Origin of the sequence: Pseudomonas sp. SZ57, from assembly GCF_009495975.1 — a bacterium.
In the GTDB taxonomy this organism is placed as follows: domain Bacteria; phylum Pseudomonadota; class Gammaproteobacteria; order Pseudomonadales; family Pseudomonadaceae; genus Aquipseudomonas; species Aquipseudomonas syringae.
Window position 1 is genome coordinate 328,001 of record NZ_WIBD01000003.1, and the last position, 230,686, is coordinate 558,686.

Here is a 230,686-nt window from a genome sequence, read left to right on the forward strand (position 1 = left end):
ATCACTTCGACCGTTGCTCCCGGGCGTAGCCGCGACTGGCCGTCGCTGACCAGTACATCGCCAGCACGTGGTCCGCTGATCAGCGTCTGTTCGCTGTCCTGATAGAGCACTTTGACGGGGACGACTTCTACCTTGTTATCGGCAGTGAGCCGATAGACGAAGTGCAGATCAACGCCGCGCTGCACCACTTGTGGCGGCACTTTCAGCGAGTTGAGTTCGATACCGGTCTGGATCTTCACGGTCACCAGTTGCCCTGGCCAGAGTTGCTCGCCGGGGTTTTTGAATTGAGCCTTGGCGCGGATCGTACCGGTGCTTGCCGACACCTGATTGTCGATCAATGAAAGCGTGCCTTCACCCAGCAGCAGGCCGTTGGCCGCGCCGTCGCCCTGATACGCCTTGACAGTCGCCGCGTCGCGCTCGGCAATCAGCCCCTGCAGGGTGGGCAACATCTGCTGTGGCAGGGAAAACTCCACGGCAATCGGGTCGATCTGGGTCACTGAAAACAGCCCGGCAGTATCGCTGACGCGCAGGAAGTTGCCTTCATCGACATTGCGAATACCGACCCGTCCCGTCACCGGCGAGCGAATCTGAGTGTAGGACAACTGCACCTGTGAGGCGTTGATGCTCGCTTCGTTGCCTTTCGCCGTGGCTTCGAGCTGCCTGACCAGTGCCTGTTGCTGATCGAACGTCTGTCGCGAGATGCCATTTTCCTGGGTGAGCTGGCGATAGCGCTTGAGGTCCAGTTGCGCGACGTCCAGCTGCGCCTTGCTCTGCGCCAACTGGGCACGCGCCTGTTCCAGCGCAGCCCGGATAGAGCGGTCATCCAGCGTTGCCAGCAGGTCCCCGGCCTTGACCTGCTGACCTTCCTTGACCAGCACGCGCGTCAGCACTCCATCCACCTGGGGGCGGATCACGACGCTTTGCAGCGACAGCACCGATCCGATCCCTGTGACGAAACGCGGCACGTCCTCAAGACTGACCGTGATCACTTTGACGGGCACAGCGGCAGCGGCATGTTTGGGGACTGTGGCCGGGCGGGTCAGTTTCCAGCCGGCAATCGCCACACAGGCGATCACCAGGACGACGGCGGTGACGGTCAGGGTCTTTCTGCGCATATGAAGAAAACGCCAAATGTCAGTACGGGAGAGATGTTTTTTACAGCTTCCTTATAGCCTGCAAACCCGGTCAACAGAATGACTTTCAGCTGTCAGGTTTGTCAGAAAGCCTCCAGCGGGTGTGGCGTGCAGTCAAGAAAAGTCGGAATTGGACGATACCTATGTTGAAGAGATAGTTGTCCAGATGTTTATTAAGTCCTAGGAGTTTTCCTACATTTTCCTAAGTAGGTTTCTGGCAGGTCATTCTCTCATCAACTTAAATTATCGTATGAGTCAATGAATGGAGTACGCCATGAGCAGTCAGAAAACGAACGGAAAAGTGATGTGGAAGTTGCGGGCCCTTGATAAACGCTTGTGGGTCGCAATCCTGTCGACGGTGTGGCTGACTGCTCCCGCTGTGTCATGGGCAAAGGACAGTGCAATAACGTTGCGTGGCAGTATCGTCAACAGCAGTTGCAGGGTTTCCAGTACAGAAATGACGGCGCCCGGTGTTCAGTCGAGAACGCTGGAAGTTGCACCCGGGGTCACTATTCATGTGAGCACCGAACGCAATGTCTGTGGTGAGCAGGCAATGCCCTTCGTGACGCAGTATCAGGTGTTGCCTGCCGCCGTGGTAATCGACGGAGAAGCCCTGCAGGCGCGCGCTGCCGTTGTTACGTTGAGCTATCAGTAATTAGCTGTCTGTCGTGTTTTCTTGTCCGGACTGTCACGTTTTCAAGTGGCAGTCCAGTGCCCGAAAAGTGTCAACGATAAATAACCTCGGTCCTGGTGACGGCGTCGGTAGTCTGTACCTGAGTAACGGCGAGCTTCTGTGTGGAAAAGGGTTTTTATCAGTGTGCCCGGCACACCTTATAATTATTCCTACAGACCTGTCCTGCGTGTCGTGTTGTGTTGTCTGCGGGGTGAAAGTTACCGAGCTGACAGCACTGAAATAGACCTGGCTCTATAGTGCTCACCGTCCGATAGCGGGCACACACGAAATAACACAAGGAAGGTCGTTAGCATGAAAAAGCTTTCTCTTACATTGGCAGTTCTGGGCGTAATGGGCGTTGGCATGGCAGGTACCGCCAGTGCGGCGAACAACGGCACAATGGTCTTTAACGGAACACTGACCAATATCTCCTGCGATGTGGGGCCGGGCACGGGTGTCAGTGCCGGGACCAACCCTGGCGAAATCAATATCGACCTGGGCAACGTGTCCTTCTCCGATATCGGTGTATCGAGCGAAAGCCGATTCGAGACGGCTGCCCCCATCCAGTTGCTGGTCAACTGCAGTGCGGGTGCAGACCAGTACAACATGGTGAAGATGCGCCTTATTGCCCGTAACGGCAGTGGCCTGGACAACAACGACGCGAAACTCCTGCGCACCACCGGTGCGGCAGATGGCGTCGGTATCGGCCTGCTCAATGCGTCCAGCGTGCTGATGGATCTGAGTGGTGACGAAACCGTCGACACCACGCTGATCAAGGATGGCGCCAACGGTGCCACCGCCGAAATCAATTTTGGCGCGGTGTATGTGCTTAACGGCACGCCCACCAATCCTGGTAATGCCGACGGCTTCCTGCCGTTCGTGATGGATTACGAGTAATCGTGTCGGACAGGGCGGGCAGTGCTCGCTCTGTCCTCTACCGAATTCAAGGCGAACGTCAGCATGTTTCCCGATTTTTTCCGCTACACGATGCTTGTTGCGTTGTTGTTCTGCGCATCCACCGTTCAGGCGGGCATTGTATTGAATACGACGCGAGTCATTTACCAGGGCACTGATAAAGAGGTCAGTCTGGGTGTTCACAACAGTGGCGGGGGAGAGATTCTCCTGCAGTCCTGGCTTGAATCGCCTGTGGCGGCGGCCGGCACTCACGAAAGTCTGCCGAACCTGCCGTTCATTGTCACCCCCGCACTTGCGCGTATGGCCGGGGGTGGCAGGCAACTGTTGCGGATCATTCATTCCGGGACCGACATGCCCACCGATCGTGAATCGGTATTGTGGCTCAATGTTCAGGAAATACCCCAGACCGCAGCAGAAAACACGCTGCAGATCGCGGTACGTCAGCGCATCAAGGTTTTCTTCCGGCCTGATGGTTTGCAGGGTGATCCACAGCAGGCACCGGAAAGACTGAGCTGGCAGTGGATCGATGACACCGGTGTGCAGGTCGAAAATCCCGGCCCCTATCATGTCTCCATGCTCCGGATTTCCATACGCCAACATGATACTGAACTTGCCCTTCTGGACAGTCAGATGCTGGCGCCGCATCAGCGTCTGCGTATTCCGTTACAGCACACCCCGGCAAATGCGCCGTTGCTGCTCAGTTTCGTCAGTCTCAATGACTACGGCGGACAAGTGTCTTATCAGGCAACCCTCACCCATAAACAACCGGTTAACGCCGGCAAGGCGTCGCCCCGATAAGCTGGCGCATCCACTGTCAGCGTTCACTATTCAAACCGTCGGGCCTCAGTGACAAGGCAGCCCGGCAGACCTGCGTCTGTGTAAAAGGATTGCGCGGCGCGCGCGACAGCCGAAGTAGAGTGAAGACCGCTATGGAATGGCGCAAAGAAGTTTATGAGGGAGTCATTGCCCAGTGCGCGATCCCTCACCCCCGACGCTGTGCGCTGGGTATCGGTTTCGGATTGACGTTGATGTTTGCGGTCAGCGCGTCGGCCGCCTCGTCGGGTGGCGACGGGGCAGCCAGATTCAATACGGCTTTTATCCAGGGAAGCGATCAGCCGGCTGACCTTCAGGAGTTTCTGCGCTCCAATAGCGTGCTGCCCGGTACTTACCGGGTTGATATCTACGTCAATCGCAAGCTGAGCGGCAGACGCGACATCCGCTTCTTGAAAAATCCGCTGTCAGGCCTGATCGAGCCCTGCCTGTCGCTCGAGATGCTACAGAGCTTTGGTCTGGACGTGAGTCGTCTGCCGTCAGGTGAGGTATCTGCCCAGGCCTGTTTCGACCTGCCTGCGCGTGTCGAATTTGCTCGCGTCGACTATCAGCCCGGTGCGTTGCGACTGACGATCAGTGTGCCGCAAGCGGTGATGTCGCGCGGTACTCGTGGTTATGTGGCGCCGGAGCTTTGGGACCAGGGCGAGACCGCAGGCTTTATCAATTACAACTTCAATGGCAGTCGGCGGCGTAACAAGGGCCTGGAAACCGATCAGTACTACGTAGGGCTGCGAAACGGCCTGAACGTCGGCGCCTGGCGTTTGCGCAACGAGTCCTCTCTGGTCGGCGGTAGTGACAGGCCCTGGCGTTATCGCAGCAACCGTACGTTCGCGCAGCGCGATATCACCGCCCTGAAAAGCCAGCTCACGCTGGGCGAGACGTTTACCGATTCGCAGGTCTTCGACAGTGTCCGCTTCAGAGGCGCGGCCCTGGCCTCTGACGATGGCATGCTGTCGGACAGCGAGCGCGCCTATGCCCCGGTCATCCGCGGGATTGCCGAAACCAATGCGACCGTGGAAGTTCGCCAGAACGGCTTTCTGCTCTACAGCGGCAGTGTGTCGCCCGGGCCTTTCGAGATTGCCGATATCTATCCCAGTGGCTCCAATGGCGACTTGTCGGTGTCTGTCATCGAAGCCGACGGGCGCGTACGAACCTTCACCCAGGCCTATGCGTCGCTGCCGATCATGGTTCCCGCAGGCTCGTTGCGCTACAGCCTGGCCGGCGGGCAGGTCGACAACAACGACGATCAGCAGGCTTCTCCTGCGTTTGCCAGCGCAGCTCTGATCTATGGTCTTTCCGAACGGATTACCGGGTTCGCTGGGGCGCAACTGGCCGAGGATTATCAGGCCGCGAATATAGGCACCGGGGTCAACACCGGGCTGGGCGCAGTGTCGATGGACCTCACCCGCTCGGTCAGCAAAATAGATCAGCAGACGCGCAGTGGTCAGAGCCTGCGGGTGCGTTATGCCAACACGCTGGACGTCACCGACACCACGCTGGCAGTGGCCGGTTATCGATATTCGACCGAGCAATACCGGACCCTGAACCAGCACGTCAGCGACAGCGGCGCGCAGCGGCGAGTGTTGCCCTCTGGGCTGGCGCGGGATCGGCTGGAACTCAGTATCACTCAGATAGTGCCTGGCCAGTCGGCGTCGCTGAGCCTGACGGCGTCCGAGCAGCGCTACTGGAACCTGCCCGGCAAGACCCGGCAACTTTACCTGTCCTATAACGCGGCCTGGCGTTCGCTCAATTACAGCCTGTCCATCGAACGCAACGAGGATTTCGGACGAAGCGGTGACGCAAGCACCGACAATCGTATTGCCCTGAGCGTGACCCTGCCGCTCGGGTCCAGCCCCGGCTCGTCGCGATTGTCTTTCAACGCGGTGCGCGACAGCCGTGGCGAGTACAACGCGCAGGCCGGTCTCAACGGCCAGGTGCTGGGCGACCGCGACACGTTCTATTCGGTACAGGCTGGACGTGACAGCACCTCCGGCAGTTTTGGCGCAGGCAAGGTCAGCACCAGCACGGCATTCGGCCGTTTCGAGGCCGGTTATAGCCAGGGCCAGGACTACGATGCATTCAGCCTGTCCGCTGCGGGTTCGCTGGTGGCGCATGCCGGTGGTGTGAACCTGGGGCAGGCCTTGGGAGAAACCTTTGCGCTGGTTCAGGTGCCGGATGTCGGTGGCGCCCGCTTGAAATCGTTCAGTAACGTCGAGACCGCCGGCAACGGCTATGCGGTTCTGCCTTATGCGCAGGCCTACCGCACCAACTGGGTCAGCCTGGATACCCGGCAGCTGGGCGCTGATGTCGATCTGGAAAACGCCATCACCCAGATCGTGCCGCGCAGGGGCGCAATACCGGTGGTGCGCTTCAAGGCCAACGTGGGCCGCCGGGTCCAGTTCGAACTGGTACGCGCCGATGGCAGCAAGGTGCCGCTGGGTGCCAGTGTCGAAGATGAGCAGGGCAGGGCGCTGGCAGTGGTCGATCCCGGCAGCCAGGCGCTGGTGCTCAGCGAGCAGGATGCCGGCAGCCTGTGGGTGCGCTGGTCCGATCAACGATGTCAGGCGACATTCTCGCTACCGCCCAGAGACCCGTCGCGTGCCTACGAGCGGATCAGGGTGATATGCCGATGAGCGCTTTCGCTGGCTCATGCAAGGCGCTGTTGACGGCTGTGCTGTTGACGAGCGGCCTGGCGGCGCAGGGCGCTGTTTCGCTGAGTGGAACGCGGCTGGTTTTCGACGGGCAGTATCGCGAAGTCGCGCTCGAAGTGCGCAATCGCGGCACGTCCGAGGCACTTGTACAGGCCTGGCTCAGCGACGCCGCGCACGATGCCGACACCCCGGCTGAGCTGCGCAAGGCGCTGCCATTCGTGGTCACGCCACCGCTTTCACGCCTGCCGGTGGGCGGCAGGCAGATCTTGCGCGTGCTGTATCAGGGCACAGGCATGCCGCAGAAACACGAGTCGCTGCTGCATCTTTACGTGCTTGAGATACCCCGACGCCAGGACGGTGCGGGGCAGTTGAACATCGCCGTGCGCCAACGCATCAACGTGTTCTACCGGCCCCCCGGCCTTGACGGTGATCCGGCCGACACCCCCGCGCGGCTGCTGTGGACACTGACTCATGACCCGTCGCACGCCTTGTTGCTGACGGTCAGTAACCCGACGCCCTATCACGCCGCTCTGCAAGCGCTGCATATCGACGGTGTGCGGCTCGGCGACCATCTGCTGTTGGCGCCGGGCGCCCAGATTTCGATGGTTGTACCGGCGAGTGTCGAGCCCTCTGCCACATATCGTTTTTCATACCAGGCGCTGACCGACTACGGCGGCCGACGAACTCATTGCGCACAGCTCACCGGGCAGACGGCCACTACCGCCAGGCTGCCGAAAAACAATTCCATTCAGGATGAATGCTGATATGAAATATCTCTCTGCCAGAGGCTGGCTGCGATCCCTTGCCGTGTTGCTGTTACTGCATTCGGCTTCCACTTTCGCAGTGGTCTGTACCACTCAAGGGACGGGCGAAACCGAAATTCACGATGACCTGAGCAGTACGGTGGCAATCCCGGAGTCGATGCCTGACGGGGAAGTGGTATGGCGTTCCCAACCTCTGACTGTTCAGGTCGAGTGCGCCAGAGAGGGCTGGCAGTCCGAAGCGGAGGAAGTTTTTATCTACCTGAATCCGGACAATCGTTCGATCGGTCAGGGGATTCGCGCCGGGATGACGTTGCAGGGCATCGATCACCTGCAAGGCAGTGGTCGGGTCGGTACCGGCAGCTACGTGCCGATGTGTCGCGAGGGTGAGAGCACGCTCGAAAACTGCCCGAAAGTACGTTTTAGCCTGGCGTTTTCGGTATTTATCCAGAAGTTCGGCGCTACACCGTCCTCCGGCGTGGCCAGTGATCTGCTCGATTACCGGTTTTTTCAGCTGGGCGGCGCGACAGACCCGAGTCGGCTGTCAGGGCGCAGCCTCAGTTATGTGATCAATAACCTGCGGGGGCTGAGGTTCGTGGCCTGCGACGCTGATCTGCAAGTGCTCCCGGAAACCGTGGAATTTGGCGACGTTGCGATACACCAGGTGGCCATTGGCAAAGTGACTGCTACCCAGACATTCTCCCTGCTGACCAGCCGCAGCTGTGATTCGCCGTTCAGCATCGATGCGCGTTTCAGGCCGGTGACAGGCACTCTGTCTGGCGAGCTGCTGGTCCCCGTCGGTAATGATTCATTGGGGATACGCATTACCAGTGCAGTCAACGGTCAGCCGCTACGTTACAACGAACCATTCCATCTGGCGGAATTGCTCGGCGAAACCAACACGGCCAGGGCGGACTTCAATGCCGAACTGCTATGGAATACCAGCACGCCAAGGCCCGGACCGTTCAATGCCGAGGTGATGGTCGATCTGTTCTACAAATGACGGCGACAGGAGGCTCGGGCGGTTGTGCGGCGATTGATGTATGCTGCGCGGCCGCGGGCATTTGCCCGGCCAATTCGACTTTCTGGTGACACCATGACCACGCCTGAACAACCTCCTGTTCAAGACGCCGCAGCCCACTCCGTCGCAGACACTGAAAACAAGGCTGTCATTGCGCCTTTCAGCTTTCCGTTCAAGCCTTCGGAGTTTGCCCAGGCCAAAAAGGAGCCGGCGTGGCATCAGAAAAACAACAAGCACGGCCATCACAAGACCCCGGGCGTCGCGCCAGCTGGCACCCGCAGGTCGATGGGCAAGCGCTGATTGCCTGAGTGATCCTGCTCAGGCCGCCTGCAAGGGGATGAACAGGTAGGAAACCGGCTGCCGGTCAGTCACCTCGGCACCTTCCTGTTGCAGGGTGTCCAGAACGTGCTGGCCGGCGACGTGAAATTCCCACTTCGAGCCTTGGGCTTGCTCATCCTGCGCTGGATTTGCGACTTCTTCGATGGCGGCGGCAAACGCGCCCATGTCCGGCAGGTAGGCGACGAAACCGTTGCCCTTGAGGGCAGTAGTACGGATGCCGAGCTTCTGGCAAATCAGTTGTTTGGTCTCTATTTCATCCCGGTCGGCCTGACGCGACTGTTCGATCAGGTCTATCAGTTGCCTATCGACCAGCCTGTCGTTGACGATAAGGTCAGGACCCTGCTCCCAGGACTCTGGCGGACAGCCTTTGTTCTCCGGGCGTAACGGGATGTGCGGGTTGATCTCCATCGGATAGATTCGGCACACCAGTGGCCGGCGCTCGTAGATGCGACACAGGTTTTTCTCGTCAAGATTCCGGCAGCGCCCCACGTTGTAGGCCGCGAAGGTTATCGCCACAAAGGCTGTCGTGCTGCCAGTGCTGACCTCGGCCGAGCGACGGCTGGCATGGGTCAGCTGCGTCTCGGAAACCCCATAGCCATTGCTCAGAAATGCCTCTGTCAGCACGATGACGTTGCCGCCATCTGCCGCCCATTGCGCGGCTTCGCCGAGCGTCAGCGGTACGTGATGGTCAGTGCAGCAGCCGCCACACCCCACGCAGGAAAACTTGGTGTCCATTATCTCGATGACCCGTCCAACAGGTAGGCGGCAAGCGACAACAATTGGTCACTCACTCGCTTGGTGTTTCTCGGGAAGCAAGTTGCGCGCCACTCGTCGGGCCGGTCAACAGCGGGCTCAGGCTGCGGGGGTGTCGAAACGCCTGAGATAAGCCATTGCGGATTTTTCATAAAGCCGCCGCGCCGCCAGGTTGTTTTCCATGACGTGAAGGTCGACCGATGCTTCATTGCGCGTATGCAGATGGGTGAACAAATGATTGAGCAGGGCGTGGCCGATCCCGTTGTGTCGCACATCAGGGTGCACCACCAGGTCCCTGATGAATGCGCTGGTCCAGCACACGATCACACCGACTACCGTTTCGTCACGCATGGCCAGAAAGCACAGCGACGGATCGCATTCAGGATCGTGTTCGAATGCAGCCAGCCAGTCCGGATAATCCGCCACGCAGCCTGCCGCGCTGCCATAACCCAGGGTCAGCAGGCGATGAACCTCTGCGGCTCGCTCAAGCGTAAAAGGATGTGGCTGGATGCCAGGCGGCCAGGCCGGGATGGGCACTGGCACTGCAAGATCCCGACGCATCAGCCAGTAATGCGCGGCGGATGCATCGGTCAGGTTCGGACGTTGTGTGGCTGTGCGCTCAGGGATCAGAGCCCTTGGGCGACCACTGTGCGTGCGGCCTCGATCAGGCATTTGGTCAGCTCGGGTGACGAGAATTTGGTCAGCACGGCATTGGCCCCGGCAATCTGCGACTTCTCGCTGTTCATCGCGCTGTCGAGCGAGGTGTGCAGCAGGATGTACAGGTCACTGAAGTCCGGGGTATCCCGAAGTGTGCGGGTGAGGGCGTAGCCGTCCATCTCCGACATCTCGATATCGGACACCACCACGTTGATCTGCCGCGCAGTACCCTGCAGATCGAGCAGAACGTCGATGGCCTCTTTGGCACTGCGCGCCGTGTGGCATTCGAGGCCGAGATTGCGCAAGGTAATGATCGACTGCTGCAGGGCAACCTGACTGTCATCGACAACCAGAATCCGCGCCTTGCTCAGCAGTTCCGCATCCTCTTTGGCCAGCTCTGTGGACTGCACGACGATCTGCGCAGGGGCGATACCGTGGATCACTTTCTCGATGTCCAGTACCTGTACCAGCACGCCGTCGACCTGCGTGACCCCGGTGATGAACGACTTGCTGCTCGACCCGTAGGGCGGCGGACGGATATCGGTGGTCAGGCAATGCACAATCTTGCTCACGGCCTGAACGTGCAGGCCCTGCTTCGAGCGGCTGACATCCGTGACGATCAGGCAGCCACCGTCCGGATCGGCCAGCGGTCGCTCGCCGATCGCACGACTCAGGTCGATAACCGACAGTGACGAACCCCGTAACGTCGCGATGCCTTTGACGTGTGGGTGCGATTCGGGAAGATGGGTCAGAGGCGGGCAGGGAATGATCTCGCTGACCTTGAGCAGGTTGATCGCCATCAGCTTGCCGCTGCGCAACGTGAAGAGGAGCAGCGAAAGTGAATCTGCTCGGACGTTCTTGGACATATGAACCTTCTGGCTGTAGGTGTTTCGTCGCCTGGTAGCGGCAAACAACTTTCTATGACAGGTTATCGACCCGAGGCGGGCTGGCTTGAGGATTTTTAACCGACAGCCGAGCGCGCCGTTCGCTTGCCATTGGACGTCGTTGCACTGCACCGTGGCGGACCCGAGAAACTGGCTGCCCATGCGCCGATAGTGGCAGTCTGGCTTCGGTTGAGTCAAACCGGGGGAGGGCGGCAGATTGTCGCTCTCTGCATTCCCACAACCTGCGTAGCGGGTTCGCACGTCATAGTGCTTTGCCAGAAAGGCGCCCTGCGACAAAATACCGCAGCTATATATAGAAGAAGAACTGCGACAAACTGACGCACCCCTCTATATATAGAAGGGCTTTGCATCCGGCCCCTGCAAAAAGCGTCCTGTCGGTCGTGCATCTGCTGCCGCGCAGACCACCTGGCCGGCAAATGCGTCCGTATGGCTGGCCAATGCTTGAGTTGCCGAATCAGACAGATGATCATCGCGCACGCCTCGGCTCAGCCAGGCCGTCCACCCTCGTCCAGGTTGCTCGCGCACGCTGCATGGCGTTGACCAACCCCTTGATCAGTTCAGTAAGGTATGTGAATGAGCGACAACACGTTGTACCTGAGACGCGAAAAGCGCTTTCTGGTTTTGCTGGGCATTATCTGCCTGGCCCTGATCGGCGGCGCCCTGTACATGCAGATCGCCTTGGGCGAAGCGCCTTGCCCGCTGTGCATTCTGCAGCGTTACGCACTGTTGTTCATCGCCATTTTTGCGTTCATCGGTGCCGCAATGCCCGGACGTCGCAGCGTCACGGTGTTTGAAACCCTGGTCACCCTCAGTGCCCTTGGCGGTATTGCTGCTGCCGGCCGGCATGTCTGGATCCTCGCCCATCCGTCCGACAGCTGCGGCATCGATGTGCTGCAGCCGATTGTCGATGGCCTGCCATTGGCTACACTGTTCCCTACAGGGTTTCAGGTCAGCGGTTTCTGCACGACGCCATATCCGCCGGTTCTCGGATTGTCACTCGCGCAATGGGCGCTGACGGCGTTTGTCCTGACTGCAGTTCTGGTACCGGCGTGCATCATCCGCAATCGCCGCAAACCTTACTAACTACAGGGGCTTTCGCTAAAAACGCCCCGTGAATACGGGGCTTTTTTCGGGTGAAATGAGGCGTTTGCAGGACGATTGTTACGCGTATAGAGAATAACTGTTACAAAATTAGGCATAGTCATTAAAAATTTACGTATCTACAATCCCCGTCACTTGTCGTTCAGCTTGGCCGAACGATCAGCATTTTGAGGCTTGGAGCGTCCCCTGTGCACTCTGAACAGGCAGCGCAACGCTTGCCTCTGAGGGCGTATAATGGCCGCGTCGAAAGCGTCTGCCCGAAGTTTTGGGCAGTTCCAGCAACTCAAAAAACAAGAATCCATAGCTAAACCCGGACTTGTCGATACGCCGCTGTGCGTACTGGCGGCCCTTGTTCAATTCAAAAAAATTAGCCGGCACTGGCAGGGCGAAGTGTTGGCGGTCGAAACCCAACTGCACCGCGCAAGCTGCTTTTAGAGGTCGTGAAATGAGTAAAAAAAGGTACCCCAGGTTTTTTGGCTTCTTGGCCCTTTTCTGTATGCTTTTGCTCAGTGGATGCGATGGCGTACCTCTGCTCGATCCAAAAGGGCAGGTGGGTATCGAGCAGCGGAACCTGATCATAATCGCAACGTTGCTGATGCTGATTGTCGTGATCCCGGTCATCCTGATGACCCTGATCTTCGCCTGGAAGTATCGCGCGTCGAACAAGGCTGCCAAGTACACGCCGGACTGGTCTCACTCCACCAAGATCGAAATCGCAGTCTGGGGCGTACCCATGCTGTTGCTGGTCTTCCTGGGGTACATCACTTACGTCTCGACTCACTCGCTGGACCCTTACCGTCCGCTTGATTCGGACGTCAAGCCGATCACCATCCAGGCGATCTCGGTTGACTGGAAGTGGGTGTTCGTCTACCCGGACTACGGCATTGCCACGGTCAACAAGATCGTGTTCCCGGCCAAGACTCCGATCAACTTCCAGGTCACCTCGGACAGCGTGATGAACTCGTTCTTCATCCCGGGTCTGGGTGGTCAGATCTACGCGATGGCGGGCATGCACACCAAGCTGCACCTCATTGCCAACGAGAATCACGAATTCAACGGTATTTCGGCCAACTACAGTGGCGCAGGCTTTACCGGCATGAAGTTCAAGGCCATCGCTACCAGCCAGGCTGATTTCGACAGCTGGGTCAGCGAAGTCAAGAGCTCGCCCAAAAAGCTTGGCACGGCCGAATACGCCGAGTTGATCAAGCCGAGCGAACGCAACCCTGTCGAACTCTTTTCCTCGGTCACCCCGAACCTGTTCCAGATCGTCATCGACAAGTATGAAGGTATGAATCCAGGCAAGAAGGTTGTTGCTGGTGAGAAGGAAGTAGCCGGTGAGGCTGGTGCGGAAAAAGGCAAAAATTCAGCTGCTGGGGCAGAGGAGTAAACGATGTTTGGCAAATTAAGTCTGGAAGCGGTGCCGTTCCACGAGCCCATAGTCATGGTGACACTTGCCATGATCGCGCTCGGCGGCATTGCGGTTGTCGGGTTGATCACCTATTTCCGCAAGTGGACGTACTTGTGGTCTGAGTGGCTGACCTCTGTCGACCACAAGAAAATCGGTGTGATGTACATCGTCGTTGCCATGGTCATGCTGCTGCGCGGTTTTGCCGACGCGATCATGATGCGTACCCAACTGGCGATGGCCCAGAACGGTTCCGAAGGGTTCCTTCCGCCTGAGCACTATGACCAGATCTTCACCGCTCACGGTGTGATCATGATCATCTTCATGGCGATGCCGTTCTTCACGGGTCTGATGAACATCGTTCTGCCTCTGCAGATCGGCGCTCGCGACGTGGCGTTCCCGTTCCTGAACTCCCTGAGCTTCTGGCTGCTGGTCGCAGGTATGCTGCTGATCAACATCTCTCTGGGTGTCGGTGAGTTCGCCAAGACCGGCTGGGTTGCGTATCCGCCTCTCTCCGGGCTGCAATACAGTCCTGGTGTCGGGGTCGACTACTACATCTGGGCGCTACAGTTATCCGGGTTAGGTACGACGCTGACGGGGGTCAACTTCCTCGTGACCGTTCTGAAAATGCGTACCCCTGGCATGAAACTGATGGACATGCCGATCTTCACCTGGACCTGCACCTGGGCAAACATCCTGATCGTGGCTTCGTTCCCGATCCTGACCGCTACCCTGGCGTTCCTGACCCTTGACCGCTACCTGGACTTCCACATTTTCACGAACGAAATGGGCGGTAACCCCATGATGTACGTGAACCTGTTCTGGGCGTGGGGTCACCCTGAGGTGTACATCCTGATCCTGCCGGCCTTCGGCGTGTTCTCGGAAGTCATCTCCACGTTCTCCGGCAAGCGTCTGTTCGGCCACAAGTCGATGATCTTCGCCTCTGGTGCGATCTGTATCCTGGGCTTCATGGTCTGGCTGCACCACTTCTTCACCATGGGTGCGGGTGCCAACGTCAACGCCTTCTTCGGTCTGGCGACGATGCTGATTGCGATCCCGACGGGGGTGAAGCTGTTCAACTGGCTGTTCACCATGTATCAGGGCCGTCTGCGCTTCACTGCGCCGGTGCTCTGGACCCTGGGCTTCATGGTCACCTTCTCGATCGGCGGCATGACCGGCGTTCTGTTGGCGATCCCGGGTGCCGACTTCGTGCTGCACAACAGCCTGTTCGTAATCGCTCACTTCCACAACGTCATCATCGGCGGTGCGGTATTCGGTTACATCGCCGGCTTCGCGTTCTGGTTCCCTAAAGCGTTCGGTTTCACCCTGAACGAGAAGTGGGGCAAGGCAGCGTTCTGGTTCTGGATCGTCGGCTTTTTCGTCGCATTCATGCCGCTGTACGCGCTGGGCTTCCTGGGCATGACCCGTCGTCTGAACGCTACTGACATGCCAGAGTGGAACATCTACCTGGACGTCGCGCTGTTCGGTGCCGTGCTGATCGCCATGGGTATCGCTTCGCAGCTGATCCAGCTGTTCGTGAGTATCCGTGACCGCGACAACAACCGCGATCTGACCGGTGACCCATGGAATGGCCATACCCTGGAATGGTCCACTTCTTCGCCTCCACCGTTCTACAACTTTGCCGAGCTGCCAAAAGCTGACGACATCGACCCGTTCACCGATGCAAAACGTGCCGGTACCGCTTACAAGGTTCCTGCCCGCTACTCGGCGATCCACATGCCTAACAACACGGCTACCGGCCTGTACATGGGTATGTTGCTGACGGTCTTCGGCTTCGCATTCATCTGGCACATCTGGTGGCTGGTAGGCGCAAGCCTGGTTGCGACCATTGCTGTCTTCGTTGCTCACGCCATGCGTGACGACCAGGGCTACATGGTGCCTGCTGAAGATGTAGCGCGTATTGAAGGTGAGCATCACAAGGTCCTGGCGGCCAACGGTGCATACACTCCTGTCAAGTCCTCGCTGGAACAGGTTTAAACAATGTCAAATATTGCAATCAACTCCGGAGCCCACGATCACGGTCACGACCATGATCATGGGCATGACGATCACCACGACAGCGGTGGCATGACGGTCTACGGCTTCTGGCTGTACCTGATGACCGACTGCGTGTTGTTCGCCTCGTTCTTCGCGGTGTACGCCGTGATGGTCAACAGTGTCGCGGGCGGCCCGTCGGGCCAGGACATCTTCCTGCTGCCATTCGTGGCAGTGGAAACCGCGTTCCTGTTGGTCAGTAGTATCACTTACGGCTTCGCCATGCTGGCACTGTACAAGGGCAATAAGAGCCAGGTACTGGGCTGGCTGGCACTGACCTTTCTGTGCGGTGCTGCCTTTATCGGCATGGAAATCTATGAGTTCCATCACCTGATCGAAGAGGGCTTCGGTCCGAGCCGCAGCGGCTTCCTGTCAGCGTTCTTCGCGCTGGTAGGCCTGCACGGCGCCCACGTGACCAGCGGTCTGATCTGGATGGCGATCATGATGTTCCAGGTCCAGAAAAAGGGCCTGACCAACACCAACAAGACGCGCCTGAGCTGCCTGAGCCTGTTCTGGCACTTCCTGGACGTTGTCTGGATCGGCGTGTTTACCGTTGTCTATCTGATGGGAGCTTTGTAATGTCAAATTCGCATCACTCCGCTGAAGACAATAGTCACGGCTCAGTGAAGTCGTACGTCATCGGTTTCGTACTGTCGATCATCCTGACCGCCATTCCGTTTGCCCTGGTGATGTCACCTTCACTGCCGAAGGACATGACGATCGCAATCGTTCTGGTCTTCGCGATCATCCAGATTCTGGTGCACCTGCATTACTTCCTGCATCTGGACTTCACGAGCGTGCAACGTAACAACGTGATGGCCTTCGCCTTTACCACGATGGTTATCGTCCTGCTGGTCGGCTTGTCGCTGTGGATCATTTTCAGCGTCCACCGCGAAATGATGGCGCATTGAGGAATACCAGATGTCACTGAAGCACTTTATCCAAATCACCAAGCCGGGGATCATTTTCGGTAACGTGCTTTCGGTGGCAGGTGGCTTTTTTCTGGCTTCCAAGGGAAATATCGATTTCGGCGTGTTCCTTGCGGCGGTCATCGGTACTTCCCTGGTCGTTGCGTCCGGTTGTGTGTTCAATAACTGCATCGATCGCGATATCGATCAGCGAATGGAAAGAACCCGTAACCGGGTTCTGGTGCAGGGCCTGGTTTCACTGAAACTGGCGCTGCTCTACGCAACCCTGCTCGGTATCGCAGGCGTTGGCCTGCTGTACACCGAGGCCAATCCGTTGGCCGCACTGTTTGCAGTGATCGGGTTCGTGATCTACGTCGGCCTTTACAGCCTGTACCTGAAACGCAGATCCGTTCACGGCACGCTGGTGGGCAGTCTTTCGGGGGCCATGCCGCCGGTGATTGGCTACTGCGCAGTGAGCAACAGCTTCGACTTTGCGGCCCTGACGCTACTGGTGATGTTCAGCCTGTGGCAGATGCCGCATTCGTATGCGATCGCCATCTTCCGCTTCAATGATTACCGTGCTGCGAAGATTCCGGTTCTGCCGGTCAAGCGCGGCATTCTGGTTACCAAGCGCCACATCATGCTCTACATCCTGGCGTTCCTCGTAGCGACCCTGATGTTGACCGTCGGTGGCTACGCGGGCCTCAACTACCTGGCTGTCGCAGCGGGTATGGGCATGTACTGGCTGTACATGGCCTGGAAGGGCTACAAGGCCGTTGACGATACTGTCTGGGCTCGCAAGCTGTTCGTTTTTTCGATCTTCACCATTACTGCCTTGAGCGTGATGATGTCGGTCGACTTTCAGGTGACGAAAGAATTGCTGGTGACTTACGCCTTCTGATCCCACTTGATACGCGATATGAAAAAACCCCGTTCTGCGAAGAACGGGGTTTTTTTTGGGTGTCGATCTACACTGGATGAAAGGCAGGGCATGCCGACAGTTTTTCGGCGGTTGTAAACGCCTGTTTGCAGGGCGTTTTTGACCTTTCATGGAAAATCAGGAGCGCTTGCCGCATGATGTGCCGTTTTCAAGCGACCTGTTACGGATATCCGGTTTCCGAGCCCGCCAGGGCTGATCATGATTATGGCTGCTACCCATGATGTCTTCAGAAAGTCAGAACCCCACGCCCAGCGCTTTGGTTTCCATCGTTGCCCCTTGCTACAACGCCGAGCGATTTCTCGAGGTCGCGATTCAAAGCATTTTTGCTCAGGACTACGAGAACTTCGAGGTCATCATCGTTGACGATGGCTCGACCGACAACAGCATCGCGATGCTTGAGTCCCTGCAGCAACGCTATCCTTTCCAGCTTTATCGCCAGGCCAATCAGGGCGTCAGTGCTGCCCTCAACCATGGTCTGCGTTACGCCAAAGGCGTTTACCTCTCCACGCCGGACCTGGATGACATCATGCTTCCCTCCTCGGTGCGGATTCGTGCCGAGTATCTGGACAATCACCCTGCAGTAGGCTGTGTCGGCGCATTGGTCAGCTACATGGATGGCGACGGCAAGGAAATCAAACGTCAGTCTCGCGATCACATCGAGCGGCTGACGTTCGATGACATATTGCGCGACGCGGTGGTCGTCGGCGCGCCGGTCGCTCTGTACCGCATGAAGGCCATTAAGGATGCGGACGGCTATGACCCGCAGATAAGGGTTCAGGACTTTCAGGCGACACTGAAAATCGCTCATCTGGGCTATGAAATTCATGTGCTCCCCGAGATCGTCACACGCTATCGGCGGCACCCGAACAACCTTTCGCGCAAGTACAAGGTGTTGCTTGAGGCTGACCTGAAGAGCATCGAGCCTTATCGGGATCATCGCGAATACCAGAGCGGTCGCACTCAGGCCATCAACAAGGCCTTGAAATACGCTGCGGTCGCGGACAAGCGATATGCGTGGAGTCTGTTGTTTTCCATCCCGTGGAGGCAGATCAACAGAACGACCTTGCGGCGCTGCAAGCGTTTGCTCCTGAGCTATCGGTAAGCGCGGCCTGGCTGTCAAAAAAACATGTGATTGAAGATATGAAATTCATCGAGCTGTTAAAAAACAGAAAAATACGCAAGCAGTTGCGCAAACTCGACAAACTGGAGAGGCTTGCGCAGAAGATCAGACTGCAATACCCGCGAGCCGAAGTGGGTGTAGGCACGTACGGCGCGCCGGATATCGTCGAGTTTGGTGATGACTCCGTGCTGCGCGTAGGGTCCTACACTTCGATTGCTGAAGGGGTGAGGATTCTGCTGGGTGGTGAGCACCGCACAGACTGGATCACGACCTATCCATTTCCCGCAATGGTCGAGCAATTGGCAGATATCAAGGATTACTCCCCCAGCAAGGGTGATGTCACCATTGGCAGTGACTGCTGGATCTGCGCCAACGCGCTCATCGTGTCAGGCGTCACGATCGGTCACGGTGCAATCGTCGGTGCTGGCGCGATGGTTGTACGCGATGTCGCCCCCTATTCGGTTGTCGGTGGTAATCCGTGCAAATTCATCCGTTGGCGCTTTGAAGAGGATGTTCGTCAACTGCTGCTGCAGACGGCCTGGTGGGACTGGCCCATGGAGGAAGTCAAATCCGTGGCACGGACCTTGTGCAGCTCGGACATGGACGCCTTCCTCTCATACGTTCGCCAGCGCCAGGCCACATCACGGCCATTGGGCAACTGACTGGCCGCAAAAGCGCCTGTGCGTTCGGACCTGCTTCAGAAATGCCATGTCGGTTTGCATTTATTTCGAGCCTCATGGCCCGAATGATCTGGCAGAATAAGGCATTGGCCTGACTCGACCAGGCAGTCGCTAAAATGATAGAGGGCGTTATGAGTCAAGAAAGCATCAACTGGGACACTCTGGGTTTTGATTACATCAAGACCGACAAGCGCTACCTTTCTCATTGGCGCGACGGTGCCTGGGATCAGGGCTCACTGACCGAGGACAACACGCTGCATATCAGCGAAGGGTCGACCGCGCTGCATTATGGTCAGCAGTGCTTCGAGGGGCTCAAGGCCTACCGCTGCAAGGATGGCTCGATCAATCTGTTCCGTCCCGATCAGAACGCCCAGCGCATGCAGCGCAGCTGCTCCCGCCTGTTGATGCCCCATGTCCCGACCGATGTGTTCATTGAAGCCTGCAAGCAAGTGGTCAAGGCCAACGAACGCTTCATCCCGCCTTACGGTTCCGGCGGTGCGCTGTACCTGCGCCCGTTCGTCATCGGTGTGGGTGACAACATCGGTGTGCGTACCGCGCCTGAGTTCATCTTCTCGATTTTCTGCATTCCGGTGGGCGCCTATTTCAAAGGTGGCCTGAAGCCGAACAATTTCGTCATCTCCGGCTACGACCGCGCTGCGCCCAACGGGACAGGCGCGGCCAAGGTCGGCGGTAACTATGCTGCCAGCCTGATGCCCGGTTCCGAAGCCAAGAAGCACAGCTTTGCAGATTGCATCTATCTCGATCCGCAGACCCACTCCAAGATCGAGGAAGTGGGTTCGGCCAACTTCTTTGCCATCACCAAGGACGATGTGTTCCTGACGCCCAAGTCACCATCGGTGCTGCCGGGGATCACCCGCCTGTCGTTGATCGAACTGGCGAAATCCCGCCTGGGCCTTACGGTCGAAGAGGGGGATGTGTTCATCGACCAGCTCGGCGAGTTCAAGGAAGCGGGCGCATGCGGTACGGCTGCGGTCATTACTCCGATCGGTGGGATTTCCTACAAGGACAACCTGCACGTGTTCTACAGCCAGACCGAAGTCGGTCCTGTGACTCAGCGTCTGTACAAGGAGCTGACCGGCGTTCAGTCCGGTGACATCGAGGCGCCAGCCGGCTGGATCGTCAAGGTCTGATGAGCTGACCCGGATCGTTCCAGCGTCGAACGCTGGAACGATCCTCGACCCAATGCTCAGGCTTCAGGTGTTTTCCCTTCCTCAAGCGGCTCCTTCGCCGGCCCCAGCACGATCGCCAGATGCCGCAAGTCGTCGACCTCCAGGCCATAGCTTTTGCCTGACGGGCTCTGTGTGACCGTTCCCAACGCATACACCGTGAAAAACTTCACGTCCTCCGCATGGCTCAGCAGCTCACTGATGTAGCGGCTGGAGCGATAGGCCTGCATCTGCGCAGGCGACACGTAGAGCGTCACCAGTTTGCCGTCCAGACGGTCGAAGAACCTGAACTTGAAGCCCAGCCCGTAACGCTGCTCGATCAGCCCGCCTCCGAACAGCACCCGGCCGTTATCGCCTGATTGCGCGTATTTGATATGGCGAAAATACGAGCGCAGCGACACTTCTCCCTGGCCCGGAATTTTCAGCTTCAGCAGCTTGAAGTCTTCCAGTGACAGCTCTGCCTTGGCCTGCCGATAGCTGTCCACCAGCCGCTCGAGGTTATTGGTGCGTGTTTCGCTGTAGCGAGCAGTCGGCGGCTTGGCAGGTTCTGTGACCGGAAGCGTTGCAGCAGGGCGCTGAGCGCCAGCATCGGGCCTTTCCGGGCCGGACGCGTCTTTGGTCGGCGCTTTGATGACCGGGTCGAAGATATCGATGTAATCGTCCAGCTTGCGTTTGGCCTTGCGCAGGCGTGTCTGTACATCGGTTTCTTCGACCGGATCGTTCGGTTCTTCCTCTGCTTCTGCGCGCTCATCCACCCATTCGCAGCCCGAGTGATGGTCGTAATGCGGGTTGGCGCGAAAGTGCGCGGCGACGAAGGTCGGGTTGTCCTGTGGCTTCACGTCATAGCGAACCCCGGTAACCTTCGCCCCCATTGCCCTGCACGCCTCGGTCGAGCAGAGAAACTCGAAGCGTGCGCGTGGCGGCTCCTGAGAGAAGTATTCGCGTCGGGCAGCGGCGATCGACAGCTCCTGCTGCAGTTCCACACAGTACGCACGGGTGATGGGTTTGCTGGGCTTCATGCTCGTTTGGCTGCCTTCCAGTGAGAGTTGCCGTAACACGCTATTTCACCCGGACACGCCTTGCAACCATTACACAGCAAGACGTCGAAGGCAGTGCCCGGCAAAACTGCTTCACACTCACTTGGCGGGCACTGCCAGCCATTCTCCCAGCGCCTGCTGATACTCGCCGGTGGCCTTGCTCAGGTGCAGCCATTGGTCCACGTAGCCTTTCCAGGTGACATCGTCGCGTGGCAACAGGTAGGCCTTTTCGCCGTATTGCATGGACCGGGTCGGATTGACCGCACACAGGCCGGGCATGCGTTTCTGCTGGTAGAGCGCTTCGGAAGCATCGGTGATCATCACGTCAGCTTTCTTGTCCAGCAGCTCCTGGAAGATGGTCTTGTTGTCGTGAAATGCCAGGGACGCCTTTGGCAGATGAGCGCGAGCGAAGGCTTCATTGGTGCCACCGGCGGGTTCAATCAGGCGCACAGAGGGCTGGTTGATTTGCTCGACCGTCTGATACAGGGCCTGATCGGCGCAGCGGACCAGCGGGATTTTGCCATCGATGTCCAGCGTGTTGCTGAAAAACGCTTTTTTCTGGCGTTCCAGACTCACCGAGATGCCACCCATACCGATGTCGCATTTACCGGCCACCATGTCCGGCATCAGGTTTTTCCACGTCGTGGGCACCCACTGCACATTCACCCCCAGGCTCTTGGCCAGTGAACGGGCCATGGTGATATCGATGCCTTCGTACTCACCGTCTTCGCGCAGCAGGGTGTAGGGCTTGTAGTCGCCAGTGGTGCAGACAGCCAACTGGCCAGCTTGCAGCACCTTGTCCAGATGCGAGGTGTAGTCCTGAGCCTGAGCCATGCCTGTGATACCCAGCAGCAGGGCGGTCAGGGCGCTGTATTTAAGATTCATCATCAGTCTGGATGCTCTCAGCGGTGCAGTCGGTTTTATTGGAGTCGACAGATTGCTTCATTTGTCAGGTCGATGTGAAGCTGTAATCAAAACATGCCGTTGGCCGGGGGAGGGTAAATCAGGGGTTGAACATTTCGTAAAAAAGCGTAATGTTGTGCCCCATGATTCTTGAGCAAATCAAAGCGGTCGGCAATGACACTCGCATGTTGATCATGGAGTGGCTGAAAAACCCGCAAGCCCATTTCCCTCCCCAGGACCACGGTGATCCGGCGATAGGCGTGTGCGTGTCGCACATTCAGGCCAAGGCCAACCTGTCGGCTTCTACCGCGTCTGCGCATCTGGCCATCCTGCAACGTGCCGGGCTGGTTCAGGCAACGAGGATTGGCAAGTGGACCTATTTTCGCCGTGATGAGCAGGCCATCGACCGGTTTGCCGACAGGCTCAAGAAAGAACTCTAGGCTTTGAGCGCTACTTATACATTTCGTCATTTTGCGTAATGTTGAATTGATAGGAGATTGATCATGAGCAACACAACCATCTACGTACAGGCTGGCGGCGGCTACGATCAGGTCAGCGTTGGCGAAAGCGAAGTGCTTGCACCTAAAGCCGGTGAGATCACTGTGCGTCTGCACGCCAACTCGCTCAACTATCACGACTTCGCGGTCGTCACCGGCATGTGGGCACCGACGGAAAAACGCATTCCCATGGCCGATGGTGCAGGCGTCGTCACCGCAGTAGGCGAGGGCGTCAGCGAGTTCGCAGTTGGCGACTCCGTGGTCAGCACGTTCTTCCCTGAATGGATCAGTGGCGAGCCGCTGGTTGAAGGTTTTGTCACAGTGCCGGGTGATGGCGTCGACGGTTATGCCCGCGAGCAGGTCACTGCCCGTGCCACCTCGTTCACCCTTGCGCCAAAGGGCTACAGCCATGCCGAAGCGTCCACGCTGACCACCGCTGGCCTGACCGCGTGGCGTGCGCTGATGGTCGATGACGCGTTGAAAGCCGGCGATACCGTTCTGGTACAGGGCACTGGCGGTGTATCGATTTTCGCGTTGCAGTTCGCCAAGATGGTCGGTGCGACCGTTATCGCCACGTCGTCGAGTGATGAAAAGCTGGAGCGTCTGCAAGCCATGGGCGCCGACCACCTGATCAACTACCGCAAGGACAGCAACTGGGGCGAGACTGCCCGCAAGCTGACCGGCGGCCGCGGTGTGGATCACATCATCGATGTGGGCGGTCCATCGACCCTGCAGCATTCCATGAATGCGGCCCGGGTCGCTGGCCACATCTCGGTCATCGGCATTCTGAGCGGTGTTGCCGGTCAACTGGAGTTCGTGCCGGCGCTGGTCAAACAACTGCGCATGCAGGGCGTGCTGGTCGGCAGTCGCACCCAGCAACAGGACATGATCCGCGCCATTGATGCCAACGGCATGCGTCCGGTCATGGACCGTTCCTTCCCAATGACCGACATCGTCGAAGCGTTCCGTTATCAGGAAACCAATCAGCATTTCGGCAAGATCTGCCTGGATATCTGATCCGCAACACTGTGCTGTTAACTGAGCACAGGTGAACGGCGCTGGCCTGCCGACCCTGGTGTCGGCAGGCCAGTCGTGATGTTTTGCATTACTTTCCCCGGCGATCCCCGTTCATTTCCTTGCATCAAGTTCGCAGGTCTGTGGTCACATCCTCTGTGGCATGAAAGACGTTCGTGCTGTGCAGCCTCCGCGCTGCCTGGTGCCACGTTCAATTCGATTATCAGATCAGGGACGCATTGAAATTATGAAACCTCATCTTTTGCTAGGTCTGCTTGGCGTTTTCTCTTTCGGTGTTCAGGCTGCATCGCTGGACGTTCCGATCAATCTGGTCAGCGCTGATGGCGCACCCAAACCTGTCGGCAGCGTTACGGTGAGCGAAACGCAATACGGCTTGCTGTTCACTCCGAATCTGAAAGAGCTGCCTGCGGGCATCCACGGTTTTCATGTGCATGAAAACGGCAGTTGCGAAGCGGGTACCAAAGACGGCAAGAAGGTCGCAGCCCTCGCGGCTGGCGGTCACTTTGACTCGGCCAAGACCGGCAAGCATCTGGGGCCTTACGCCGATGGCCATCTAGGCGATCTGCCTGCGCTATACGTGGCTGCTGACGGCACTGCGACTTATCCGGTGCTTGCCCCACGCCTGAAGAAGCTCTCGGAAGTCAAAGGCCACGCGCTGATGGTTCACGCCGGCGGCGACAACCATTCCGACCAACCGGCACCTCTGGGCGGTGGCGGTGATCGTGTTGCCTGCGGCGTGATCTGATGCCGGGTGCCTGCATCCGTTTCGGGTGCAGGCACGCCAATGGTTACAGCTTTCTAGCGTGAGTGAGAAGGGCGCTATACCGTTCTCTCCACGACGCGGCGCAGAGCAATCACGCGTGCTTGAGCGCATCCCCATGATGCATCGCCGAATGACCGGTCTTGTCGCTTTTCACTTCGTACTGCGGATCGTCCTTTGAAGCGGGCCGATGTTTGCCCATGAACTCCACGTCTTGCACATGTACTTTGGTGACTTTGCCATGCACCTGGCCTGCCTCGGAGTTCCAGTGTACGGCGTCACCAACTTTGAATGCGGTGGTCATTCAGATGTCCTCGAGTGGGGAGCGACTGATCTGCAGCATTCGCTCGTTACTGTTCGGAGTGTTGGGCACAGCAAGAATTCACTTCGGTTGATTGTGTGGTTGGCCTTTATCTTGCTCATGTATCCGCAGTTCGTTAAGAAGGAAGTGCTGACATGATGAAGTGGCTTACAGGCGCCCAGATTACTGATGATCAAACTCGGGTTATTGCTGACGGCGTCTTGCAACACGGTCGCGCATTGTCCGAGGCGAAAGGGGGAATGGCTGATCCTATTGCCTGCATGATCACGGAGAACGATCTATTGATTGGCGGCGCCACAGGCCGAACCGAGTTTCAGCGGCTGTTTGTGAGTTATCTCTGGATCGATGCCGGGTCGCGCGGAAAAGGGCTCGGGGCGCAGACGTTGCACAGGCTTGAGGCATTGGCCATCGAGCGAGGCTGCACTGACGCGCTGATCGAAACGCTGGATGACGATATCGCCAGCTGGTACGCGCGTTGCGGTTACGTGCCGATCGCATGCCTTCCACGCTACTGTGGCCCCTGGAGCCGGCACACGCTGTTGAAGTCGTTCGGTGCACAGGAGCGCATGTGAAAGAAGTACAATTGGCGCTGCCATCGCCCGGCACACCGCCTGCTTGTCGCGAACCTCACTCCATGCGCAACACCGCCAGCCTGCGCAGGATCTTCAGCACGTAGCCTTTTTCAATCATCGCGCCATGGTGTCCATCGCAAAAACGCTCGCCTCTGATGCAGTACGTCAGCAGCGTTTGCATATCAGCGAGGTTTGCCTGGGCGATATAGATGTCGTCATTGAGCATGTCCGCCGCGCCATGATTAAGGTAATCAATGTCACACCAGCAGTCTTTGGCCACCGCGCGATAAAACGCTTCGACTGCCGGAAAGTAGTCTGGCCAATAGGTGTTTTCCTTGATGATATAAGTCTTGATCGCCACGCCGTCTGGGTACAGCAGTGGCAGGTAGGAGAGTAACTGGTCAATATCGTCGGCCCCCGGCGAGGGTTCATCAGGCAAACGTGTTTCGCTTGAGGGATGTGGCAGAAATGTCCTGACCTGTCTTGGCGTATGTTCGGCCACATAAATATCAAACGCCCATACTTGCCCGGCCGTCAGTCGCTGGTCTTTGTAGTGCTGCACATATTCTTGATAGCGTTGAAACGCGTCCGATTGCGCGCCGTCGGCAAACAGCGAAGCAATAGCAGCGGATTGAGTCAGCCAATAAACATCTGGCGAGCTTTCGGCTTTTGACGTAACGATGTCGATTGCCGCTGACTGCAGCTCTCTGGCCAACTGCCGTCCTGTTTCACGGCATGACTCGTCCTGACTGGCTGGATCAGCCTGTTCCGTTTGCGCAACGTAGGCGTGGTAGCGGGCTCGCAGCGGTTCGTCCTGTTGCCTCAATGGGGGGCAGGCAGGTGGCTGCAGACGCAGTGGCTCCGGCTCTTTATAGACTGGCAGCCAAGCCAGATTTTCCTGCACGCGTGACATGGATTCTTGCTGATCGGCAGGCTGCGCAGGCGGCAACCGATCAGACTGCTGCCCCTTGGGCTTTCGGTCGAAGCGCGCTTTCAGGCGCATCAGCAGCTTGATCATATGGGCACTCCAGTGCATCGCCTCGATTTAAAAGGGGATTCTCGCATCATTATTCCGGTGGAAATCTCGGCATGGAAAACATCTTTAGCGCGTCCGCTGGCGCTACGTCGGTCCATGAACTGCAGATCGTCACCGAGATGATGGGGCGTATCGGACAACTGCCCAAGCTCTGACACGACGTCCTGGCCTGTTGCAATGACAGGCCCGGGTTCGATTAGCCATTTTCAATCCAGCGCGCAGGCAAACGAAGCAGACGGCGAGGACAAACGAGTCTTGATCTAAGCGCATTCCACTCGGTTGCGGCCCAGACGCTTGGCCTGATAAAGCGCCTTGTCTGCACGCTGAATGAGGCTGGCAGCCGATTCTCCGGTGCTGAGCTCTGCAACGCCCAGTGAAATGGTCACCGACCCTGTTTCCGGGATCACCAGGCTTTCAACGCTCTTGCGAATGCGCTCCGCGAGTTCGGCCGCCTGTTTCAACGAGCTGTCGGGCACCAGGATCAGAAACTCTTCTCCTCCCCATCGAGCGGCGACGTCCAGCAGGCGGATACGCTGTTTGAGGATGGCCGCAACGCTGGTGATTACGCTGTCGCCGGCAGGATGGCCATACCGGTCGTTGACCGCCTTGAAATGATCGATATCGCAGATGATCAGGCTGAACGGCTTGCCCGACATGCTCACCGCAGGTATCTGTCGCTCAAGCGTATGCTCGGCTGAACGACGGTTATCCAGCCCGGTCAGCGGATCGCTGTGAGCAATCTCCAGCAACTTTTGTTCACGGCCCAGGCGCGTGGTTACATCCTGGCTGATGCTGACATAGTGGGTGATTGCGCCCTCCAGGTTACACAGCGGCGAAATGCTGTGTTCCGCATAGAACAGCGAGCCATCCTTGCGCTTGTTAATGAAGGTCGTGCGAAGCGGGGCGCCACTCTTCAGCGCTTCCTTGAATTGCGCATAGAACGCCTCATCGTGTTTTCCAGAGCTCAGCATCCGCGGGTTTTCGCCGAGGATTTCGCTGCTGCTGTAGCCAGTGATCTGCTGAAAGGCCTCATTGGCAAACACGATGGTGGAATTGCAGTCGGTGATGATAATCGGATCAAGCGCAGCGTTCAGTGCCTGCGCCAGCAGGTGTTGCTCACGCTCGGCGCGGATGCGCGGGCTGATGTTCTGCTGCACGGAGACAAAGTTGCACACCGTGCCTGCATCGTCGCGCACGGGAGAAATTTTCCATTCGACGATGTAAGGACTTCCGTCCGCGCGGTAATTGACTGTCGACCCTTCGAAAAAAAGACTTTCGCTCAGGCATTCGCGCATCCGCTCGATCACTTGAGGATCGGTGTCCGGGCCTTGCAGGATCCGTGGCGAGGCACCGATCAATGCCTCGGCCGTGTAGCCGGTCATGGAGCAGAAGGCCGGATTGACGTACACGATGAAGGGACCGCCATTGGCCAGATTGGCGTCGGTGATCAATACGGCATTGAATGACTGTTCAACAACTGCTTCAAGCAAGGCAAGACGCTGGCTGGATGAGGTCATCTGATTTCCTGTCGAGTGATCCGTTAATTGATCGCGGCTCTGATCAGATAATGTGTGACGCAATGCCGGTTGGACAATGGATGCCGTGAGTTGGACCGCAGGCACTGAGCACTGGTTGCACTGGCACTATACCCACATGAATAAACGGGTGCATGACGCCCATCACGACGGTATTCAGTACGCTGCGCAGAAATTCCTGGATCAGTTACCAGATCATTGGCAAGATTTTACAGGTAGAGACACATTACAAGACAGCATGCTCACGCTCAGGCTGCGCAATGGCCGGGAGTCATTCCGGCCCATCACCGTCGGCGTAAATCAGGCAGTGCATTCGGCAGCGGACTTGATGATATGCAGCAGTGCCTCTGAGCGCATCGGCCTGTTCAGCAGATAGCCCTGAAAGTAAGGGCAGCCCATTTTGCGCAGCAGGTTGTATTGTTCCGCTGTCTCCACGCCTTCCGCGGTGATATCCAGATTCAGCGCTCGGCCCAGCGACAGGATGCTGCTGACAATGGCTTCGCTGCGCTCATACGTCATCATTCGGGACACGAAGGACCGATCGATCTTCACAGCATCGATCGGGTAGCGGTCGATGTAGCCGAGCGAGCTGTAACCCGTGCCGAAGTCATCCAGCGCCACTCGCACGCCAAGCTGCCTGATCTGTCGGAGAATCTCCGCGATCGCGTCAGGCTGATAGAGAAACACCGATTCGGTGACCTCAATCTGAAGCTGGCCCGCAGGCAGGCCGGTGGCGGCGATGATCCGTGTCACCTGATCGACGAATCCAGGGTGGCTCAACTCTTTCCCGGACACATTGACGTTGAGCCTCAGGTCCAGGTGAGAAAACTCCTTGCGCCAGGCCTGCACTTCGCTACACGCCTGATGCATGACCCAGGCCCCCAGCTCATGAATGATCCCGAGGTCTTCGGCAATCGGGATGAACGCATCGGGGGAAATGATGCCCATGGTGGCATGGTTCCATCTGACCAGCGCCTCGACCCCGACCAGGTGTTCACAGTTACCGCTGTAAATCGGCTGATAAAAGACCAGGAAGTCCTTGTCTTCCAGTGCCTGGCGCAGCGCGTTCTGAATCACCAGCGTATCGATCGCCGCCTCGCGCATCGAGGTGTTGAAGATGCTCCAGCGCCCTCTGCCCTGTTTTTTCGCGGAGTACATGGCCACATCGGCATCACGCAGCAACTCTTCGGGCTTGGTATGGCTTTCACCTGCGGTGACAATGCCGATGCTGCACGAGATGAAAATGTCCTGGCCTTCGATCTGTATTGCCGTGTGCAATTGACTGACGATACGTTCAGCCATTTTTACGGCAGTCTCAGGCTGATCCTTGCCCATCAGCAGGATCGCAAATTCGTCGCCGCCGATTCGTGCCAACACGTCATTCGAGCGAACGCAGGTCTGCAATCGGTTCGCGACTGCCTTGAGCAACTTGTCACCGGCCAGGTGCCCCATGCTGTCGTTGACCACCTTGAAGCCGTCCAGGTCCAGAAACAGTACCGTTGCCCGTTCGTAACGAGAATCACGGGTTGCAAATGTCGTGGTCAACTCGTTCATCAGGTAAGCGCGGTTGAACAGCGAGGTCAGCTCATCGTGGAAAGCGATATAGGTCAGCTCTTCGGAAATGCGTTCGCGTTCCTCCAGCCGGCTCTGTAGCGCAAGCTTTTCCTCCCACTCCAGCCGAGCTCGCTGAGCCAGTTGCTGAGACTCCTTGCGCTCGGTGATATCGCGCTGCACGGACACCCAGTGGGTGAACCAGCCTTTTTCGTTGGCCACCGGCACAATGCTCAGCTCGACCCAGAACTGGCTGCCATCCTTGCGGGTGTTGAGCAGTTCGACCTCGACCGGTCGCCAGTGACTGAGCGCCTCGCGAATAACGTCCAGGGTTGCCCGACTGGTGTCCTCACACTGCAGGATCCGGGGCGTGCGGCCTATGACTTCCTCTTCAGTGAAGCCGGTGATCGCCAGGAACGCAGGGTTGCAATAGACGATACGCGGGCCGGGCAGATCGATGGGTTCCGCTTCGGTGATAAGAATCGCGTCATTGGCGTTGATGACCACCGACTCAAGCAAGCGCAGGCGTTCGAACGAAGTCACCAGCGGGTTGTTGGCCTCGGGGTCACGCCCCGGTTGCAGGTAAGTGCGAATATGAACCGCCTGGGCCTGCAGCGCGTAGCGTTGCGCTGCGCTCAGCACCGTTGCGTCATCGCTGTTGCTCAACAGCATTGCGCCGAGCAACTCATGCCTGAAGCCACGGATAGCGACGTAGATCAGCGTCGCCCCCGTGTTGGTTTCCATCACATTCACCGGACTGTCCTGACCGACCAGCACCACGTCGCCATACGACGAGATCATCCTCAACCATGCCTCACCCGCTTGGGGCAGGCTTGGACCAAAGGTGACCAACTGCTCCCAGCCTGTAGCGCTGGATACCATCAGTAAACCGGCGGTGCACGAGGCGGAGTGAGCAGCGGCCTGCAATACCTTGGCAACATCTTCAATATTCGTCGGTATGACGTGGTCGTGCTCATAGCCCTGTGGGTTCATCGATCACTATTCCTGAGTGGCGCGCATGTGTGGCCCGGATCATGTTTGGCAGCGCATAAGCGGTGGATCCGTCCTGTGGACCTCTTCCAGCTGCGCGGAGACATGGCCTGGTTGATTGAGCAGTTTTCAGCTGCGACTACGTACAGACTTGAAGTTGCTCACGACGTTTGGTCGAGGCGACGACTGACCCATTGCCTAACAAGCCAGGCTGTCATTCACCGGCGAATCTGCAGTAGGGGTTTATGTGTTAATACAGCTAATACGAGATGATGGTTAAGTGCTATTACGTACTAATGGCTAGGACAGGGCTGGTTTGAAAAGGTTGCATGGGACGGTAGATGCCTGGATAGACTGATCTATACGCCTTGTTTCAGTGTGTTCTGGTTTACGGTTTTTATACGTACGTGCAAGTCCACCCATGCGATGGTCTGTCAGATTCATGGTCCTCACGACTGGTAACACAGACGCGCATCGGCAGGTGTCGAGAAAACCTTTTTAGGGCTATGATCTGGTCGTTGAGGTTCATATTGAATATGCCGATAAGGAGGATTCATGCCCAGATCTCCAGAAAACATACTGTCTGAAGAAGCTATTCAGGAGCTGGAAGCCCAGATCCCGGCTAAAGCGTCCATCGCAACCAGAATGGCTTATGAGAAGGCAAAATCGTCCGGGCAGACAGTGTTGTTGTCCAAAGGAGGATTTATCGTCGCCGAATGTGCGGACGGCACGGAGAAAGTCGTGTGTGCCTCGAAGCCGAGACGCAAGGTAACGACCGGCTCTTTCAGGATCGGCCCAGGGTCCACTACCAGTGCCCGTACCTAGGCTACGTGTCTTTGCCGGCCCCAACGGTTCAGGCAAAAGCACCATCAAACGCATACTTCATCCTGACCTGATTTACATCTACGTCAATGCTGACGACCTTGAGCGTGAGGTGGGTGACAACGGGTTTCTGGATCTTTCTTCCTTTTCGATTGACGCTGACCAGCAGGCTTTCCGGACGTTTTTTTCGTCCCACCCCCTCATTGAAAGAGAGCAGTTGGCTTGCCAGGCTGAGCATTTCGTCCTCACCGCCCATTCGCTATTGATTGAAGGCATTACCTTCACGTCCTACCACGCCTCGGTGGTTGCTGACTTCATCAGGCATCAATTGCTTGATCAGTCCGCCAGCTTCACGTTTGAGACGGTCATGTCAGATCGTTCCAAAGTGGAGTTCATCAAAAAAGCCAAGGCAATGGGATACCGGACCTATTTATATTTTGTCGCTACCGAAAACCCGAGTATCAATATCAACCGGATCGCGATTCGTGTTGGCGAGGGCGGGCATAATGTCACACCGGAGAAAGTGCATACTCGTTATCACAGATGCCTGGCGTTACTGCCGGAGGCCATCCAGGCGACGAGCCGAGCATACTTGTTTGATAACTCCGGAGATACTGCAGAGCTCGAAGCAGAAATCACAGACGCTTCGATTGTCGAATACAAAGTTGACGAAGTCCCGGAGTGGTGCAAAGTCTCTATTGAAGAGCTTGAACGGCTTATCGATCCGCAACCTTAGAAGTGCTTTTTATCTGAGTACGAGCGCTTGGCTACAGATCGCAAAGCGCACATACGCTCACGCCTCATACCGCCGCCGCGCATCACTGAGCATGGAGATCGTCAGTTTGCGTACTTCCAGTTTGCTGATCTCTACATGGGAGCGCAGCAGCAATAATGCTTCGTCACGTTTGCGCGCCTGAAGGGCATTGAGGATCGCGGCGTGTTCGAGGTAGGTATGTTCGATACGTGCGCTTTTGAAGAAGTCCAGACGGCGCACGATCCGGATGCGCTCGGTCACTTCCTGGTGGATACGGGCCATTTCCAGGTTGCCTGAAGCGGCTACCAGTTGGGTATGGAACTGTTCATCGAGGTCGGCGACTACTTGCATGTCTATCTGCCAGCTATCGCGATCGATCAACCAGTGTTGGCGCAGAACAGTGAGTTCCGGATGCACTTCGGCCGATGCACAGATGCGCTCGACCGCTGCGCACTCCAGGACGATGCGCAGATCGTATAGCTGGTCGATCTGGTTGAAGTCCAGAGGCCTGACTGACCAGCCACGCCGGAACTCGACATCCAGATAGCCTTCGCGCTGCAGGCGGTAGAGCGCGTCACGCACTGGTGTTCGCGAGACCTGATAACGGTCGGCCAGTTGGGTTTCGGTGAAGCGGTCGTAGGGCAGCAGGTAGAAGTCGAAAATCTCCTGCTTGAGCCGCCGATAGACGTCTTCAGCCAGCGCGTTGGTGGTGTTCGGGGAATTCAAGGGCGTGGCTCCAGGCTGCTCAGGTCAATGCTGACATGTGCGGCAACGACTTTCCAGCCGCCCTCCAGTCGCGCCCAGGTCTGCATCTGCCGGCCAAGGCGCTGGGTGACGCCATCATGAAACTCGGTACTGACCGTGGCGAAGTCTTCACCGAAGGTGCTCACCACAGTGCGCAGCAGCGTGCGGCCCGGTCCGACCGGCTGACACTGGCGTCGATAGCGCGCAATCGTGTCGGCGCCCTGCAGGTTCTCCGCGACGCCGTAGCGGACGGTCTGTTCGGAATTCCAGAAATACGCATCCAGCGTGCTCAGCTCATTGGCCAGCAGGGCGCGTTCGTAGTCGTGAAAGGCGTGGGTCACTTCAGCGACCACGTGGGGGAGGTTGATGTCCATCAATGTGTGCTCCTTGTCTGCAGCGCCTGCTCCAGGTCCGTCAACGAGGCAACCCGGCCGACAATCCCGCCTTGTGCGGTGATCATCTCCAGCGTGGCCTGTTTGAACGCGGGAAAGTAGCTTTCGGTCGCGTCCTCGATCAGCAGGCAGCGATAACCCCGGTCATTGGCTTCGCGCATGCTGGTCTGCACGCAGACTTCGGTGGTGACGCCGGCAAAGATCAAATGGGTGATCCCGGCGTCGGTCAGCCGCTGCTGCAGGTCGGTGGCGAAGAACATGCCTTTGCCGGGTTTGTCGATGACCCACTCGCCAGCGCGCGGCGCCAGGGTGTCGATAATCTGATTGCCGGGTTCGCCGCGAATCAGGATGCGCCCCATCGGACCGGGATCGCCGATGCGCAGGCCCGGCGAGCCATGGTCACGTTTGGCTTGCGGGCAATCGGCAAGGTCCGGGCGGTGCGATTCACGGGTGTGGATCACCGTCATGCCTTCACCGCGCGCCAGCGTCAGCAGGCGTTGCACGGACGGAACGATGGCCTGCAACGGTGCGACATCGTTGCCCAGTGCGGCACCAAAGCCGCCGGGTTCGAGGAAATCGCGCTGCATGTCGATGATCACCACAGCGGTACGGGACGTGTCGAAGGCGAAGCGGTCAGGGCGCGCATTGACCTTGTTCATGCCGGTTCCCCCGCGAGATGCTCGGCCCCGGCCATGTGTCGGCCCAGCTCGGTACGGTCGGCGTCCGCTGCGCTGGTTTCAAACACCAGCTCGCCGTCGTGAATGACCACGATACGGTCTGCCAGGCTCAGCAGTTCGTCGAGGTCTTCACTGAGCAGCAGGACCGCTGTGCCGCTGTTGCGAGCGTCGATCAGGCGCTGGTGAATGAGCGCGACACTGGCGAAGTCCAGACCGAATACCGGGTTGGCGACGATCAGCACTGCGACGTCGTGGGTCAGTTCACGGGCCAGTACAGCGCGCTGCACGTTACCCCCGGACAAGGTGCCGATCGGCCGATCAGGATCGTTGGGCGACACTTGGAACTGCTCAATCAGGCTGCGTGCCTGGACTCCTGCTGCGCGACGATCCAGGCGCCAGCCCTGGCGACAGAGCGGCGGCTGGTCGAAATTGCGCAGGGCCAGGTTGTCAGCCACGCTGAACGTGCCGATGCAGGCGTTGCGCAGGGGTTCTTCAGGCAGGCTGAACACGCGCAGGCGCTGCATCTGTTCACGCCGTGCGTGGTAAGGCTGACCGTCGACTGCTATCTGCCCGGCGCTGAAGGCGCGCTGGCCGAGCAGCGCTTCGGTCAGTTCGCGCTGACCGTTGCCAGAGATGCCTGCAACCCCGACGATCTCACCCGGATGAACCGCCAGAGACAGGTTTTTCACCGCCAGCGTGCCTTTGTCGCCAGGCACATCCAGGCCTGCCACCTGCAACTGCGGCGGACGGGCTGCCATCGCCGGGCGCTCGGTGCTCACCCCGCGTACCTGTGCCTCGCCCATCATCCACGCCGCCATCTGTTGCGTGGTGGTGTCAGCCACTGCCGCGCTGCCCACCCAGCGACCCTTGCGCAACACAGTGACGTCATCGGCGTAGGTGCTGACTTCGCGAAACTTGTGGGTGATCATCAGGACGGTCAGTTCGCCACGATGCGCCATCGCCTGCATCAGCCCCAGCACTTCGTCGGCTTCCTGCGGCGTGAGCACCGAAGTGGGTTCGTCGAGAATGACCAGTCGACGCTCCAGATACAGCTGTTTGAGGATTTCCAGTTTCTGCTTTTCGCCGGCCGCCAGGCTGCTGACCGGCCGATGGATGTCCAGTCGAAAAGGCATTTTTGCCATGAACGCTTCCAGGCGCTGGTGCTCGCTGGCCCAGTCGATACGCCACGGCAGATCGCCGCGCGACAGCACCAGGTTTTCCGCCACGCTCAGGCCCGGCGCGACGGTGAAGTGCTGATACACCATGCCGATCTGCAACTGATGAGAGTCGCGCGGGGTGCGAATCTCGTGTTCGCGGTTGTTGATCAGAATGCTGCCCGACTGCAGCGGGCTGTAGCCAATGATGCCTTTGACCAGCGTGCTCTTGCCGGCGCCGTTCTCGCCGAGCAGGGCGTGGACGGTGCCGGCGCGGACCTTGAAGGACACCTCGTCGAGTGCGCGAAACGCACCGAAATGCTTGCTGGCACCAATCGTCTCAAGGCTCGGGGCGCGCATGTTCATGCTCCCCACAGGTCGCGAAGCATCGAGGAATGGCCGACCGCACCGAACACGCCACCCTGCATTTTGACCATGCTCAGGGCCGCCGCATGGTTGCCAGGATCGGTCGCCCCGCAGCAATCTTCCAGCAGCAGGCACTCGAAGCCACGGTCATTGGCTTCGCGCATGGTGGTGTGCACGCAGACGTCGGTGGTGATGCCGGTCAGGATCAGATTGTCGATGCCGCGAGTGCGCAGAATCAGTTCCAGATCGGTGGCGCAGAAGGAGCCTTTGCCGGGCTTGTCGAGCACGATTTCGCCGGGCAGCGGTGCCAGCTCGTCGATGATTTCCCAGCCCGGCTCGCCCCGTACCAGAATCTTGCCGCACGGACCCGGGTCGCCGATTCCCGCGCCGATGCGCTGCGAGCGCCAGCGTTTGTTGGCGGGCAAGTCACTGAGGTCCGGGCGATGGCCTTCGCGGGTGTGGATGATGGTGAAGCCCAGCAGGCGCATCGCGGCGAGCAGCGCCTTGATCGGCTCGATGGGCGCTCGGGTCAGGGCCAGGTCGTAGCCCATGCTGTCCACGTAGCCGCCGACGCCGCAGAAGTCGGTCTGCATGTCGATCACGATCAAGGCCGTGTTGTGCGCATGCAATTGCCCGTTCCAGGGCCAGGGGTAGGGCGCCGATGCAATATGACGTTCGCTCATGGCGTTACTCCTTCCAGCTGCTGGGGGTGGGTTTGAAGTCGCGCTCGGGGGCTGCAAAACCGCACGAGCTGCCATCGGTATGCACGACATCGTCTTCCCACGGCAGGCGGTACTGGCCTGCGCTCAGATCGTGCATGTAGGTGTAAGGACAGTCGCGTGCGCCGCCCTTGACCGCCACATAGCCGCGATGCCCGAATTGATAGATGTTGTTCTCCACGCCCCAGTGCACACGGGCTTCGCGGACCAGGTCGGGGCGTAGTTCGCAGCAGACGATTTCGTCGGCCCGGCCACCCCCTTCAGCCATGATCGTACCGTCGAAGTCGACAAACATCGCCTCGCCCATGGAGTCGAACGTGCCGTCGGAGCCGCACATACAGACGCTTGCGGTCTGCATCAGGTTGGTGAAGGCGTTGCTCTGATTGGTGATCTTCCACGAGTGGCGGATCGGTGCGGTGTAACCCGCGGTGCGCAGCATGATGTCGGCGCCCTTGTAGGCGCACTCGCGGGCCATTTCCGGGAACATGCCGTCGTGGCAGATGATCAGCGCCAGCTTGCTGCCGCGCGGCCCGTCGCAGACCGGAATACCCAGATCGCCCGGCGCCCACGGCTCGACCGGCACCCACGGGTGCAGCTTGCGGTAATACAGGCGGATCTCTCCAAGGTCATCGATGATCAGGCCACTGTTGAACGGGTTGCCGTGCGGGTTGGCTTCCATGATCGAGAAGCAGCCCCATATCCGGTGCGCCTTGCACGCCTCGCGCAGCGCGATGACTTCCGGGCCGTCGAGGCTGCACATGATCTCCGGCGCCGTGCTCATCGACAGGCCGTGCAGCGAGTATTCGGGAAATACGATCAGGTCCATGCCCGGGTTGCTGCGTCGTGCCTTGGCAACCATGCCGACCACTTTCTGCGTCTGCGCCCACAACGCCTCGCGCGTATGCGGATCGGGCAGCGCCAGTTGCGCCAGGCCGATCACCACGCCATTGGGCGACTTGTTCAAACCACCGAGACCACTGGCCATGCAATGCCTCCTCGAAAAGATCAGTTCATCGCGTCAGGCTGAGTTCGCCCGGCGCGCCGTTCAACGTGCGACCACGGCGACAGGTGGCGTACATCACCACCAGCGTCAGCGCATAAGGTGCTGCAGCAAACAGGTAGTAGCCGGTGCTGATCCCGACCGCTTGCAGGGCCGGGCCGATGGCACCGGCAGCGCCGAACAGCAACGACGCCCACAGACATGCCAGCGGACGCCAGCGGGCAAAGATCACCAGCGCCACGGCCATCAGCCCCTGACCGCTGGACAGCCCTTCGTTCCAGCTGCCGGGGTAGTAGAGCGACAGGTAGGCGCCGCCGATACCGGCCAGCCCGCCGCCGACCGCAGTGGCCACAATGCGTACCTTGAGCGGTCGATAGCCCAGCGCCTGAGCGGTTTCGGCATGGTCGCCGACCAGACGCAGCATCAGCCCCCAGCGCGTGGTGCGCAGCCCCCAGTGCAGAACGAACGCCAGTGCTGCACCGACGAAGAACAGCACATTGATGTTCAATGCCGAGCGCACCCGTTCTTCGCTGCTCCAGGCGCCCAGCGCCAGTGAAGGCAGCATGGGCGCCTGTGGTTGGATAAAGGCTTTGCCGAGAAAGAACGCCAGGCCGGTGCCGAGCAGGATCAGTGCGATGCCGAACGCGATATCGTTGACCCGTGGCAACGAGCACGCCAGCCCATGCAGCAGGCCCAGCAGAACGCCGACCCCGGCAGCCGCACCGACGCCCAGCCACGCCGAGCCGCTCAGGCATGCGACGGCGTATCCGGACATGGCGCCCGCCACCAGAATGCCCTCCAGCCCCAGGTTGATCCGGCCGCTCTTTTCGGTGAGGCATTCGCCCAGGCTGACGAACAGAAAAGGTGTGCCGACGCGGATGGCACCGGCCAGCAGAGCGAGCAGAAAGGTAGTCAGGTCGATATCAGCCATGTTGCAGTGCTCCCTTGTCGAGCGGTGCAGGCGCCGCCGTCAGCCTGATCTTCCAGGCAGCGATACGCCCACCCAGGGCTTCCCAGAGCAGCAGATTGGTGAACAGCAGACCTTCAAGAATCAGCGTGGTGGCGTCCGGTAGACCGAGCCGTCGTTGCAGCAGCCCGCCACTGGCTTCCAGCCCGCCAAGCAGGATGGCGCAGACGATAATGGCCAGCGGATGATGGCGAGCGGCGAAGGCCACGAGGATGCCGCTGGTGCCATAGCCTGCGATCAGCGCCGCGTTGGCGCTGCCTTGCACTGCGGTGACCTCGAACATGCCGGCCAGACCCGCCGCCGCACCGCCCAACAGGCAACTGAGCATGATCAGCCGGTCCACGGGCAAGCCGATCATCAGCGCAGTACGCACGTTGCCGCCGACCACGGCGAGGGCAAAACCCTTGACGCTGTGGCGCACCAGCACATACGCCAGCAGGCAGGCGACGACGCCCGCCACCAGGCCCCAGTGCACCTCGAAACTGTCGCTGATCGTGCCGATCATATAGGCATCGTCCAGCGGCGGCGTCGAAGGCTTGTTCAGGCTTGCCGGGTCGCGCAGGGAGCCTTCCACCAACTGCCGGAACAGCGCCAGGGCGATGTACGAAAGCAGCAGGCTGCTGATCGTTTCATTGACCCCGCGACGCTGGCGCATCCAGCCATTCATACCGATCCACAGGGCGCCCACGGTCATTGCCGCGACCGCCATGCAGGCAAGCATCAAAGCGGCTGGCAGATGGCTGAGCCACAAGGGTGTCACTGCGGCAGCCAGCCCGCCCAGTACCAGCGCGCCTTCACCGCCGATGATGATCAGCCCGGCCCTTGCGGGCAGGGCGACGCACAGCGCGGTCAGCATCAGCGGCGCGGCGCGTTGCAAGGTGTTTTCCAGCGCGAACCACGAGCCGAACGCGCCTTCGCCGACCAGCTGCAGCGCCTGCCAGGCTGGCTTGCCCTGAACCGCCAGAAACAGCCCGAACAGCACGCACGAGGAAAACATCGCCAGCACCGTAGGCAGCCCCGGCAACAACGCGCTGGCCAGGCGGCGCAGACTTGTCGATGAACTCATGAACGTTCCTCAGATCTGGCCAAGCACGCCTTCGACCAGGTAATTCATGCTCTCCAGAGCAATGTCGGTCTGGCCTTGGGCGACGCCATCGGCAATCACCACGTTGCCCTTGTTGTCCTTGAGCGGGCCTTTGAAAATCACGAACTGACCGGCCAGCATCTGCGCCTTGATGGCATCGGCTTTCTGCCTGGCGTCGGCCGTGACCGCAGGCCCGTAGGCAGACGTTTTCACGAAGCCTTCCTTCAGCCCGCCGCGCAGGAAGTTGATCATCGGCGCGCCGCTCTGGGCTGCCGCGACGTGAGCACGATAAGGCGTCTCCCAGTTCCATTCGGCCCCGGTCAAGTAGCCCTTGGGCGCCAGCGCAGCCTGACTGGCGTGGTAGCCACAGGTCATCACGCCGCGTTTTTCAGCCGTCTCGACGATCACCTTGGGCCCGTCGACATGGCAGGTCAGCACGTCACAACCCTGGTCGATCAGGCCGTTGGCAGCTTCTGCTTCCTTGACCGGCAGCGACCAGTCACCGGTGAAGATCACCGTGGTGACGATGCTCGGGTCGACCGAGCGGGCACCCATGGCGAACGCGTTCAGGTTGCGCAGCACTTGCGGCACAGGTTTGGCGGCGACGAAACCGAGCTTTTTGCTCTTGCTCATGTGCCCGGCGATCACGCCGTTGAGGTATTGCGCTTCGTCGATGTAACCGAAAAAGCTCCCCGCGTTCATCGGGTCGCGACCTTTCTGCCAGAGACCGCCGCAGTGCGCGAAACGGACGTCCGGGTACTTTTTGGCGACCTTGACCACGTGCGGTTCGAAATAGCCGAACGAGGTCGGGAAAATCAACGTGGCGCCGTCCTGACGGATCATGGCTTCCATGGTCTTCTGTACGGCCACGGTTTCCGGAACGTTTTCTTCCTCGATCACTTTGACGTTGGGCAGCGTCTTGATGATGGCCGCTGCCTGGGCGTGGGCCTGGTTGTAACCAAAGTCGTCGCGAGCGCCGACGTAGATGAAACCCACTACCAGTGGCGCATCGGCTGAATAGGCGCGACCGAAAGGCAGCGCTGCGCTCAGGCCGATAATGCCCGCCAACTTGATGAAACTGCGACGATCAACATTCGACATGTGTGCTACCTCGGGTCATTGAGCGATGGAAGATGTGTGCGCGGCGCGGTAGGCGCGCCAGCCTTTGTAGTCAGTGATGTCCAGCGCGCCTTCAAGGCCGCCAGGCTCACAGATGAAACCCTTGACCCACTGGCCGTCGGCCAATTGCAGGGAACCGATGCCCAGTGGCGCTGGAATGGCCGCGACGAAAGCGCCGAACTGGCTCAGCGGCATTTCCCAGACTTCTATCTCGATGCTCGCGCCCTGTTCAGCGACGCGCACCAGTCCCGGCTTCGGCGGCGTCGTTTCTGCCAGCGCATACAGGCGGTAATCCGCGCTGGTGGTTGTGCTGCGCAGCAGACGCGCGCCGCCTTCGAGCAATTGCCAGTTGAGTGGCTGGCCAACGAGGTGGGCACCGACCACCGCAACCTGCACGGTCGGGCTGTTATAGGGCAGGGGGGCCATCGCCACGGCGTCACGCTGGTCAGCCTGGCCGAACAGCGGCTGCCAGGCTGCGGCGATCTCTGCCAGGCGCTGATCGGCACCGGCCGGGCCAATCAGCGTGATGCCCGCAGGCAATCCGTCCGCGCGACGATCTGTCGGGATGGCGATGGCGCACATGTTCATCAGGTTGACGAAGTTGGTGTAATAGCCGAGCTGTGAGTTGAGCGCGAACGGGTTGCCGAGCACTGCTTCGATGGTCGGCATGCACGGCGCGGTCGGCACCACCAGCACGTCGATGTCGGTCAGCAACTGCTGCGCAGCGCGGGTCAGCTCTGCCAGGCGATAGCGCGCGTTGAACGTGTCCACGGCGTCGAATGAATCCGCGCCCTGCACAATGCCGCGTACCACAGGATGAATATCGGCCGCGTTGCTGGCGAAGAATTCGCCGATCGCAGCGCGGCGTTCCGCCACCCACGGGCCTTGATACAGCAGGGCAGCCGCCTCGGCGAACACGTCGAACTCGATAGTGCTGAACGTCACCAACGGGTCGTTCTGCAGGGCTTCAAGGGTTTTGAGGTAAGCCGCCTTTGCCTGCTCATCGCCGAAGAACTCGCAGTGCCGCGCGACGGCGACACGCCGAACCCTGCGCTGCACCGGCAATGCCTGCACGGCCACACTGGACGCATCCAGTGGGTCGTAAGCTGCAATGACCTGTGCGACCTGCCAGGCTTGCATGACATCCTTGGCAAAGATGGATGGGCAGTCCAGCGTGCGGCAGGCAGGCACGACCCCGCGGCTGCTGAACAGGCCAAGGCTGGGCTTGAGCCCGACGATGCCGTTGAAGCCGGCTGGCACGCGGCCTGAACCTGCGGTGTCCGTGCCCAGTGCAAAACTGACGTAGCCACGCGCTACCGCCACTGCCGAGCCGGAACTCGAGCCGCCGCTGACGTAGGCCGGATCATGCGCATTGCGCACCGCGCCGTAGGGCGAACGGACGCCCACCAGGCCAGTAGCGAATTGATCGAGATTGGTCTTGCCCATCAGGATTGCGCCGCTGTCGAGCAGCAGTTGCACAACATGAGCATTGTCCTTGGCCACGTAAGCGAACGTCGGGCAAGCAGCCGTGGTCGGCATGTGCGCCACGTCGAAATTGTCCTTGACCGCAAAGGGCACGCCGAACAGCGGCAATCGGTCATACAGCGCATCGCCCAGTTGTTCGGCGAGACTCTCCAGCGCCTTTGCCCGCTCGACAAGCTGTGCCAGCGGGACGCGATGAATCCAGACCTCTGCCCGGTCATCCGCATCGATGTGTGCGGTCAGGGTCTGCACCAGTGTCGTCAGGGTGGTGTCGCCCGAGCGGAGCGCCGACTGAAGTTCAGGGATATCGAGTGCAGTCATGGTGGTGTTCATTCATGTATACAAGATGACCTGACGGGTTTGCACGTTACGGGCCAAGGTTGGCCGGAGGGGGATTTACGGGGAGATTACTGTCAATTGGCGGGGTGCAGAGCTGCATTCATGCGTCATGTTTGCGCTTGAATATCTCTGCGTGCACAAAGATAGGTCGTGTCAGCCGCAGGGCGAATGTATCGCCGCACGGCTGACATCAATGCAGGTTTCTCAACTCTCGCAGAACCTCAGCCGGTTACCGAACGGGTCGCAGACTTCCAGTGTCTTTCCCCAGCCTTGCTGAACGATGTCCGGGCGGGCATAGCCATACTGCTTGCCGATCAGTTCATCGCGCAATTGCTCGATGTTCTGCGTCGGGATGAACACCGCCGCACCTGGACAGGCATCACCGTGATGCTCGGAGAGGTGCAGGTTCAACCCGTTACGGCTGATGCCCAGATACAACGGCAGATCCGCTTCGAAGCGGTGCTCGAACTCGATGCTGAAACCGAGAAAGTCGATGTAGAACTCACGCGCCTTGCGTTCATCGAACATCCGCAGGATCGGGATAGCGCTGGTGAAGGTCACGGTGGCTGGCTCCTGTGCAGACATTGCTATTCCTTTATTTGAGATGATGGGCGTGCAGTCATTGATGCCGATGCACGCATTTATGCTATGCGGGCTGCTTTACCGGGAACGAGACGAACGGTTTTATTTCCTTGAGCACGAACATGCTCTGCATTTCCTTGATGCCGGGTAATCGTCTGACCACGGTCATGGCGAAGTCAGCAAAGGAATCCAGATCGGGCGCTACGACCTGAAGCAGAAAGTCCGCATCGCCGCCGATGCTGTAGCACGCCACGACATCTTCCAGCTGCATGACTTCCTTCTCGAACTTTCTGGCCTCGGCCTCACTATGACTGTCGATGCTGATACGAATGAACACCATGACGCCAAGCCCGATCTTGCGGCGGTCCAGTACGGCTCGGTAACCCTGGATATAGCGATGTTCTTCCAGTTGCCTGACCCGTCGCCAGCAGGGCGAGGCAGACATGCCGATCTGGTCGGCCAGGGTCTGATTGGTGATACGGCCGTCCTGCTGCAGCGCCGTGAGGATCCTTACATCTATCGGGCTTAATGTCGGCTGGGTCATAAATACCGTTACTCCTCATGTTGCAGGAAATTTATACCGGTTTTAGCCGTCCAGCCAGTAAGAACAGATAATTCTTTCCGCGTTGAAACACGTAATATTTTTCGACACAGGGGTTTGCCTGCTGGATCTCAGGCAAGCTCTTCAATCAGCGTCAAGTCTCAAGGAGTGCAACATGCTTGATCTGACTCAGGTTCTTACGTATTCGGCAGCGTTGGGTATTGCCGCCGCCATTCCTGGCCCCGGTATGGCAGCGCTGGTCGCACGGAGTGTCAGCGGCGGGGCGGTGTCAGGCTTCTGCCTGCTATCCGGGCTGATCCTCGGTGACCTGACCTATCTTTCATTTGCAGTGTTTGGTCTTGCCATGATCGCCGAGCACTTCAATGCGTTGTTTCAGGTCGTGCGTTGGGGGGCGGCGATTTATCTGTGCTATCTGGCCTGGCAGTTCTGGTTCGCAGATCATCAAGCCATAGAAATCGGAAAATCAGCGAAGAAAAAAGAGTTGCTGTCCGCGGCCGCGTCCGGACTGACCATCACCTTGGGCAACCCCAAGACCATTGCCTTTTATCTGGCGCTTTTGCCGTTGGTCATCAATCTTGAAACGGTCTCTTTGCAGACGTGGGGGCTGGTTCTGGTGCCGCTGACGGTGCTGGTACTGCTGGCGGTCGGGGCCGTGTTCATATTTGCCGCCTTGCGCATTCGACATTTGCTGTCGAGTGAGAGTGCGCAAAGAAAACTGTTTCGCGGTGCGGCGGCAATCATGGTAGCGGCGGCAGCTTCGATGCTGGTGCGCTGATCTGCCTGGAGGGTGGATGAGGCCGTTGACGACCTCATCCGGTCGCCGTTACAGCTCCTTCTTCAAATGCTTTTCGATCTGCTCCAGCGACTTGCCCTTGGTTTCCGGCAGGCACAGGAACACGAAAATCAACGAGCCAATGTTGATGGCGGCGAAGATGAAGAACGTCGGGTTGCCGATGGTATCGACTGCAATCGGGAATGTGAACGCTACCGATGCGTTGAACAACCACTGCATCGATACCGCTGTGCCGGTCAGCAAGCCGCGCACCTGCATGGGGAACAGTTCTGACATCAGCAGCCAGTAGACCGGCGAGATGCACATCTGCATGAACAGCAGAAACACCAGAATGCAGGCGAGGGCAGTGTAGCTCTGGGTCATGTTCTGCGGCATGAACTGCAACACGCAACCGAGCGCTGCCTGCATCAGAATGACGATGACCAGGCCGGTCATCAGCAAATGCCGACGCCCGTAGCGGCCGATGGCCCAGATGCCCAGCAAGGTTGCGATGACTGACACCACGCCGTTGCCGATCGTCGCAGTCAACGCAGCGTTGGTGCCCATCCCGGTGTTCTTGAGAATGATCGGCGTGTAGTACATGAACGCGTTCACCCCGGTGAACTGCGCGGTAAAGCCCAGACCTACGCCGATCAGCAGCAACTTGATGACCCAGCGCTGACGCAGCAATTCTCTTGCTTTGGGACGATGGCGAGCTTCTTCGTCCTGCGCTTTCATCTCGTCGACTTCGCGCTGCGCGTCCTGTTTGCTGGGTCGCAGTTGCTCCAGCACATCCTGCGCTTCGTCGAAACGGCCTTTGGAGGCCAGCCAGCGCGGCGACGCGGGTACGAAGAACGTACCGACCAGCAGCAACACGCCTGGCACCATCGCAACTGCCAGCATGTAACGCCAGATCCCTGGTGTATGCAGCAAGGCCGCCATGACCGCACTCAGCACATAGGCGAGCAACTGGCCGCTGACGATCATCAATTCGTTACGGCTGACCAGCCGCGCACGCCGTGACGGGCCTGCGATCTCGGCGATGAACACCGGCACTGTGGCAGAGCCGCCGCCCACCGCGATACCCAGCACGAAGCGTGCTGCGATCATGAACGGAATCGACGGCGCAATGGCGGTGCCCAGTGCGCCGGCGATAAACAGCACTGACAGCAGGCGTAATGTGAGGCGGCGTCCGAAGCGGTCGGAGATATAGCCGCTGGCAAGCGAGCCGAACGCGGCGCCGACAATCAGTGACGCGGTGACCATGCCTTCGCTGTACGCATCCAGACCCAGGCCGCCCTGATCGGCGGGCAGGGTCATGAACGGCAGGGCGCCGGCGATGATGCCAGTGTCATACCCGAACGCCAGCGCGCCCATGGTCGCCACAAGCACAGAGATAAAGATGAGTCGATTCGATGCAGCGCGTTGCCGGCCTTGCTGACCCGCCGCTGCTGAGGTGCTACTTGAAGACATGAATCTGAAGTCCTTGGCTTGAAACCAGCGTTGCGCCAGTACGTGGATGTCACGCTTAGGGCGGTGTCGGCCGTGCTAGTTCCCTACAAACCCGCTCAGGATTGTTTTCCTGGCGAAAGCCTTGAGCGTGAGACTGCTGAAACGATTAACTTCTGCTTGTCATAACGCCCCTGTTTTCCCCTTTTGCTGTCAATGAAATTCAGTTTTTTTGACTGGTAAAAGATGCTTTTCATTGATTTAAAAGCAGTTTTTATCTGGCACATACGCTGCTGTCATTACTCACTTTCTGCGCCGCTCATAAGCGCTACAGTAAGGCCGCAATAGTGCGCAGCCTTTTCAACGAGGCTGCGTCGGTATCTTTTGAAAAGGAGGGCGCCATATGAACCTGGCCGAGCAGTACCGTGCCTACATCGCCTGCCTCAACGACCGTCGCTGGCAGGACCTGGGCGATTTCGTCGACGACGGCGTGTACTACAATGGCGAGAGGATCAGCCTGGCCGGTTACCGGGCGATGCTGGAAAACGACGTGAGGATCATCCCCGACCTGCGTTTCAATATCGACCTGCTGGTGGTCGAAGCACCACAGGTTGCCGCCCGTCTGCTCTTCAACTGCTCTCCGCAAGGCCGTTTTCTAGGGCTGGAGGCGCGTGGCCAACGCATTACCTTCAGCGAAAACGTGTTCTACACCTTTGGCGACGGCAAGATCGTCGGCGTCTGGTCGGTCATCGATAAAGCGGCAGTGGAACGCGAGCTTCGTGGCGAAGTGGCGAGCGTTTCGAGTGACAGAGCTACCTGAACGATTCCAGTACGTTCATCGAAGTAAAATCATTTCACGGCACTCCGGGGTGGTAGTGCAGTCTTTTTTAGACACTCTCACCCGGCGGAGCCCGACATGATCACTGTCCATCACCTGAACAACTCACGTTCGCAGCGTATTCTGTGGCTGCTCGAAGAGCTCGACCTGCCCTACGAAATCAAACGTTATCAGCGCGACCCGAAAACCAACCTTGCGCCACCCGAGCTCAAGGCGGTGCATCCGCTGGGCAAATCACCTGTCATCGAAGATGGCCCGCATGTGGTCATCGAGTCCGGTGCCATTGTCGACTACCTGATTCGCCGCCATGGCGACGGTCATCTGCAGCCGGACCCTGCCAGCGCTACCTACGATGAATACGTGCAATGGCTGCACTTCGCGGAAGGCTCGGCGATTCTGCCGCTGATGCTCAACCTTTATGTTGGGCGCCTGGGCGACGCCGGTGCGCCGCTGCATCCGCGTATCCAGTCGGAACTGGCCAACTACCTGGGCTATCTGAACGAAGCCCTTGGGCTGACGCCGTATCTGCTTGGCGACGAGCTGAGTGGGGCGGACATCCAGATGAGCTTTATCGGCGAGTTTGCCAAGGCTCAGGGAATGCTGCAGCCGTACCCGAACGTGACCGCGTGGGTTGAAAGACTGCAGGGCAGACCTGCGTACCGCAAGGCTTTGGAGCAGGGCGGGGAATATTCTTTCGCCAAGTAACCGCCGTGCCTGATATTCGGGCTGATCGTTCCTCACGCTCCTGTGGGAATGCAGTTCTCGACGCTCTGCGTCGCAAGAGGACGCAGAGCGTCCGGAAAGGCATACGACGCGGAGCGCCGCACGATAGTTGCGATGATCGTTCCGCACGCTCCAGCGTGGGAATGCAGTTCCCGACGCTCTGCGTCGTCAAGAGGACGCAGAGCGTCCGGAAAGGCATACGACGCAGAGCGCCGCACGATAGTTGCGATGATCGTTCCGCACGCTCCTGTGGGAATGCAGTTCCCGACGCGCTGCGTCGCAAGAGGACGCAGAGCGTCCGGAAAGGCATACGACGCAGAGCGTCGCACGATAGTTGAGATGATCGTTCCGCACGCTCCAGCGTGGGAATGCAGTTCTCGACGCTCTGCGTCGCAAGAGGACGCAGAGCGTCCGGAAAGGCATACGACGCAGAGCGTCGCACGATAGTTGCGATGATCGTTCCGCACGCTCCTGTGGGAATGCAGTTCCGTACGCGCTGCGTCGCAAGAGGACGCGGAGCGTCCGGAAAGGCATACGACGCAGAGCGCCGCACGATAGTTGAGGTTATCGTTCCGCACGCTCCAGCGTGGGAATGCAGTTCTCGACGCGCTGCGTTGCACGATGGCGCTTACGTGGCGGTTCAGCCTTCGGACGGGCTGGTCGAGTCCTGGTCTGCTTCGGCCGCCAGCTTCACGCGGTCGGCCTTGCTGATGTATTTTTCCTTGCTCTGCGGGGCCAGTTTGGCGTTGGCTTTTTTGGCATGGGCTTTCAGCAACTGCTGGATTTTCTTGCGACGATTCATGTTCTTCAACTCGCTTGCACAGGCGCGAATCATAGCAGTTTGCCTGTCGCACCATGCATGCGACTACCCACCGTTCTGAACCATCTGCCACAACGACGCACCGACGCCGGTAATGCTCTCGCCGGCAATCAGGCCAGCCGCTGCGGTGATGGCAAAGCGTTCGGTAAGCGATGGCCAGCGACAGTTCACCAGCCAGGTGAGCACTGCACCGAGCGCCATCATCAACGACACCGAGGCGGGCAGCACGAAGGCCAGGCCCAGTGCTGCGGCGCTAGGCAAGTACCGGGCGCGATGAGCGGGCAGTGTGCTGTCGAGGATGCCCAGCAGCAAGCCAGCCAGCCCGCCGATGAAAATCGCCCAGCGGATGCTCGCCGACAGCGAGTCCAGACCGTGCGTCAGCGTCTGCGCCACAGCCTTCCAGGTCGCCACTGCCGGGGCTGGCCACTCTTCCGTGAGCAGCATCGATTGCGGGTCCGGGATCAGCGCCATATAGGCCAGGACCCCGACGATACTGCCGACGAAAATCCCCAGGGTCTGGGCAATCAACTGTCTGCGCGGTGTGGCGCCAATCGCCCGGCCTACCTTGAAGTCGTTCATCAAATCGGTGCATTGCCCGGCTGAACCGCCGGCCGTGTTGGCGCTCATCAGGTTGATCGGCACCTGACCGGGCGCGACGATGCCGAAGCTCAGTTGTGATAACTGCCCGATTGCGCCGATGGGCGGAATACCCGTAGCACCGACCACGCGCGCGGCAACGGCCGCCAGGCAGATCGCCAGAGGAATGGTCAGCAAGGCCATCCACAGGTTGATACCGAATAACAGCGCCTGCAGGCTGACCACCAGCAGGATCGCCAGCGCAAAACCGGCAGCTGGCCAGGGCTTGGGCATTGACCAGGGGGTTGCGCCGCTGGCTTTGGTAGACGCGTGCAGTGTCCACAGGCGGATGGCCAATGAGGCCAGCGTCGAACAGACCATCAGGCTAACGCCCGGCCATAGCAACCATTCCACCAACGCGGCGAACTGCGGGCCGCTGCTGTCGGCCGGTAGCGTCACCAGCCCCTGTTCCAGCAGCCACGGCGCCAGGCCACCCCAGGCCAGCAAGGCACCGATCAGCAGGGTCAAGCCGACGCGAATACCGATAATCGCCCCGAACCCCACCAGCAGCAGCGAAGGATCCGCGGTAAAGGTCAGGCGCTCCAACTGAGCGCTTGGCGACCAGCGCGGGAACGCCCATACGAACGTGTCGACCCACTTGGCCAGTGCCGACAGCAACGCGGTACTGAGCAGCACCTTGAGACGCGTCGCGGCTTCACGGCCATGATTGTAGATGTGCAGGAGGGTTTCCAGAGTGGCCATGCCTTCGGGAAACTTCAGCGATGCGTCATTAAGCAGCGACGGCCGCAAATACCAGGCGATCCAGATTCCCAGAAAGCTCACCGAAAAGACCCAGGCGATCATCGGAATGGCATCCAGTTGCTGGCCCGTCAGCAAGGTATAAGCCGGAATCGGCGCGACCAGCCCGCCTGAAATGATCGACGCAGCGGCGGAGGCGACCGTCTGATTAATGTTGCTCTCATGCAGCGTCCACGGCAGCTGCGCGGACGAGCGCTTCGACAGCCCTTGCCAGATCGCATAGCCGATCAACAGCGCAATGATCGACATGTTGAACGACCAGCCGATCTTCAACCCGGCGTACACATTGGAAGGCGTCAACAGGATACCGAGCACAACCCCGGTAATCACCGCGCGCAGACTGAGTTCACGCTCGACAGGGCTGGCAAGAGGGGTCGATGGTGAGGTCGAAAGCATGCGAATTCCTTTCGGCAATGAGACAAGGCAACCTATAAAGTGAGCGCCATATCGGCCGAAGGTTCATATGGCGGGCATCGTTGTGTAGTGGCGTTAAGGCATCCGTTCGTTCCGGGTTTTGCCGACCGGTTACGCAGGGTGCCTGTTGCAGGAACATCAGAAATCAGAGTGCCGGAAGGACATCGCCACGCACCCTTTGGTGAGTTACAGGCGGTGAGTTACAGGCCGTGAACCAGAATATCCAGCCCCTCGTCAGTGTGTGGAATCTGGAAGTAGCGGGTGATGAGCCTGAACTCCGCATCTGTGGCCGCAAAGTCATGCTCGGCTCTTTCGTTGCGGGCATGCAGTCTGGCAAGGCAAATATCATCTTCCACATCGAGATAGTGCAGTCGATGCTTAACCTGCGCGTCTTCAGCCAGGCTGCGAAGCCACTGGCGGTCGGCGAGCGTATTGGCAGGGAAATCCAGAACCACGCACATGCCCGAATTCAGCATGTCGATGACCAGAGGGCCGATGATGTCGCGGATCCGATGGGCCAGGCGCACGTAGTCCGCCACTGATGTGATCTCGTCAGGGTAGAGCCGAGAGAGCCATTGATCTTCACTCAGCAGGATCGCTGAATGTTCGGTCGCGATTGATTTCGCCAGTGTCGATTTACCGGATGCGATCTTGCCGCACAGGAGGTGAAGTCTGGTGGCGAGCATTAACGTGTCCTTACTCTATGGGTGCCTGTCAACCAAGCACATTCAGCCCATCATTGAAATGGCACTCGCGATCATCACCGCCAAGGTTTTCCGGCAGGAAAGCGGTGAGGTCGTAGGGCAAAAACAGCGTATCCAGCGCCAGAGAGAACGGCACGTCTATCAGCCATGGCCAGGTCGATGTCACATCTTTAGTACCCCATGCCCAGCCGTGTCGTGTGCCGGGATAGACGCAACGTTCACCATCGAGGTGATACATCAGGCTCCAACAGCCGCTCAGTGAGATGGCCGTAGCGAGTAACAGGCATTGTTTGAACATACATTCCTTTGTTTCCGAGTTGATGCAACATGCGCGTCATTCTAGCCGCATAACCCGGCGGCGATCATCCTGCGCATGGCGCGGGCAATATCTTGCGCAGCCTGCGCGGTCTGCTCCCCCGGCAACTGATCGAACATATGCGGCACGCCTGGGTAGACATGCAATTCCACCGGCACCCCCGAGCGCGACAGGCTCAGCCCGAAGGCCAGGTCCTCTTCCAAAAACAGGTCGAGTGCGCCGACGCAGATGAAAGTGGGCGGTAGATCGCTCAGGTCGGTGGCCAGTGCAGGGGAGAACAGGGCCTTGCGATCATCGTCCACTGCGTAGGCGCCGCGCAGGCATTCCCAGCAAAAATGATTGGCCTGACGCGACCAGCTGAAAGTGCCGGTAGTCGGGTTGGCTGGCGGAGCGTCGGGTGTGCCTGTGCGGTGATCCAGCATCGGGTAGATCAGCACCAGGCCAGCGATGGTCCGCAGACCTCTGTCTCTGGCCAGCAGGGCGAGCGCGGCAGCAAGCCCGCCGCCGGCGCTGTGGCCCATGATCACCAGATTGCTGGTGTTCATGCCCTGCGCCGCTCCGTTGCAGAATATCCATTCCAGCGCTGCGTAACAGTCCTCCAGCGGGATCGGGAACGGATGCTCGGGGGCAAGCCGGTAATCGACGGCAATGACGATTGCCTGGAGCTCGACGGCCAGCTTGGCCAGGTCATCATCGGCCATCTCCGGGCTGCCCAGTACAAAGCCGCCGCCATGGATATACAAAATGACCGGGAGGTCGGTGTGAGGGTGTAAAAGGTCCGGGCGATAAAGACATAGCCTGATGCCATTGTCCGAATCGGAGGAGGTCCAGTGTTGCTCGCCGCGCGCTGTGGCGGCGGTGGCCCAGGTGGCGCTGACGCGAGCCCTGATGTCGGCAAGGGTGTGCAGCGTCCAGTTGCTCGACGGCTCGTCCATGAACCAACGATAGGCCGGGTCCAGTAATTCATTGGCGTTCAATACGTGCTCCCGAGGCGCAGGGAGATCAGCCCCTGCGCCTGCCAGTGCTTAAAGCCACGCCTTGATCTGCGTACAGACGGCGGGCGTGGAAATGCCATAACGGTCATGCAGTGTAGGCAGCGCGCCAGCGTCGAGAAAAGCGTCCGGCAGGGCGATCTGCCTGAACGTGGGCGTCACGCCATTGCGCAGCAGCACCGTCGCCACTGCCTCGCCCAGCCCGCCAATGACCGAATGGTTTTCGGCCGTCACCACCAGCCGGCCCGGTTTTCTGGCTTCAGCGAGTATGGTCTGCTCGTCCAGCGGTTTGATGGTGGGGACGTGCAGCACTGCCACGTCGATACCGTCAGCCTGCAGCTGCTTGGCAGCTTCCAGTGCACGCATGGTCATCAGGCCGGTGGCAATGATCAGCACGTCGTTGCCAGTGCGCAGTGTCTTGGCTTTGCCGATCTCGAACGTGTAGCCGTACTCGTCCAGCACCAAGGGCACGTTACCGCGCAGCAGGCGCATGTAAACCGGGCCCTGATGCGCTGCGATTGCCGGAACCGCCTGTTCGATTTCCAGTGCATCACAGGGGTCGACGATCATCAGATTGGGCATGGCGCGAAAGATCGCCAGGTCGTCGGTGGCCTGATGGCTGGGCCCGTAACCGGTGGTCAGGCCCGGCAGGCCGCAGACGATTTTGACATTGAGGTTGTCTTCGGCAATCGCCATACAAATGAAGTCATACGCGCGTCGGGAGGCGAATACCGCATAAGTGGTCGCAAATGGTACAAAACCCTCCCTGGCCATGCCGGCTGCTGCGCTCATCAGCAACTGTTCGGCCATGCCCATTTGATAGAAACGTTCGGGATGCGCCTTGGCGAAGATGTGCAGGTCTGTGTATTTCGACAGGTCAGCCGACAGTCCGACGATGTCCTGACGTTGCTCTGCGAGTGCCGCCAATGCATGGCCAAACGGAGCCGGTCGAGTGGCCTGACCCTCGGACGCGATGGACGCGATCATCGCCGAGGTGGTCAGTTTTTTCTTCGTGGCGCCGGACGGAGCCGGTGTGTGATTGGCAGAGCTCATACGGTTTTCCCCTCGTCGAGGTTATTCAGTGCGACGTCCCATTCATGCTCATCCACGCGGATGAAGTGGGTCTTTTCGCGGGTTTCCAGAAACGCCACGCCCTTGCCCATTTTTGTGTCGCAGATGATGACCCTGGGCTGCGTACCGGCGTGCTGGCGCGCGTTGTCGAAAGCTGCGACGAGCGCGTCCAGATCGTTACCGTCGACCCGTTGGGTAAACCAGCCAAACGCCTGCCAGCGATCGACAATGGGTTCGAACGCCAGTACTTCACTGGAGTGGCCATCGGCCTGCTGGTTGTTCACATCGATGATCGCGATCAGGTTGTCCAGCTTCCAGTGCGAGGCGGACATCGCCGCTTCCCAGGTGGAGCCTTCGTTCAGCTCGCCGTCCGACAGCAGGTTGTAGACGAAGGCACTGGAGTTCTTGCGCTTCAAGCCCAGGCAGGCTCCCACCGCAATGCCCAGCCCATGACCCAGTGAGCCGCCGGTGATTTCCATGCCGGGGGTGTAGGTGGCCATGCCGGACATGGGCAGTCGGCTGTCGTCCGAGCCGTAGGTTTCCAGCTCATCGAGCGGGATGATTTCCGCCTCGATCAACGCCGCGTACAGCGCAATGGCGTAGTGGCCGATCGACAGATAAAAGCGGTCACGCTGTTCCCATTCAGGGTCTTCAGGGCGATAGTTCAGCGCGTGAAAATAGGACACGGCGAGCAGGTCCGCAGCGCCCAGCGCCTGTCCGACATAACCCTGGCCCTGAACCTGGCCCATGCGTAATGCGTGCCGGCGAATGTTATGAGCGCGCTGCGCCAGCGAGGTGGAAGGCGCAGATAAAGTAGTGGCTGTCATGGTGATTACTCCGTTGACTCAACGATTGACCGAGGCGGCAGGGATGCGCAGTACCAGATACGCGCCGATGAACAGCACGCCGGTAATCAGGTACATACCGATGGCGCTTGAGCCGGTCGTGGTGGTGATCCAGCCGATCAGATAGGGCGAACAGAAGCCCGCGAGATTGGCGAAGCTGTTGATTCCGGCGATCCCGGCGGCCGCCGATACCCCGCCCAGCAGGGTGGTGGGCAGCATCCAGAACATTGATGATGCCGAGAGAATGCCCGCTGCGGCGAGGCACAGGCTGAGCACCGACAGCAGCAGATTGCCGCCGAACAGCGCCGCCAGACTCAGCCCGAGCGCGCCTGCGATCATCGGGCCGACCAGGTGCCAGCGGCGTTCTCGATGCTTGTCGCCGCTGCGCCCCATCAACAGCATTACGACGATTGCGCACAGGTAGGGAAGGCTGGTCATCAGACCGATATGCAGCGGATCGGAAACGCCTGCATTGCGAATCAGCGTCGGCAGCCAGAAGGTGATCGCGTACTGGCCCATCACCACGCAGAAGTAGATGCACGCCAGCAGCCATAGACGCTTGTCGCGAATGAAGGCGCCTACCGACGCGTGTACCACTTTCTGGCTGTTGTCCTCTTGCAGCTCTTTGTTGACCAGTTCCTTTTCTTCAGCGGACAACCATGTCGCCTGATGCACGCCGTCCTTCAGATAGCTGAGTACCAGCAAGCCGACGATCACCGTCGGGATCGCTTCGAGGACGAACATCCATTGCCAGCCGGCCCAGCCATGAACGCCTGCGAAGCGGGTCATGATGTAGCCCGACAGCGGGCCGCCGATCATGCCGGACAGCGGGATGGCGATGAACCACAGCACGGTCATGCGCGCGCGGCGATAAGAGGGGAACCAGTACGTCAGGTACAGCAGCAGGCCGGGTGCCAGACCGGCTTCCGCCACCCCGAGCAGAAAGCGCAGGGCGTAGAACTGCCATGCAGTTTCGACAAAGGCAAAGAGCGCGGAAATAATCCCCCAGGAGATCATGATGCGGGCGATCCAGCGTCTGGCACCGACCCGGTGAAGGATCAGGTTGCTGGGCACCTCACAGAGGAAATAGCCTATGAAAAACATGCCTGCACCCAGCCCGTAGACGGTTTCGCTGAAGGCCAGGTCGTTCATCATCTGCAGCTTGGCGAAGCCGACATTGACCCGATCCAGGTACGCGCACAGGTAGCACAGCATCAGGAACGGCATCAGTCGCCAGGCGGTCTTGCGGTAGGCATTGGCGCGCGTGGTCGACACCGCGTCGAGGGTCATGGTGGTTATCATGATGGTCTGATCTCTTGTTTTTATAGACCGCCAGGCAACCGCCTGGCGTATCGTCGATCCAGAACAAACACAGGCTGTTTGCCAGCCCGTCCACTCGCGGTCAGTGAATCAGCATGCCGCCGTTCACATCCAGCGTTATACCGGTGAGGTAGGACGACAGGTCGCTGGCCAGAAACAGCGCAGCATTGGCCACGTCCTGCGCCGCGCCCAGACGACCCAGCGGGATGCCATCGATGATCGCGTGACGTCGCTCGTCCTGCATCAGGCCGCCGGTGATATCGGTATGGATCAGGCCGGGGGCGATGGAGTTGACACGTACCTGATCGGGTCCGAATTCCCGCGCCATTGCCTTGCCAAGTCCCAGCACGCCGGCTTTCGCTGCGCTGTAATGAGGGCCGCCGAAAATGCCGCCGCCGCGCTGGGCGGAAACCGAAGACATACACACGATACTGCCCGAGGACTGGGCACGCATGGTCGGGATCACCGCTTGCGACATGAGCAAGGTGCCGCGCAGGCTGACGTCGAGTACCTTGTCGTAATCAGAAGGGCGGATGTCCAGGGTCTTGATGGGCTGTGTGATACCGGCGTTATTCACCAGGATGTCAATGCGACCGTAGTGCGCGATGATTTTGCTGACGGCCTCGTGAACCTGGTGTTCGTCGGCGACGTTGGCTGCCAGGCCCAGATGACCTTCGCCCAGTGCGGCGGCGGCATCGCGTGCTGCGGACTCGTCGAGATCGATGATCACCACACGTGCGCCATGGTTGGCGAAGGTGATCGCGGTTGCGCGACCGATACCGCGCGCCGATGCCGCACCGGTGATCACTGCAATTTTGCCTTGAAGAAGCATGAGGGTTACCTCTGATTATTGTTATGGGTTCGATTCGGGTGATCGATGACTTCAGAGTGTTCCCGGTGCCGGCCCTGAGCAATGCCGCAAAAATCACTGGATGCTGAAAAAAATTCACCTCTCGTCAATTCGGCAGGTGAGTGGTTGAATGAACGAAATTCAAATAATCGGACACAGCGGAGCATCCATGCGGCCTGATGACGAGGCACCTCTGAGCCTGCCACCGCTGAAAGCGCTTCAGGCCTTCGAGCAGACGGCGCGTTTTGGCAATCTGGCCAGAGCCGCCGAAGTGCTGGACCTGACGCCGTCGGCAGTCAGCCACCAACTGGCTCGTCTGGAGGCCTTGATTGGTCGCCAGCTGTTCGTTCGAGCCGCCCGTGGTGTGACCCTTACGCCGGTGGGTGAGCAGTATCTGAAAGATGTCTCTGGAGTGCTGCACAGCCTCGTCGTCGCCACCGAGCGTGCTGCCAGCGATGTCAGCCTCGATTGTCTGCGTCTGCATTCTGCGCCCAGTTTCGGGCTGCTGTGGCTGATGCCGAGGCTGGAAGCCTTTCGGGTAAGCCACCCGGACATTCAGATCAACCTGTCGTGTTCTTACGAGTCGCTGCATTTCAGCAGGGACAAGATCGACGTGGATATCCGGCATGGCAGGCCGAACTGGCCGAGCTATGAAGTGCGCACCTTGCGTGACGAGAAGTTCGCTGTGCTGGCGTCTCCGCAATTATTGGCGCGCCGTCCGGTGGAGAGCGCCGCAGGCTTGCTCGACCGCGAACTGATTCTCTCCGAGGCCACACTGCTGAAATGGCCTGAATGGTTTGCCCGGCATGGTCTGGCTCGTCCGGAAAAGCCCTACGCGCTGAGTTTCGACCGCTCATACATGACACTCGAAGCGGCCAGCCACGGGCTGGGGTTTGCGCTGGAAAGTACGTTGCTGGCGCAAAAATACCTGGCCACGGGCGAACTGATCGAAGTTGCCCCTCAAGCCCTGACTGCACCGGTCGCCGCGCACCATCTGGTATTCCCCAAGGCGCACTCCAGCTTCCCCAGAGTCAGGCGATTTCTTGAATGGATGGAAGGCGAACTGGGGCAGGGATTTGTGTTTTGAACCGTGCTGCCTGTGGTCTGGCAATGGGATGCTCAATGTCCCGGATGGCGTGCCAACGTTGAATATCGGCACGCCAGCCAAGCGCTTCTAAACCACCAGCCGATGCGGTTGCCAGGCGCTGCCCTGCTGGTCTTGCGCGTCAATCACCAGACTTTGCCTTGCCGGTGCGTCAAACATCGAGCGCAGGTTCTTTTCGATGGTGTTGCACAGGTCTTCCATGCGGATCCGGTGCTGGCTGGCGCCGAACGGAGCTTGCAGGTCAGTGCCGATGCGGTCCATTGCCAGCAGCATGCAGCCGACCACCGTGGATATCGCCGGGGTGAACCAGCCCAGAGTGGTCACCATGCTCAGCGGCATGATGATGCAGAACAGCGTGCTGAACAGTCTGGGGAAATAGACATACGGGTAAGGCAGCGGCGTATTGGCGATGCGTTCCATGCCGCCCTGGCAGTTGGACAGTTCGACCATGGTCGACTCCAGTCGTGCCAGGCGGATACTGTCGATTCGCCCTCCTGCAAACTCTTCGGAGATCATGGCCGCCGAACCATTGAGGATGTCATTGGGAAAGTTATTGCTCTCCTTTGCACGCTGAATCTCGGAAACCGGTAACAGCCCTTCGAGTTTCGCTGCGCTGACATCGCCTTTCAAATGAGCGCGCAGTGCCCGCAGGTAAGCCACGTGACGATTGAACAATACTTCTTTCACCGGGTTGCCACGCTCGTTGGCATTGCCTTCAATCAAGGTCAGCACCTGGCGGCCATAGCTGCGCGAGCTGTTGACCATCGCGCCCCATAACGTGCGTGCTTCCCACCAGCGGTTGTAGGCGCTGGAATTGCGGAAGCTGATCAGCACGATAAGCGCCGAGCACAACAACGTAAGCGGCATCAGGGGGAGATCTATCCCCGCACCCTGGACCAACATGAAGTCCATGGTCACGGCCACGTCCCAGAGCAGAAGCCAGAACAGTGACCAGCCAACGTAGGTGACCGTTCTGCTGATGCACAGCCATTTTTTTTCAAAAGGACCAGACATTGCGGCACTCCTTTGCTGGGTTGGAAGAGGTTTGGCGCGGTCAATCAACACGCCACGCTGCAAACTTACTGACCGAGGCTTAAAGCTCGCTTAATTCTCCATGGTGGCTAAACAGTCACGCCTGTCTTGACCATTTCAACAGCTGGAACCCCCGGCACCCTTGCGACCACACAGCCTTGTCGGTCCTCTTCGCTGACGGGCTCCCGGACGTTTGCAATGGTTACCACTCTCGGACCGACGCCCCATTGCCTTGCCTGTTCGCAGGCCAGTCGTCCGGCCAGACCCGTCTCGTCGCGTTGCTACGCAACTTACGCAATAGAGAGGGAGTTTCAATGCACATCAATCGAACCGGCAGCCCGCAGCCCAGCATCGAGCTGGAGCGCTTTTATTCCGCATCGCAATCATTGGCCTCCAGTTCCGTGCGCGAGCTCAGCCCTGCCGAGCAGACCATGTTGGATTCCATTACCGATTACCTGAAAGATCATGTGTTCGCTGCGCACAAACTGCCGTTGAGTGAGTCGGCCGTTGACCAGGATGCCGTTCATGCGCACAACGAGCAGATCGACAACATCATCGGTACTCGCGCCAGACGTTTGCTGGACGAGGGCGAAACGCCTGCCAGCATTGCCGACACCTTCGCCAAGGCGGAGAAGTTCGACAGGATGGCAACCACCGCTTCGACGGCACTGCGTGCCACGCCGTTTGCCGCTGCGTCGGTGCTGCAATACATGCAGCCTGCCATCAACAAGGGCGACTGGCTGCCGACGCCGCTCAAACCCCTGACGCCATTTGTGTCCGGAGCGCTGTCCGGGATCATGGATCAGGTCGGCACCACGGTCATGAATCGCGCCACGGGCAACCTGCACTACCTGAGTACCCCGCCTGAGAAACTGCATGATGCGATGGCGGCTTCCGTGAAGCGTCATTCGCCGGGTGTCATGCGTCAGGCGGTCGATCTGGGCATTGCCGTTCAGACTTACAGCGCGCGTAATGCGGTGCGTACCGTACTGGCGCCAGCATTGGCATCCAGACCCGCCGTGCAGGGTGCGGTCGACATCAGCGTGTCGGCGGCAGGCGGCCTGGTGGCCAACGCGGGGTTCGGCAATCGAATGCTCAGTGTGCAGGCGCGTGATCACTTGCGCGGCGGTGCATTCGTGCTGGGCATCAAGGACAAGCAACCCAAGGCAGACTTGAGTGAGGAGACCGACTGGCTCGAGGCCTACAATGCGATCAAGTCAGCCAGCTACGCCGGCGCGGCGCTGAACGCCGGCAAGCGGGTGGCGGGTCTGCCGCTGGACGTCGCCACCGACGGCCTGAAAGCAGTGAGAAGCCTGGTGTCGGCCACCGGTCTTGCGCAAAACGGGCTGGCCTTGGCAGGCGGCTTTGCCGGCGTGGGCAAATTACAGGAGATGGCGACCAAAAATATCACTGACCCGGCCACCAAGGCGGCGGTCAGCCAACTGACCAATATGGCCGGCTCGGCAGGCGTTTTTGCGGCCTGGACCACCGCAGCGGTCGCAACCGATCCCGCAGTAAAAAAAGCCGAGTCGTTCTTGCAGGATACGGTTAAATCGGCGGCGTCGAGTTCGACCAGCTATGTCGCTGACCAGACTGTCAAGCTGGCCAAGGCGGGCATTGACGCGAGTGGTGAAGCGATTGCTGCGACGGGGGCATCCCTGCGTGACACATTACGTCGTCGCAATGCTCGTGAGCCGGACATCGAAGAGGGTGGCATTGCCGCGGGTTCACCGAGCGCGGTGCCGTTCCAGCCAGGGCGCTCATAAGCGTCTCCAACCATAGCCGGTAAAGCAAAGGGGCGCCCTCTACGGAATGCGCCCCTTTGCTTGTTCCTCATGTATGCGTCGTATCAGAGCTCGGTGTGCTGGGTAGACGCCTTAGTCTTGTCATAGGCGTGCTTGACGTCGGTCATGGCGATGTCGCCAGTGGCCAGTTTCAGATCGTCACTGTCGCTTTTGACGAGTGCGAACTTGCCATGGGTCGCGTCCACGCCATTGAGCTCGACACTCATGTCATCAAACTGCTTGCCACCATTGGTACGGACCAGCGTACCGAAATCGGTGGCCTTGAAACCGTCGACTTTCAGGTGGGTATCGGCATTGAGCTGAATGACCTTGTCATCGGCACCGTTGGCGCTGCTGTTAGTGATGTTCAGATTGGTGACCTTTGCGCCTCCTTCACCCTTGACGGTGATCATGTCTTCACCGACGTTCTGGGCGTGCACGTTATCAATGGTGACTTGCTCCGAATTTTTGGCATTCACGTGGATGCCGTCGGCTTCGTTCTCACCCAGGTTCACGTTTTTCAGCACCGCGCCTTCGGCCAGTTCGAACAGGGGCTTCTGATGTTCGTCCTGGTCGCCGGTGCCCATCGACTTGTCGGCGGTAAAGGTTGCACCGTGGCCGTCATACACCTGGCCAGGACCGACTTTGATGGTGTCTTTCACGACATTGACTTCGCCGGATTGCTCAAGAGAGCCCGTTGTATCCGAAACCGTGCCGTTGCCCGAGTTGCGGCCAGGGTTGGCCAGTTGTGGGGTGACTTGAGGCGTTACGCCATCACCGCTGTCGCTTCCGTTGTCGGTCGAAGGCGTGCCGCTGCCCTCTGTGCCGGTGGACGCATAGCTGCCGCCGCCGTCACCTTCAGTGGTTGGGGATGTACCGCCATCATCGCCACCACCCGACGCTGCGGTTGTACCGCCGCCGCCGTCGTCACCGCCTGAAGTCGCCTCAGTACCGCCTCCGCCGTCGTCCCCGCCTGAAGCCGCCTCAGTACCACCGCCACCGCCTTCGGTCGATGGCGTACCGAGTCCGCCATTGTTTTGAAACGGGTCTTGCCACTCGTTGGCGTCCTGACCCGTGTCCTGTTTTTTATTGAGGTTCATGAGCATTTGCAGCAGCGATGTGACGAGCGCGCTGAGCAGCTTGACGACATTGGATTGAGGGTCAGTTGCAGCACTGCTGTCGGTGGGGCTTTGAACCGTATTGTCGGGTTTTCCGAAACTGACGTCTTTCTGGCTGGCAGTGTCGAACAGCAGGGCACTCGGGTCGACGGCCTGTGCAGTGCTCTCCTCGCTGAACGTATTGGTCTGCGGGCTTTTGCCGCTCAGCGCCGAGAAGTCCAGCTGGGTTGAAGCGGGTTGGTAGGAGGTGGAGGAGTTGATACCGATGCTCATGGTGCTTTACCTCGATGGGATGGACATATGAACCAGCGTCGTCTTCCGGAGTTACCGGCGTTGATCGCCGCGTCCTTGTCGGGTTCTATAGGTCGATGAGGACTCTGCCTTGGCGTTGCCCGAAGTGAGTGGCAGCACGGGGGGATGGGTTCCCGTTTGTGTGCGTTGACTGGCGCTGACTCCGATGTACCGGGCTGGAGAGGCCGGCTCGCGCCAAGGAACCAAAACGCCTTGCCCTCCGACTCAGTGCGCACACGCCAGCAAAAAAATGGTGTGGACCCACAGCGCACCGAGAGGCTGTTAAATGAACAAAAATGATGAATATCAGACGCTTATCAATGAGATTTGCACGCTCAGCCTGATCTCCGAACCCGAACGTTTTTACGAGTCAGCCAATTTCAAAATCAGCGACGTCGACTTCACCCTTCACTATCAGGACCGCGACGAGGGGCGTGCGATTCTGATCTACGGGGATATGGGCGCGCTGCCCGCGCGCAATCGTGACAGCGCCTTGCTGGCGTTGATGGACATCAACTTTCATATGTTTGCGGGTGCCCACAGCCCGGCTTTCTCCTGGAATGCCCAGACCGGCCGAGTGCTGCTGATGGGATCGATAGGCCTTGAACGAGCGACAGCCGAGGGCGTGCTGCTGCTGATGAAGTCCTTTGCCGACCTGGCCAGAGAGTGGCGCGAGCACGGTTTCATGGGACCGGTGGGTACTGCGGGCGCCCCGGTCAATACGCCTGCCTCCAAGGTAACCATGCGTGATACGCCTGCGAGCTCCGGGAGGTTCCAATGACTGGCATACGAGTCGGCGGATCAGGCAGTACCGAAATCGTTCAGGCGAACCCGCCGCAGCCGTCTGCCGCTGTCGCCCAGGCTCATCCACACGCGGTAAGCCCGAGCAGCAACCCGCCGCTGACCGCCAGCCAGTCGGCCGCGCAAGCGCCGGAAAGCTCGGCGGCCGGTGCCGCTCGCCTGCCAGTCGCGCCGCGACATCTGCCGACATTGGAGAAGTTTCGTGCCGAACAGCCCACCGTACAAGGCACTTCCACGCCGACCATCAGCGCTAACGCGGCCCTGCTGATCGGCAGTTTGTTGCAGTCTGAAAAACTGCCCTTCGAGGTCATGGCCGCCCGTTTGTCGCCTGAGCGTTATGCGTTGCAACAGTTTCACGGCTCCGACCTGCAGCAAGCGCTCGGACGATTCGCTGAGCCAGGGCATGAGCCAGGCAAGGCCGAGACCGAACAACTGATCAAGGGCTTTGCCCGGTCGCTCGCAGACCAGTTGGAACACTTCCAGCTCATGCATGACGCGACGGCTGATGCATTCGGCCCAGGAGGGCTGCGCGACCGCAACACGCTGGCGGTCAGTCAGGCGGCGCTTGGCGAATACGCCGGTCGGGCCAGTAAGTCCATCGAAGTGGGGCTGAACCACAGTCTTGCAGTGCTGGACGAACGCATCGCCGCGCTGGACAGCCAGTTGGAGGGCGCCACTGAGGACAGCAGACCCGGTCTGCTGATGGACCGGCAGGCGCTGGAGACGGCCAGGGCGATGCTGAGCGACCTGCACGCCGACTTCTGCAAATCGCCTGAAGCCAAGCGGCTGAATGCCGTTGCCGCTCACACGCAAATGGATGCTCTGATCGACAAGCTGAACGTTGATCGCAACTCGGTCGGCGGCTGGAAGGGGTTCGGTCCGATCGTCGCGGCAGCGGTGCCGCAGTTTATGGTGTCCATGCTCCACCTGGGGTATATCCGCACGGCCACCGGTGACGCGATGAAAGATGCCGTTCCCGAAAAAAGCGCCGACGCCAGCATGAAGAGGGCCCTGGCCGTAGGACTGACTGCCGGGGTGGCTCACGAAGGCGTTACCAACCTGTTGAAGCCGATGGTTCAGGCCGGGTTTCAGAAAGCCGGCCTCAACGAGCGGCTGAATATGGTTCCGCTCAAGGGGATTGATGCCGAATCAGTGATTCCCGACCCTTTCGAGTTGAAGAACGACAACGGCGCACTGGTCAGAAAAACGCCTGAGGAAACCGCTGAGGACAAAGCCTTCGTCGAAAGCGAGCGAGCGGTCTTGAATCAGAAAAAGGTTCAGGTTTCGTCTACCCATCCACTGGGTGAGATGATCCCCTACGGCGCCTTTGGTGGCGGGCAGGCGGTACGCCAGATGCTCAATGATTTCAATCTGCTCAATGGCCAGACCCTGTCGGCCAGAGCGGTGACTTCCGGGATCGCCGGGGCCATATCAGCCACCACCCAGACCATTGCACAACTGAACTCGACCTATGTCGATCCACGCGGGCGCAAGATCCCGGTCTTCACCCCGGACCGCGCCAATGCCGATTTGGGCAAGGACCTGGCCAAAGGCCTGGACCTTCGCGAACCGGCGGTACGCACCGCGTTCTACAGCAAGGCTGTTTCAGGTGTGCAGAGCGCAGCGCTGAACGGAGCGCTGCCACCGGTTGCCGTCCAGCCCCAAGGCGCATCCGGCACGCTCAGCGCGAGGAATATCCTGCGCAACATGGCGCTGGCGGCAACCGGTTCGGTGTCTTACCTGTCGACCCTGTATGCCAACCAGTCGGTCACGGCCGAGGCCAAGGCCTTGAAAGAGGCGGGCATGGGCGGTGCAATGCCGATGCTGCCGCGTACTGAAAGCGCCTGGAACACTATTCGCCATCCGGACAGAGCTTCACTGCCGCATACGTTCCAGCCGGATACCCTGGGTGGCGTCCCCAGAGCCGTGGAAAGCGCTTATCACATGGGCAGAGGGGCGTTGCAATTACCGACCCAATTGGTGGTGGATACACTCCGCGGGGTGGAGGACGGCGTATCGAAAGGTGTTTCGGCCTTGCGCAATTCACGCAACGCGCCAGAGACACCTTTGCCTGCGGACAACGCTGACCCCATCGATGTCGAACTGAGTTCGATGGAGGAGGGCCGTCGAGGCTGATAAACACACGGGGGCTGTGTCCCGGGCGGCCCCTTTTTGTGGAACCGACAGCGTCAGGCAGCCACTCACTGCCTGGTCAGCTCAGGCTTTTCTTAAAGGACTATGACGATGAATACCTCGCAACATGAGTTTTCCCGTTTCATCACTGCGCTGGGTGCCCAGCTTGGCACTTCGCTTACCTGGCAGAACGGGGTATGCGCGCTGTATGACGGCCAGGATAACGAAGCCGCCGTCATCGAGTTGCCCGAGCACAGTGAGATGGTCATCTTTCATTGCCGTGTCGGGCGCTGCCCTGAACGCTCTGCCGATTTGCAGCACTTGTTGAGCCTGAACTTCGACGTCGCCCGCTTGCACGGTTGCTGGTTTGCCGTCGATCAGGGCGATGTACGCTTGTGTGCGCAACGTGAGCTGGTGTCGCTCGATGAGCCAGCCTTTTGCGACGTAACGCGTGGCTTTATTGCTCAGGCACGCGAAGCCCGCGCATTTCTGCACGCCTGAACAGGCAGGGCTGCACGTAAAAGCGCCGCTCCATGCGGCGCTTTTACGTTGTTTCAGCTATCAGCTTTTGACTTCGAAGCCCGACAGTTTCAACTCGCCTGCCGCCTCTTTCAGCGACGCCGAGGGCCGCGACAGCTCCCCGTCGAACGTGTAGCCGATGGGTTTGTCCTGGTCTTCGCCATAGATGAAATTGATCCGCCCGAGGGTCTTGTTCACGCTCAACGATGCGCCGCTGTTGTAGCTGATCAGTGGCGTGGGTGACGTGAAATTCTCGGTCTGCGGTGGGGCATGGAACACCACCAGCCTTTTGATCCTCATGTTATTGCGATTTTCCAGAAGGCCGGAGAGTTGGGTCTGCGTCAGCGTACCCCTGCGGCTGCCTTCGTCGATGTCGTCGATCAGCGAGTCTTTTGGTTCAAGGCGTACCCGGGCGAGGGTGCCCTGGCTGTTTTCAAGCTGCTTGACCATGGCGCTGAGCGTCGGGTCCTGACGCATGTACTCGGCGACCCTGGCCGCGTTGCCGGGCGCACTGGCTTCGCGTATCGACCCCATGATTCTGGTGAGGATGCTTTCCTTGCTCAGGCCGGACAGGCTGGTCTTGCTGGTTTCGAAGCGGGCATTGTCCAGCATACTGTGATTGTTGATCGACGCTTCGTGTTGCACGCCCGCCCGTTTCAGGTCTCGAAGCGCCTTGTATTGCGTGTCGTTCTGCGACGGTCTGTCGGCAAACAGCGCTTTGAGCCCGTCAAGTCGTGCCTGAATGGCCTGCTCAGGGTTCATGTCGGCGTAAAGGGTGTTCAGCGGATTCTGCAGCTCTGCAAGGCGGGCTGTCGTGGCTTTGTCCTTGAAGGCTGCACCGAGACTTTTCGACAGTTTGTCCAGGCTCTCGGTGCTCATCGGGGTCGCTACGTTAAAGCGGAACTTGACCCGTTTGACGGTTTTGTCATCAATGGTCACGTTCGCTGCGACCCCCAGGTTATTGGCTGCCGATTGCGTAGCTGGCGTCGGCCCGGCAGCGGAGGCGGGTGTCGCTGTGGCGTTGGTATGCGTGCCACCGATCTGACCGCGTACCTGTCCACCGAAGATCAGGCTGTTGAAAAAGCGCGGCCGGTTCTTGCCGCCTTCACGCAGCTCTGTCTTGTCGTTCTTCTGGGTCAGGGAGTAATCGGTGTAGCTCAGCAGGTTGACCGTGACATTCGCCGCCACGCCCAGACGCGCAACTGCGGAAAGCGGCGCGCTGTCGGCCTCCGACAGACCGAAGCCGACGCGCATATCAGCGCTGAAGCCTGTTGTGATATCGAAATTGAAGCGCCGCGCTTCATAGGTTTCGTGGTCCTTGACCTTGTTCAACAGCTGCAAGGGGTTGAGCTTGCCTTCGAACAGGTCGTCGACGAACCCGTCGATTTCGTCGTCCGCCACATTGAAGATCACCCCGGCCCGCTGGCTGGCGGCAGCGGTTGCGGTCACGTCTCCGCCAAGACGGAAGTTCGGCGTCATCTTGCGGTTGTTACCGATATCGACGCTGCGGGCAGGGTGGTTGTCGTCGAAGAACCCCGGCCAGTAGTCCTTGCCGCCGCCCACACCGCCGCTGATATTGCCGGCCGCTTCTCTCATCAGGTAGAGAGTCACGCCGCCTTCGCAACGTTCGGCACTGAAGAGGTAGTTGCGATTGCCGGTAGCGCCGGCGGTCGGCCACGGGCCCGTCGACTTGTCGGCCAGTACGGCGAACGGGCTGGTGAGGTTCAGCCCGTAACTGCGTTGCACACCGATTTCATCGTCGCCGTGTTCCAGGTTTTTGAGCATGGCCTTGAGCGTGTCGGCCAGTTCGGACTGATCCTGGCTGCCGGTTGCCGCGCGCATATTGACGCTGACAGCGTGGTCGGATTTCTTGAGTGCGTTCGAGAACGCCTTGACTGCGTCATACGCGCCTTCCAGTGCTGCGTTATCGGTAAAGCCCATGTCGGTGACCTGTTTGAGCGGATTCTCGCCATAGGTCACATCGCGTAACGAGGTCAATTCCGCTTGCAGCCCGGGCAGGTCGCTGCTGCGTGCCAGCAGCTCAACCTTGCCGATCAGCGCACCGAGGTCTTTCAGGGTGACCAGATCCAGCGCCAGGCGGGCCTTGCTCAGCCCGTGATCTTCGTTGGCATCGCGGCGTTGGCCCAGACCGATATCGGTTTTGGTGTGAGAAAGCTTCACCCCGTTGTCTTTCAGCAGCTTGAGCGTTGTGGCCGTCGGGTTTTCTGCGGACGGGGCGACCTGGGTCAGGGCGTTATCCAGCTCATTGACGAAATCATGGCCGGAGCTTTTGAAGTTGAGCATCGACCCCAGTTCAGCCAGCTTCTTGCCGAGCTGAGTGCGTTTCGACGACTTTGCCACTGCGCTGTGCTGGTTGAGCACACCGTCGTTCTGCCTGAGGTTTTTGAGCTTGCCGTAGTCCTTGCCAATGTTCTCCAACGCAGTTCTGGCGTGCTTTTCCAGTTCGTCGCGGAAGACCTCGAGTTCTTTTGCCAGCTCGGCGCCCTCAGGGCCAAGCTGCAGGCGCGCAATTCGCGCTTTCAGATCGTTGCCCGGAGTCGGGGGTGTGCCGCCGGCTTCATGAATCAGTTCAAGTTGTTTGAACGCGATCAGCTCTTTCTTGTAGAGCTCCTTCAGGCCCTCGCGACCGTGATAGCGATGCTGGATGTTGTTGCCGACGTTCTTCATCCAGCGAGGCGGTTCCAGCGTGGGCTTGTATACGTTGGCGCGAATGGCCTCGCTGGCGGTGGGGCGATTGCTTTTCTCCATGCCGCTGCGCCCGAATGCATTGATGTCCAGCTTTGCTGTCAACCCGGTGCCTGGAATCCGCCAGGTCTTGTGCGCGCGCGTGATGCGGTTGTAAACGTCATTCAAGCCGTTTTTTTCCACGGGACGCTGTTCGAACGCTTGCCACTGCCCCTCTTTGAGTTGCATCAGGCCTTGACCGGCGGCGTCCTCGACCTGAACGCTCAAGCGATTGTCATCATTGCTGTACAGCGCTTTGACCGGTTGCCCGTCAGGCGCTGTGAGCGGCGTCCATTTGGCCGCCAGCTGGCCTCCGAATCGGGTTGCCTGCCATGCCTCTCGGGGCATGCAATACAACTTGCCGGTGCTGCTCAGAGCGTAAAGATTGTGCTTTTCGTCCAGCGCCAGTTCCTTGATGTCACCGTCAATTGCGGACGTATCCAGATCGATGGGTTTGTGGTCCTTGCTATGGGCCGTCAGCCTGTTCTGATCATCGAGCGCGACAAAGCGCTTGTCGCTGACCATGGCAAAAGCGGTCACGACCCGATTCTCCAGCCCTGCGATTTCCTTGCCCATCGCCACCTTGGTCGAGCGCGCTATCTGGGCCAGTGCCGTATTGTGGTCGAAGGCAACATTGGGGTGTTTAGGGGCCACATCCAGCCTGAGCAGCTTGCCACCTTTCAATACGTAGGCATTGCTGTCGGCACCGCGTTGCAAGCGATCGACATCCTTGATGCCTGCGTCTTTCCAGCACTGCGGCGTCGCGTCCCAACGCTGGATGCGACCGGCGCTCAAACCGACCAGACCGGCACGGTCGAGGTGCAGGCGGTCGGCCCCGACGGGCGCTGGCATAACCGTCAGGCCGCGTGTGTTGTCCAGGACCAGCGCATTGGTCAGGTTCCAGCCGCTTTCCAGTTTCGCACCCTGCTCGTCGAGCGCATGGGAGTGCACCTCGCCCTGACGATTCCTGATCAGTGCGTGCACGCGCCCGTCATCGCCGCTGATGAATCCGCTGACGCTGTTGTGGCCGCCCATTGGTTGATCGTCCAGCCTGTAGCCGGCTCGTTCGGGCATCAGGCGCAACGTTGCGTCGTTGCTTTCGAAGGCGCTGCGATCAGTGCTGTAAAGCCTGCCCTGCGTGTCGGCAATAAATAGCCTGTTGTTGCTCAGGGCGACTTCGGCGGCCTGTGCCTGACCGCCGTCGAGTTCCAGGGTTTTGGTTTTTTTCGGGGTCAGCCCACCAATCACCGGACTCATGTCGGTCAGCAGGACGGTCTGTACGTCCGAGCCGCTGAGCAGTGCCGCGCTATCGTCAGGCGCGACCGAAAATGACTTCAGGTCGTTGAACTCGGCGTGCGGCATGAACGGGCTGGAGAGATCGACGACGACATCGTCACTTTTGGCGTAGACCGAGCCGTTGCCTCCGGTTATCAGGCGGTTGAAAGCGATGTTCTCGATTTCATCCACCGGCTTCCAGCGAGCGGCGAGCGGTTCGAACTGGTACAGCCGGTCTTCGTGTACGCGCAGGCGGTCGCCGCTGGTGGTCTGATGGACCTCAGTGAGGTGAGCGATATGGGCCTTGCCCGGCAACTCCTGGCTGCGCCGCCCTTCAAGGGTGTCGAGATGAATGTGGTTTTCTTCACGCTGCATGCTCACCGGCGGAGGTTTTCCGCCCGGTACCTGCAGTGTTGGCTCACTGCTGCGGATGACGGCCAGCGAGCTGTCGCCATGCGCCAGGTGCAGCAGATGCCCGTTGGCTTGCAACAGTTGGTGGCCCTGCACGCCTTGCTCACTCTGCTGCGCCAGATAGGTTTGTCCGGGCTTGGCGAGTATGTCGTTCAGCAACGCGGCCATGCCGGGCGTCTTGAACGAAGAGAAATCCGGCTTGCCCTCGGCACTCAAGCCTACAGCGCCCTGTGATTGCACGCTACGCATCAGTTGCTCGTTCTTGAACTCGAAACGACCGCCGCCGCTGCGCTCCAGACCCGGACTGCGAGCGGTGGGTGGTCCCTCTGAATCGTCCGCCTTGGTGCCGGAACCGCTTGCCGCGTTCGGGTCGACAGGCTGCATTGACTGGCGTGTACCATCGGAGCCTTGCAGGCGGCTGCCGGGGTTACGGCGTTCGCGCATAGCGCTGGCGACGGCCTCTTCGTCAGTCATGGGCTCTGCGGCTAACTGCTCCGAAGCGCTGCGCGTGAGCTGATCCTGCGGAAGATTGAACGTGACACGGCGATTGTTACGGGGGGCAGTGTCTGTCCGCGTCGATTCTTCTTCTATTTCATGCGCCGTCGTTCCTGAAGCGTTCGCCCTGTCCGCACGGGTGCGCAGAATGGACTTGGGGAGATGATCGCTGCGCGGCGGCGGGTTATCCGGCAAACGAGTGTCACGACCGGTGTTTCTGCCGGCCTCGCGACTGGAGCGCGGCGCTGAGCTTGAGGGTGTTTGTGTACTGGGCGATCTGGCGGCCGACTGCCGGGGTGTCCTGGATTTCTGAAAAACCTTGCCGACACTTTTCAGCAGCCGTTTTCCCATGCTCCCCAGGGAATGTGAGGAACGCTGGGTCGGCTGTTCGGTTTGCTGCCGCAGATTTGAAGGGTTGTCGGCTCTTGCTGTTGCTTCTGGCGCAATGACGTTTCCGGTATTGCGGTTGACCGTTGGTGCCTGCACGGTGCATCTCCCTTTCCATTTGCCGCCCGACGACGGCGATTGTGTAACCCTTTGAAAAGTCCTTCCGTTCCTGTGTGGCATCGGAAAGGCACCGGTTCCACAGAAAAACAGCTGGCTGAAACGTTTCAGGCCCGTGCGTAGGCAAGCGAAATACGCCTGGCAGGGAACTGGAAAGGCGGGCGTGCCACGTAGGGGGACACGTTCAGGACATTCCGCACATGGCCGCCGTTGCCCTCCACGTTTCGTCTCCTCGCTTGCTGGCTCGTTCGGTACAGATCGCCGTTCTGGCCCTGGGGGCACTGTGTGTGGGCTGCCAGTCAGCCGATTATTCACAGCCGCGCCTGGACCGCTTGCCGCGACTGGTTGCCGGGCTGGGGCATCGCTCTGACGACGCGCAGGCGGACCCTCGAGCTGCAACGACTGTTGCCGATTTGCCCGTCTACAACGGCGAGGACGTTTGGCAACGGGTGGCGCAGCGATGCCGGCTGGTGGACGGGCAGGGCGTCAATGAACGTATCGCTCGCCAGCGTGACTGGCTGCTGAACAATCGCGGCTTCCTGACCGGGGCCAGCAAGCGCGCCACGCCTTACCTGCATTTCATCGTCGAACGTCTCGATGAACGCAACATGCCATTGGAACTGGCGCTGCTGCCCATGATCGAGAGCTCCTACAATCCCTTGGCCAACTCCCCGGCGGCGGCAGCGGGCCTCTGGCAGTTCATCCCGTCTACCGGTCGCCAGTTCAACTTGAACCAGAGCGCTACCTACGACGCCCGCCGCGATGTCGTCGCGTCAAGCAAGGCGGCGATGGACTATCTGACTCGCCTGCATGATCAGTTCAATAATGACTGGCTGTTGGCACTGGCGGCCTATAACGCAGGCGAGGGTACGGTTGCACGAGCGATCGACGCCAACCGTCGGCGTGGCATGCCTGTCGACTACTGGCATTTGAATTTACCCCGGGAAACCCAGGACTACGTTCCGCGCCTGCTGGCACTCTCGCTGGTGGTGCGCAATCCAGGCGCCTACGGCGTGCAACTGACGCCGGTCGCCAACATGCCGTATTTCGATGTGGTTGAGCTCAACCACACGGTAGACCTGACTCAGCTCGCCGCCACAACCGGGGTAGATGAGGCGCAGTTGTTGCGCCTCAACCCGGCATTCCTGCGAAAAAAGACCCCGGATGGGCCGGGACGTTTGCTGATTCCCAAGACCCACACGCAGGTCTTGACGGCAGGTATCGAGCGAATCACCGGAGAGTCGCCGACAACTGCTGTCATCCCGGCAAGCCCCGGAAAGCGTGTGATCGAGCGTCAGCCAGCGTCACAGGTGGCCGAGCGCGCTCCGGTGCCTGGACCTTTGCAAGCAGCAGGGCGCGAGCAGACGGCAGGCCTGAGGCAGGTGCTTGAGCGCGAGCCTGCACCGGAATCGGTACAACCGGTCAGACGTGAACCGCAACCGAAAGTCGTCCAGGTTGCCAGGCAGGAGCCCTTGCCCGGCCCAGCGCAACCCGTTCAGGCTGCCGAACCGGTGACTGTGTCCGAATCCATCCAGCCAGCGCGTCAGGCGCCATCGCAGGCGACAAACGAGCGTTCGCTGCTGGACCGTCGAATACAAAAGAGGCTATACATCGATGACCGTTCGTCGCCACGCAAGCGCGACGAGATCGCGTACCGCGATGAGCCGCGTGAGCTGCCTAGCGGGCCTCGTGTCGTGGTGTACGCAAGCGATCCACGCCAATAACCTCTCGATTTTTTTCTCCTGAGCCCTTAAAGCACCTGAAAATTGACCTTTTTTAGTGCTTTTTCGCGTTTTCAGCGCGTGCCGGAAACCTTCGAATAAAAATTTTCATTCCCTTTTTTGCCGTTATAGAGCGCAAAAAGGGTGGCCGACCGAGCTGCAGCAACTATGTTTCTCAGCGGCTCATGCAAACTTTGTAAAGAATTGTAAGGAAATACTTACACATATTTAGAAACAATCTCAGTGATGATGGGGTATCAGCACTGCTTATGGTGGTAGGCCTTCACAGCGCTATAAGCGCGGATTGCCAGATTGTCCTACAGTGAATCCTTTCAGCTAATTAGCTATTTTCAAAACCTGCAAATCCGCATTCTGAAAAGGCGGCGCGTTCGGATTGCCGAATGCATAGGTGGCAAAAAGCTATCGCGAGATGAGCCCAAAAAATGGGAGATTTCTGGATCCAACCAACTCAGAGATGCGAAATCGTTCGGAAATCCGACTGAAGTATTGTTTATATCCGCCCAGTGGTCGGGTACTGTATTACAACCGGCACTCCCTATTAAGATGTGTGGAATAAGTTTAACTTTGACAGGTGTTTGTTTAAGTTCGTTAGTTGTAGATGTTATTAAAGTTAATGCAGTAAGTTCGTGTGGCTGGTGCTCTTGGTCTGATAGGATTTTAGTGTCGACAATAACTAAGGTGCTACGACGCCTGTTAAGTACGCCACTAGGTTCGTGGAGTGGCTATCTGTTTTTGCTACGATTGGCAAGTTACAAATTTTTCGATTTCATTATGGCCCGTGATCGGGCATACGGCTGGATACCCCTGCAGTCACGGGGGCTGCAGTGACTATTGGCCAGCGTAAGTCTATGATAATTTTGGAATAAGTATATATTAACACAGTCATTTCAAAGCGCTTGCGCTATACCGAGTGGATCTTAAGGGGCTGTCGCTACTTGATAGTGATTCTCGAGTTTGTGAAATTTTTCACAGTCGGTGGGGAACTAAATAGCTATATGTGTGCCTTGTAAGACGTGGTATTAATATCCCGCCTCCCTCCCGCTATGAGAGTGATCGATGAGCACAGACATTGATAACGACGTTCGAACGTGTTGGAACGTAACTGCATTATCGGCTGGTCATCAAATTGCAATGAACAGCGCGCTACTGGATATGGACTTGCTTCTTTGCGGGGAAACCGGCACCGGCAAAGACACCCTGGCCAGCCGGATTCACGAGCGGTCGAGCAGGACCGGGCCCTTTGTCGGCATGAACTGCGCGGCCATCCCCGAATCGTTGGCAGAGAGTCAGTTGTTCGGCGTGGTCAATGGTGCGTTCACCGGCGTGTGTCGCGCTCGCGAGGGCTACATCGAGGCCTCCAACGGCGGCACCCTCTACCTGGATGAAATCGACAGCATGCCGTTGAGCCTTCAGGCCAAGCTCTTGCGGGTGCTGGAAAGCAGAGGGGTCGAGCGGCTCGGCTCGACCGACTTCATACCTTTGGATCTGCGAGTGATTGCTTCGGCCCAGCGTCCGCTGGATGAACTGGTGGAACAAGGACTTTTTCGTCGTGACCTGTTTTTCAGGCTCAATGTGCTGACATTGCAGTTGCCAGCCTTGCGCAAGCGTCGCGAGCAGATTTTGCCATTGTTCGACCAGTTCACCCAGGACATCGCCGCAGAATCCGGCCGCTCCGTTCCGACGCTCGACAACGGGCGTGTACAGATCCTGTTGAGTCATGACTGGCCCGGCAACGTGCGCGAACTGAAATCCGCTGCCAAGCGATTTGTGCTGGGGTTGCCGTTGCTGGGCGCCGAGCCGGTCGAAGCGCATGACCCGGTAACAGGACTGCGCATGCAGATGCGCGTCATCGAGAAAATGCTCATCCAGGATGCCTTGAAGCGGCATCGGCACAATTTCGACGCTGTGCTCGAGGAGCTCGAACTGCCCCGGCGCACCCTCTATCACCGCATGAAAGAGCTGGGGGTTGCTTCGCATACCGACCTGGTAGCCGAGTCCTGAATCGCTGCTGCGCTCGCGCAACGCTGATGCCATTGGAGTCATGAAATGAATCTCGACGATGAGTTTGACGATCACCTGGATGCGGAGCGCGTACCCAATCTGGGGATCGTCGCCGAAAGTATTTCGCAGCTCGGCATCGATGTCTTGCTGTCGGGCGAGACCGGTACCGGTAAAGACACCATTGCCCGGCGCATTCACAACATGTCCGGGCGTCAGGGTCGCTTCGTCCCGATGAACTGCGCGGCCATTCCGGAATCGCTCGCCGAGAGCGAGCTGTTCGGGGTGGTGAGTGGGGCCTACACCGGTGCCGACCGTTCCCGAATGGGCTACATCGAGGCGGCACAGGGCGGAACCTTGTACCTGGATGAGATCGATAGCATGCCGCTCGCCCTTCAGGCCAAGCTCCTGAGGGTGCTTGAAACCCGTGCCCTGGAGCGTCTGGGCTCGACCTCCACGATCAACCTGGATATCTGTGTGATTGCCTCGGCTCAGGCCTCTCTGGACGATGCCGTCGAAGAAGGCAAGTTTCGACGCGACCTGTACTTTCGCCTGAACGTACTGACCCTCAAACTGCCGCCGCTGCGCGATCAGCCCGAGCGTATCCTGCCGTTGTTCACCCGATTTGTGGCGGCGTCGGCCAAAGAACTTAACCTCGCGATTCCCGATGTGTGTCCGTTGCTTCAGCAGGTACTGACGGGGCATCGCTGGCCCGGCAATATCCGCGAGCTCAAGGCCGCTGCAAAGCGCCATGTGTTGGGCTTCCCCTTGCTGGGGGCTGACTCGCAGACCGAAGAGCACCTGGCGTGCGGGCTCAAGTTTCAGCTGCGGGCGATTGAAAAGGCCCTGATTCAGCAAGCGCTCAAGCGCCACCGCAATTGCATCGACGCGGCCAGCCTGGAGCTCGATATTCCACGTCGTACGCTCTACCGCCGCATCAAGGAATTGAGCATCTGATTTTTTGCAGAAGTTCTGGAACCGATTCGCGGACGCATGCCACCTAGCTGTACCAAGCAATTACGCTGGTACAGACGAAGGGGTATGACGTTATGACTATCATGAGTTCTCTGGCGGGTGCAGGTCGCGGTGTCGTCAACACGATCGGTGGTGCCGCTCAGGGCATCAACAGCGTAAAGAGCAGCGCCGACCGTAATGCTGCACTGGTGAGCAACACCGGTAGCACTGACAGCATCGACGCTACTCGCTCCAGCATCAGCAAAGGCGATGCAAAAAGTGCCGAGCTTGACGGCACCGCGAACGAAGAGAACGGCCTGCTGCGCGAGTCGAGCATGCTGGCGGGCTTTGAGGACAAGAAAGAGGCGCTTTCCAACCAGATCGTCGCAAGCAAGATCCGGAACTCGGTCGTCCAGTTCTGATTTCTTGAAGCCCCTTCGTACCTGAGGGGGCTGCTACTTTGAGGAGGTTGTGATGCAGAGTCTCAGTCTTAACAGCAGCTCGCTGCAAACCCCGGCAATGGCCCTTGTTCTGGTACGTCCTGAAACCGAGACGACTGGCGCCAGTTCGTCGAGCAAGGCGCTTCAGGAAGTTGTCGTGAAGCTGGCCGAGGAACTGATGCGCAATGGTCAACTCGACGACAGCTCGCCATTGGGCAAACTGCTGGCCAAGTCGATGGCCGCGGATGGCAAGGCGGGCGGCGGTATCGAGGATGTCATCGCTGCGCTGGACAAGCTGATCCATGAAAAGCTGGGTGACAACTTCGGCGCGTCTGCGGACAACGCCTCGGGTACCGGACAGCAGGACCTGATGACTCAGGTGCTCAGTGGCCTGGCCAAGTCCATGCTTGATGATCTTCTGACCAAGCAGGATGGCGGGACAAGCTTCTCCGAAGACGATATGCCGATGCTGAACAAGATCGCGCAGTTCATGGATGACAATCCCGCACAGTTTCCCAAGCCGGACTCGGGTTCCTGGGTGAACGAACTCAAGGAAGACAACTTCCTTGATGGCGACGAAACGGCTGCATTCCGCTCGGCACTCGACATCATCGGCCAGCAACTGGGTAATCAGCAGAGTGGCGCTGGCGGTCTGGCGGGGGCGGGTGGAGGTCTGGGCACTCCGAGCAGTTTTTCCAACAACTCGTCCGTGACGGGTGATCCGCTGATCGACGCCAATACCGGTCCCGGTGACAGCGGCACTACCAGTGGTGAAGCGGGACAACTGATCGGCGAGCTTATCGACCGTGGCCTGCAATCGGTATTGGCTGGCGGTGGGCTGGGTACACCCGTAAACACCCCGCAGACCGGAACGGCGGCGAATGGCGGACAGTCCGCTCAGGATCTTGACCAGTTGCTGGGCGGCTTGCTGCTCAAGGGCCTTGAAGCGACGCTCAAGGATGCCGGACAAACCGCTACCGACGTGCAGTCGAGCGCTGCGCAAATCGCCACCTTGCTGGTCAGTACGCTGCTGCAAGGCACCCGCAATCAGGCTGCAGCCTGACCGACAACCGCCTGACGGAGAACTCACGTGACCATTTCCCACCTTGGTAATGTTAAAAGCATCTCGCCGGAACTCGGGCAGGATGTGCCACAGGGGCTCGTTTCAGAACCGGCCCAGGCGGATGTCGACATCTTCACCGCTGCCACGCAGCCGGACGGCGTTTCTAGCGGAGCGCCGCTTTCCGAGCATATCGCCAGCGCAATTTCCGGCGGTCTGGGCGAAACCGAAAAAATGTCTCAGCAAGCGATGCGGTCGATGAAAAAAGCCTCCGGGACTGGAGACGCGCTGGATATCGCCGCGATGACCAGGACCCTGTCGCAATGTTCGTTGCAGACGGCGCTCACGACCAAGGTGGTGAGCAAGACTGCGCAGGCGCTCGACAAGCTGACTAACTTGCAGTAGAGGTTTCCGTGAAATTTCTGAGCGCAGGGCTGCTGCTGATTTGCATAGTGTTGCTCGGCGGCTGCAGTGATGAAACCGATCTGTTCACCGGCTTGTCCGAGCAGGACTCCAACGAGGTCGTTGCCCGTCTTGCCGATCAGCATATTGACGCGCGCAAACGTCTGGAAAAAACCGGCGTTGTCGTCACCGTCGCCACCAGCGACATGAACCGCGCCGTCAGGGTGCTCAACGCTGCCGGCCTGCCACGCCAGTCTCGCGCCAGTCTGGGGGATATCTTCAAGAAAGAAGGGGTCATTTCGACCCCGCTCGAAGAGCGCGCCCGCTACATCTATGCCCTGTCTCAGGAACTCGAAGCGACGCTTTCGCAGATAGACGGCGTCATCGTGGCCAGGGTGCACGTGGTACTTCCGGAACGCATCGCACCGGGCGAACCAGTGCAACCTGCGTCTGCTGCGGTGTTCATCAAACACTCCGCAGCGCTTGACCCGGACAGCGTGCGCGGACGCATTCAGCAGATGGTCGCCAGCAGTATCCCCGGCATGTCGACGCAATCGGCAGAGTCGAAAAAGTTTTCCATTGTGTTCGTACCGGCTACCGAGTTTCAGGAAACCACACAGTGGGTCAGTTTCGGACCGTTCAAGCTGGACAGCGCCAATCTGCCGTTCTGGAACCTGATGCTTTGGCTGGTGCCGGTTGGCCTGGCGGTGTTGCTGCTGATCATCGCGCTGCTGTTGCGCAGTGACTGGCGCGCCTCAGTGCTTCGGCGGATCGGCTTTGCCGGCCGTAGCCGCTCGACCGTACCGGCGCGCGCGTGATGGACCTGACCGCCGAGGACTATTGGACTCAGTGGTGGTGCAATCCCTGGCCATGGGCGCATCCGGGTTGGCAAAGCCGGTTCGCCGAGCGCTGCGCACTGACCGTCAGCGACTGTGAAGCCCTGATGGTCAGCCGTCACAGCGTGTTTCTGCAAAGTGTCGGCATCACGCCAAGTCAACCGCCGATGCCTGCAGAGGCTGTGTTGAACTGGCTGGCACTGACTCCCGAGCAGCGTGATCAGGCGCTGGATCTGGCGCAACGCATCTGTTTTTCCCGTAACGAAAGCGACGGCCATGACGGGCAGTGGTGCTGGGCCCTGACCAAGGCGTTGCGCCCTGGTGTCTGGCTGGATCTGGAACATGAAGATGCGCGCTTGCTGTTGGGTGCCTGGCTTGGGCCTGAGTATTGGCCGCGATTGCGTCTGGCCTGGGCGCCCGATGAGGTCGCCGACAGCCCTTGCTCGGCCCCCGAAAATAAACTTCAGACGCTGTGGCAAGCTGTTCTATGGCGTGTCACCGCGGCCTGAATATCCGCTTCCCTCTGCACCAGGAATTCCCCGATGCTTGCCAAACGCAGTATTACCCTGACTGCCGACGCGGTGCTGCCCGAGCCGGTATTGCGCCGTGAAGACATCGCCAACAGCCTGCTGGCTCGCGATATTCTGACGGACGCGCAACGTCAGGCGGAGCAGATGCTGGTACTTGAGCAGACTAAAGCCGATCGTCGGCATCAGGAAGCGCTTGCGCAGTTCTGGGAGCGCGCCAATGCCTTTCTGGACGAGCTGCACGTCCAGCGCGAAGCCTTGCAGCAGCAGGCCATGACTGCTGTCGAGGAGCTGTTGACTGAGGCATTGCGCCAGTTGCTCGATGAAACGACCCTTGCCGAGCGCGCTCGGGCACTGGTCAGGAACCTGGCAGCCAGTCAGCTCAACGAAGCCGTGGCCACGCTCAGCGTTCATCCGGAGATGGCCGAACCGGTCGCCGAATGGTTGGCAGAGAGCCGTTTTGCCGAGCACTGGGAGCTCAAACGTGATGCGACGCTGGCCACTGAAAGCCTGCGCCTGAGCGACGCCAACGGCGCGTTCGAAATCGATTGGGTAGCGCTGCGCAATGGCCTGGCAGGCGCGGAGCCGGCTGCCTGAAACAGACTCTTGCGGCGAAAATGGAACCGCTCCACCTGTTTGCTCCACTCAAGGTTTGAACCTTTCTGCTGGAGTATCAGGACATGATAAATTTCAAATCCCTGCAAAATAACCTCGATTCCACGCTCACTCGCGCGTTGTCCGACGTGGATGACGTGCTGGACGGGGGCAATGGGCATTTCACCGCCGACGACATCGATGCCTTCAGTGAGGCGAGCCAGCAGGCTGCGGTCAGCTCCAACATCGCTGATCAATGCCAGCAGGCTGGTTATAAAATGACCAAAAATGTCATCGATGGATTTCAGTGAGTTCGAGGAGGTCGTCGGCCTGTGGCGTGATCAGCGTCCGGCGAGCCCGCTCGATTGCTGGGTCGACGACGCCAACGCACGGCTGGAAATGGTGGGTGGCGGAGTCCGTTGCAGCATCGAGTTACTCGACCCCTATGACGCCAACGACCCTCAGCGTATCGAAGCATTGCTCAGTCATGGCGGTGCCAGCCTGGCGTGTGCCTGTGACGGCGCGTTCGCCATCGATCCGCAAACGTGCTGCATGGTGCTGGTCAGCTGGATGCCTGGCCCCTGCAGCCTTGCCGATCTGCTGAACCGTCTGGAAAGCCTGGCCAATCAGCGCGCGGCCTTGCTCAGCCTGATGCACATCACTCTGGTCAATTCCGTGCCCGCCTTAGCCGGGCGCACGACCCTCAATCACCGGCAACCGGGAGTTTGAAATGCGCAAGGCCTTGATGTGGTTGCCTTTAATGTTGATCGGGCTGTCCCCCGCCACGTGGGCGGTGACCCCCGAAGCCTGGAAACATACGGCTTACGCCTACGATGCCCGGCAGACCGAGCTGGCGACAGCGCTGGCCGACTTCGCCAAAGAATTCGGCATGGCGCTGGATATGCCGCCCATTCCCGGGGTCCTCGATGACCGGATACGCGCTCAGAGCCCGGAAGAGTTTCTCGACCGTCTGGGCCAGGAATATCACTTCCAGTGGTTTGTGTATAACGACACGTTGTACGTCAGCCCCTCTAGCGAGCACACCTCGGCACGCATCGAAGTGTCATCCGACGCGGTAGATGACCTGCAGACTGCCTTGACCGATGTGGGGCTGCTGGACAAGCGCTTCGGTTGGGGTGTACTGCCGAACGAAGGCGTGGTTCTGGTTCGCGGCCCGGCAAAATATGTGGAACTGGTGCGCGATTACAGCAAGAAAGTCGAAGCGCCGGAAAAGGGCGACAAGCAGGACATCATCGTATTCCCGCTCAAGTACGCCAGCGCTGCTGACCGCACCATTCGCTATCGTGATCAACAACTGGTGGTCGCCGGTGTCGCCAGCATTCTCCAGGATTTGCTGGATACCCGTTCTCATGGCGGGTCCATCAATGGTATGGATCTGCTGGGGCGAGGCGGTCGCGGTAACGGCCTGGCGGGCGGTAGCAGCCCGGACGCTCCGAGTCTGCCAATGAGCTCCAGCGGTCTCGATACCAATGCGTTGGAGCAGGGCCTCGATCAGGTACTGCACTATGGCGGCGGTGGCAGCAAAAGCGGTGGAAAAAGCCGTTCTGGCGGTCGGGCCAACATCCGCGTAACGGCCGATGTCCGTAACAATGCCGTGCTGATCTACGACTTGCCCTCGCGCAAGGCCATGTACGAAAAGCTCATCAAAGAGCTGGATGTTTCGCGCAACTTGATCGAAATCGACGCCGTGATTCTCGACATCGATCGCAATGAGCTGGCAGAACTGTCCAGCCGCTGGAACTTCAATGCCGGGAGTGTCAGCGGGGGCGCCAACATGTTCGACGCTGGCACCAGTTCCACCCTGTTCATTCAGAACGCCGGCAAGTTCGCCGCCGAACTGCATGCGCTGGAAGGTAACGGCTCAGCGTCGGTGATCGGCAACCCGTCCATTCTTACCCTTGAAAACCAGCCGGCCGTGATTGACTTCAGTCGCACCGAATACCTCACCGCGACCTCGGAACGTGTGGCCAATATCGAGCCCATCACCGCTGGCACCAGTCTGCAGGTGACTCCGCGCTCGCTGGATCACGATGGCAAGCCTCAGGTGCAACTGATCGTCGATATCGAGGATGGTCAGATCGACATCTCCGACATCAATGACACGCAGCCAAGTGTGCGCAAAGGCAATGTCAGTACCCAGGCCGTCATAGCCGAACACGGTTCACTGGTCATCGGCGGTTTCCATGGCCTTGAAGCCAACGACAAGATCCACAAGGTTCCGTTGCTGGGCGACATTCCCTACATCGGCAAGCTGCTGTTCCAGTCCCGCAGCCGTGAACTGAGCCAGCGCGAGCGCCTGTTTATCCTGACGCCAAGACTGATTGGCGACCAGGTCAACCCGGCTCGCTATGTGCAGAACGGCAACCCTCACGATGTCGATGACCAGATGAAAAAGATCAAGGAACGGCGTGACGGCGGTGAGCTGCCTACCCGCGGCGACATCCAGAAAGTCTTCACGCAGATGGTCGATGGCGCTGCGCCAGAGGGCATGCATGATGGCGAAACACTGCCCTTTGAAACCGACAGCCTGTGTGACCCGGGCCAGGGCCTGACCCTCGATGGCCAGCGCTCACAATGGTATGCGCGCAAGGACTGGGGGGTGGCTGTCGTGGTAGCGCGCAACAATACCGACAAACCGGTACGCATCGACGAGAGTCGCTGCGGTGGTCGCTGGGTCATCGGCGTCGCCGCCTGGCCTCACGCCTGGCTGCAACCGGGCGAGGAGAGCGAAGTGTATATCGCGGTACGTCAGCCACAGATATCGAAAATGGCCAAAGAGAGCCGGCCATCACTGCTCCGGGGGGCAAAGCCATGAAGATCAGCAGCGTTGCAGTCGTGTTGGTGGTGTTCGCTACCCTGACCGGGTGCGCCACCCACGGTTGTTCGGGCACTGCCTGCAAACGTCCGGACTCCACCAGCCGCGAACTGGTCATCTGGTGGCCCCCGGACATGCGTGACGGTCTTGACGATCAGGACCACGAGCGCGATTACACCGTCGTGAAGTTAAGGGACTAGACATGATCGAGGTCGAGGAGAAAACAGCGTTCTACTACAACGTTGCGGCGCAGAGTCCTGCGGTCTGGCCGGTGGCAAACGGAGTCTCCTTCGTCAGCCGCCGCGAGCATCATGACTGGGGCATTGCGTTGCACATCGAGGGTCGAGCGCTGCGTCCCGAACAACTCAGAGAGGCGCTGCAACTGAGGTTTTCAGAAGCCGAACGATTCAATGACTACTTTCTGTTCCTGGATATGCGGCGTGATTTCGTGGTGTGGCATGCGGTGAGCGACGCCCCCTATGCTGTCACCAACCTGGATGATATCCGCCGAAACGAACTGATACTGGCAGGCCTGGATCATCTGGCTTAGGAGATAACAACCGCGTGAAACGAAGACCGCCCCAGTGCAGAGGGGGCGGTCTTTTTTTTGCGCAGATGCAATCTAAAAACATCAGGCAGTTGCTGGTCGTGCGGAGCTTGATCGGTTATCGATACTGCACAGCTTTCACCCCGGTAGCGAGCACTGCCATCAGGATGGGGCTGACGGTAAGCCCGTCAGCCATTGCATGATCTAATCCATTGCGCAAATGACATGACAGGCTCCCAGTGGGGGTCTAAATGAGCCGATGCGCTCCATTGGACCTCAGCGGTTTGCTCACAACGTGCCGTTGGAGTTCCCGCACAGCATTTTGGTTTTTAAGAACACCTTGATAGAAGGCCGTAGCCCAATTATTCGGGTATGGATCGCATTCTCGTTCGCTGAGCCTGGACTCAAATATAGATTTTATATCGCAAGGCTTGCTCTGGGCAATCCTGATCCAATGGCGGTATTGTTCATCGCAGTAGTCCACGATTCGCTGCTTGATATGCAGGTTTTTTAAGTGGAAACTTATTCTCTTCTCATCAGCATCTGTAATACTTTCTGGAATACTGAAGGCCGGTGAGAAAACAAGCTTTCCCTTCACGACCGTTACCTCAATCTTAAACCTCAGTGTCGACAACGCAGGGCTATAAATAGGATGAAGAAAGAACGGCTGATTTTCATGTTCACAAAAATATTTCACCCCTTTTATTGGAGCGCAGTCACGACATTGAGGCACAAGATTATCAGAAAAAATCGAGTATTCCGGCCAACTCTCTTTCGGTAAGAAATGGTCGAGCGTTTCCGGCGCTCGAGGAAATCCACAATAGGGGCACTCATCCAGCGTATGATCATGACGGCGAACCTCTAACAATGTCTTTAACGCAGCTGGAGGGCGCTCATAAAAGTCTATCAGTACGTGGCCAGAAAGTGAGATCCCGCTTTTTCGTGGCGCTGTTTGATAGTTCTCAATAAATCCGTCAAATTCTTCATAGCGCTCGCGAACGGCATACTTAATAAATCCAAGTATGGCGGTATTTTTTTTTTTAGCTGAGCCGATAGCCAATTCAAACCAGGAGCAACCCGGTCCAGTACGAAGATGTGAAAGGTCCTTCATTTCGGCCTCCGCTCAATATCAGGATCCACATCATTCTCACCCGCGCTAAGTTTACCGCTCAAATAAGCCAGTGCCTCGTCTCCTACCTTGGGACCGAGCTTCTCGAGGGCCTCCTCGGGACTCGCGCAATCGGCGACAGCTTCGTCAATTGAGTCTTCGTAGGGCTTGCGCGTCTGATAGTCATCAAACGCCAGTCCCATGATGACTTCCACGGTCTGACCAAATGTTTCAAAATTGGGTCTCGAAACATCTGTCCTATCCTCTACCTTTCGCAGCACCGAAATCGCAGACCGCTCCACCTCTCGCGCTAATATCGTCGAATGCGTAGCAATGATCGCGTTGGATTTTGTCGCGGCAAGCAACTGCTTCAGCATATCCAGGAGCCCGACCTCCATTGACGGGTGGAGATACAGTTCTGGCTCGTCAAGGATGAGCAGGCTCTCCTCGTCCACTTCGGCGACCAAGTTCGGCAGCAGGTAGGAATAGATGGTCTGCCCGGAACTCAGAGGAACCGTTCTACCTCCTTTTAGGAATTCGATACCTGCCGCGTAATTAAAATCCTTACGCGTAGCGAGACTCAGCCGTACCGCTTCCGTGGTGCGGCTAAGCACTATCGCCGAATCATCTGAATCGAAAACTTGAACTGCATCAAAATCAATGGAGTGGGACAACGTATCAAACAGCAGCTCGAAACGGCTACCGCCAGTCCATTCGTTATCTGCATCATATTGAACAATACGATGGAGTGCTCGAGCGCTACTTTCTTTAGGCCACGTCAGGGAAAACTTACCCTCAGGGTCACGGAAACCAATGTAGACATATTCATTGACCAGTCGCCTGCGCCGTTCCTGCTCATCTTTAGCTGTCAGATCACTTTCGTGACTGTCGTCAGTCTGGGCCATGGCTTGGTTTGGCAAGGCATTTGACAGCTCAACCTCGGTTTTGAACGACTCAAAGGGTGAATAGGCTGCCACAATGACTTTATGGAAGAAGGGCCAACTCTCAGCATGTTTTTCCACTCCCGTAACCAAATCTATCAAGTGGCGGAGGACGTGACTTTTTCCGACACCGTTCCGGCCAATGAGTAAGTTGATATTGGTACGACCTAACTGCCTGGCGTTGTCAAAATTAAATTCGACAGCGTCAAAGTTATCCGGAAGTCCCTCCAGCTTGAACGAGAACTGTTCCTGCGCTTCATAGCTGCCTAGCGCTATCTGATAGCCTTTTTTTAAGATGGCCTTAGCAAGGCGATCTCTGAACAGGGACAGCTCGAAACCCTCCCAGTTTGAAAAATCTCCGTACGCATGCAGATTATAACTCCCGTCACAAATCTGACGCAGGTAGTCTTCTGCCCTCTGGGGAATGAGCGCGTGGATCCTACGATAATAATCAATGTCGGATGATAGCGAGACCACCTTTTTATGATCCAACAGTTTCGTAATTCGAACGCTGTCTCCGACTTTATCATGGGATGTTAAAAAATAAATTGAAGAGTCATCATAACCCTTCGCAAGTAACTTGGTGCGCCCCAAGGACTCGCGCCTGCCATGCTCTACATGATAGACCTGAAAGGTGACGATATAACCAAAGTCATCCCAGGCCTTGGAATAATAGGTGCCAATGTGATCTTGCAGTAGATGGATGCCATCAATGTTGTCAATGTTAAGTGCGGTTGAAAAGTAAAACTCTGTCCCTGGCATGCATAAGTCCTTTTAAAAATTTTCCCAACTACTTTAAAACAGCCTACGCGTGGCAATGTTCCACTGCACGCCCTTTGCAATGCATCAATAGGGTGCCACATCGCTGACTATACTGACCTCTCAGCATAGCGCGCAATGGTATTCAAACAACCCCTTTACTCTCCGCCCATCGTCCAGCCCAATTAGAACGACGCTTTATCATCCAGGTTGAGTCTCTGTGCAAACGTCAACTGACCCACCGCCGACACCTGGCATGGATAGCCACTGTCAATCATTCAAGGCGCTTTCATGGCATACACAGCTCCCGAGGGGCTTAGTCCTAATACAACGATTTACCGCTACATGGACCTGGCCACACTTCTCCTTGATTCGTCAGCGACACCTGTTCTTCGCGGAGGTCAGTCATGAAGGCCTCCTCGAGGGGATGCTCATGGATCTGGATAGCTTAATGGACAGTGGCATGGCAGAGATGCTCGAACATGCCGTAAACAAGTACAGCTGCATTTTGGTTCGTCAGTGGACAATAAGCCATCACAGCTCGACTTCAACCTGAATCACCTCATCGGTGACTTCGTCCAGTTGCCGAACCACTTTGTAGATGTGGCCGACAGCCTGCAGGGTGGGGCGGGGGATGTATTTGCCGACCTTGGAGCGGTACAGCGTCCGGGTCAGCCAGATGCTCTGCACCACCGGGATGCCGGCTTTTTTGGCTCGGGCAATCAATGCCAGGGCTTCCTCGTCTTCACCTTTGCAATGAATCAGCGGCAAAGGCGTTTCGCCTGGTCGGTAATACAGGGCCACCGCGTAGTGGGTCGGGTTGACCAGCAGCATGTCGGCGTCTTCCACCGGCTTGGGCGCAGCGCTGGGCTCCTGATTGAGGATCTCCTGGGCCAGTTGCCGACGATGGCCTTTGACGTGGGGGTCGCCTTCCGACTGCTTGTACTCTTTCTTGATGTCTTCGTGGCTCATGCGCAGTTTCTTCGCATGGAAGTATTTCTGCATGGCGAAGTCGATCATGGCGATTGCCAGCAGCAGCCCCAGTATCACTCGCAAAATATGCCTGAACAGCTCGGCCAAGGCATGCCAGTAGGTCGTCAGATCGCTGTTGGCCAGCAACACCAGGGTGCCCAGCACAGGTTTGACTTGCACATACAGCGTCGCGCCGATGGCAATGGCCTTGAGCACACTGAGCAGCAGGTTGAGCAGGTTTTGCCCGGAAAACATCTGTTTGGCGTGGGAGAACGGGTTGATCTTGTTGGGATCGATTTTCAGCGCCTTGGGCGCGAACAGAAAGCCGATCTGCATCCAGCTGCTGATCAGACGCATGAGCATCGCTATGCCGACGCTGCACAAGGTAAAGCTGAGCAGTACGGTGAATCCTTCGCTGGCGATCAGCTCGACCGATGCGGCAAAGCTGCGGTCGATGCCTTTAAAGGACAGCGACAATAGCGCCTCCAGTCGGCTGACGCTTTCATCAGCCAGGGCCAGAGTGATTTCACTGACGGCCATCAACACCAGCAGTTTGCCCAGGTCCTGACTCTGCCCGACCTGACCCTTTTCCCGCGCGTCGCGCAGTTGCTTGGGCGTGGCCTTTTCGGTTTTTTCGCTCACGGCACTTGCACCAGAAGCGTCAGCAGCGACTTCAGATCAACCAGCTTCAACAATTGACCTGTGCCCAGTTCCAGCAGCGTCGGCAGATAGATCAGCAGAAAAGCGAGGCCGGCCATACTTTTGGCTGGCATGGCGAGGATCGAAACGTTCAGCTGTTGCGCATACAGGCCGATGATCGCGAACGCTGCTTCGATCAACAGCAGCAGCGCGATGAAGGGGGCGGCGTACAGCAGCATGTGCTGCATCGTCTGGTTCAACTGCTCCAGAAAGACATCCAGGCCGCCAGCGTTCATGCCCGGCATCCAGGCCGTCGGAGGCCAGACGCTGTAGCTGTCCCAGATGATCTGAGTCATCAGCGACAGCCCCCCGGTGAGGATTACCAGCATGATCAGGGTTTCTTGAAACAATTCGCCCAGTGGCGTGGCGTCAGGGCCCAGCGCCGGGTTCAACTGGCCGCCGCTGAGCGCACCGCGCTGGCTGTCGAGCAGTGCGCCCACCGAGGCGAACATCCAGAATGGCGCATACAGCAAAAGCCCCAGTAGCGTGCCGAGTACCGCTTCCTTGATCAGTAGACCGCCGATTGCGAACCAGTTGTCGTCGAGGGATTCCAGAGCCTTGCTGATGGCCGGTGCCGGGATCATCGCCATCACCGCCACGACGGCATAACGCAACGGGCCTTTCAGGTATTTGAAGCAAAAGGCTGGCACCAGCAGCATGCAGGGCATCAGCCGTGCCATTGCCAGTCCCATGCCCAGCATGAATTGAAAGGCGCTGTGCGCGTCGAAGGGCATTTAGTGGCTGACCCCGGAGCGGGCAATCAGGTCGAAGGCCATATTGATGAACTGGATCAGCTCGACGCCGATCCAGCGGCCGGTCATGGCCAGGGTCAGTCCGACGGCCCCCAGTTTGATGCCGAAGGGCAATGTCTGATCCTGAATCTGCATGAGTGCCTGCAGCAGCGAGGTGACCACACCCACCAGCACCGCAACGGCCAGCGGCGGGGCGGTCAGGATGACGACCAGAAACATGCCTTGCTTGAACAACGCCAACGCTTCCATGACCGCCTCACATGTAGGAATAGAACAGGCTGTCGAGCAGACGCGACCAGCCCGATACGAGCACGAACAGCAGCAGTTTGAGCGGCAGCGACAGTGTCATCGGCGAGACCATCTGCATGCCCAGTGCCAGCAACAGGTTGGAGACAATCAGGTCAATGACGATGAAGGGGATATAGATCAGAAAACCGATCTCGAAACCGGCCTGCAATTCCGACAGCACAAAGGCCGGGATCGCCAGCAGAAGATCGTTTTTATTGGCCTGATCGGCCATTTCCTTGGGCCACATGCGCTGGGTATTTTCCAGCAGGTGGGCGACGACGTCCGGATCGGTGTTGCGTGTCATGAAGCGCTGCAGAGGCTCGATGACAACTTTGAGGCTGCTCTGCAGTTTGTCGGCGTTGCTCAGTTCCAGCGGGTGTTCATGAACCCGCTGCTGTATGTCGTGCGCCACCGGGGCCATGACGAACATCGTCGCGGCCAGGGCGATGCCATACAACGCCATGTTCGGCGGTACTTGCTGAACGCCGATCGCGTTGCGGGTGATCAGCAGCGTCATGGCGATCTTCAGAAAGGCGGTGCAGACGATCAACAGGAACGGGATCAGCGACAGCGAGCCGAGAAACAGCGCCAGCATGATCGGGTTGACGCCCTCCATGATCATGAGCGCGCCACCAGCCGGGTAATCTGCAAACCGAGGCGGCCTTCGACGTCGACCAGCTCGCCTTCGGCAACCACCTGCTCGCCATGGCACAGCGTGGCGTAGCCTGGCGCGATGCCGCTGACTTCGAGAATGGTTCCGGCGTCCAGTCGGCGCAATTCGGCAAGGGTCAATCTGAGCTCGCCGCAGCGCAAGGTCAGGTCCAGCTCCAGTGAGTCGAGCATCGGCGACTCATTGTGGTCTCCCGACTGCTCTTCATGCTCCGCTTCGCTGTCCGCATAGCCGAATGCCTGCTCGGCGTGTTCGTCGTCATGCTGTTGCTGATCAGCCTGTTCAGGCACCGGTTCTTCATAATCGTCGAGCATCTCGACGTCGTCCTGATACAGATCTTCAGTACTCATGGTGACTGTGCTCCTCATGACTGAGCTGCAGAAAAAGATGCTGGGCCTGTTGGTCGGTGCGGGCCGCCCATTGACGTCCAGCGAGTGTCACGGACCCTTGTCCGGCGCTGTCGAACCGGCAGCGGGCGGGTAGCACCACGTCACCGGGGCGTAGCGAGGCGATTTGTTCCAGGGTCAGTGACAGTTCGCCGACGATCAGTGGTGTCGCCACCGACCAGGATTGGTCCACGTCACGATTCAAGACTTGCCAGTCAGCCGAACCCAGAAGCCTGAGCAGGGTGGCGGGTGCGGCGTGCAGGTGGGCATCGAGTCGTTCGCTGCCCAGTCGCATGAGAACCCGGCAGCCGATGGCCGGCTCGGTCGGGGCGTCGGAAAACGGCGCAACAGGCGCGAGCAGATCGGCGATCACCGGGCTCAGGCGCTGGTTGAATAATTGCCAGTACCAGGCCTGGTGTTCGCCGCCGAGCGTGAAGGGCACTTCGCCCAGCAGGCTGAGCAACGCTTCGGCCTCGCTCAGCAACAAGGGGCCCACCGCAGTACTCAACCAGACACCGTCTGCCGGTATCCGCGCGTCTTCGTGCTGCGGCAGCAGGCTCAGTTCGGCGTGCTGACCGCGGGCGCTGAAGCCCAGGCGTCGTCCGGCGCCAAGTGCGCGTGTGGCTTGCGCCAGCAGAGCGTCGACCTTGCGCAGGCGCAGGGCGCTCATGCTGTGAAGTCTTCATGCATGTCCAGCTCGACGTCCTGACCAAGCGCCTGCGCCAGCGATTCCCGGCATGCGCCGACCTGGCCCTGCAAGCGCTTGAGAACGTCACGTCGGCCAAAGCCCAGTTGAATGCTCCAGCGGTTTTCGGATTTGCTGGCGTTGACCCGCACGCTGCCCAGATTGGGCATGAGCAGGCTGAAGGCCAGCGGACCGTCCGGCTGATCGGGCAGACGCTGCGCCAGCTCGTCGATCAACTGAGTCGGTACGTTTTCGGACTGTGCAGAGAAGGCCACACCGCTGCCTCCGAAGCCCTGCTGATCCGGCTCTTCCCCTACCTGCGGTATCAGCAGTTGCGAGAAGAAGATGCCGTCGGCGCTCATCGGGCTGTCGGTCACTGAACGGTTCAGCGCGAAACGAACCTTCTGCACATCGCCCCGAGGCGCCCCGGTAAAGGCTGGCGGCTGGTCATCGAACCTGGCGGGCTGACGCAGCGAAGGCAGGGGGCGCGAGGTGGCTGGCGGGGCACTCGGCGCGGGTTGCGCTTTGGCAGGGGTTTTGATCGGTGCGGTCATCGTCACTTAACCTTCTTCGTTGAGCGTCTCCTCCATGCAGGCGAGTTTCTCGACCGCGCGCTGAGACGCCTTGGCTTGCAGCCGTTTCTGTTCAAGCAACGCCTGTTGTTCAGCTACTCGCATTTGCTGTTGCTGCACGTCCTGGCGGATGTAAGCCAGGCGGTCGAGCATGGTTCTTTCCTTTTCGTGCCAGCCGTCGACATCAGTCAGGCTGAGCGTCTTTTGCAAATGCGCATGGGACAGACTCTCGCGGCGGCGCTTGTGGTTGTCGCGTTCCTGATTCAGCGACGCCCTTGTCTCTGCTAAGTGGTCGAGCATCGATTTCAGTTCCAACTGCGCCTGGCGATGGGCCCGCTCGGCACTGGCCTGACGATGTTGGCGCAGTGGCGTGAGCAGACCGATCACCTGCTGCAGAGCGACCTGTTGCGGGTCGTCTTCCAGTGGTTCGTCCATGACTACTCCGGCAGTTGAGAGGTGAGTTGCAGCAGCCTGTCCAGGGTTTCCTGCAGCGGCACGGGCTCACGCAGGTCCTGGCGCAGGAAGGCATTTATGGCGTCGTTCAGTTGCACGGCACAGTCGGTGACCGGGTCGGCCCCGGCCTGGTACTCACCCAGGCGCAGGAGCATTTCCACTTGTTTATAGGCGGCCAGCAACTGGCGCAGGCGATTGTTCGCCCGTTGATGTTCGCGACCGGTGACGTTGCTCAGAATCCGGCTGATGCTGGCCGACACATCGATCGCCGGGTAGTGCCCGCGCTCGGCCAGTTTGCGCGACAGTACGATGTGCCCGTCGAGCAGCGAGCGTACTTCGTCGGCGACCGGATCGTTCATCGAGTCCTGTTCGATCAGCACCGTGTAAAGCGCAGTGATCGAACCGTTCTCGCTCATCCCGGCGCGTTCCACCAGGCGTGGCAGCAGGGTGTACACCGAGGGCGGCAGACCGCCGCGCCCCAGCGGCTCGCCCGAAGCAATGCCGATTTCCCGTTGCGCGCGGGCGAAGCGGGTCAGCGAGTCGAGCAGCAACAGCACTTTCTGGCCTCGGGCGCGAAAGGCTTCGGCGATGGCAGTCGCGGTGAACGCAGCGCGGGCGCGCTCCATGCTGGAACGATCGGATGTTGCACAGACCAGCACCGAGCGGCGGCGCAGGGTTTCGTCCAGTTCGTGGTCGAGAAACTCGCGCAGCTCGCGGCCCCGTTCGCCGATCAGGCCGAAAACGATGACGTCACAATCCATGTTGCGCGCCAGTTCGGCCATCAGTGTGGTCTTGCCGCAGCCCGCACCGGCGAACAGCCCGACACGCTGGCCCTCGCCGAGCAGAATCGCGCTGTCGATGGCGCGTATCCCGGTGGGCAAAGCCCGGGTGATGCGCGGTCGCTGGGTCGGCGGCAGGGCGTCGGCGATCACCGGCAGAGTCGTGCGGCGGTCCTCGGGGCCAGCGAAAGCGCCGAGGCAATCGCCCATCAGCGGGCGCCCGAAACCGTCCAGTACACAGCCGAGCAGGCTGTCATCGACGCCGATCCGGTGTGCCACGCCCAGCGGGCGGATCGGCGCGCCGACCTGAATACCGTCGGGTGGGCCCAAGGCACTGAGCAGCGTGCATTCCTGGGTGAAGCCGACGATTTCGGCCAGCAGCAACGAGCCGTCGGCTTTGCTCACTTCACACAGATCGCCGACCTTGGCCGATGGAATCTTGCACTCCAGCAGAATCCCGCGCACGGCGCTGACCCGGCCAATGACGCGCACCGCGCAGTACTGGCTCAAACGCCTGGCGTGCGCGTCTTTCCATAGGTTCAGTGCTGCATTCACCAGTTCACCTCGACGTGGCGATTACCGTCGAATTGCAGACGCTGATTGTCGATTCGGGTGAGGCGCAGGCCATCCACTTCGTCACCTACGTAAACCCGTCGACCGTCGGCAGTCACCAGATGCGCATGCGGCCCGGTCATGATCTGAACCACCACAAAGGGCAGGGTGTTGCGATTGCTGCCCACGTTGTCCAGGACGGTGACCGGCGAGTCGTACAGGGCCTTGAAGCGCTGAAGCATGCGCTGGTAGACCAGTAGCGATTCTTCTTTCAGATCGCCGTTGAGGACCAGCCCGTCGGGCGTCTCTTCCACGCTTACGTCAGTCAGCAAGCGGTCGCTGAGCATGGTGCTCAACTGGTGGCGGACGGCATCTGCGCTGCTCAGGCGTATGCGGTTGTCGGTCACAGGGTTTGCAGCCCTGGCTGGCGCCTTGGGTGTATCGGGCGAGGCCTCTGTCGTGGCGGCCGCCAAGTGAGCCGGGCTCTGATCCATCGCAATAGCGGGTGGGCGGGTCAGGCTCCAGGCGCTGCCGATGACGCCCACCAGCAGCCCGGCGATGATGCCCGTGGTGCGGTTGAGAAATTGCGAGCGGGACTTGACCTTCTCCAGCGGCACGTCGTTGTGTGCCGGCCCGGATTCGGCCTCGGGCTGCTTGGGGATCACGACGGGCACGGAGGGCCACTCATCGCCTGCAGGCGAAACGCACAGCCACACCGAACCCAGCATGAAGGCATTATTGAGCGTCAGGTCGATGCTTGGCCGGGCGTTGCCCTGTTCGTCGCAGACCGCGCCTTGTTCAGCGTTCAGTGTCCAGTTGTCGTCGACACGTTGCAGGCGGCAATGCAGGCTTTCCACGCCCGCATCGTCCAGCGCCAGATCGTGTTGCCCGGCAGAGCCAATCGACCATTGCTCACCGATCAGCGGTAATGCCGCGCCTTGGTGCTGGCCGTTCAGTACGCGTAATTCAAACATCTGAAAGTCTCCGTGCGTTCAGGCCTTGCAGGCTCAGGCAGCGTGCTCGTTGTCCAGTGGCTCGAGATCGTCCTCAAGGTCGAATCGACCCATGACCTTGACCTTGGCCGCATTGCTGATTTCCGCGAAAGATAGTACGGGTACATGGTAGAACTCCTCCCTCAACAAGGTACGCAGAGGGCTGCGCAGATCCTGTGCCACCAGCAGAACCGCCTGTTCGGGAGCTCGTACCGGGAAGGCAATGTGCAGTTGTTGCACGAGCATCTGGCTGATCTCGTTGCTCAGCGCGAAGAATGTTTCGGTTTGCGTCTGGCGCAGGCCATCACGCAATAACCCCTCGCTTTCCGGCGTCAGCAGCCACACTTGCAGGCCTTCGGCACCGCAGTACTGGTGGTAGATCTGCGACTTGAGCGCAATGCGCACATAGTCGGTCAGCACATTGGTATCGCGTTCATGCTGACAGTGCTCGATCAGGGTTTCGGCAATGACCCGGATCGCCCGCAGCGGCACACGCTCCGAGGCCAGGCGTTGCAGGACGGCCGAGAAGCGCGTCAGGGTGAGGACCCGCTGCATTTCCTGAGCGAGTTCCGGTTGCTCGGACTCCAGCCAGCCGAGGATGGCTTTGGTTTCCTGCAAGCCGATGAACTGCGGCGCGCAGGACTGCAATGTGCGCTCCATGCGTTCGATGATCAGGGTCGTGGAACTGACCGGGTTCAATTCGCCGGACTGCTCGGCCGGCAGCCAGACCCATTGATCTTCCTGGCGGTCGGTATTGCCCGGGATGGCCGCCGGAAGGTTTTCGCCTTCCAGCTGGCGCGCTTCCACGGCGACATGGCTCTGCGTGAAGGTGGCCTTGAGCATCGGTACGTCATAGACGGTGAAGCGAAACTCGTCCGGGGCAATGTCATCGACATGCTCGATGATGAACGAAGGCAGGGTCAGGCCGTACTGCACCACCAGACGGTTGCGGCGCTTGCGTATTTCGCTGACCAGCGCTTCGATCTGCGCGCTGTCCTGACCGGGGTGGAATTGCAGCACAAACTGGCGGCTGGGCGAAAAGGTACGCAGGTCCTCCTTGCCGTTCATTTCTGGTGCCACAGTGGCTGTACGTTGCTCATCGGCCTTGGGTTTTGCCCGTTGCAACTGCAGCAGTCCACCGGCACCGCAGATGATCGCGATGGTGATGAAAACACCGGTCGGCATTCCCGGCAGGGCAGCGAAGCCGAGCATGGCCACCGAGGCGATGATCCAGGCCTTGGGCTGACTGGTAATCTGCTCGGCGATCTCGCGGCCGATGTTGGCTTCCACACCTGCCTCGGTGTTGGGCACGCGGGTGATGATCATGCCGCTGGTGACGGAGATAAGCAGCGCCGGAATCTGGGCGATCAGGCCGTCACCGATGGTCAGCACGGTATACAGCTGCAAGGCGTCGCCCGCCGCCATGTTGTGCTGCAGCACGCCGATGGAAATGCCGCCGATCATGTTGATGGCCACAATGATCAGGCTGGCGATCGCATCGCCGTTGACGAACTTCATGGCGCCGTCCATCGCACCGAACAACTGGCTTTCCTTGTTCAGTTCGGCGCGTCGTTTGCGGGCCTCGTGGACGGTGATCAGGTTGGCGCGCAGGTCACTGTCGATGGACATCTGCTTGCCGGGCATCGCGTCCAGAGTAAAACGCGCACCGACTTCGGCGACCCGTTCCGAGCCTTTGGTGATCACCAGAAAGTTGACCACCGTCAGGATCAGGAAGATCACCAGACCCACCGCCAGGTTACCGCCCACCACGAACTGCCCGAACGCCTCGACGATGTGCCCGGCGTCCTGGTTGAGCAGAATCAGCCGCGTGGTGGACACCGACAAGGCCAGGCGAAACATCGTGGTCAGCAGCAGCACGGCAGGGAAGGTGGAGAACGCCAGTGGCCTGGGCAGGTGCATCGCCAGCATGATCAGCAGGCAGGAAATACAGATGTTCACGGCGATCAGCACGTCGATCAACCCGGTGGGCAGCGGCGTGATCATCATGAACACGATGGCGATCACAAAAAACGCACCGACCAGTTCCGAGCGGCGCATGGCCGACAGCGCGACCATGTTCAGAAAGTTGATGACCCGGTTCATCAGGCAAGCCCCTCGTATAGTTGCTTCTGTTCCTTATGCGTAAGCTCGGCCATCAGCGTGAGTAGATTATTCAGCGCGGCCTGACGGCTTTTCAGGTCCCGCCAGAGCAGGATCGGCAACTGCATCAGCATCGGCCGCAGGCCATTGAGAAACGCCAGTTGGTGTTCGAGCCTGTTGCCCCCGATGTGCTGGGTCAGTTGCAAGGTCTGATTCACATTCATGCCATTGGCCGTCAGGGTCAGCATGTGTTTGAGGAAGGCCGGTGGGTCCACCGTCAGTTTCGGATTCTTTTTACGCATGCGCCCCAGCAGGTGTTCGCAGCCGCGCAACAGCGTAGTGACATGTCGCGCGGTGGTCAGGCCATGCATCAGCGTGCGCAGTTGTTCATGGGAAGCCGACGGGGTAATCGCCGAAAGATCGTCGGCGATGGCGATGCGCATGTCGCGCAGGTTCAGGTCGAACTCGCCGGGTTCCTGCTGCTCGCCAATCAAGGCTTCGATCAAGCCCGTGACATTGGGTTGTCCGGAAACCGCAACGCCATACAGATTGCGCAAGGCCGAGCGGCGCTTGTTATCGATGTTCTGGCGCCCGAAGGCTCTTGCGGTATTGATACCGGCGCGGGCGCGCGGGCCGAATCGGCGGCGCAGATGTTTGAGCGTCTGGGTCAGCGCTGCATATTCTGCTTCAGCCCCATCGTCTTCTGCCTGTTTGCGCGCTGCCTGCAACACCACGTGAGCCTTGGCAGCGTCGCCGTCAGCGAATTCCAGAACCTGTTCCAGATCGGCGTCGTTGTCCTGCAGCAGTTTTTTGCGCAGCAGTCTGGCGGCGTTATCCAGCCCGGTGTCGCTGGCGCTCATCAGCAGTTGATAAAGCTCGCCCAGCTTGACGGCCCGCGACTGCAGCGCGTTCCTGCTCGCGATCAGTTCTCGCTCACGCAGTATCCGGCTGTGCTGCACCAGGGCTGCGGCGAAGCGCGAAACCTGCAGTGACGAGGTGCCTTTTTCATCAGGCATCCCGCCGCCGGGAATCGCTCGCACAGCCGGCGTGATGGCGCGGATTGGCGCTACCGGACGAATGGGCAATGTAGGCGGGGCGACAATTTTCATAGGACGATTCTGGGCCTGGTGTGACCGCTGAGTGGGTCGTTGGCCCGGTTCGGTTCCCTGGTGCCGAAGGCTCATGCGTTTGTGCCAAAAGCTGCAGAGCTAAAAATCGTGTTGCGCAAAAAAATGTATTACAAAGAATTTCACATTTTAAAATATTTATATAAATCATGTGGTTATGATTATTTTTGGACTGGCATGGTTATCGCTATAGGACTTGCACTCCATCAATTGAGGCAAGCCCATGCTCCCGAATCTTGTGATCCTTGATGCAACCGAACCACGCAAACCATCGTCGTCCGCCGGTATCCGGCAATTGACGGCCGATCAGGTCCAGATGCTCAGGGCGTTCATCCAGAAGCGGGTGAAGAACGCCGATGATGTGGATGACATCCTGCAATGCGTGTTTCTCGAGGCGTTACGCAATGAGCACAAGTTTCAGCACGCCAGCAAACCGCAAACCTGGTTGTGTGGCATTGCGCTGAATCTGATCCGCAATCATTTTCGCAAAATGTATCGCCAGCCCTATCAGGAAAGCTGGGAAGACGAGGTCCATACCGATCTGGAGTGGAACGGCGATATTACTCATCAGGTAGACGGGCACCGGCAGTTGGCACGCGTCATAGAGGCCATCGACTGCCTGCCGACGAACATGCAGAAGGTCCTGGAAGTTTCGCTGGAAATGGATGGCAATTATCAGGAAACCGCCAACACGCTCGGCGTTCCGATCGGCACCGTCCGCTCCCGGCTGTCCCGGGCGCGGGTGCAGCTCAAGCAACAGATAGACCCGTTCGCCTGAGTGTTCGTCTGTCTGGAACCAACTCGCGTGCAAAACCACACAGTTGCCATCCCTCACCACTTGGATGGCAACCATGCGTATATCCAGTTCTCCCAGTCCTGCCCTCGGCAGCATCGTGAATCAACCCACCTCTGGCGAACTGGCTGCTGAGACGCCATTGGCCAAAGCCTCGCTTACGCAGGGCAGCGCAGGTGGTGGTCAGGCTTTTGTGCAGTTCGGCCAGGCCAACGACAGCCCCTCGTCCTTTTCGGGAACCGAGCAAAGCGGCTCATCGCTGATGAGTCTGCTGACTCGCAGCAGCAGTAGTGACAGCACCTCCAGCGTCGATCAGGACAGCGATCAGGTGTCCCCGATGACATCGGTCTTGGCCACAGCGAGCTCGGCATCCACGACGGCCTCCAACCCGGCGAATGCGCCGAGCGCTACCGATGCAGCGTTTCTCGATAACTCCGAATACTCTTCGCCCGAGGCGCTCAAGCGCTGGGAACCGATGGTTGCCAACCTGCCGCCCGAAGAGCGCGAGCAGGCCGCCAAAGAACTCAACCGGCCCATCGCCGCAGCCTGGATGGCCAGAGAGCATGGCCCCAACGCCGAAAAGGCGATGGCGTTCATCAATGCCAACCCTGCGTTGAAGACAGCGGTGGACGTCGGCAAGGATGGCGGTAATGCGGATGGCAAAATCACCAACAAAGACCTCAAGGCGTTCGCCAAAAACATGGAGAAGGCGGCCGACAATGCCGACAAGGACGTGGCCAAGTACATGGAAGATAACCCCGGCGCCGATCCTCAGTCCCTTGAAATGGTGCGCAGCGCAGCGGTGATGCGCGCCAATATGCCGTTGGCGACGGCAGCCGACCCTCATCATGCCGTCGGGGCGGCGGACAAGACCGATGTCGATGGCAATGTCAGCGCCGAGGGTCTGAAAGCGCTGATTAAAAGTAACCCCGGGTTGTCAGGTACGCTCAAACAGTCGTCCAACATGTGGTCGCAGGCGGGCTTCCTCAGTCAGGTGGACGAAGCCGGTCTGACCGGGCGCAAGAAGGCTGCGCATAGTCCCGACCAGGTGTTCGATGCGTCCAATATGAGCGAGTGGATCAGAAAGAGCGCCCCCAAAAATGGTGGCCAGTTCGCCAGCATGCTCAGCGACGCCGCGACGTTGAATTCGGTAGCCGGTATCGATATCAGCAAACTCAACGCCCAGGTTTTCGAGAAGCCCAAGGCTTACACCGGCGCGCAGAAGGCCGCTGTGATGATCAAGTTGCAGCAGACTCAGCAGAGCGTGATAGCCGGGCGAGATTTGCGCAATACCGAGAAGACCGAGGCGGGCCTCAACGAGCGAATCGCTCAGTTGCAAGCCGATCCCGACGTTCAGGAGTACCTCAACAAAAGCATTCCCGAACAGGAGCGCAGCCTGGTTCGCAGCGATTCGGCGCTGCAGAAGGCCGTGACTGAGCAGGCTCAAAACGTCAACAGCGGAAAGGCCTTGCAAACCGACATGGCAACCGCAGACAAGGCCGTCGACAAACACAACCCCAACCCCGATTACAGCGGCGCCATCACCGGCTTGTCGGCCCAACTGCAACTGCAAAAAGACCTGTTTCCGGATGCCCAGGTACCCACTGCCCAGCAAGTCTTCAACAACCAGCCTGATGAACTGCAAACGAAGATCGCCGACTCCTACGTGCGCAACTTCAGTGAGGGGGGGGCTCTGAAACAACTGCTTGGCCAGAAAAAATCTGACGCCGGCGAGTCTCTGCAAACCGCAGATAACCAGAAAGCGGCGTATGAAAGCGTGCTGCCCGCTGATTTCGTTAATGGTGAGCGTGAGAGCTACACGGCCAGCACCTTGTCCGAGCTGCAGAACTCCAAAAAAGGCCGCAAGTTGCTGGAGGGCAAGACCGATGAAGAGGGCGGCCCTTCGCTGGCCGCGCAGCTCGCCGAGCAAGGTATCGGAGGCAAGGCGTTCAACTCGGTCATGGGCTTCGCGTCAGTGTCTGACAGGCTCGCCAGCGGTGACAAGCTGGGCGCGGCTCAGAGCATCATCGACAGCTCCAGGTTGGGCGCGGAGGCAATCAAGGGCGGCATAGACACCGGCGCGAAAATGATGGGCCGCGAGGCGTCCGCCGGCCTTGGTCGTCTGGGCGGCCAGATGATCGGCCGTGCCGTCGGTCTGGTTGCCGGTGAAGCCACAGGGCTTGCCGCAGGCGCAGCGCTGGGTGCTGCAATCCCGGTCATCGGCTGGGCCATCGACGGTGCCATGGCGTTGGGTTTTGGTATTTCGGCGATTATCGACGCAGTCAAAAAGCACAAGGCGCAGAAGGCGTTTGATCATAACGTTGACCCGGTGCTGGATCAGTTCGGGATTGACAGGGCGCATTGATGCAATGGAGCAGGGCGGCGACCTTATCTTCCGTCCTGTTCCGAGAATGCGTTGTTTTGCAGACTTCGATGATTAATACCCCGCTTGGGGAAGTGATTTATCGACCTCGTTCATTCGTACAGTGTTCAGGACACCGAGGTGTACTAATGACTGACCGATTATACAAAACTGTTCTTGCCGACTTATCAACGTCTTTGACGATGCAACCTTTGATGTTCGACGACACAGGCGCTTGCGACGTGGTGGTCGATGAAGAGATAGCGCTGAAGGTGGTCGTGGACCCCGTGTTCCAGCGTCTGTTGCTGATCGGACTGATGGACATTTCCCCCGATCTTCCCTTGCAGCGTTTGTTGAGTGGCGCACTTAACCCTCTGTTCAATGATGGACCCGGGTTGGGGTGGCATGCAGGCAGCGAGCTGTATATCGGCTTTAAGGCAATTCCCAGAGAAAAGGTGAGTGTGGTGACGCTCAAGCAGGCGATCGCTGAACTTGTAGAGTGGATAAAAACGTGGCGCGACGCGCACTGAAAGAGGATGAGTCATGAACCCGATACAGACGCGCTTCTCTAATGTCGAGGCACTTAGACATTCAGAGGTGGATGTACAGGCGCTCAAAGCACACGGTCAAATAGAAGTGGGTGGCAAATGCTACGACATTCGCGCGGCTGCCAATAACGACCTGACTGTCCAGCGTTCTGACAAACAGATGGCGATGAGCAAGTTTTTCAAAAAAGCAGGGTTAAGTGGGAGTTCCGGCAGTCAGTCCGATCAAATTGCGCAGGTACTGAATGAAAAGCGCGGCCCCTCCGGTCCCCGTCTCATACGCCAGGGGCAGACCCATCTGGGCCGTATGCCATTCAACATCGAAGAGGGGCAAGACAGTTCGGCCGCCACGTCCGTCCAGAACAGCAGGCTACCCAATGGCCGCCTGGTAAACAGCAGTATTTTGCAATGGGCCGAAAAGGCGAAAGCCAATGGCAACACAAGCTCCAGTGCGCTTTATCAGATCTACGCAAAAGAACTCCCGCGTGTAGAACTGCTGCCACGCACTGAGCACCGGGCGTGTCTGGCGCATATGTATAAGCTGAACGGTAAGGACGGTATCAGTATTTGGCCGCAGTTTCTGGATGGCGTGCGCGGGGTGCAGCTAAAACATGACACAAAAGTGTTCATGATGGACAACCCCAAAGCAGCGGACGAGTTCTACAAGATCGAACGTTCGGGCACGCAATTTCCGGATGAGGCTGTCAAGGCGCGCCTGACGATAAATGTCAAACCTCAATTCCAGAAGGCCATGGTCGACGCAGCGGTCAGGTTGACTGCTGACCGTCACGATATCATTACTGCCAAAGTGGCCGGTCCTGCAAAGATTGGCACGCTTACAGATGCTGCGGTTTTCTATGTAAGCGGAGATTTTTCCGCTGCGCAGACACTTGCAAAAGAGCTTCAGGCACTGCTCCCTGACGATGCGTTTATCAATCATACGCCAGCTGGAATGCAATCCATGGGCAAGGGACTGTGTTACGCCGAGCGTACATCGCAGGACAGGACAAGCCACGGAATGTCGCGCGCCAGCATAATCGAGTCGGCACTGGCAGACACCAGCAGGTCGTCACTGGAGAAGAAGCTGCGCAATGCTTTCAAGAGCGCCGGATACAATCCCGACAACCCGGCGTTCAGACTGGAATGAGTATGAATTGCTGAACATCCCAAAAGTCGCGGGCCCAGGACGACGGACCTGAGGGGCCATTCTCAGGCGTATCCGTCCCTTGCTCGAACACAGGCTTGCCGTGAATCTGTTTCATGTTTCAGGCAGCCTGCCCTGACAGAGAAAGGCGTTTTTAGAGATTGAGCCAGGCAGATTTTTTTCAGGAGATGCATGCGGTAAACGACAACAAGGCACTTTCCACCAGACGAAAAAAAAGACCTTGAAATTCAAGGTCTTTTTTAAAGGTGGTGCCCCGAGGGAGAATCGAACTCCCACTTCTTTCGAAAACGGATTTTGAATCCGCCGCGTCTACCAATTCCGCCATCAGGGCTCAATGGCGGCGAAGTATAAGGATGAGTTTTCTGTTGGTCAACAGGGATTTACGCAGGTTTTTTACTAATGCCGTCAAACCGGATAAACTTCCCGGCCCTGCTAAACGAACCCGATCATGCGCGTCGCTGACTTTACCTTCGAACTCCCCGATTCCCTGATTGCTCGCCATCCGCTGGCCGAGCGTCGCAGCAGTCGTCTGTTGACCCTCGATGGGCCGACGGGCGCGCTGGCACATCGTCAATTCACCGATTTGCTCGAGCATTTGCGCCCGGGCGACTTGATGGTGTTCAACAATACCCGGGTCATTCCTGCACGCCTGTTCGGGCAGAAAGCCTCCGGCGGCAAGCTGGAGATTCTGGTCGAGCGCGTGCTGGACAGCCATCGTGTGCTGGCGCATGTGCGCTCGAGCAAGTCGCCCAAGCCTGGCTCGTCGATTCTGATCGATGGCGGTGGCGAGGCCGAGATGGTGGCGCGGCACGATGCGCTGTTCGAGCTGCGTTTCGCCGAAGAGGTGCTGCCGTTGCTGGAGCGTGTCGGCCACATGCCGTTGCCTCCTTATATAGACCGTCCGGATGAGGGCGCGGACCGCGAGCGCTATCAGACCGTATACGCGCAGCGTGCGGGTGCTGTGGCTGCACCGACTGCTGGCTTGCATTTCGATCAGCCGCTGCTGGAGGCGATCGTCGCCAAGGGCGTCGAGACTGCGTTCGTCACGCTGCACGTTGGCGCGGGTACATTCCAGCCGGTGCGCGTCGAGCAGATCGAAGATCACCACATGCACAGCGAATGGCTGGAAGTTGGCCAGGACGTGGTCGATGCTGTCACGGCGTGTCGTGCACGGGGCGGGCGGGTGATTGCAGTGGGGACCACCAGCGTGCGCTCGCTGGAGAGTGCCGCGCGTGATGGCGAACTGAAGCCGTTCAGCGGCGATACCGACATCTTCATCTATCCAGGCCGGCCGTTTCACGTGGTCGATGCCCTGGTGACCAATTTCCATTTGCCTGAATCCACGCTGTTGATGCTGGTTTCGGCGTTCGCCGGTTATCCCGAGACGATGGCGGCCTACGCGGCGGCCATCGAGCACGGCTACCGCTTCTTCAGTTACGGTGATGCGATGTTCATCACCCGCAATCCCGCGCCGACGGCCCCACAGGAATCGGCACCAGAGGATCACGCATGAGTCGCACCTGTCGTATGTCTTTCGAGTTGTTGGCCACCGATGGCAAGGCCCGTCGTGGTCGGCTGACCTTCCCGCGTGGTGTGGTGGAAACCCCGGCGTTCATGCCGGTGGGCACCTATGGCACGGTCAAGGGCATGCTGCCCCGTGATATCGAGGCGACTGGCGCGCAGATGATTCTGGGCAACACGTTTCACCTGTGGCTGCGTCCGGGTACCGAAGTCATCAAGGGCCACGGCGACCTGCATGATTTCATGCAGTGGAAGGGGCCGATTCTGACCGACTCCGGCGGCTTTCAGGTGTTCAGCCTGGGCGCCATGCGCAAGATCAAGGAAGAGGGTGTGACGTTCGCCTCGCCGGTCGATGGTGCCAAGGTGTTCATGGGGCCGGAAGAGTCGATGCAGGTCCAGCGTGATCTGGGGTCGGACGTCGTGATGATCTTCGACGAATGCACACCGTACCCGGCCGACGAAGAGGTGGCGCGAGTCTCCATGGAGCTGTCGCTGCGCTGGGCCAAGCGTTCCAAGATCGCCCACGGCGAAAACACCGCCGCGCTGTTCGGCATCGTTCAGGGTGGCATGCACGAGAACCTGCGCAAGCGCTCGCTGGAAGGCCTGGACGAAATCGGTTTCGACGGTCTGGCGATTGGCGGTCTGTCGGTGGGCGAACCCAAGCACGAGATGATCAAGGTGCTGGACTACCTGCCAGGCCTCATGCCGGCAGACAAACCTCGTTACCTGATGGGTGTAGGCAAGCCGGAAGATCTGGTCGAAGGTGTGCGTCGTGGCGTCGACATGTTCGACTGCGTGATGCCGACCCGCAACGCCCGCAACGGCCATCTGTTCACCGATACCGGTGTATTGAAAATCCGTAACGCGTTCCATCGTCACGACAATTCGCCGCTGGATCCGACCTGCGATTGCTACACCTGCCAGAACTTCTCGCGCGCTTATCTGCATCACTTGGACAAGTGCGGAGAAATGCTGGGGAGCATGCTCAATACAATCCACAATTTGCGGCACTACCAGCTGCTTATGGCTGGTTTGCGCGAGGCTATTCAACAGGGTACATTGGCCGCCTTCGTCGATGCCTTCTATGCCAAACGCGGCCTCCCAACGCCGCCTCTGGGTTGAAACAGAACGAGTTTTTCCTGCTTTTTATACTAATTATGTAACTGGAGCGACAAATGAGCTTTTTCATCTCTCCCGCTTTTGCGGATGCTGCTGCACCGGCTGCCGGTCCTGCGGGCAGTGGTTTCGAGTGGATCTTCCTGGTCGGCTTCCTGGTCATCTTCTACCTGATGATCTGGCGTCCACAGGCCAAGCGCGCCAAAGAGCAGAAAAACCTGCTGGGCAACCTGCAGAAAGGCGACGAAGTTGTAACCAGTGGCGGTATCGCGGGCAAGATCAACAAAGTGACCGATGACTTCGTGGTCATCGAAGTGTCTGACACCGTTGAGCTGAAAATCCAGAAGGGCGCCATCGCGGCCACTCTGCCTAAAGGCACCCTGAAAGCGATCTGAGCAACAACTTTTTACCCATCGACGGGGCGCGCAAGGCGCCCCGCGTTTTAAGCGGGCGGCGTGATGCTGAACAAATACCCTCTGTGGAAATACGTACTGATCCTGGCGGTGCTGGTGGTCGGTTTTATTTATTCCGCACCCAATCTCTACCCTGATGATTCTGCCATCCAGATCAGCGGCGCAAGCACTGCGCTGCAAGTCAATCAGGCGGACGTGGATCGTGCAGCCAAGGCGCTTGCCGATGCCGGCATCTCGGTCAAGGCTTCTTCTCTGGCCGAGAATGGCAAGGGCGGTTTGTTGCGTCTGAGCAAGCAGGAAGACCAGTTGCCAGCCAAGGATGTCGTGCGCAAGGCGTTGGGTGACGACTATGTCGTTGCACTGAACCTGGCGCGTACCACGCCGACCTGGTTGCGTAACCTGGGTGCAAGCCCGATGAAGCTTGGTCTCGACCTGTCCGGCGGTGTGCACTTCCTGCTGGAAGTCGACATGGACAAGGCGATCGATGCACGTCTGAAAGTCTACGAAGGCGAAGTCAAATCCCTGTTGCGCAAAGAAAAGGTGCGTTATCGCAGCCTGCCGCAGCTGGGCAATGTGATTCAGCTGGGCTTCACCGACGATGCAGAGCGTGAGCAGGCGCGTGCCTTGGTACGCAAGACCTTTACCGATTTCGAAATCACGCCTGCCGAGCTGAACGGTATCCCGGTGCTGCGCATGGCGTTGACGCCGGCCAAGCTGGCCGAGATTCGCGAATACTCGATCAAGCAGAACCTGACCACCGTGCGTAACCGGGTCAACGAGCTGGGTGTTGCCGAGCCGCTGGTTCAGCGCCAGGGTGCCAACCGCATCGTGGTCGAGTTGCCGGGTGTGCAGGACACGGCCGAAGCCAAGCGTATTCTGGGCAAGACCGCCAACCTCGAATTCCGTCTGGGTGCAGGCCCGGATGATTCGAAAGGCACCACCGAGATGTTCGAATTCCGCGAAGGCGGTCGTCCGGCAGCGGCAGTGGAGCGTGGTCTGATCATTACCGGTGACCAGGTGACTGACGCCAAGGCCAGCTTCGACGAGCATGGCCGTCCACAGGTGAACATCAACCTCGATGGTCACGGTGGCGAACTGATGAGCCGTGCAACCCGCAGCAATGTGGGCCGCAGCATGGCGGTGATCTTCATCGAACAGCGTCCGACCACCACCTACACCAAACAGATGGTCAACGGCGTCGAGAAAGACGTGCCGGTGCAGACCTTCAAGGAAGACAAGAAAATCATCAGCCTAGCGACCATTCAGTCGCCACTGGGCAGTCAGTTCCGGATTACCGGTCTGAACGGTCAGGGTGAATCTTCCGAGCTGGCGCTGCTGTTGCGTGCCGGTGGTCTGGCAGCACCGATGTACTTCGCTGAAGAGCGCACCATCGGTCCTAGCCTGGGTGCCGACAACATCACCAAGGGTATCGACGCATCCCTGTGGGGCATGCTGTTCGTCTCGCTGTTCATCATGGCGATCTACCGCTTCTTCGGTCTTATCGCGACCGTGGCACTGGCCCTGAACATGGTCATGCTGCTGGCACTGATGTCCTTGCTGGGGGCCACACTGACCCTGCCGGGTATCGCCGGTATCGTGTTGACCATGGGTATGGCGGTGGACGCCAACGTGCTGATCTTCTCGCGGATTCGTGAAGAGATCGCCAACGGCATGACGGTTCAGCGTGCTATCAACGAAGGTTTCGATCGTGCCTACACGGCGATCCTCGACGCCAACCTGACGACGCTGCTGGTCGGCGGCATTCTCTTTGCGATGGGCACCGGCCCGGTCAAAGGGTTTGCGGTGACCATGTCGCTCGGGATCTTTACCTCGATGTTCACGGCCATCATGGTGACCCGCGCTATGGTCAACCTGATCTACGGCGGTCGTGACTTCAAGAAGTTGTGGATTTAAGGGGCTGCCATGTTACGTACCATCAACTTCATGGGCGTTCGCAATGTTGCGTTCGCCATCACGATGCTCCTTACCGCACTGGCGTTGTTCAGCTGGTTCCATAAAGGGCTCAACTTTGGTCTGGACTTCACCGGCGGTACGCTCATCGAGCTGACCTACGAACGTCCCGCCGACCTCGGCAAGGTCCGTCAGGAGCTGGTTTCGGCGGGCTATCACGAAGCCGTTGTACAAAGCTTTGGCGCCACCACTGACTTGCTGGTGCGCATGCCGGGTGAAGACCCGCAGCTGGGCACTCAGGTTGCCGAAGCGCTGCGCAAGGCTGGTGCCGATAACCCGGCAGTGGTCAAGCGTGTCGAGTTCGTCGGCCCGCAGGTCGGTGAAGAGCTGCGCGATCAGGGCGGCCTCGGCATGCTGATGGCGCTGGGCGGTGTTCTGATCTACCTGGCATTCCGCTTCCAGTGGAAATTCGCAGTCGGGGCGATCATCTCGCTGATCCACGACGTGGTAGTGACGATGGGTATCCTGTCGTTCTTCCAGATCACCTTCGACCTGACGGTGCTGGCGGCGGTGCTGGCGATCATCGGTTACTCGCTGAACGACACCATCGTGGTCTTCGACCGGGTACGCGAAAACTTCCGCCTGCTGCGCAAGGCTTCGCTGATCGAGAACATCAACATCTCCACCACGCAGACACTGCTGCGCACCATTGCCACCTCGGTTTCGACCCTGTTGGCGATCGTGGCATTGTGGGTGTTTGGCGGTGACAGCCTGGAAGGCTTCTCCATCGCGTTGTTCATCGGTGTACTGGCGGGTACCTACTCGTCCATCTACATCGCCAACGTGGTGCTGATCTGGCTGAACCTGACCACCGAGGATCTGATTCCTCCAGTGGTCGTCGAGAAGGCTGACGACCTGCCGTAGGTCCGGCCATCATAAAAAAGGCGCGAGTGCTGAACTCGCGCCTTTTTTTATGCTCCAAGGCTAGGCATTGCGCAGCCATGCTGCGTTTCGATTGGTCAGGAGGTTCAAGTGAACAAGTCTATGCTTGTTGGTGCTGTGTTAGGTGCTGCTGTCGTGACTGCTGGCGGCGCCGTTGCCACCTATAGCTTGGTCAAGGGTGGTCCTGAGTATGCGGATGTATTGGCGGTAGAGCCGATCAATCAGCAGATCAAAACCCCCCGTGAAGTTTGCAAGGACGTAACCGTTACCCGTCAGGCGCCGGTCAAGGACCAGCATCAGATCGTCGGTAGCGTAATTGGCGCGGTTGCCGGTGGCTTGCTGGGTAACCAGATCGGTGGCGGTAACGGCAAGAAGATCGCTACAGTCGCGGGCGCGGTAGGTGGTGGTTATGCGGGTAACAAGGTTCAGGAAGGCATGCAGGAGCGTGATACCTACACCACTACGCAGAACCGCTGTACGACGGTCAACGATGTGAGCGACAAGGTTGTGGGCTACAACGTCAAATACAAGTTGAACGAGAAGGTGGGTCAGGTTCGTATGGAGCGTGATCCAGGTAGCCAGATTCCGGTCGACAAGAACGGTCAGCTGATATTGGGTCAGGCGCAGTAACGCCAGCCGCTGAGCTTCACAAGACATAAAAAAACCGGCTTGCGCCGGTTTTTTTATGCCTGCCGCTTAACGCTTGAGCGAAGCTGGCAGGTGCGGTGCGATTGCGGTCAGTACCGCTTTGAAGCACTTGGTGTTGCCGGCAACGATGTGGCCTTTCTCGAGGAAGTCGTGACCACCGGTGAAATCGCTGACCAGACCGCCTGCTTCCTGAATCAGCAGGGCGCCTGCAGCCATGTCCCACTCGGACAGGCCTGACTCCCAGAATGCATCGAAGCGACCGGCAGCGACATAAGCCAGGTCGAGGCTTGCAGCACCTGCACGGCGGATGCCGGCGGTCTGGCCTACCAGGCTGCGGAACATGCCCAGGTAGTTCTCGATGTTGTCCATCTGGTTGTCACGAAACGGGAAGCCGGTGCCGAGCAGGGCGCCTTCCAGGCTCTTGCGCTGGCTGACGCGCAGACGGCGGCCGTTCAGGGCTGCGCCACGACCACGGCTTGCGGTGAATTCTTCCTGGCGGACCGGGTCAAGAACCACGGCGTGCTCAAGGCGGCCGCGGTATTTGCAGGCGATGCTGACGGCAAAGTGCGGGATGCCGCGAACGAAGTTGGTGGTGCCGTCCAGTGGGTCGATGATCCACAGGTAGTCGGTGCCTTCGCCACTGCCTTCGTGCAGGCCGCTTTCTTCGCCGAGAATGCCGTGAGTCGGGTAGGCCTTGCGCAGCGCGGTGATGATGCTTTGCTCGGCAGCGCGGTCGATCTCTGTGACGTAGTCTTTGGCTTCTTTTTCGTCAACCTTGATGGTATCCAGGCGCTCGATGGAGCGGAAAATCAATTCGCTGGCGCTGCGGGCGGCGCGCAGCGCGATATTCAGCATGGGCTGCATGGATAATTCACCTAAGGTTGTTAAAGAGAGCCGGGCATTCTATGGGCTGAATCGAATTATTTCCAGCCTTGCGTTGTTACGGTTGTCGGGTTCGTGTGTGTTTTTTTGCGTCCGGCGCGGTCGCTTCTGCGGTTGCGCTCCGTACAGCTTCATAGCGTTAGCCGAGCCGTTTCTGTAAGATTTGCCCCCCTAATTCGTATCAGTGAGCGTTCGCTTTGTTGCAGAACATTCGTGTTGTCCTGGTCGGCACTACCCATCCCGGAAATATCGGCGGGGCTGCTCGCGCCATGAAAAACATGGGGCTTTCGCGTCTGGTGCTGGTCGATCCGCGCATTTTCCCTTCGCCCGATGCCGATGCACGTGCGTCCGGCGCTACCGATATTCTCGAGGGCGCGCAGGTGGTGGCGACCCTTGAAGACGCGCTGGTCGGCTGCCGTCTGGTGCTGGGCACCAGTGCTCGGGATCGAAGCCTGCCGTGGCCTATGCTGGATCCGCGTGCCTCGGGTGAAAAAGTCATCGAGCAGGCCGGCGAGGGTGCCGAAGTGGCGCTGGTGTTCGGTCGCGAACATGCGGGGCTGACCAACGAAGAGCTGCAGCGCTGCCACTTCCATGTGCACATCCCGTCAGACCCTGCGTTCAGCTCGCTCAATCTGGCGGCTGCCGTACAGGTGCTCAGTTATGAGGTGCGCGTGGCCTGGCTGGCTGCCACGGAGCAGGGCGAGGCTTCCAGACCTGCGTCGGCGCACAATGCCGAGCTGGCGACGATGGACGAAATGGAAGGTTTCTATACCCATCTTGAGGCCACGCTTGTGGCCATCGGCTTTCTTGATCCGGAAAAGCCACGGCATCTGATGGCCCGGCTGCGCAGGCTATACGGGCGCAGCGAAGTCGAGCGATCCGAGCTGAGTATTCTGCGCGGTGTGCTCACCGAAACCCAGAAAGCCGCACGTGGTGAACCCTACAAGCGAAAGGATCAGTAATGTTCGAGCGTCTGCGAGAAGACATTCAAAGCGTGTTTCACCGCGATCCTGCGGCGCGCAACGCCTTTGAAGTCCTGACCTGCTATCCAGGGATGCACGCCATCTGGCTGCACCGCTTCGCCCATATTCTGTGGCGCAACGGCTGGAAATGGCCGGCGCGTGTGGTGTCGAACTTCGGCCGCTGGATGACCGGTATCGAGATCCATCCAGGTGCGCGCATCGGTCGCCGTTTTTTTATCGATCACGGCATGGGCATCGTGATCGGTGAAACCGCCGAGATCGGCAATGACGTCACCCTCTACCAGGGCGTGACCCTGGGCGGCACCAGCTGGAATGCCGGCAAGCGCCATCCGACGCTGGAAGATGGTGTAGTGGTCGGGGCGGGGGCCAAGGTGCTCGGGCCTTTCACGGTAGGGGCGGGTGCCAAGATCGGCTCCAACGCAGTGGTCACCAAGGCTGTGCCTGCGGGCGCAACCGCAGTGGGCATCCCGGGGCGGATCATCGTCAAGTCGGACGACGAGGTTGAGGCCAGGCGCAAAGCCATGGCTGAAAAGCTCGGCTTCGACGCCTACGGTGTCAGTGCAGATATGCCTGATCCGGTCGCGCGCGCCATTGGCCAGTTGCTTGACCATCTGCAGGCTGTCGACGGGCGTCTTGAAGGCATGTGCGATGCGCTCGGCAGGCTTGGCAGCGACTACCGCGCCAAGGAGCTGCCGGAGTTGCGCGACGAGGTTTTCGACTGCGTCAAGGACTGCCAGGAAGGCAAGGTCGGCTAGCGCTCACGACGGGCAGGGTGCGTGCCATTGCGCCGCACCTTTGCTATGATGCAGCCCGCACTTTTTGCTAATCCCGACTGTTTTGCTTGGTCTAATAGTTGACTCTTTTACTCGGGAATAGCATACTCGCTCTCATTCCGAACCTCTGCGGTATACGCCATGCGACTGACTACTAAAGGCCGATACGCTGTAACAGCCATGCTTGACCTGGCGTTGCATGCGCAGAACGGGCCAGTGTCTCTGGCCGACATCTCCGAGCGGCAGGGTATTTCCCTGTCCTACCTCGAGCAGCTGTTCGCCAAGCTGCGTCGCGGCAATCTGGTTTCCAGTGTTCGTGGTCCGGGTGGTGGTTATCAGCTGTCGCGCGACATGAAAGGCATCCAGGTTGCTCAGGTTGTCGATGCAGTCAATGAATCGGTTGATGCCACGCGGTGTCAGGGTCTGGGCGATTGCCACGCAGGCGATACCTGCCTGACCCACCACCTGTGGTGCGACCTGAGCCAGCAGATTCACGAATTTCTAAGCGGTATCAGCTTGGCGGATCTTGTCACTCGCCGTGAGGTACAAGAAGTCGCTCAGCGCCAGGATATGCGCCGTGGTCATAACCACATGTCGCAACTGGGTAAGATCGAAACGTCCGCCGTCGAATGAACGCAGATGAATGAGCGGTGCGCCTGCCTGATAGGAGAGCTTCAATGAAATTGCCAATTTACCTCGACTACTCCGCGACGACCCCGGTCGATCCGCGTGTCGCGCAGAAAATGATCGATTGCCTGACCGTCGAAGGAAACTTCGGCAACCCGGCCTCGCGCTCCCACGTCTTTGGCTGGAAAGCCGAAGAAGCGGTCGAGAACGCCCGTCGTCAGGTCGCTGATCTGGTCAGCGCCGATCCGCGCGAAATCGTCTGGACCTCGGGTGCTACCGAATCCAACAACCTGGCTATCAAGGGTGTTGCGCATTTCTACGCCAGCAAAGGCAAGCACCTGATCACCTCCAAGGTTGAACACAAGGCTGTCCTCGACACCACTCGCCAGCTGGAACGCGAAGGTTTCGAAGTGACCTACATCGAGCCAGGTGAAGACGGTCTGATCACGCCTTCGATGATTGAAGCGGCACTGCGCGACGACACCATTCTGGTTTCGATCATGCATGTGAACAACGAGATCGGCACCATCAACGATATCGCCGCGATCGGTGAACTGACCCGTTCGCGTGGTGTGCTGTTCCACGTCGATGGCGCGCAGTCGACCGGCAAGGTTGAAATCGATCTGGCCAGCCTCAAGGTTGACCTGATGTCGTTCTCTGCACACAAGACCTACGGCCCTAAAGGCATTGGCGCACTTTACGTCAGCCGCAAGCCACGTGTTCGCCTTGAAGCGACCATGCACGGCGGTGGTCACGAGCGCGGCATGCGTTCCGGCACCCTGGCGACTCACCAGATCGTCGGCATGGGCGAAGCATTCCGTATCGCCAAAGAAGAAATGGCTGCTGAAAACGTGCGCATCAAGGCACTCAGCGATCGTTTCTTCAAGCAGGTCGAAAATCTGGAAGAGCTGTACGTCAACGGCAGCCTGACTGCCCGCGTACCGCACAACCTGAACCTGAGCTTCAACTACGTCGAAGGCGAGTCGCTGATCATGGCACTCAAGGACCTGGCGGTATCGTCCGGTTCGGCCTGTACCTCGGCGTCGCTTGAGCCTTCGTACGTGCTGCGTGCCCTGGGTCGCAACGATGAGCTGGCACACAGCTCGATTCGTTTCACCTTCGGCCGCTTCAGCACCGAAGAAGAAATCGATTACGCCGCGCAGAAGGTTTGCGAGGCTGTTACCCGGCTGCGCACACTGTCGCCGCTGTGGGACATGTTCAAAGACGGCGTCGACATTTCCAAGATCGAGTGGGCGGCGCACTAATTTAAAGTCGCCTCCAAGACAGGTCATGGGCAATTGCGCGTGACCTGCAGAGCGGCTCCCTGATGTGAGAGGAATAGAATCATGGCTTACAGCGAAAAGGTCATCGACCACTACGAAAATCCACGTAACGTCGGCAAGATGAACGCGGAAGATCCTGATGTGGGCACCGGCATGGTCGGCGCTCCTGCGTGCGGCGACGTGATGCGCCTGCAGATCAAGGTCAACGAGCAGGGCGTTATCGAAGACGCCAAGTTCAAGACCTACGGCTGTGGTTCGGCCATTGCGTCCAGCTCTCTGGCGACCGAGTGGATGAAAGGCAAGACTCTGGATGAAGCAGAGACCATCAAGAACACTCAGCTGGCTGAAGAGCTGGCACTGCCGCCAGTGAAGATTCACTGCTCGGTACTCGCTGAAGACGCCATCAAGGCAGCCGTTCGCGATTACAAGCAGAAGAAAGGTCTGCTGTAAGCAGGCTTTTCTACAGAAGCTTGCGACAGAGTTAACTGCAACAGGCTAATGCAACAGGCTAAGGAGTTCCGATGGCTATCAGCATGACAGAAGCTGCCGCTAACCACGTACGACGTTCCCTCGAGGGGCGCGGCAAGGGTGACGGCGTTCGTCTGGGTGTTCGCACCACAGGCTGTTCAGGTCTTGCCTATGTGCTCGAGTTCGTCGATGAGGCGGCCAGCGAAGACACCGTGTTTGAACTGCACGGCGTCAAGGTGATCATTGACCCGAAGAGTCTGGTCTATCTGGATGGCACCGAACTCGACTTCGTGCGCGAAGGGTTGAACGAAGGCTTCAAGTTCAACAATCCCAACTCGCGCGGTGAGTGCGGCTGTGGCGAAAGCTTCAACGTCTGAGGCTTTTATTGTGGGTACTCCCTGTCACTTCGCCCTGTTCGACCTCAAGCCGGAGTTTCAGCTTGATCTTGACCAGCTGGCCACACGCTACCGTGAGCTTGCGCGCAACGTGCATCCGGATCGTTTTGCGGATGCCCCCGAGCGTGAGCAGCGTGTGGCGCTGGAGCGCTCGGCCAGTCTCAACGAGGCCTATCAGACCCTGAAAAGCCCGCCGAAAAGGGCGCGTTATCTGCTGGCCATGAACGGCAACGAAGTGCCGCTCGAAGTCACGGTGCATGATCCCGAGTTTCTTCTGCAGCAGATGCAATTGCGCGAAGACCTCGAGGACTTGCAGGACGAGGCTGATCTGGCCGGCGTTGCGACCTTCAAGCGTCAGCTCAAGATCGCTCAGGACGAACTGAACCAGAGCTTCGCAGCCTGTTGGAATGATGCTGCACAACGCGAGCACGCTGAAAAGCTGATGCGGCGTATGCAGTTTCTCGACAAGCTCTCTCACGAAGTGCGCCAGTTAGAAGAGCGCCTCGACGATTAACCCCGCGCGGCTTCTGCCGCGCGCCAGTGATTATTCTGAACAGCATGGCTTTACTGCAGATCGCCGAACCCGGCCTGAGTCCTCAACCGCACCAGCGTCGTCTGGCTGTGGGTATCGACCTGGGCACTACCAATTCTCTGGTCGCTGCAGTACGCAGCGGCCTGTCCGAACCGCTGGCCGATGCAGAGGGGCAGGTCATTCTGCCTTCTGCCGTGCGCTATCACGCTGAGCGTGTCGAAGTAGGGCAGTCAGCGAAGATCGCCGCCTCCCAGGACCCGTTCAATACCGTTCTTTCGGTCAAGCGTCTCATGGGTCGTGGTCTGACCGACGTCAAGCAACTGGGCGAGCAGCTGCCGTACCGGTTCGTCGGCGGTGAGTCGCACATGCCGTTCATCGACACCGTGCAGGGGCCGAAAAGCCCGGTCGAAGTGTCTGCCGACATCCTCAAGGTCCTGCGCCAGCGCGCAGAAGCCTCTCTGGGTGGCGAGCTGGTAGGCGCGGTGATCACCGTTCCTGCCTACTTCGATGATGCTCAGCGTCAGGCGACCAAGGACGCTGCCAGACTGGCGGGCCTCAACGTACTGCGTTTGCTCAATGAGCCTACGGCTGCGGCGGTCGCCTACGGCCTGGATCAAAAGGCCGAAGGCGTGGTTGCCATCTACGACCTGGGCGGCGGGACCTTCGATATCTCGATCCTGCGCTTGACCGGTGGTGTGTTTGAAGTACTCGCCACTGGCGGCGATACCGCTCTGGGCGGCGATGACTTCGATCATGCGATAGCCAGCTGGATTGTCACGGATGCCGGTCTGTCTGCCGATATCGACCCTTCCGCGCAACGCAGCCTGCTGCAGGCCGCCTGCTCGGCCAAGGAAGCGCTGACTGACGCCGAATCTGTCGAGGTCGCCTACGGTGAGTGGCGTGGCACGCTGACGCGCGAGGCGCTCAATGCGCTGATCGAACCTATGATTGCGCGCAGCCTCAAGGCCTGCCGCCGAGCGGTGCGTGACACCGGCATCGAGCTTGAAGAAGTCGAGGCGGTGGTCATGGTCGGCGGTTCGACCCGTGTTCCACGCGTGCGCGAAGCGGTGGCCGAGCTGTTCGGTCGTCAGCCGCTGACCGAGATCGACCCGGATCAGGTGGTGGCCATCGGGGCTGCGATCCAGGCCGATACGCTGGCCGGCAACAAGCGCGACGGTGGCGAACTGCTGCTCCTCGATGTGATTCCGCTCTCGCTGGGGCTGGAAACCATGGGCGGGCTGATGGAGAAGGTCATTCCGCGCAACACCACCATTCCTGTGGCGCGTGGTCAGGAATTCACCACGTACAAGGATGGCCAGACGGCCATGAAGATTCATGTCCTGCAGGGCGAGCGTGAATTGATCAGCGACTGTCGTTCGCTGGCGCGCTTCGAACTGCGTGGCATCCCGCCGATGGTCGCGGGTGCGGCAAAGATTCGTGTCACCTTCCAGGTCGATGCAGACGGTCTGCTCAGCGTTTCGGCGCGTGAAATGGGCTCGGGTATCGAGTCGAGCATTCAGGTCAAGCCGTCCTACGGGCTGACCGATGACGAGGTCACTCGCATGCTCAAGGACTCCTTCGAGTATGCCGGCGACGACAAGGTCGCTCGTGTGCTGCGTGAGCATCAGGTTGATGCCGAGCGCCTGCTCGAAGCTGTTCAAGGTGCCCTGGATGCCGATGGCGAGCGTCTTCTCGACGAAGAAGAGCGCCTGGTCATCAACCTGCAGATGGACGAACTCCGTGAACTGATGCAAGGCACCGATGGTTATGCCATCGAGCAGCAGACCAAGCGTCTGTCGCAGGTGACCGATGCATTTGCTGCCCGACGCCTCGATTCGACGGTAAAAGCCGCACTGGCCGGGCGCAACTTGAATGAAATTGAGGAATAACTGATGCCGCAGGTGATTTTTCTGCCCCACGCCGAGCATTGCCCGGACGGGCTGGTTGTAGAAGTGGAGCCCGGCACGTCTATTCTCGAGATTGCCCACGAGCACCACATCGAGATTGAAAGCGCCTGTGGTGGCGTGTGTGCCTGCACCACCTGCCATTGCGTCATTCGCGAAGGGTTCAATTCGCTGAATGAAGCCGATGAGCTTGAAGAAGACATGCTCGACAAGGCGTGGGGGCTGGAGCCGCAGTCGCGTCTGTCCTGTCAGGCCATTGTCGGCAACGAAGACCTCACGGTCGAAATACCCAAGTATTCGCTCAACCACGCCGCTGAAGCGCCGCACTGATTCAAGGATTGCTCATGAGTCTCAAATGGGTTGATGTGCAGGAAATCGCCATCCAGCTGGCTGAAAGCCACCCGGAAGTAAATCCGCTCACCGTGAGCTTCCCCAGGTTACGTGGTCTGGTCATGGCCTTGCCTGAGTTCGATGACCATCCGGACCGTAGCGGGGAAAAGGTCCTGGAAGCGATCCAGACATTGTGGATCGAAGAGCTGGATTGACGTTCAGTAACGCGCGCAGTTAGGCAATACACCAGAACCCGCGTATAATTCGCGGGTTTAATTTTTCGCTTCAATCACTGCTTCTGGAGTTTCACCATGGCTGTTCAACGTACTTTCTCCATCATCAAGCCTGACGCCGTTGCCAAGAACGTAATCGGCGAGATCACCACTCGTTTCGAAAAAGCCGGTCTGCGCGTTGTCGCTTCCAAGCTGAAGCAACTGTCCAAGGCCGAAGCTGAAGGTTTCTACGCTGAGCACAGCGCTCGCGGTTTCTTCGGCGACCTGGTTGCTTTCATGATCTCCGGTCCGGTTGTCGTTCAGGTTCTGGAAGGCGAAAACGCTATCGCTCTGAACCGTGAGCTGATGGGCGCTACCAACCCTAAAGAAGCGGCTGCCGGCACCATCCGTGCTGATTTCGCTGATTCCATCGACGCCAACGCTGTTCACGGCTCCGATTCCGAAGCAGCCGCCGCTCGCGAAATCTCGTACTTCTTCGCAGCTACCGAAGTAACCGCTCGCTAAGTCATTTTTGACTGACGAGTGAAGGGTGAATTCATGATTGCATCGACTGGTAAAACCAACCTGCTGGGGCTGACTCAACAGGAAATGGAGAAATTCTTCGACTCTATCGGGGAGAAGCGCTTCCGTGCCGGTCAGGTCATGAAGTGGATTCACCACTTCGGCGTCGACGATTTCGACGCAATGACGAACGTCAGCAAGGCCCTGCGCGAAAAGCTCAAGGCCTGTGCTGAAGTTCGCGGTCCTGAAGTGGTCAGCGAGGACATCTCCAGCGACGGCACCCGCAAATGGGTGGTGCGCGTAGAGTCCGGCAGCTGTGTCGAGACCGTCTATATTCCGCAGGGCAAGCGCGGCACCTTGTGTGTTTCGTCCCAGGCGGGCTGTGCTCTGGATTGCAGTTTCTGCTCCACGGGCAAGCAAGGCTTCAACAGCAACCTCACCGCCGCCGAAGTCATCGGTCAGGTGTGGATTGCCAACAAATCCTTTGGCAGCGTCCCGGCGACCGTCGACCGTGCCATCACCAACGTGGTGATGATGGGCATGGGTGAGCCGCTGCTGAACTTCGACAATGTCATTGCCGCCATGCATCTGATGATGGATGACCTGGGGTATGGCATTTCCAAACGCCGGGTGACCTTGTCCACTTCCGGTGTGGTACCGATGATCGATGAGCTTTCCAAGCACATCGACGTATCCCTGGCCTTGTCGCTGCACGCGCCGAATGATGCGCTGCGCAACCAGCTGGTGCCGCTCAACAAGAAATACCCGTTGAAAGTGCTTCTCGAGTCCTGCCGTCGCTACATGTCCAGTCTGGGCGAAAAACGTGTGCTCACCATCGAGTACACCATGCTCAAGGACATCAACGACAAGGTAGAGCACGCGGTCGAGATGATCGAACTGCTCAAGGACACGCCTTGCAAGATCAACCTGATCCCGTTCAACCCGTTTCCGCACTCCGGTTACGAGCGTCCCAGCAATAACGCAATCCGTCGTTTTCAGGACCTGTTGCATCAGGCCGGTTATAACGTCACTGTGCGCACCACGCGTGGTGAAGACATCGATGCTGCATGCGGCCAATTGGTCGGGCAGGTGATGGACCGCACACGTCGTAGCGAACGCTATATAGCCGTGCGTGAGTTGAGCGCCGAGGCCGATGCGGCCCCTGTCGCGGTGACTCGAACCTGACTGCGAACCTGATCGAGAGAGACTCCATGCCTGTGCGTGCCTCGCTGCTGCTCTGTGTTGTCGTTTTGCTGACAGCGTGCGTGTCCACCGGCAACGTCAACCCGCTGACGACGGCCCAGGGGCGCGAGGAAGCGCGCAAGGCTTACGTGCAACTGGGGCTGGGTTATTTTCAGCAGGGCCAGACCGAGCGCGCCAAGGTTCCGCTGAAAAAGGCGCTTGAACTCGACAGTTCCGATGCGCAGGCCAACGCCGCGCTGGCCCTGGTGTTCCAGACAGAGATGGAGCCAGAGCTGGCCGAGCAGTACTTTCGCAAGGCGTTGGCCGCCAGCAATAACGAAACACGCATCGTCAACAATTACGGCAGTTTTCTGTTCGAACAAAAGCGTTACAAGGAAGCTTACGAGCGTTTTGAACAGGCGGCTGCCGACAACCTGTATCCTGAGCGGTCACGGGTTTTTGAAAGCCTGGGCATGACCTCGCTGAAACTGGGCAACCCCGAGCAGGCTCGCGAGCATTTTACCAAGGCATTGCGCCTGGACCGTCAGTTGCCGTTATCCTTGCTGGAAATGGCTCAGCTGTCCTACGAAGACAAGCAATATGTGCCGGCGCGTGACTATTACGACCGTTTTAGCCAGCTCAGCGAGCAAAATGCACGTAGTCTATTGCTCGGTACTCGGCTGGCGAAGATATATGATGATCGTAACAAGGCGGCCAGCTTTGGCCTGCTGTTGAAAAGACTCTATCCCGGTACGCCGGAATATCAGCAATACCTGTCGGAGCAATGATGAAAGCGGCGCATCCCGAAGTTGTAGCAACCAATCGCGTGAATCCTGGAGAAACCCTGCGCCAGGCCCGCGAGAGCAGGAGCTGGTCGCTGCCAGATGTGGCCTTGAGACTCAATCTCACCGTGACCTCCCTGACCAATCTGGAGAACGGCCAGTTTGAAAAGCTGCCTGGGCATACGTTTGCCCGGGGCTACGTGCGTGCCTACGCCAAACTGCTTGACCTCGATCAGGCGGCGCTGGTCGAACAGTTCGACCAGTTCACCGGCACTGACGGTAAGGGCAGTTCGGTTCATGCGCTGGGCCGTATCGAAGAGCCGGTCAGGCTGTCGCACAACATTCTGCGTATCGTCAGCCTGCTGTTGCTGGTGATCCTGGTCGGCGGTGGTTTCTTCTGGTGGCAGGATCAGGCGACCTTGCGCGGCAAGGATCAGTCCGGGCTGAACATGGAGCACGTCGAAGTCGAAAGCGCTGACGGCACCACGCAGATTCACCCGCTCGACGAGCCGGAAGAGCCTGCTGTGGCTGAAACGCCTGCCTCCGGACAAACTTCCTTGCCGTTGAATACCGGTGCGCCTGCCAGTGAGGCGCCAGCTGCTGCGCCAGCGGCCCCGGCTTCCAGCGTCACAGGCCACGCAACCGCACAACCACAGACACCTGCTGCCGCTACGCCACCGGCGAGCGCGCCTCAAGCCCCCGTTGCTGCGCCGAACGTGCCGTCGATGCCGACTGCACCTGCCGAGCAGCCAGCGCCTGTCGTGGCGGGTGCCGGTCAGGTGACCGTACAGTTCGTTGCCGACTGCTGGACCCAGGTCACTGACGGGAACGGCAAGGTGCTGGTCAGCGGCCTCAAGCGCAAGGGCGAGAGCCTGGATGTCAACGGCAAGCCGCCGTTGACCCTGCGTCTGGGTTACGCGCGCGGTGCGCAGGTCAGCTACAACGGTCAGCCTGTGGATGTAGCACCTTTTACCAGCGGCGAAACTGCTCGCCTGAAGCTAGGGCAATAAGTCATGCACGGCGAATCTCCAATCAAGCGTCGCGAATCCCGGAAAATATGGGTCGGTTCCGTACCGGTCGGCGGTGATGCGCCGATCGCGGTGCAGAGCATGACCAACAGTGATACCAACGATGTCGCCGCTACCGTGGCACAGATCAATCGTCTCGAAGCGGCAGGTGTCGACATCGTGCGTGTTTCGGTGCCGGACATGGACGCTGCCGAAGCATTCGGCCGCATCAAGCAACTGGTCAAGGTGCCGCTGGTCGCCGACATTCACTTCGATCACCGCATCGCCTTGCGTGTGGCGGAGCTGGGCGTCGACTGTCTGCGTATCAACCCGGGCAACATCGGTCGTGAAGACCGTGTGCGGGCCGTGGTCGATGCTGCGCGTGATCGCGGCATCCCTATCCGCATCGGCGTCAATGCCGGTTCGCTGGAAAAAGACCTGCAGAAGAAGTACGGCGAGCCTACGCCAGAGGCCCTGGTAGAGTCTGCGCTGCGCCATGTCGAGCACCTGGAACGCCTGAACTTTCAGGACTTCAAGGTCAGCGTCAAGGCTTCCGATGTGTTCATGGCGGTCGCTGCCTATCGGCTGCTGGCCAAAGAGATCGTTCAGCCGCTGCACCTGGGCATCACCGAAGCCGGTGGCTTGCGTTCGGGTACGGTGAAATCGGCTGTCGGTCTCGGTATGCTGCTTGCCGAAGGAATTGGCGATACTATCCGCATCTCGCTGGCGGCTGACCCGGTCGAGGAAGTGAAGGTCGGGTACGACATTCTCAAATCATTGCGCCTTCGTTCGCGTGGAATCAACTTCATCGCCTGCCCGAGCTGCTCGCGGCAGAACTTCGATGTGGTCAAGACCATGAACGAGCTGGAAGGTCGACTCGAGGATTTGCTGGTTCCGCTTGATGTCGCGGTTATCGGTTGTGTGGTCAATGGTCCGGGCGAAGCCAAAGAGGCGCATATCGGACTGACCGGTGGCACGCCGAACCTGATCTACATCGACGGCAAACCCGCGCAGAAACTGACCAATGACAATCTCGTGAATGAGCTGGAACGCTTGATTCGCGAGAAAGCGGCTGAAAAAGCCGAAGCCGACGCCTCGGTCATCGTGCGCGGCTAACCCGGATTGCTAAGGATTTTCTGTGAGTAAGTCTCTACAAGCCATTCGTGGCATGAACGACATCCTGCCCGAGCAGACGCCGCTGTGGCGTCACTTCGAAGGCACTGTTGCCCGTCTGCTGGATAACTACGGTTACCGGCAGATTCGTATGCCTATCGTCGAATTCACCGAGCTATTCAAGCGCTCCATCGGTGAAGTGACCGATATCGTCGAGAAAGAGATGTACACCTTCGCCGACCGTAACGGCGACTCTCTGACCCTGCGCCCTGAAGGCACTGCCGCGTGCGTGCGTGCGGTCCTCGAGCACGGCATCACTGGCGGCGGCCAGGTTCAGAAACTGTGGTACATCGGTCCGATGTTCCGTCACGAGCGTCCACAGAAAGGCCGTTATCGTCAGTTTCACCAGATCGGTGTCGAGGTTTTCAACCTCGACGGTCCGGATATCGACGCCGAACTGATCGTCATGACCTGGCGCCTGTGGGGCCTGCTGGGCATTCGCAACGCCGTCAAGCTCGAGCTGAACAGCCTGGGCACCAGCGAGGCGCGTGCGCGTTATCGTGAGGCGCTGGTCGAATACCTCTCGGCACGTCTCGACCAACTGGACGAAGACAGCCAGCGCCGCCTGAAAACCAACCCGCTGCGCGTGCTGGACACCAAGCATCCTGAAACCCAGGCTGTGCTGGTCGATGCGCCGAAGCTGGCGGACTACCTGGATGACGAATCCCGCGTTCACTTCGAAGGCCTGAAGGCCCGTCTGGACGCCGCCGGCATTCCTTATGTGATCAATCCCAAGCTGGTGCGTGGCCTGGATTACTACAGCAAGACCGTTTTCGAATGGGTCACCGATCAGCTCGGTGCCCAGGGTACGGTCTGTGCGGGCGGTCGTTACGACGGTCTGGTCGAGCAGATGGGCGGCAAGCCTACTGCGGGCGTCGGTTTCGCGATGGGCATCGAGCGACTGGTTCTGCTGCTCGAAACCCTTGAGCAGGTGCCGGAAGAAATTGCCCGTCAGGTCGATGTCTACCTGTGCGCATTCGGCGAAGCGGCCGAGCTGGCTGCGCTGGCACTGACCGAAAAGGTCCGTGATCAGTTGCCGACCCTGCGCTTGCAGGTCAACGCCGGTGCCGGCAGCTTCAAGAGCCAGTTCAAGAAAGCCGACAAGAGCGGTGCGCTGTACGCGCTGATCCTCGGCGAAGAAGAGCTGGCGGCGAAGGTCATTGGCGTCAAACCCCTGCGTGGCCAGGGTGAACAACAAAATATTGCCTGGGATGCTCTGTCAGAGCACCTGGCCTCCTGCGTAGTGCAGGGTTGAAACTGATTTAACAGCCGTTTAGCGAATAGGAGTATTGGGGTGTCGGGTACCGAAGATGAAGAGCTGGCGGTAATGAAGGACTGGTGGCAGCGCAACGGCAAACCTCTGTTGACCGGCGGTCTGCTGGCGCTGGTCGTGGTTCTGGGTTGGCAGTTCTGGCACAGGTATCAGGCCAGCCAGTCGCAAGGCGCCTCGATGCTTTATCAGCAATTGCTGGAAACCGCACTGACGCCCAGTGGCCAGGCAGACACCGCACGTGTCGCCGAGATCTCCGGCAAACTGAAAAGCGAATTCGGTGGCACTACCTACGCACAGTTCGGTAGCCTGTTCGTCGCCAAGGTGGCGGTCGATGCCGGCAAGCTGGATGATGCTGCAGCCGAGCTGAAACCCGTGGCCGACAAACCTGCCAACGACACGCTGGGCGAGATCGCCCGTCAGCGTCTGGCACGCGTGCTGGCTGCGCAGAACAAGACCGATGATGCGCTGAAGCTGCTCGACGGCGATGCCGACAAGGCTTTCCTCGCCAGTCGTGAAGAACTCAAGGGTGACCTGCTGGTACAGCTGGGTCGTACCGACGAGGCGTATGCTGCATACCAAAAGGCCAAATCTGCTCTGTCCGAAGACGCAGCAGTGGGTGGCCTGCAAATGAAGCTCGACGATCTGGCGAAAGGGGATGCGTGACGTGATTCGTTGGAAACATGCAGCATTGCTGGCTCTGGCCATTCTGGCCGCGGGTTGCAGCAGCAACAGCAAAAAGGAATTGCCTCCGGCCGAGCTGACCGACTTCAAAGAAGAAGTGGTTTTGCACAAGCAGTGGAGCCGTTCCGTTGGCGACGGTCAGGGCAAGACTTACAACATGCTCGTGCCGGCCATTGATGGCGACCGCATCTATGCGGCTGACGTCACGGGCGAAGTCGTGTCGCTGGACCGTCTGACCGGCGACGTGATCTGGAAGAAAGATCTCGATCTGCCGGTTTCCGGTGCAGTCGGTGTGGGTTATGGCCTGGTGATGATCGGCACCCTCAAGGGTGAAGTGATTGCCATGGACGCCACGTCCGGTGAGGAAAAGTGGCGCGCTCGTGTCACCAGCGAAGTGCTTGCCCCGCCTGCCACCAACGGTTCTGTTGTCGTTGTCCAGACTCAGGATGACCGCATCGTCGGTTTCGACGCTTCGACCGGTTCGCAGCTCTGGATCTACGAAAGTACCCCAGCGGTGCTGACCCTGCGCGGCACTGGTGCTCCACTGGCAACCAACCGTCTTGCCGTAGCGGGTCTGTCGACCGGCAAGGTCGTCGCTCTGGATATCACCAACGGTGTGCCGGTCTGGGAACAGCGCGTTGCCATCCCGCAAGGTCGCTCGGAACTGGATCGTGTCGTCGATATCGACGGCGGCCTGTTGCTGTCCGGCGGTACGCTGTACGTCGCTACCTATCAGGGTCGCGTCGCCGGTCTCGATCTGGAAAGCGGTCGTGTGCTCTGGCAGCGTGATGCTTCGAGCTACTCGGGTGTCGCCCAGGGCTTTGGCAGCGTCTATGCCACTCTGGCCTCCGGTACTGTCGAAGGCATCGACGAGCGTTCGTCCTCTGCACTGTGGAGCAACGAATCACTGGCTCGCCGCCAGCTCGGCGCGCCGGAAGTGTATTCCAGCTATGTAGCGGTCGGTGACATGGAAGGCTACCTGCACCTGTTGAGCCAGGTGGACGGTCGTTTTGTCGGTCGCGAACGTATCGACAGCGACGGCCTGCGTGCGCGTCCGCTGGTGGTTGGGGACATGATTTACGTGTATGGCAACAGCGGCAAACTGGAAGCCCTGACCATCAAGCAATAAGTGTCCATGCCCGGGGCCATTGGCCTCGGGTGCCCTTGCTTCGGCAAGGCTGCGGTGCCTTTGTGGCATCGCCCCGAACTCCGGCCGCTGCCCTGCAGCGGCTTTTGTATTTTCTGAAATAACGAAGTGGAGAGCCGCATGGTTCCCGTAATCGCCCTGGTGGGTCGACCGAACGTCGGCAAGTCCACCATGTTCAACCGCCTGACCAGGACTCGCGACGCCATTGTCGGCGATCTGTCCGGTCTTACCCGTGATCGCCAATACGGAGAGGCGAAGTGGCAAGGGCGCTCCTATATTCTGATCGACACCGGCGGTATCTCCGGTGACGAGCATGGCATGGACGAAAAGATGGCCGAGCAGTCGCTGCTGGCCATTGAAGAAGCCGATGTGGTGCTGTTTCTGGTGGACGCCCGTGCGGGCTACACCGCTGCTGATCAGATGATTGGTGAGCACCTGCGCAAGCGCAACAAGCGTTCCTACGTGGTTGCCAACAAGATCGACAACATCGACGAGAACCTGGCGCGTGCCGAGTTCAGCCCGATGGGTCTGGGCGACGCCATTCCGGTGGCCGGTGCCCACGGCCGTGGCATCTCGCAGATGCTCGAAATCGCCTTGCGGGAATTCCCCAGGGACGAGGACGAGCTTGAAGAGGGCGCTGAGGTCGAGGAAGTCGCCGAAGGTCAGGAAGCCAAGCGCATCCCCGGCCCGAGCGAGAAAGACGGCATCAAGATCGCCATCATCGGTCGTCCCAACGTCGGCAAGTCGACGCTGGTCAACCGCATGCTGGGTGAAGACCGGGTTATCGTCTATGACGAGCCAGGCACCACGCGCGACAGTATCTACATTCCCTTCGAGCGTAACGAAGAGAAGTACACGCTGATCGACACCGCGGGTGTGCGCAAGCGCGGCAAGATCCACGAGGAAGTCGAAAAGTTCTCGGTGGTCAAGACGCTGCAGGCCATCAAGGACGCCAACGTGGTGATCTTTGTGATGGACGCCCGCGAAGGTGTGGTCGACCATGACCTGAACCTGCTGGGCTTCGCCCTTGAAGCGGGTCGTGCGCTGGTCATCGCGCTGAACAAGTGGGACGGCATGACGCCGGGCGAACGCGATTTCGTGAAGATCGAGCTGGAGCGCCGGTTGTTCTTCGTCGATTTCGCCGACATCCACTTCATCTCCGCGCTGCACGGCACGGGCGTGGGCAACCTGTATCAGTCGGTACAGAACTCGTTCAAGTCCGCGGTCACACGCTGGCCAACCAGCCGCCTGACGCAGATTCTCGAAGATGCGGTCAGCGAGCATGCACCACCGATGGTCGGCAGCCGCCGCATCAAGCTGCGTTATGCCCACCTGGGGGGTGCCAACCCGCCGCTGATCGTGATCCACGGTAATCAGGTCGAGAAGGTACCCAAGTCCTACGTCCGTTATCTGGAAAACACCTATCGGCGTGTGCTCAAGCTGGTCGGTACGCCGATCCGTATCGAGTTCAAGGGTGGCGAGAACCCGTATGAAGGCAACAAGAACACGCTCACCGACCGTCAGGTCAACAAGAAGCGTCGGATGATGTCGCACCACAAGAAGGCCGACAAGAAGCGCCGCGACAAGCGCTGAGTCAGCATCGGGAAAAAGGCGCTTCGGCGCCTTTTTTTGTGTCCGTTTAATGGGCTATCCTGCCTGACCCGTGCCGCCCGGTGCCGGGAGATTGCAGGGAAAGGGTTCCATGATCGACAGCAAGTTGCCCAACGTGGGCACCACTATCTTCACCGTCATGTCACAGCTGGCCGCCGAAACCGGGGCTATCAACCTGTCCCAGGGGTTTCCCGATTTTGACGGGCCGCAGGCGCTGCGTGATGCGGTCTGCCGACACGTCACTCAAGGCCATAACCAATACTCACCGATGACCGGGCTGCCTGCGCTTCGTCAGCAAGTCGCAGCAAAGATCGCCCGCAGCTATGGGCGTACGGTCAATCCGGACAGCGAAATCACCATTACACCGGGTGCCACGCAGGCGATTTTCTGCGCGATCCACAGCATCATTCGCGCTGGCGACGAAGTGATCATTTTCGACCCTTGCTATGACAGCTACGAGCCCGCCGTCGAACTGGCCGGTGGGCGCTGCGTGCATGTGCAACTGGGGCTGGATGACTTCTCCATCGACTGGCAAAAGCTGAGCGATGCGCTGAGCCCGCGTACCCGCATGATCGTCATCAACAGCCCGCACAACCCCAGCGGCGCATTGATCAGCCGTGCAGAGCTCGATCGGCTGGCCGCGCTGATCGCCGATCGCGACATCTACCTGCTCAGCGACGAAGTCTATGAACACCTGGTGTTCGACGGCGCACGCCATGTCAGTGTGCTTGACCACGAAGCGTTGTATCAGCGCGCCTTCGTCGTCAGCTCGTTCGGCAAGACGTATCACGTTACTGGCTGGAAAACCGGTTACGTGGTCGCGCCGCCTGCGCTGACGTCCGAGCTGCGCAAGGTGCACCAATATGTGAGCTTCTGCGGTGTCACGCCGTTGCAGTACGCATTGGCCGACTTCATGGCCGAACACCCGGAGCATGTCGACGAGCTGCCAGGCTTCTATCAGGCCAAGCGCGACTTTTTCTGTGGTCATCTGGCCGAGTCGCGCTTCAGCTTCCGGCCGGTGGGCGGGACTTATTTCCAGTTGGTCGACTACTCGCAGATCAGGCCCGACCTCAACGACGTCGACATGGCCTTGTGGATGACCCGCGAGCATGGTGTGGCGAGTATTCCGATTTCTGTGTTCTACCAGAGCCCGCCAGCAGGGCAGCGCCTGATCCGCTTGTGCTTCGCCAAACAGGAAGAGACGCTGCGTCTGGCGGCGGAGAAACTATGCGCGATATAAGCGGGCTGCCGAACCTCAACCTCGCGCTGATCCAGACCACGCTGGCGTGGCATGATCGCGAGGCCAATCTTGAGCATTTCGAGCCATTGCTGGATCAGGCGCAGGGCGCGGATCTGGTAATCCTGCCAGAGATGTTCACCACCGGATTCTCGATGGAGTCCGAGGCCCTGTCAGAACCGGAAGCCGGGCCTACATCGGCATGGCTATTGGCTCAGGCCAAGCGTATCGACGCTGTGGTGACGGGCAGCGTCATGATGCGCGCGGCCGATGGCAGTCATCGCAATCGCCTGCTGTGGGCGCGACCGGATGGTGAGCTGCTGCATTACGACAAGCGCCACCTGTTTCGCATGGCCGGTGAGCACGAGCATTACACGCCGGGTGATCGCCAGGTGATGTTCGAACTCAAAGGCTGGCGCGTGCGCCCGCTGATCTGCTACGACCTGCGCTTTCCGGTCTGGAGCCGTGACGCTCAGGACACCGACCTGTTGCTGTACACCGCCAACTGGCCGGGTGCGCGGCGTCTGCACTGGAATCGCTTGCTGCCTGCCAGAGCCATTGAAAACCTGTGCTATGTGGCGGCAGTCAATCGCGTTGGGTCGGACGGCAAGGGCTTTGCGTACACCGGTGACAGTCAGGTCCTGGATTTCCAGGGCGAGAGCCTGTTGAGCGTGGGCGAAGCGGACGGGGTGTTCAAGGCGACGCTCAGCGCGGCAGACTTGCATGCCTACCGCACACGGTTTCCAGCCGGGCTGGATGCTGATTCGTTTAATATTGAGTAAAAGTACTTCAGAATGTTTCTGATCGGCCGATAGCCTCTCCAGAATTCCTGGAGACCGCCATGACTACCATCAATACATCCACACTGAACAGTTACTCGAGCTCGTTGACCTTAGCGATCAAACCTACCGAGGCTGAAACAGCCAAGGCCGCGACTGCTGCTGCTGCCACCACGACTACTGAAACAGAGAAAAGCTCTGATCAGGCGTCCACCGAAGGTGGCAAGGCCGGTGCGGCGGGTGGTGGCGGCAGCGTGGGTGGCTCCAGCGAATCGTCGCTCAATCAGACCATCGAACAGATAAAGCAGCAGATCAAGGATGCTCAGAAGCAACTCGCCGAGCAGAAGGCGCAGTTGGCTGCTGCTCAAAGCGGTAAAGGCTCAGCGGAAGAGAAGGCTCAGAAATCCATGGCGATTCAGGGCCAGATCGCGACCATCAGCGCCAACTTGCAGACCTTACAAGCGTCGTTGTTGCAACTAGAGACTGAAGGTGGCGTGAATACCACTGCGTGATATCTCCTGCCGAGCGCCCGAAGTGACGCTCATCATGCCCACGCACAGTGTTGCGTGGGCATTCAGCTGCTTGCGCCCCCGATCAGGCGGCGCAGCGTCCAGCGTTGCCTGTCACTCGTTGACGTTCATGAACTTGCGGGCCCACTCTACGTAGTCCTCAGGCTGCGTATAGGTGTGGGTCAGTTCGGTCGCGCTCATGTTCGATTCGCTGCCCAGGATCTGGCGCTGCTCGCGCAGGCAGTCATAGGTGGCCTTGATCGCCGCGAAGTATGCCGCGTGACCATGTACGCAGACCCTTACGCCCATCTCGGCAAGACGCGCGTTGTCGTGCAGTTCCGGGTTGCCGTACGTCACCAGCATCAGCGGCACGGTCACGCCTTCGGATATCTGCGCCAGGTGATCGAAGTCACGAATGCCGACGATGGTAATGCCGTCAGCCCCGGCAGCCTGGTACTGCTGAACCCGGCTGATGGCTTCCTGAACCGGAATGATCGCCGCGTTGGTACGAGCGAAAATCGACATCTCCGGATCGACACGCGCTTCCAGCGCTGCGCGGATCTTGCCAACACCTTCTGCAGTGGAAATCAGGTCAGTGGATTTGCGTCCGAACTGCGCCGGCAGCAGGGTATCTTCGATCGTCAGTGCAGAAATACCGGCACGTTCCAGTTCGACAACGGTGCGCATGACGTTAAGGGCATTGCCATAACCATGGTCTGCGTCCGCGATGACCGGGAGCTGTGCGACGCGGCCGATGCGCGTGGCCTGTTCAACGAATTCGCTCAGCGTGATCAGGGCGAAGTCAGGGGCTGCCAGGACTTGCAGCGACGCCACGGAGCCGCCGAGGATGCCTACTTCAAAGCCCAGATCCGCTGCGATTCGCGCTGACATGGGGTCGAACACCGAGGCTGTGTGAAAGCAAGCGTTCGACGAGGTGAGCGCACGGAAGCTGCGGCGCAAATCTTGATGGGAAGCCTTGGGCATAATCGCTCCAAATGTGATTGGATCAGCTCAGCGTACCGAGGCCGATGGTAATTTCAATGCACGGTGGGTCTGCCCGAGCATTCTTTTCGTCCGGAAATCAATGCAATAGTCGTCTTGGTTTTATAGGAAAGGTGCAGCTGGCAGGTAAGTCCGAGCAGGCATCGTCAGCATATGAATTGCTGTTGGATTGGGCGAACTCTGGAGTAAGGGCAGCATGCTACCACAGCATAAATGAAAAAGATTATGCCGAAACAGGCAGGGTCATGCGCGGAATGCAAGAGGCAGGTGCAGCGTGAGGCGGGGGAGGGAAGCGGGCGCTGCGGATGGCGGACCTGCGTCCGCCATCCGGCTGTCAAATCAGGCAGCTTTGGCCTGAGTCTGGCTGAGTGAGCGATTAAGCGCGCTGAACAGGGCGCGGAAGCTCGCCGTGGTGATGTTTTCATCGATGCCCACACCATGCACGGCGCGTTCGCCATTCACGCGCAGCTCAATGTAGGCGGCCGCCTTGGCGGTCGTACCCGAACCGATCGCATGCTCGTTGTAGTCCATGATTTCCACGGCCACTGGCAGACCGGCGACCAGTGCTTCCAGGGCGCCCTTGCCCTTGCCACGCCAGTGCTGGGTTTCGCCGTCGACGTGCACCTCGGCATCCACCGAGCTGTTGCCGTTCTCTTCCTGCAACTTATGGCTGATCAGCGCATAAGGAACGTTGGCTTGCAGGTATTCACGACGCAACAGCGAGTGAATCTGCTCGGCCGTCATCTCCAGGCCCAGGCGATCGGTTTCACCCTGAACCACCTGGCTGAACTCGATCTGCATGCGGCGTGGCAGGGAAATGCCATATTCCTGTTCCAGCAGGTAAGCGATGCCACCTTTGCCTGACTGGCTGTTGACGCGAATCACCGCCTCGTAGCTGCGACCGATGTCAGCCGGGTCGATCGGCAGGTAAGGCACTTCCCACAACTCGCCTTCCTTCTGCTGGGTGAAACCCTTGCGAATCGCATCCTGGTGCGAGCCAGAGAAGGCGGTGTGAACCAGGTCACCGACGTACGGATGACGTGGGTGCACCGGAATCTGGTTGCACTCTTCGACGACCTTGCGCACGCCGTCGATGTCCGAGAAGTCCAGCCCGGGATTGATGCCCTGGGTGTAGAGGTTCAGCGCCACGGTGACCAGATCGACGTTACCGGTCCGCTCGCCGTTACCGAACAGGCAGCCTTCGACGCGATCCGCACCGGCCATCAGGCCCAGTTCGGTAGCCGCAACGCCCGTACCACGGTCGTTGTGGGTGTGCAGGCTGATCAGCACGCTGTCGCGGCGGGTAATGTTGCGGCCGAACCATTCGATCTGGTCAGCGTAAATGTTGGGTGTCGCCACTTCCACGGTCGCCGGGAGGTTGAGGATCACCTTGTTCTCGGGCGTCGGGTTCCACACCTCGATCACTGCATCGCAGACTTCCTTGGCGAATTCCAGCTCGGTCGCACTGAAGGTTTCCGGCGAGTACTCGAAGGTCCACTGGGTTTCAGGCTGTTGTGCTGCATATTTGACGAACAGCTTGGCCGCGTTGACCGCGATCTCTTTCACCCCGGCCTTGTCCTGATTGAAGACAATGCGGCGGAACGACGGGCTGGTCGCGTTATACAGGTGGACGATGGCTTTCTTGGCGCCGCGCAGTGATTCGAAGGTGCGGGCGATCAGGTCTTCGCGAGCCTGGGTCAGTACCTGGATAGTGGTGTCATCCGGGATGTGGCCGTCTTCGATAAGGGTACGCACGAAGTCGAAGTCAGTCTGCGAAGCCGATGGAAAGGATGCTTCGATTTCCTTGACGCCGACGCTGACCAGGGTTTTCCAGAAGCGCAGCTTCTTGGCCGCGTCCATCGGCTCGATCAGCGACTGGTTGCCGTCGCGCAGGTCGGAGCTGCACCAGATCGGCGCTGCATCGATGGTCTTCGAAGGCCAGGTGCGGTCAGGCAGATCAATGGTCGGGAACGCGCGGTACTTCTTCGACGGGTCTTTGAGCATGGTCATCAGGAAATCCTTTTGTATTCACGGGGCCGGGGTAGGGCGGCCTGCCGTTCTGGATAGATAGCACAGGGAATTGCGAACACAGGGACGAGGCACAGCATGCTAGCCAGGCAGTCGGGCGCTGACCAGGCTGACGCACCGGTGTTGGCGCAACAGAATAAGGGTTTGAGAGGTATTCATGAGGCCAACCGTAACCATTGGCATGGATGATGGCAAGCATTTGAAAAAGATTGGAATAAATTCTCGAAAAGGCGTCTTTGGCGATTTTTTATAGCGGGATATGACGCTTTATGTACAGGTTGTTGTTGGACGAAAGCGATGTGCGCAATGAGGGGGCAGGTGAGCGAGCGGGGTAACACTCGCTCACCAACAGACTTACGGCTGAAACGCGCCGATGAAGATCGCCGGGTCCACGCGCGCATCGTTGAGGCTGACGTTCCAGTGCATGTGCGGCCCGGTTGCGCGACCGGTCGCGCCGACTTTGCCGACCACTCCGCCACGCGGGACGAGGTCGCCGACTTTCACGTCGATCTTCGACATGTGGCAAAACATGCTGATGAAGCCTTGCCCGTGATCGACGAATACCGTGTTGCCATTGAAGAAGTAATTGCCGGTCAGGATGACCTTGCCCGCCGCCGGGGATTTGATCGGCGTGCCGGCCGGCACCGCGAAGTCGAGGCCCGAATGCGGGTTGCGCTCTTCGCCATTGAAGAAGCGACGCACGCCGAACTTGCTCGACAGCGGGCCGTTGACCGGCTTGTCCAGAATCAGGTTGCTTGGCGTGCCTGGGCTGAAACTGCGGTAGGCGCGCAGTTGCTCGGCCAGTTCGCCCTCGATACGTTTGTTGTCTTCGGGGTTGGGATTGACCTGACGTTTGTTCTTGAGCGTGATGTGCTGTTCCGGGTAATTCTTGCTGCCAACGGTGAAGTTGAGCGTGCGCCCGCCGGACGTGACTTGCTGGGTGCCAGGTTTGACGGTCAGCGGAATGCCGACGATGGCCAGCCAGCGTGTGCCCTGTTCCTTGACCACCAGCACCGGTTTGCCTTGATAGGTGGCGGTCGGTGCCTGAACGCCGGTGCCCAGATCGATAACCGCCACGCCGCCGGGCACCGGCTTGTCGAGTGCGCGAGTGATGAAGCTGTCGGCGTGGGCCGGAAGACAGAGCAGCAGGGCGAACAGCGGGGCGATAAAACGTAGCATCAGGCAGTCAGTCCAGAAGGGAGAGGGTCACGGGTGTGAGGTGATTGTCTTCGACGCGCACGTGCAGTTCGCCTTCGCTGAGCCTGGCGGTAAGCCGTTGGCCCGTTTGCGTCTGTGCAGCGTTGCGGATCGCGTGACCGCGCTCGTCGAGCAAAATGCTGTAACCGCGTCCCAGTGTGGCGAGCGGGCTGACCACGTTGAGGGTCTGCACCTGACTTTGCAGTTGCAGCTTGCGCGCCTTGATCTGTTCGCGAATGGCTCTCGGCAGACGCTCGGCCAGGGCATCCAGACGCTGGCGCAAAAAGGCCAGGGTTCGGCCCGGGTGTTGGGCAGCAAGGCGGCTTTGCATGTGCGACAGACGCAGCTGACGTTGATGCATGTTCTGTTCAAACGCGCGGCGCAGGCGCATGTCCAGGTCGTCCAGCCGTTGCGACTGCTGACGCAAGCGCTCGCCAGGATGACGCAGACGCCGGGAAATACCCTCAAGACGCAACCGCTCGCGCATCAGTCGGTCCTGCATGCGGCTGACCAGTCGCCGGTGCAGGTTGTCGACGCGTCGATGCAGGTCGCTTGAATCCGGGGCGAGCAGTTCGGCGGCAGCTGAGGGCGTCGGTGCACGCACGTCGGCGACAAAGTCGCTGATGGACACATCGGTTTCATGCCCGACAGCGCTGACAATCGGCGTCACGCAGGCGTCGATGGCGCGGGCGACAGCTTCTTCGTTGAAGCACCACAGGTCCTCCAGCGAGCCGCCGCCACGGGCGAGGATCAGCGCATCGAAGCCTCTGCTGTCGGCCAGCTTCAGTGCGCGGACAATCTGGTTGATCGCCTCGCGACCCTGAACGGCTGTGGGAATCAAGGTCAGCTCGACCCGCGGCGCGCGACGGCGGAACACGCTGATGATGTCGCGTATCACCGCACCGGTCGGAGAACTGATAATCCCGATGCGTTGCGGGTGCAGCGGCAGCGCGACCTTGCGCTCGGCGCTGAACAGGCCTTCGTCGCTGAGCTTGGCTTTCAACGCATCGAATGCCAGGCGCAATGCACCATCACCGGCAGGTTCCACCGTGTCGAGAATCAACTGATAGTCGCCGCGGCCTTCAAACAGCGAGACCTTGCCGCGCACCTTGACCTGCAAGCCGTCCTTGAGCGCCTGACGCACACGCGCCGCGCTCTGCCGGAACAAGGCACAGCGCACCTGCGCGCCAGAGTCCTTCAGCGTGAAGTACACATGGCCCGACGCCGGGCGCGAGAGGTTGGAGATCTCGCCCTCGACCCAGATGCTGCTGAACACGTCTTCCAGCAGCACACGGGCACGGCCGTTGAGCTGGCTGACAGTAAGGACTTCCCGGTCGAGGCCGAGTCTTGCGAAAGGGTCTTTGATCATGTCCGGCATCATAATGGCAATGCCGGTCTGGCGCACAGGTCTGTCTCGTCGGTAAAGGCAGTATTGCTTCTTGACCTGGATGGCCAGCCTATTAAGCTGCGGCCTCGAACAGCTTTAAGCGACGCTCCGTTATGAACACCCAAAGCATCATCGTCCCGCAAATCTCCACCTTTCCCGGGCACGAGGCCAGGGCGCGGCTGATCCTGCGCTGGCTGGTCAAGCTCAATGTGGTCGAGCCAGAGCTGACCACGTGCGGGCGTACCTATAACAAGATGGCCTACGCAGTGGCTCCCGGAGCGAAGCGGGTGGTGAAGAATCCCGATGCGTTGCCGTTCGGACAGGTCATCAACGGCTTGGAAATCGTCACCAAGCGCTGCATCTATACCCCGCTGAACGACTTTGCCGAAGAGGCTGGTTGCCCGGAGTGTCGCCGCGAAGTGGGGGAGGCGCTGTTCGACAGCCTGGAAGACTGGATGCCCGGTCACACCGATAATTTCACCTGCCCCGAATGCCGCCACGAAGATGACATCAACGGCTTTCTTTTTCTCGACGCCTGCGGGTTTTCCAACCTCGGTTTCATCTTCAACAACTGGCTGGATGCGTCGTTCACGCAGGCGTTTCTGGATGACTTCGCCGAACGACTGGATCGCCCGGTCTCCTGCGTTAATGTGCGTCTATAAACAGCTTTGATAATAGGCTGAGGTTTACATTGAGCCGGGCGGGGTCTGTGGGTATAATGGCGCGCTTCCAATTTCCCGCCCGGGAGCCCCCGCGATGCTGCGTATCAGTCAAGAAGCCCTTACATTCGACGACATTCTCCTTGTGCCCGGTTATTCCGAGGTACTCCCTAACGAAGTCAGTCTGAAAACCCGTTTGACCCGTGGCATCGAGCTGAATATACCTTTGGTCTCTGCTGCAATGGATACAGTCACCGAGGCCCGTCTGGCAATTGCCATGGCCCAGGAAGGCGGTATCGGTATCATCCACAAGAACATGACCGTCGAGCAGCAAGCTGCCGAAGTGCGCAAGGTCAAGAAGTTCGAGGCCGGTGTCGTCAAGGACCCGATCACGATCGAAGCCGACGCCACTGTCCGCGATCTGTTCGAACTCACCCGCATGCACAACATTTCCGGCGTACCGGTCCTGCACAATGGCGACCTGGTCGGCATCGTGACGTCCCGCGACGTACGCTTCGAAAACCGTCTTGATGTCCCTGTCCGCGAAGTGATGACGCCCAAAGAGCGTCTGGTCACCGTGCGCGAAGGCGCCGACAAGAACGAAGTCCGCGAACTGCTGCACAAGCACCGTCTGGAAAAAGTCCTGATCGTGGATGCCAATTTCGCGCTCAAGGGCATGATGACCGTCAAGGACATCGAAAAAGCCAAGGCTTACCCGCTGGCCAGCAAGGACGATCAGGCTCGCCTGCGTGTCGGCGCTGCAGTCGGTACTGGCAAGGACACCGCCGAACGTGTCACCGCACTGGTCGCGGCTGGCGTTGACGTCGTGGTCGTCGATACCGCTCACGGCCACTCCAAAGGCGTGATCGACCGCGTCCGCTGGGTCAAGGAAAACTTCCCTCAGGTGCAGGTCATCGGCGGCAACATCGCCACTGGCGAAGCAGCCAGGGCACTGGTTGCCGCAGGCGCCGATGCAGTCAAGGTCGGTATCGGCCCGGGCTCCATCTGCACCACGCGTATCGTTGCCGGTGTCGGCGTGCCGCAGATCAGCGCCATCGCCAACGTCTCCGCTGCCCTTGAAGGCACTGGCGTGCCGATGATCGCCGACGGCGGTATCCGCTTCTCCGGTGACCTGTCCAAGGCCATTGTGGCTGGCGCCTCCTGCGTGATGATGGGCTCGATGTTCGCCGGTACTGAAGAAGCGCCAGGCGAGATCGAACTGTTCCAGGGCCGTTCCTACAAGGCCTATCGCGGCATGGGCTCGCTGGGTGCGATGTCCCAGGCCCAAGGCTCGTCCGATCGCTACTTCCAGGATTCGTCCGCAGGTGCCGAGAAGCTGGTGCCGGAAGGCATCGAAGGCCGTGTGGCCTATAAAGGTCCGTTGTCGGCCATCATCCATCAGTTGATGGGCGGCCTGCGTTCCTCCATGGGTTACACCGGCAGTGCCGATATCGAGCAGATGCGCACCAAGCCCGAGTTCGTTCGCATCACCGGTGCCGGCATGGCTGAATCCCACGTCCATGACGTGCAGATCACCAAGGAAGCGCCGAACTATCGCGTTGGTTGATCCGGACTGCATCGGGGTGTTTGCCTCGATGCAGGCCAACAAGTTTCATAGCCGGGGCTGTTGACGCAGCCCCGTGTCGTTTCTGTTTTTTGACGAGAATGAGTCATGGCCCTCGACATTCACGCCCACCGTATCCTGATCCTCGACTTCGGTTCCCAGTACACCCAGCTGATCGCCCGCCGCGTGCGCGAAATCGGCGTGTATTGCGAGCTGCATCCGTTTGACATGGACGACGAAGCGATTCGCGAATTCGCTCCAAAAGGCGTGATCCTCGCCGGCGGCCCCGAGTCCGTACACGAAGCCGACAGCCCGCGCTGCCCGCAAGCGGTATTTGACCTGGGTGTGCCGGTTTTCGGTATCTGCTACGGCATGCAGACCATGGCCGAGCAGTTGGGCGGCAAGGTTGCCGGTTCCGAGCTGCGCGAGTTCGGCTACGCTCGCGTTGACGTAGTCGGCAAAAGCCGTCTGCTTGATGGTATCGAAGACCATATCGACGCCGACGGCCTGTTTGGCCTCGACGTATGGATGAGTCACGGTGACAAGGTCACCAAACTGCCGGAAGACTTCCACATTCTGGCCAGCACCCCGAGCTGCCCGATTGCCGGTATGGCTGACGACGCTCGCGGTTACTACGGCGTGCAGTTCCACCCGGAAGTGACCCACACCAAGCAGGGCGGTCGCATCCTGTCGCGCTTCATCCTCGACATCTGCGGCTGTGAAGCACTGTGGACCCCATCGAAGATTGCTGAAGACGCTATCGCTCAGGTTCGCGCTCAGGTCGGTACTGACAACGTGTTGCTGGGCCTGTCCGGGGGCGTTGACTCCTCCGTGGTTGCGGCGCTGCTGCACAAGGCCATCGGCGATCAACTGACCTGCGTATTCGTCGACAACGGCCTGCTGCGCCTGCACGAAGGCGAGCAAGTGATGGCCATGTTCGCCGAGAACATGGGCGTCAAGGTGATCCGCGCCAACGCCGAAGAGCAGTTCCTGAACAACCTGGCAGGCGAGAGCGATCCAGAGAAGAAGCGCAAGATCATCGGCCGCACCTTCATCGACGTGTTCGATGCCGAGTCCTGCAAGCTGGACAACATCAAGTACCTGGCGCAAGGCACCATCTACCCGGACGTCATCGAGTCGGCTGGCGCGAAAAGCGGCAAGGCCCACGTCATCAAGTCGCACCACAACGTGGGCGGCCTGCCGGAAGAAATGAACCTCAAGCTGGTCGAGCCACTGCGCGAGCTGTTCAAGGACGAAGTCCGCCGCCTGGGCCTCGAACTCGGCCTGCCCTACGACATGGTTTACCGCCACCCATTCCCAGGCCCAGGCCTGGGCGTGCGCATCCTCGGCGAAGTGAAGAAGGAATACGCCGACATCCTGCGTCGTGCCGACCACATCTTCATCGAGGAACTGCGCAAGGCCGACTGGTACCACAAGGTCAGCCAGGCGTTCGTCGTGTTCCAGCCGGTCAAATCAGTCGGCGTCGTCGGCGACGGCCGCCGCTACGCCTGGGTCGTCGCGCTGCGCGCGGTGGAAACCATCGACTTCATGACTGCTCGTTGGGCACACCTGCCTTATGAGCTGCTGGAGACGGTGAGCGGCCGGATCATCAACGAGATCGAAGGGATTTCGCGGGTGACTTATGATGTGTCGAGCAAGCCGCCGGCTACTATTGAGTGGGAGTGATCTGCTTGACGTGATTCTGATGGCATAGCCTTTGTAGGCATTGTCTAAGGCATCGCAAAGCCCTCCGCCCTCCAATGGGCGGGGGGCTTTTGTTTATGGCAGGTGACTTTCGGATGTGGGACGCTTTTCACGGAAGATGATAGAGTCTTCGGGAGATTCCGGGAGATTGCGTGATGATTGAAGATAAAGTGCGCAGAGTCGTAGCTCGCAAAGAAGGCAATGTATTGCTGCGCGCCGATTTCTCGGGGTTAGGTAGCCCCTCTCGAATTAATCGAGTATTGGATCAGCTAGTAAGAGGGGGGGAAATCACCAGAATAGGAATAGGTGTGTATGCCAAGTCGTCTAAAGATCCAGCGACGGGAAGAATAAGCCTCGCTGCGGACGTTCAGCATCTCGCTGTGGAAGCTTTGAGAAAGCTCGGTTATACAGCCTGGATATCTCAAAAGGAGGTATCTGGAGAGTCATCTCTGCTCACGCTTGAGCACGGGGTGACGGTGCGTGTGGCAGGCGGGCGACATATAAAGCGCAAGCTGTCTATCGAGGGAAAGACGGTTGTTTATGTCTATGAAAATGCTGCCAGGAAGGGTAGAAAACCCACGCTAATACGTAACCCTGAAACAGGCGATCTGATTATCCCCGCAACTGGTATTCGTGATTACGTTTTGAAACTAGCAGAGTGTTATCAGGTTACCCACGTCAAAACATTTGCGGACACATGGGCTGAGGACGTCTCCAGATTGGCGGGAGACGAGGTAAAAACCGACGCCGTCGAGCAATTGGTTATTGCGCTAAAAAAACAAAAAAAGGTCACAGGCAGAGAGATGGTAAGGCTGTTGACTCGTTATCTTAGGGAGAAAGAGGTTGTTTGATCCTTTCAACGATTTTGAAAAAAGAGGCTATTTGCAGAATGTCGAGGGTGAGAAAAATCCTGACATAGTCAAACGGCTTGAGCATGACCTTTTTACTGCAAATCTGTCGGAAGCAATGTCATATCTTGCCAGCAAGCCTTTCATTGATTACAACGATTTCTTATACGTCCACAAGATTCTGTTTGGAGAGTTTTATCCTTGGGCAGGTCAGGACAGACTGCACACCACGCCGAATAAAGCTATTTCAAAGGCCGACACGTTTTTTTGTCATCCGAAGGATGCGCAGCGAGCTGTAGAACAGGGCCTCAAGCTTGCTCAGGATGGGGCAACGCTGAAAAGATCGCCGGGTGTAATTATGGGACTGTTTGCTTACGCACATCCCTTTCTGGATGGTAATGGCCGTACCATGCTCATCGTTCACACGGTGCTATGTCATCGTGCTGGTTTTTCAATTAACTGGTCGGGAACGGGCAAATCAAAATACCTGGCCGCTCTTAGTGCGGAAATCGAGACGCCCGACAAAGGTATCCTAGATGCATATCTCAAAGAATTCATATTGCCTCCTCTCGACCCATCGGGTTGGGAGGTTGCTATTCAAACTATTCGTGGACTTGATGGGATAGCTTCTTCAGATATTGTTGACGGGGAGTTCAGTGACCCTGAAATATCGCAAAAATACGAGCAGTTTGATCAACGCAGAGGTTACGAGATCAAATAATTGACGCTAGTGGGGCTATTATTTTCCTCTTTAGGAGCGATCTCTCGACGCCGCCAAGTGGAGTGGCGTACCCAAAACACCGTTGTTCAAAGGGTACCAATACGCCGAATCCTCAGATTCGGATTCTTATGGCACGGATGCGTACAGGCGGTGATCAAGCCTGTTTAAGGGATTTATGGTTTCCATCTATGTACGTGGCGAGGACAAGACCCGGCAGATCAGCGGCTGGGATATAAAACCAGATGGCAAGGGCGAGTTCACCCTGACGTGCCACTACCCCTCTCAAAAAACTTATTCCCGCCCGCTGAGTGAGTGCATGGTCGTGCCTACCCTGGAATTGAAGGACATGCTTCTTGTGAGAAAAGGAAGCTCGGAATTCAACCCCGTCGATACGGTGGAGATATACGGTGAGAAACACGCCCTCGTTCAATATCAGGGAAAACCGAAAAAATACCTGTTCAACATGGACAATGTTGAGTTCGTTTCCCCGACCTCGATCACTGATGAGCCCGTATTCACTTATTTTCGATCAGTGGCCGCAGCCAGGGTCAGCACTGCCGCTGCCGGTGATAAAAAGGGCATAGCCGAAAATATTGACCGTCAAATGGACACACTTTCATTGTCCCCGACCACGGCGCTGCATGCCTACTGCAAAGGGCAGCATGGAACGCTGGAGTCGTCAGGCAATTTTATCTTTCCTTTCGGCCTCAACGAAAGTCAGCTCCAGGCGGTGGAGCAAGCGTTCCTTTCACAGATAAGCGTGATTGAAGGTCCTCCCGGCACGGGCAAGACGCAGACTATCCTGAACATCATTGCCAACATCCTTTTGCAGGGAAAAACAGTGGCGGTAGTGTCCAACAACAATTCTGCAGTCGAGAATGTTTATGAAAAGCTAGGCAAGTGCGGCTTGGATTATCTGGTCGCGAGGCTTGGTAAAAACGACAACCAGAAGGAGTTTTTTGCCAACCGTCCTCCGCGCCCCTCCACAGATCCTTCACCAGCGCCTGCCATGGAGAACATCCAGAGTGTCCTGCAACGGCTGAAAGGCTACCTGGGCGCTCGTAACGCAGTGGCGCAGTTGCAGATCGAGATTAACGAGCTGGAGATAGAAAGACGCTACCTGACAGAGTGGCAACAGGATAATGGTGTGGCCGGTCCTTCTCTGGACAGATATAAACTGTCGCCACAAAAGACGACGGACTTGATGGCTTACCTCGAGCAGCTTGCGAGCGAGCGCATAAGAATCAAGGACCGTATCGAGCTCTTGTTCAATTTCAGAATTTTGCGCACCCGACCCTTCGATAATTGGGACAAGCGCATGTCTGCTTTCTACAGCCTGCAGCTCCACTATTACGATAAGGTCTTGCAAGGTAAGAAGGCAGAGTTGGCAGCCCATGAAGAGGCGTTGCGCGTCGGTAACTTCAAGGCGCTGCTGGAGGAGTTGACCACTTCTTCCATGCTTCACCTGAAACACCACCTGTATCGTCATATCTCGGATGACGATACCTTCGACACCACTTACAGAAAGCGGCTTGATGCATTCCTGAAGCGCTACCCGGTCATTGGCAGCGGTACGCATTCAATCGTCAACTCCCTTGGCGGCAAGGCTGTTCTCGATTACGTGATTATTGACGAGGCTTCGCAACAGGACATTGTCCCAGGTGTACTGGCGCTCAGTTGTGCGAAAAATCTGATCATCGTGGGGGACAGGAAGCAACTTGCACACATCCCGGAAAAACTCGGGCTGGAAGCGCCCGCGCCCTGGTATGACTGCGAGAAGTACAGCCTTTTGGACTCATGCGTCAGTGTGTTCGGCAACTCGACCCCGGTGACGTTGCTCAAAGAGCACTATCGGTGTCATCCTCGGATTATTCAGTTCTGCAATCAGCAGTTTTACGATAATCAACTCGTGCCGATGACAATAGACAATGGCGAAAAGCCGTTGACGCTGCTGGTGACTGCCAAGGGAAATCACACGCGCAACAATTCCAATCTCAGAGAGCTCGACTCTATATTGGCAGTGCTTGAGGGTGACGGGGAAAGCCTCTGGGAGGGCGAAGATGGCAGAGGGTTCATTGCCCCCTTCAAGAATCAGGCGATGCTTTCAGGTTCCTGCCTGCCAGCTGATTTCGTCAGAGCCACCGTGCATAAATTTCAGGGCAGGGAGTGCGACGAAATCGTTTTTTCTACTGTGCTGGACAAGTACAAAAGCCCGGACCGCCTGAGTTTTGTAGATGATGCGCGGATGGTTAATGTGGCGGTGTCCAGAGCCAAGAACAGGTTTACGCTGGTTACAGGCGACAATGTTTTCAAAGCCAGCAATGGGCATATCGCTGCGCTGATCCGCTATATGGAATATTACGCAGAAGACGGGCAGGTCCATCGAGCGCCTGTTATCTCGGCATTCGACCTGCTCTATAAAGAGTACGACCGATCACTTGAGCGCCTCAATAAAAGGCTCAATTCCAATGACTCGTTATTCAAGTCCGAACAGATTGTGGCGCAGATACTTCGCGAGGCATTGGCTCAGGAACCCCGCCGAGGGATCATGTTCCACCGTGAGATCCGGCTGATGCAACTGGCATCGGTGGCCCGCGCAACCTTCACGGAGAGAGAGCTGGAGTTTATGAGAAACGCTGCGCGATGCGATTTCGTGCTCTATTTCAAGGTGGGTAAGACCCCATTGGGCGTGATTGAAGTCGATGGTGGTCACCATGACGATCCGTTACAGATTGAACGAGACGCTTTAAAAAACAGCATTCTGGAAAAGTGCGGCATTCCTTTGCTCCGTCTACGCACTATCGAGAGCCATATTGAAGAAAAGGTCGCGGCGTTTGTGGATCAATGGACACCGCCTGCTCCAGATAAAAGTCTTAGAGTTTCGCCGGGTTGAAGCGAAGTCGACCTTGTATCGAGACTGCTAATTACTCTTCTGAAGATGTTATGGCTGGCAGCAGAGCGGCAACGGCTGTGCCGGCTCATAGCCCACATTCTGCAAACTATCTACGCCCTGACGGGGGGGCGTTACCTTGTGCAAACATCGTTTTGCATCGCCATTGTCGAATAATCCCCGGCACGTAATACTTGCCTGTCGACTATCGCCGAGCAAAAGGACGTACCAGCGTGTTTGATGCACTGATTGAAGCGATTTTTCGCACCATTTGCTTTCCTGTTGGCTGGCCCATCGTGAAGCTTCTTACGCGAGGTAAATATCCATCGAAGGGTTCCTGGTTTGCCTATACACCGGAGTCCGAGTGGACTTCTGCGGTGGGGTTCGCCGTTCTGATGATCGCGATGATGGCAGCCATGAAACAATTCATTTTTCCTTAGCGCGCCGACAGCACCGTTCGCAGGCGTGATCACCGGACGCTTACGGCCAGGTGGCCTGAGCGACCCGCATAAAGTTGCCGCCAAAAATGCCGTCGATCTGCGCGGCATCATAGCCACGCTGCAGCAATTCATCTGCCACTTGCCCCAGCGCTTCCGGTTGCAGTTGACGATGTCCAGTGATACCGCCATAGAACTCTTTGGGCCACCAATCCTCTTCGTTCACGTCCTCGGACAAATCCTTAACATCAGGATGCAGCTCGGTGTCGAGGCCCAGGCCGATATGCGCCGTCCCCGCTCGCTCGGCCAGATAATCGATTTGGCGCACGAAGGCTTCGACCGACGCCTGCGGATCGCCCAGGAAAATACCCAGACCGGTCAGCCCGATCACACCACCCGATTCAACACAGGCCATGATCTGCTCGTCATCCACCGTGCGTGGATGGTCATACACAGCCTTGATATTAGTGTGTGAAAAAATAACCGGCCGCTGTGACAGCTCGATTATTTCCATACTTGCGCGCTTGCTGGTGTGAGAACAATCCATCACGATACCCGCAGCATTGATCGCCCCCACGACCTCGCGTCCCAGAGGGGTCAATCCCATGCCGCTGCCGTGGCAACCGCCCGCACAGCTGTTGTCGCGGTTGTAGGCCAGAAGCATCTGGCGTACGCCGAGGTCGGCATACAAGCGGACCATTGCCGGGTCTCGCAGCAGCATGTTAGAGCCTTCCAGGTCGAAAGACACCGCCAGCTTGCCCTGCTCGCGGGCGCTTTGCAGGTCGGTAAGGGTACCGGCCAGCATGATGTTTTCGGGATGCTCGACCAGCCATTGGCGAAAGCCTGCGATGACCCGCATCACATCGCCGAACGGGGTCATGTCCATGCCCACATTGACCGAGACGTGGTGAAAGCCGCTGTCGCGGTAGCGCAGCAGCGCAGACATGTCCTGGTTGGGCAGCAACGGCAGGCAGGCATGGGCCTCCCAGCGAATGGCACCGGGGGTAGGCGTAGGCACGGTATTTGAATTCATCGCACAACTCCGGGGTTCATAGGCCGGGTATCAGCAGGCTCTCTAAAACTACCAAAGGTGAGCAGGCCGGTACATTGGGCAATCCGCAAACCACCTCATTTGAAACTGATCTGAAGTTCGAGGAAAATCGTTACAGAAAATCCGCTCAAAGGCACACCAAGCCCCTAGCTTCAACGCCGGCGTAGCCCAGCAAAAAAAATCGATATCCGCATCCGCAAAAACCAAGGACCCCATTCATGAAATCCCGATTTTCTTTCAGTTCATCTTTCCTGATCATGTTGTCGCTGACAGGATGCGCAGCGAATATGCATGCTCCAAAGCACGATCAGCCTGGAGAAAGCGCGCTTTACGGCAATTGGCATGTTGCAGGTGTAGCGGTATCAGACTCTGGCGTGCAGGCACTGGGGGATGATGATCCGAGCTTTATGGGGCGACGTCTCAGTTTCAATCACGACCAGCTTGCTTGGAAAGCGTCCACAGACTCTACGGAAGATGTGTGTAAGGGGCCTGTTTTTCATAAGCTTCCGGCGATGACTGGAGCTGAACTGGAGCCGCAACTCCACAAGCTTGGCATCGAAAAAGCTGTGCGCTATAGCGTTGAATGCAAATCTGGAAGCTGGGGTCCTTTTGATAAAGAAACGCCGGCATTTTTCCTGGCACAGGACGGGTCGTTAGCTCTTTCCTGGTATGACGGCGGACTGCTGAAGCTGGTGCGAGACTGATCAAAGGCGGGTCACGCTGCCGCCGATGACACGAACCTGTGAGGCCTTGGAAGGGCGTGATTTTCGCGCCCGCGAGCATACGGAGGAGTGTACAGTCGCCTGCATCGTGACATGGCTGAGACTGTCTTTTCAGAAAGTCTCAGCCACTGCCTCCACCGGCCAGTCATTTATCCTGCAGAAGCGACACCACATCCATCCCATCAATCAATAACTCATCTGCCCGGAAAAACAGTCGACTTGGGCTTCTCATAAAACACCGTCTCACCCGGTGTTCGATCCATCACATCAATCAGCTTGAGCCAGGTATCCAGATCATCCGTGCTGATCTTCGTATCGCGCTTGTCTTTCTTCCAGAGGTTATCCAGCAAGTCGAAGAAGCCTTGGTCACTAAGAATAAACTCGGCCGCAGCTTTTTCCTTCTCGTCGCCGCCACTCAGAATCTTCTCGAAGTCCTTTTTGCTGACGATATCGTCCTTGCCGTTCCATTCGTCCCACTTCTCGCGGATGGTTTCGATCTCTTCCTTGTGCGCGTCGTAGTACGCCTTGTTGTAAACGTCCATCGGCAAGCCGTTGGTGTTCTCGCCGACGATGCCGTTTTTATCCTTGTGCGAGCTTTCGTCCAGACGAATCATTGAGGAGCCCTGATCCTGCGGGGTTTCCTGGAAGTGTTTCCACTCTTCGGTCTGGTAGTCGAAGATGCTTTGATCGTCCGGTGCATCCCGGCCTTCATATTCGTAGAAGCTGTAACGCCCGTATTCAAGCTTGTCGCCCCAGTCGTCCTGCGCGAAGCCCAGTTCGGCCTGATCCTTGAACCACTGGCCTTCCTTGTCGGTGGCCTTTTGTTTCTTCTGATGGTCCACGAACACGCTGATGATGCCGGTAATGATCCCCAGGCCCGCCGTCACCAGAAATAGCGGCGCGGTTGCACCTGCGATCGCTCCAATAGGGCCGAGCAAACCGGCGATCCCGATCCCGGCGGCGGCTGTGCCCGCCACACCTGAAACAATTTGCAGGCTGCCATTGGCAATTGCCAGATCGCTGCCGGACTTGATGCCATCCTTGATGGCAATCCCGCCCATGACGATGTCGGCGATGCTCATGATGTCCGGTGCTACGCCGAGTACCTTGACCACTGAACCGGCAATGCGCGCAGAGACGCCGGACACCACTTTGTCCGCTCCTTCCGGTGCGGCACTTTGAACGCCTTGTGCAACAGATTGTGGGTCTACCAGGCCCGCCCCCCCTGCATTACCCGCCACGGCCTGGCCGACCGAGTTGCGCATGTTATCGACGATGTCATCAGCCGGGATTGGTTGATTATCGGCTTCGAGCATCACGTTGATCGACTCGCGATCGATCTCGTCGCTGCCAAGCATTTCACTCAGGTTGACCCGATCGTTTTCCGCCGGGACCGGCTGACCGTTGCGCTCCAGCTGGTCCTCAATGCCGGCAGCAAACGCTTCACGGGTTGGCGGGGTGATGTCTTGTGCGACGAAGCGCTGCACGGCATCGTCGTAGAGTTCGTACAACGAGTCGCTGTAGCTGGCGTAACCGGAGCCGGAAGCAGAGTCCGGAACCGGCGTGCTGGCAGCACGCTCCACCTCGACGGCCATATTGTTCAGGCTTTCAGCATCCAGGGCGGGGAGGTCGACTGATGCGCGCTGAGAATTGATGCTCTGCACCACCGCATCCTGATCGATATTCAGCCTCAGATCTTCGGCCAGTTCGTTCAGATTGCCGTACTTCGAATAATCTGCGGGCGGAGTGCCGCCAGATCGGGTCACGATCTCGTCCAGCAATTCGCGACTGACGTCCTCGGAAAGCGAGCCGGCGTCGTTGACCTCATTGATCAGGCCAATCTGATCCATTACGTCGCCGATACTGCTACCTGCTCTGATGCTGTCCAGCTCATAAACGCTGGCCAGTCGGTTCTCCAGACCGTCCGCAACGTCTGGCACGTTATTGGCAGCCTGCGCCGTTTCAATCTTTTTGCCCCACAAACCTTCCTTGCCCCAGATCTCCGGGATGCTCTTGCTCAGCCCGAGCAAATCCGCAGTTTTGGTGTGGGTCATCAAATCAAAGATGCCAGTCTTTTCAAACTGCGCACCGGAGCCCAGGAAGGTGATGAAGTCCTTGGCGATAGCCAGGCGTTCCAGTGGATCATCAGCAAGTTGGCCGTTCTTGGCCGTCAGCATATAGATAGCGCCACCGAGAGAGGTGAAGCCCGCAGCGGTGCCGAATACGCCGCTCTGATTAAGCTTGCCGATGGCTTTCTTGAAGCCTTCCTTGTCCTCGGCACCCACGTATTTACCTGCCAGGTTTTCCTCGAGCTGCGCCTGAGTCATTTCGCCTGATTTGACCTTGGCCATCTGGTCCGAAAAATCGCTGAGTTTGGTTTTGTCTTGTAGCAACTCGTTGATGAATTTCTCGATCGTCTCCTGAGTACGGCGGGGTATATCCGCCATACCTTTGATTCCCTGCTTAAGTGCAGAGAAAATGTCCTTCAGGGCCAGTTCTTTATATTCATCCGGGATGCCGCCAGGGTCGGCCATCAACTTGTCGACTTCGGCCATGACGCTGTTTTTCTGCAGTTCATTCTGGGCGTCTTTTGCCAATTGCGGATCGAGCAGTTCCAGACTGGAAAGCAGGCGGGCTACATCGGATTGTCCTTCGGACTTTTTACCGGCTTTATCCAGATCGGAGAGGTAGTCGACAAACTCCCTGCTGACCAACTTGTCGTGCAGGTCCTTGGCCAACGCTTCCTTATCGCCACCGCTGACTTTCTCGATGGCCGAGTCCATCTCGGCCTGGTATTCCTTGCCGATCTTGTCCTTCTCGCCATTGCCATTGGCAAACAGCTCCGTCAACGCTTTATCGATGTTATTGCCGTCGAGGATGTCCTGCATATCGGCGCTTGTCAGGGTTTCGCCTTCGCTGTCGAACCTGCGCCAGGACTCGGCGCCGCGGGGTTCTTCGATATAAGGCGTGATGGTGCGTCCACTTTCCATCCCGGCCTTGGCCTGGATCGCCATGACCAGTTTGTAAACGTCGCTGTCTTTGTCGACTTTCTTGTCATCGACCAGCTTCTGATACTTGTCCATCAGGTTTTTGGTGGCCAGCTCGACCACGGTCAGGTCTTCGGAGTCCTTGTCTTTCTCGTCAGACTTCACGCCTGTGGGTTTACTGAGAATATCCAGTTCATCGAGATTGCCCAGGCCGTGTTCGTCACGGATCTTCTGCACGTCGCCCTGAACCCCGGAACTGCTCTTGTCGGCAACCCGGTCATACAGTTCCTTGTTCTGATATTCGGAGACCACGTATTGCTTGCCATCGCGGCTCTCGAACTCGATCACGCCGTTACCCAGTTCGTCCTTGGTGCCGGCTTTGATGATGTCGTGATCCGCGACATAGACATTCTCATCTGCCACTTCGCGCCCGTTGTTATTGACGCGGTTTTCCACGGTAACGCGCGAGAGGCCCATTTGCTGCGCCGCAGTGAACAATTCCGGTGTGAGTGCTTTTGAAACAGTGACCTTCTCGCCATCCTGTTTGACGTAAGTGACCACCTCGGCTGTTTCCAGCTGACCTTGCCATTCGAAATTCTTGATATCGCCCCAAGCAGGTAGCTCGGTGTTTCGATCTGCGATCGGGGTCCCGTCGGCGATAGCTTTTTCGACCTGAGATTTCTGTGTCGGAGACTGGCTCAGGTCATCGAGTTGTTTGAGAAACTGATACAACTTCGGATTGGTCGACGCCGCCACGACAACACCTTGCCCATCACGCTCGTAACGCATGTCACCTTTGTCCGTGACCGAAACAGTGGTGCCCTCAATCGGCGGCCATTGCTCATTGTCGGTCGCGGTGCGGTCTGGCTTTTTCTGCTCATCGCCTTTGGCGGAGACAATGCTGCGCTTAAGCCTCGACTCGAAATCTGCAAGACCTTCGCGGGGGAGCGTGTCGTTTTTGGGCGTGATGTTCATGAGCGCCTCGTCAGTTAAGGCGAGCCTTGAAAGGTAAGGCCGCAAGAAAGCGAAAAAAGGAGTTCTCCGATTCTTACTGCGATCACCTGCAAATCGTTGTGAAAAGTTGTGAAAAGTTGTGAAACGTTGTGATAACGCCCAGTGCGATAGTGGCGTTGTCATAGTCCTGCAGATGAGTCTGAATATTCGTTCGAAGTGCCAGCGCGAGCAGCCACTGGTGCTTTTTACCAGCAGCCCACCGCCGAAATACTGCCGTTAACAGCCCTGCATCGCGCCTGGCACCGTTGGTGTGGAAGGCGTTTGGCATGCAGGCAAAGCTGGAGGACTACCGCGCCAATCTTCCGCCTGATACAGAGCTGGCCTACATCGAATGGCTGGAGCGGGTGGGCCAGGCATAGCGGTTGATTGATGCAAAAAGCCGGAGCGAGCGTCACTGCCTTGCCCGGCTTTTTTACGCCTCGACTTCAGTTCGTGGTATCCACCCTTATCTTTACGCAAATGCAGGTGTATCGTATTCGCCCCTCGCATTTGCTCGCAGATGCGCTCAGTCGTCGTTTTCGAGGTTGCGCCGTTCATGTCCTTTACCCGCCGTCAAATCCTTACAGGCATCGCCGGTCTGGCCGTAGTCGGTCTTGGCGCGGGTGGTGCTTCGCGTTACTGGATGGGGCGTCGCGAGTCTGAAGCGGGTACGGACTTTGTGCTGATCGCCGCGCCGCTGGATGTGGAACTGGTGCCTGGCCACAAGACGCCTGCCTGGGCCTTCGGCGGCTCTGCGCCGGGTACGGAGTTGCGCGTACGGCAGGGCGAGTGGCTGCGGCTGCGTTTCATCAATCAGTTGCCGGTCGAGACGACCATTCACTGGCATGGCATTCGCTTGCCGCTGGAGATGGACGGAGTGCCGTATGTGTCGCAGTTGCCAGTCAAGCCGGGTGAATACTTCGATTACAAATTCCGTGTGCCGGACGCGGGTAGCTACTGGTATCACCCGCACGTCAGCAGCAGCGAAGAGCTGGGCCGCGGGCTGGTCGGGCCGCTGATTGTCGAAGAGCGCGAGCCGACCGGTTTTGCCCATGAGCGCACGGTCAGCCTGAAAAGCTGGCATGTGGACGAAGTGGGTGCGTTCACCGAGTTCAGTGTGCTGCGTGAAGCGGCACGTGAGGGCACGGCGGGGCGTCTTTCAACGTTGAACGGCATTCCGCAGGCGGTAATTGAGTTGCCTGCCGGGCAGATCACTCGCGTGCGCTTGCTCAATCTCGACAATACCGTGACCTATCGACTCAACCTGCCGGACGCCGAGGCGCAGATCTATGCGCTGGATGGCAACCCGGTGAAACCGCGTCCCTTCGGCGACGAATACTGGCTGGGGCCGGGCATGCGCATTTGTCTGGCGATCAAGGCTCCGCCGGCGGGCGAGGAGATCTCGCTGCGTAACGGTCCGGTGCGCCTGGGTACGTTTCGCTCAGTCGTCAATAACGACGCGCCCGGCCAGTGGCCGCCCGAGCTGCCGGCCAATCCGGTGGCCGAGCCTGATATGGATAACGCCGAGAAGATCAATTTCAACTTCGAGTGGGTGGGCTCGATGTCGGTCAACACCGACAATGGCAAGCCGCCCAGCCTGTGGCAGATCAATGGCGAAGCGTGGGACATTACCGACAAGACCTGCGCCGATCGGCCTATCGCCAGGTTGAAGCTGGGCAAGAGCTATATCTTCGAACTGAAGAACATGACTCAGTATCAGCACCCGATTCACCTGCACGGCATGAGTTTCAAGGTGATCGCTTCCAATCGGCGCAAGATCATCCCGTACTTTACCGACACCTTTTTGCTGGGTCGTAACGAGCGGGCGCGGGTTGCATTGGTTGCCGATAACCCCGGTGTATGGATGTTCCATTGCCACGTGATCGATCACATGGAAACCGGCCTGATGGCCGCCATCGAGGTGGCATGATGCGGCAACCGCAGATCATCGACCGCAGCAAGGATCAGTACTTCATGCGCGAGGCGCTGGCGCTCGCCGCGCAAGGCGCGCTGCTGGGTGAGGTGCCCGTCGGGGCAGTGGTGGTGCAGAACGGCGAGATCATCGGTCGCGGTTACAACTGCCCGATCAGCGGCAGCGACCCCAGCGCGCATGCCGAAATGGTCGCGATTCGTGACGCCGCCAAGGTGCTGGACAATTATCGTCTGCCGGGCAGCACGCTCTACGTGACGCTGGAGCCGTGCAGCATGTGCGCGGGGCTGATCGTGCATTCACGGGTGGCGCGCGTGGTCTACGGGGCGCTCGAACCCAAAGCGGGCATCGTGCAGAGCCAGGGGCAGTTTTTCAGTCAGGCATTTCTCAATCACCGCGTGCTGTTCGAAGGCGGCGTGCTGGGCGAGGAGTGCGGGACGATGTTGAGCGAGTTTTTCAGAATGCGACGTGCAGCCAAGGACGCTGGCAAAGGCCAAGGCAACGTTTAGAGCGCAGATTCGTCCGTGCTGTTGGACGAGGGGACGGGAGAGGCTGGCGGGACGGGCGGTTGGGTCTTGTCGACGCCAGGAACGTGCAGATTGCCATCGGCGACCTGACTCCCTTCAAGCTGTGGCTGCGTCACCCAGGTCAGAATGTCGTAATAACGGCGAATGTTGGCTACGAAATGCACCGGCTCACCGCCTCGGGCATAGCCGTATCGTGTTTTGCTGTACCACTTCTTCTGTGCCAGACGCGGCAGCATTTTTTTCACGTCGAGCCATTTATCAGGATTCAGCCCCTCGTTCTGGGCCAATTTGCGCGCATCTTCGAGGTGGCCGCTGCCAATGTTGTAGGAAGCGAGAGCGAGCCACGTACGATCCGGCTCTTTAATCGAGTCGTCCAGCTGATCCTTGATGTAGGCAAAATACTTCGCCCCGCCCTGAATGCTCTGGCGTGCATCCAGCCTGTTGGATACGCCCATGGCTTGCGCGGTGTTCTGGGTGAGCATCATCAGGCCGCGCACGCCGGTTTTCGAGGTCACGGTCGGCTGCCACATCGATTCCTGATAGCCGATGGCGGCCAGCAGTCTCCAGTCGACCTGTTCTTTCTTGGCCGATGTCTGGAAGTGCTTCTCGTATTTGGGCAGGCGTTCCTGAAGGTGCTGGGCAAAGGTATAGGCACCCACATAGCCGAGTACGTCGACATGGCCGTAGTAACGGTCCTTCAGGCGTTGCAGCGTGCCGTTCTTTTCGACCTTGTCGAGGTAGGCGTTGATTTCGTTGAGCAGGCTGTTGTCTTCACCCGGCGCGACGGCCCAGCGCTGTGCACGGGCTTCGCCCAGATCGAAGGCGACGCGCACATTGGGGAAGTAGACCTGGTTCATTGCCAGCTCATTGGAGTCGACCAGGGTCAGGTCGATCTGGCCTTCGTCGACCATGCGCAGGAGATCAACGACCTCGACCGCGTCAGATTCTTCATATTCAATGCGGGGATTCTGCGCCTTGAGCGCCGCCAGTTGCTCGGCATGCGCGCTGCCTTTGAGCACCACAATGCGCTTGCCCACCAGATCGCCGGGATCGGTCGGCCGCGACTGGCCGTTGCGATAGACCACCTGAGGGGTGACTTCCAGATAGGAATGCGAGAAACGCGCCTGCAATTTGCGCTTTGGCGTCTCGATCAGGCCGGCGGCACCGAGTACCGGACCGCCCGGTTTGTTCATCTGGTCGAAAAGATCGTCCAGATTGTCAGCCGTTTCTATCTTCAATTCGACGCCCAGGTCCTCGGCAAAGCGCTTGACCAGCTCGTATTCGAAGCCGGTTTCACCGTTGCGATCCTGGAAATAAGTCGCCGGGCTGTTGCGGGTGATCACCCGCAGTACGCCGTCCTCCTTGACTCGTTCCAGTGTGGTGGGTTTTTCCACACAGGCGCCGAGCATCAGGAAGAGTCCGGTTGCGATGAGCCATTTGGCGCAACGTGGGCGGAAATCTGGTTTGAAGAACATCGGTGCAGTATACGCAAAGCGCACCGGGCGCCATATCTCGACAGTGAAGCTTGCGTCTGATAGGCGAGTGGCTTTTACCGGCATTTCCGGAGTTTTTTTGCGTGGGGCGACATTCGGGCGCAGCGGATGACGCCGTTTTGGGTGATCAAATGCCCGGTTTAGGCTAGAATACGCGGCCTCAAAGCACACCCCCTTCTCGAGGCTGTCCCGAAGATGTTGATCCTGCGCGGTGCTCCTGCCCTTTCTGCTTTCCGCCACAGCAAATTACTAGAACAACTGAAACAAAAAGTTTCAGCTGTCAGTGGCTTGTACGCCGAATTCGCCCACTTCGCTGACGTCAACGACGTTCTGACCAGCGAAGAACAGCAGGTTCTCGACCGTCTCCTGAAATACGGCCCCAGCGTGCCGGTTCAAGAGCCGAGCGGCCGTCTGTTTCTGGTGTTGCCGCGTTTTGGCACCATTTCACCCTGGTCGAGTAAGGCCAGCGACATCGCTCGCAATTGCGGTCTGAGCAAAATCCAGCGCCTCGAGCGCGGGATTGCCTTCTATGTAGAAGGCCAGTTCAGCGAGACCGAGGCCCAGGCAATCGCCGACAGCCTGCACGACCGCATGACGCAACTGGTATTGGGCGACCTCGAGCAGGCTGCCAACCTGTTCAGCCACGCTCAGCCCAAGCCGCTGACCGCCGTGGACATTCTGGGTGGTGGCCGCGCGGCGCTGGAAAAAGCCAACGTCGAGCTGGGCCTGGCCCTCGCCGAAGATGAAATCGATTACCTGATCACCAGCTTCAATGGTCTGGGGCGCAACCCGCACGACATCGAGCTGATGATGTTTGCCCAGGCTAACTCTGAGCACTGCCGCCACAAGATCTTCAACGCCAGTTGGGACATCGACGGCCAGAGCCAGGAAAAAAGCCTGTTCGGCATGATCAAGAACACCTACCAGATGCACAGCGAAGGCGTGCTGTCCGCTTATAAGGACAACGCTTCGGTGATCGTCGGCAACGTCGCCGGTCGCTTCTTCCCGGACCCTGAAACCCGTCAGTACGGCGCGGTTCAGGAGCCGGTGCACATTCTGATGAAGGTCGAGACGCACAACCACCCGACCGCCATTGCGCCGTTTCCTGGTGCAGCGACCGGCTCCGGCGGCGAGATTCGCGACGAAGGTGCAACCGGTCGCGGTGCCAAGCCCAAGGCCGGGCTGACCGGTTTCACCGTCTCCAACCTGCAGATCCCCGGTTTCGTGCAGCCTTGGGAGGTGCCGTACGGCAAGCCCGAGCGCATCGTGACTGCGCTGGACATCATGATTGAAGGCCCGCTGGGTGGCGCGGCGTTCAACAACGAGTTCGGTCGCCCGGCGCTGACCGGCTATTTCCGTACCTTCGAGCAATCCATCACCACACCGCACGGTGACGAGGTGCGTGGTTACCACAAGCCGATCATGCTCGCGGGCGGTATGGGCAACATCCGCGAAGATCACGTCCAGAAGGGCGAGATCACTGTAGGTTCCAAGCTGATCGTACTGGGTGGCCCGGCGATGCTGATCGGCCTGGGCGGCGGCGCGGCTTCCTCGATGGCGACCGGCACCAGCTCTGCAGACCTGGATTTCGCTTCGGTTCAGCGTGAAAACCCCGAGATGGAGCGTCGTTGCCAGGAAGTCATCGACCGCTGCTGGCAGTTGGGTGACCGTAACCCGATCAGCTTCATCCACGACGTGGGTGCCGGTGGTCTGTCCAACGCCTTCCCCGAACTGGTCAACGATGGCGATCGCGGCGGACGTTTCGAACTGCGTAACGTACCCAATGACGAACCGGGCATGGCCCCGCTGGAAATCTGGAGTAACGAATCCCAGGAACGTTACGTGCTGGCCGTGGGCGTCGAGGATTTCGAGCGCTTCAAGGCTATCTGCGAGCGCGAGCGCTGCCCGTTTGCGGTTGTCGGCGAAGCCATTGCAGAGCCGCAACTGACCGTCACCGACAGCCATTTCGGTAACAGTCCGGTAGACATGCCGCTGGAAGTCCTGCTGGGCAAGGCGCCGCGCATGCACCGTTCGGTCGCCCGCGAAGAAGAGATCGGCGATGATTTCGACCCGAGCACACTGGACATCGAAGAAAGTGTCCAGCGCGTATTGCGCCACCCGGCAGTTGCCAGCAAAAGCTTCCTGATCACCATCGGCGACCGCAGCATCACCGGCCTGGTCGCTCGCGATCAGATGGTCGGTCCATGGCAGGTGCCTGTGGCTGACTGCGCCGTTACCGCCACCAGCTTCGACGTCAACACCGGCGAAGCCATGGCGATGGGCGAGCGTACTCCGCTGGCGCTGCTGGATGCTCCGGCGTCGGGCCGTATGGCAATCGGCGAAACGCTGACCAACATCGCGGCCTCGCGTATTGAAAAACTCTCTGACATCAAGCTGTCGGCCAACTGGATGTCGGCGGCTGGTCACCCTGGAGAAGACGCGCGTCTTTATGACACCGTGAAAGCGGTCGGCATGGAGCTGTGTCCGGAACTGGGGATCACCATTCCAGTGGGCAAGGACTCGATGTCCATGAAGACCCGCTGGAGCGAAGAGGGCACCGAAAAGAGCGTGACCTCGCCGCTGTCATTGATCGTGACCGGCTTTGCGCCAGTGGTCGACATCCGTCAGACCCTGACGCCCGAGCTGCGCATGGACAAGGGCATCACCGACCTGATCCTGATCGATCTGGGTCGTGGCCAGAACCGCATGGGCGCCTCGATTCTTGCGCAGACTCACGGCAAGCTCGGCCGCGTCGCTCCGGACGTCGACGACGCTGAAGACCTCAAGGCCTTCTTCGCGGTGATTCAGGGCCTCAATTCCGACGGTCATATCCTGTCCTATCACGACCGTTCCGACGGTGGTCTGCTGGTCAGCACGCTGGAAATGGCCTTCGCCGGTCACTGCGGTCTGAACCTGCACCTCGACGGTGTGGCCGACAACGTCTCCGAACTGAGCGCGATCCTCTTCAACGAAGAGCTGGGCGCGGTCATTCAGGTGCGTCAGGACGCTACTCCACTGGTGCTGGCGCAATTCAGCGCGGCCGGTCTGGAGGACTGCGTGGCGGTGATCGGTCAGCCGATCAACAACGATGAAGTCTCGATCAGCTTCCATGGCGAGCCGGTATTCACTGGCCAGCGCCGTCTGTTGCAACGTCAGTGGGCCGAGACCAGCTATCAGATCCAGCGCCTGCGTGACAACGCCGAATGCGCGGATCAGGAATTCGATGCGCTGCTGGAAGAAGACAACCCGGGCCTGACCGTCAAGCTGGGCTTCGACGTCAACGAAGATATCGCCGCGCCGTACATCAAGACGGGCGTTCGTCCTCAGGTTGCCGTTCTGCGCGAGCAGGGTGTCAACGGTCAGGTCGAGATGGCTGCAGCCTTTGATCGTGCCGGTTTCAACGCAATCGACGTGCACATGAGCGATATCCTGGCCGGTCGTGTCGACCTGAACCACTTCAAGGGTATGGTCGCCTGCGGTGGCTTCTCCTACGGTGACGTATTGGGTGCCGGCGAAGGCTGGGCCAAATCGGCATTGTTCAACAGCCGTGCGCGTGATGCGTTCCAGGGCTTCTTCGAGCGTTCCGACAGCTTCACGCTTGGCGTGTGCAACGGTTGCCAGATGCTGTCCAACCTGCACGAGCTGATTCCGGGCAGCGAGTTCTGGCCGCATTTCGTGCGTAACCGCTCCGAGCAGTTCGAAGCGCGCGTGGCCATGGTTCAGGTTCAGGAGTCGGCGTCGATTTTCCTGCAGGGCATGGCCGGTTCGCGCATGCCGATCGCCATCGCGCATGGCGAAGGGCACGCGGAGTTCCGCAATGACGATGCACTGCTCGAGGCGGACGTGTCCGGCACCGTGGCGCTGCGCTTTGTCGACAACCACGGCAAGGTCACTGAAACCTACCCGGCCAACCCGAATGGCTCGCCACGCGGTATCGGCGGCATGACCACCCTCGACGGTCGTGTGACCATCATGATGCCGCACCCGGAGCGTGTATTCCGTGCCGTGCAGAACTCGTGGCGTCCCGAGGACTGGAACGAGGACGGTGCCTGGATGCGCATGTTCCGCAACGCGCGGGCCTGGGTTAACTAAGGCGCGTGTACAAGCTCGCCTTCTTTGTTCCATCGAGCCATGTGGACGAGGTCAAGAACGCCGTATTCGCTGCTGGTGCAGGGCGAATCGGCGCTTACGATCACTGCTCGTGGCAAGTGCTCGGCCAGGGTCAGTTCCGCCCGCTGGATGGCAGTCAGCCATTTATCGGGCAGAGCGGTGTGGTCGAGTCGGTGGAAGAGTGGAAGGTCGAGCTTGTCGTCGCTGACGAGCTGATTCAGCACGTGGTGGTGGCGCTCAAGCAGAGCCATCCTTACGAAACGCCTGCTTACGAAGTATGGCGGCTGGCAGAGTTCTGAAGTCGGACGCAGAGCGTCCGGAAATGCGTCACCACGCTGGAGCGTGGGGACGATAAACATCGTTCAGAGTATCTCGTGGGAGCGAGCTTGCTCGCGAATGCGCAACGCCGCACATTCAAGGTCGAATTTCGATCATCGTCCCGTCTTTCACCAGATCCCATATTTCCCGCATGTCGTTGTTCTTCAGCGCAATGCAGCCGTTGGTCCAGTCCAGCGTGTGGAAATACCATTCCGGATACTCTTCATCCACCGGTGTGCCATGAAGCATGATCATGCTGCCCGGTTTCACGCCCTCGGAACGTGCGCGTGCCGAGTCCGAGACATTCGGGTAGGAAATGTGCATCGACAGGTTGTAGTTATTGCTGGGTTTACGCCAGTCGATCCAGTAGAAACCTTCCGGCGTGCGTTGGTCGCCTTCCTGCAGCTTGGTGCCCTTGGGGTTCTTGCCCAGCGAGATTCGGTAGGTCTTCAAGGCCTCGCCACCGCTGATCAGTTGCAATTGGCGCGCTGACTTGAGCACCAGCACCTTATCGATAGGCTTGCTGGCGATACTCTCGGTATTGATGACCTTGTTATTGATGATTTTCTGTTCGCTGCCCTTGGGCACGATGGTTTGAGTAAACGCGGCCTGCGAAAGCGGCATGAACGACATGCAAAAGAGTGCGAGCAACCAGCGCATTACGATTTCCCTGAAGATACTTCTTTGACAAAAAGCGCCGATGTTGTGTGCGACCCTGGCGTTCAGGTGTCCAGCAACGGACGTGACGGGGGAAGGGCGCTGGTATGAACCGGGTAGGCCTGCCGACGCCGATCCGCAAAGAAGTATTCTAGGGTACGCCCGACTGTCATGAAAGCCAGGTCCGACCATGGAATGTCTGCTTCGTCGAATAACTGCACTTCCAGGCTCTCGGTGCCTGCGGCGAATGCCTCATTCGCCATCTCCCCACGATAGAACACATGTACTTGATTGATATGCGGCACGTCGATCAAGGTGTACAGATGCAGTTCGCTCAGGGTAGCGCAGGCTTCCTCCATGGTTTCGCGTCGTGCAGCCTGTTCGATGGTTTCGCCGTTTTCCATGAAACCGGCCGGCAGCGTCCAGAAACCCAGGCGCGGCTCGATGGCCCTGCGACACAGCAGCACTTTGCCGCCCAGCGTCACCAGGCAGCCCGCAACAATGTTTGGGTTCTGGTAATGAACGGTGTGGCAATGCTCGCAGACATAGCGCAAACGGCTGTCGCCTTCGGGAATGCGCTGGATAACAGGGTTGCCGCACTGGCTGCAAAATTTCATGGGATTAGTCGATAGTGAACGCAGTCGCTATCTTGGCCTGTCGTGCAGCGGCTCGGCAACCCTCTGTGTGACAGGAGTTGTCCTACAAGGGCTTGGGCGCAGCGTTGCTTTGGTGCATGATGCCAGACAGGCAACAGATCGAGATTTCCCATGCTGGATGAGCTACTTCGCCGTGTAGTCAGGCACACGCCAGAAACCCTCGACTCGGATCGACAATTCCCCGAGGCGGCTGTTCTGGTGCCGATTACCCGCAGCGAGCAACCCGAGCTGATTCTGACCCTGCGCGCCAGTGGCCTGTCGACGCATGGCGGTGAAGTGGCGTTTCCGGGTGGCCGCCGCGACCCGGGCGACCCCGATCTGATTTTCACCGCGTTGCGCGAAGCCGAGGAGGAAATCGGCCTGCCTCCCGGGCTGGTCGAGGTGATCGGGCCGTTAAGTCCGCTGATCTCCAAGCACGGTATCAAGGTCACGCCTTATGTAGGGGTGATACCTGACTTCGTCGAATACCAGCCCAACGACGGCGAGATTGCTGCAGTGTTCAGCGTGCCGCTGGAATTCTTTCGTCAGGACGCGCGCGAGCACACTCATCGCATCGATTACGAAGGCCGCAGTTGGTACGTGCCCAGTTACCGTTATGGCGAGTACAAGATCTGGGGGCTTACCGCGATCATGATCGTCGAGCTGGTCAACGTGCTGTACGACACCAGAATCAGCCTGCATCATCCGCCCGAACGGTCGACGATCTGAGCCGCTGGCACCTTAAGCATCACTGTTTATAGTTCGTCCCCATGAGTACGACCCGCCCGAGGAGGCCGCATGAAATTTCGCCTGGGAGAATCCCGTGTCCAGACCGATCCGCAGAGCTGGGTGGCTCCCAATGCAACGCTGATTGGCAATGTCAGGCTCGAGGCGGGGGCAAGTGTGTGGTTCAACGCGGTATTGCGGGGCGACAACGAGCTGATTCACATCGGTGAAAACAGTAATGTGCAGGACGGTACGGTGATGCACACCGACATGGGGTCGCCGCTGAGTATCGGCAAGGGCGTGACCATCGGCCACAACGCCATGCTGCATGGCTGCAGCGTTGATGATTACAGCCTGATCGGCATCAATGCGGTCATCCTCAACGGGGCGAAGATCGGCAAATACTGCATCATCGGCGCCAATTCGCTGATCGGAGAAAACAAGGTCATTCCTGATGGCTCGCTGGTCATGGGGTCACCGGGTAAAGTGGTGCGCGAACTCACTGATGTGCAGAAGAAGATGCTGGAAGCCAGCGCAGCCCATTACGTACACAATGCCCAGCGTTACGCCCGTGACCTGGCGGTGCAGGAAGATTGATGAGTACTGATACCCCGATCGAAAAACCGGTCCGTTCCCCGTGTGTGAGTATTTGTGCACTGGATGAGCAAGATATATGCACCGGTTGCCAGCGAACCGTCACCGAGATCACCCGCTGGAGCCGCATGAGCAACGACGAGCGCCGCGTGGTGCTCGGCCTGTGCGACGAGCGCGCTCGAGCCAGCGGCCTGATGTGGACAGTGGGCGAAGCACGCTGATCAGTTCTCGACGCTCTGCGTCGCCAAGAGGACGCACAGCGTCCAGAACGGCATACGACGCGGAGCGCCGCACGATAGTTACGATGATCGTTCCTCACGCTCCAGCGTGGGAATGCAGTTCTCGACGCTCTGCGTCGCCAAGAGGACGCAGAGCGTCCAGAACGGCATGCGACGCGGAGCGTCGCACGATAGTTACGATGATCGTTCCTCACGCTCCAGCATGGGAACGCATTTCTCGACGCTCTGCGTCGCCAAGAGGACGCATAGCGTCCAGAACGGCATACGACGCGGAGCGCCGCACGATAGTTACGATGATCGTTCCTCACGCTCTGGTGTGGGAATGCAGTTCTCGACGCTCTGCGTCGCTAAGAGGACGCACAGCGTCCAGAACGGCATGCGACGCAGAGCGTCGCACGATAGTTGAGACTGAGTGCGAAGCGTGTGAGCGGCCAGCGTTTGCTATCATTGCCATCCGTTTCCTCAAGCATATAACCCTCCATGCTTTTCCTGATCGCCTACATCAGCAGTGTCGTGCTGATCAACTTCGCCTTTTCCAGTGCGCCGCATCTGGACATGATCTGGTCTGCCTGGGGCGGGTTGGTGTTCGTGTTGCGGGACATGGTGCAGATTCGCTTTGGCCACGGCGCGATCATTGCCATGCTGGTGGCGCTGGTCCTGTCCTATGTCACCAGCGACCCCACCATCGCCCTGGCCAGCGCCACGGCGTTTGCGGTTTCCGAATGCATTGACTGGCTGGTGTTCAGCATTACCAGACGCCCGTTACGTGATCGGTTGTGGATCAGCTCGGCACTCAGCATTCCGCTGGATACCTTTATCTTCTTCGGCATGATCGACGCCCTGACGGCGCCGGTCGTGCTCACCGCGCTGGCATCGAAGTTCGCTGGCGTGACCATTGTCTGGATGATCATGGCCTGGCGGGCGCGCAACAGTGCGTGTCCAGGCTGAGCGCCCATTTGCCGGGGCTTCGTGGTAAATTGCGCGCCTTTCTCCACAGCGGTTGCTTGCATACGGCGGGCAGCCCTCGACATCTGCTTCACGAGGACCTGAGATGACTCAAATCGGAACTCCACTGTCGCCCACTGCGACGCGCGTACTGTTCTGCGGCAGCGGCGAACTGGGCAAGGAAGTCGTGATCGAGCTGCAGCGCCTTGGCATTGAAGTGATCGCTGTTGACCGTTACGAGAACGCGCCGGCCATGCAGGTCGCGCATCGCAGCCATGTGATCAACATGCTCGACGGTGCGGCACTGCGCGCAGTCATCGAGGCCGAAAAGCCGCATTTCATCGTTCCGGAAATCGAAGCCATCGCCACCGCGACGCTGGTCGAGCTTGAGGCCGAAGGCTTCACCGTGATCCCGACCGCACGCGCCGCGCAACTGACCATGAACCGCGAAGGCATTCGTCGTCTGGCAGCCGAAGAGCTGAAGCTGCCGACCTCGCCTTACCACTTTGCCGACACTTTCGAGGCGTACAGTAAGGCGGTCGAAGACCTCGGTTTCCCGTGTGTGGTCAAGCCGGTCATGAGTTCTTCGGGCAAAGGGCAGAGCCTGCTCAAGAGCACCGATGACGTACAGAAAGCCTGGGATTACGCGCAAGAGGGCGGTCGTGCTGGCAAGGGTCGCGTCATCGTCGAAGGCTTCATCGACTTCGATTACGAAATCACCCTGCTGACCGTGCGTCACATCGGTGGCACCACGTTCTGCGCGCCGGTTGGGCATCGTCAGGAAAAGGGCGACTATCAGGAATCCTGGCAGCCGCAGGCCATGAGCCCGGTTGCGCTGGCAGAGTCCGAGCGGGTTGCCAAGGCGGTGACCGAGGCATTGGGTGGGCGCGGGATGTTTGGCGTCGAACTGTTCATCAAGGGCGATCAGGTGTGGTTCAGCGAGGTCTCGCCGCGCCCGCACGACACCGGTCTGGTGACGCTGATTTCTCAGGACCTGTCGCAGTTTGCCCTGCACGCGCGGGCGATTCTTGGCCTGCCCATTCCGTTGATCCGTCAGTTCGGCCCTTCGGCTTCGGCAGTGATTCTGGTCGAAGGCCAGTCCACGCAAACCGCTTTCGCCAACCTCGGCGCTGCACTGGCCGAGCCTGATACTGCATTGCGTCTGTTCGGCAAGCCGGAAGTCAACGGTCAGCGGCGTATGGGCGTTGCCCTGGCGCGTGACGAGTCCATCGAAGCCGCCCGTGCTAAGGCCACTCGTGCCTCGCAGGCAGTTAACGTCAAGTTGTAAGGCTCCCACCGCAGGTGGCAAGAAACAACGCTGCGCGTATTCTTGCCGCCTGCATTCAACATGACGTAAAGGCTATAACTCACTGTCCCGCGTCTCCTTCAGGCTCAACACCGCCAGCACGCTGATCAGCGCTGCAGCAGACACATACCCGCCCACCCAGCTCAGGCCACCCATCGCCACCAGTTTCTGGGCGAAGAAGGGGGCGACCGACGCTCCGACGATTCCACCCAGGTTGTAGGCCGCCGATGCCCCGGTGTAGCGGACCTGTGTCGGGAACAGCTCCGGTAGCAGCGCGCCCATCGGCGCGAACGTGATGCCCATCAGAAACAGTTCGATGCACAGAAACAGCGCCACAGCCCAGGTGCTGCCGTGGGTCAACAGCGGCTCCATGGTGAAACCTGACAGGATCGCCAGCACACCACCCGCAATCAACACTGGCTTGCGCCCGAAGCGATCACTCGCCAGTGCGGCCAGTGGTGTGGCCGCCGCCATGAACAGCACCGCAAAGCACAGCAGCCCCAGGAATGTCTCACGGGTATAGCCCAGAGTGGCCACGCCGTAGCTCAACGAAAACACCGTCGAGATATAAAACAGTGCGTAGCAGACCACCATCGACGCCGCACCGAGCAGCATGGGTTTCCAGTGCTGGCTGAAGGTTTCCACGATTGGCAGGCTGACACGTTGGTGGCGAGCCATGGCCTTGGCGAAGACGGGCGTCTCTTCCAGCTTCAGTCGCACGTACAGCCCGACCATGACCAGTACGGCACTGAGCAGAAATGGAATCCGCCAGCCCCATGAGCGGAACTGCTCGTCATCGAGGGTCATGGCCAGCGCCAGAAACAGGCCGTTGGCGGCGAGAAAGCCGATCGAAGGGCCCAGTTGCGGAAACATACCGAACCAGGCGCGCTTGCCTTTCGGGGCATTCTCGGTCGCCAGCAGCGCCGCGCCACCCCATTCGCCACCCAGGCCAAGCCCCTGACCGAAGCGCAGCACACACAACAGAATCGGCGCCCACGCCCCGATCGTCGCGTAACCGGGCAATACGCCGATCAGTGTGGTGCAGATCCCCATCAACAGCAGCGAGGCCACCAGCGTCGACTTGCGCCCGATCCGGTCGCCGAAGTGACCGAACAGCGCAGACCCCAGAGGGCGAGCGAGAAAGGCGATGCCGAAGGTCAGAAATGACGACAGCATCTGGGCGGTGCCCGAGGTCTGCGGGAAAAATACCGGGCCGATCACCAGGGCGGCGGCGGTGGCATAAACGTAAAAGTCGTAGAACTCGATGGCTGTGCCGATGAAGCTGGCCGTAGCGACGCGGGTCGTCGAATTCACCGGCTTTGCGGGCGCGTCGTGATCTTCGCGAGAGAGCGGGGTGCTGGTCATGCGGATTCCCTGACAGTCGACTTGCCGGTCGGCAACGACCGTATTCCGGCAAGCATGCATTTATTGTGATTGTGGGTGCAGCGTCGAGCAGAGTAACCCGAATGGGTCGAGAGGCAAGGGTAGAGCGGGGATCTATTTGAAAGCAGACATCTATTTGAAGGTGCGGACCAGCGTGTTCTGCCACATGGCGACTCGCTTGACGCGGTTGTCCTCGGTCTCGAGGATTTCCAGTCGGTAAGGCCCTATCTTCAAGCACACTGGAGCGTCCGGGATGGTTTCCAGTGCCTCGGTAACCAGCCCGTTGACAGTTTTCGGACCGTCTGAGGGCAGGTGCCAGCCAAGGCTCTTGTTCAAGTCGCGAATGGACGCTGCGCCTTCGACTTCCAGGCGCCCGTCGTCCTGTTGTTTGACGTGCGGGTTATCCAGTCGCTGTTCGCTTTCGAACTCGCCGACAATTTCCTCGAGAATATCCTCGAGGGTGACGATGCCCAGCACTTCCCCGTATTCATCGACCACCACGCCGAGACGGCGTTGCTGTTTGTGGAAGTTCAGCAACTGCAACTGCAACGGGGTGCTTTCCGGCACGAAATAAGGCTCGTAGCACACCGCCAGCAACTGTTCCTTGGTCAACGTGCCCTTGGGCAGCAGGTGGCTGATGTCACGGGTATTGATGACGCCTTGCACCTGATTGATGTCGTTGTGATAGACCGGCAGGCGCGTGTGCCGTGAAATGATCAGGCGTTCGATGATCATTTCCATGGGGTCATCAAGGTTGACGCCATCCACTTCGTTGCGCGGGATCAGAATGTCGTTGACCGTAATGCTGTCCAGCGCACGAATGCCTGACAGCACGCTGGCGCGCGGCGAATATTCCCGGGCAGCATCACTGCGCGGGGTATTTTGCGTGTCGTCTTCGAAAGCCTGATCCTGCTGTTGTACGGCGCGAGACAGGAAGGGACGCAGCAGAGTCTTGGCCAGAACATTGAACACGTAGGCCAGCGGCCAGATGATCTTCATCGGGATGCGCAGCACACCGTTGCCCAGCAGCAGTGTCGAGACGGGATGGCGGTTCGCCAGGCGGCGCGGCATGTATTCGGCGAACACCAGCATGATGCTCACGGTAGCGAGCCAGGCCACGGTCGGGCCGTTGTAGAACCAGTAATTGGCGGCGATAAGCGTCGCAATGACAGTGATCAGTACCCTGATCAGGGTATTGCCCAGAATCAGGCTGTTCAGGTTGAACGCCAGCTCGGGAAGCGGCGCCGATTTTTCCGGGCCACTGGCGGCGCGCATCGCCTTGACTTGGTGATGAGCGGCTTCAACCGCGGTCAGCAGGCCGGCCCACAGCAGCAGTAGGGCGAGGACACCGAGCAACGGGCCCAGGGGCAGATTATCCATGATCAGGGCCCGTCAGATGTGCAGGATGAATTCGCGTACCAGCTTGCTGCCGAAATAGGCGAGCATCAGCAGGCAGAAACCGCCCAGCGTCCAGCGAATGGCCTTGTGACCACGCCATCCAAGGCGGTTACGCCCCCACAGCAGCACACTGAACACGATCCAGGCCAGGCAGGCGAGCAGGGTCTTGTGCACCAGATGCTGGGCAAACAGGTTTTCGACGAACAGCCAGCCGGAAATCAGCGACAGTGAGAGCAACGACCAGCCAGCCCACAGGAAGCCGAACAGCAGGCTTTCCATGGTTTGCAGCGGCGGGAAGTTCTTGATCAGCCCGGAAGGGTGCTTGTGCTTGAGGCGGTAATCCTGCAACAGCAGCAGCAGCGCCTGGAATGCAGCAATGGTAAACATCCCGTAAGCCAGCAGTGACAGCAGGATGTGGCTGAGGATGCCAGGCTCTTCCATGATCGGCTGCACGGTGCCGCTAGGAGCGAACTGGGCAAGCAGTACGGTGACCATGCCCAGCGGGAACAACAGCACCAGCAGGTTTTCCACCGGAATGCGCGACGTGGCGATCAGGGTGACGACGATTACCGAAGCCGCGATAAGGCTGGCGGAGTTGAAAAAGTCCAGGCCAAGGCCGACCGAGTGCGTCAGTTGGGAAAACAGACCAATGGCATGTGCAATGACCGCCAGCGTACCGAGCAGGCAAAGCAGCCGCTTGTCGGGCTTGACGGCCTGGCTCAGGCGCAGGCTCTGATAGACGGTCGCAGCGGCATAAATGATGGCGGCGGCGAGGCTGGGAAGCAGGCTGGGTGGCAAAGGGGACATAGATCCTGATGGACGGGCCTGAAAAGACGCTGAGTTTGGCATAGAACCGGTAAATCACGAAAGACCACAGAAGCAGTCTGCGTGGTGTCCGTGCGACGGAGTCTTCGCTATAATCTGCGACCTGCTCAAGCCGCAGGCTCGCCGAGCGCCATTTCTGCATTACGGGCCGGGCCGCATCAACCGGGGTTCGACGAGAGCCTGAAAGGATCGCGCATGTTTGAAAATCTGACTGACCGCCTCTCGCAGACGCTGCGCCATGTTACTGGCAAGGCCAAGCTGAACGAGGACAACATCAAAGATACCTTGCGCGAAGTGCGTATGGCGTTGCTCGAAGCCGACGTCGCCTTGCCGGTGGTCAAAGACTTCGTCAACAACGTCAAGGAACGCGCCGTCGGCACCGAAGTGTCGCGCAGCCTGACCCCGGGTCAGGCGTTCGTGAAGATCGTCCAGGCCGAACTCGAAAGCCTGATGGGCGCCGCCAACGAAGACCTGGTGCTCAATGTCACGCCACCTGCCGTCATCCTGATGGCGGGTTTGCAGGGCGCGGGCAAGACCACCACTGCCGGCAAGCTGGCGCGCTTCCTTAAAGAGCGCAAGAAGAAAACCGTGATGGTGGTGTCGGTCGACGTTTATCGTCCCGCAGCCATCAAACAGCTCGAAACCCTGGCCAACGACATCGGCGTGACGTTCTTCGCCTCCGACATCAGCCAGAAGCCGGTGGACATCGCCCAGGCGGCCATTAAAGAAGCCAGGCTCAAGTTCATTGACGTGGTCATCGTCGACACCGCCGGTCGTCTGCACGTCGATGTCGAGATGATGGGCGAGATCCAGGCGCTGCATGCGGCGGTCAAACCGGCCGAGACGCTGTTCGTGGTCGATGCCATGACCGGCCAGGATGCGGCCAATACCGCCAAGGCCTTCGGTGATGCATTGCCGCTGACCGGCGTGATCCTCACCAAGGTCGACGGTGATGCCCGCGGTGGTGCGGCGCTGTCGGTGCGTGCCATTACCGGCAAGCCGATCAAGTTCATCGGTATGGGCGAGAAGAGCGAGGCGCTGGAGCCGTTTCACCCGGACCGCATCGCGTCGCGCATACTCGGCATGGGCGATGTGCTCAGCCTTATCGAGCAGGCCGAACAGACCCTCGACAAGGACAAGGCCGACAAGCTGGCGAAAAAGCTCAAGAAGGGCAAAGGCTTCGATCTCGAAGACTTCCGCGACCAGCTGCAGCAGATGAAGAACATGGGTGGCCTTGGCGGCCTGATGGACAAACTGCCGAGCATCGGCGGCGTCAACCTGTCGCAGATGGGCAACGCACAGGGCGCAGCGGAAAAACAGTTCAAGCAGATGGAAGCCATCATCAACTCGATGACCCCTGCCGAGCGCCGTGATCCGGATCTGGTCAGTGGCTCTCGCAAGCGCCGCATTGCGATGGGTTCGGGCACTCAGGTTCAGGACATCGGGCGTCTGATCAAGCAGCACAAGCAGATGCAGAAGATGATGAAGAAGTTCTCCGCCAAGGGCGGAATGGCCAAAATGATGCGCGGCATGGGTGGAATGCTTCCCGGCGGCGGCATGCCAAAAATGTAATTGCGTCGCGTGCAAGACGCTTTGCACGCGTCCCATCTGGGGGGCGACCCCCAGTCAGCCCGCACTATGCGGGCTTTTGCCGGCTGTCATACCGACAGCTCCCTCGCAAATCTGGAAGGCATGCCGATAGGCGCCGGAAAAAGACATTTGCAAAAGTCGGGATATTCCTTAGAATATGCGGCCTTTCGGGCACCTATGCCCGCTGTGCATCTTAGATTTGCAGCACCGACTACAGGAACGATGTTCAATGCTAACCATCCGTCTTGCCCTTGGCGGCTCCAAAAAGCGCCCGTTTTACCACCTGACCGTAACCGACAGCCGCAATGCTCGTGACGGTTCCCACAAAGAACAGGTCGGTTTCTTCAACCCTGTTGCCCGTGGTCAGGAAATCCGTCTGTCCGTTAACGAAGAACGCGTCAACTACTGGTTGAGCGTGGGTGCACAAACTTCCGAGCGCGTTGCCCAGCTGCTCAAAGAGCACAACAAGACCAAGGCCGCGGCCTGAGTCTTATGAGCGCGACGCCTGCATCTGCCGACGATCTGATCGTCATTGGCAAGATTTACTCGGTTCATGGCGTTCGCGGCGAAGTGAAGGTTTATTCCTTTACTGATCCGATTGGAAACCTGTTGGACTACAAAACCTGGACGCTTCGGCGCGAAGGCAGCGTTGATAAACAGGTGGAGCTGGTCAGCGGACGCTTGCAAAGCAAGTTTCTGGTCACAAAGCTCAAGGGTCTCGATGATCGTGAAGAAGCCCGTCTTCTGTCCGGTTACGAAATCTGCGTGCCGCGTAACCTGTTCCCTGATCTGGACGATGGCGAGTACTACTGGTACCAGCTTGAAGGCCTCAAGGTCATCGACCAACTCGGGCAATTGCTCGGGAAAATCGATCACCTGCTCGAAACCGGTTCGAACGATGTAATGGTTGTAAAGCCCTGCGCGGGTAGCCTGGATGATCGTGAACGCCTGTTGCCCTATACAGAGCAATGCGTGTTGGCAATCGATATGGCTGCTGGCGAGATGAAGGTGGATTGGGACGCGGACTTCTGAATGCCATGGCCAGCCTGCGCATAGAAGTCATCAGTCTGTTTCCCGAGATGTTTTCCGCCATCAGCGAATACGGCATTACCAGCCGTGCGGTGAAACAAGGGCTGTTGCAGCTCACTTGTTGGAATCCGCGGGATTACACCACTGATCGCCATCACACTGTGGATGATCGCCCATTTGGCGGTGGTCCGGGCATGGTGATGAAGATCAAGCCCCTTGAAGATGCTCTGGTTCAGGCCAGGCAAGCGGCAGGGGATGCGGCGAAGGTGATTTACCTGTCGCCACAAGGCCGCCAGCTGAATCAGTCTGCGGTACGCGAACTGGCGCAGGAGGAAGCGATTATCCTCATCGCCGGTCGTTATGAAGGCATTGACGAGCGTTTTATTGATGCTCATGTCGATGAAGAGTGGTCGATTGGTGACTATGTTCTTTCCGGTGGCGAGCTGCCGGCGATGGTCCTGATTGACGCGGTTACGCGGCTGCTGCCTGGAGCTTTAGGGCATGTGGACTCCGCGGAGGAAGATTCCTTCACGGACGGTCTGCTGGATTGCCCGCATTACACCCGACCTGAGGTGTATGCGGATCAGCGTGTTCCCGACGTGTTGCTAAGTGGCAATCACGCGCACATCCGGCGTTGGCGTTTACAGCAGTCCCTTGGGCGGACCTATGAACAACGCGCTGATCTTCTGGAAAGCCGCTCGCTTTCTGGAGAAGAGAAGAAGCTGCTGGCGGAATACATCCGCGAGCGGGACGATAGTTAACGTATCGATGGTCGATCCAGACGGATTACCTTAGGAGCACCAGCATGACTAACAAAATCATTCTTGCCCTCGAAGCAGAGCAGATGACCAAAGAGATCCCTACCTTTGCACCAGGCGACACCATCGTCGTCCAGGTTAAAGTGAAGGAAGGCGACCGCGCTCGTCTGCAAGCATTCGAAGGCGTTGTAATTGCCAAGCGTAACCGTGGCGTGAACAGTGCTTTCACTGTTCGTAAAATCTCCAACGGTGTTGGCGTTGAGCGTACTTTCCAGACTTACAGCCCGCAAATCGACAGCATGGCTGTGAAACGTCGCGGTGACGTTCGCAAGGCCAAACTGTACTACCTGCGTGACCTGTCCGGTAAAGCAGCGCGCATCAAGGAAAAACTGTCCTGATACAGTTTTTCGATGCATAAAAAAGGCAGCCTCAGGGCTGCCTTTTTGCTGCCTGCTGTTTGATGATTCCTCCCTTGTCTATCGACACACGCACTGAGTGAATATGGCTGCCATCGACCACCCGCTGATTGACCGGTTTCTGGACGCGCTCTGGCTCGAAAAGGGCCTGTCCGACAACACCCGGGATGCTTACCGCAGTGATCTGGCGCTGTTCAACGGCTGGCTGCAGGAGCGCAACGTTGATCTGATCAGTGCCGGGCGTGAAGTCATCCTCGATCATCTTGCGTGGCGCGTTGAAAATGCCTACAAGCCGCGCTCTACGGCGCGTTTTCTGTCCGGCGCACGTGGCTTCTACCGCTACCTGCTGCGCGAAAAGCTGATTTCCGTCGATCCCACCCTGCAGATCGACATGCCTCAGTTGGGCAAACCGCTGCCCAAATCGCTTTCCGAAGCTGACGTCGAAGCATTGCTTGCTGCTCCCGACCTGAGCGAGCCCATCGGCGAGCGTGACCGCGCCATGCTTGAGGTGCTGTATGCCTGCGGTCTGCGCGTAACCGAATTGATCAGCCTGACCCTGGAACAGGTCAATCTGCGTCAGGGCGTGCTGCGCGTGATGGGCAAAGGCAGCAAGGAGCGACTGGTGCCCATGGGCGAAGAGTCCATTGTCTGGGTCGAGCGTTACCTGCGCGGTGCCCGCGACGAGTTGCTGGGCGGAAAGCCCAGCGACGTACTGTTCCCCAGCACCCGCGGCGACCAGATGACCCGCCAGACCTTCTGGCACCGTATCAAGCATCAGGCGACTGTTGCGGGCATCGGCAAATCCCTGTCGCCGCACACCCTGCGCCATGCCTTCGCCACCCATCTGCTCAACCACGGCGCTGACTTGCGCGTGGTGCAGATGTTGCTTGGGCACAGTGATCTCTCGACGACGCAGATCTACACCCATGTGGCGCGAGCGCGGTTGCAGGAATTGCATGCCAAGCATCATCCGCGCGGTTGATTCGCGACGTATTTTGCGAAGCTTCTTATGTCGCTCCGAGTCGGCCCCGCGACCCTTATGTGGTAGGCTTTGCCGGTTTCGCCTATCAAGGCTGGCACGCCTTTTTTCGACAGTTGCCAGCCTGTCCGCCGTCATAGGAGTTTTCATGCGTTTGCCACAGATTTTCGCTGCCGCCGCTTTGATGCTGGCCGGCACCTTCAGTATGTCTGCCCTGGCTGATGCAGCCCCCGATCAGGCTATCCGCAAGACGCTCGACTCACTGGAATTGCAACTGCCGGTCGAGAGCATCTCGCCGAGCCCGCTCAATGGCCTTTATGAAGTGAAGCTCAAGGGCGGCCGCGTCCTGTACGCCAGCGCCGACGGTCAGTTCGTGATGCAGGGCTATCTGTTTCAAGTGCAGAACGGCAAGCCGGTCAACCTGACCGAGAAGACCGAGCGTCTGGCTATTTCCAAGACCATCAACGCCATTCCTGCTTCCGAGATGGTGATCTATCCGGCGGTGGGCGAGACCAAGTCGCACATCACGGTATTCACCGACACGACCTGCCCGTATTGCCACAAGCTGCACGAAGAAGTCGGCCAGTTGAACAAGATGGGTGTCGAAGTCCGTTACCTGGCCTTCCCGCGTCAGGGGCTTGGTTCTCCGGGTGACGAGCAGTTGCAGGCCGTCTGGTGTTCCAAGGACCGCAAAGGCGCGATGGACCGCATGGTCGATGGCAAGGACATCAAGGCCGCCAAATGCGACAATCCGGTCAGCAAGCAATATGAGCTCGGCCAGTCGATCGGCGTCAACGGCACGCCTGCGATTGTCCTGGCCGACGGTCAGGTGATTCCGGGTTATCAGCCTGCAGCTCAGGTTGCCAAGCTGGCACTGGGCGCCAAATAAGCCGGTGTTTTCAGACGCGCCTTGTGCAGACAGGGCGCAAGTAGCCGGAGTGTCGTCAAAATTTCAGCCGCATGGCGCCATGCGGCAGTTTTTTCCACAGCCGATTCAGGTTCGGCTGTTTTTCGGGGAGATCATCAGTGAAACCGGTCAAAGTAGGCATATGTGGGCTGGGTACTGTCGGTGGCGGTACTTTCAACGTACTTCAGCGTAACGCCGAGGAGATTGCCCGCCGTGCCGGACGTGGAATCGAAGTTGCGCAAATTGCGGTTCGTACACCAAATCCCAATTGCCAGATTACCGGTACGCCGACCACCAGCGATGTGTTTGCCATTGCGACCAACCCTGAAATCGACATCGTCGTGGAACTGATCGGCGGCTATACCGTTGCCCGCGAACTGGTGCTCAAGGCCATCGAAAACGGCAAGCACGTGGTGACCGCCAACAAGGCGCTGATCGCGGTGCATGGCAACGAAATTTTCGCCAAGGCGCGTGAGAAGGGCGTGATCGTCGCTTTTGAAGCAGCTGTTGCCGGTGGCATCCCGGTCATCAAGGCCATTCGTGAAGGCCTGTCGGCGAACCGTATCAACTGGGTTGCCGGCATCATCAACGGCACCGGCAACTTCATCCTCACCGAAATGCGCGAGAAGGGCCGTACCTTCGCCGATGTTCTGGCCGAGGCTCAGGCGTTGGGCTATGCCGAAGCCGATCCGACCTTCGACGTCGAAGGAATCGATGCGGCGCACAAACTGACGATTCTGGCCTCCATTGCCTTCGGTATCCCGCTGCAGTTCGACAAGGCCTACACCGAAGGCATTACCAAACTGACGACAGCAGACGTCAACTATGCCGAAGCGCTGGGCTATCGCATCAAGCACCTGGGCGTTGCACGCAGCACGGCTCAAGGCATCGAACTGCGCGTACACCCGACGCTCATCCCGGCCGATCGCCTGATCGCCAACGTCAACGGCGTCATGAATGCGGTGATGGTCAATGGCGATGCGTCCGGCTCGACGCTGTTCTACGGCGCAGGTGCCGGCATGGAGCCTACCGCGTCTTCGGTGGTGGCCGATCTGGTCGATGTGGTCCGTGCGATGACCTCCGACCCGGAAAACCGGGTCCCTCATCTGGCCTTCCAGCCCGATTCGTTGTCTGCCCACCCGATCCTGCCGATCGAAGCCTGCGAGAGCGCCTACTACCTGCGCATTCAGGCCAAGGATCACCCGGGCGTGCTGGCTCAGGTCGCGAGCATCCTGTCCGAGCGCGGCATCAACATCGAATCGATCATGCAGAAGGATGTCGAAGAACACGATGGACTGGTGCCGATGATCCTGTTGACTCACCGGGTAGTGGAGCAGGGTATCAATGACGCCATTCAAGCCCTGGAAGCCCTGCAGGACGTCGTTGGCCCGGTGGTTCGTATCCGCGTCGAGCACCTTAATTAACATCAACTGCAAGCTGTCAGCTCCAGGCCGCAAGCCGATCGTTTCGACCTTGCAGCCTTGGAGCCCTGGCTTTCAGCCCAGACCAAAGGTTTGATCCCATGCGCTATATCAGTACTCGCGGCCAGGCGCCGGCCCTGAATTTCGAAGACGTGCTGTTGACTGGTCTGGCCAGCGATGGCGGCCTCTACGTGCCGGAAAACCTGCCGCGCTTCACGCAGGAAGAGATCGCTTCCTGGGCAGGTCTGCCTTATCACGAACTGGCCTTCCGGGTGATGCGCCCCTTCGTGGCTGGCAGCATCCCGGATGCCGACTTCAAAAAGATTCTCGAAGAGACCTACGGCGTGTTTGCCCACAGCGCTGTCGCGCCGCTGCGCCAGCTGCATGGCAACGAGTGGGTACTCGAACTGTTCCATGGTCCGACGCTGGCGTTCAAGGACTTCGCACTGCAACTGCTTGGCCGCCTGCTGGACTACATTCTGGCCAAGCGTGGCCAGCGTGTCGTGATCATCGGCGCGACCTCGGGCGACACCGGTTCTGCGGCCATCGAAGGCTGCCGTCGCTGCGACAACGTCGACATCTTCATCCTGCACCCGAATAACCGGGTATCGGATGTACAGCGTCGGCAGATGACCACCATCTTCGGCGACAACATCCATAACATCGCAGTCGAAGGCAACTTCGACGACTGCCAGGAAATGGTCAAGGCCAGCTTCGCTGACCAGAGCTTCCTGAAGGGCACACCGCTGGTCGCGGTCAACTCGATCAACTGGGCGCGGATCATGGCTCAGATCGTGTACTACTTCCACGCGTCACTGCAGTTGGGCGGACCTGCGCGTTCGGTGTCGTTCTCGGTGCCGACCGGTAATTTCGGCGATATCTTTGCCGGCTATCTGGCGCGCAACATGGGCCTGCCGATCAACCAGTTGATCGTCGCCACCAACCGCAACGACATCCTGCACCGCTTCATGAGCGGCAATCAGTACGTCAAGGAAACCCTGCACGCCACGCTGTCGCCTTCCATGGACATCATGGTGTCCTCCAACTTCGAGCGCCTGCTGTTCGACATGCACGGTCGCAACGGCGCTGCGATTGCCGAGTTGATGAGCACGTTCCGCCAGGGTGGCGGTTTCAGCGTCGAGGAAGAGCGCTGGACCGAGACCCGCAAACTGTTCGATTCGCTGGCGGTCAGTGACGAGGACACCTGCACGACCATCGCCGAAGTGTTCGCCAGCACCGGCGAGTTGCTCGACCCGCATACCGCTATCGGGGTGAAGGCTGCGCGCGAATGCCGCCGCAGTCTGGACACGCCGATGGTGATTCTGGGCACGGCGCATCCGGTCAAGTTCCCGGAGGCGGTGGAAAAAGCCGGTGTAGGAAAAGCGCTTGAACTACCTGCACATTTGTCTGATTTGTTCGAGCGGGACGAGCGCTGCACTGTTCTGCCAAATGACCTGAAAGCCATACAGGCGTTTGTCAGCCAGCACGGCAATCGCGGAAAACCGCTCTGACAGAAGCGTCGTGTAACAACTTTAGGCCCGCCATCTGGCGGGCCTTTCTGTTTCTACGTGCCAAACTTCGCTGGTTTTTCGAACCATAGAGTTGGGTCATTCGTAGTGAAGCAGGCAAGTATGCAGAGCGTAGTCAGGGAGGCAGGCAGTACATCGAGGTACCGCGCATGGCGCAGGGTATGGGTGTTGCTGGCGCTGATTTTTGCCGGGGCAGCCAATGCGGCGCAAAGCTTGCCGTTTTCACTGACAGCCCCTTTTGTGGCTTCAGCGGATCTGAACCTCGAAGATCAGGACCGGACCTGGCTCGACCAGCGCAAGGTACTTCGGGTCGGCATTGCGATCGCAGACTACGAGCCGATCGATATCACCAGTGACCGCAACCGTTATCAGGGCATCAGTGCCGATTACCTGGGGCTGGTCAGCGACCAGTTGAACCTTCCGGTGCAGGTCACCGGGTATGCCAAGCGTGACGAGGCTATCGAGGCGCTGCGCGACGGCAAGATAGACCTGCTGACCAGTGCCAATGGTTTCGAACGCGGTGTGAAAGGGCTGTCGTTCTCAACCGAATACATGCCCGATCGATCGGTAGCCGTTGGCCGCGGCAACGATCTGAGCCTGTCGTCGAATCTGACCGGCAAGAAGGTCGTGCTGCTTGATGGCTATGCCGATTCGGACGTGCTGCACCGCGTTTATCCTGACAGCCAGATCATTATCGCGCCTAACCTCTACAGTGCTCTGGAAGCCCTGAGCCAGGGTGAAGTGGACGTGTTCATCGGCAACGAAGTCATAGTCCGTGCCTACACCGCGCTGCGGCCCTATCTCGGTTTGCAGATCAAATTCGAAAGTCGTTTGCCTCCGGTGGGGTTTTCCTTTGCGGTGCGTGATGACGAGCAGCGCTTGCTGACCTTCATCAATCGGGCGCTGGACAGCATCGCACCTTCGACCAGTCGTGAAGTGCTCGGGCGCTGGACCATGGGACTGGGCGCTGACGTGGAAGGGCAGCGCATTCGCCTTACCAGTGCCGAGCGACGCTGGCTGCTCAAGCACCCGAGTGTGACCATCGCGACCGTGCAGCACCCACCGTATATCTACAAAGACAAGAACGGCCACTGGGTGGGGTTGAACGCAGATGTGCTGTCACGTATCTCGCGCATGACCGGATTGCAGTTCGTCCATCAGGAATCATCCTCCACGCAGCAGACTATCGACATGCTGCGCGCCGGTCAGTCCGACATGAATACGACGCTCGCGGAAAACACCGAGCGCCGACGGTTTCTGGATTTTACCTATTCGTTCGGCGGCAATAGCTGGATGTTCGTGGTGCGCTCCGACCGCTCGTCGCGCATATCGCTCGACAGTCTGGCCGGGAAAGTACTGGCCCTTCCGGCCAGACATGCGCTCGAGGACCTGATCAGGCGCGAGCATCCCTTGATCCAGCTGCGACTGGTGGACACCTACGATCAGGCCCGTGCGCTGGTGGAAAGCGGCGCTGCCGACGCGACCATTCAGAATGAAGTGGGGGCTTACCTGTTTCCCTCCGGACAACTGAAGGTCGCCAGAAGTGTCGAAGGCCAGTGGTCGCCCGACAGATTTTCAGTGATCAAGACCCAGCCCGAGCTGCTGGGGATTCTCAACAAGGCGCTGGAAGAGTTCCCGGTGGCCGAGTTGCGTTCGATCCGCCTGAAGTGGCTGGGATCGGCGCTGCCTCAGCCGTCGCTCTGGGGGCGCATACCGCAGTGGGTATTCTGGGTAGTGTGCCTGGCGTTGCTGACCGGGTTGGTGTCGCTGACCTGGAGCAGTCGCCTCAAGGTGCAGATTCGCCAGCGCCAGAGGGCGCAAAGACAGCTCAATGATCAACTGGCCTTCAAACATGCTCTGCTCGACGGTATCCCCAATCCGATTTATGTGCGCGATCTCAAGGGGCGCCTGATTTCCTGCAACCGCAGCTACGAGCAGAGTCTGGGCATCAGTTTCGAACAGATGAATGGCCGACGCCTCACGGACGTCAATCTGATCCCGCGTGCGTTAGCCGAGCAGATGCACACCGATTACCTCAATCTGCTGGAAAATCATCAGCCGGTGTTTTCCGATCGCACCATCGAACTGCCGGGCAAACGTATGGACGTCTGGCAATGGACGGTGCCTTTCTTCGCCGCTGATGGACAGTTGCAGGGGTTGCTCGGCGGCTGGATCGATATCACCGAGCGCAAGCAACTGGAACAGCAGCTTCAGGAAGCCATGCGACTGGCCGCTCAGGCCAACGAGGCAAAAAGCGCTTTCCTGGCCAGCATGAGCCATGAAATTCGCACGCCGATGGGGGCAATCACCGGCTTGCTGGAGCTGGAATGCGAACAGGCCTTGCGCCTGGGCAAGATTCCATCGCAGGGCCTGCAAGTGGCCCACCGCTCGGCTACGGAGCTGGTCGCGCTGATTGGCGAAAGTCTTGATCTGGCCAGAATCGAAGCGGGCGGCATGCAGTTGTCACTGGCTGTCACCTCCTTGCAAGAGCTGTTCGACGGTGTGATGGAGCTTTTTTCCGCGCAGGCTGGGGAAAAGGGTGTGGAACTACGCCTGGAATTCTCCGCGCAGGCGCGGGGCGACTACTGGCTGGATCCCTTGAGATTGCGCCAGGTGCTGCACAACGTGCTGGGCAACGCTTTGAAGTTCACCCGGCAAGGTGCGGTGGTCATGATGCTCGATGTGACCCATGACTCGCCTGAGTCCACGCGTGTGCGCATTGGTATTCAGGACAGTGGCGAAGGTATCGATCCGCAGCGTCAGCAGCAGGTATTTCAACCTTTCACCCAGGCAAGCGATGACACGGCTGCACACTACGGGGGCAGCGGGCTGGGGCTGAGTATTACCCGGCAACTGGTGGAGCTGATGAAAGGCGACATCAGCCTGCACAGCGAGCCGGGCAAGGGGACCCTGGTCACCATCGACCTGCCGTTGACCAGGGTGAGCGAGCCGGTTTTGCCCGCGGACGAGGTGACCGATACGCCTGTCGACACGCGTAGCCTTCATCTGTTGGTGGTCGATGACATGTCCGCCAATCGTCTGGTATTGACCCGGCAGCTGGAGTTTCTTGGCCATCAGGTAATGGCGGTCGAAGACGGCAGGGCGGCCCTGTCGAGCTGGTGTGAAGGGGCGTTCGATGCGGTCATCACCGACTGCAACATGCCGGGTATCAGCGGCTACGCATTGACCCAGGCCATTCGCCAGATCGAAGAGAAAGAGCAGCGTCAGCGCTGCCCGGTGATCGGCTGTACCGCCAACGCGATGAGTGACGAGGCGGCACGTTGCGAGCAGGCAGGTATGGACGGCCTGCTGATCAAGCCGCTGTCACTGGCGCGTCTGGCCCAGGAGCTGGCGGATCGGGTACGTGAGCCGACGTTCGACATCGGCACGTTGCAAACCATGACTCAGGCCAACCCGCAACAGATGCAACGGTTGCTGGGTGAGTTATGGAAGAACCTGAGGCATGAGCACGCTTTGCTGGAGCCCGCTGTGTCGGCCAATGACTGGAAGACCCTGAGCGCCTGTCTGCATCGGCTCAAGGGCGCGGCGAGTCTGGTCGACGCAGTGCCGCTCGCCAAGGCTTGTGCCGCGCTGGACGACAGTGTCCGGCTGCAAAGCACGGCCAGTCTGGCCGACCGCTGGCAGGCACTGGAGTTGGCCATGACCGGTCTGCGCGCTGATATCGAATTGCAACTGGTGGTCGTGCCCGAGACGGCGGTGCCAGGCAGTTGAATGCTTCCGACAACGTGTGACGGGTTTAGGACATGTCCTATGGGGCCGGTGCCCTGGACGAGCTACAGTTAATGTTATCCCGGGCCGATGGCTCTGACTCCGCAGGCGTGATCGTGCACTCACTCAAGGTTCTGATTCTCGAAGACCATCCCTTCCAGCTGATGGCTCTGCATCAGATGCTCAACGCCAATCAGGTGTTCGATGTGCTGGTGGCCGACAGCGTCGAGGTTGCCAGGCTTTCCCTGCAAAGCCGCGGCCCTGTCGACATCGCGATCTGCGACTTGCAGATGGAAGGGCCTGATGGTCTGGAACTGATCCGCTTCATGGCTGAGAACGGCCTGGCGCGAGCGCTGATCATTGTCAGCTGTTCTGCCGCCTGCGTGCTGGAAGGGGCTGCGCAACTGGCGCTTGCCCAAGGCCTGAACGTTCTGGGCTATGTGCAAAAACCGGCCTCTGCCGGGGCGTTGTACGAGTTGCTTGAGGCATATGGGCCTGGCCGCTCGGACTGTATAGAGCAGGCATCGCCGGGCAGCGCGTTCAGAGCTCTTTCCGCCATCGAATTGTTTGACCCGACAGGCAGCGGACCGATAGACGTGGCGTCCATTGCCGAACAATGGATCACCTATTTTCAACCCAAGGTCAGTCTGCAGGGCGAGTTGTTGGGGGCCGAAGCGTTGGTTCGCTGGCAGCATCCGGTGTATGGCCTGCTGGCACCCGGGCGATTCATCGAGGCCATCGAGGCTGAAGGGCTGACCGTGGCGTTGACCTGGCGGGTGCTGGATCAGGCCCTGCAGTTCTCTGCGCAAGTCATGGGCGAGCAGGGCGAGCCGTTGTCGGTTGCCGTCAACATTGACCCCCAAGTGCTGCAACAGCTGGATTTCGCCGAGCAGATCACGCAAGCGCTTGCCCGTCATGGCGTACCGGCCACCGCGCTGACCCTGGAAATTCTCGAGCAGGACGCCGCGCGTCCGGAAACTTGGCAGCTCGAAGGCCTGTTGAGGTTGTGCATGCAGGGTTGCAAGTTGTCCATTGATGACTTTGGCATGGGCGCTTCGAATATCGACCGGCTTCTGCAATTACCTTTCAGCGAACTGAAAATACCGACCGAGTTCGTGCGCGGCATGGCCGACGACGCGCGTAAATCGGCGGTGGTGGCCGGTGCCTTGCTCATGGCGCAGCGGCTGTCGATGTCGGTCGTGGTTGAAGGTGTCGAGACGATTGAAGACGTCCACAGTCTGCTGGCGCTGGGCGATCCCGCCATTCAAGGGTATTTCATCGCCCGTCCGATGCCGGCCTCGGCGTTCATGCGCTGGGTCGCCGAGCGTGATGGCGGCGACCTGCAAGCCGTTTCCAGAGAAGACCCGCCTCAGGACATGCCGCTTTCCTGCAAATAAATGAACAGCGCCGCGTCATTGGCCAGTCCGAGCTTGCGCATGGCGGCGACTTTCTGAGCGCTGACGGTCTGTTTGCTGCGATTGAGTTGCGCCGCGATCTGGCCAACCGTATGGCCCGCCGAGAGCAGGCGTAACACTTCCAGCTCTCTTGGCGACAAGCGATCTGCCGGCAGCAGCGCGTCGGGCCCATGCTGACGGGCTCCGCTCAGCACGCTGCGCACCGAATCGGCGACAAAAAGCTCACCGCGCCTGACCCCCTTGATGGCAGCAGGCAGCTCTCCGGCAAGGCTGGCCTTGCTCAACAGGCCCCGGACATCCAGGTCAAGCATGGACTGAAACAGTCCGGCATTGCTCAGGGTCGTGACAACGATCACCGGCAACGCCGGAAAGTCCCGGCGGATGCGCTGCAGCAGACGCAGGCCATCGTTCTGCCGTTCGACGGGCATCATGAAGTCAGTCACCAGCACATCGCAGGCATGGCGTTCGAGTGCCTGGAGCAGTTCGTCCGGATTGCAGGCCTCGGCGACGACGCTGGCCAGATTGTCCTGCTCCAGTACGACCCGCAGGCCGATGAGAAAAATCGGGTGGTCATCAGCCACGATGACCCGCAACGGGCGATCAGCGGAATCGCTCAAGAGGTGGCTCCGTGAAAAAGGCTATACGGGTATTGCATGCGATGGAGGTGTTTAACGCAGTGATCAAGAGCATAGGCACCTTGTAGGACGCGTAGCGGAATTATGTTGGATTCGTCCTACAAGCTCACTTTCTGTTGTCATTGGCGTCCGGTTTTTTCCTTGTCACATTCAACAGGCATGCTCGAAATGACAGACAGGTGCTGCGATCCGGCGATAGAAAGAACTTTCTGCTGTCGCCGATGGTCATTGGTTAGCACCTTTGCATTCAAACTGTTGAGTGGTGATCCGGATGGAAAATATCAGCTTACTGCTAAGCGAAGCGCTGGCTCCCTATCAGGCCAGTATTGGCCCGGCCGGCTCTCGGGGCGAACGTCTGGTGACTCTGAAAGACAAGGCGGGCACCAGTGTGATCGAGCGCGCATTCGGCGCTGATCAACTGAGCGACAAGCGTCAGCTCACCGACGTGGTAGACGGTCTGCGTCGCGATCTGATGGTTGCCGAGGGTCGAATCGAACCCTGCGTCATTGCTGCCATGCGCAATGCTGCAATCAGCCGCACCTTTGTCGGCACCCCATCATTTGCTTAACAGTTGCTTAACCGACGTCTCCGATACTGGAACCTGACGGGTTCGCTGCACTCTTATCCATTACGTCAGGTTTGATCATTGTGCTCCGGTGATCAAGGGCTGACGTACTGACCACAATGGTCATGTTTACCCCGAGCAGGTCCCCCTCTGCCCGGGGTTTCTTTTGTCCGGTCATTCCTTGTCCAGCAGTGCCTTGACGTCCTCCAGATAGCTGGCCCGTTGCGCAGGTTCCAGCCACTGCGCATAAAAGCCCATCAGGCGGGTTTCGCGCAGCACGCGCATCTCGCGGTTGATCAGTGCAATGGCCTGCTCGCCGTCGGGCGAGTTGCTGCAGCTGACATAGACGAACTGGTATGCAGGATTGCCCTTGATCGGCAAGAAGGCCAGTTCCTCCGGCCTTATGCCTTGTTGCATGGCCTGATAGCGCGCTTCCGGCCAGAAGCTGATAAAGGCTTGCAGACGCCCCAGACGCTCCATTTGCAGCAGGCTGCCGACGGCATCGTTACCGTAGTGCGGCACGAGGACATCTTCATCGACGTCGTGCAACGTGTGGTCGATCATTTCTCCATAGCTGCGCTCGGCAACGATGCCCAATTTGATCGTCCGGCTGGCCATCAATGCCGCGACGTCGATTTTTCCGTCCGCGACGTAGGGCTCGAACTTCGACATTTCCTCCTTGCGCACAATCAGGCCGCTGCTCAGTACCGCGCCGATCGGTATGGAAAAAAGCAGGGTTCTGGCTCTTTCTGCCGTCCACAGCATGGTGGGATCACAACTGAGAGACGTGTCGTCGCTCAGCATTTGCAGAGCCCTGGCGCGGTTGACCCGCATCAGCACGTGATCGTATTCGGGCATTTGCGCGGTCAGCAAGGGCATCAGCTGATCAATTGCACCTTGCCCGCGCATGGCACCGGAAAAAATCGTCGAAGGAGGGATGTCGCGCATCAGCCAGGTCAGCGTCTCCCTGGCCTGGCTGACACACGGCATGGCAGCCAGCGACAGGGCGAGCATCAATCGAGCCGTTGTACAGTACGAGGCAGGAAGGGGCATTCGCGGGTGTCATCCTCGAAAAAGGTTCAACGGTCTGAGGTAGGGTTGGCAGCTCTTTGAATGGCGCTGCGCCAGTGGCGTCACATTCAGGTGCCCCGGTTGGGAGTCCGGGTGCTCGCTGCAGATCGTCTGTAGCACAGATATGTATCAGAAATTTGTTTCAAACTATCGATTTTTGTTCGTCCTGAAAATGGGGGGCAAGCACATCCTTGCGCGAGCAAGTTCGTTCACAGGCCCGGCATCGGGTAGACTTGCCGTCTTCCCTCCAGACTCTAGAAGCCCGTTCATGGCCCAGCCGTCCACGACCTACAAATTCGAACTCAACCTCACCGACCTTGATCGCGGCGTCTACGAGAGCGTCAAGCAGACCATTGCCCGCCATCCTTCGGAAACCGAAGAGCGCATGACCGTGCGTCTGCTGGCCTATGCCTTCTGGTACAACGAACAGTTGTCGTTCGGTCGCGGCCTGTCTGATGTCGACGAACCCGCTCTGTGGGAAAAAAGCCTGGATGACCGCGTTCTGCACTGGATCGAAGTGGGGCAGCCGGACGCCGATCGACTGACCTGGTGCTCGCGTCGTACCGAACGCACCAGTCTGCTGGCCTATGGCAGCCTGCGCGTCTGGGAAGGCAAGGTCATCCCGGCGATCAAGAACCTGAAAAACGTCAATATCGCCGCTGTCCCGCAGGAAGTGCTGGAAGTGCTGGCCAAGGACATGCCGCGGGTCATCAAGTGGGATGTGATGATCAGTGAAGGGACGGTGTTCGTCACTGACGACCGCGGCCAGCATGAAGTCCAGTTGCAATGGCTTGCGGGCGAGCGCGGCTGACAGCCGCCGCTTCCGATCGAAATCACATTCATCGACACTGCAAAGAGAATCAGCTGACCCGCATGCGCATCGAACCTCGTCTATTGCCCGACACCTTGCCGTTCCTTGGCGACCTGCCGCCCTTGCTCACTCGTCTGTACGCAGCACGAGGTGTGGCCTGCGAGGCCGAACTGGACAAAAGCCTGGCGCGGCTGATCCCTTATCAGCAACTCAAGGGGATCGATGCGGCAGTAGACCTGCTGGTCACTGCGCTGCGCGAGGGCCAGCGTATGTTGATCGTCGGCGATTTCGACGCCGATGGCGCGACCGCCAGCACCGTGGGCGTGCTGGGCTTGCGTCTGCTGGGTGCGGCGCATGTGGATTATCTGGTGCCCAACCGGTTCGAATACGGCTACGGCCTGACGCCGGAAATCGTCGAAGTGGCGCTGCAGCGCGAACCTCAGCTGTTGATCACCGTGGATAACGGCATTTCGAGCGTCGAGGGCGTGGCAGCGGCCAAGGCGGCCGGCTTGCAGGTACTGGTGACCGATCACCATTTGCCTGGTCATGAGCTTCCTGCCGCAGACGCCATCGTCAACCCGAACCAGCCAGGCTGCACCTTTCCCAGCAAATCGCTGGCCGGTGTCGGGGTCATTTTCTATGTACTGATGGCCTTGCGTGCGCGTCTGCGCGAGACCGGCTGGTTCGAGAGCAATCAGCGTGCCCAGCCCAATCTGGGCGAGCTCCTGGACCTGGTTGCGTTGGGCAGCGTGGCCGATGTGGTGCCGCTGGATGCCAACAACCGCATTCTGGTCCATCAGGGGCTGATGCGCATCCGTGCCGGCCGTGCCCGACCGGGGTTGCGCGCCATTCTGGAAGTTGCCCGGCGTGAACCTTCGCGCATCACCTCCACCGACCTGGGGTTCATTCTCGGGCCACGCCTGAACGCGGCAGGGCGCCTGGATGACATGAGCCTGGGCATCGAATGCCTGCTCTGCGACGACCCGACCCTGGCGCGGGAAATGGCCGTGCAACTGGATGAGTTGAATCAGGATCGCAAATCCATCGAGCAGGGCATGCAGCGTGAGGCGCTCGCCCAGCTCAAGGACTTGCCGCTGGAGTCGATGCCGTTCGGCTTGTGCCTGTTCGATGCCGAGTGGCACCAGGGTGTCATCGGCATCCTCGCTTCGCGGCTCAAGGAACGTTACCACCGTCCCACCATCGCGTTCGCCAGCGCCGGGGAGGGCGTGCTCAAAGGCTCGGCCCGCTCGGTGCCGGGGTTTCACATTCGCGATGCGCTGGACGCCGTGGCGGCCAGTCATCCGCATCTGATCAGCAAGTTTGGCGGTCACGCGATGGCGGCAGGCCTCTCGCTGCCGGAAGAGAACTTCCCGGCGTTTGCCGAAGCCTTCGACCAGGAGGTGCGTCGTCAGCTCGATGAGCAGGACCTGACCGGGCGTCTGCTGTCCGACGGCTCGCTGGCTGTCGAGGAATTTCACCTGGAACTGGCACGCGCGCTGCGCAATGCCGGCCCTTGGGGGCAGCACTTCCCCGAGCCCTTGTTCCACGGCGTGTTTCAGTTGGTCGAGCAGCGAGTGGTGGGCGAGCGTCACTTGAAGATGGTGCTCAAGACCGAGTGCGGCAGCGTCAAGCTCGATGGCATTGCGTTCGGCGTCGACCGCGATATCTGGCCCAATCCGAATATCCGCTGGGTCGAGCTGGCCTACAAACTCGACCTCAACGAGTTTCGTGGTAATGAAACCGTGCAGCTGATGGTGGTGCATATCGCACCACGCTGACGATAGCAGGAACCCCTCTCGCTACCGGGTTGTCGACACTACACGGTCTGCCAAACCTGTTCTGTGAATGAACAGTGCTTGGGCACCTGAATTTTCATTACGAGAGGTTGCCATGAGCCTGCTGCTTGAACCCTATACCCTGCGCCAATTGACCCTTCGCAACCGTATTGCAGTGTCGCCGATGTGCCAGTATTCCAGTGTCGACGGCCTGGCCAATGACTGGCACCTGGTTCACCTGGGAAGCCGCGCCGTCGGCGGTGCCGGCCTGGTCATCACCGAAGCGATGGCGGTAACGCCGGACGGCCGCATCACTCCCGAAGACCTCGGGCTGTGGAACGACGAACAGATCGAACCGCTGCAACGCATCACCCGCTTTATCAACGCTCAGGGCGCGGTTGCCGGCGTCCAGCTGGCGCATGCCGGCCGCAAGGCCAGCACCTGGCGCCCGTGGCTTGGCAAGCACGGCAGTATTTCTCTGAATGAAGGCGGCTGGACCCCGGTCGGGCCTTCGGCGATTGCCTTCGATCCGCAGCACACCGCCCCTGTGCAATTGAGCGAAACGCAGATTCAGGAGTTGATCAAGGCGTTTGTCGATTCCGCGCGGCGTGCCTTGGAGGCGGGCTTCAAAGTGGTAGAAATCCACGCCGCCCATGGTTATTTGCTGCATCAGTTCCTGTCGCCTCTGAGCAACCAGCGCACCGACGAGTATGGCGGCTCATTCGAGAACCGCATCCGCCTGACCCTGCAAGTCACCGAAGCTGTGCGTGCGGTGTGGCCTGCAGAGCTGCCATTGTTCGTTCGTGTGTCCGCCACTGACTGGGTGGAAGACGGCTGGAATGCCGATGAAACGGTCGAGCTGGCGCGGCGATTGAAAGCACTCGGCACCGATCTGATCGATGTATCGTCGGGCGGTACGTCAGCCAACGCGGAAATTCCGGTCGGCCCTGGCTACCAGACGCGCTTCGCCGAGCGGGTTCGCAAGGAGTCTGACATCGCGACAGGCACGGTGGGCATGATTACCGATCCGGCGCAGGCAGAACATATTCTGCGCACCGGGCAGGCCGATATCATTCTGCTGGCGCGTGAGCTGCTGCGTGATCCGTACTGGCCTCTGCGCGCCGATGAAGACCTGGGTGGCCGCCTGGCAACCTGGCCTGCGCAGTATCAACGCGCGACGCACCGTGATCAGCCGATTCATGAGTCTGACCTGCGCGACTGATCGCCAGTGGGTTCATCGAAAGCACCATCCAAAAAATGAGCGCCGTATGGCGCTCTTTTTTATTACTCGCCTTCCAGCAGCTCGGTGACGCGGCCGATCAGTTCGGCAATCGCAAACGGCTTGGGCAGCACGTGCATGCCCGGCTCAAGCGTGTCATGCGCCAAGGCGGCGTTTTCAGCATAACCGGTCACGAACAGTATTTTCAGATCAGGCCTGACATCCCGCGCCGCATCTGCAACCTGACGGCCGTTCATGCCGCCCGGCAGACCGACATCGGTAATCAGCAGGTCGATGGCCGCTTTGGACTGCAGAATGGTCAGCGCATCGGCGCCTCGTTCAGCCTGCAAAACGACGTAGCCCAGGTCTTCAAGCAGCTCCACAATGAGCAAGCGCACGGCGGGCTCGTCATCGACGACCAGAATGGTTTCGTCGCCGGTGCTGGAGGCGGGGACTTGCAGCGGGCTGTCATCGAAGGCCACCGCTTCAGCTTCACCTTCGTGCATCGGCAGCAGAATGCTGACTTTCGAACCCTCGCCAACCTTTGACGTAATGTAGACGCCGCCACCTGACTGCCGTGCAAACCCGTAAATCATCGACAGCCCCAGCCCGGTGCCCATGCCTGTCGGTTTGGTGGTGAAGAACGGGTCGAAGGCCCTCGCCATGACGTCGTTGCTCATGCCCGTGCCGGTGTCGCTGACGGACAGTTCCACATAGCGGCCTGCGGGCAATTGATACCTGGTCGCCGTGACTGCAGTCAGGTGACGGTTGCCTGTCTGGATCAGCAGTTTTCCGCCATCGGGCATGGCGTCCTTGGCGTTGATGCACAGGTTGAGCAGCGAGTTTTCCAGTTGATGCGGATCAACCAGGGTCGCCCACAGCCCGCGTGAGGCATTGACCTGCATGTCGATGGCCGGACCCACGGTGCGCCGGATCAGCTCGTCCATGCCCGCGACCAGAAGATCGATATCCGTGGCCTTGGGGGCCAGTGTCTGACGACGCGAGAATGCCAGCAGCCGGTGTGTCAGGGAGGCCGCGCGTCTTGAGCCTTCCAGGGCTGCGTTGATGTAGCGATCCAGTTCTGTGAAGCGTTCCTGTCTGATCCTCGACAGCAGCAGCTCCATGTTGCCGGTGACGCCCATCAGCAGGTTGTTGAAGTCATGGGCCAGCCCGCCGGTCAATTGCCCGACCGCTTCCATTTTCTGCGACTGAATCAAGGCCTCTTCGGCAATACGCAGGGCCTTAATGCGGTCCTTTTCGTGGGTCAGGTGCTTGCCCAGCGCGAAAATGATTCCATTGCCGGGTGCAGCGGTCCAGCCGAACCAGTGGTAGCTGCCGTCGACATGCTGATAACGATTTTCAAACAGCGGCAGTACATGGTTGATGGTGTGTTTCAGGGCATTCTGGGTGTTTCTGACGTCATCCGGATGCAGCAGGGTCATGATGGAAGTACCCAGCAGCTCATGTTCCGGGTGGCCCAGCAGCGCTGTCCAGGCCGGGTTTACGCGCAGAAAGATGCCGTTGAAATCGAGTATCGCCAGCGGGTCAGGAGATATCTCCCAAAACGTGTCCAGCTCCAGCGTGCGTTGTTCAAGTCTGGCGGTCTGCTGTCGTTCCAGGTTGACCAGGTCATCGATCAGTTTCAGGCGTTTGCGCTCGCTTTCCTGCAGCGCCTGCTGATTGAGCACGTGCGCAGTGGTTTCGTTGGTGAGGCAGAACATGCCAACCACCACACCGTACTCGTCGATTACCGGTGAAAACGAGAATGACCACCATGTCTGCTCGACCTCGCCGTAGCGCGCCATGGTCAGCGGCATGTCCGTATAGCGGCAGGGCTTGCCGGCGAACGCATCGATCACCAGCGGCGCGACTTGATCCCAGACGTCCGCCCACAGATCCGGGATCAGCGCACCGATGGCGTGGTCCTTGCGCGGTCCGAGGATCGGGGTGTAAGCGTCATTGTGGAAAAACACCAGCTCCGGCCCCCAGAGCAGGTACATGGATTCCGGGGAATTGAGGATCAGATTCAGGGTGTTTTTCAGCGACACCGGCCATTGCTCGATCGGTCCGAGTGATGTCTGGCTCCAGTCCATGGATCGGATAATCCCGGCGGCTTTGCCGTTGGCGGTCGGGAAACCAGTGGGCGATGTCACGTCAGACAAGCTCCTGAAAATCTGCATGGAAGTGCAATGGTATTCGTATGAATGTGGGTCTTTGCCTGGTCAATTCAGGAAAGGGTCTGCGTACCTGCTTTTACCTGCAGCCTGTACATTATTGACTCTTTGCCACAGGTGCGGGTTGCACGCATTTCGCCGTTGCACGGGGCAGATTGACGAACGGGTAGGGTTTACACCCGTAACATCCGGAAGCACACCGGTAATAGCCAGACAGCGACTTCTCTTCAAGTTGTTGGTCAATGAATTATCTGACAAACCTTGTAGGAGGCTCTCTGTGAATACGCGTGGTTTACTCGATCAATTGCTCAAGTCCGGACAAAGCATGTTGCAGGACAAGAACAAAGGCAAATCCGGCAAGCAATCGTCGGGCAGCGATTCATTGATCAATGGTCTCGGCAGCCTGCTTGGCGGTGGCAAAGGGCAGGGCGTTTCCCAGAATGGACTGGGCAGCCTGCTATCTGGCGCCGGTGGTGGTGCGCTGGCCGCAGGTGCCATGAGCCTTCTGCGCGGCAAACGCTCACGCGGGATGGGCGGCAAGGTGTTGACCTACGGAGGCCTGGCGGCGCTGGGCGTACTGGCCTACAAGGCTTACAACAACTGGCAGGCCAGTCAGGGGCTCGCCGCTCAGCGCGAACCGCAAACCATCGACCGGCTGCCCGAGGCTGAAGCCGAGCAGCACAGCCAGGCAATCCTGCGCGCACTGGTCGCCGCGGCAAAGGCCGATGGTCATGTCGATGAGCGTGAGCGCGAACTGATCGAGGGTGAGTTCACCAAGCTGAACAACGATCAGACGCTTCAGCAGTGGCTTCACGCCGAGCTGAACAAACCGCTGGACCCGGCCGAGGTGGCCCGTGCCGCGACCACACCGGAAATGGCGGCAGAGATGTACATCGCCAGCGTGATGCTGGTGGATGAAGAGCACTTCATGGAGCGCGCCTACCTTGATGAGTTGGCGCGTGAGTTGAAACTGGAACCCGGCCTCAAGACCGAGCTTGAGGGCCAGGTGCGGAACGCTCAGTAAACTGGCGCTCCCGCTCAATCAGTGATGTTCCATTCCTTCAGCGTTGGTCAGCTCCCTGATCAGCGCTGTCTGCTGTTCCTTGAATCTGGCTTCGAACTCTAGAATCCGTCCTTCGTACTCCGGGTCTTCGAGGCTGATATTGCGTTGCTCGAATTCGTCGGTGAGTTGGTTCAGTTCGGTCCTGTAGGCGCCTTCGAGTGCTTCGAAGCGTCCAGCGTGGGTTTCGCGCAGGTAACTGATCCAGTAATCCTGCTGCTGGGCAAAATGCAGGAAGGGCTCGCCGCGTTCGCCGTTTTGCACGCGAAGCAGTGCCGTGTCGAATTCCCCCGGCCTGATGGCCGCGTGGGCCTGGTACAGCATGCCTTCCGGCGCCACGGGCAAGTCCAGCGCGCTGGCCCAGTGCGTGCGATAGGCCAGACGTACCTCGGCTTCATCACGGTTGCCGGTCTGTTCGCGGGCTGCGGCATCCAGTTCCGACAGGCGATAAAGCCGCACGGTCAGCCGGTACAACAGGGTACCACGCTGCTCCGCCACGACGTCCTGCAACGACTGCCGGATAAACACCAGCACTTCCATCTGGTTGAACTCCAGAAGGATGCCGTCCGGGCAGGTATTGTTGTCACGAAACAGCCTGAGCGGCTCTTCGGCGATGGCGTTGAGGGTCTGTCCAAGTTGAGGGTCCTGACTCACGGAGAGCAGTACTCGCCAGACGCGCTCGCGCAGCGCTGTACGGCTGGCGATGTTGCGATAATCGGCGCTGTGACGCAGTGAATTGATCAGGTCGAGCAGGTTACGGGTATCCCCACGGGCTTCCAGCTGCTCCCAAATCTCACGCCGCCCGGCGCTCAACGGGTTGCTTTCGTCCAGCCAGGGCTCGACGGTGGCGGGTTCCGGTGTCGATGCGCGGCTGTCCTCTGACGACAGGTACTCTGCCACCGATGAATCCGAGTCGTGGTGTTCCGTCCAGTCCATCGCACTGAGTTCGGGCGGCAGGTTCATGTCGAAGGTGAAGGAGCGTCCGTAACGTTCTGACAGATGTGCCTGGCGCATGGTGTCTTCGGAAAGCGGATTGCTCAGCAGGCTTATTTCCGTATGCGCAAACTCGCTGCCGGGGTTGGCGAGTATGTGTTCTGGCAATTCGCTGATCAGATTGCCCTCCAGCAACAGTGTCCTGATTTGCGCCGGCACCATGCTCTCCACCCAGGTTGGCCATTCGACCATTCCGACATTGTTCAATGACAGCCAGTTGAGCGCTGTGCCACTGAGGCTGGCCAGGTCGCTGATGGCGCCTATCCGGTTGCCGTCCAGCTCCAGCCGCTCAAGCGTGGCAATCCGGCCGAAGAAATCGATGTGCTGTTGATCAATCAGCATGCCCTGATCCATCAGCGATAGCGAACGAAGTGATCGAAGCTCGAGCAGCGCTGGCGGCAATTGCAGCAGCGGGGCGACATGCCCGCTCAATTCCAGCGAGGTCAGATCAGTCATGCGGCGCAACAGCTGATCAAGATCAGAGGCCGTGCCGGTGATTCTGCTCAGATGCAGATAGCGTATCTGGCGATAAAAGAAATCCGGCAGTTGTCGCGGAAAGTCGGTCAACGCAATATCTGTCAGGCGCAGGGGTCTGTGGATTTGCCCGAGGCTGAAGGTTCGCCAGTGATCGATCAGGATCCTGCCGATCTGACGGCGTGACTCGATGATCTGCTCGCTCGGTACGGCCATCGAACTGGAGGCATGCGTCCACTGATCAACGGCGGCAAATAACTCGGCACCTTCGTTCAATTGCCTGTTTACAGCGGCCTGCACGGCAAGCGGAGTGTCCATGACAAAACTGAAGGAACTGCCGGCGACCGCTTCATTGATACGCGCGTGCATCGCGGTGTGGCGGGACAGGGTGTTGCCGCGCAAGTCAATCACGGTCCTATGCCCAGAGCTGAGGGGATTGTCGAGGATCCAGCCGGGCAGTTCGGTCAGGTTGTTGTGGGCCACCGACAGCTCGCGGATGTTGTTCGGGATGATGTCGGTCAGCCAGGACGGCCAGCGGTGCATGCCGACCCGCTCCAGCACCAGCCGATCAAGGTGCAGCCAGCTCAGATCCATGGGCAACACGCTGATCAGTCGATTGCCACTGAGGTTCAGCATCCTCAGGCCAGGCATGCTGCGAAAATGGTCCATCTGCGTCTGATCCAGAAAAATCCCCTGGTTGATCAGCCCCAGTTCGGTCAGTTGTGGCAGCACACGGGACACTTGCTGAGGCAGATTGAGAAAGACCGAAGTCTCGAGGGCCAGACCGGCAGATGGCTCACTGATCAGGTTCAGTGCGCGGGTATGCGGGAAGCGTTGCAGGAAGGCTCCAAGTTCAATGCTGTTGGTCGACTGCCGGGGCAGGTTCATGCCGGCAGGCGTCAGGTCAACTGCCCCCGGGCGCGCTCTGGGCTCGACCGAGATGTTTTCCAGATGCAGCGCGGTCACGCGGTTGAAGACGAAGTCCGGCAGATGTCGCGGAAAGTCACTCAGCGAAACCCGTTGCAGACGCAGCGGCTCAAGCGTGCGTCCGATCTCGGGCAGATTGTTGAGGCGCCAGTGGCTCCAGATCGCTTCGTTGATCCGCGCGCGACTGCCGATGTGAGCCTGACTCATGGGAGGCATTGCCACGGTTTCATAGGCCCAGGTGTCGAGACTTGCGCGCAGCTGTATTTGCTCTCCCAGCAGGTCGTTGAGCCGCGCATCGATGGCTCTGTTGTCCCAACCGGCGTGGCGCAGGCGGCCGAGGATGTCTTCGGGAAACGCGTCCTGCAGTTCAAGCATGCGGATCTTGTCCAGCAGGCTTTCGTCGGTCATGTGCCAGTCGACCCTGCCACTGCCGCTAAGCGGGTAGCCAAGGCGACCGTCTGCCAGGCGCATGGGGGATTTCGAGCCTGGCTTGATCGCCTGCATGTTCAGCCATCGCGCGAGGTGCTGGCGGGGCAGGGGATTGTCCTGGATCAGCGCGGCCAGCGCCTGGCCCTGACCGGTGTGGGCAAAGCCCAACTGGTTGCGTTCGGCATCGGGCAGGGCGTGCAGCACGGACGAATAAAGATCGTCGAGCCCATGCAGGTGCTGATCGTCAGCGTCACGGGTCTCGTAACGATTGCCGTCCTTGATCAGCACTTTGCGCACAGGCGCATCCTCGGCACCGATGCTGTCGATCAGCCGGCCACCGAAATACCGGTCACGGACTTCCAGCCTGACCTGTGCAGGCCATTGCGGCAGGGCTTCAAGGCTGTGCAACGCAAGACAGTCGGTGTCGGCGCTGGAGACCGAGGTCAGATAAAGCCCCTCATAGGCCCGCGCCAGCCTTACCTGTTGTAAATAGGCGCTGGCCTCTTCGGCAACGGGCAGCGGCACGCGGCGCTCCGTCGTCATTTGCAGCCGCTCTGCCGGCAAGGCGTGGCTGGCCAGTTCCTCGGCAACCAACGGTGGCAGGCCTGGAAATGCCTTCTGCAGCGTCTGCACGCCGTCAGCCTCGGCGACGCTCAATGCGCGGTAACGGGATTCGAACAGCCAGCCTCGGGTGGCGCGGGCGCGTGCCGCCAATTGCGCCCGTAGCGTGATCAGTCGCGGTGACATGCCGAGCTGGCCGGCGCCGAACTCTTCATTGAGCAGGGTGCGGATTTCGTTGTTACTCAGCTTTTCCAGCACCTGGCGCAGGGCATCCGGCTGGTCGGCACGCACAGTGATGTGCAGGGTGTCAGCCGCGACCGGCTGATATGCAGGGGCGAATGTCTGGAGCGTGTGGCCCTCGGCATCCACCAGCACCAGCGCACGATTGCCCGGCCAGCCACGGTCCTGGCTCAACAGCTCCAGTTGAAGCGGTGCCGCCGCGTTTATATCGTTGGCTTCCAGTTGCTCGATGAATCGCTCGATCTCCTGGTCCAGCCTGAACCGGCGCGCCGTGTCCTCGAGCAATGCCGGAGGACGACGCTGATCGGTCAGTGCTTCGCGCATCACCGATTCAGGCGTGTTGCTGACGTTGACGATGCGCCTGGCGGTGCTGTCGGAAAACGTTTCGCTGGAATAGCCCAGCCGTCGGAACAAGGTCAGGCCTTCCATCTCCAGCGGCTGGTCGAGCTCATGCAGCCACGCTCCCGCGCCGTTGTGCCGCAAGGCGGGCTGGTAGCTGCCCGCGCGGGTCGGGTGCTCGATCAGGTAACCGTCGCCTTTGGCGGCAGGGCTGACCGAATAGGTGCGTCCTTCAAGTGGCAGCCATTGTTTGCCCTGCCATGTGTACAGCCCTGTAGCATCGGACTGCAGCCCCTTGGGCAGGACGATGTCATGGGCAAAGGGTGTCAGATCAGGGTTCCACAGGCGGGTCATGCCGCCCGGCAAATCCACTGGCTTGAGGCTGTTCACGAATTCGGGCGCCTGTACCGCCGGGATGCCTGCTGCGCCCGTCGCCGCAGCGCCAAGCGCCGATATCAGCGCAACGTTCTCGACCACATCGAATAGGTAGGCGAACGCCTGCTGTTTCTCGTCTTTGGCCCAGCTCTCCACGCCCTCATACACTTCGTGAGCCAGCTGAATGGCGGTCACGGCCATCATCACTTCGCCCAGTACCGGGACGACGAAGCCGGCGATGTTCAGGACATTGAAGGCGGTGTCCATGAAGTACTGCACGCGCTCATCGAAGGTCTTCTGGTCCTGTGCCGCAGTAGGCACACCATGAAACAGTGCGTCGTCGCGCAGGGCAGCACGTTTGCGCTCGTACAGGTTGTCCGGCAGCGGACCTTGCAACAGCGTTTCTCTCAGGTCGAGTCGGGCGTTTCTATCCGCCTCACGCTCCAGCCACTGACGTTCGAAAATGCCGCCTTTCTTGACTTTGGGGTGCAGGCGCTCGGACAACTTTTCAAACAAGGCACTTCGATGGCGCGCAGGTATGAAGCGCATGAAGAAGTTCAGGTAGCCGTTAATGAACATCCGGTCGCGCAATGCGTTTATAAACACTTCGACCGAGTCGTACTCCTTCAGCGGCGCAACGGGATCATCCGGGATATACACCACAATCCGTTCTGTCTGCGTTGCCATATCCCGGTCCTTGCCAATCACCAGAGGGCCGGTTAGTTCGATATCGCCCAGGCACAGTACGCTACAGTTGACCGGCCTGTTATCGAGTCGGACATGCTGTTTGCCGTCGAGAAGCTCCAGTAATGCGCCTTGCAAACCCGGGCTGACCTGCTGTTGCAGGGAGGCAATCTGCAACTGCAGCCGGATCGACGATGCTTCCAGTTGCATGAAGCTCTGGCGCAATCTCGATGCCGCAGCGTCTGCCGTTTCGTCGGGGGTCGAAGGCGCGCTGAAGGCGGCCTGGATATGCGCCTGATATTGGCCGCCCAGGTCCAGCTCACGGCACAGCGCCGCAAAGCCGGTCGGGGAGAGCGGCAGGGACTTTCCGCTGATCTGTGGGCCGATGATTTCAAACGAAGAAAACACCTGGGCCTTGAGGCCGGTACTGGAATCCATTGCGCCCGGAACTGTTTCCCAGGCTTCGAAGTTCTGCAACGCGGCCTTGAGCAGGCTCTGGGTCGCGGCCTTCAGGGCAATGTTTGCCTGCGTTAGCGGGTCTCTGGATGCCGTATTGAATGATTGGTCGACCCGCGCACGACTGGCATGGAACAGCCAGGTGTCGGCGACGTCCACCTGCAGTCCGAAGCGATCCTTGATGGCGGCTGTCAGCAGGGGCCTTGCGAAGTCCTCCAGCGTCGACAGGCGATCCAGCGTCGGACGAACCTGTTGCTCGTACTCGCGGTGCTCGGCGTACAGGCGCTGCAGCTCGGCGAGCTGATCAGGGTTGGACTTGCGTGCGCTCGCCAGCCATTGCACGGGGCGTCGCGAAGCCTTGCGCAAGGCTGCATGGGTTGCCGGCTCGGCCTGAAGCAGCCACTCGGGGGATTTGTCTTTTATCAGTTGCAGATGCGGGAGTGCAGGAGCCTTGCCCGACGGAGATAGATCCAGCATTTAAGTGCCTTGTCGTGAATGAACAGGCGACAAAGCTTACGGCCGCGACTTGCCGTGCAAGTGCTAACTATCTATGTACTCCCGCTGTTTCTGAAGACCGTTGCTCAAGTAGTGGTGGCGATGGCCGACAAGACATGAAGCGGGACGAAAGAGTGGCGATCGATAGCGGTCGTGGCTTCGTTCTGTATTACCCATGTAACGTTTTACGGCTGGGCTATACTCACGCCGTTTGGACCGTTCGTCGGTCCGCTTCTTGAACACGGCCCGACGCCGTCGTTGAACTCTTGAGGGCTGACTGTGAAGAACTGGACCTTGCGCCAACGGATTCTGGCGAGTTTCGCCGTCATCATCGCAATCATGCTACTGATGGTCGTTGTATCTTATTCACGGTTGTTGTCCATCGAGTCCAGCGAGGAAGATGTGCGTCTCGATGCGTTGCCCGGCGTCTACTACAGCACCCTGGTGCGCAGTGCCTGGGGCGAGAGTTACATCCGCACGCTGGAGCTGATTGCCGAAGGGCAGGGGCGGCCGCTGACCAAGCAGGAAAAGGACCAGTTCAAGGGGTTTGAAGACGCCCTTCAGTCGCAGATGGACGGCTACAAGAAATCCATCTTCGATGACACGGACAGGGCCAGCTTTGCGGTGTTCGAAAAGCGCCGCGAGGTCTATTCGCGCATGCTTGCCGATGTTCACGCCAAGTACGAACGCGGTGATTATGCGGGCGCTCGCGATGAGTTTTACAACGAGCTCAATCCGGTCTGGAGCGAGGGCCGTCTGCAGCTCAGAGACCTGATCGTTGCCAACAAGCAACTGGCTGACCAGTCCACCACCAATATCGTCAACGCTGTGCTGGGTGCCAAGATCAGCATGGTGCTCTCTCTGCTGATCGCGGTCATGGCGGCGGCTGCCTGCGGGCTGCTGCTGATGCGTTCGATCACCTCTCCGATGCAGATGATCGTGAGTATTCTGGACGTCATGCGCAAGGGCGATTTGAGTACCCGGCTGAACCTGTCGCGCAAGGACGAGTTCAATGCGGTCGAGACCGGCTTCAACGACATGGTCTCCGAGCTCACCGCGCTGGTAGCGCAGGCGCAGCGCTCTTCGGTACAGGTCACTACCTCGGTCACCGAGATCGCTGCAACGTCCCGCCAGCAGCAGGCTACCGCCACCGAGACCGCGGCAACCACCACCGAGATCGGCGCCACGTCGCGGGAAATCGCCGCCACTTCGCGGGACCTGGTGCGGACCATGACCGAAGTCACTTCGGCGGCAGACCAGGCTTCGGTGCTCGCCGGTTCCGGCCAGCAGGGCCTGGCACGCATGGAAGACACCATGCATCAGGTGATGGGCGCTGCCAATCTGGTCAACGCCAAGCTGGCGATCCTCAACGAGAAGGCCGGCAACATCAATCAGGTCGTCGTCACCATCGTCAAGGTCGCCGACCAGACCAACCTGCTGTCGCTCAATGCCGCCATCGAGGCCGAAAAGGCCGGTGAATACGGTCGCGGGTTTGCAGTGGTGGCCACCGAGGTGCGTCGCCTGGCCGACCAGACTGCCGTTGCCACTTATGACATCGAGCAGATGGTGCGGGAAATCCAGTCGGCGGTGTCTGCTGGCGTGATGGGTATGGACAAGTTTTCCGAAGAGGTGCGCCGCGGCATGTTCGAGGTCACTCAGGTCGGCGAGCAATTGTCGCAGATCATCCATCAGGTTCAGGCGTTGGCACCCCGTGTGCTGATGGTCAACGAAGGCATGCAGGCTCAGGCCACCGGCGCCGAACAGATCAACCAGGCGCTGGTGCAACTGGCGGATGCCAGCAGCCAGACCGTCGAATCACTGCGTCAAGCCAGTTTCGCCATCGACGAGTTGAGTCAGGTCGCGGTCGGGCTGCGCAGTGGCGTTTCGCGTTTCAAGGTCTGAACGATCAATGAGCGATCACTCGCCGAGGCGCAATGGCACGCCACTGACCGCCAGCAAACTCTTTCTGCTGTTTTGCATCGGCGAAGACCGCTATGCGCTGGATGCAACCGAGATCGCCGAAATCCTGCCGCGTGTGAAGCTCAAGACCATTGCCCGTGCACCTCACTGGGTGGCGGGAATCTTCGCCCATCGTGGCGAGATCGTCCCGGTGATCGACATCAGTGCGCTGAATTCCGGTCAGCCGGCGCGCTCGCGTACCAGTACGCGCATGGTGCTGGTGCATTATCGCTACGACGATACGCACCCGGCGCAGTTGCTCGGGCTGATTCTGGAACAGGCGACCGAAACGCTGCGCTGCCCGGTTGCGCAGTTCAAGGCCTACGGGCTGGACAATCGCCTGTCGCCGTACCTTGGGCCGGTGCGAGAGGATGAGCAGGGCCTGTTGCAGTGGATTCATGTCCACGAGCTGTTGAGCGAGCCGGTCCGCGAGTTGTTGTACCCGGTGCCGCCGATTGACCTCGAATTGCTTGAGGACGCGCAATGAAGGTGGATGATTCGCGCTTCTTTAGCTTTCTCAAGGAGCGTATCGGCCTGGATGTGACGTCCGTCGGCGAAGCGATCATCGAGCGCGCCTTGCGTCAGCGTGCGGCGGCCGCCCACTGCGCTGACAGCGATGCCTACTGGCATCTTCTGGTCTCGTCGGCGCAGGAGCAGCAGGCGCTGATCGAAGCGGTGATCGTTCCCGAGACCTGGTTCTTTCGTTATCCCGAATCGTTTGTCACCCTGGGCATGCTGGCCCGTGAGCGTATCGCCAGCCTTGCCGGTGCGCGCCCCTTGCGCATACTCAGCCTGCCGTGCTCGACCGGTGAGGAGCCATATTCCATCGCCATGGCGCTATTCGACGCCGGGGTCGATGCCAGGCAATTCAAGGTCGATGCCATCGATATCAGCCCCGTTTCGATTGCCAAGGCCGAGCACGGTATTTACGGCAAAAACTCGTTTCGTGGCAGCGACATCAGTTATCGCGAGCGGTATTTCAATCCGGTCGCTGATGGCTTTGAAATCGCTGACAGTGTTCGCGCCTGTGTGAGTTTTCAGCCGGGCAACCTGCTCGACCCCAAACTCGTTTCGCAAGCGGCCTATGACATCGTCTTCTGCCGCAATCTGGTGATCTATTTCGATCGGCAGACCCAGCAACATGTGTTCAAGGTGCTCAAACAACTGACCCGTGAAGACGGCCTGCTGTTTATCGGCCCGGCGGAGGGCAACCTGCTGGCCGCTATTGGCATGCGCTCGACGGGGATCGCCCAGTCGTTCGCCTTCCGGCACGCACCTGTCGATGCGGCGGTGCCAGCCCCGGTGCCAAAACAGGTCGCTGCACCCGTTGCGCCCCGTCCTGTCGTCGAGGCACCTGCCAGAGCGGTCGCGCCACGACCTGCGCCGCGCACCTCCGCCGCATTCGCGCCCATTGCAAAACCAGACGCTGCGGCGGGCAACAGCGAGGTGTCGGCGTTGCTCGACAGGATTGCGGGGCTGGCCAACGAAGGCAAAAGTGCCGAGGCGCGGGCTGCATGCGAGCGTTACCTGCAACAGCATGAGCCGGTCGCGCAGGTGTTTTACTGGCTGGGTCTGCTCAGCGAAGTGGAAGGCCGTGTGCCACAGGCGCAGGGCTTCTATCGCAAGGCGCTGTATCTGCAACCGCAGCACTCAGAATCGCTGGCCCAACTGGCGGCATTGCTGGCTGCCCAGGGTGACACTGCCGGCGCGCGGCGCCTGCAGGACCGCGTTGCGCGTGGCGCGAATAAACAAGGAAACCACTGATGGCGGGCGTGTCCGGTTTTTCCAGTCTGACCCATGATCAGGCTCTGGATATCGATGATTGCTGGAACCGTATCGGTATTCATGGCGATCGTTCCTGCCCGTTGCTTGCAGAGCACATCCACTGCCGCAACTGCGCGGTTTATTCGGCTGCCGCCACCCGTTTGCTGGACCGCTATTCGCTGGCCCAGGAATCGCCCGAGCATTTTCAGGGCTCGGTGCTGCTGCGCGACCTCGAGACTCGTTCGATTCTGGTATTCCGGCTTGGCGAAGAGTGGCTGGGGCTGGCGTCGCGCTGCCTCTCGGAAGTCGCCCCCAGCCAGACCATCCATTCACTGCCACACCAGCGCTCGCGTGCGTTGCTGGGTGTCGCCAATGTACGCGGCGCTCTGGTAGCGTGCATTTCACTGGTCGAGCTGCTGGGGCTGGACAGCACCGTTGTGAATGCCCCGTCGACGCGGGTGGTGCCGCGTATGCTGATCGTGAGCGTCGAAGGCGGCCCGGTGGTGGTGCCGGTCGACGAGGTAGACGGTATTCACGCTATTGACGAGCGCGAGCTGGAAGCCGCTTCGGCGTCCGGCACGCACGCCAATGCCCGTTTCACCCGTGGCGTGCTGCAATGGAAGGGCCGCAGCCTGCGCTGGCTGGACGAAGATGAGTTGTTGTCGGCGGTGTATCGGAGCCTCACATGACGCCAGATCAAATGCGTGACGCCTCGCTGTTCGAACTGTTCACGCTGGAAGCCGACGCGCAGACCCAGGTACTCAGTTCGGGCCTGCTGGCACTCGAACGTAACCCGACCCAGGCGGATCAGCTGGAAGCCTGCATGCGTGCCGCTCATTCGCTCAAGGGCGCAGCGCGAATCGTCGGCGTCGATTTCGGCGTGAGCGTCGCGCATGTGATGGAAGACTGTCTGGTCAGCGCCCAGGAAGGGCGTCTGCTGCTTCAGGCCGAGCATATCGACGCGTTGCTGTCGGGGACCGACCTGTTGATGCGTATTGCCACGCCTGGCAGCGACGGTATTGGTCAGCCTGATATCGACAGTTACGTCGAAAGGCTCAATACGCTGCTGGCTTCCGGCGCTGGCGCAGCGCGTGCGGTCAGTACGCCCCTGCCGGACCCGGCCTCGGACGCTTTGCTCGCCAGCGCGATGCTGCAGTTCGAAACGTCCGGCGCGGCAGTTGTGCCGGAGTCTGTGCCCGAGCCGTCGGCCGCAGACTCGTCTGCGCCCGCCCATCCAGCCGATATGCCGATGCCGGAACCTGAAGCACCGTTCACGCCATTACGTGAACGGCGTGTGGCCGAAGGTGGCGAACGCGTGTTGCGAGTCACTGCCGAGCGTCTTAACGGTCTGCTGGACATGTCCAGCAAATCGCTGGTCGAGACCCAGCGCCTCAAACCGCTGCTGGCCGGTATGCAGCGGCTCAAGCGCCTGCAAAGCAGCAGCGACCGTGCGCTGGAAGTACTGGGTGCCAGTTTTGGCGAGGAAGGTCCTTCGGCCGATGTGCAAAAAGCCCTGGAAGACGCGCGCAGCCTCCTGTCCCAGGCGCAACAGGTGTTGGCCCGGCACACTGCCGAGCTGGATGAATTCGGTTGGCAGTCGGCGCAACGTGCGCAGTTGCTATACGACACGGCACTCGCCTGCCGCATGCGACCTTTCGCCGATGTGCTGAACGGCCAGGCACGCATGGTCCGCGATCTGGGGCGTGAGCTGGGCAAACAGGTCCGCTTGCAGATCGAAGGCGAAAAGACGCAGGTCGATCGCGATGTGCTGGAAAAGCTCGATGCACCATTGACCCATCTGTTGCGCAACGCCGTGGACCATGGCATCGAGTCGCCCGAGCAGCGCGTGGCGTCCGGCAAGGACCCTGAAGGTCTGATTCGTCTGCAGGCCTCGCATCAGGCCGGCTTGCTGGTCGTTGAGTTGAGCGATGACGGCGGTGGCGTGGACCTTGAACGTGTGCGCCAGAGTATCGTTGACCGCAAGCTTTCGCCTGCCGAAACCGCTGCGCAGTTGAGCGAGGAAGAACTGCTGAGTTTTCTGTTTCTGCCGGGCTTCAGCATGCGCGACAAGGTCACGCAGATTTCCGGCCGTGGTGTCGGCCTCGATGCCGTGCAGCATATGGTTCGCCAGATGCACGGCAGCGTCGAGCTGCAGCAATGGGCGGGCGAGGGCAGTCGCTTCAGAATTGAAATGCCGCTGACGCTTTCAGTGGTACGCAGCCTGGTCGTGGAAGTGGGCGGCGAAGCCTACGCCTTTCCGCTGGCTCACATCGAACGTATGCGCGACCTGCAGCCTGACGACATTCTGCAACTGGAAGGGCGTCAGCATTTCTGGGATGAAGAGCGGCATGTGGGGCTGGTCTCGGCCAGTCAACTGCTGAACCGGCCGCCTGCGCAGAAGGCCGGAGAAACGCTCAAGGTCGTGGTCATCCGCGAGCGCGATGCGGTTTATGGCGTCGCCGTCGAACGCTTCATCGGTGAGCGTACGCTGGTGGTGATGCCGCTCGATGCGCGCCTGGGCAAGGTGCAGGACGTGTCGGCAGGAGCCTTGCTCGACGACGGTTCGGTGGTGCTGATCATCGATGTCGAAGACATGCTGCGCTCGGTGGAAAAACTCCTGAATACCGGCCGCCTGGAACGCATCGATCGACGCGATCGCCAGGCAGACCAGGTGTCACGCAAGCGCGTGCTGGTGGTCGATGATTCTTTGACCGTGCGCGAGCTGGAGCGCAAGCTGCTGGTCAGTCGCGGCTACCAGGTGTCGGTGGCCGTAGACGGGATGGACGGCTGGAACGCGCTGCGCGCCGAGGACTTCGACCTGCTGATTACCGACATCGACATGCCGCGTATGGACGGTATCGAGCTGGTGACCCTGTTGCGCCGCGATACCCGCTTGCAGTCCTTGCCGGTCATGGTCGTGTCCTACAAGGACCGCGAAGAAGACCGGCGTCGCGGCCTGGACGCCGGCGCCGATTATTACCTGGCCAAGGCCAGTTTCCACGATGATGCCTTGCTCGACGCTGTCGTCGAATTGATAGGAGACGCGCAAGGATGAAGATTGCCATCGTCAACGATATGCCCATGGCCATCGAAGCCCTGCGCCGTGCGCTGGCCTTCGAGCCCGCGCATCAGATCATCTGGGTGGCGTCCAATGGTGCCGACGCCGTGCAGCGTTGCGTCGAGCAGACCCCGGATCTGATCCTGATGGACCTGATCATGCCGGTGATGGATGGCGTGGAAGCCACGCGCCGGATCATGGCCGAAACACCCTGCGCCATCGTCATCGTGACCGTTGACCACGAGCAGAACATGCGCCGCGTGTTCGAAGCGATGGGGCACGGCGCACTGGATGTGGTGGACACGCCGGCCATTGGTGGTCCCAATCCAAAAGAGGCGGCGGCGCCCCTGCTGCGCAAGATCCTCAATATCGACTGGCTGATCGGCCAGCGTGTCGGTTTTGAACGGGTCGCGGCTGCACCGGTTTCCGCGCCGTCGAGACGTGACCGGCTCGTCGCCATCGGTTCCTCGGCAGGCGGGCCTGCAGCGCTGGAAATTCTGCTCAAGGCGCTTCCGGTAAGTTTTCCTGCAGCGATTGTCCTCGTGCAGCATGTCGATCAGGTCTTCGCCGCCGGTATGGCCGACTGGTTGAGCTCCGCCTCCGGCCTGCCGGTACGTCTGGCCAGGGAAGGCGAAACGCCACAGCCGGGTGTGGTGTTGCTGGCGGGCACCAATCATCACATTCGATTGCTCAAGGACGGCACGCTGGCGTACACGGCGGAGCCGGTGAATGAAGTTTACAGACCCTCGATTGATGTGTTTTTCGAGAGCGTCACCCGTTTTTGGAGTGGTGAGGCGGTCGGCGTTCTGCTGACCGGGATGGGGCGCGACGGTGCACAGGGGCTCAAGGCCATGCGCGAGCGGGGGTTTCTGACCATCGCTCAGGATCAGGCCAGCTCTGCTGTGTATGGCATGCCCAAGGCTGCCGCAGCCATCGATGCTGCCGTGGAAATCTGTCCGTTGCCCGCCATAGCACCTCGCTTGATCGAGGTATTTACTCAATGACTGCTCTGCTGAACTCAGTGGCAGTCGGCGATCAGGAGAAAGATCATGAATGACCTGCAAACGGATGAGCTCAAGACGCCGGATGAAAACAGCGCAATGGTACTTCTGGTGGACGATCAGGCCATGATTGGTGAAGCCGTACGACGCGGCCTGGCCGGCCATGAGTCTATCGACTTTCATTTTTGTGCCGACCCGCATCAGGCGATTGCCCAGGCCGTGCAGATCAAGCCGACGGTGATTCTGCAGGACCTGGTGATGCCGGGCCTCGACGGGCTGACGCTGGTGCGCGAGTACCGCAGCAACCCGCTGACCCGCGATATCCCGATCATCGTGCTGTCCACCAAGGAAGACCCGTTGATCAAGAGCGCGGCGTTCACGGCGGGGGCCAACGACTATCTGGTCAAGCTGCCGGACAACATCGAGCTGGTGGCGCGCATTCGCTATCACTCGCGCTCGTACATGACCCTGCTGCAGCGCGACGAGGCCTATCGGGCTCTGCGCGTCAGCCAGCAGCAACTGCTCGATACCAATCTGGTGCTGCAGCGCCTGATGAATTCCGATGGCCTCACGGGCCTGTCTAATCGCCGTCACTTCGACGAGTACCTGGAACTGGAGTGGCGCCGGGCAATTCGCGAGCAGTCCCAGTTGTCGTTGCTGATGATCGATGTCGACTACTTCAAGCCCTACAACGACAACTTCGGGCATCTGGAGGGCGACGAGGCCCTGCGCCAGGTCGCCAAGGCCATCCGCAACAGTTGCAGTCGTCCGTCGGACTTGCCGGCTCGCTACGGGGGCGAGGAATTCGCCATGGTCCTGCCCAATACCTCACCGGGCGGGGCGCGTCTGCTGGCTGAAAAACTGCGCCAGAGCGTGTCAGGCATGAATATCCCGCACATTGCGCCAGCGCCCGGCTCCAGCCTGACCGTGAGTATCGGTGTGGCGACCATGACGCCACAGCTCGGAATGCACAGCCGTCAGCTGATTCTGGATGCCGACAAGGGGCTTTATCAGGCCAAGAACAACGGACGCAATCAGGTCGCGGCGGGCTGACGCCGGCTGCGATCGGTAAAATAGGCCGCACAACGCCTGCCCGACGGGCTGCTTTCGTGGTCCGCCCTGGGGTATACTCGTCGGCTTTGAAAATTTCGCCTGCGAGTGCTGCCTACCATGGAAATCAACCCGATCCTAAACAGCATCAAGGATTTGTCCGAGCGCTCCGAAACCATTCGGGGGTATCTTTGACTACGATCACAAACATGATCGTCTGACCGAAGTCAACCGCGAGCTCGAAGATCCAAACGTCTGGAACAACCCGGCCTACGCCCAGGAACTGGGGCGCGAGCGCTCCCTGCTGGCGCAGATTGTCGAAACCCTGGACGAAATGTCCTCGGGTCTGGCCGATGCCAAAGACCTGTTGCTGATGTCTGCCGAAGAAGAAGACCAGGCTGCCGTCGATGACGTCGCCGCCGAAGTCGAGCGCCTGCGCGAATCGCTGGAAAAGCTCGAATTCCGCCGCATGTTCAGTGGCGATATGGACCCCAACAACGCTTACCTGGACATCCAGGCCGGCTCCGGTGGTACTGAAGCGCAGGACTGGGCCAACATCCTGCTGCGCATGTACCTGCGCTGGGCCGACAAGCGCGGTTTCGACGCCACCATCATGGAACTGTCCGCTGGTGAAGTCGCCGGTATCAAGGGCGCTACCGTGCACATCAAGGGCGAATACGCCTTTGGCTGGCTGCGTACCGAGATCGGCGTTCACCGTCTGGTGCGCAAGAGCCCGTTCGACTCCGGCAACCGTCGCCACACCTCGTTCTCGGCCGTATTCGTTTCGCCGGAAATCGATGACAACATCGAAATCGACATCAACCCGGCGGACCTGCGCATCGACACCTACCGCTCCTCCGGGGCCGGTGGTCAGCACGTAAACACCACTGACTCGGCGGTGCGTATCACCCACGTTCCGACCAATACCGTGGTCAGCTGCCAGAACGAGCGTTCCCAGCATGCGAACAAGGACACCGCCATGAAAATGCTGCGGGCCCGTTTGTATGAGCAGGAAGTGCAGAAGCGTAATGCGGCGTCCCAGGCGCTCGAAGACACCAAGTCCGATATCGGCTGGGGTCATCAGATTCGTTCGTACGTACTGGACGCCTCGCGTATCAAGGACCTGCGGACCAACATCGAACGCAGCGACTGCGACAAGGTGCTTGATGGCGATATCGACGAATACCTGATCGCGAGCCTCAAGCAAGGGCTGTAAACCGTCAGCCGACACCTCAAGTCCCTCGTCGCAAGGCGAGGGCGAACCTGTGATGGAATATTTAAAGACATGAGCGACCAACAACTCGACCCGCAAGCCCTGCAACAGGAAGAAAACACCCTGATCGCCTTGCGCAAGGAAAAGCTTGCAGCAGGCCGTGCCAAGGGTCAGGCCTTCCCCAACGACTTCCGCCGCGACAGCTACTGCAATGACCTGCAGAAACAGTACGTCGACAAGACCAAGGAAGAACTGGCAGAGGCAGCGATCCCGGTCAAGGTTGCCGGTCGCATCATGCTCAACCGTGGCTCGTTCATGGTGATCCAGGACATGACCGGGCGCATCCAGGTCTACGTCAACCGCAAGACCCTGCCTGAAGAAACCCTGGCCGAGGTGAAAACTTGGGACCTGGGCGACATCATCGCTGCCGAAGGTACGCTGGCACGCTCCGGCAAGGGCGACCTGTACGTCGAGATGACCAGCGTTCGCCTGCTGACCAAGTCATTGCGTCCGCTGCCCGACAAGCACCACGGCCTGACCGACACCGAACAGCGCTACCGTCAGCGTTACGTCGACCTGATCGTCAACGAGGAAGTGCGCGAGACCTTCCGCGTGCGCTCGCAGGTCATCGCTCACATCCGCAGCTTCCTGATGAAGCGCGACTTTCTCGAAGTCGAAACGCCGATGCTGCAGACCATTCCCGGCGGCGCGGCGGCCAAGCCGTTCGAAACCCACCACAACGCGCTGGACATGGAAATGTTCCTGCGTATCGCCCCGGAGCTTTACCTCAAGCGTCTGGTGGTCGGTGGTTTCGAGAAGGTCTTCGAGATCAATCGCAACTTCCGTAACGAAGGTGTTTCGACCCGGCACAACCCCGAGTTCACCATGCTCGAGTTCTACCAGGCCTACGCCGATTACGAAGACAACATGGACCTCACCGAGGAACTGTTCCGCGAACTGGCGCAACTGGTGCTGGGCACCACCGACGTGCCTTATGGCGACAAGGTGTTCCACTTCGGCGAACCGTTCGTACGTCTCTCTGTGTTCGACTCGATCCTCAAGTACAACCCTGAGCTGACCGCTGCCGACCTGCAGGACATCGACAAGGCGCGCGCCATTGCGAAAAAGGCCGGTGCCAAGGTGCTGGGCTTCGAAGGCCTGGGCAAATTGCAGGTGATGATTTTCGAAGAGCTGGTCGAGCACAAGCTGGAACAGCCGCACTTCATTACCCAGTACCCGTTCGAAGTGTCGCCGCTGGCGCGTCGCAATGATGAAAACCCGAACGTTACCGACCGTTTCGAGTTGTTCATCGGCGGTCGCGAAATTGCCAACGCCTACTCCGAGCTCAACGACGCCGAAGACCAGGCCGAACGCTTCCAGGCGCAGGTGGCCGACAAGGATGCAGGTGACGACGAAGCCATGCACTACGACGCCGACTTCGTGCGTGCGCTGGAGTACGGCATGCCGCCGACGGCAGGCGAGGGGATCGGCATCGACCGGTTGGTGATGTTGCTCACCGACTCGCCGTCGATCCGCGACGTGATCCTCTTCCCGCATATGCGCCCGCAAGCGTAATCAGTGTTAAAACAGCCGCCTTCATTGGGCGGCTTTTTTTTAAGTGTTTTTCAGATCGACTCATTTCAGAGCGACTTATAAGGAAGCTGTCGTGACGATTGCCAGAGAAGGGGCCGCCGGAGTAGCCAGCGCGGTGGCCAAAAGCGTCAAGTATCAGGGCCGCAAGGCTGCGCGCGAGGGCAGTGAGCAGCGCAGGCAGGTCATTCTCGATGCCGCCATGCGTATCGTGGTGCGTGATGGCGTACGCGCCGTGCGCCATCGCGCAGTGGCCGCTGAAGCCAGTGTGCCGCTGTCGGCAACCACCTATTACTTCAAGGATATCGATGATCTGCTGACCGATGCCTTCGCCCAGTATGTACAGCGCAGCGCTGACTATCTGGCGCGGCTGTGGCAGAACACCGAAGGCATTCTGCGCGAGATGATGAGCCGCAGCTCCGGGAGTCCGACCGACCGTTTTCGTCTGGCGGACGACATCGCGCGTATGGTGATGGAGCATATCCGCCATCAACTGCTGACCCGGCGTGACTATCTGATCGCCGAGCAGGCGTTCTACCACGAAGCACTGATCAATCCGCGCCTGACGCCATTGGTCATGGCCCACCAGGAAATTTTGCTGCAAGGCAGTTGTCAGTTCTTTCAGGTGATCGGTTCCCTGCAGCCCTATCAGGATGCTCAGGTGTTGACGGGGCTCATCCGTCGCATTGAGTATCAAGGCCTGCTGCATGGGCCGCAGCGTCAGGCGGACGAAGAAATGCTCTGTATCCTGACCCGGCAGATGCGTCTGGTCCTGGGGACGCCGCAGCCGCTTCGAGGGTGACTATACTGCTGCGCGAGTGCCCCGGATCGGCTGCTCAGACGGTTTGACGAGCCTGCCAGTTTCGATATTTTCCAGCGGTGGCGTGTTGTTCCGCGCCGCCAAGCAGTAGCGTGACAGCCAGCCAAGGAGTACCGGTGGACGAGTATCAACAGACTATTCGTGCTTTATCGGATCGGATCGTCGTTGCACAGACGCCGATTCGCATTCTGGATGCAGTTAAATGGGATGAGAACGTCCGCAAGGAGTTTCTGGCCGCCAAGGGCAAGGCACTGCCTGCCGTGGACCGCGCTTATTACGAAAACCGTCCGCTGGGTTTCGACTCTTCCGCCTTGAAGCAAGAGTTCCAGAACATTGAGCGCGACGTCACGCGTCAACTGGGGCAGTTCAACCCGGTCGGGCAGATCATGCGCCGCATGTGCCGTGAGTACCGCATGGTGGTGCGTATGCTCGAGGCCCGCGGTACGTCCGACTTCGGGCTGATTTCTCAGGAACTGTACGGCGCGGCATCCGACGCTTTCCATGCGGGTGACCCGACGCTGGCCGATCTTGGCCTGATGCTTTCGGATTACCTGAACAACATTGCCGGACGCGGCGACCTGAAGGACGAGCCAAAAACGCTCACCGCCAAGGACGCCGTTTCGCTGCTGCAATCGCGTTTGAACCGCGTGTTCGGTGAGGCCGAAGAGACCATCCGGGTTTTCGAATCCGACGGGATCGTCGCCGATGCGGCTGCCGGTGCCGACTACATCAAGATCCGCACCGACGCGATGTTCAACGAACGCGATGTACGCGCGCTGGAAGTGCACGAAGGGCTGGTGCACGTGGGCACCACGCTGAACGGGCAAAACCAGCCGATCTGTACGTTCCTGTCCAAAGGTCCGCCATCTTCGACGGTGACGCAGGAAGGCCTGGCGATTCTCATGGAAGTCATCGCCTTTGCATCCTATCCGAGCCGCCTGCGCAAGCTGACCAATCGCACGCGCGCCATTCACATGGCCGAGCAGGGGGCCGATTTTCTGCAGGTGTTCGAGTTTTACCAGGAGCAGGGTTTTGGCATGTCCGAGAGCTACGGCAATGCCAGTCGCGTCTTCCGCGGCTCGGTGCCCAACGGCCTGCCGTTCACCAAGGACCTGTCCTACCTGAAAGGCTTCATCATGGTCTACAACTACATTCAGCTCGCCGTGCGCAAGGGCAAGCTCGAACAGGTGCCACTGCTGTTCTGCGGCAAGACCACGCTGGAAGACATGCGTACCCTGCGCCAACTGGTGGACGAAGGGCTGGTGGTTGCACCCAAGTACCTGCCCGAGCAGTTCCGTGACATGAACGCCCTGTCAGCCTGGATGTGCTTCTCCAACTTCCTCAACCACCTGAGCCTGGACCGCATCGAAGCGGACTACTCGAATATTTTGTAGGCAGCGATCTTCGCTGTACGCCAGCCTGTTTTTGACTCTGGCCGAAGGCCGTAGGAGCGAACTTGTTCGCGAAGGAGAGGTACATTCTCCGAAAGCTCATGATTATGCCTATCGGCCAATGCTCGCGGAACATGGGAACGAGAATCTGAGTCTCGCGCCAGCACAGCAGTGATGTGGCGATGAAAACAACAAGGAAAGCTCATTTGAAACTGCTCGGCATCTTCACCCTGGTCCTTGCGCTCACCGGTTGCAGTTCGATGTTGTTCTACCCCGAGCAGGGCGTTCCGTTCACCCCCGACAAGGCGCGCCTGCATTATCAGGACGTGAATCTCACCGCTGCCGACGGGACGCGCCTGCATGGCTGGTGGCTGCCCGCCAAGGAAGGTGTGCCGGTGAAGGGTACGGTGCTGCATCTGCACGGCAACGGTGGCAACCTGTCCTGGCATCTGGGTGGCGTCTGGTGGTTGCCCGAGCAGGGGTATCAAGTGTTGATGCTGGATTACCGGGGCTATGGCGAGTCGCAGGGCGAGCCGAGCCTGCCAGCGGTCTACGAGGACGTTCAGGCCGCTTTCGACTGGTTGAACACTGCGCCGCAAGTGCGAGGCAAACCGCTTGTGGTCCTGGGGCAAAGCATTGGTGGGGCGCTGGCGGTGCATTACCTGTCCGAACACCCGCAGGAGCGCTCGCGGCTCAAGGCGCTGGTGCTGGACAGCGTGCCGGCCAGCTACCGCAGCGTCGCACGAAACTCGCTGAGCAAATCGTGGCTGACCTGGCCATTGAAAACGCCCCTGTCCTGGTTTATCCCGGAGGCCGACAGCGCGGTCAACGGCCTGCCAAAACTGGCCGGCACACCGATGCTGATCTTTCACAGCATGGACGACACGCTGGTGCCGCTCGCCAACGGCATTGAGCTGTACAAGGCCGCGCCGCCTCCGCGCGTCTTGCAATTGACCCGGGGTGAACACGTGCAGACGTTCGCAGACCCTCTCTGGCGTCAGGTGATGCTGCGTTATCTGGACGACCCGACGCATTTCAACGGCCTGCGCCGCCTTGCGGAAGTGCCCAACTACCCGACCCCTGCAACACCGCCAGCGCCATGAGCCGCGAGCGTAATCTCAACGGCATGATCCTCAGCGCCATTGGTGCAGTCATCGGCACGGTGGGCTGTCTGTGGTTTTACGGCTACCTGCACTTCGCAAAGCCCGAGGATGCACTGCTGCTCGGTGAATTCACCCTGCTCAAAACCGTCCCCGGCGAGGATTACAAGGTCGCTGCCACGCCAGCCTCCGAGGTGGCGCAGTGCGTTGATGGCGTACTAGTGTTGTTCGATACGTCGCGAAAAGGTCTGTCGGGCGTATTGATCGATGATCGCAGGCAGGCAGTGCGTTGCCTTGGCCAGCAAACGCCCCGGCAATAAGACAGCCGCAAAAACCCTCGCTCATGAAAAAGCCCCGCCTGTATGCGCAGGCGGGGCTTCAGTGCAGCAGCTCAGTCGCTTATTTCATCGAAGAGCGTGGTGCAACAGGCTGGTTGTCGTTGGAGATGGTGACTTCCACACGACGGTTCATGGCGCGGCCCGAGTTGCTGGAGTTGTCAGCAACCGGGTATTCCTTGCCATAACCCATGGTCACAACGCGCGCTGGGTCTACACCCATGCGTACCAGAGCCATGCGCACCGAGTTGGCGCGACGTTCGGACAGCGACTGGTTGTAGGAAGCCGAACCGGTGCTGTCGGTGTAGCCTTCGACAATCACTTTACGGTCAGGGTTTTCCTGCAGGAAGCCAGCCAGCTTGCCGATGTCGCCTTGGGCGGTTGGCTTCAGTTCGGCCTTGTTGTAGTCGAACAGCACGTCACCGAAAGTCACCAGCGTACCGCGTTCGGTCTGCTTGGCGTTCAGGCTGTTTTTCAGTGCAGCGATCTGCGCGTCGCGGGCTTCCAGACGGGCCTTGGCGCGGTCGGCAGAAGCGTTTTGCAGCGCTGCTTCAGAGGTGCGCAGGGCGATGGTCTGCTTGGCCAGCTCGATACGCTGGTTGGTCAGGTACGACAGTTGGTCGACTTTCTGTACGTCGTCATCGTTACGGAAGGCCTGTTCTGCCTTGGTCAGCCATTCGCTGGCGTCCTTGGTTTCAAGGGCTGCGACTTGAGTAGCCTGAGGGTTGGTCTGCAGCGCGGTGAAGTTGCTGCGAGCCTGTTCCAGGTTAGGGTTCGGCTTGGTTGCACAGGCTGCCAGAGCAACGCTCATGGCCAGCAGAGCAGGGATCATCAATTGTTTGCGCATAATAGGGTCGTCCTTTAATCAGTTACGAATTCATGAAAACAGAAGGGTGTGCAGGGCAATCACTGCACCTGGCGCAGGCCTTCTTCACGGAGTTCGTTGACGCCTTGACGAGCGTCCTGCACGGCCTTGGCAGCTTTGGCGGCCTGGGATTTACGTTCTGCTACGCGAGCGTCCCACTCGGCTTGTTCAGCCAGACGGCGTGCTTCATCGTATTTGTGATCCTGCATGGCCAGATCAGCAGCTTTGAGCTTGTCCTGAGCCGACTTCATTTCTACCGCCGCGAACTCGGTACCACCAGCGCTGACAGCGCTGTTGACGGCCGATTGCGAAACCGCGTACTGCTCGGAGGGCGGGTTACCGGCACAACCGGCCAGGATAAAGGTGCTACCGAGTGCCAGCGCAGCCAGCTTGAGACCGCGCAGGCCTTTGAACTTGGTTTTGGCAGTTAGGGTGTTCATGTTGATCAACTCCAATGTCTGACTCCAACGTGGTTATCCATGACAGTCGTTGCATCAAGTCCGGGCATCAGGTTGTACAACCGCCTACTGCCTTTCGGGCTTTCCTGTAATGGTTAATCGTTCCGACCTTCGCGGTTTTTGAATAGTTCAGATAAATATCTACTGAGCGGTCAGGATTTTTCAGAAGCATTCAGATGAGTGCCAATATGTCGGTCATCATATGAAGGCGCGTCGAACGACGTTCAATAACCCTGATGGCGTTCAGGTTTTTGCTGAAGCATTTGTCCAATTGCAGGCTTTTGGTGCACTGTTGGCACAGCGGATTTGAATTCACGTACGCCCGTGCTGCCGAGCGGGTACGCAACTGAGCCCAGATAAAAAACGGGAGAGGAACGATGGCCGATATCGATGCGCGTCTGCGCGAAGACGTTCACCTGTTGGGTGAGCTGTTGGGGAATACCATTCGTGAACAGCGAGGCGCTGAATTTCTCGACAAGATCGAGCGTATTCGCAAAGGCGCCAAAGCGGGCAGACGCGGTTCCGCGGCAGGGGCCGAGCAGCTCAGTTCCAGCGTCGACGGGCTGGGTGATGACGAGCTGCTGCCGGTTGCGCGTGCCTTCAACCAGTTTCTCAACCTGGCCAATATTGCCGAGCAGTATCAGCTCATGCACCGCCGCGACGATAAACAGCCGCTGCCGTTCGAATCGCGAGTACTGCCCGAGCTGCTTGATCGCCTCAAGGCCGAAGGCCACTCACCCGACGCCCTGGCACGCCAGCTGAGCAAGCTGGAAATCGAACTGGTGCTGACTGCGCACCCGACCGAGGTTGCACGTCGCACGCTGATCCAGAAATACGACGCCATCGCTGCGCAGCTGGCCGCACTCGATCATCGCGATCTCAACAGCAGCGAGCGCACACAGATTACTTCGCGCCTGCAGCGGCTGATTGCCGAGGCCTGGCACACCGAAGAGATCCGGCGCATCCGACCGACCCCGGTCGATGAAGCCAAATGGGGTTTCGCGGTCATTGAACACTCGCTCTGGCACGCCATTCCAAACTACCTGCGCAAGGCTGACCATGCGCTGCATGCAGCCACCGGCCTGCATCTGCCCCTGGAAGCGGCGCCGATCCGTTTTGCCTCCTGGATGGGCGGCGACCGTGACGGCAACCCGAATGTCACGGCTGCGGTCACCCGCGAAGTGCTGTTGCTGGCGCGCTGGATGGCGGCTGACCTGTATTTGCGTGACGTGGACAATCTCGCCGCAGAACTGTCGATGCAGCAGGCCAGCGATGCTCTGCGTGCCAGCGTGGGTGACAGCGCCGAACCTTATCGGGCGGAACTCAAACGCCTGCGCGAGCGCCTGCGTGCGACGCGCAACTGGGCCAATGCCTCGCTGAGCGAAACCCTGCCTGCGCCGGAAGCGGTGCTGCAAGACAACCGTGAACTGCTTGACCCATTGATGCTGTGCTTCCAGTCGCTGCACGAATGCGGCATGGGTGTGATCGCCGACGGGCCGCTTCTGGATTGTCTGCGTCGGGCCGTCACATTCGGCCTGTTCCTGGTGCGTCTGGATGTTCGCCAGGATTCCAGCCGTCATTGCGCAGCCATGACCGAAATCACTGACTATCTGGGGCTGGGTCGCTACGAAGAGTGGGATGAGCAGACCCGCATCGACTTTCTATTGCGTGAATTGAATAATCGCAGGCCGCTGCTGCCGAGCTATTTCAAGCCGGCCGCCGACACCGCAGAGGTGCTGGCAACCTGCCGGGAGGTGGCGGCCGCTCCGGCGGCGTCGCTGGGGTCTTATGTGATCTCGATGGCCGGCTCGGCCTCGGATGTACTGGCCGTGCAACTGCTGCTCAAGGAGTCCGGGCTGCAGCGGCCCATGCGTGTGGTGCCGCTGTTCGAGACCCTGGCCGACCTGGACAACGCCGGACCGGTGATCGAGACGCTGCTCGGGCTGCCGGGCTATCGCTCGCGTCTGCACGGCCCGCAAGAGGTGATGATCGGCTATTCCGACTCGGCCAAGGATGCCGGCACGACGGCGGCGGCCTGGGCGCAGTATCGTGCCCAGGAAAGACTGGTGGAGATCTGCCGCGAGCAGCAGGTCGAATTGCTGCTGTTCCACGGCCGCGGCGGTACAGTCGGTCGTGGCGGCGGTCCGGCGCACGCGGCGATCCTGTCGCAGCCACCGGGTTCTGTGGCCGGACGCTTCCGGACCACCGAGCAAGGGGAAATGATTCGTTTCAAATTCGGCCTGCCGGACATCGCCGAGCAGAACCTCAATCTTTATCTGGCCGCCGTGCTGGAAGCGACCCTGTTGCCGCCGCCACCTCCACAACCGGCGTGGCGGACGATGATGGACCAGATGGCCGGCGACGGGGTCGGCGCATACCGCGCAGTGGTGCGCGAGAACCCGGAATTCGTCGAGTATTTCCGCCAGGCGACACCCGAGCAGGAGCTTGGGCGTTTGCCACTCGGCAGCCGTCCCGCCAAGCGCCGCGAGGGCGGTGTAGAGAGTCTTCGTGCCATTCCGTGGATCTTCGCCTGGACGCAGACGCGTCTGATGCTGCCCGCCTGGCTGGGCTGGGAAGCTGCACTGAGCAAGGCGCTGGAGCGCGGCGAAGGCGAGGTGCTGGCACAGATGCGTGAACAGTGGCCGTTCTTCAGAACGCGCATCGACATGCTGGAAATGGTCCTCGCCAAAGCCGATGCGGACATCGCCCGGCTCTACGACGAACGTCTGGTCAGCGCCGAGCTGCAACATTTGGGCGCACATTTACGCGACCTATTGTCGCAGGCGTGCAATGTGGTTCTGGGGTTGACCGGGCAGACGCAACTGCTGGCCCACAGCCCTGAAACGCTGGAATTCATCAGCCTGCGCAACACTTACCTTGACCCGCTGCATTTGCTCCAGGCAGAGCTGCTGTCGCGCTCGCGTAATCGTGAAGCCAGTCTGGACAGTCCTCTGGAACTGGCGCTGCTGGTGTCTGTAGCGGGGATTGCTGCCGGTCTGCGCAACACGGGCTGATGGATCAGGCCGTTGTCATCGTCGGGCCTTTTCGGTCCGGCGATGGCCAGCGCCGGATTTGCAGGCTGGCCTGCCGTAAACCTTGATACAGGTCATATCACTCTGAAATCAAGGCTGACAAGGCGGTATGCCTGCGCTTACTGCGACTTTCGGCGGCTTGTGCGGCCTCGGTCTGCTGTGTATCTTGATCAGCCTTTCGGCCTATTGGCCTGATTCATTTTTTAGATTGGCCCCCGAGGCGAATCCGATGATTTCACTATAAAAAATTTGAGGAGCATGACGATGCGCGTGATTCTGCTGGGAGCTCCCGGGGCCGGTAAAGGTACTCAGGCAAAATTCATCACTGAAAAGTTCGGCATCCCGCAGGTTTCGACAGGCGACATGCTGCGCGCTGCAGTCAAGGCTGAAACCGAGCTGGGCCTGAAGGCCAAGAGCGTCATGGATTCGGGCGGTCTGGTTTCCGATGACCTGATCATCGGTCTGATCAAGGACCGTCTGGCCGAGCCGGACTGCGCGAACGGCGTGCTGTTCGATGGCTTCCCGCGCACCATTCCACAGGCTGAAGCCCTGTTGAAAGCCGGTCTGGAAATCGACCATGTGCTGGAAATCGCCGTCGATGACGAAGAAATCGTCAAGCGCATGTCCGGCCGCCGGGTTCACGAAGGTTCCGGGCGCATCTACCACACCATCTTCAATCCGCCGAAGGTTGAAGGTATCGATGATGTGACCGGCGAACCGCTGCTGCAGCGCAAGGATGACGTCGAAGAGACCGTACGTCATCGCCTGTCGGTGTATCACGCCCAGACCAAGCCGCTGGTCGAGTTCTACAGCAAGCTGGAAGCGAAGAACGGCAAGCCCAAGTGCAGCCATATTCCGGGCGTCGGCTCGGTTGAGGACATCACTGCAAAAGTACTGAAAGCCTTGAGCTGAGGCTCGCAGGCTGAACAATAAATGGCCCGCTTGCGGGCCATTTGTCATTTATACTGCTGCACTTTTTCACATTGACCACGACGGAAACACCGATGACCACCTTGCTGGCCCTGGACACCGCCACTGAAGCCTGCTCGGTCGCTTTGCTGCATGACGGCAAGGTGCTGAGCCACTACGAGGTGATCCCGCGCCTGCACGCCCAGCGGCTGCTGCCGATGATCAAAAGCCTGATGGCCGAGGCGGGCATTGCCATGTCGGCGCTGGACGCCATTGCTTTCGGGCGCGGTCCCGGTGCGTTCACCGGCGTGCGCATTGCCATCGGCGTCGTGCAAGGCCTGGCATTCGCCCTGGAACGTCCGGTGCTGCCGGTGTCGAACCTCGCCGTACTGGCGCAGCGCGCGCATCGCGAGCACGGCGTGTCGCAAGTGGCATCGGCCATCGATGCACGCATGGACGAGGTGTACTGGGGCTGCTATCACGAGACCGCTGGCGAGATGCGTCTGTTGGGCGACGAAGCTGTAATGGCGCCCGAATTGGCCGCGCTGCCTGCGCACGCCAGCGGGCAATGGTTTGGCGCCGGTACGGGCTGGGGCTACGCAGAGCGTATGCCGGTCAGCCTGGTGGGCCAGGATGCAGCCATGCTGCCGCACGCGCAGGATCTGTTGACGCTGGCGACCTTTGCCTGGCACCGCGGCGAAGCCCTGCCTGCAGATGATGCTCAGCCGGTTTACCTGCGCGACAAGGTGGCTACGCCGAAGGCACGTTGACTGAATGGGGCAGGGCTTGCGCAAAAGGCTGCCGCGTTTCGGGAAAATGTCTTTCAGTCATCGCCAACCGGTCAGCCAGTGCTGGAAAATGTCAGTTTGCCATCTACCGTTTATCGTCTGAATGGTCTTTAATCTCATTTGGCGATAACAAGTTGCAAGATATGTGGTCTAGTTATCGTTACGCAATTTGCGAACTACAAGGCAGCAACGCTAAATTGCCACTATCGACGCCGAGTACATAATCGATGCGCATAGACGGAACCTCATCACGCTCGTATCCCATCAAGCGAAAGCCGCAGAAAACGCCTTCGACTGTCGAAGGTTCTTTTGAGGAAGTCGTAGTTGATGCCGAGCTGCCGCCGCCTCCAGCGCGCGCTCGCCGTGAAACGGGTGATTCAACGATTGGCAGCACTGCCAACGTCCCTGCGCGTCCGCAAGACATCATTTTCCCGCGCTCCATGAGCTCTCGTGTCGCCCACGCACTGGCTAGCTATATGGCCACTGCCAGTTTTGTCGATTGGGACCTTGAAGTATCGGGGCTCGATCTGCACGTTTGATTGTGTCTCGCCTGCCTTACTACGTCGGTTGTCCGTCATGGAGTGAAAACGCCTGGCGCGATTCGCTGTACCCCGAAGATGCCCGCCCCAATGATTTCCTGAATCTCTACACTCAGGTATTCAACGCTGTCGAAGGCAACACTACGTTCTATGCCCGTCCCGCCGCCACCACGGTGCAGCGCTGGGCAGAAACAATGCCCGTCGATTTTCGCTTCACCGCCAAATTCCATAAAGACATCAGCCACAACGGTGATCTTCGTGAGCAGGTGGGCGCTGCTGAGGAATTCATTCGGCTGCTTGCGCCTCTGGGCGGTCGCATCGCGCCGTTCTGGCTGCAGTTGCCCGCCAGCTTCACACCGCAGCGTCTGGCCGAACTGGCCGGTTTTCTCGACGAGCTCAACGTGCCGCTGGCCGTGGAAGTGCGCAATATGGCGTTTTTCATGAAGGGTGACGAAGAGCGCATACTCAATCGCCTGTTGCTGGACCGAGGCGTCGAGCGCATCTGCCTCGATTCCCGGGCATTGTTCAGCTGTGTATCGACTGATCCTGCAGTCCTGCACGCTCAATCGAAAAAGCCCAAGGTGCCGCCTCGTCCGGCTGCGCTGACCCTGTTTCCCCAAGTGCGCTTCATCGGCGGTCCGGACCTGGAGGCCAACGATCAGTTTCTGCTGCAGTGGGTTGAGAAGGTTGCCGTGTGGATCGAAGAGGGGCGCACGCCGTATGTGTTCCTGCACACCCCGGACAACATCAGGGCTGCCGAGCAGGCCTTGCGTTTTCATCAGCAACTGATGGCGCGATTGCCTGGCTTGCCGGCATTGTTCGAGCTGGATCGCGGGCCTCAGGTGGAACAGTTGGGCTTACTCTGAGGTCTTCCAGGTGTGGGCTGATGAAGTCCGACCTTGTGGAGAGCCCGCTTATGGATTCGCAACTGCGCTGTTTTGCCCCTGTTTGTAAACGCGTCATCCGATTCGCACCTGTTGCCCGGTCCAAGGGTTGAGCATGCGCGTGCTGCTGGTATTCCTGCTGCTCTGTGCAATGGCTGCGTTCGCGGTCTGGCGTGGCTGGGTCGATGTACCCGAGCGCTGGAACCCATGGGCGCCACTGGATGTGCGGGCCGAGCCCAACTTTCTGACGGCTTACAAGCTGTCGCGATTGCAGAATGATCCCGCACTGTGCGATCAGGTGCTGGGTTCGTCTGGGTTGCGTTTCAGTCGCCAGGCCGACAGTGATCCTTCTGCTCGTTGTCCTCTGGAAAATACCCTGCGTATTCAGGGGGGAGACGTGGCGCTGAGCAGCAGCTTTCTGGCCAGTTGCCCGTTGGCGGTCGCCTATGCGCTGTTTGATATCCATACATTGCAACCTGCCGCTCAGGCCGTTTTCGGCCAGCGCGTAGCGCGGATCGATCACTTGGGCAGCTTTGCCTGCCGCAACATCTACAACCGCGCCAACGCTCGGCTCAGCCAGCACGCCACAGCCAATGCGCTGGACATGGCAGGTTTTCGCCTGGCAGACGGTCAGCGCATCGGTGTGCTCAAGGATTGGGGCGACGAAGGGGACAAGGGGCGTTTTCTGAGGCTGTTACGTGACGGTGCCTGCAAAAACTTCAGCACGGTGCTCGGGCCGGAGTACAACGCGGCACATCGCGATCATTTTCACGTCGACATGGGGCGCTGGTCGGTGTGCAGGTAAGCGTTCGGGGCTTATGCCGCCATCCGCAGGTTTTGCAGGATCAGTGGGCGTGCCCAGCCGTTCTCATAGTCGAACTGGCGCTGTTGGGCGGCAATGGTCTGCTCATCCAGCGGCTGGGCAGGCTTGTCGGCCAGTTCCCATTCGAATTCGGCAATCGGCAGATGCAGCGGGCGTGGCTGCGGGCCAGGGCCTGGGTTGACGCTATCGTCATAAGGGTTCAGAACGGTAGGGCGTACCCAGTGACTCTCGAATTCCAGATGGCGTTGCTGTTCGATCATTTCAGCCATGCTGAACGGCTCGGCAGGCGGAGGCAGCAGATCAAGGTCGAACTCGGCAATCGGAAGGAACAGCGGCTCTGGAGGCTTGACCTCGGTGTCGGTGACCGGGCAGGTACGTTGTTCGACGATCTTGCTCAGGGTTTTTGCGCCAGCGACCGGTTCGCCTGTTTCTACATCCACCTCGACAGCCGTCGGGTGCACGGGTACTGAAGCGCTTTCACTGACCTGATCCGCCATCGCCCGGGCAAATGCATCCGACCACAGCTGCGTCACACCACCCAGTGTGCGGCTGTTGCGTACGCTAAAGTCGCCTGAGTGCGACAAATAGCCGATGGATGATTGAACAATCTCTGACATAGCGATCAGTACTGGCCTTGGGTCTGGCAAAATGCCGGATACTTGGTTATCGGCAGAGTTTGCCGATCATTAACAATTTTTGAGTGTGTAAGCGCAATGATTGAGCAGCAAGCAGGCAGTCGTATCCGGGTCGAAGCCCTGGCCGTTGGCGAACAGGAGCAGGCGGCGCAGTGGGCGCAGCGCCTGGGCCTGCCGTTGAGCGATGCGCACGCTGATTTTGCACTGCAACTGACCGACGGCGGGCTGCAATTGCAGCAGTTGGGCGATGATGCTCCGGGCGCCGTACGGGTCGATTTTGTCGAGGGCGCGGTGGCTCATCGGCGGTTGTTCGGCGGCGGGACCGGGCAGATGATTGCCAAGGCGGTCGGTATTCAGCCAGGCGTTCGCCCCAGCGTGCTGGACGCAACGGCAGGTCTAGGCAAGGATGCGTTCGTGCTGGCAAGTCTGGGCTGCGACATGAGCCTGATCGAGCGTCAGCCGATTATCGCTGCATTGCTGGAGGACGGTCTGGCCCGTGGGCGCGGTGATCGTGACGTCGGCTCCATCATTGCCCGGATGCGCCTGTTGACCGGCAACTCGATCGACATCATCCGCGCCTGGACAGGGGAGCCGCCCCAGGTGATTTACCTGGACCCGATGTTCCCGCACCGGGAAAAGACCGCGCTGGTGAAAAAGGAAATGCGTCTGTTCCGGCCGCTGGTCGGTGATGACATGGACGCGCCAGCGTTGCTGGAAGCCGCACTGGCGCTTGCCACCCACCGCGTGGTGGTCAAACGCCCGCGCAAGGCCCCCTGTATCGACGGCCTCAAGCCGGGTTATGCGCTGGACGGCAAATCCAGCCGCTACGACATCTACCCGAAGAAGGCCTTGAAGCCCAAGGCAGCCACAGACGAGAGCGGTGCATAGCGCCTATCGTCGATGGCCCGAGCCCGAATCAAACGCGGATGCGCTTGTGAATACAGGCGCAAACCCCTCACTCAAAGCGCGCCAAAGACCTTCTTCGCCAGACCTGTAGCGGCAGCAGCAGGGTTGGCGCGAATGCTTTCTTCCTGTTTGGCGATCATTTCGAACAGCCCGTTCAGCGCTTGTTCGGTCACGTAGCCTTCAAGGTTGGCACTTTTGCTGTCAAGCGCGCCAAGCGCCGCCGCTTTGCCGGCAAAGGCGTTGTACTTCTGCGCCAGACCGACCTGATCGGTGGACTTCTTGACGATAGGCAGGAACTTGGCGCGGATCTGCTCGCGGCTGGTGCTGCTCAGGTACTGGGTGGCCGAGTCCTTGCCGCCGCTGAGGATGGCCTTGGCGTCGGTTACGCTCATCTTCTTCACTGCATCTACAAGCAGCGCCTGAGCTTGAGGCACGGCGGCTTCGGCAGCCTGGTTCATGCTGGTTTCCAGCTGATCGACTTGAGCGCCCATGCCGAGCATTTTCATCTTTTTCGCGATCTGACCGAGTTTGCCCGGCAGCTCGATGCGCACCTCTTCATTCTTGCTGAAACCGCCGGGAACGCCGAGCTGTTTGACAGCAACTTGTGCGCCCTGAGTCAGGGCATCCTTGAGCCCACCGGTTGCGTCCGATTGCGAGAGATCGCTCAGCGACAGGGCGAAGACGTTGGCCGACAGCAGAAGGCCAGCGCACAGGCCGGCCAGGGAGAACGAAAAACGAGGCATGAGAGCGTCCTTGTTGAAGTGGGTTCTGACCTGAACCCGGATCGATAGTGGTGCGGTGCGTGATCAAGCGTATCAGGAAGTCGCGACAGGCACTCGCACCCGTGAGCGATGGACGTCAACTGATGTCGAGGAGGATGAAGCCTTGTGACACGACAACGGCGCGTTGAGGCGCGCCGTTGAAGGGAGCAATCAGTGTTGAACGGATTAGCCGGCTGCCTGAATGACCTTGATCAGCAGGCCTTTCTGGTCTTCTTTGGTCAGCTCGACCGAATGAACGGTGTCGTTGATCCATACCAGCGTGCCGTTGTGTTCGATTCGTGCCGACAGGGCATAGCTGTGGCCCTGCACGGGATAGCGGTCGGCGGCGTAGTTCAGTTCAAACGGCAGCGGCACCTGGTGAGTAGTCTCTGTTTCGCTGACATCGATGACATGGGCCGGTGCGTCAGCAAGGCTGATGTCACTCAGGGCGACAATCAGCTTGCAGCCCGTTGGCAACGCAATACGCGGCAGGTAATAAACTTCACCCTGAAGGCTTACTAGGGGTTCGCTGGACATTTCAATTTCCTTATTTGATTAAGTACCAGTCATTGGTACCCACCAAACCCTAGCAGGGGCCAGAGAGCAGAAAACCGCTGTCTAAAAATCCCTGCCAGGTTAAGGAAAAGCCCTACGTTTTCTCTTGATCGCTTCCCACGTCCTGCTCCTCTTCATTGCTGTGCAAGGCCACTTGCCGTATCGAAAGACGGATTTCGGCAGGCAATACCCGCTTGGCCGCCCCTTCCGCCAGTTCGCCCAACATCGGGTGATAGCTCAGCTTGCCGGCACTGTCCTTGCGCAGTACGCCCAGGTCCAGCAGGGTCTGGATGAAGTGCCGGAACAGGCTCTTGTCGAAGAACTCCGGCGCATTGAGGCCGTGCAGAATCGACAGGCGCTGGGCCATGACCGTGCACAGGTCTTCGAGCTGCTCGGGGCTCAGCGTGTTCTGCCCGCTGTTGAGCAACAAGGCAATCGCCATGTAGAAGCGCTGCAGCGTCTGGGCGATGGCGCGCGACAACAGCGTCAGCAAGACGAACTCGCGCGAGCTGGGCTCCGGGCGCACGTAGGCGTCCTTTTTGAAGCGCAACAGACCTTGCTCCACGAACGCAGCCAGCCATTGATCGACCACCTCATCCAGCTCGTTCAGCGGCCAGCGAATGAACAGTTCCGATTGCAGGAACGGGTACAGTGCACGTGTGTAGCGCAGAATCTGTTCGCGGGTCATGCGCGACGAGCTCTGGAAAAAGCTTGCCAGCAGCGAGGGCAGGGCAAAGATGTGCAGGACGTTGTTGCGGTAGTACGTCATCAACACCGCATTCTGTTCGTTCAGGTACAGAATTTTGCCCAGCGCGTCTTTTTGCTCGGCGAGCAGGTCCATGCCTTTGACATGCTCGATCAGCGAGCGGCCATCACCTTCCGGCAGTGTCGTGTGCGGGGAGTACGGAACGGCGCGTAGCAGGGTCAGGTACAGGTCGAGAACCCGCTCCATGGCCTGATCGTCCAGCGCCAGTCTTTGCGTCGACAGTAACGCCACGGCAACCAGGTTCATCGGGTTGACGGCTGCGGCTTCGTTCAGGTGCTGGGCCACACGCTCACCCAGACGGTGCGTGGTCTCGCTCAGCCATTCGGGGCGAAATTGCGGGTCCAGTTGCTGTTCGCGCCAGTCCGGTTGTTCGCCATCGAGAAACTCGGCCAGTTTGATCGGCGCACCGAAGTTCACCGAGACCTGGCCGAAGCGCTGCTTCAGCGCGCCGATGACTTTGAAGATATCGAAGATCGACTCTTTCTTCTTGGTTGCCCCGCGCAGTTCGCCCAGGTAAGTACGGCCTTCCAGCACACGCTCGTAGCCGATGTACACCGGGATGAAGACGATGGGCATCCGCGAGTTGCGCAGGAAGCTGCGCAGGGTGATGGCGAGCATGCCGGTTTTCGGTTGCAGCATGCGCCCGGTGCGTGAACGGCCGCCTTCGACAAAGTATTCGACCGGAAAGCCCTTGATGAACAGCGTGTGCAGGTACTCGGTGAACACCGCCGTGTACAGCGGGTTACCCTTGAACGTGCGGCGCATGAAAAATGCCCCGCCACGTCGCAGCAGGCCGCCGACCACAGGCATATTAAGGTTGATGCCGGCGGCGATGTGCGGCGGCGTGAGGCCGTTGCGAAACAGCAGATAGGACAGCAGCAGATAATCGATATGGCTGCGGTGGCAAGGCACATAAATGACCTCATGTCCCGGCGCAACTTCCTGAACGCCTTCGATGTGGCTGACCTTGATGCCGTCGTAGATCTTGTTCCAGAACCAGCTGAGCACCACTTCCATGAAGCGGATCACCGAATAGGTGTAGTCCGAGGCGATCTCGTTGCCGTAGCTCAGCGCCCGTTCCCGGGCCTTTTCCTGGGTGATATGTTCACGCTCGGCTTCTTCGATGATCGCCTGCTTGACCAGCGGCTCGTCCAGCAGACCTTTGACCACCGTGCGCCGGTGTGAAACGTCCGGGCCGATCACGGCGCTTTTCAGGTTGCGAAAGTGCACGCGCAGCAGACGTTGGGTCATGCGCAGCGTCAGCTCGTAACCTTTGTTTTCACCCACCAGTTCGCGCATGTGAATTGGCGCGGAAAACTGCACGCGGGTCTTGCGGCCCAGAATCAGAATGCTGACCAGACGGCGCAAACGGCCGGTCACCGCCCAGCTGTCGGCAAACAGCAGCTTCCAGGCACTGGATTCGCGGTCAGGTGACTGGCCCCAGAACACGCTGACCGGGATGATCTGCGCGTCTTCGCCGGGGTTCTGGCTGACGGCTGCGACCACACGCTCCAGCGTCGGAGGCGCACCACGCTTGTCCTGGCGACCGAGCCAGTCAGGGGAGGGGGTCAGGTAAAAGAATGCGGCGGGCTCGATCAGGTTACCGACCGCCACCGATAGCACCGGACGAGGCAGACCGGCTTTGCGGCATTCTGTATCGATCACTGCCAGATCGCTGATTGACGGCGATTGCAGTGCATAGAACACCGGGCGACTGCGGTCCAGATTCAGCGTGAAAGACGATTGATTGATGGTCTCCGAGCGAACCCAGAGATACAACAACCGGCGCAGGGTGCCGAACACAAGACGACGGAATGGAGAGCGGGTCATACGGCTTCTGCTGAGTGAGGGGCGGGCGGCTGCCCTGGATGGGCGCCAGTGTGACGTATCCCGAAGCGATCGGCAAAAGCGCCGGTGCGCCCGCTGAAAGGGTCATGTCTGAATGACCGTTTGCCGAGCCGGGTTTACCTCGCGACGTCACGCATCCGGAACGTCGCGGCGAATAGTCCTACGAGGTTCGCCAGGTAATCTCTTCCTCGCCGTCGGCACTGACGCGTATCCAGCGGTCGGCCGTCTCGTCGCTTTCTTCTTCAACCCAGGTGCCCGGGGCGCAACGTACTTCGACGTTCAAGGCCTTGAATGCGGCGCGGGCGCAGGCGATGTCGTCTTCCCAAGGGGTCTGATCGCTGTCCAAGTGCAGACTGTTCCATTTGCCGACCGCTCTGGGCAGCCAGGTCACGGCGACAGTGCCCGCTGTGCATTTCCAGGTCTGGCCTTTCTGCTTCCATTCGCTGCAGGAGCCCAGCGCGTCGCCGAGCCACTGGGCGATTGCCTTGTGATCGACGTCTTCGTCTTTCAGGTAAATCTCGATATCGGGTTGGCGCATGGGGGCCTCTGTTGAATGCTTATTGCAGCACGAAATAATCGTAGCGCATGGAAACGGTGACCTTGAAAGGTCCTGGTTGCTCGATGACCGCTGCGCGACGTTCAGCGCTGGCGCGCCAGCCGTGCGGTGTCATGGCCAGCAGATCGGCGCGGGACTGGCCGTCGATCAGCTTCAGCGTATAGCGCAGGGTTTCGCTGTGTTGCAACTGCATACCTTGCGGCACCAGCGACAGGTGCTTGTCGTCGGCGTAATCGCGCACTTCATCATAGAGCCGCTGACGCAGCTCCATCAGATGCTCATTGGTCGGGCCGACCCGCATCAGTCCGCCGCCTGGGGTCAGCAGGCGCTTGGCTTCCTGCCAGTCCAGCGGGCTGAACACGCTGGCCAGAAACTGGCAACTGGCATCCGGAAGTGGCACACGGGCCATGCTGGCGACCATCCAGGTCAGCGTCGGGTCACGACGGCAGGCACGCTTGACCGCTTCGCGGGAGATGTCCAGCGCATAGCCATCGGCATGGGGCAAGGCTTCGGCAATCTGCGCGGTGTAATAGCCTTCGCCACAGCCGATGTCCAGCCAGTGCGCGGGGGATCGCTCGGCGGCCAGTTCAGCCAGACGCCGGGCTACCGGAGCGTAGTGCCCGGCATTGAGAAAGTCGCGTCGCGCCTCGACCATGGCCTGATTGTCGCCAGGGTCGCGGCTGTTCTTGTGCTGCACCGGCAACAGGTTCAGATAGCCCTGACGGGCTCGGTCGAAGCGATGATTGGCCGGGCACACCACGCCGTTGTCGGCAGTGCTGAGCGGCGCTGAGCAGATCGGGCAGGTCAGCATCAGGCGAGCAACTTGACCAGAGTCTGGTAGTAGATCTCGGTCAGCACATCGAGGTCGCTGGCCAGAATACGTTCGTTGACCTGATGGATCGTTGCGTTGACCGGCCCCAGCTCGACCACTTGCGTGCCGAGGGTGGCGATGAAGCGACCGTCGGAGGTTCCGCCGCTGGTTGAGGCTTTAGTCTCACGGCCGGTGACGCTTTTGATGCTGGAAGACACGGCGTCCAGCAACGCGCCCGGCTCGGTGAGGAACGGCAGGCCGGACAACGCCCAGTCCACGTGCCAGTCCAGTTCATGCCTGTCGAGGATATCGGCAACGCGCTGCTGCAGGCCTTCGACGGTCGACTCGGTGGAAAAACGGAAATTGAAGACCGCCACCAGATCGCCGGGGATGACGTTGGTGGCGCCGGTGCCGGCGTTCAGGTTGGAGATCTGGAAGCTGGTCGGCGGGAAGAAGTCGTTGCCGTGGTCCCAATGCTCGGCGGCCAGTTCGGCCAGGGCCGGCGCGGCCAGGTGAATCGGGTTCTTGGCCAGATGCGGGTAAGCCACATGGCCCTGTTTGCCGCGCACCGTCAGCGTAGCCCCCAGCGAACCGCGTCGACCGTTCTTGACCACATCGCCGACCAGCGTGGTGCTCGACGGCTCGCCGACGATGCACCAGTCCAGACGCTCATTACGCGCTGCGAGGCGTTCGACCACGGCTTTGGTGCCGTGATGCGCCGGGCCTTCTTCGTCGCTGGTGATCAGGAACGCCACCGAGCCCTTGTGATCAGGGTGATCGGCGACAAAGCGCTCGGCCGCCACCAGCATCGCCGCCAGACTGCCTTTCATGTCTGCCGCGCCACGTCCGCAAAGCATGCCGTGCTCGTCGATCAACGCATCGAACGGATCGTTCTGCCAGTTCTGCAGCGGACCGGTCGGAACCACGTCGGTATGACCGGCGAAACACAGTACCGGGCCGTCGGTGGTGCCGTGGGTGGCCCAGAAGTTGTCGACGTCTTCGATACGCATCGGCTCCAGCTTGAAGCCGGCATCGCCCAGGCGCTGCATCATCACGGTCTGGCAATCGGCATCGACCGGCGTCACTGACGGACGGCGGATCAGATCGCAGGCGAGTTGGAGGGTGGGCGAGAGGTCGGCTGGGGCCGTCATGTACAGAACTCCGGTAGCAAGACTTTGGGCGCGAAAAGGCGGATATCTTAAAGCAAAACGACGACCTGAGGCCGTCGTTTATCGTGCCCGCTGGATATGTCAGGCAGTGGATGGGGCGGGGCGGGTTGCGCGAGCGGACAGGATTGTCATGGTAATGGCTGCCAGATAAGGGACTGATTGTGCGAAAAGCATGGCTATCCAGAAACCGGAATTCGTATCGATGGATGCCCTGCCTGTGAGCAAAAGCACAATCGCGATCCAGGAGATCGCCAAGGTAGACAGTTCTTCCCTTACATCGAGCAGGTTTTGTCCGATCCGGTTTGCAGAGGTATGTTTGGGCGTTCTGTAGAAAGGCATTGCCGAGGTGAAAAGCCCCGCCAGCACTGCCTTGCCCAAGGTCGGATAAAGCGCCATGCCGGCCAGTATCGCCGCCAGTGCCTCTTTGGTGTGTGTGCTGACCAACTGCCGGTAGAGCACAATCATCTTTAACGAGCGCAGGGCAAACATCAGTATCAACGACGTGGAAAATATCCATGGCAGCGGCCCGAAAGTCTCGGGCTTAAGGATCATTGCCATCGACCAGGCCAACGCAGCCAGCGTTAACAGATAATTCATTCCTTCTGCCACCCACGGCATCCACCCCGCGATGAAATGGTAGCGTTGCATCGCGCTCAGGGACGCGCAGTTTCCTGCAATCAGGCTTCCGGCGTGCCGCTTGACGATCTGCATAGCTCCATATGCCCAGCGATATCGTTGTTTCTTGAAGTCCATGAACGTATCGGGAGTCAGCCCTTTGCCATAGCTGATAGCGGTGTAACCAGTGGAGAAACCACTTTCCAGCATACGCAGGCCAAGTTCGGCGTCTTCGCATATGCACCATTCCGCCCAGCCCAGTCGGTCCAGTGCTGATCGGCGGATCAGTGTCATGGTGCCGTGCTGGATAATTGCATCGTGATCGTTACGGATCACCATGCCGATGTTAAAAAAACCTTGGTACTCGGCCTGACAGCAACACTTGAACAGGCTTTCGTGACCGTCGCGATAATCCTGCGGCGATTGAATGACTGCAACCTTCGGGTCCGTGAAGTGGGGCACCATATGTTTGAGCCACTGTCGATGGACGCAGTAATCAGCGTCGATGACTGCCACTACTTCTGCGTCTTCAGCGGTATGTCTCAGGAGATAGTTGAGTGCACCCGCTTTGAATCCGGGAAGTGGACTGACATGAAAAAACCGGAACCGAGGGCCGAGCTGCTGACAGTATCGCTCGATAGGCTTCCAGATGGCCGGGTCCTGAGTATTGTTGTCGATGACCAGCACCTCGAAGTCCGGGTAGTCCAGCTTTTGCAACGAGTCGAGAGTCCGTTTCACCATATCCGGAGGTTCGTTGCAGCACGGAACATGCAGGGAAACTTTCGGGGCGGGACCAACAGGACGATGGACGGGGCGGAAAGACCGTGGGGTGTCCGGTCCCCAGCAGGCTTCGAGGAATTCGTGCGTTTCGATACCCATGTAAGTCAGCACGCTGGCAGCCCAGATAAAGGCGACAGGCAGCGCGAGCCAGGCGGGCAGTGGCTGTGAGTAGTGCATGCCGAACCCTGACAATACGCAATAAGCCAGCACGATTATCAAGGCGCCTGTAGGCCACGACTCCGGTTTAAGGCGGGTGATAAGCCTGAGTATTTCCGAGAGCATGTTGACCGGCATTTTTACCGGGCCGTTGATGTGCAGTTTTAATCTGCGCTTTGCATCGAACAAACCCCAATTAGGCCCGGGCAGACCTTCTTCAGTCTTCCAGTGCTGATCGAAGGCTTCTATAACGAAATAGTCATGGCCGTGCTGATCCAGTAATGGAATCTGGTTGCGCAGGTATATCGAGTGCTCTGCGTCAGAGGTCGTCATCCGCCTCTTGGCGATGGCCTTGCTCGGCCAGCCAATCTCGGAAAGTATGAGGGGAGTGTCGGGGAATCTCGTTCTCAGTTCGTTCGCGTGTGCCAGAGTGATCGCGGTCGCGTCCAGCGCTGAAACGCCTTCCCAGAAAGGCAAAATATGGGCGGCAATGAAGTCGACATGCCTGACGAGTTCCGGTGTCTCGTACCATTGTGTCCATATCTCGGAGGTCGAAACAGGCACATTGACGGCGCGTCGTGCGGTCTGCAGATAGAGAATAAGCAGATCGGTGGGAACATCATCACGAAACAGGACTTCATTTCCCAAGACCAGGCGTTGCACGCTGGAGTAACGGTTGGCGAGTTCGATCCCTGCATTTATTTCCTCGATATTGTGCGTTTCATCCTCTGTTATCCACACGCCAAGCGTGACATTCATGCCCAGTGCTTCGGCGAGTTCGGAGATATGCATCAATGTCCCTTCCACAGAGTAAGTTCTTATATTCCGTGTCATGCTTCGAAGTAGCAGCAGGTCTTCTCTTATCTGATCACGCGTCGGAAAAATCTGTTTGTAGGGGCTTTGGCCCGGTCGAAAAGGGGCGTAGGCCACGCCAGAGATCATTGCAGGCCAGTTGGGCGGATAGTTGAGTCTGGTTTTAAAAAGGTTTGTCGGCCAGTTGCCTGTATTGTTTGAATTTTCATCCATGTTTGAAATGTGCTCCATGCGGTGTATCGATATCGCGACTTCCTGTCGCGTCTATTAGCCCTGGTGGCGGCTTTGAGGTGCCAGGCTTTTTAGAGCAAAACGACGACCTGAGGCCGTCGTTTATTGTGCGCTGTGGATAGGTCAGGTTGTGGATGGGGCGGGGCGGGTTGCGCGAGCGGACAGGATTGTCATGGTCATGGCTGCCAGAAAGGGTAATGATTGCAAGAACAGCATCGCCATCCAGAATCCCAGGTCTGCGTCGACGGTGTCTTTCCTGACGCATAGCATTACGATCAGAGTCCACCATAACAAGACCGTGCCCAGTTCTCTCACTACGTCGAGTATGGCCTGCCTTGTCTGGTTTCCAGCGGTCTGCTTGGGCGTTCGATAGAATGGCAATCCTGATGTGAACAAGCCTGACAGTACTGCCTTACCTATAATAGGGGCTAGCGACAGGCCCGCGAGCGTCGCTCCCAAGGCGTTTTTGATGTCAGTGCTAGAGAGTCGCTGATAAAGGACAAGCATTTTAAAGACACCGACGACGAACATCAGCAGTAACGAAAATGAAAAAATCCATGGCACGGGCTCGAGTGTGTCGGGTCGAATAATCATCGCCATCGACCACAGAATCATTGCTGCAGCCAGAAAGTAACTCACTCCTCCTGCCATCCACGGTAACCAGCCCGCGACAAAGTGATAGCGCTGCATGGGTTTCAAGGATTTGCAGGTTCCTGCTACCAGGCTTCCAATATTTCGCTTGAATATCTGGGTTACGCCATACGCCCAGCGATAGCGCTGTTTCTTGAAATCCATGAACGTATCGGGGCTCAGCCCCTTGCCATAGCCGATGGCGGCATAGCCGGTGGAAAAACCGTTTTCCAGTATTCGCAGTCCAAGTTCGGTATCCTCACAGACGCTCCACTCTGCCCAGCGCAGCCGCTGCAGTACCGAGTTGCGAATCAGGGCCATGGTGCCGTGTTGAGTGATTGAGTTGTGGTCGTTGCGGATGACCATGCCAATAGTGAAAAAAATTCGATACTCGGCCTGGCAGCAACGTTTGAACAGGCTCTCGTCACCATCACTGAAGTCCTGCGGTACTTGAATGACTGCTATCTCCGGATTCAAAAAGTGCGGCACCATGTGTTTGAGCCAATGCCTGTGCACGCAGTAGTCGGCATCGATGGTCGCAACGACTTCAGCATCCTTAGCCGTGTAGTCCAGCAGGTAGTTCAGAGCGCCGGCCTTGAATCCGCTGAGGGGATTGACATGAAAGAACCGGAAGCGAGGCCCCAGTTGCTGACAGTACTGTTCAACGGGCTCCCAGACTTCCGGGTCTTGCGTGTTGTTATCGATGATCAGCACTTCAAAGTCCGGGTAGTCCAGCCTTTGCAGTGCGTCGAGGGTCTGCTTCACCATGTCCGGAGGTTCGTTGTAGCATGGCACATGTATGGAAACCTTGGGCCACGGACCAGGATAAGCCGGTATTGGCGGAAAGGAGCGCGGATTTTCCGGTCCCCAGTACGACTCCAGGTACTCAAAAACTTTTATTCCTAACCCGCCCATTAAACTGGCGGCCCATACCATGACGACCGGCAAAGCCACCCACCTGGGTAGCGGTTGCGTGAAATTCATGCCGATCCATACCAGCACGCCATAGGCCACGGCGAAAATTACCGCTGTTGTTCGCCAGGAGTCAGGCCGCAAACCGGCTATTACTCTCGGGATTTCCGACTGCCAACTGGCGCGTGTTTTCACAGGACCCTTCAGTTGCAGCTTCATCTTGCGCTGTGCATCAAACAGGCCCCAGTGCGGCCCTGGCAAACCTTCCGAGGTTTTCCACGGCTGATCGAACGCTTCCATGACAAAGTAGTCGTGGCCGTGCTGTTCGAGCAGAGCGAGCTGATGACGCAGATAAATCGACTGTTCTGCACGATACGTTGTTATACGCCTTCTGAAGTTGCCTTTGCCGGGCCAGCCAACTTCGGAAATGATCAGCGGTTTGTCGGGAAACATCAGCTTCAGTTCGTCAGCCCGCGCAAGTACTCGTGCGCTTGCTTCGGTCACCGGCACAGCCTCTTTGAACGGCAGTATATGAGCGGCTATGAAGTCTGCATGTTCGGCCAGTTCAGGCGTCTCGTGCCATTGCTTCCATCCTTCCGAGGTCGACACCGGAACATCGACATAGCGTCGTGCAGTGTTCATATAGGCAATCAGTTGATCGACGGTGACATCGTTGCGCAGCAGTGCTTCATGCCCGATGAGTAAGCGCTGAACGCTGGAGAATCGATTGGCCAGGTCTACGCCGGTCAGCAAGTCCCGGTCATTATGTTTCTCGTCCCAGGTGATCCATACGCCCAGTGTGACGCTCATGCCCAATGTCTCGGCGATCTCGGGAATACAGGCCAGCGTACCCTCCACTGAATAGGTTCTTATGTGCCGGGTAAAAGGCCGGATCAGCAGCAGGTCTTCGGTGATTTGCTCGCGGGTCGGATAGAGGTGCGTGTACGGACTCTGCCCGGGACGAAAAGGGCTGTATGAGACACCCGGGATATTTTCAGGCCAGTCCGGAACCTCGCTGGCCATTGTTGTTAATGAATGGGCTGGCCATATGTATCCCTTGGATAGATTGTCATCCATGTCTGCAATGTGCTCCATGCTTGTGCGCCGGTGCCGCGAGTTCCCTTCGCGTTGATTAACCTTAGTCGTCCTCGTTCATTGCCGTTTGCAATGCTTAGACTCTTTTCCTCGGGCGTTTCCAAAAACGGAATGGCGTTTAAGCAGTGGGCGTTGATTGCGTTCTAAAATCATTATTTTTTACTTCCCTTGAGTCTCTGGGGCAACTCGTCAACGGACAATGACCTTGCCCGCCGGGAACAAGTCAGGTGTCTTGTCGTCGACAAACCCCTATAATGCGCGCCGGTTTTTGAGGTATTGGTCATGAGTGCAGAAGATCC

At 59.1% G+C, this 230,686-nt stretch carries 207 protein-coding genes, 1 tRNA gene and 1 pseudogene (2 of these 209 cut by a window edge); 131 read left to right on the top strand and 78 right to left on the bottom strand.

Going from position 1 to position 230,686, the window contains the following annotated elements; translation table 11 throughout:
• On the bottom strand, positions 1-1,115 hold the 5' portion of the coding sequence (locus GE543_RS05140; RefSeq protein WP_153220939.1) for an efflux RND transporter periplasmic adaptor subunit. It extends 52 nt beyond the left edge of the window; the window shows 1,115 of its 1,167 coding nt (coding positions 1-1,115); its start codon is at positions 1,113-1,115; the stop codon falls past the left edge of the window.
• Between the two features lie 292 nt (positions 1,116-1,407).
• Between GE543_RS05140 and GE543_RS05145 the strand changes: the two genes are divergently transcribed.
• The 7 genes from GE543_RS05145 (at position 1,408) to GE543_RS05175 (ending at position 8,285) form a co-directional block, all read left to right on the top strand.
• Complete coding sequence (locus tag GE543_RS05145) at positions 1,408-1,788, top strand: hypothetical protein (protein ID WP_046235089.1); 381 nt, start codon at positions 1,408-1,410, stop codon at positions 1,786-1,788.
• 330 nt (positions 1,789-2,118) lie between these two features.
• Positions 2,119-2,703, top strand: coding sequence for a fimbrial protein (locus tag GE543_RS05150; protein WP_003314067.1), 585 nt, complete (start codon positions 2,119-2,121; stop codon positions 2,701-2,703).
• Between the two features lie 63 nt (positions 2,704-2,766).
• Positions 2,767-3,519: a molecular chaperone gene (locus GE543_RS05155; protein ID WP_153220940.1), complete on the top strand. Its 753-nt coding sequence runs from the start codon at positions 2,767-2,769 to the stop codon at positions 3,517-3,519.
• Between the two features lie 203 nt (positions 3,520-3,722).
• Positions 3,723-6,185: a fimbria/pilus outer membrane usher protein gene (locus tag GE543_RS05160; RefSeq protein WP_178118556.1), complete on the top strand. Its 2,463-nt coding sequence runs from the start codon at positions 3,723-3,725 to the stop codon at positions 6,183-6,185.
• Positions 6,182-6,967, top strand: a complete 786-nt coding sequence (locus tag GE543_RS05165) for a molecular chaperone (protein ID WP_153220942.1) — start codon at positions 6,182-6,184, stop codon at positions 6,965-6,967. Before GE543_RS05160 ends, GE543_RS05165 begins: the two co-directional genes overlap by 4 nt.
• 1 nt (position 6,968) lies before the next feature.
• Entirely contained in the window at positions 6,969-7,967 is a 999-nt protein-coding gene (locus GE543_RS05170) for a fimbrial protein (protein WP_153220943.1), read from the top strand.
• A 93-nt stretch (positions 7,968-8,060) separates the two neighbouring features.
• Entirely contained in the window at positions 8,061-8,285 is a 225-nt protein-coding gene (locus tag GE543_RS05175) for a hypothetical protein (protein WP_032698076.1), read from the top strand.
• 18 nt (positions 8,286-8,303) lie between these two features.
• On the opposite strand, the gene GE543_RS05180 is transcribed toward GE543_RS05175, so the two are convergent.
• The 3 genes from GE543_RS05180 to GE543_RS05190 all read right to left on the bottom strand — a co-directional run bounded on the left by GE543_RS05180 (position 8,304) and on the right by GE543_RS05190 (position 10,600).
• A complete protein-coding gene (locus GE543_RS05180; protein ID WP_003408991.1) occupies positions 8,304-9,059 on the bottom strand; it encodes a YkgJ family cysteine cluster protein in 756 nt (251 codons plus the stop codon).
• 117 nt (positions 9,060-9,176) lie between these two features.
• Complete coding sequence (locus GE543_RS05185) at positions 9,177-9,638, bottom strand: GNAT family N-acetyltransferase (protein WP_153221073.1); 462 nt, start codon at positions 9,636-9,638, stop codon at positions 9,177-9,179.
• Positions 9,639-9,703: 65 nt separating this feature from the next.
• Entirely contained in the window at positions 9,704-10,600 is an 897-nt protein-coding gene (locus GE543_RS05190) for a chemotaxis protein (RefSeq protein ID WP_003408993.1), read from the bottom strand.
• Between the two features lie 612 nt (positions 10,601-11,212).
• On the opposite strand from GE543_RS05190, the gene GE543_RS05195 reads away from it, so the two are divergent.
• From GE543_RS05195 to GE543_RS05240, 10 genes are all read left to right on the top strand, one after another.
• Positions 11,213-11,722 (top strand): disulfide bond formation protein B, encoded by a 510-nt coding sequence (locus GE543_RS05195; RefSeq protein WP_003408994.1) that lies wholly within the window; start codon positions 11,213-11,215, stop codon positions 11,720-11,722.
• 252 nt (positions 11,723-11,974) lie between these two features.
• Complete coding sequence (locus GE543_RS05200) at positions 11,975-12,175, top strand: hypothetical protein (protein ID WP_003314077.1); 201 nt, start codon at positions 11,975-11,977, stop codon at positions 12,173-12,175.
• A 10-nt stretch (positions 12,176-12,185) separates the two neighbouring features.
• A complete protein-coding gene (gene cyoA, locus GE543_RS05205) occupies positions 12,186-13,127 on the top strand; it encodes a ubiquinol oxidase subunit II (RefSeq protein WP_025990861.1) in 942 nt (313 codons plus the stop codon).
• Positions 13,128-13,130: 3 nt separating this feature from the next.
• Complete coding sequence (cyoB, locus tag GE543_RS05210) at positions 13,131-15,143, top strand: cytochrome o ubiquinol oxidase subunit I (protein WP_003408998.1); 2,013 nt, start codon at positions 13,131-13,133, stop codon at positions 15,141-15,143.
• A 3-nt stretch (positions 15,144-15,146) separates the two neighbouring features.
• Positions 15,147-15,779 (top strand): cytochrome o ubiquinol oxidase subunit III, encoded by a 633-nt coding sequence (locus GE543_RS05215; protein WP_003409001.1) that lies wholly within the window; start codon positions 15,147-15,149, stop codon positions 15,777-15,779.
• Positions 15,779-16,111, top strand: a complete 333-nt coding sequence (gene cyoD, locus GE543_RS05220; protein WP_003409003.1) for a cytochrome o ubiquinol oxidase subunit IV — start codon at positions 15,779-15,781, stop codon at positions 16,109-16,111. Before GE543_RS05215 ends, cyoD begins: the two co-directional genes overlap by 1 nt.
• Before the next feature lie 10 nt (positions 16,112-16,121).
• Positions 16,122-17,009, top strand: a complete 888-nt coding sequence (gene cyoE, locus GE543_RS05225) for a heme o synthase (protein WP_003314082.1) — start codon at positions 16,122-16,124, stop codon at positions 17,007-17,009.
• A 256-nt stretch (positions 17,010-17,265) separates the two neighbouring features.
• Positions 17,266-18,150 carry a glycosyltransferase family 2 protein gene (locus GE543_RS05230; protein ID WP_103695962.1) on the top strand — a complete coding sequence of 295 codons (885 nt, stop codon included), beginning with the start codon at positions 17,266-17,268 and terminating at the stop codon, positions 18,148-18,150.
• 38 nt (positions 18,151-18,188) lie between these two features.
• Positions 18,189-18,830 (top strand): CatB-related O-acetyltransferase, encoded by a 642-nt coding sequence (locus GE543_RS05235; protein ID WP_003415305.1) that lies wholly within the window; start codon positions 18,189-18,191, stop codon positions 18,828-18,830.
• 149 nt (positions 18,831-18,979) lie between these two features.
• Positions 18,980-19,999, top strand: a complete 1,020-nt coding sequence (locus GE543_RS05240; RefSeq protein ID WP_003314085.1) for a branched-chain amino acid aminotransferase — start codon at positions 18,980-18,982, stop codon at positions 19,997-19,999.
• A gap of 56 nt (positions 20,000-20,055) precedes the next feature.
• Here GE543_RS05240 and GE543_RS05245 read toward each other — a convergent pair whose 3' ends face one another.
• Positions 20,056-21,054 carry a hypothetical protein gene (locus GE543_RS05245; protein WP_046235007.1) on the bottom strand — a complete coding sequence of 333 codons (999 nt, stop codon included), beginning with the start codon at positions 21,052-21,054 and terminating at the stop codon, positions 20,056-20,058.
• Between the two features lie 117 nt (positions 21,055-21,171).
• On the bottom strand, positions 21,172-21,960 hold the full coding sequence (locus tag GE543_RS05250) for a transporter substrate-binding domain-containing protein (protein ID WP_153220944.1): 789 nt from the start codon (positions 21,958-21,960) through the stop codon (positions 21,172-21,174).
• A gap of 146 nt (positions 21,961-22,106) precedes the next feature.
• Between GE543_RS05250 and GE543_RS05255 the strand changes: the two genes are divergently transcribed.
• From GE543_RS05255 to sodC, 3 genes are all read left to right on the top strand, one after another.
• On the top strand, positions 22,107-22,415 hold the full coding sequence (locus tag GE543_RS05255) for a helix-turn-helix transcriptional regulator (RefSeq protein ID WP_017277782.1): 309 nt from the start codon (positions 22,107-22,109) through the stop codon (positions 22,413-22,415).
• A gap of 63 nt (positions 22,416-22,478) precedes the next feature.
• Positions 22,479-23,489, top strand: coding sequence for an NAD(P)-dependent alcohol dehydrogenase (locus GE543_RS05260; protein ID WP_003365244.1), 1,011 nt, complete (start codon positions 22,479-22,481; stop codon positions 23,487-23,489).
• Between the two features lie 244 nt (positions 23,490-23,733).
• Complete coding sequence (gene sodC / locus GE543_RS05265; RefSeq protein WP_153220945.1) at positions 23,734-24,252, top strand: superoxide dismutase family protein; 519 nt, start codon at positions 23,734-23,736, stop codon at positions 24,250-24,252.
• A gap of 109 nt (positions 24,253-24,361) precedes the next feature.
• Here sodC and GE543_RS05270 read toward each other — a convergent pair whose 3' ends face one another.
• On the bottom strand, positions 24,362-24,571 hold the full coding sequence (locus GE543_RS05270; protein WP_003320186.1) for a DUF2945 domain-containing protein: 210 nt from the start codon (positions 24,569-24,571) through the stop codon (positions 24,362-24,364).
• 152 nt (positions 24,572-24,723) lie between these two features.
• On the opposite strand from GE543_RS05270, the gene GE543_RS05275 reads away from it, so the two are divergent.
• Positions 24,724-25,161, top strand: coding sequence for a GNAT family N-acetyltransferase (locus GE543_RS05275; protein WP_153220946.1), 438 nt, complete (start codon positions 24,724-24,726; stop codon positions 25,159-25,161).
• A 55-nt stretch (positions 25,162-25,216) separates the two neighbouring features.
• Here GE543_RS05275 and GE543_RS05280 read toward each other — a convergent pair whose 3' ends face one another.
• The 3 genes from GE543_RS05280 to GE543_RS05290 form a co-directional block, all read right to left on the bottom strand.
• A complete protein-coding gene (locus tag GE543_RS05280) occupies positions 25,217-26,179 on the bottom strand; it encodes a DUF6508 domain-containing protein (protein WP_153220947.1) in 963 nt (320 codons plus the stop codon).
• Between the two features lie 278 nt (positions 26,180-26,457).
• Entirely contained in the window at positions 26,458-27,714 is a 1,257-nt protein-coding gene (locus GE543_RS05285) for a sensor domain-containing diguanylate cyclase (RefSeq protein WP_153220948.1), read from the bottom strand.
• Between the two features lie 318 nt (positions 27,715-28,032).
• Positions 28,033-30,276 carry a bifunctional diguanylate cyclase/phosphodiesterase gene (locus GE543_RS05290; RefSeq protein ID WP_103689216.1) on the bottom strand — a complete coding sequence of 748 codons (2,244 nt, stop codon included), beginning with the start codon at positions 30,274-30,276 and terminating at the stop codon, positions 28,033-28,035.
• 552 nt (positions 30,277-30,828) lie between these two features.
• Here GE543_RS05290 and GE543_RS27335 point away from each other — a divergent pair.
• A complete protein-coding gene (locus GE543_RS27335) occupies positions 30,829-31,098 on the top strand; it encodes a hypothetical protein (protein WP_003341904.1) in 270 nt (89 codons plus the stop codon).
• Positions 31,085-31,831: a zeta toxin family protein gene (locus GE543_RS05295; protein ID WP_249724784.1), complete on the top strand. Its 747-nt coding sequence runs from the start codon at positions 31,085-31,087 to the stop codon at positions 31,829-31,831. Before GE543_RS27335 ends, GE543_RS05295 begins: the two co-directional genes overlap by 14 nt.
• Before the next feature lie 57 nt (positions 31,832-31,888).
• On the opposite strand, the gene GE543_RS05300 is transcribed toward GE543_RS05295, so the two are convergent.
• The 12 genes from GE543_RS05300 to GE543_RS05355 all read right to left on the bottom strand — a co-directional run bounded on the left by GE543_RS05300 (position 31,889) and on the right by GE543_RS05355 (position 43,018).
• On the bottom strand, positions 31,889-32,575 hold the full coding sequence (locus GE543_RS05300; RefSeq protein ID WP_153220949.1) for a GntR family transcriptional regulator: 687 nt from the start codon (positions 32,573-32,575) through the stop codon (positions 31,889-31,891).
• Entirely contained in the window at positions 32,572-32,967 is a 396-nt protein-coding gene (hpxZ, locus tag GE543_RS05305; protein WP_003314099.1) for an oxalurate catabolism protein HpxZ, read from the bottom strand. Before hpxZ ends, GE543_RS05300 begins: the two co-directional genes overlap by 4 nt.
• Positions 32,967-33,644: a cysteine hydrolase family protein gene (locus GE543_RS05310; protein ID WP_153220950.1), complete on the bottom strand. Its 678-nt coding sequence runs from the start codon at positions 33,642-33,644 to the stop codon at positions 32,967-32,969. The genes hpxZ and GE543_RS05310 overlap by 1 nt, the downstream gene beginning before the upstream one ends.
• Complete coding sequence (locus GE543_RS05315; RefSeq protein ID WP_178118545.1) at positions 33,641-35,182, bottom strand: ABC transporter ATP-binding protein; 1,542 nt, start codon at positions 35,180-35,182, stop codon at positions 33,641-33,643. The genes GE543_RS05310 and GE543_RS05315 overlap by 4 nt, the downstream gene beginning before the upstream one ends.
• On the bottom strand, positions 35,179-35,865 hold the full coding sequence (locus GE543_RS05320; protein WP_153220952.1) for a cysteine hydrolase family protein: 687 nt from the start codon (positions 35,863-35,865) through the stop codon (positions 35,179-35,181). The genes GE543_RS05315 and GE543_RS05320 overlap by 4 nt, the downstream gene beginning before the upstream one ends.
• A 4-nt stretch (positions 35,866-35,869) precedes the next feature.
• Positions 35,870-36,886 (bottom strand): formamidase, encoded by a 1,017-nt coding sequence (locus GE543_RS05325; RefSeq protein WP_153220953.1) that lies wholly within the window; start codon positions 36,884-36,886, stop codon positions 35,870-35,872.
• Positions 36,887-36,911: 25 nt separating this feature from the next.
• Complete coding sequence (locus GE543_RS05330; RefSeq protein ID WP_024639183.1) at positions 36,912-37,832, bottom strand: ABC transporter permease; 921 nt, start codon at positions 37,830-37,832, stop codon at positions 36,912-36,914.
• Complete coding sequence (locus GE543_RS05335; RefSeq protein WP_153220954.1) at positions 37,825-38,934, bottom strand: ABC transporter permease; 1,110 nt, start codon at positions 38,932-38,934, stop codon at positions 37,825-37,827. Before GE543_RS05335 ends, GE543_RS05330 begins: the two co-directional genes overlap by 8 nt.
• A gap of 9 nt (positions 38,935-38,943) precedes the next feature.
• The gene (locus tag GE543_RS05340) at positions 38,944-40,053 is read right to left on the bottom strand and encodes a BMP family ABC transporter substrate-binding protein (RefSeq protein ID WP_153220955.1); all 1,110 of its coding nucleotides are present in this window, start codon (positions 40,051-40,053) and stop codon (positions 38,944-38,946) included.
• A gap of 15 nt (positions 40,054-40,068) precedes the next feature.
• Positions 40,069-41,874, bottom strand: coding sequence for an allophanate hydrolase (gene atzF, locus GE543_RS05345; protein WP_178118546.1), 1,806 nt, complete (start codon positions 41,872-41,874; stop codon positions 40,069-40,071).
• Between the two features lie 222 nt (positions 41,875-42,096).
• Positions 42,097-42,477, bottom strand: coding sequence for a glyoxalase superfamily protein (locus GE543_RS05350; protein WP_046235019.1), 381 nt, complete (start codon positions 42,475-42,477; stop codon positions 42,097-42,099).
• Between the two features lie 61 nt (positions 42,478-42,538).
• Entirely contained in the window at positions 42,539-43,018 is a 480-nt protein-coding gene (locus GE543_RS05355; protein ID WP_011266867.1) for an Lrp/AsnC family transcriptional regulator, read from the bottom strand.
• 172 nt (positions 43,019-43,190) lie between these two features.
• Between GE543_RS05355 and GE543_RS05360 the strand changes: the two genes are divergently transcribed.
• On the top strand, positions 43,191-43,811 hold the full coding sequence (locus tag GE543_RS05360; RefSeq protein WP_003339882.1) for a LysE family translocator: 621 nt from the start codon (positions 43,191-43,193) through the stop codon (positions 43,809-43,811).
• A 48-nt stretch (positions 43,812-43,859) separates the two neighbouring features.
• Here the strand turns inward: GE543_RS05360 and GE543_RS05365 are convergent, their stop codons facing one another.
• Complete coding sequence (locus GE543_RS05365) at positions 43,860-45,281, bottom strand: sugar porter family MFS transporter (protein ID WP_004418871.1); 1,422 nt, start codon at positions 45,279-45,281, stop codon at positions 43,860-43,862.
• A 379-nt stretch (positions 45,282-45,660) separates the two neighbouring features.
• Between GE543_RS05365 and GE543_RS05370 the strand changes: the two genes are divergently transcribed.
• Together GE543_RS05370 and GE543_RS05375 are read left to right on the top strand one after the other, a co-directional pair.
• Complete coding sequence (locus GE543_RS05370) at positions 45,661-46,077, top strand: ester cyclase (protein WP_153220957.1); 417 nt, start codon at positions 45,661-45,663, stop codon at positions 46,075-46,077.
• A gap of 96 nt (positions 46,078-46,173) precedes the next feature.
• Positions 46,174-46,800: a glutathione S-transferase family protein gene (locus GE543_RS05375; protein ID WP_153220958.1), complete on the top strand. Its 627-nt coding sequence runs from the start codon at positions 46,174-46,176 to the stop codon at positions 46,798-46,800.
• A 658-nt stretch (positions 46,801-47,458) separates the two neighbouring features.
• Here GE543_RS05375 and GE543_RS05390 read toward each other — a convergent pair.
• The 9 genes from GE543_RS05390 to GE543_RS05430 form a co-directional block, all read right to left on the bottom strand.
• A complete protein-coding gene (locus tag GE543_RS05390) occupies positions 47,459-47,620 on the bottom strand; it encodes a DUF2986 domain-containing protein (protein WP_103689261.1) in 162 nt (53 codons plus the stop codon).
• A gap of 63 nt (positions 47,621-47,683) precedes the next feature.
• Positions 47,684-49,429, bottom strand: a complete 1,746-nt coding sequence (locus tag GE543_RS05395; RefSeq protein ID WP_153220959.1) for an OPT family oligopeptide transporter — start codon at positions 49,427-49,429, stop codon at positions 47,684-47,686.
• A 218-nt stretch (positions 49,430-49,647) separates the two neighbouring features.
• Positions 49,648-50,133 (bottom strand): ATP-binding protein, encoded by a 486-nt coding sequence (locus GE543_RS05400; protein WP_153220960.1) that lies wholly within the window; start codon positions 50,131-50,133, stop codon positions 49,648-49,650.
• A gap of 28 nt (positions 50,134-50,161) precedes the next feature.
• On the bottom strand, positions 50,162-50,449 hold the full coding sequence (locus GE543_RS05405; RefSeq protein ID WP_003314115.1) for a YceK/YidQ family lipoprotein: 288 nt from the start codon (positions 50,447-50,449) through the stop codon (positions 50,162-50,164).
• Positions 50,450-50,490: 41 nt separating this feature from the next.
• A complete protein-coding gene (locus GE543_RS05410; RefSeq protein WP_153220961.1) occupies positions 50,491-51,444 on the bottom strand; it encodes an alpha/beta hydrolase in 954 nt (317 codons plus the stop codon).
• 48 nt (positions 51,445-51,492) lie between these two features.
• The gene (locus GE543_RS05415) at positions 51,493-52,512 is read right to left on the bottom strand and encodes a transketolase family protein (RefSeq protein ID WP_003339860.1); all 1,020 of its coding nucleotides are present in this window, start codon (positions 52,510-52,512) and stop codon (positions 51,493-51,495) included.
• Entirely contained in the window at positions 52,509-53,357 is an 849-nt protein-coding gene (locus tag GE543_RS05420) for a transketolase (RefSeq protein ID WP_024664439.1), read from the bottom strand. The genes GE543_RS05415 and GE543_RS05420 overlap by 4 nt, the downstream gene beginning before the upstream one ends.
• An 18-nt stretch (positions 53,358-53,375) precedes the next feature.
• Positions 53,376-54,677, bottom strand: a complete 1,302-nt coding sequence (locus GE543_RS05425; RefSeq protein WP_003409041.1) for an MFS transporter — start codon at positions 54,675-54,677, stop codon at positions 53,376-53,378.
• A 100-nt stretch (positions 54,678-54,777) separates the two neighbouring features.
• Entirely contained in the window at positions 54,778-55,527 is a 750-nt protein-coding gene (locus tag GE543_RS05430) for an SDR family NAD(P)-dependent oxidoreductase (RefSeq protein WP_003415356.1), read from the bottom strand.
• Positions 55,528-55,714: 187 nt separating this feature from the next.
• Between GE543_RS05430 and GE543_RS05435 the strand changes: the two genes are divergently transcribed.
• Positions 55,715-56,632, top strand: a complete 918-nt coding sequence (locus GE543_RS05435; RefSeq protein WP_153220962.1) for a LysR substrate-binding domain-containing protein — start codon at positions 55,715-55,717, stop codon at positions 56,630-56,632.
• Between the two features lie 87 nt (positions 56,633-56,719).
• Here the strand turns inward: GE543_RS05435 and GE543_RS05440 are convergent, their stop codons facing one another.
• A complete protein-coding gene (locus tag GE543_RS05440; RefSeq protein ID WP_153220963.1) occupies positions 56,720-57,664 on the bottom strand; it encodes a bestrophin family protein in 945 nt (314 codons plus the stop codon).
• A 332-nt stretch (positions 57,665-57,996) separates the two neighbouring features.
• Here GE543_RS05440 and GE543_RS05445 point away from each other — a divergent pair, with 332 nt between their 5' ends.
• The gene (locus GE543_RS05445) at positions 57,997-59,448 is read left to right on the top strand and encodes a type III effector (protein ID WP_153220964.1); all 1,452 of its coding nucleotides are present in this window, start codon (positions 57,997-57,999) and stop codon (positions 59,446-59,448) included.
• Between the two features lie 83 nt (positions 59,449-59,531).
• Here the strand turns inward: GE543_RS05445 and GE543_RS05450 are convergent, their stop codons facing one another.
• On the bottom strand, positions 59,532-60,857 hold the full coding sequence (locus GE543_RS05450; RefSeq protein WP_153220965.1) for a pectate lyase: 1,326 nt from the start codon (positions 60,855-60,857) through the stop codon (positions 59,532-59,534).
• A gap of 304 nt (positions 60,858-61,161) precedes the next feature.
• Here GE543_RS05450 and GE543_RS05455 point away from each other — a divergent pair, with 304 nt between their 5' ends.
• The 3 genes from GE543_RS05455 (at position 61,162) to GE543_RS05465 (ending at position 64,310) form a co-directional block, all read left to right on the top strand.
• Positions 61,162-61,656 carry a CesT family type III secretion system chaperone gene (locus GE543_RS05455; protein WP_153220966.1) on the top strand — a complete coding sequence of 165 codons (495 nt, stop codon included), beginning with the start codon at positions 61,162-61,164 and terminating at the stop codon, positions 61,654-61,656.
• Complete coding sequence (locus GE543_RS05460; protein ID WP_153220967.1) at positions 61,653-63,812, top strand: restriction endonuclease; 2,160 nt, start codon at positions 61,653-61,655, stop codon at positions 63,810-63,812. The genes GE543_RS05455 and GE543_RS05460 overlap by 4 nt, the downstream gene beginning before the upstream one ends.
• Before the next feature lie 108 nt (positions 63,813-63,920).
• Positions 63,921-64,310, top strand: coding sequence for a type III secretion system chaperone (locus tag GE543_RS05465; RefSeq protein ID WP_003314129.1), 390 nt, complete (start codon positions 63,921-63,923; stop codon positions 64,308-64,310).
• A 60-nt stretch (positions 64,311-64,370) separates the two neighbouring features.
• On the opposite strand, the gene GE543_RS05470 is transcribed toward GE543_RS05465, so the two are convergent.
• Positions 64,371-69,740 (bottom strand): AvrE-family type 3 secretion system effector, encoded by a 5,370-nt coding sequence (locus tag GE543_RS05470; RefSeq protein ID WP_371927096.1) that lies wholly within the window; start codon positions 69,738-69,740, stop codon positions 64,371-64,373.
• Between the two features lie 218 nt (positions 69,741-69,958).
• On the opposite strand from GE543_RS05470, the gene GE543_RS05475 reads away from it, so the two are divergent.
• The 14 genes from GE543_RS05475 to GE543_RS05540 all read left to right on the top strand — a co-directional run bounded on the left by GE543_RS05475 (position 69,959) and on the right by GE543_RS05540 (position 81,697).
• On the top strand, positions 69,959-71,482 hold the full coding sequence (locus GE543_RS05475; protein ID WP_153220968.1) for a lytic transglycosylase domain-containing protein: 1,524 nt from the start codon (positions 69,959-69,961) through the stop codon (positions 71,480-71,482).
• 1,074 nt (positions 71,483-72,556) lie between these two features.
• Entirely contained in the window at positions 72,557-73,501 is a 945-nt protein-coding gene (gene hrpR / locus GE543_RS05480) for a transcriptional regulator HrpR (protein WP_082100660.1), read from the top strand.
• A 45-nt stretch (positions 73,502-73,546) separates the two neighbouring features.
• Positions 73,547-74,455, top strand: coding sequence for a transcriptional regulator HrpS (gene hrpS, locus GE543_RS05485; RefSeq protein ID WP_046235037.1), 909 nt, complete (start codon positions 73,547-73,549; stop codon positions 74,453-74,455).
• Positions 74,456-74,547: 92 nt separating this feature from the next.
• Positions 74,548-74,874 (top strand): Hrp pili protein HrpA, encoded by a 327-nt coding sequence (locus GE543_RS05490; protein ID WP_003314134.1) that lies wholly within the window; start codon positions 74,548-74,550, stop codon positions 74,872-74,874.
• Between the two features lie 52 nt (positions 74,875-74,926).
• Positions 74,927-75,955 (top strand): type III secretion system effector HrpZ, encoded by a 1,029-nt coding sequence (hrpZ, locus tag GE543_RS05495; protein WP_046235038.1) that lies wholly within the window; start codon positions 74,927-74,929, stop codon positions 75,953-75,955.
• A 27-nt stretch (positions 75,956-75,982) separates the two neighbouring features.
• Positions 75,983-76,357: a type III secretion system inner rod subunit SctI gene (sctI, locus tag GE543_RS05500; RefSeq protein ID WP_003314135.1), complete on the top strand. Its 375-nt coding sequence runs from the start codon at positions 75,983-75,985 to the stop codon at positions 76,355-76,357.
• Positions 76,358-76,365: 8 nt separating this feature from the next.
• Positions 76,366-77,172 (top strand): type III secretion system inner membrane ring lipoprotein SctJ, encoded by an 807-nt coding sequence (sctJ, locus tag GE543_RS05505; protein ID WP_249724445.1) that lies wholly within the window; start codon positions 76,366-76,368, stop codon positions 77,170-77,172.
• A complete protein-coding gene (locus GE543_RS05510) occupies positions 77,172-77,699 on the top strand; it encodes a type III secretion protein (RefSeq protein ID WP_153220969.1) in 528 nt (175 codons plus the stop codon). The genes sctJ and GE543_RS05510 overlap by 1 nt, the downstream gene beginning before the upstream one ends.
• Positions 77,700-77,732: 33 nt before the next feature.
• Positions 77,733-78,314, top strand: a complete 582-nt coding sequence (sctL, locus tag GE543_RS05515) for a type III secretion system stator protein SctL (RefSeq protein WP_153220970.1) — start codon at positions 77,733-77,735, stop codon at positions 78,312-78,314.
• Positions 78,315-78,397: 83 nt separating this feature from the next.
• Positions 78,398-78,622, top strand: a complete 225-nt coding sequence (locus tag GE543_RS05520; protein WP_003314139.1) for a type III secretion protein — start codon at positions 78,398-78,400, stop codon at positions 78,620-78,622.
• Positions 78,600-79,040, top strand: a complete 441-nt coding sequence (locus tag GE543_RS05525) for a type III secretion system protein HrpG (RefSeq protein ID WP_153220971.1) — start codon at positions 78,600-78,602, stop codon at positions 79,038-79,040. The genes GE543_RS05520 and GE543_RS05525 overlap by 23 nt, the downstream gene beginning before the upstream one ends.
• Position 79,041: 1 nt before the next feature.
• The gene (gene sctC / locus GE543_RS05530) at positions 79,042-81,147 is read left to right on the top strand and encodes a type III secretion system outer membrane ring subunit SctC (RefSeq protein ID WP_153220972.1); all 2,106 of its coding nucleotides are present in this window, start codon (positions 79,042-79,044) and stop codon (positions 81,145-81,147) included.
• Complete coding sequence (hrpT, locus tag GE543_RS05535; RefSeq protein ID WP_003314144.1) at positions 81,144-81,347, top strand: HrpT family type III secretion system protein; 204 nt, start codon at positions 81,144-81,146, stop codon at positions 81,345-81,347. The genes sctC and hrpT overlap by 4 nt, the downstream gene beginning before the upstream one ends.
• 2 nt (positions 81,348-81,349) lie before the next feature.
• Positions 81,350-81,697 (top strand): hypothetical protein, encoded by a 348-nt coding sequence (locus GE543_RS05540; protein ID WP_024651705.1) that lies wholly within the window; start codon positions 81,350-81,352, stop codon positions 81,695-81,697.
• A gap of 244 nt (positions 81,698-81,941) precedes the next feature.
• Here GE543_RS05540 and GE543_RS05545 read toward each other — a convergent pair whose 3' ends face one another.
• From GE543_RS05545 to sctW, 14 genes are all read right to left on the bottom strand, one after another.
• On the bottom strand, positions 81,942-82,805 hold the full coding sequence (locus GE543_RS05545) for an HNH endonuclease (protein ID WP_153220973.1): 864 nt from the start codon (positions 82,803-82,805) through the stop codon (positions 81,942-81,944).
• Entirely contained in the window at positions 82,802-84,505 is a 1,704-nt protein-coding gene (locus GE543_RS05550; protein WP_153220974.1) for an AAA family ATPase, read from the bottom strand. The genes GE543_RS05545 and GE543_RS05550 overlap by 4 nt, the downstream gene beginning before the upstream one ends.
• A 531-nt stretch (positions 84,506-85,036) precedes the next feature.
• Positions 85,037-86,116, bottom strand: coding sequence for a type III secretion system export apparatus subunit SctU (gene sctU, locus GE543_RS05555; RefSeq protein ID WP_371927097.1), 1,080 nt, complete (start codon positions 86,114-86,116; stop codon positions 85,037-85,039).
• Positions 86,113-86,907, bottom strand: a complete 795-nt coding sequence (gene sctT / locus GE543_RS05560; RefSeq protein ID WP_003339813.1) for a type III secretion system export apparatus subunit SctT — start codon at positions 86,905-86,907, stop codon at positions 86,113-86,115. Before sctT ends, sctU begins: the two co-directional genes overlap by 4 nt.
• Positions 86,908-87,174, bottom strand: coding sequence for a type III secretion system export apparatus subunit SctS (sctS, locus tag GE543_RS05565; RefSeq protein WP_003339811.1), 267 nt, complete (start codon positions 87,172-87,174; stop codon positions 86,908-86,910). It lies immediately after the preceding gene.
• Between the two features lie 7 nt (positions 87,175-87,181).
• Positions 87,182-87,835, bottom strand: a complete 654-nt coding sequence (gene sctR, locus GE543_RS05570; RefSeq protein WP_003409078.1) for a type III secretion system export apparatus subunit SctR — start codon at positions 87,833-87,835, stop codon at positions 87,182-87,184.
• Positions 87,832-88,233: a FliM/FliN family flagellar motor switch protein gene (locus GE543_RS05575; RefSeq protein ID WP_153220975.1), complete on the bottom strand. Its 402-nt coding sequence runs from the start codon at positions 88,231-88,233 to the stop codon at positions 87,832-87,834. The genes sctR and GE543_RS05575 overlap by 4 nt, the downstream gene beginning before the upstream one ends.
• On the bottom strand, positions 88,223-88,939 hold the full coding sequence (locus GE543_RS05580; protein WP_153220976.1) for a type III secretion system protein: 717 nt from the start codon (positions 88,937-88,939) through the stop codon (positions 88,223-88,225). Before GE543_RS05580 ends, GE543_RS05575 begins: the two co-directional genes overlap by 11 nt.
• Positions 88,936-89,508, bottom strand: coding sequence for a type III secretion system protein HrpP (gene hrpP / locus GE543_RS05585; protein WP_153220977.1), 573 nt, complete (start codon positions 89,506-89,508; stop codon positions 88,936-88,938). The genes GE543_RS05580 and hrpP overlap by 4 nt, the downstream gene beginning before the upstream one ends.
• 6 nt (positions 89,509-89,514) lie before the next feature.
• Positions 89,515-89,961: a hypothetical protein gene (locus GE543_RS05590; protein ID WP_003339800.1), complete on the bottom strand. Its 447-nt coding sequence runs from the start codon at positions 89,959-89,961 to the stop codon at positions 89,515-89,517.
• Positions 89,962-89,963: 2 nt separating this feature from the next.
• Entirely contained in the window at positions 89,964-91,313 is a 1,350-nt protein-coding gene (gene hrcN, locus GE543_RS05595; protein WP_046266739.1) for a type III secretion system ATPase HrcN, read from the bottom strand.
• The gene (sctD, locus tag GE543_RS05600; protein WP_046266738.1) at positions 91,310-92,284 is read right to left on the bottom strand and encodes a type III secretion system inner membrane ring subunit SctD; all 975 of its coding nucleotides are present in this window, start codon (positions 92,282-92,284) and stop codon (positions 91,310-91,312) included. The genes hrcN and sctD overlap by 4 nt, the downstream gene beginning before the upstream one ends.
• A 33-nt stretch (positions 92,285-92,317) precedes the next feature.
• Entirely contained in the window at positions 92,318-94,405 is a 2,088-nt protein-coding gene (sctV, locus tag GE543_RS05605) for a type III secretion system export apparatus subunit SctV (RefSeq protein ID WP_003415393.1), read from the bottom strand.
• A complete protein-coding gene (gene sctW / locus GE543_RS05610; RefSeq protein WP_178118547.1) occupies positions 94,405-95,511 on the bottom strand; it encodes a type III secretion system gatekeeper subunit SctW in 1,107 nt (368 codons plus the stop codon). The genes sctV and sctW overlap by 1 nt, the downstream gene beginning before the upstream one ends.
• A gap of 241 nt (positions 95,512-95,752) precedes the next feature.
• Between sctW and hrpL the strand changes: the two genes are divergently transcribed.
• The 4 genes from hrpL to GE543_RS05630 all read left to right on the top strand — a co-directional run bounded on the left by hrpL (position 95,753) and on the right by GE543_RS05630 (position 100,376).
• On the top strand, positions 95,753-96,307 hold the full coding sequence (gene hrpL / locus GE543_RS05615) for an RNA polymerase sigma factor HrpL (protein WP_032698059.1): 555 nt from the start codon (positions 95,753-95,755) through the stop codon (positions 96,305-96,307).
• Between the two features lie 73 nt (positions 96,308-96,380).
• The gene (locus tag GE543_RS05620) at positions 96,381-98,687 is read left to right on the top strand and encodes a type III effector HrpK domain-containing protein (protein WP_178118548.1); all 2,307 of its coding nucleotides are present in this window, start codon (positions 96,381-96,383) and stop codon (positions 98,685-98,687) included.
• A 146-nt stretch (positions 98,688-98,833) separates the two neighbouring features.
• The gene (locus GE543_RS05625; RefSeq protein WP_057458259.1) at positions 98,834-99,214 is read left to right on the top strand and encodes a type III secretion system chaperone; all 381 of its coding nucleotides are present in this window, start codon (positions 98,834-98,836) and stop codon (positions 99,212-99,214) included.
• A 13-nt stretch (positions 99,215-99,227) separates the two neighbouring features.
• On the top strand, positions 99,228-100,376 hold the full coding sequence (locus GE543_RS05630; RefSeq protein ID WP_153220981.1) for a T3SS effector HopA1 family protein: 1,149 nt from the start codon (positions 99,228-99,230) through the stop codon (positions 100,374-100,376).
• A 264-nt stretch (positions 100,377-100,640) separates the two neighbouring features.
• Here the strand turns inward: GE543_RS05630 and GE543_RS05635 are convergent.
• Positions 100,641-100,725: transfer RNA gene (locus tag GE543_RS05635), tRNA-Leu, on the bottom strand.
• A 117-nt stretch (positions 100,726-100,842) separates the two neighbouring features.
• Here GE543_RS05635 and queA point away from each other — a divergent pair.
• The 6 genes from queA (at position 100,843) to GE543_RS05665 (ending at position 106,927) form a co-directional block, all read left to right on the top strand.
• Complete coding sequence (gene queA, locus GE543_RS05640) at positions 100,843-101,907, top strand: tRNA preQ1(34) S-adenosylmethionine ribosyltransferase-isomerase QueA (protein ID WP_153220982.1); 1,065 nt, start codon at positions 100,843-100,845, stop codon at positions 101,905-101,907.
• A gap of 14 nt (positions 101,908-101,921) precedes the next feature.
• Positions 101,922-103,037, top strand: a complete 1,116-nt coding sequence (gene tgt, locus GE543_RS05645; RefSeq protein WP_162234455.1) for a tRNA guanosine(34) transglycosylase Tgt — start codon at positions 101,922-101,924, stop codon at positions 103,035-103,037.
• 53 nt (positions 103,038-103,090) lie between these two features.
• Positions 103,091-103,426 carry a preprotein translocase subunit YajC gene (gene yajC / locus GE543_RS05650; protein ID WP_002552468.1) on the top strand — a complete coding sequence of 112 codons (336 nt, stop codon included), beginning with the start codon at positions 103,091-103,093 and terminating at the stop codon, positions 103,424-103,426.
• 63 nt (positions 103,427-103,489) lie between these two features.
• On the top strand, positions 103,490-105,358 hold the full coding sequence (gene secD, locus GE543_RS05655) for a protein translocase subunit SecD (protein ID WP_003409102.1): 1,869 nt from the start codon (positions 103,490-103,492) through the stop codon (positions 105,356-105,358).
• 9 nt (positions 105,359-105,367) lie between these two features.
• On the top strand, positions 105,368-106,279 hold the full coding sequence (gene secF / locus GE543_RS05660; RefSeq protein WP_003314165.1) for a protein translocase subunit SecF: 912 nt from the start codon (positions 105,368-105,370) through the stop codon (positions 106,277-106,279).
• A gap of 108 nt (positions 106,280-106,387) precedes the next feature.
• Positions 106,388-106,927: a glycine zipper 2TM domain-containing protein gene (locus tag GE543_RS05665; RefSeq protein WP_002552471.1), complete on the top strand. Its 540-nt coding sequence runs from the start codon at positions 106,388-106,390 to the stop codon at positions 106,925-106,927.
• Between the two features lie 66 nt (positions 106,928-106,993).
• On the opposite strand, the gene suhB is transcribed toward GE543_RS05665, so the two are convergent.
• Positions 106,994-107,809, bottom strand: a complete 816-nt coding sequence (gene suhB, locus GE543_RS05670; protein ID WP_003314166.1) for an inositol-phosphate phosphatase — start codon at positions 107,807-107,809, stop codon at positions 106,994-106,996.
• A 215-nt stretch (positions 107,810-108,024) separates the two neighbouring features.
• Here suhB and trmJ point away from each other — a divergent pair, with 215 nt between their 5' ends.
• The 22 genes from trmJ to GE543_RS05780 all read left to right on the top strand — a co-directional run bounded on the left by trmJ (position 108,025) and on the right by GE543_RS05780 (position 127,240).
• Positions 108,025-108,789 (top strand): tRNA (cytosine(32)/uridine(32)-2'-O)-methyltransferase TrmJ, encoded by a 765-nt coding sequence (gene trmJ / locus GE543_RS05675; RefSeq protein ID WP_103689246.1) that lies wholly within the window; start codon positions 108,025-108,027, stop codon positions 108,787-108,789.
• Complete coding sequence (gene cysE / locus GE543_RS05680) at positions 108,789-109,565, top strand: serine O-acetyltransferase (protein WP_003365098.1); 777 nt, start codon at positions 108,789-108,791, stop codon at positions 109,563-109,565. Before trmJ ends, cysE begins: the two co-directional genes overlap by 1 nt.
• A gap of 159 nt (positions 109,566-109,724) precedes the next feature.
• Positions 109,725-110,216, top strand: a complete 492-nt coding sequence (iscR, locus tag GE543_RS05685; protein WP_002552474.1) for a Fe-S cluster assembly transcriptional regulator IscR — start codon at positions 109,725-109,727, stop codon at positions 110,214-110,216.
• Between the two features lie 44 nt (positions 110,217-110,260).
• Positions 110,261-111,475 (top strand): IscS subfamily cysteine desulfurase, encoded by a 1,215-nt coding sequence (locus tag GE543_RS05690; protein WP_003409112.1) that lies wholly within the window; start codon positions 110,261-110,263, stop codon positions 111,473-111,475.
• 81 nt (positions 111,476-111,556) lie between these two features.
• Entirely contained in the window at positions 111,557-111,943 is a 387-nt protein-coding gene (gene iscU, locus GE543_RS05695; RefSeq protein ID WP_002552476.1) for a Fe-S cluster assembly scaffold IscU, read from the top strand.
• Positions 111,944-112,014: 71 nt separating this feature from the next.
• Positions 112,015-112,338 carry an iron-sulfur cluster assembly protein IscA gene (iscA, locus tag GE543_RS05700; RefSeq protein WP_003314173.1) on the top strand — a complete coding sequence of 108 codons (324 nt, stop codon included), beginning with the start codon at positions 112,015-112,017 and terminating at the stop codon, positions 112,336-112,338.
• Between the two features lie 10 nt (positions 112,339-112,348).
• Positions 112,349-112,870, top strand: coding sequence for a co-chaperone HscB (gene hscB / locus GE543_RS05705; RefSeq protein ID WP_003339753.1), 522 nt, complete (start codon positions 112,349-112,351; stop codon positions 112,868-112,870).
• A 44-nt stretch (positions 112,871-112,914) separates the two neighbouring features.
• Entirely contained in the window at positions 112,915-114,777 is a 1,863-nt protein-coding gene (gene hscA / locus GE543_RS05710) for a Fe-S protein assembly chaperone HscA (protein ID WP_153220983.1), read from the top strand.
• Between the two features lie 3 nt (positions 114,778-114,780).
• The gene (gene fdx / locus GE543_RS05715; RefSeq protein ID WP_003409114.1) at positions 114,781-115,122 is read left to right on the top strand and encodes an ISC system 2Fe-2S type ferredoxin; all 342 of its coding nucleotides are present in this window, start codon (positions 114,781-114,783) and stop codon (positions 115,120-115,122) included.
• A 14-nt stretch (positions 115,123-115,136) separates the two neighbouring features.
• Positions 115,137-115,337, top strand: a complete 201-nt coding sequence (gene iscX / locus GE543_RS05720; protein ID WP_003415412.1) for a Fe-S cluster assembly protein IscX — start codon at positions 115,137-115,139, stop codon at positions 115,335-115,337.
• Positions 115,338-115,433: 96 nt separating this feature from the next.
• Positions 115,434-115,859 (top strand): nucleoside-diphosphate kinase, encoded by a 426-nt coding sequence (ndk, locus tag GE543_RS05725; protein WP_002552482.1) that lies wholly within the window; start codon positions 115,434-115,436, stop codon positions 115,857-115,859.
• 33 nt (positions 115,860-115,892) lie between these two features.
• The gene (rlmN, locus tag GE543_RS05730) at positions 115,893-117,041 is read left to right on the top strand and encodes a 23S rRNA (adenine(2503)-C(2))-methyltransferase RlmN (RefSeq protein WP_003314177.1); all 1,149 of its coding nucleotides are present in this window, start codon (positions 115,893-115,895) and stop codon (positions 117,039-117,041) included.
• Between the two features lie 26 nt (positions 117,042-117,067).
• On the top strand, positions 117,068-117,826 hold the full coding sequence (gene pilW, locus GE543_RS05735; protein ID WP_153220984.1) for a type IV pilus biogenesis/stability protein PilW: 759 nt from the start codon (positions 117,068-117,070) through the stop codon (positions 117,824-117,826).
• Complete coding sequence (locus GE543_RS05740; protein WP_011266909.1) at positions 117,826-118,830, top strand: RodZ family helix-turn-helix domain-containing protein; 1,005 nt, start codon at positions 117,826-117,828, stop codon at positions 118,828-118,830. The genes pilW and GE543_RS05740 overlap by 1 nt, the downstream gene beginning before the upstream one ends.
• Before the next feature lie 3 nt (positions 118,831-118,833).
• The gene (gene ispG, locus GE543_RS05745) at positions 118,834-119,943 is read left to right on the top strand and encodes a flavodoxin-dependent (E)-4-hydroxy-3-methylbut-2-enyl-diphosphate synthase (protein WP_003339743.1); all 1,110 of its coding nucleotides are present in this window, start codon (positions 118,834-118,836) and stop codon (positions 119,941-119,943) included.
• Positions 119,944-119,965: 22 nt separating this feature from the next.
• Positions 119,966-121,255 carry a histidine--tRNA ligase gene (hisS, locus tag GE543_RS05750; protein WP_003409119.1) on the top strand — a complete coding sequence of 430 codons (1,290 nt, stop codon included), beginning with the start codon at positions 119,966-119,968 and terminating at the stop codon, positions 121,253-121,255.
• Positions 121,256-121,294: 39 nt separating this feature from the next.
• Positions 121,295-121,936 carry a tetratricopeptide repeat protein gene (locus tag GE543_RS05755; RefSeq protein WP_003409121.1) on the top strand — a complete coding sequence of 214 codons (642 nt, stop codon included), beginning with the start codon at positions 121,295-121,297 and terminating at the stop codon, positions 121,934-121,936.
• On the top strand, positions 121,929-123,083 hold the full coding sequence (bamB, locus tag GE543_RS05760; protein WP_003409122.1) for an outer membrane protein assembly factor BamB: 1,155 nt from the start codon (positions 121,929-121,931) through the stop codon (positions 123,081-123,083). Before GE543_RS05755 ends, bamB begins: the two co-directional genes overlap by 8 nt.
• A 138-nt stretch (positions 123,084-123,221) precedes the next feature.
• Positions 123,222-124,694, top strand: a complete 1,473-nt coding sequence (gene der, locus GE543_RS05765; protein WP_003409123.1) for a ribosome biogenesis GTPase Der — start codon at positions 123,222-123,224, stop codon at positions 124,692-124,694.
• A gap of 109 nt (positions 124,695-124,803) precedes the next feature.
• A complete protein-coding gene (locus tag GE543_RS05770) occupies positions 124,804-125,952 on the top strand; it encodes a pyridoxal phosphate-dependent aminotransferase (RefSeq protein ID WP_153220985.1) in 1,149 nt (382 codons plus the stop codon).
• The gene (locus tag GE543_RS05775) at positions 125,940-126,731 is read left to right on the top strand and encodes an amidohydrolase (protein WP_153220986.1); all 792 of its coding nucleotides are present in this window, start codon (positions 125,940-125,942) and stop codon (positions 126,729-126,731) included. The genes GE543_RS05770 and GE543_RS05775 overlap by 13 nt, the downstream gene beginning before the upstream one ends.
• Positions 126,732-126,790: 59 nt before the next feature.
• Positions 126,791-127,240 (top strand): FlxA-like family protein, encoded by a 450-nt coding sequence (locus tag GE543_RS05780; RefSeq protein ID WP_003409126.1) that lies wholly within the window; start codon positions 126,791-126,793, stop codon positions 127,238-127,240.
• Between the two features lie 111 nt (positions 127,241-127,351).
• Here the strand turns inward: GE543_RS05780 and GE543_RS05785 are convergent, their stop codons facing one another.
• From GE543_RS05785 to xseA, 4 genes are all read right to left on the bottom strand, one after another.
• Positions 127,352-128,221, bottom strand: a complete 870-nt coding sequence (locus GE543_RS05785; RefSeq protein ID WP_003314188.1) for an oxaloacetate decarboxylase — start codon at positions 128,219-128,221, stop codon at positions 127,352-127,354.
• A 357-nt stretch (positions 128,222-128,578) separates the two neighbouring features.
• A complete protein-coding gene (leuA, locus tag GE543_RS05790) occupies positions 128,579-130,249 on the bottom strand; it encodes a 2-isopropylmalate synthase (RefSeq protein ID WP_153220987.1) in 1,671 nt (556 codons plus the stop codon).
• Positions 130,250-130,621: 372 nt separating this feature from the next.
• The gene (locus GE543_RS05795; protein WP_153220988.1) at positions 130,622-131,446 is read right to left on the bottom strand and encodes a M23 family metallopeptidase; all 825 of its coding nucleotides are present in this window, start codon (positions 131,444-131,446) and stop codon (positions 130,622-130,624) included.
• Between the two features lie 7 nt (positions 131,447-131,453).
• Positions 131,454-132,833: an exodeoxyribonuclease VII large subunit gene (gene xseA / locus GE543_RS05800; protein ID WP_025998040.1), complete on the bottom strand. Its 1,380-nt coding sequence runs from the start codon at positions 132,831-132,833 to the stop codon at positions 131,454-131,456.
• A 131-nt stretch (positions 132,834-132,964) separates the two neighbouring features.
• On the opposite strand from xseA, the gene GE543_RS05805 reads away from it, so the two are divergent.
• The 7 genes from GE543_RS05805 (at position 132,965) to GE543_RS05835 (ending at position 141,677) form a co-directional block, all read left to right on the top strand.
• Positions 132,965-133,513 carry a sugar ABC transporter ATPase gene (locus GE543_RS05805; RefSeq protein WP_153220989.1) on the top strand — a complete coding sequence of 183 codons (549 nt, stop codon included), beginning with the start codon at positions 132,965-132,967 and terminating at the stop codon, positions 133,511-133,513.
• A 94-nt stretch (positions 133,514-133,607) separates the two neighbouring features.
• Positions 133,608-135,077: an IMP dehydrogenase gene (gene guaB / locus GE543_RS05810; RefSeq protein WP_058823120.1), complete on the top strand. Its 1,470-nt coding sequence runs from the start codon at positions 133,608-133,610 to the stop codon at positions 135,075-135,077.
• Between the two features lie 105 nt (positions 135,078-135,182).
• The gene (gene guaA / locus GE543_RS05815) at positions 135,183-136,760 is read left to right on the top strand and encodes a glutamine-hydrolyzing GMP synthase (RefSeq protein ID WP_003409133.1); all 1,578 of its coding nucleotides are present in this window, start codon (positions 135,183-135,185) and stop codon (positions 136,758-136,760) included.
• A 170-nt stretch (positions 136,761-136,930) separates the two neighbouring features.
• A complete protein-coding gene (locus GE543_RS05820; RefSeq protein WP_371927098.1) occupies positions 136,931-137,629 on the top strand; it encodes a hypothetical protein in 699 nt (232 codons plus the stop codon).
• A complete protein-coding gene (locus GE543_RS05825; protein WP_153220991.1) occupies positions 137,622-138,347 on the top strand; it encodes a Fic family protein in 726 nt (241 codons plus the stop codon). The genes GE543_RS05820 and GE543_RS05825 overlap by 8 nt, the downstream gene beginning before the upstream one ends.
• 175 nt (positions 138,348-138,522) lie before the next feature.
• A complete protein-coding gene (locus tag GE543_RS05830) occupies positions 138,523-141,240 on the top strand; it encodes an AAA domain-containing protein (protein ID WP_178118549.1) in 2,718 nt (905 codons plus the stop codon).
• A gap of 230 nt (positions 141,241-141,470) precedes the next feature.
• Positions 141,471-141,677, top strand: coding sequence for a hypothetical protein (locus tag GE543_RS05835; protein WP_371927099.1), 207 nt, complete (start codon positions 141,471-141,473; stop codon positions 141,675-141,677).
• Between the two features lie 40 nt (positions 141,678-141,717).
• Here the strand turns inward: GE543_RS05835 and GE543_RS05840 are convergent, their stop codons facing one another.
• Positions 141,718-142,707, bottom strand: a complete 990-nt coding sequence (locus GE543_RS05840; protein ID WP_153220993.1) for a dipeptidase — start codon at positions 142,705-142,707, stop codon at positions 141,718-141,720.
• A gap of 236 nt (positions 142,708-142,943) precedes the next feature.
• Between GE543_RS05840 and GE543_RS05845 the strand changes: the two genes are divergently transcribed.
• Entirely contained in the window at positions 142,944-143,429 is a 486-nt protein-coding gene (locus GE543_RS05845) for a hypothetical protein (protein WP_153220994.1), read from the top strand.
• 212 nt (positions 143,430-143,641) lie between these two features.
• Here GE543_RS05845 and GE543_RS05850 read toward each other — a convergent pair whose 3' ends face one another.
• Positions 143,642-147,409, bottom strand: a complete 3,768-nt coding sequence (locus GE543_RS05850) for a hypothetical protein (protein WP_003409146.1) — start codon at positions 147,407-147,409, stop codon at positions 143,642-143,644.
• Positions 147,410-147,983: 574 nt separating this feature from the next.
• Here GE543_RS05850 and GE543_RS05855 point away from each other — a divergent pair.
• Together GE543_RS05855 and tadA are read left to right on the top strand one after the other, a co-directional pair.
• Complete coding sequence (locus tag GE543_RS05855; protein WP_153220995.1) at positions 147,984-149,357, top strand: multicopper oxidase family protein; 1,374 nt, start codon at positions 147,984-147,986, stop codon at positions 149,355-149,357.
• Positions 149,357-149,866: a tRNA adenosine(34) deaminase TadA gene (gene tadA, locus GE543_RS05860; protein WP_153221082.1), complete on the top strand. Its 510-nt coding sequence runs from the start codon at positions 149,357-149,359 to the stop codon at positions 149,864-149,866. Before GE543_RS05855 ends, tadA begins: the two co-directional genes overlap by 1 nt.
• On the opposite strand, the gene mltF is transcribed toward tadA, so the two are convergent.
• Positions 149,863-151,359: a membrane-bound lytic murein transglycosylase MltF gene (gene mltF / locus GE543_RS05865; protein WP_046236686.1), complete on the bottom strand. Its 1,497-nt coding sequence runs from the start codon at positions 151,357-151,359 to the stop codon at positions 149,863-149,865. The two genes, tadA and mltF, sit on opposite strands and share 4 nt — an antisense overlap.
• 213 nt (positions 151,360-151,572) lie before the next feature.
• On the opposite strand from mltF, the gene purL reads away from it, so the two are divergent.
• Together purL and GE543_RS05875 are read left to right on the top strand one after the other, a co-directional pair.
• Complete coding sequence (gene purL, locus GE543_RS05870) at positions 151,573-155,469, top strand: phosphoribosylformylglycinamidine synthase (RefSeq protein WP_153220996.1); 3,897 nt, start codon at positions 151,573-151,575, stop codon at positions 155,467-155,469.
• Between the two features lie 5 nt (positions 155,470-155,474).
• Entirely contained in the window at positions 155,475-155,786 is a 312-nt protein-coding gene (locus GE543_RS05875; protein WP_032702676.1) for a YqfO family protein, read from the top strand.
• A gap of 115 nt (positions 155,787-155,901) precedes the next feature.
• Here the strand turns inward: GE543_RS05875 and GE543_RS05880 are convergent.
• Positions 155,902-156,324, bottom strand: a pseudogene (locus GE543_RS05880) (murein L,D-transpeptidase family protein); the annotation flags it as partial.
• Positions 156,325-156,527: 203 nt separating this feature from the next.
• Entirely contained in the window at positions 156,528-157,079 is a 552-nt protein-coding gene (locus tag GE543_RS05885) for an NUDIX hydrolase (protein ID WP_024649588.1), read from the bottom strand.
• 150 nt (positions 157,080-157,229) lie between these two features.
• Between GE543_RS05885 and GE543_RS05895 the strand changes: the two genes are divergently transcribed.
• The 5 genes from GE543_RS05895 (at position 157,230) to purT (ending at position 160,889) form a co-directional block, all read left to right on the top strand.
• The gene (locus tag GE543_RS05895; protein ID WP_029571796.1) at positions 157,230-157,826 is read left to right on the top strand and encodes a CoA pyrophosphatase; all 597 of its coding nucleotides are present in this window, start codon (positions 157,230-157,232) and stop codon (positions 157,824-157,826) included.
• Between the two features lie 69 nt (positions 157,827-157,895).
• The gene (locus tag GE543_RS05900; protein WP_003339683.1) at positions 157,896-158,420 is read left to right on the top strand and encodes a gamma carbonic anhydrase family protein; all 525 of its coding nucleotides are present in this window, start codon (positions 157,896-157,898) and stop codon (positions 158,418-158,420) included.
• Positions 158,420-158,638 carry a DUF1289 domain-containing protein gene (locus tag GE543_RS05905; RefSeq protein ID WP_003415455.1) on the top strand — a complete coding sequence of 73 codons (219 nt, stop codon included), beginning with the start codon at positions 158,420-158,422 and terminating at the stop codon, positions 158,636-158,638. The genes GE543_RS05900 and GE543_RS05905 overlap by 1 nt, the downstream gene beginning before the upstream one ends.
• A 498-nt stretch (positions 158,639-159,136) precedes the next feature.
• Positions 159,137-159,604: a preQ0 transporter gene (locus GE543_RS05915; protein WP_003391204.1), complete on the top strand. Its 468-nt coding sequence runs from the start codon at positions 159,137-159,139 to the stop codon at positions 159,602-159,604.
• Positions 159,605-159,707: 103 nt separating this feature from the next.
• Positions 159,708-160,889 (top strand): formate-dependent phosphoribosylglycinamide formyltransferase, encoded by a 1,182-nt coding sequence (purT, locus tag GE543_RS05920; protein WP_153220997.1) that lies wholly within the window; start codon positions 159,708-159,710, stop codon positions 160,887-160,889.
• Positions 160,890-160,961: 72 nt separating this feature from the next.
• Here the strand turns inward: purT and GE543_RS05925 are convergent, their stop codons facing one another.
• From GE543_RS05925 to GE543_RS05935, 3 genes are all read right to left on the bottom strand, one after another.
• Entirely contained in the window at positions 160,962-162,272 is a 1,311-nt protein-coding gene (locus GE543_RS05925) for an MFS transporter (RefSeq protein ID WP_100072193.1), read from the bottom strand.
• Between the two features lie 150 nt (positions 162,273-162,422).
• The gene (locus GE543_RS05930) at positions 162,423-163,670 is read right to left on the bottom strand and encodes a transporter associated domain-containing protein (protein WP_153220998.1); all 1,248 of its coding nucleotides are present in this window, start codon (positions 163,668-163,670) and stop codon (positions 162,423-162,425) included.
• Between the two features lie 12 nt (positions 163,671-163,682).
• Complete coding sequence (locus GE543_RS05935; RefSeq protein WP_003314223.1) at positions 163,683-164,495, bottom strand: inner membrane protein YpjD; 813 nt, start codon at positions 164,493-164,495, stop codon at positions 163,683-163,685.
• A gap of 213 nt (positions 164,496-164,708) precedes the next feature.
• Here GE543_RS05935 and ffh point away from each other — a divergent pair, with 213 nt between their 5' ends.
• The 11 genes from ffh (at position 164,709) to GE543_RS05990 (ending at position 178,268) form a co-directional block, all read left to right on the top strand.
• Positions 164,709-166,085, top strand: a complete 1,377-nt coding sequence (gene ffh, locus GE543_RS05940; RefSeq protein ID WP_003409167.1) for a signal recognition particle protein — start codon at positions 164,709-164,711, stop codon at positions 166,083-166,085.
• A gap of 247 nt (positions 166,086-166,332) precedes the next feature.
• Positions 166,333-166,590: a 30S ribosomal protein S16 gene (rpsP, locus tag GE543_RS05945; protein ID WP_002552521.1), complete on the top strand. Its 258-nt coding sequence runs from the start codon at positions 166,333-166,335 to the stop codon at positions 166,588-166,590.
• A gap of 5 nt (positions 166,591-166,595) precedes the next feature.
• Positions 166,596-167,135 carry a ribosome maturation factor RimM gene (gene rimM / locus GE543_RS05950; RefSeq protein ID WP_003314225.1) on the top strand — a complete coding sequence of 180 codons (540 nt, stop codon included), beginning with the start codon at positions 166,596-166,598 and terminating at the stop codon, positions 167,133-167,135.
• A 5-nt stretch (positions 167,136-167,140) separates the two neighbouring features.
• Positions 167,141-167,893 carry a tRNA (guanosine(37)-N1)-methyltransferase TrmD gene (trmD, locus tag GE543_RS05955; protein WP_153220999.1) on the top strand — a complete coding sequence of 251 codons (753 nt, stop codon included), beginning with the start codon at positions 167,141-167,143 and terminating at the stop codon, positions 167,891-167,893.
• Positions 167,894-167,937: 44 nt separating this feature from the next.
• Entirely contained in the window at positions 167,938-168,288 is a 351-nt protein-coding gene (gene rplS, locus GE543_RS05960; RefSeq protein WP_002552524.1) for a 50S ribosomal protein L19, read from the top strand.
• Between the two features lie 103 nt (positions 168,289-168,391).
• Positions 168,392-169,288: a site-specific tyrosine recombinase XerD gene (gene xerD, locus GE543_RS05965; RefSeq protein ID WP_046269425.1), complete on the top strand. Its 897-nt coding sequence runs from the start codon at positions 168,392-168,394 to the stop codon at positions 169,286-169,288.
• A 145-nt stretch (positions 169,289-169,433) separates the two neighbouring features.
• Positions 169,434-170,174 carry a bifunctional protein-disulfide isomerase/oxidoreductase DsbC gene (gene dsbC / locus GE543_RS05970; RefSeq protein WP_003409174.1) on the top strand — a complete coding sequence of 247 codons (741 nt, stop codon included), beginning with the start codon at positions 169,434-169,436 and terminating at the stop codon, positions 170,172-170,174.
• Between the two features lie 137 nt (positions 170,175-170,311).
• Positions 170,312-171,616 (top strand): homoserine dehydrogenase, encoded by a 1,305-nt coding sequence (locus tag GE543_RS05975; RefSeq protein ID WP_003409178.1) that lies wholly within the window; start codon positions 170,312-170,314, stop codon positions 171,614-171,616.
• A 98-nt stretch (positions 171,617-171,714) separates the two neighbouring features.
• Positions 171,715-173,124 (top strand): threonine synthase, encoded by a 1,410-nt coding sequence (thrC, locus tag GE543_RS05980; protein WP_003314231.1) that lies wholly within the window; start codon positions 171,715-171,717, stop codon positions 173,122-173,124.
• A 120-nt stretch (positions 173,125-173,244) separates the two neighbouring features.
• Positions 173,245-176,874 carry a transporter substrate-binding domain-containing protein gene (locus GE543_RS05985; protein WP_153221001.1) on the top strand — a complete coding sequence of 1,210 codons (3,630 nt, stop codon included), beginning with the start codon at positions 173,245-173,247 and terminating at the stop codon, positions 176,872-176,874.
• Between the two features lie 71 nt (positions 176,875-176,945).
• Positions 176,946-178,268 (top strand): EAL domain-containing protein, encoded by a 1,323-nt coding sequence (locus GE543_RS05990; protein WP_178118561.1) that lies wholly within the window; start codon positions 176,946-176,948, stop codon positions 178,266-178,268.
• Here the strand turns inward: GE543_RS05990 and GE543_RS05995 are convergent.
• Positions 178,241-178,903 (bottom strand): response regulator transcription factor, encoded by a 663-nt coding sequence (locus tag GE543_RS05995; RefSeq protein WP_153221003.1) that lies wholly within the window; start codon positions 178,901-178,903, stop codon positions 178,241-178,243. The two genes, GE543_RS05990 and GE543_RS05995, sit on opposite strands and share 28 nt — an antisense overlap.
• Positions 178,904-179,192: 289 nt before the next feature.
• Here GE543_RS05995 and GE543_RS06000 point away from each other — a divergent pair, with 289 nt between their 5' ends.
• Entirely contained in the window at positions 179,193-179,489 is a 297-nt protein-coding gene (locus GE543_RS06000) for a DUF3509 domain-containing protein (RefSeq protein WP_003415480.1), read from the top strand.
• Between the two features lie 171 nt (positions 179,490-179,660).
• Here the strand turns inward: GE543_RS06000 and GE543_RS06005 are convergent, their stop codons facing one another.
• Positions 179,661-180,500 carry a TIGR02285 family protein gene (locus GE543_RS06005; protein ID WP_003409222.1) on the bottom strand — a complete coding sequence of 280 codons (840 nt, stop codon included), beginning with the start codon at positions 180,498-180,500 and terminating at the stop codon, positions 179,661-179,663.
• 325 nt (positions 180,501-180,825) lie between these two features.
• Here GE543_RS06005 and GE543_RS06010 point away from each other — a divergent pair, with 325 nt between their 5' ends.
• The 3 genes from GE543_RS06010 to GE543_RS06020 all read left to right on the top strand — a co-directional run bounded on the left by GE543_RS06010 (position 180,826) and on the right by GE543_RS06020 (position 184,365).
• Complete coding sequence (locus GE543_RS06010; RefSeq protein WP_003314240.1) at positions 180,826-181,368, top strand: YaeQ family protein; 543 nt, start codon at positions 180,826-180,828, stop codon at positions 181,366-181,368.
• A 62-nt stretch (positions 181,369-181,430) separates the two neighbouring features.
• Positions 181,431-183,146 carry a single-stranded-DNA-specific exonuclease RecJ gene (gene recJ, locus GE543_RS06015; RefSeq protein ID WP_003314241.1) on the top strand — a complete coding sequence of 572 codons (1,716 nt, stop codon included), beginning with the start codon at positions 181,431-181,433 and terminating at the stop codon, positions 183,144-183,146.
• A 112-nt stretch (positions 183,147-183,258) separates the two neighbouring features.
• Positions 183,259-184,365: an NADH:flavin oxidoreductase/NADH oxidase gene (locus GE543_RS06020; RefSeq protein ID WP_003415484.1), complete on the top strand. Its 1,107-nt coding sequence runs from the start codon at positions 183,259-183,261 to the stop codon at positions 184,363-184,365.
• Between the two features lie 62 nt (positions 184,366-184,427).
• On the opposite strand, the gene GE543_RS06025 is transcribed toward GE543_RS06020, so the two are convergent.
• Positions 184,428-186,515 carry a response regulator gene (locus GE543_RS06025; protein ID WP_371927100.1) on the bottom strand — a complete coding sequence of 696 codons (2,088 nt, stop codon included), beginning with the start codon at positions 186,513-186,515 and terminating at the stop codon, positions 184,428-184,430.
• A gap of 298 nt (positions 186,516-186,813) precedes the next feature.
• On the opposite strand from GE543_RS06025, the gene GE543_RS06030 reads away from it, so the two are divergent.
• Positions 186,814-187,560 (top strand): tellurite resistance TerB family protein, encoded by a 747-nt coding sequence (locus GE543_RS06030; RefSeq protein ID WP_003409230.1) that lies wholly within the window; start codon positions 186,814-186,816, stop codon positions 187,558-187,560.
• Positions 187,561-187,578: 18 nt separating this feature from the next.
• Here GE543_RS06030 and GE543_RS06035 read toward each other — a convergent pair whose 3' ends face one another.
• Positions 187,579-193,551, bottom strand: coding sequence for an NEL domain-containing protein (locus GE543_RS06035; protein WP_153221004.1), 5,973 nt, complete (start codon positions 193,549-193,551; stop codon positions 187,579-187,581).
• Between the two features lie 297 nt (positions 193,552-193,848).
• Between GE543_RS06035 and GE543_RS06040 the strand changes: the two genes are divergently transcribed.
• The 13 genes from GE543_RS06040 (at position 193,849) to GE543_RS06100 (ending at position 208,835) form a co-directional block, all read left to right on the top strand.
• On the top strand, positions 193,849-195,471 hold the full coding sequence (locus tag GE543_RS06040) for a methyl-accepting chemotaxis protein (protein ID WP_003409235.1): 1,623 nt from the start codon (positions 193,849-193,851) through the stop codon (positions 195,469-195,471).
• 7 nt (positions 195,472-195,478) lie between these two features.
• Complete coding sequence (locus tag GE543_RS06045) at positions 195,479-196,015, top strand: chemotaxis protein CheW (RefSeq protein ID WP_046270758.1); 537 nt, start codon at positions 195,479-195,481, stop codon at positions 196,013-196,015.
• Positions 196,012-197,292, top strand: coding sequence for a protein-glutamate O-methyltransferase CheR (locus GE543_RS06050; RefSeq protein ID WP_103688387.1), 1,281 nt, complete (start codon positions 196,012-196,014; stop codon positions 197,290-197,292). Before GE543_RS06045 ends, GE543_RS06050 begins: the two co-directional genes overlap by 4 nt.
• A complete protein-coding gene (locus tag GE543_RS06055) occupies positions 197,292-197,981 on the top strand; it encodes a chemotaxis protein CheW (RefSeq protein ID WP_046270756.1) in 690 nt (229 codons plus the stop codon). Before GE543_RS06050 ends, GE543_RS06055 begins: the two co-directional genes overlap by 1 nt.
• Positions 197,978-200,347: a hybrid sensor histidine kinase/response regulator gene (locus GE543_RS06060; protein WP_153221005.1), complete on the top strand. Its 2,370-nt coding sequence runs from the start codon at positions 197,978-197,980 to the stop codon at positions 200,345-200,347. Before GE543_RS06055 ends, GE543_RS06060 begins: the two co-directional genes overlap by 4 nt.
• Positions 200,344-201,354, top strand: a complete 1,011-nt coding sequence (locus GE543_RS06065; protein ID WP_003409243.1) for a chemotaxis response regulator protein-glutamate methylesterase — start codon at positions 200,344-200,346, stop codon at positions 201,352-201,354. Before GE543_RS06060 ends, GE543_RS06065 begins: the two co-directional genes overlap by 4 nt.
• A gap of 45 nt (positions 201,355-201,399) precedes the next feature.
• Complete coding sequence (locus GE543_RS06070; protein WP_003409246.1) at positions 201,400-202,404, top strand: PleD family two-component system response regulator; 1,005 nt, start codon at positions 201,400-201,402, stop codon at positions 202,402-202,404.
• Between the two features lie 117 nt (positions 202,405-202,521).
• A protein-coding gene (prfB, locus tag GE543_RS06075) for a peptide chain release factor 2 (RefSeq protein WP_096102164.1) occupies positions 202,522-203,617 on the top strand; the annotation gives its coding sequence in 2 pieces (ribosomal slippage) (positions 202,522-202,593 and positions 202,595-203,617; 1,095 coding nt in all).
• 69 nt (positions 203,618-203,686) lie between these two features.
• The gene (gene lysS / locus GE543_RS06080) at positions 203,687-205,189 is read left to right on the top strand and encodes a lysine--tRNA ligase (RefSeq protein WP_003415497.1); all 1,503 of its coding nucleotides are present in this window, start codon (positions 203,687-203,689) and stop codon (positions 205,187-205,189) included.
• Between the two features lie 91 nt (positions 205,190-205,280).
• On the top strand, positions 205,281-206,006 hold the full coding sequence (locus GE543_RS06085) for a TetR/AcrR family transcriptional regulator (RefSeq protein ID WP_003409252.1): 726 nt from the start codon (positions 205,281-205,283) through the stop codon (positions 206,004-206,006).
• 134 nt (positions 206,007-206,140) lie between these two features.
• A complete protein-coding gene (locus GE543_RS06090) occupies positions 206,141-207,418 on the top strand; it encodes a flavohemoglobin expression-modulating QEGLA motif protein (RefSeq protein WP_003339622.1) in 1,278 nt (425 codons plus the stop codon).
• A gap of 203 nt (positions 207,419-207,621) precedes the next feature.
• Positions 207,622-208,518, top strand: coding sequence for an alpha/beta hydrolase (locus GE543_RS06095; protein WP_153221006.1), 897 nt, complete (start codon positions 207,622-207,624; stop codon positions 208,516-208,518).
• Positions 208,515-208,835, top strand: a complete 321-nt coding sequence (locus GE543_RS06100; protein WP_153221007.1) for a hypothetical protein — start codon at positions 208,515-208,517, stop codon at positions 208,833-208,835. The genes GE543_RS06095 and GE543_RS06100 overlap by 4 nt, the downstream gene beginning before the upstream one ends.
• Before the next feature lie 79 nt (positions 208,836-208,914).
• Here GE543_RS06100 and GE543_RS06105 read toward each other — a convergent pair whose 3' ends face one another.
• Positions 208,915-209,697, bottom strand: coding sequence for an OmpA family protein (locus GE543_RS06105; RefSeq protein ID WP_003409263.1), 783 nt, complete (start codon positions 209,695-209,697; stop codon positions 208,915-208,917).
• Between the two features lie 59 nt (positions 209,698-209,756).
• Entirely contained in the window at positions 209,757-210,170 is a 414-nt protein-coding gene (locus tag GE543_RS06110; RefSeq protein WP_003409265.1) for a DUF4398 domain-containing protein, read from the bottom strand.
• Between the two features lie 380 nt (positions 210,171-210,550).
• Between GE543_RS06110 and ppc the strand changes: the two genes are divergently transcribed.
• From ppc to GE543_RS06140, 6 genes are all read left to right on the top strand, one after another.
• Positions 210,551-213,187: a phosphoenolpyruvate carboxylase gene (gene ppc, locus GE543_RS06115; protein ID WP_153221008.1), complete on the top strand. Its 2,637-nt coding sequence runs from the start codon at positions 210,551-210,553 to the stop codon at positions 213,185-213,187.
• Between the two features lie 282 nt (positions 213,188-213,469).
• On the top strand, positions 213,470-214,117 hold the full coding sequence (adk, locus tag GE543_RS06120) for an adenylate kinase (protein WP_003409269.1): 648 nt from the start codon (positions 213,470-213,472) through the stop codon (positions 214,115-214,117).
• A 92-nt stretch (positions 214,118-214,209) separates the two neighbouring features.
• Positions 214,210-214,884: a tRNA (adenosine(37)-N6)-threonylcarbamoyltransferase complex dimerization subunit type 1 TsaB gene (gene tsaB, locus GE543_RS06125; RefSeq protein ID WP_046270750.1), complete on the top strand. Its 675-nt coding sequence runs from the start codon at positions 214,210-214,212 to the stop codon at positions 214,882-214,884.
• Positions 214,885-215,129: 245 nt separating this feature from the next.
• The gene (locus tag GE543_RS06130; protein WP_003314268.1) at positions 215,130-215,441 is read left to right on the top strand and encodes a hypothetical protein; all 312 of its coding nucleotides are present in this window, start codon (positions 215,130-215,132) and stop codon (positions 215,439-215,441) included.
• Between the two features lie 2 nt (positions 215,442-215,443).
• Positions 215,444-216,307 carry a DUF72 domain-containing protein gene (locus GE543_RS06135; RefSeq protein WP_046236771.1) on the top strand — a complete coding sequence of 288 codons (864 nt, stop codon included), beginning with the start codon at positions 215,444-215,446 and terminating at the stop codon, positions 216,305-216,307.
• 133 nt (positions 216,308-216,440) lie between these two features.
• Entirely contained in the window at positions 216,441-217,130 is a 690-nt protein-coding gene (locus GE543_RS06140; RefSeq protein ID WP_003409278.1) for an extensin family protein, read from the top strand.
• A gap of 11 nt (positions 217,131-217,141) precedes the next feature.
• Here GE543_RS06140 and GE543_RS06145 read toward each other — a convergent pair whose 3' ends face one another.
• Entirely contained in the window at positions 217,142-217,765 is a 624-nt protein-coding gene (locus tag GE543_RS06145) for a hypothetical protein (protein ID WP_003415508.1), read from the bottom strand.
• A gap of 96 nt (positions 217,766-217,861) precedes the next feature.
• Between GE543_RS06145 and GE543_RS06150 the strand changes: the two genes are divergently transcribed.
• Complete coding sequence (locus GE543_RS06150) at positions 217,862-218,671, top strand: class I SAM-dependent methyltransferase (RefSeq protein ID WP_003415509.1); 810 nt, start codon at positions 217,862-217,864, stop codon at positions 218,669-218,671.
• Positions 218,672-218,742: 71 nt separating this feature from the next.
• Here GE543_RS06150 and GE543_RS06155 read toward each other — a convergent pair whose 3' ends face one another.
• From GE543_RS06155 to GE543_RS06190, 8 genes are all read right to left on the bottom strand, one after another.
• Positions 218,743-219,432 carry a DUF4197 domain-containing protein gene (locus tag GE543_RS06155; protein ID WP_003415511.1) on the bottom strand — a complete coding sequence of 230 codons (690 nt, stop codon included), beginning with the start codon at positions 219,430-219,432 and terminating at the stop codon, positions 218,743-218,745.
• Positions 219,433-219,636: 204 nt separating this feature from the next.
• The gene (locus GE543_RS06160; RefSeq protein WP_153221010.1) at positions 219,637-219,987 is read right to left on the bottom strand and encodes a YbaY family lipoprotein; all 351 of its coding nucleotides are present in this window, start codon (positions 219,985-219,987) and stop codon (positions 219,637-219,639) included.
• A 112-nt stretch (positions 219,988-220,099) separates the two neighbouring features.
• Complete coding sequence (gene plsB / locus GE543_RS06165; RefSeq protein ID WP_003391119.1) at positions 220,100-222,601, bottom strand: glycerol-3-phosphate 1-O-acyltransferase PlsB; 2,502 nt, start codon at positions 222,599-222,601, stop codon at positions 220,100-220,102.
• Positions 222,602-222,779: 178 nt separating this feature from the next.
• The gene (locus GE543_RS06170) at positions 222,780-223,157 is read right to left on the bottom strand and encodes a hypothetical protein (RefSeq protein ID WP_003415513.1); all 378 of its coding nucleotides are present in this window, start codon (positions 223,155-223,157) and stop codon (positions 222,780-222,782) included.
• Positions 223,158-223,176: 19 nt separating this feature from the next.
• Positions 223,177-223,986, bottom strand: coding sequence for a putative RNA methyltransferase (locus tag GE543_RS06175; protein WP_003433405.1), 810 nt, complete (start codon positions 223,984-223,986; stop codon positions 223,177-223,179).
• Positions 223,986-225,137, bottom strand: coding sequence for a succinyl-diaminopimelate desuccinylase (gene dapE, locus GE543_RS06180; protein ID WP_003409292.1), 1,152 nt, complete (start codon positions 225,135-225,137; stop codon positions 223,986-223,988). The genes GE543_RS06175 and dapE overlap by 1 nt, the downstream gene beginning before the upstream one ends.
• Before the next feature lie 99 nt (positions 225,138-225,236).
• Positions 225,237-227,750, bottom strand: coding sequence for a glycosyltransferase family 2 protein (locus GE543_RS06185; protein ID WP_371927101.1), 2,514 nt, complete (start codon positions 227,748-227,750; stop codon positions 225,237-225,239).
• 123 nt (positions 227,751-227,873) lie between these two features.
• Positions 227,874-230,387 (bottom strand): glycosyltransferase, encoded by a 2,514-nt coding sequence (locus GE543_RS06190; RefSeq protein WP_178118550.1) that lies wholly within the window; start codon positions 230,385-230,387, stop codon positions 227,874-227,876.
• Positions 230,388-230,669: 282 nt separating this feature from the next.
• On the opposite strand from GE543_RS06190, the gene tcdA reads away from it, so the two are divergent.
• Positions 230,670-230,686 carry the beginning of a tRNA cyclic N6-threonylcarbamoyladenosine(37) synthase TcdA gene (gene tcdA, locus GE543_RS06195; protein ID WP_103688380.1) on the top strand. 814 nt of this gene lie beyond the right edge of the window, so 17 of the gene's 831 nt are visible here — the first part of the coding sequence; its start codon is at positions 230,670-230,672; its stop codon lies beyond the right edge, outside the window.

What these genes read in the sequence shown, in the direction of transcription:
- GE543_RS05145 (WP_046235089.1), top strand. Translation starts at nt 1,408, where the DNA reads ATGAGCAGTCAGAAAACGAACGGAAAAGTGATGTGGAAGTTGCGGGCC.
- GE543_RS05150 (WP_003314067.1), top strand. Translation starts at nt 2,119, where the DNA reads ATGAAAAAGCTTTCTCTTACATTGGCAGTTCTGGGCGTAATGGGCGTT.
- GE543_RS05155 (WP_153220940.1), top strand. Translation starts at nt 2,767, where the DNA reads ATGTTTCCCGATTTTTTCCGCTACACGATGCTTGTTGCGTTGTTGTTC.
- GE543_RS05165 (WP_153220942.1), top strand. Translation starts at nt 6,182, where the DNA reads ATGAGCGCTTTCGCTGGCTCATGCAAGGCGCTGTTGACGGCTGTGCTG.
- GE543_RS05170 (WP_153220943.1), top strand. Translation starts at nt 6,969, where the DNA reads ATGAAATATCTCTCTGCCAGAGGCTGGCTGCGATCCCTTGCCGTGTTG.
- GE543_RS05175 (WP_032698076.1), top strand. Translation starts at nt 8,061, where the DNA reads ATGACCACGCCTGAACAACCTCCTGTTCAAGACGCCGCAGCCCACTCC.
- GE543_RS05180 (WP_003408991.1), bottom strand. Translation starts at nt 9,059, where the DNA reads ATGGACACCAAGTTTTCCTGCGTGGGGTGTGGCGGCTGCTGCACTGAC.
- GE543_RS05185 (WP_153221073.1), bottom strand. Translation starts at nt 9,638, where the DNA reads ATGCGTCGGGATCTTGCAGTGCCAGTGCCCATCCCGGCCTGGCCGCCT.
- GE543_RS05190 (WP_003408993.1), bottom strand. Translation starts at nt 10,600, where the DNA reads ATGTCCAAGAACGTCCGAGCAGATTCACTTTCGCTGCTCCTCTTCACG.
- GE543_RS05195 (WP_003408994.1), top strand. Translation starts at nt 11,213, where the DNA reads ATGAGCGACAACACGTTGTACCTGAGACGCGAAAAGCGCTTTCTGGTT.
- GE543_RS05200 (WP_003314077.1), top strand. Translation starts at nt 11,975, where the DNA reads ATGGCCGCGTCGAAAGCGTCTGCCCGAAGTTTTGGGCAGTTCCAGCAA.
- cyoA (WP_025990861.1), top strand. Translation starts at nt 12,186, where the DNA reads ATGAGTAAAAAAAGGTACCCCAGGTTTTTTGGCTTCTTGGCCCTTTTC.
- cyoB (WP_003408998.1), top strand. Translation starts at nt 13,131, where the DNA reads ATGTTTGGCAAATTAAGTCTGGAAGCGGTGCCGTTCCACGAGCCCATA.
- GE543_RS05215 (WP_003409001.1), top strand. Translation starts at nt 15,147, where the DNA reads ATGTCAAATATTGCAATCAACTCCGGAGCCCACGATCACGGTCACGAC.
- cyoD (WP_003409003.1), top strand. Translation starts at nt 15,779, where the DNA reads ATGTCAAATTCGCATCACTCCGCTGAAGACAATAGTCACGGCTCAGTG.
- cyoE (WP_003314082.1), top strand. Translation starts at nt 16,122, where the DNA reads ATGTCACTGAAGCACTTTATCCAAATCACCAAGCCGGGGATCATTTTC.
- GE543_RS05230 (WP_103695962.1), top strand. Translation starts at nt 17,266, where the DNA reads ATGATGTCTTCAGAAAGTCAGAACCCCACGCCCAGCGCTTTGGTTTCC.
- GE543_RS05235 (WP_003415305.1), top strand. Translation starts at nt 18,189, where the DNA reads ATGAAATTCATCGAGCTGTTAAAAAACAGAAAAATACGCAAGCAGTTG.
- GE543_RS05240 (WP_003314085.1), top strand. Translation starts at nt 18,980, where the DNA reads ATGAGTCAAGAAAGCATCAACTGGGACACTCTGGGTTTTGATTACATC.
- GE543_RS05245 (WP_046235007.1), bottom strand. Translation starts at nt 21,054, where the DNA reads ATGAAGCCCAGCAAACCCATCACCCGTGCGTACTGTGTGGAACTGCAG.
- GE543_RS05250 (WP_153220944.1), bottom strand. Translation starts at nt 21,960, where the DNA reads ATGATGAATCTTAAATACAGCGCCCTGACCGCCCTGCTGCTGGGTATC.
- GE543_RS05255 (WP_017277782.1), top strand. Translation starts at nt 22,107, where the DNA reads ATGTTGTGCCCCATGATTCTTGAGCAAATCAAAGCGGTCGGCAATGAC.
- GE543_RS05260 (WP_003365244.1), top strand. Translation starts at nt 22,479, where the DNA reads ATGAGCAACACAACCATCTACGTACAGGCTGGCGGCGGCTACGATCAG.
- sodC (WP_153220945.1), top strand. Translation starts at nt 23,734, where the DNA reads ATGAAACCTCATCTTTTGCTAGGTCTGCTTGGCGTTTTCTCTTTCGGT.
- GE543_RS05270 (WP_003320186.1), bottom strand. Translation starts at nt 24,571, where the DNA reads ATGACCACCGCATTCAAAGTTGGTGACGCCGTACACTGGAACTCCGAG.
- GE543_RS05275 (WP_153220946.1), top strand. Translation starts at nt 24,724, where the DNA reads ATGATGAAGTGGCTTACAGGCGCCCAGATTACTGATGATCAAACTCGG.
- GE543_RS05280 (WP_153220947.1), bottom strand. Translation starts at nt 26,179, where the DNA reads ATGATCAAGCTGCTGATGCGCCTGAAAGCGCGCTTCGACCGAAAGCCC.
- GE543_RS05285 (WP_153220948.1), bottom strand. Translation starts at nt 27,714, where the DNA reads ATGACCTCATCCAGCCAGCGTCTTGCCTTGCTTGAAGCAGTTGTTGAA.
- GE543_RS05290 (WP_103689216.1), bottom strand. Translation starts at nt 30,276, where the DNA reads ATGAACCCACAGGGCTATGAGCACGACCACGTCATACCGACGAATATT.
- GE543_RS27335 (WP_003341904.1), top strand. Translation starts at nt 30,829, where the DNA reads ATGCCCAGATCTCCAGAAAACATACTGTCTGAAGAAGCTATTCAGGAG.
- hpxZ (WP_003314099.1), bottom strand. Translation starts at nt 32,967, where the DNA reads ATGGACATCAACCTCCCCCACGTGGTCGCTGAAGTGACCCACGCCTTT.
- GE543_RS05310 (WP_153220950.1), bottom strand. Translation starts at nt 33,644, where the DNA reads ATGAACAAGGTCAATGCGCGCCCTGACCGCTTCGCCTTCGACACGTCC.
- GE543_RS05315 (WP_178118545.1), bottom strand. Translation starts at nt 35,182, where the DNA reads ATGAACATGCGCGCCCCGAGCCTTGAGACGATTGGTGCCAGCAAGCAT.
- GE543_RS05320 (WP_153220952.1), bottom strand. Translation starts at nt 35,865, where the DNA reads ATGAGCGAACGTCATATTGCATCGGCGCCCTACCCCTGGCCCTGGAAC.
- GE543_RS05325 (WP_153220953.1), bottom strand. Translation starts at nt 36,886, where the DNA reads ATGGCCAGTGGTCTCGGTGGTTTGAACAAGTCGCCCAATGGCGTGGTG.
- GE543_RS05330 (WP_024639183.1), bottom strand. Translation starts at nt 37,832, where the DNA reads ATGGCTGATATCGACCTGACTACCTTTCTGCTCGCTCTGCTGGCCGGT.
- GE543_RS05335 (WP_153220954.1), bottom strand. Translation starts at nt 38,934, where the DNA reads ATGAGTTCATCGACAAGTCTGCGCCGCCTGGCCAGCGCGTTGTTGCCG.
- GE543_RS05340 (WP_153220955.1), bottom strand. Translation starts at nt 40,053, where the DNA reads ATGTCGAATGTTGATCGTCGCAGTTTCATCAAGTTGGCGGGCATTATC.
- atzF (WP_178118546.1), bottom strand. Translation starts at nt 41,874, where the DNA reads ATGACTGCACTCGATATCCCTGAACTTCAGTCGGCGCTCCGCTCGGGC.
- GE543_RS05350 (WP_046235019.1), bottom strand. Translation starts at nt 42,477, where the DNA reads ATGTCTGCACAGGAGCCAGCCACCGTGACCTTCACCAGCGCTATCCCG.
- GE543_RS05355 (WP_011266867.1), bottom strand. Translation starts at nt 43,018, where the DNA reads ATGACCCAGCCGACATTAAGCCCGATAGATGTAAGGATCCTCACGGCG.
- GE543_RS05360 (WP_003339882.1), top strand. Translation starts at nt 43,191, where the DNA reads ATGCTTGATCTGACTCAGGTTCTTACGTATTCGGCAGCGTTGGGTATT.
- GE543_RS05365 (WP_004418871.1), bottom strand. Translation starts at nt 45,281, where the DNA reads ATGTCTTCAAGTAGCACCTCAGCAGCGGCGGGTCAGCAAGGCCGGCAA.
- GE543_RS05370 (WP_153220957.1), top strand. Translation starts at nt 45,661, where the DNA reads ATGAACCTGGCCGAGCAGTACCGTGCCTACATCGCCTGCCTCAACGAC.
- GE543_RS05375 (WP_153220958.1), top strand. Translation starts at nt 46,174, where the DNA reads ATGATCACTGTCCATCACCTGAACAACTCACGTTCGCAGCGTATTCTG.
- GE543_RS05390 (WP_103689261.1), bottom strand. Translation starts at nt 47,620, where the DNA reads ATGAATCGTCGCAAGAAAATCCAGCAGTTGCTGAAAGCCCATGCCAAA.
- GE543_RS05395 (WP_153220959.1), bottom strand. Translation starts at nt 49,429, where the DNA reads ATGCTTTCGACCTCACCATCGACCCCTCTTGCCAGCCCTGTCGAGCGT.
- GE543_RS05400 (WP_153220960.1), bottom strand. Translation starts at nt 50,133, where the DNA reads ATGCTCGCCACCAGACTTCACCTCCTGTGCGGCAAGATCGCATCCGGT.
- GE543_RS05405 (WP_003314115.1), bottom strand. Translation starts at nt 50,449, where the DNA reads ATGTTCAAACAATGCCTGTTACTCGCTACGGCCATCTCACTGAGCGGC.
- GE543_RS05415 (WP_003339860.1), bottom strand. Translation starts at nt 52,512, where the DNA reads ATGAGCTCTGCCAATCACACACCGGCTCCGTCCGGCGCCACGAAGAAA.
- GE543_RS05420 (WP_024664439.1), bottom strand. Translation starts at nt 53,357, where the DNA reads ATGACAGCCACTACTTTATCTGCGCCTTCCACCTCGCTGGCGCAGCGC.
- GE543_RS05425 (WP_003409041.1), bottom strand. Translation starts at nt 54,677, where the DNA reads ATGATAACCACCATGACCCTCGACGCGGTGTCGACCACGCGCGCCAAT.
- GE543_RS05430 (WP_003415356.1), bottom strand. Translation starts at nt 55,527, where the DNA reads ATGCTTCTTCAAGGCAAAATTGCAGTGATCACCGGTGCGGCATCGGCG.
- GE543_RS05435 (WP_153220962.1), top strand. Translation starts at nt 55,715, where the DNA reads ATGCGGCCTGATGACGAGGCACCTCTGAGCCTGCCACCGCTGAAAGCG.
- GE543_RS05440 (WP_153220963.1), bottom strand. Translation starts at nt 57,664, where the DNA reads ATGTCTGGTCCTTTTGAAAAAAAATGGCTGTGCATCAGCAGAACGGTC.
- GE543_RS05445 (WP_153220964.1), top strand. Translation starts at nt 57,997, where the DNA reads ATGCACATCAATCGAACCGGCAGCCCGCAGCCCAGCATCGAGCTGGAG.
- GE543_RS05450 (WP_153220965.1), bottom strand. Translation starts at nt 60,857, where the DNA reads ATGAGCATCGGTATCAACTCCTCCACCTCCTACCAACCCGCTTCAACC.
- GE543_RS05455 (WP_153220966.1), top strand. Translation starts at nt 61,162, where the DNA reads ATGAACAAAAATGATGAATATCAGACGCTTATCAATGAGATTTGCACG.
- GE543_RS05460 (WP_153220967.1), top strand. Translation starts at nt 61,653, where the DNA reads ATGACTGGCATACGAGTCGGCGGATCAGGCAGTACCGAAATCGTTCAG.
- GE543_RS05465 (WP_003314129.1), top strand. Translation starts at nt 63,921, where the DNA reads ATGAATACCTCGCAACATGAGTTTTCCCGTTTCATCACTGCGCTGGGT.
- GE543_RS05475 (WP_153220968.1), top strand. Translation starts at nt 69,959, where the DNA reads ATGGCCGCCGTTGCCCTCCACGTTTCGTCTCCTCGCTTGCTGGCTCGT.
- hrpR (WP_082100660.1), top strand. Translation starts at nt 72,557, where the DNA reads ATGAGCACAGACATTGATAACGACGTTCGAACGTGTTGGAACGTAACT.
- hrpS (WP_046235037.1), top strand. Translation starts at nt 73,547, where the DNA reads ATGAATCTCGACGATGAGTTTGACGATCACCTGGATGCGGAGCGCGTA.
- GE543_RS05490 (WP_003314134.1), top strand. Translation starts at nt 74,548, where the DNA reads ATGACTATCATGAGTTCTCTGGCGGGTGCAGGTCGCGGTGTCGTCAAC.
- hrpZ (WP_046235038.1), top strand. Translation starts at nt 74,927, where the DNA reads ATGCAGAGTCTCAGTCTTAACAGCAGCTCGCTGCAAACCCCGGCAATG.
- GE543_RS05510 (WP_153220969.1), top strand. Translation starts at nt 77,172, where the DNA reads ATGGACCTGACCGCCGAGGACTATTGGACTCAGTGGTGGTGCAATCCC.
- sctL (WP_153220970.1), top strand. Translation starts at nt 77,733, where the DNA reads ATGCTTGCCAAACGCAGTATTACCCTGACTGCCGACGCGGTGCTGCCC.
- GE543_RS05520 (WP_003314139.1), top strand. Translation starts at nt 78,398, where the DNA reads ATGATAAATTTCAAATCCCTGCAAAATAACCTCGATTCCACGCTCACT.
- GE543_RS05525 (WP_153220971.1), top strand. Translation starts at nt 78,600, where the DNA reads ATGTCATCGATGGATTTCAGTGAGTTCGAGGAGGTCGTCGGCCTGTGG.
- sctC (WP_153220972.1), top strand. Translation starts at nt 79,042, where the DNA reads ATGCGCAAGGCCTTGATGTGGTTGCCTTTAATGTTGATCGGGCTGTCC.
- hrpT (WP_003314144.1), top strand. Translation starts at nt 81,144, where the DNA reads ATGAAGATCAGCAGCGTTGCAGTCGTGTTGGTGGTGTTCGCTACCCTG.
- GE543_RS05540 (WP_024651705.1), top strand. Translation starts at nt 81,350, where the DNA reads ATGATCGAGGTCGAGGAGAAAACAGCGTTCTACTACAACGTTGCGGCG.
- GE543_RS05545 (WP_153220973.1), bottom strand. Translation starts at nt 82,805, where the DNA reads ATGAAGGACCTTTCACATCTTCGTACTGGACCGGGTTGCTCCTGGTTT.
- GE543_RS05550 (WP_153220974.1), bottom strand. Translation starts at nt 84,505, where the DNA reads ATGCCAGGGACAGAGTTTTACTTTTCAACCGCACTTAACATTGACAAC.
- sctT (WP_003339813.1), bottom strand. Translation starts at nt 86,907, where the DNA reads ATGCCCTTCGACGCGCACAGCGCCTTTCAATTCATGCTGGGCATGGGA.
- sctS (WP_003339811.1), bottom strand. Translation starts at nt 87,174, where the DNA reads ATGGAAGCGTTGGCGTTGTTCAAGCAAGGCATGTTTCTGGTCGTCATC.
- sctR (WP_003409078.1), bottom strand. Translation starts at nt 87,835, where the DNA reads ATGATCATGGAGGGCGTCAACCCGATCATGCTGGCGCTGTTTCTCGGC.
- GE543_RS05575 (WP_153220975.1), bottom strand. Translation starts at nt 88,233, where the DNA reads ATGAGTACTGAAGATCTGTATCAGGACGACGTCGAGATGCTCGACGAT.
- GE543_RS05580 (WP_153220976.1), bottom strand. Translation starts at nt 88,939, where the DNA reads ATGAGCGCCCTGCGCCTGCGCAAGGTCGACGCTCTGCTGGCGCAAGCC.
- hrpP (WP_153220977.1), bottom strand. Translation starts at nt 89,508, where the DNA reads ATGACCGCACCGATCAAAACCCCTGCCAAAGCGCAACCCGCGCCGAGT.
- GE543_RS05590 (WP_003339800.1), bottom strand. Translation starts at nt 89,961, where the DNA reads ATGGACGAACCACTGGAAGACGACCCGCAACAGGTCGCTCTGCAGCAG.
- sctD (WP_046266738.1), bottom strand. Translation starts at nt 92,284, where the DNA reads ATGTTTGAATTACGCGTACTGAACGGCCAGCACCAAGGCGCGGCATTA.
- sctV (WP_003415393.1), bottom strand. Translation starts at nt 94,405, where the DNA reads ATGAACCGGGTCATCAACTTTCTGAACATGGTCGCGCTGTCGGCCATG.
- sctW (WP_178118547.1), bottom strand. Translation starts at nt 95,511, where the DNA reads ATGAAAATTGTCGCCCCGCCTACATTGCCCATTCGTCCGGTAGCGCCA.
- hrpL (WP_032698059.1), top strand. Translation starts at nt 95,753, where the DNA reads ATGCTCCCGAATCTTGTGATCCTTGATGCAACCGAACCACGCAAACCA.
- GE543_RS05620 (WP_178118548.1), top strand. Translation starts at nt 96,381, where the DNA reads ATGCGTATATCCAGTTCTCCCAGTCCTGCCCTCGGCAGCATCGTGAAT.
- GE543_RS05625 (WP_057458259.1), top strand. Translation starts at nt 98,834, where the DNA reads ATGACTGACCGATTATACAAAACTGTTCTTGCCGACTTATCAACGTCT.
- GE543_RS05630 (WP_153220981.1), top strand. Translation starts at nt 99,228, where the DNA reads ATGAACCCGATACAGACGCGCTTCTCTAATGTCGAGGCACTTAGACAT.
- queA (WP_153220982.1), top strand. Translation starts at nt 100,843, where the DNA reads ATGCGCGTCGCTGACTTTACCTTCGAACTCCCCGATTCCCTGATTGCT.
- tgt (WP_162234455.1), top strand. Translation starts at nt 101,922, where the DNA reads ATGTCTTTCGAGTTGTTGGCCACCGATGGCAAGGCCCGTCGTGGTCGG.
- yajC (WP_002552468.1), top strand. Translation starts at nt 103,091, where the DNA reads ATGAGCTTTTTCATCTCTCCCGCTTTTGCGGATGCTGCTGCACCGGCT.
- secD (WP_003409102.1), top strand. Translation starts at nt 103,490, where the DNA reads ATGCTGAACAAATACCCTCTGTGGAAATACGTACTGATCCTGGCGGTG.
- secF (WP_003314165.1), top strand. Translation starts at nt 105,368, where the DNA reads ATGTTACGTACCATCAACTTCATGGGCGTTCGCAATGTTGCGTTCGCC.
- suhB (WP_003314166.1), bottom strand. Translation starts at nt 107,809, where the DNA reads ATGCAGCCCATGCTGAATATCGCGCTGCGCGCCGCCCGCAGCGCCAGC.
- cysE (WP_003365098.1), top strand. Translation starts at nt 108,789, where the DNA reads ATGTTCGAGCGTCTGCGAGAAGACATTCAAAGCGTGTTTCACCGCGAT.
- iscR (WP_002552474.1), top strand. Translation starts at nt 109,725, where the DNA reads ATGCGACTGACTACTAAAGGCCGATACGCTGTAACAGCCATGCTTGAC.
- GE543_RS05690 (WP_003409112.1), top strand. Translation starts at nt 110,261, where the DNA reads ATGAAATTGCCAATTTACCTCGACTACTCCGCGACGACCCCGGTCGAT.
- iscU (WP_002552476.1), top strand. Translation starts at nt 111,557, where the DNA reads ATGGCTTACAGCGAAAAGGTCATCGACCACTACGAAAATCCACGTAAC.
- iscA (WP_003314173.1), top strand. Translation starts at nt 112,015, where the DNA reads ATGGCTATCAGCATGACAGAAGCTGCCGCTAACCACGTACGACGTTCC.
- hscA (WP_153220983.1), top strand. Translation starts at nt 112,915, where the DNA reads ATGGCTTTACTGCAGATCGCCGAACCCGGCCTGAGTCCTCAACCGCAC.
- fdx (WP_003409114.1), top strand. Translation starts at nt 114,781, where the DNA reads ATGCCGCAGGTGATTTTTCTGCCCCACGCCGAGCATTGCCCGGACGGG.
- iscX (WP_003415412.1), top strand. Translation starts at nt 115,137, where the DNA reads ATGAGTCTCAAATGGGTTGATGTGCAGGAAATCGCCATCCAGCTGGCT.
- ndk (WP_002552482.1), top strand. Translation starts at nt 115,434, where the DNA reads ATGGCTGTTCAACGTACTTTCTCCATCATCAAGCCTGACGCCGTTGCC.
- rlmN (WP_003314177.1), top strand. Translation starts at nt 115,893, where the DNA reads ATGATTGCATCGACTGGTAAAACCAACCTGCTGGGGCTGACTCAACAG.
- pilW (WP_153220984.1), top strand. Translation starts at nt 117,068, where the DNA reads ATGCCTGTGCGTGCCTCGCTGCTGCTCTGTGTTGTCGTTTTGCTGACA.
- GE543_RS05740 (WP_011266909.1), top strand. Translation starts at nt 117,826, where the DNA reads ATGAAAGCGGCGCATCCCGAAGTTGTAGCAACCAATCGCGTGAATCCT.
- ispG (WP_003339743.1), top strand. Translation starts at nt 118,834, where the DNA reads ATGCACGGCGAATCTCCAATCAAGCGTCGCGAATCCCGGAAAATATGG.
- bamB (WP_003409122.1), top strand. Translation starts at nt 121,929, where the DNA reads ATGCGTGACGTGATTCGTTGGAAACATGCAGCATTGCTGGCTCTGGCC.
- der (WP_003409123.1), top strand. Translation starts at nt 123,222, where the DNA reads ATGGTTCCCGTAATCGCCCTGGTGGGTCGACCGAACGTCGGCAAGTCC.
- GE543_RS05770 (WP_153220985.1), top strand. Translation starts at nt 124,804, where the DNA reads ATGATCGACAGCAAGTTGCCCAACGTGGGCACCACTATCTTCACCGTC.
- GE543_RS05775 (WP_153220986.1), top strand. Translation starts at nt 125,940, where the DNA reads ATGCGCGATATAAGCGGGCTGCCGAACCTCAACCTCGCGCTGATCCAG.
- GE543_RS05780 (WP_003409126.1), top strand. Translation starts at nt 126,791, where the DNA reads ATGACTACCATCAATACATCCACACTGAACAGTTACTCGAGCTCGTTG.
- GE543_RS05785 (WP_003314188.1), bottom strand. Translation starts at nt 128,221, where the DNA reads ATGCCCAAGGCTTCCCATCAAGATTTGCGCCGCAGCTTCCGTGCGCTC.
- leuA (WP_153220987.1), bottom strand. Translation starts at nt 130,249, where the DNA reads ATGACCATGCTCAAAGACCCGTCGAAGAAGTACCGCGCGTTCCCGACC.
- GE543_RS05795 (WP_153220988.1), bottom strand. Translation starts at nt 131,446, where the DNA reads ATGCTACGTTTTATCGCCCCGCTGTTCGCCCTGCTGCTCTGTCTTCCG.
- xseA (WP_025998040.1), bottom strand. Translation starts at nt 132,833, where the DNA reads ATGATCAAAGACCCTTTCGCAAGACTCGGCCTCGACCGGGAAGTCCTT.
- GE543_RS05805 (WP_153220989.1), top strand. Translation starts at nt 132,965, where the DNA reads ATGAACACCCAAAGCATCATCGTCCCGCAAATCTCCACCTTTCCCGGG.
- guaB (WP_058823120.1), top strand. Translation starts at nt 133,608, where the DNA reads ATGCTGCGTATCAGTCAAGAAGCCCTTACATTCGACGACATTCTCCTT.
- guaA (WP_003409133.1), top strand. Translation starts at nt 135,183, where the DNA reads ATGGCCCTCGACATTCACGCCCACCGTATCCTGATCCTCGACTTCGGT.
- GE543_RS05830 (WP_178118549.1), top strand. Translation starts at nt 138,523, where the DNA reads ATGGTTTCCATCTATGTACGTGGCGAGGACAAGACCCGGCAGATCAGC.
- GE543_RS05840 (WP_153220993.1), bottom strand. Translation starts at nt 142,707, where the DNA reads ATGAATTCAAATACCGTGCCTACGCCTACCCCCGGTGCCATTCGCTGG.
- GE543_RS05845 (WP_153220994.1), top strand. Translation starts at nt 142,944, where the DNA reads ATGAAATCCCGATTTTCTTTCAGTTCATCTTTCCTGATCATGTTGTCG.
- GE543_RS05850 (WP_003409146.1), bottom strand. Translation starts at nt 147,409, where the DNA reads ATGAACATCACGCCCAAAAACGACACGCTCCCCCGCGAAGGTCTTGCA.
- GE543_RS05855 (WP_153220995.1), top strand. Translation starts at nt 147,984, where the DNA reads ATGTCCTTTACCCGCCGTCAAATCCTTACAGGCATCGCCGGTCTGGCC.
- tadA (WP_153221082.1), top strand. Translation starts at nt 149,357, where the DNA reads ATGCGGCAACCGCAGATCATCGACCGCAGCAAGGATCAGTACTTCATG.
- mltF (WP_046236686.1), bottom strand. Translation starts at nt 151,359, where the DNA reads ATGTTCTTCAAACCAGATTTCCGCCCACGTTGCGCCAAATGGCTCATC.
- purL (WP_153220996.1), top strand. Translation starts at nt 151,573, where the DNA reads ATGTTGATCCTGCGCGGTGCTCCTGCCCTTTCTGCTTTCCGCCACAGC.
- GE543_RS05885 (WP_024649588.1), bottom strand. Translation starts at nt 157,079, where the DNA reads ATGAAATTTTGCAGCCAGTGCGGCAACCCTGTTATCCAGCGCATTCCC.
- GE543_RS05895 (WP_029571796.1), top strand. Translation starts at nt 157,230, where the DNA reads ATGCTGGATGAGCTACTTCGCCGTGTAGTCAGGCACACGCCAGAAACC.
- GE543_RS05900 (WP_003339683.1), top strand. Translation starts at nt 157,896, where the DNA reads ATGAAATTTCGCCTGGGAGAATCCCGTGTCCAGACCGATCCGCAGAGC.
- GE543_RS05905 (WP_003415455.1), top strand. Translation starts at nt 158,420, where the DNA reads ATGAGTACTGATACCCCGATCGAAAAACCGGTCCGTTCCCCGTGTGTG.
- GE543_RS05915 (WP_003391204.1), top strand. Translation starts at nt 159,137, where the DNA reads ATGCTTTTCCTGATCGCCTACATCAGCAGTGTCGTGCTGATCAACTTC.
- purT (WP_153220997.1), top strand. Translation starts at nt 159,708, where the DNA reads ATGACTCAAATCGGAACTCCACTGTCGCCCACTGCGACGCGCGTACTG.
- GE543_RS05925 (WP_100072193.1), bottom strand. Translation starts at nt 162,272, where the DNA reads ATGACCAGCACCCCGCTCTCTCGCGAAGATCACGACGCGCCCGCAAAG.
- GE543_RS05930 (WP_153220998.1), bottom strand. Translation starts at nt 163,670, where the DNA reads ATGGATAATCTGCCCCTGGGCCCGTTGCTCGGTGTCCTCGCCCTACTG.
- GE543_RS05935 (WP_003314223.1), bottom strand. Translation starts at nt 164,495, where the DNA reads ATGTCCCCTTTGCCACCCAGCCTGCTTCCCAGCCTCGCCGCCGCCATC.
- ffh (WP_003409167.1), top strand. Translation starts at nt 164,709, where the DNA reads ATGTTTGAAAATCTGACTGACCGCCTCTCGCAGACGCTGCGCCATGTT.
- rpsP (WP_002552521.1), top strand. Translation starts at nt 166,333, where the DNA reads ATGCTAACCATCCGTCTTGCCCTTGGCGGCTCCAAAAAGCGCCCGTTT.
- rimM (WP_003314225.1), top strand. Translation starts at nt 166,596, where the DNA reads ATGAGCGCGACGCCTGCATCTGCCGACGATCTGATCGTCATTGGCAAG.
- trmD (WP_153220999.1), top strand. Translation starts at nt 167,141, where the DNA reads ATGGCCAGCCTGCGCATAGAAGTCATCAGTCTGTTTCCCGAGATGTTT.
- rplS (WP_002552524.1), top strand. Translation starts at nt 167,938, where the DNA reads ATGACTAACAAAATCATTCTTGCCCTCGAAGCAGAGCAGATGACCAAA.
- xerD (WP_046269425.1), top strand. Translation starts at nt 168,392, where the DNA reads ATGGCTGCCATCGACCACCCGCTGATTGACCGGTTTCTGGACGCGCTC.
- dsbC (WP_003409174.1), top strand. Translation starts at nt 169,434, where the DNA reads ATGCGTTTGCCACAGATTTTCGCTGCCGCCGCTTTGATGCTGGCCGGC.
- thrC (WP_003314231.1), top strand. Translation starts at nt 171,715, where the DNA reads ATGCGCTATATCAGTACTCGCGGCCAGGCGCCGGCCCTGAATTTCGAA.
- GE543_RS05985 (WP_153221001.1), top strand. Translation starts at nt 173,245, where the DNA reads ATGCAGAGCGTAGTCAGGGAGGCAGGCAGTACATCGAGGTACCGCGCA.
- GE543_RS05990 (WP_178118561.1), top strand. Translation starts at nt 176,946, where the DNA reads ATGTTATCCCGGGCCGATGGCTCTGACTCCGCAGGCGTGATCGTGCAC.
- GE543_RS06000 (WP_003415480.1), top strand. Translation starts at nt 179,193, where the DNA reads ATGGAAAATATCAGCTTACTGCTAAGCGAAGCGCTGGCTCCCTATCAG.
- GE543_RS06005 (WP_003409222.1), bottom strand. Translation starts at nt 180,500, where the DNA reads ATGCTCGCCCTGTCGCTGGCTGCCATGCCGTGTGTCAGCCAGGCCAGG.
- GE543_RS06010 (WP_003314240.1), top strand. Translation starts at nt 180,826, where the DNA reads ATGGCCCAGCCGTCCACGACCTACAAATTCGAACTCAACCTCACCGAC.
- recJ (WP_003314241.1), top strand. Translation starts at nt 181,431, where the DNA reads ATGCGCATCGAACCTCGTCTATTGCCCGACACCTTGCCGTTCCTTGGC.
- GE543_RS06020 (WP_003415484.1), top strand. Translation starts at nt 183,259, where the DNA reads ATGAGCCTGCTGCTTGAACCCTATACCCTGCGCCAATTGACCCTTCGC.
- GE543_RS06035 (WP_153221004.1), bottom strand. Translation starts at nt 193,551, where the DNA reads ATGCTGGATCTATCTCCGTCGGGCAAGGCTCCTGCACTCCCGCATCTG.
- GE543_RS06045 (WP_046270758.1), top strand. Translation starts at nt 195,479, where the DNA reads ATGAGCGATCACTCGCCGAGGCGCAATGGCACGCCACTGACCGCCAGC.
- GE543_RS06050 (WP_103688387.1), top strand. Translation starts at nt 196,012, where the DNA reads ATGAAGGTGGATGATTCGCGCTTCTTTAGCTTTCTCAAGGAGCGTATC.
- GE543_RS06055 (WP_046270756.1), top strand. Translation starts at nt 197,292, where the DNA reads ATGGCGGGCGTGTCCGGTTTTTCCAGTCTGACCCATGATCAGGCTCTG.
- GE543_RS06060 (WP_153221005.1), top strand. Translation starts at nt 197,978, where the DNA reads ATGACGCCAGATCAAATGCGTGACGCCTCGCTGTTCGAACTGTTCACG.
- GE543_RS06065 (WP_003409243.1), top strand. Translation starts at nt 200,344, where the DNA reads ATGAAGATTGCCATCGTCAACGATATGCCCATGGCCATCGAAGCCCTG.
- GE543_RS06070 (WP_003409246.1), top strand. Translation starts at nt 201,400, where the DNA reads ATGAATGACCTGCAAACGGATGAGCTCAAGACGCCGGATGAAAACAGC.
- lysS (WP_003415497.1), top strand. Translation starts at nt 203,687, where the DNA reads ATGAGCGACCAACAACTCGACCCGCAAGCCCTGCAACAGGAAGAAAAC.
- GE543_RS06100 (WP_153221007.1), top strand. Translation starts at nt 208,515, where the DNA reads ATGAGCCGCGAGCGTAATCTCAACGGCATGATCCTCAGCGCCATTGGT.
- GE543_RS06105 (WP_003409263.1), bottom strand. Translation starts at nt 209,697, where the DNA reads ATGCGCAAACAATTGATGATCCCTGCTCTGCTGGCCATGAGCGTTGCT.
- ppc (WP_153221008.1), top strand. Translation starts at nt 210,551, where the DNA reads ATGGCCGATATCGATGCGCGTCTGCGCGAAGACGTTCACCTGTTGGGT.
- adk (WP_003409269.1), top strand. Translation starts at nt 213,470, where the DNA reads ATGCGCGTGATTCTGCTGGGAGCTCCCGGGGCCGGTAAAGGTACTCAG.
- tsaB (WP_046270750.1), top strand. Translation starts at nt 214,210, where the DNA reads ATGACCACCTTGCTGGCCCTGGACACCGCCACTGAAGCCTGCTCGGTC.
- GE543_RS06130 (WP_003314268.1), top strand. Translation starts at nt 215,130, where the DNA reads ATGCGCATAGACGGAACCTCATCACGCTCGTATCCCATCAAGCGAAAG.
- GE543_RS06140 (WP_003409278.1), top strand. Translation starts at nt 216,441, where the DNA reads ATGCGCGTGCTGCTGGTATTCCTGCTGCTCTGTGCAATGGCTGCGTTC.
- GE543_RS06145 (WP_003415508.1), bottom strand. Translation starts at nt 217,765, where the DNA reads ATGTCAGAGATTGTTCAATCATCCATCGGCTATTTGTCGCACTCAGGC.
- GE543_RS06150 (WP_003415509.1), top strand. Translation starts at nt 217,862, where the DNA reads ATGATTGAGCAGCAAGCAGGCAGTCGTATCCGGGTCGAAGCCCTGGCC.
- GE543_RS06155 (WP_003415511.1), bottom strand. Translation starts at nt 219,432, where the DNA reads ATGCCTCGTTTTTCGTTCTCCCTGGCCGGCCTGTGCGCTGGCCTTCTG.
- GE543_RS06160 (WP_153221010.1), bottom strand. Translation starts at nt 219,987, where the DNA reads ATGTCCAGCGAACCCCTAGTAAGCCTTCAGGGTGAAGTTTATTACCTG.
- plsB (WP_003391119.1), bottom strand. Translation starts at nt 222,601, where the DNA reads ATGACCCGCTCTCCATTCCGTCGTCTTGTGTTCGGCACCCTGCGCCGG.
- GE543_RS06170 (WP_003415513.1), bottom strand. Translation starts at nt 223,157, where the DNA reads ATGCGCCAACCCGATATCGAGATTTACCTGAAAGACGAAGACGTCGAT.
- GE543_RS06175 (WP_003433405.1), bottom strand. Translation starts at nt 223,986, where the DNA reads ATGCTGACCTGCCCGATCTGCTCAGCGCCGCTCAGCACTGCCGACAAC.
- dapE (WP_003409292.1), bottom strand. Translation starts at nt 225,137, where the DNA reads ATGACGGCCCCAGCCGACCTCTCGCCCACCCTCCAACTCGCCTGCGAT.
- GE543_RS06185 (WP_371927101.1), bottom strand. Translation starts at nt 227,750, where the DNA reads ATGGAGCACATTTCAAACATGGATGAAAATTCAAACAATACAGGCAAC.
- GE543_RS06190 (WP_178118550.1), bottom strand. Translation starts at nt 230,387, where the DNA reads ATGGAGCACATTGCAGACATGGATGACAATCTATCCAAGGGATACATA.